The 228,229-nt window shown below is 69.8% G+C and carries 227 protein-coding genes, 1 tRNA gene, 4 pseudogenes and 1 riboswitch (2 of these 233 cut by a window edge); of the genes and pseudogenes, 142 read left to right on the forward strand and 90 right to left on the reverse strand.

What is annotated here, in order from left to right; genetic code table 11:
- The 10 genes from FCL41_RS07710 to FCL41_RS07755 all read left to right on the forward strand — a co-directional run.
- Positions 1-193, forward strand: the 3' portion of a protein-coding gene (locus tag FCL41_RS07710; RefSeq protein ID WP_137065496.1) for a hypothetical protein. The gene continues 1,070 nt to the left of window position 1, outside the view; only the last 193 of its 1,263 coding nucleotides appear in the window; the start codon falls outside the window, past its left edge; its stop codon occupies positions 191-193.
- A gap of 183 nt (positions 194-376) precedes the next feature.
- A complete protein-coding gene (gene thrS, locus FCL41_RS07715; protein WP_137065497.1) occupies positions 377-2,365 on the forward strand; it encodes a threonine--tRNA ligase in 1,989 nt (662 codons plus the stop codon).
- Between the two features lie 3 nt (positions 2,366-2,368).
- Complete coding sequence (locus FCL41_RS07720) at positions 2,369-2,893, forward strand: HIT family protein (protein WP_137065498.1); 525 nt, start codon at positions 2,369-2,371, stop codon at positions 2,891-2,893.
- Positions 2,890-3,687 (forward strand): inositol monophosphatase family protein, encoded by a 798-nt coding sequence (locus tag FCL41_RS07725; protein ID WP_212723098.1) that lies wholly within the window; start codon positions 2,890-2,892, stop codon positions 3,685-3,687. The genes FCL41_RS07720 and FCL41_RS07725 overlap by 4 nt, the downstream gene beginning before the upstream one ends.
- Before the next feature lie 12 nt (positions 3,688-3,699).
- Positions 3,700-4,323 (forward strand): phosphatidylinositol phosphate synthase, encoded by a 624-nt coding sequence (gene pgsA, locus FCL41_RS07730; protein WP_137065499.1) that lies wholly within the window; start codon positions 3,700-3,702, stop codon positions 4,321-4,323.
- A gap of 4 nt (positions 4,324-4,327) precedes the next feature.
- Entirely contained in the window at positions 4,328-5,131 is an 804-nt protein-coding gene (locus tag FCL41_RS07735) for a spermidine synthase (RefSeq protein WP_137065500.1), read from the forward strand.
- Between the two features lie 76 nt (positions 5,132-5,207).
- The gene (pdxS, locus tag FCL41_RS07740; RefSeq protein WP_137065501.1) at positions 5,208-6,131 is read left to right on the forward strand and encodes a pyridoxal 5'-phosphate synthase lyase subunit PdxS; all 924 of its coding nucleotides are present in this window, start codon (positions 5,208-5,210) and stop codon (positions 6,129-6,131) included.
- A gap of 57 nt (positions 6,132-6,188) precedes the next feature.
- Positions 6,189-6,755, forward strand: a complete 567-nt coding sequence (locus tag FCL41_RS07745; RefSeq protein ID WP_137065502.1) for a DUF6891 domain-containing protein — start codon at positions 6,189-6,191, stop codon at positions 6,753-6,755.
- A 9-nt stretch (positions 6,756-6,764) separates the two neighbouring features.
- Entirely contained in the window at positions 6,765-7,364 is a 600-nt protein-coding gene (gene pdxT / locus FCL41_RS07750; protein WP_137065503.1) for a pyridoxal 5'-phosphate synthase glutaminase subunit PdxT, read from the forward strand.
- Between the two features lie 38 nt (positions 7,365-7,402).
- Positions 7,403-8,167, forward strand: a complete 765-nt coding sequence (locus FCL41_RS07755) for a YebC/PmpR family DNA-binding transcriptional regulator (RefSeq protein WP_137065504.1) — start codon at positions 7,403-7,405, stop codon at positions 8,165-8,167.
- A 34-nt stretch (positions 8,168-8,201) separates the two neighbouring features.
- Here FCL41_RS07755 and FCL41_RS07760 read toward each other — a convergent pair whose 3' ends face one another.
- The gene (locus tag FCL41_RS07760; protein ID WP_137065505.1) at positions 8,202-10,319 is read right to left on the reverse strand and encodes a PhoX family protein; all 2,118 of its coding nucleotides are present in this window, start codon (positions 10,317-10,319) and stop codon (positions 8,202-8,204) included.
- Between the two features lie 217 nt (positions 10,320-10,536).
- On the opposite strand from FCL41_RS07760, the gene ruvC reads away from it, so the two are divergent.
- The 6 genes from ruvC (at position 10,537) to FCL41_RS07790 (ending at position 16,002) form a co-directional block, all read left to right on the forward strand.
- Entirely contained in the window at positions 10,537-11,109 is a 573-nt protein-coding gene (gene ruvC / locus FCL41_RS07765; RefSeq protein WP_212723138.1) for a crossover junction endodeoxyribonuclease RuvC, read from the forward strand.
- Positions 11,106-11,702, forward strand: a complete 597-nt coding sequence (ruvA, locus tag FCL41_RS07770) for a Holliday junction branch migration protein RuvA (protein ID WP_137065507.1) — start codon at positions 11,106-11,108, stop codon at positions 11,700-11,702. The genes ruvC and ruvA overlap by 4 nt, the downstream gene beginning before the upstream one ends.
- A 1-nt stretch (position 11,703) precedes the next feature.
- The gene (ruvB, locus tag FCL41_RS07775) at positions 11,704-12,795 is read left to right on the forward strand and encodes a Holliday junction branch migration DNA helicase RuvB (protein WP_137065508.1); all 1,092 of its coding nucleotides are present in this window, start codon (positions 11,704-11,706) and stop codon (positions 12,793-12,795) included.
- Between the two features lie 52 nt (positions 12,796-12,847).
- Positions 12,848-13,126 carry a preprotein translocase subunit YajC gene (gene yajC / locus FCL41_RS07780; protein ID WP_137065509.1) on the forward strand — a complete coding sequence of 93 codons (279 nt, stop codon included), beginning with the start codon at positions 12,848-12,850 and terminating at the stop codon, positions 13,124-13,126.
- 38 nt (positions 13,127-13,164) lie between these two features.
- Positions 13,165-13,683, forward strand: a complete 519-nt coding sequence (locus tag FCL41_RS07785; protein ID WP_137066030.1) for an adenine phosphoribosyltransferase — start codon at positions 13,165-13,167, stop codon at positions 13,681-13,683.
- 87 nt (positions 13,684-13,770) lie between these two features.
- Complete coding sequence (locus tag FCL41_RS07790; protein WP_137066031.1) at positions 13,771-16,002, forward strand: RelA/SpoT family protein; 2,232 nt, start codon at positions 13,771-13,773, stop codon at positions 16,000-16,002.
- 114 nt (positions 16,003-16,116) lie between these two features.
- Here FCL41_RS07790 and FCL41_RS07795 read toward each other — a convergent pair whose 3' ends face one another.
- Positions 16,117-17,355 (reverse strand): DUF349 domain-containing protein, encoded by a 1,239-nt coding sequence (locus FCL41_RS07795; RefSeq protein WP_137065510.1) that lies wholly within the window; start codon positions 17,353-17,355, stop codon positions 16,117-16,119.
- Positions 17,356-17,463: 108 nt separating this feature from the next.
- Here FCL41_RS07795 and FCL41_RS07800 point away from each other — a divergent pair, with 108 nt between their 5' ends.
- From FCL41_RS07800 to nusB, 23 genes and pseudogenes are all read left to right on the forward strand, one after another.
- Positions 17,464-18,186 carry an MBL fold metallo-hydrolase gene (locus FCL41_RS07800; protein ID WP_137065511.1) on the forward strand — a complete coding sequence of 241 codons (723 nt, stop codon included), beginning with the start codon at positions 17,464-17,466 and terminating at the stop codon, positions 18,184-18,186.
- On the forward strand, positions 18,186-19,541 hold the full coding sequence (gene hisS / locus FCL41_RS07805) for a histidine--tRNA ligase (RefSeq protein WP_137065512.1): 1,356 nt from the start codon (positions 18,186-18,188) through the stop codon (positions 19,539-19,541). The genes FCL41_RS07800 and hisS overlap by 1 nt, the downstream gene beginning before the upstream one ends.
- Positions 19,538-21,328, forward strand: a complete 1,791-nt coding sequence (aspS, locus tag FCL41_RS07810) for an aspartate--tRNA ligase (protein WP_137065513.1) — start codon at positions 19,538-19,540, stop codon at positions 21,326-21,328. The genes hisS and aspS overlap by 4 nt, the downstream gene beginning before the upstream one ends.
- Positions 21,329-21,560: 232 nt before the next feature.
- Positions 21,561-22,490 carry an ABC transporter permease gene (locus tag FCL41_RS07815; protein WP_239021836.1) on the forward strand — a complete coding sequence of 310 codons (930 nt, stop codon included), beginning with the start codon at positions 21,561-21,563 and terminating at the stop codon, positions 22,488-22,490.
- 77 nt (positions 22,491-22,567) lie between these two features.
- Positions 22,568-24,289: an ABC transporter substrate-binding protein gene (locus FCL41_RS07820; RefSeq protein WP_137065515.1), complete on the forward strand. Its 1,722-nt coding sequence runs from the start codon at positions 22,568-22,570 to the stop codon at positions 24,287-24,289.
- Between the two features lie 143 nt (positions 24,290-24,432).
- A complete protein-coding gene (locus tag FCL41_RS07825; RefSeq protein WP_137065516.1) occupies positions 24,433-25,449 on the forward strand; it encodes an ABC transporter permease in 1,017 nt (338 codons plus the stop codon).
- Between the two features lie 11 nt (positions 25,450-25,460).
- Complete coding sequence (locus FCL41_RS07830) at positions 25,461-26,507, forward strand: ABC transporter ATP-binding protein (RefSeq protein ID WP_137065517.1); 1,047 nt, start codon at positions 25,461-25,463, stop codon at positions 26,505-26,507.
- Between the two features lie 2 nt (positions 26,508-26,509).
- Positions 26,510-27,739, forward strand: a complete 1,230-nt coding sequence (locus FCL41_RS07835; protein ID WP_137065518.1) for an ABC transporter ATP-binding protein — start codon at positions 26,510-26,512, stop codon at positions 27,737-27,739.
- Positions 27,740-27,751: 12 nt separating this feature from the next.
- On the forward strand, positions 27,752-29,131 hold the full coding sequence (locus FCL41_RS07840; protein ID WP_239021838.1) for a replication-associated recombination protein A: 1,380 nt from the start codon (positions 27,752-27,754) through the stop codon (positions 29,129-29,131).
- A gap of 11 nt (positions 29,132-29,142) precedes the next feature.
- Entirely contained in the window at positions 29,143-29,634 is a 492-nt protein-coding gene (locus tag FCL41_RS07845; protein ID WP_137065519.1) for a hypothetical protein, read from the forward strand.
- On the forward strand, positions 29,631-29,945 hold the full coding sequence (locus FCL41_RS07850) for a DUF6167 family protein (RefSeq protein ID WP_137065520.1): 315 nt from the start codon (positions 29,631-29,633) through the stop codon (positions 29,943-29,945). Before FCL41_RS07845 ends, FCL41_RS07850 begins: the two co-directional genes overlap by 4 nt.
- The gene (alaS, locus tag FCL41_RS07855; RefSeq protein WP_137065521.1) at positions 29,945-32,659 is read left to right on the forward strand and encodes an alanine--tRNA ligase; all 2,715 of its coding nucleotides are present in this window, start codon (positions 29,945-29,947) and stop codon (positions 32,657-32,659) included. The genes FCL41_RS07850 and alaS overlap by 1 nt, the downstream gene beginning before the upstream one ends.
- A gap of 1 nt (position 32,660) precedes the next feature.
- A complete protein-coding gene (ruvX, locus tag FCL41_RS07860) occupies positions 32,661-33,122 on the forward strand; it encodes a Holliday junction resolvase RuvX (RefSeq protein ID WP_137065522.1) in 462 nt (153 codons plus the stop codon).
- Positions 33,115-34,269, forward strand: a complete 1,155-nt coding sequence (gene mltG, locus FCL41_RS07865; RefSeq protein ID WP_137065523.1) for an endolytic transglycosylase MltG — start codon at positions 33,115-33,117, stop codon at positions 34,267-34,269. The genes ruvX and mltG overlap by 8 nt, the downstream gene beginning before the upstream one ends.
- A gap of 3 nt (positions 34,270-34,272) precedes the next feature.
- A pseudogene (locus FCL41_RS17415) lies at positions 34,273-34,479 on the forward strand (shikimate dehydrogenase); the annotation flags it as partial.
- Positions 34,480-34,604: 125 nt separating this feature from the next.
- Positions 34,605-35,117, forward strand: coding sequence for a hypothetical protein (locus FCL41_RS17420; RefSeq protein ID WP_239021839.1), 513 nt, complete (start codon positions 34,605-34,607; stop codon positions 35,115-35,117).
- Complete coding sequence (locus FCL41_RS07875) at positions 35,114-35,965, forward strand: prepilin peptidase (RefSeq protein ID WP_137065525.1); 852 nt, start codon at positions 35,114-35,116, stop codon at positions 35,963-35,965. Before FCL41_RS17420 ends, FCL41_RS07875 begins: the two co-directional genes overlap by 4 nt.
- Before the next feature lie 47 nt (positions 35,966-36,012).
- Complete coding sequence (gene aroC / locus FCL41_RS07880) at positions 36,013-37,191, forward strand: chorismate synthase (RefSeq protein WP_137065526.1); 1,179 nt, start codon at positions 36,013-36,015, stop codon at positions 37,189-37,191.
- Complete coding sequence (locus FCL41_RS07885; RefSeq protein WP_137065527.1) at positions 37,188-37,691, forward strand: shikimate kinase; 504 nt, start codon at positions 37,188-37,190, stop codon at positions 37,689-37,691. Before aroC ends, FCL41_RS07885 begins: the two co-directional genes overlap by 4 nt.
- Positions 37,688-38,803, forward strand: a complete 1,116-nt coding sequence (aroB, locus tag FCL41_RS07890) for a 3-dehydroquinate synthase (protein ID WP_137065528.1) — start codon at positions 37,688-37,690, stop codon at positions 38,801-38,803. The genes FCL41_RS07885 and aroB overlap by 4 nt, the downstream gene beginning before the upstream one ends.
- Positions 38,800-39,237, forward strand: coding sequence for a type II 3-dehydroquinate dehydratase (locus tag FCL41_RS07895; protein ID WP_137065529.1), 438 nt, complete (start codon positions 38,800-38,802; stop codon positions 39,235-39,237). The genes aroB and FCL41_RS07895 overlap by 4 nt, the downstream gene beginning before the upstream one ends.
- A 100-nt stretch (positions 39,238-39,337) precedes the next feature.
- On the forward strand, positions 39,338-39,901 hold the full coding sequence (efp, locus tag FCL41_RS07900; protein WP_137065530.1) for an elongation factor P: 564 nt from the start codon (positions 39,338-39,340) through the stop codon (positions 39,899-39,901).
- Positions 39,902-39,924: 23 nt separating this feature from the next.
- Entirely contained in the window at positions 39,925-40,332 is a 408-nt protein-coding gene (gene nusB, locus FCL41_RS07905) for a transcription antitermination factor NusB (RefSeq protein ID WP_137065531.1), read from the forward strand.
- A gap of 88 nt (positions 40,333-40,420) precedes the next feature.
- On the opposite strand, the gene FCL41_RS07910 is transcribed toward nusB, so the two are convergent.
- On the reverse strand, positions 40,421-41,125 hold the full coding sequence (locus FCL41_RS07910) for a TetR/AcrR family transcriptional regulator (protein WP_137065532.1): 705 nt from the start codon (positions 41,123-41,125) through the stop codon (positions 40,421-40,423).
- Between the two features lie 128 nt (positions 41,126-41,253).
- Here FCL41_RS07910 and FCL41_RS07915 point away from each other — a divergent pair, with 128 nt between their 5' ends.
- Positions 41,254-42,180: a DNA-3-methyladenine glycosylase family protein gene (locus FCL41_RS07915; RefSeq protein WP_239021840.1), complete on the forward strand. Its 927-nt coding sequence runs from the start codon at positions 41,254-41,256 to the stop codon at positions 42,178-42,180.
- 73 nt (positions 42,181-42,253) lie between these two features.
- On the opposite strand, the gene FCL41_RS07920 is transcribed toward FCL41_RS07915, so the two are convergent.
- From FCL41_RS07920 to FCL41_RS07945, 6 genes are all read right to left on the reverse strand, one after another.
- Positions 42,254-43,507, reverse strand: a complete 1,254-nt coding sequence (locus tag FCL41_RS07920) for a phospholipase D-like domain-containing protein (protein ID WP_212723099.1) — start codon at positions 43,505-43,507, stop codon at positions 42,254-42,256.
- 88 nt (positions 43,508-43,595) lie between these two features.
- Positions 43,596-43,973, reverse strand: a complete 378-nt coding sequence (locus tag FCL41_RS07925) for a DUF742 domain-containing protein (RefSeq protein ID WP_137065533.1) — start codon at positions 43,971-43,973, stop codon at positions 43,596-43,598.
- Positions 43,974-44,169: 196 nt separating this feature from the next.
- Entirely contained in the window at positions 44,170-44,757 is a 588-nt protein-coding gene (locus tag FCL41_RS07930; protein WP_137065534.1) for a GTP-binding protein, read from the reverse strand.
- Positions 44,738-45,106, reverse strand: coding sequence for a DUF742 domain-containing protein (locus FCL41_RS07935; protein ID WP_137065535.1), 369 nt, complete (start codon positions 45,104-45,106; stop codon positions 44,738-44,740). Before FCL41_RS07935 ends, FCL41_RS07930 begins: the two co-directional genes overlap by 20 nt.
- A gap of 12 nt (positions 45,107-45,118) precedes the next feature.
- A complete protein-coding gene (locus FCL41_RS07940) occupies positions 45,119-45,538 on the reverse strand; it encodes a roadblock/LC7 domain-containing protein (protein ID WP_137065536.1) in 420 nt (139 codons plus the stop codon).
- A complete protein-coding gene (locus FCL41_RS07945; protein WP_170970221.1) occupies positions 45,535-48,696 on the reverse strand; it encodes an ATP-binding protein in 3,162 nt (1,053 codons plus the stop codon). Before FCL41_RS07945 ends, FCL41_RS07940 begins: the two co-directional genes overlap by 4 nt.
- 261 nt (positions 48,697-48,957) lie before the next feature.
- Here FCL41_RS07945 and uvrB point away from each other — a divergent pair, with 261 nt between their 5' ends.
- From uvrB to FCL41_RS07975, 6 genes are all read left to right on the forward strand, one after another.
- Positions 48,958-51,087: an excinuclease ABC subunit UvrB gene (gene uvrB, locus FCL41_RS07950; RefSeq protein WP_137065538.1), complete on the forward strand. Its 2,130-nt coding sequence runs from the start codon at positions 48,958-48,960 to the stop codon at positions 51,085-51,087.
- On the forward strand, positions 51,084-51,533 hold the full coding sequence (locus tag FCL41_RS07955) for a VOC family protein (protein WP_137065539.1): 450 nt from the start codon (positions 51,084-51,086) through the stop codon (positions 51,531-51,533). The genes uvrB and FCL41_RS07955 overlap by 4 nt, the downstream gene beginning before the upstream one ends.
- An 89-nt stretch (positions 51,534-51,622) precedes the next feature.
- Entirely contained in the window at positions 51,623-52,594 is a 972-nt protein-coding gene (locus tag FCL41_RS07960; RefSeq protein WP_137065540.1) for an NAD(P)/FAD-dependent oxidoreductase, read from the forward strand.
- Between the two features lie 170 nt (positions 52,595-52,764).
- A complete protein-coding gene (locus tag FCL41_RS07965) occupies positions 52,765-54,015 on the forward strand; it encodes a glycosyltransferase family 4 protein (RefSeq protein ID WP_137065541.1) in 1,251 nt (416 codons plus the stop codon).
- 1 nt (position 54,016) lies between these two features.
- Positions 54,017-54,736, forward strand: a complete 720-nt coding sequence (locus FCL41_RS07970; protein WP_137065542.1) for a class I SAM-dependent methyltransferase — start codon at positions 54,017-54,019, stop codon at positions 54,734-54,736.
- Positions 54,736-55,839, forward strand: coding sequence for a prenyltransferase/squalene oxidase repeat-containing protein (locus FCL41_RS07975; RefSeq protein WP_212723100.1), 1,104 nt, complete (start codon positions 54,736-54,738; stop codon positions 55,837-55,839). Before FCL41_RS07970 ends, FCL41_RS07975 begins: the two co-directional genes overlap by 1 nt.
- Here the strand turns inward: FCL41_RS07975 and FCL41_RS07980 are convergent.
- The 4 genes and pseudogenes from FCL41_RS07980 to trxA all read right to left on the reverse strand — a co-directional run.
- A complete protein-coding gene (locus tag FCL41_RS07980) occupies positions 55,804-56,469 on the reverse strand; it encodes a class I SAM-dependent methyltransferase (RefSeq protein WP_239021841.1) in 666 nt (221 codons plus the stop codon). The genes FCL41_RS07975 and FCL41_RS07980 overlap by 36 nt on opposite strands.
- Positions 56,466-57,716 carry an alpha/beta hydrolase gene (locus tag FCL41_RS07985; protein ID WP_137065543.1) on the reverse strand — a complete coding sequence of 417 codons (1,251 nt, stop codon included), beginning with the start codon at positions 57,714-57,716 and terminating at the stop codon, positions 56,466-56,468. The genes FCL41_RS07980 and FCL41_RS07985 overlap by 4 nt, the downstream gene beginning before the upstream one ends.
- A 33-nt stretch (positions 57,717-57,749) precedes the next feature.
- On the reverse strand, positions 57,750-58,007 hold the full coding sequence (locus tag FCL41_RS17425; RefSeq protein ID WP_239021864.1) for a rhodanese-like domain-containing protein: 258 nt from the start codon (positions 58,005-58,007) through the stop codon (positions 57,750-57,752).
- 39 nt (positions 58,008-58,046) lie between these two features.
- Positions 58,047-58,406: pseudogene (trxA, locus tag FCL41_RS17430) on the reverse strand (thioredoxin); the annotation flags it as partial.
- Between the two features lie 429 nt (positions 58,407-58,835).
- Between trxA and FCL41_RS07995 the strand changes: the two are divergent.
- Positions 58,836-59,567 (forward strand): hypothetical protein, encoded by a 732-nt coding sequence (locus FCL41_RS07995; RefSeq protein WP_137065545.1) that lies wholly within the window; start codon positions 58,836-58,838, stop codon positions 59,565-59,567.
- A gap of 38 nt (positions 59,568-59,605) precedes the next feature.
- On the opposite strand, the gene FCL41_RS08000 is transcribed toward FCL41_RS07995, so the two are convergent.
- A complete protein-coding gene (locus tag FCL41_RS08000) occupies positions 59,606-60,280 on the reverse strand; it encodes an MBL fold metallo-hydrolase (protein WP_212723101.1) in 675 nt (224 codons plus the stop codon).
- A gap of 148 nt (positions 60,281-60,428) precedes the next feature.
- Between FCL41_RS08000 and uvrA the strand changes: the two genes are divergently transcribed.
- The 12 genes from uvrA to FCL41_RS08060 all read left to right on the forward strand — a co-directional run bounded on the left by uvrA (position 60,429) and on the right by FCL41_RS08060 (position 73,049).
- On the forward strand, positions 60,429-63,329 hold the full coding sequence (gene uvrA, locus FCL41_RS08005) for an excinuclease ABC subunit UvrA (protein WP_137065547.1): 2,901 nt from the start codon (positions 60,429-60,431) through the stop codon (positions 63,327-63,329).
- A 51-nt stretch (positions 63,330-63,380) separates the two neighbouring features.
- Positions 63,381-63,812, forward strand: coding sequence for a Rieske (2Fe-2S) protein (locus FCL41_RS08010; RefSeq protein WP_137065548.1), 432 nt, complete (start codon positions 63,381-63,383; stop codon positions 63,810-63,812).
- Positions 63,813-63,884: 72 nt separating this feature from the next.
- Positions 63,885-64,301 carry a QcrA and Rieske domain-containing protein gene (locus FCL41_RS08015; RefSeq protein WP_137065549.1) on the forward strand — a complete coding sequence of 139 codons (417 nt, stop codon included), beginning with the start codon at positions 63,885-63,887 and terminating at the stop codon, positions 64,299-64,301.
- Positions 64,302-64,396: 95 nt separating this feature from the next.
- Positions 64,397-66,364 (forward strand): excinuclease ABC subunit UvrC, encoded by a 1,968-nt coding sequence (gene uvrC, locus FCL41_RS08020; protein ID WP_137065550.1) that lies wholly within the window; start codon positions 64,397-64,399, stop codon positions 66,362-66,364.
- Position 66,365: 1 nt separating this feature from the next.
- Positions 66,366-67,232: an RNase adapter RapZ gene (gene rapZ, locus FCL41_RS08025; protein WP_137065551.1), complete on the forward strand. Its 867-nt coding sequence runs from the start codon at positions 66,366-66,368 to the stop codon at positions 67,230-67,232.
- A 1-nt stretch (position 67,233) separates the two neighbouring features.
- The gene (locus tag FCL41_RS08030) at positions 67,234-68,190 is read left to right on the forward strand and encodes a gluconeogenesis factor YvcK family protein (RefSeq protein WP_137065552.1); all 957 of its coding nucleotides are present in this window, start codon (positions 67,234-67,236) and stop codon (positions 68,188-68,190) included.
- Positions 68,191-68,250: 60 nt separating this feature from the next.
- Complete coding sequence (whiA, locus tag FCL41_RS08035) at positions 68,251-69,237, forward strand: DNA-binding protein WhiA (protein ID WP_137065553.1); 987 nt, start codon at positions 68,251-68,253, stop codon at positions 69,235-69,237.
- A 97-nt stretch (positions 69,238-69,334) separates the two neighbouring features.
- On the forward strand, positions 69,335-70,330 hold the full coding sequence (gap, locus tag FCL41_RS08040; protein WP_137065554.1) for a type I glyceraldehyde-3-phosphate dehydrogenase: 996 nt from the start codon (positions 69,335-69,337) through the stop codon (positions 70,328-70,330).
- Between the two features lie 28 nt (positions 70,331-70,358).
- The gene (locus tag FCL41_RS08045; RefSeq protein ID WP_137065555.1) at positions 70,359-71,558 is read left to right on the forward strand and encodes a phosphoglycerate kinase; all 1,200 of its coding nucleotides are present in this window, start codon (positions 70,359-70,361) and stop codon (positions 71,556-71,558) included.
- A 39-nt stretch (positions 71,559-71,597) separates the two neighbouring features.
- Positions 71,598-72,389, forward strand: coding sequence for a triose-phosphate isomerase (gene tpiA / locus FCL41_RS08050; protein WP_137065556.1), 792 nt, complete (start codon positions 71,598-71,600; stop codon positions 72,387-72,389).
- 47 nt (positions 72,390-72,436) lie between these two features.
- The gene (gene secG, locus FCL41_RS08055) at positions 72,437-72,652 is read left to right on the forward strand and encodes a preprotein translocase subunit SecG (protein ID WP_420846570.1); all 216 of its coding nucleotides are present in this window, start codon (positions 72,437-72,439) and stop codon (positions 72,650-72,652) included.
- Between the two features lie 37 nt (positions 72,653-72,689).
- Positions 72,690-73,049 carry an RNA polymerase-binding protein RbpA gene (locus tag FCL41_RS08060; protein WP_137065558.1) on the forward strand — a complete coding sequence of 120 codons (360 nt, stop codon included), beginning with the start codon at positions 72,690-72,692 and terminating at the stop codon, positions 73,047-73,049.
- Between the two features lie 104 nt (positions 73,050-73,153).
- Here FCL41_RS08060 and pgl read toward each other — a convergent pair whose 3' ends face one another.
- From pgl to tkt, 6 genes are read right to left on the reverse strand one after another with little or no spacing between them, the layout of a single operon-like run.
- Positions 73,154-73,873, reverse strand: a complete 720-nt coding sequence (gene pgl, locus FCL41_RS08065; RefSeq protein ID WP_137065559.1) for a 6-phosphogluconolactonase — start codon at positions 73,871-73,873, stop codon at positions 73,154-73,156.
- Positions 73,870-74,781: a glucose-6-phosphate dehydrogenase assembly protein OpcA gene (locus FCL41_RS08070; protein WP_212723102.1), complete on the reverse strand. Its 912-nt coding sequence runs from the start codon at positions 74,779-74,781 to the stop codon at positions 73,870-73,872. Before FCL41_RS08070 ends, pgl begins: the two co-directional genes overlap by 4 nt.
- Positions 74,778-76,316 carry a glucose-6-phosphate dehydrogenase gene (gene zwf / locus FCL41_RS08075; RefSeq protein WP_137065560.1) on the reverse strand — a complete coding sequence of 513 codons (1,539 nt, stop codon included), beginning with the start codon at positions 76,314-76,316 and terminating at the stop codon, positions 74,778-74,780. Before zwf ends, FCL41_RS08070 begins: the two co-directional genes overlap by 4 nt.
- The gene (locus tag FCL41_RS08080) at positions 76,313-77,926 is read right to left on the reverse strand and encodes a glucose-6-phosphate isomerase (protein WP_137065561.1); all 1,614 of its coding nucleotides are present in this window, start codon (positions 77,924-77,926) and stop codon (positions 76,313-76,315) included. Before FCL41_RS08080 ends, zwf begins: the two co-directional genes overlap by 4 nt.
- The gene (tal, locus tag FCL41_RS08085) at positions 77,923-79,044 is read right to left on the reverse strand and encodes a transaldolase (RefSeq protein ID WP_137065562.1); all 1,122 of its coding nucleotides are present in this window, start codon (positions 79,042-79,044) and stop codon (positions 77,923-77,925) included. Before tal ends, FCL41_RS08080 begins: the two co-directional genes overlap by 4 nt.
- A 55-nt stretch (positions 79,045-79,099) precedes the next feature.
- Positions 79,100-81,220, reverse strand: coding sequence for a transketolase (tkt, locus tag FCL41_RS08090; protein WP_170970222.1), 2,121 nt, complete (start codon positions 81,218-81,220; stop codon positions 79,100-79,102).
- Positions 81,221-81,329: 109 nt separating this feature from the next.
- Here tkt and FCL41_RS08095 point away from each other — a divergent pair, with 109 nt between their 5' ends.
- Entirely contained in the window at positions 81,330-82,292 is a 963-nt protein-coding gene (locus FCL41_RS08095) for a heme o synthase (RefSeq protein ID WP_137065564.1), read from the forward strand.
- Between the two features lie 20 nt (positions 82,293-82,312).
- Here the strand turns inward: FCL41_RS08095 and FCL41_RS08100 are convergent, their stop codons facing one another.
- From FCL41_RS08100 to FCL41_RS08115, 4 genes and pseudogenes are all read right to left on the reverse strand, one after another.
- Positions 82,313-83,542 carry a L,D-transpeptidase family protein gene (locus FCL41_RS08100; RefSeq protein ID WP_137065565.1) on the reverse strand — a complete coding sequence of 410 codons (1,230 nt, stop codon included), beginning with the start codon at positions 83,540-83,542 and terminating at the stop codon, positions 82,313-82,315.
- A 77-nt stretch (positions 83,543-83,619) separates the two neighbouring features.
- A complete protein-coding gene (locus FCL41_RS08105; protein ID WP_137065566.1) occupies positions 83,620-84,543 on the reverse strand; it encodes a COX15/CtaA family protein in 924 nt (307 codons plus the stop codon).
- A gap of 3 nt (positions 84,544-84,546) precedes the next feature.
- Entirely contained in the window at positions 84,547-85,311 is a 765-nt protein-coding gene (locus tag FCL41_RS08110; RefSeq protein WP_137065567.1) for an ABC transporter permease, read from the reverse strand.
- Between the two features lie 191 nt (positions 85,312-85,502).
- Positions 85,503-86,198: pseudogene (locus FCL41_RS08115) on the reverse strand (ABC transporter ATP-binding protein); the annotation flags it as partial.
- A gap of 329 nt (positions 86,199-86,527) precedes the next feature.
- Between FCL41_RS08115 and FCL41_RS08120 the strand changes: the two are divergent.
- The 11 genes and pseudogenes from FCL41_RS08120 (at position 86,528) to FCL41_RS08175 (ending at position 95,360) form a co-directional block, all read left to right on the forward strand.
- Entirely contained in the window at positions 86,528-87,148 is a 621-nt protein-coding gene (locus tag FCL41_RS08120) for a helix-turn-helix transcriptional regulator (protein ID WP_239021843.1), read from the forward strand.
- Between the two features lie 3 nt (positions 87,149-87,151).
- Positions 87,152-88,570: a Fe-S cluster assembly protein SufB gene (gene sufB, locus FCL41_RS08125; protein ID WP_137065569.1), complete on the forward strand. Its 1,419-nt coding sequence runs from the start codon at positions 87,152-87,154 to the stop codon at positions 88,568-88,570.
- 64 nt (positions 88,571-88,634) lie between these two features.
- Positions 88,635-89,828 (forward strand): Fe-S cluster assembly protein SufD, encoded by a 1,194-nt coding sequence (sufD, locus tag FCL41_RS08130; RefSeq protein WP_137065570.1) that lies wholly within the window; start codon positions 88,635-88,637, stop codon positions 89,826-89,828.
- Positions 89,828-90,163 carry a non-heme iron oxygenase ferredoxin subunit gene (locus FCL41_RS08135; protein WP_137065571.1) on the forward strand — a complete coding sequence of 112 codons (336 nt, stop codon included), beginning with the start codon at positions 89,828-89,830 and terminating at the stop codon, positions 90,161-90,163. Before sufD ends, FCL41_RS08135 begins: the two co-directional genes overlap by 1 nt.
- 32 nt (positions 90,164-90,195) lie before the next feature.
- On the forward strand, positions 90,196-90,954 hold the full coding sequence (gene sufC, locus FCL41_RS08140; protein ID WP_137065572.1) for a Fe-S cluster assembly ATPase SufC: 759 nt from the start codon (positions 90,196-90,198) through the stop codon (positions 90,952-90,954).
- A gap of 2 nt (positions 90,955-90,956) precedes the next feature.
- A complete protein-coding gene (locus tag FCL41_RS08145) occupies positions 90,957-92,216 on the forward strand; it encodes an aminotransferase class V-fold PLP-dependent enzyme (protein ID WP_137065573.1) in 1,260 nt (419 codons plus the stop codon).
- A 3-nt stretch (positions 92,217-92,219) separates the two neighbouring features.
- Positions 92,220-92,684 (forward strand): Fe-S cluster assembly sulfur transfer protein SufU, encoded by a 465-nt coding sequence (gene sufU, locus FCL41_RS08150; RefSeq protein WP_137065574.1) that lies wholly within the window; start codon positions 92,220-92,222, stop codon positions 92,682-92,684.
- A 179-nt stretch (positions 92,685-92,863) separates the two neighbouring features.
- Positions 92,864-93,163, forward strand: a pseudogene (locus FCL41_RS17435) (metal-sulfur cluster assembly factor); the annotation flags it as partial.
- Between the two features lie 23 nt (positions 93,164-93,186).
- Complete coding sequence (locus FCL41_RS08160) at positions 93,187-93,747, forward strand: NYN domain-containing protein (RefSeq protein WP_137065576.1); 561 nt, start codon at positions 93,187-93,189, stop codon at positions 93,745-93,747.
- Positions 93,744-94,358, forward strand: coding sequence for an acVLRF1 family peptidyl-tRNA hydrolase (locus FCL41_RS17640; RefSeq protein WP_170970261.1), 615 nt, complete (start codon positions 93,744-93,746; stop codon positions 94,356-94,358). The genes FCL41_RS08160 and FCL41_RS17640 overlap by 4 nt, the downstream gene beginning before the upstream one ends.
- Before the next feature lie 99 nt (positions 94,359-94,457).
- Positions 94,458-95,360 carry a phosphotransferase family protein gene (locus FCL41_RS08175; RefSeq protein ID WP_137065578.1) on the forward strand — a complete coding sequence of 301 codons (903 nt, stop codon included), beginning with the start codon at positions 94,458-94,460 and terminating at the stop codon, positions 95,358-95,360.
- Between the two features lie 11 nt (positions 95,361-95,371).
- On the opposite strand, the gene ypfJ is transcribed toward FCL41_RS08175, so the two are convergent.
- On the reverse strand, positions 95,372-96,313 hold the full coding sequence (gene ypfJ / locus FCL41_RS08180; protein WP_137065579.1) for a KPN_02809 family neutral zinc metallopeptidase: 942 nt from the start codon (positions 96,311-96,313) through the stop codon (positions 95,372-95,374).
- Between the two features lie 66 nt (positions 96,314-96,379).
- Between ypfJ and FCL41_RS08185 the strand changes: the two genes are divergently transcribed.
- From FCL41_RS08185 to FCL41_RS08200, 4 genes are all read left to right on the forward strand, one after another.
- Positions 96,380-97,978, forward strand: coding sequence for an ABC-F family ATP-binding cassette domain-containing protein (locus FCL41_RS08185; protein ID WP_137065580.1), 1,599 nt, complete (start codon positions 96,380-96,382; stop codon positions 97,976-97,978).
- A gap of 50 nt (positions 97,979-98,028) precedes the next feature.
- Positions 98,029-98,820, forward strand: coding sequence for an enoyl-CoA hydratase/isomerase family protein (locus FCL41_RS08190; protein WP_137065581.1), 792 nt, complete (start codon positions 98,029-98,031; stop codon positions 98,818-98,820).
- A gap of 17 nt (positions 98,821-98,837) precedes the next feature.
- Positions 98,838-100,736, forward strand: coding sequence for an ABC transporter ATP-binding protein (locus FCL41_RS08195; protein ID WP_137066039.1), 1,899 nt, complete (start codon positions 98,838-98,840; stop codon positions 100,734-100,736).
- 71 nt (positions 100,737-100,807) lie between these two features.
- Positions 100,808-101,566: an SDR family oxidoreductase gene (locus tag FCL41_RS08200; RefSeq protein WP_137065582.1), complete on the forward strand. Its 759-nt coding sequence runs from the start codon at positions 100,808-100,810 to the stop codon at positions 101,564-101,566.
- Here FCL41_RS08200 and FCL41_RS08205 read toward each other — a convergent pair.
- Positions 101,510-102,298 carry an SURF1 family cytochrome oxidase biogenesis protein gene (locus FCL41_RS08205; protein WP_137065583.1) on the reverse strand — a complete coding sequence of 263 codons (789 nt, stop codon included), beginning with the start codon at positions 102,296-102,298 and terminating at the stop codon, positions 101,510-101,512. The genes FCL41_RS08200 and FCL41_RS08205 overlap by 57 nt on opposite strands.
- Positions 102,299-102,353: 55 nt before the next feature.
- Between FCL41_RS08205 and moaA the strand changes: the two genes are divergently transcribed.
- Positions 102,354-103,343 (forward strand): GTP 3',8-cyclase MoaA, encoded by a 990-nt coding sequence (gene moaA, locus FCL41_RS08210; RefSeq protein ID WP_137065584.1) that lies wholly within the window; start codon positions 102,354-102,356, stop codon positions 103,341-103,343.
- A gap of 24 nt (positions 103,344-103,367) precedes the next feature.
- Here moaA and FCL41_RS08215 read toward each other — a convergent pair whose 3' ends face one another.
- Both FCL41_RS08215 and FCL41_RS08220 read right to left on the reverse strand, forming a co-directional pair.
- Entirely contained in the window at positions 103,368-103,604 is a 237-nt protein-coding gene (locus FCL41_RS08215; protein ID WP_170970224.1) for an acetone carboxylase, read from the reverse strand.
- Positions 103,601-103,948: a DUF3099 domain-containing protein gene (locus FCL41_RS08220; protein ID WP_137065585.1), complete on the reverse strand. Its 348-nt coding sequence runs from the start codon at positions 103,946-103,948 to the stop codon at positions 103,601-103,603. The genes FCL41_RS08215 and FCL41_RS08220 overlap by 4 nt, the downstream gene beginning before the upstream one ends.
- A 73-nt stretch (positions 103,949-104,021) precedes the next feature.
- Here FCL41_RS08220 and fabG point away from each other — a divergent pair, with 73 nt between their 5' ends.
- From fabG to FCL41_RS08235, 3 genes are read left to right on the forward strand one after another with little or no spacing between them, the layout of a single operon-like run.
- Positions 104,022-104,750 (forward strand): 3-oxoacyl-ACP reductase FabG, encoded by a 729-nt coding sequence (gene fabG / locus FCL41_RS08225; RefSeq protein ID WP_170970225.1) that lies wholly within the window; start codon positions 104,022-104,024, stop codon positions 104,748-104,750.
- Between the two features lie 17 nt (positions 104,751-104,767).
- Positions 104,768-105,538, forward strand: coding sequence for an enoyl-ACP reductase FabI (fabI, locus tag FCL41_RS08230; RefSeq protein ID WP_137065586.1), 771 nt, complete (start codon positions 104,768-104,770; stop codon positions 105,536-105,538).
- 53 nt (positions 105,539-105,591) lie between these two features.
- Positions 105,592-106,107 (forward strand): SixA phosphatase family protein, encoded by a 516-nt coding sequence (locus FCL41_RS08235; RefSeq protein WP_137065587.1) that lies wholly within the window; start codon positions 105,592-105,594, stop codon positions 106,105-106,107.
- A 48-nt stretch (positions 106,108-106,155) separates the two neighbouring features.
- Here FCL41_RS08235 and serB read toward each other — a convergent pair whose 3' ends face one another.
- A complete protein-coding gene (serB, locus tag FCL41_RS08240; protein ID WP_137065588.1) occupies positions 106,156-107,370 on the reverse strand; it encodes a phosphoserine phosphatase SerB in 1,215 nt (404 codons plus the stop codon).
- 46 nt (positions 107,371-107,416) lie between these two features.
- Positions 107,417-108,172, reverse strand: coding sequence for a hypothetical protein (locus tag FCL41_RS08245; protein WP_137065589.1), 756 nt, complete (start codon positions 108,170-108,172; stop codon positions 107,417-107,419).
- A 52-nt stretch (positions 108,173-108,224) separates the two neighbouring features.
- On the opposite strand from FCL41_RS08245, the gene FCL41_RS08250 reads away from it, so the two are divergent.
- The 4 genes from FCL41_RS08250 to FCL41_RS08265 all read left to right on the forward strand — a co-directional run bounded on the left by FCL41_RS08250 (position 108,225) and on the right by FCL41_RS08265 (position 111,449).
- Positions 108,225-109,028, forward strand: a complete 804-nt coding sequence (locus tag FCL41_RS08250; protein WP_137065590.1) for an ABC transporter ATP-binding protein — start codon at positions 108,225-108,227, stop codon at positions 109,026-109,028.
- A gap of 65 nt (positions 109,029-109,093) precedes the next feature.
- Entirely contained in the window at positions 109,094-109,555 is a 462-nt protein-coding gene (locus FCL41_RS08255) for an NfeD family protein (RefSeq protein ID WP_137065591.1), read from the forward strand.
- Between the two features lie 83 nt (positions 109,556-109,638).
- Positions 109,639-110,685 (forward strand): SPFH domain-containing protein, encoded by a 1,047-nt coding sequence (locus FCL41_RS08260; RefSeq protein WP_137066042.1) that lies wholly within the window; start codon positions 109,639-109,641, stop codon positions 110,683-110,685.
- The gene (locus FCL41_RS08265; RefSeq protein ID WP_275403777.1) at positions 110,682-111,449 is read left to right on the forward strand and encodes a sulfite exporter TauE/SafE family protein; all 768 of its coding nucleotides are present in this window, start codon (positions 110,682-110,684) and stop codon (positions 111,447-111,449) included. The genes FCL41_RS08260 and FCL41_RS08265 overlap by 4 nt, the downstream gene beginning before the upstream one ends.
- An 18-nt stretch (positions 111,450-111,467) precedes the next feature.
- Here the strand turns inward: FCL41_RS08265 and FCL41_RS08270 are convergent, their stop codons facing one another.
- On the reverse strand, positions 111,468-112,520 hold the full coding sequence (locus tag FCL41_RS08270) for an alpha/beta hydrolase (protein WP_137065592.1): 1,053 nt from the start codon (positions 112,518-112,520) through the stop codon (positions 111,468-111,470).
- 160 nt (positions 112,521-112,680) lie between these two features.
- Between FCL41_RS08270 and FCL41_RS08275 the strand changes: the two genes are divergently transcribed.
- Together FCL41_RS08275 and FCL41_RS08280 are read left to right on the forward strand one after the other, a co-directional pair.
- Positions 112,681-113,850: an LLM class flavin-dependent oxidoreductase gene (locus FCL41_RS08275; RefSeq protein ID WP_137065593.1), complete on the forward strand. Its 1,170-nt coding sequence runs from the start codon at positions 112,681-112,683 to the stop codon at positions 113,848-113,850.
- Positions 113,847-114,464, forward strand: a complete 618-nt coding sequence (locus tag FCL41_RS08280) for an FMN reductase (RefSeq protein WP_137065594.1) — start codon at positions 113,847-113,849, stop codon at positions 114,462-114,464. The genes FCL41_RS08275 and FCL41_RS08280 overlap by 4 nt, the downstream gene beginning before the upstream one ends.
- 51 nt (positions 114,465-114,515) lie before the next feature.
- Here the strand turns inward: FCL41_RS08280 and FCL41_RS08285 are convergent, their stop codons facing one another.
- Positions 114,516-115,037: a YbhB/YbcL family Raf kinase inhibitor-like protein gene (locus FCL41_RS08285; protein ID WP_137065595.1), complete on the reverse strand. Its 522-nt coding sequence runs from the start codon at positions 115,035-115,037 to the stop codon at positions 114,516-114,518.
- 61 nt (positions 115,038-115,098) lie between these two features.
- On the opposite strand from FCL41_RS08285, the gene cobA reads away from it, so the two are divergent.
- Together cobA and FCL41_RS08295 are read left to right on the forward strand one after the other, a co-directional pair.
- Positions 115,099-116,331, forward strand: coding sequence for a uroporphyrinogen-III C-methyltransferase (gene cobA / locus FCL41_RS08290; protein WP_212723103.1), 1,233 nt, complete (start codon positions 115,099-115,101; stop codon positions 116,329-116,331).
- Between the two features lie 7 nt (positions 116,332-116,338).
- Positions 116,339-117,142 (forward strand): TrmH family RNA methyltransferase, encoded by an 804-nt coding sequence (locus FCL41_RS08295; RefSeq protein ID WP_137065597.1) that lies wholly within the window; start codon positions 116,339-116,341, stop codon positions 117,140-117,142.
- A 23-nt stretch (positions 117,143-117,165) separates the two neighbouring features.
- Here FCL41_RS08295 and def read toward each other — a convergent pair whose 3' ends face one another.
- Complete coding sequence (gene def / locus FCL41_RS08300; RefSeq protein WP_137065598.1) at positions 117,166-117,750, reverse strand: peptide deformylase; 585 nt, start codon at positions 117,748-117,750, stop codon at positions 117,166-117,168.
- Between the two features lie 88 nt (positions 117,751-117,838).
- Between def and FCL41_RS08305 the strand changes: the two genes are divergently transcribed.
- Positions 117,839-119,191 carry an acyl-CoA dehydrogenase family protein gene (locus FCL41_RS08305; protein ID WP_137065599.1) on the forward strand — a complete coding sequence of 451 codons (1,353 nt, stop codon included), beginning with the start codon at positions 117,839-117,841 and terminating at the stop codon, positions 119,189-119,191.
- A gap of 13 nt (positions 119,192-119,204) precedes the next feature.
- Positions 119,205-120,431 carry an acyl-CoA dehydrogenase family protein gene (locus FCL41_RS08310; RefSeq protein WP_137065600.1) on the forward strand — a complete coding sequence of 409 codons (1,227 nt, stop codon included), beginning with the start codon at positions 119,205-119,207 and terminating at the stop codon, positions 120,429-120,431.
- Between the two features lie 21 nt (positions 120,432-120,452).
- On the opposite strand, the gene FCL41_RS08315 is transcribed toward FCL41_RS08310, so the two are convergent.
- Entirely contained in the window at positions 120,453-121,574 is a 1,122-nt protein-coding gene (locus FCL41_RS08315) for a galactokinase (protein WP_137065601.1), read from the reverse strand.
- A 50-nt stretch (positions 121,575-121,624) separates the two neighbouring features.
- Here FCL41_RS08315 and FCL41_RS08320 point away from each other — a divergent pair, with 50 nt between their 5' ends.
- Positions 121,625-122,188, forward strand: coding sequence for a nucleosidase (locus FCL41_RS08320; protein WP_137065602.1), 564 nt, complete (start codon positions 121,625-121,627; stop codon positions 122,186-122,188).
- 4 nt (positions 122,189-122,192) lie between these two features.
- On the opposite strand, the gene FCL41_RS08325 is transcribed toward FCL41_RS08320, so the two are convergent.
- Positions 122,193-122,768, reverse strand: coding sequence for a LysR family transcriptional regulator substrate-binding protein (locus FCL41_RS08325; RefSeq protein WP_137065603.1), 576 nt, complete (start codon positions 122,766-122,768; stop codon positions 122,193-122,195).
- Positions 122,769-122,860: 92 nt separating this feature from the next.
- Between FCL41_RS08325 and FCL41_RS08330 the strand changes: the two genes are divergently transcribed.
- Both FCL41_RS08330 and FCL41_RS08335 read left to right on the forward strand, forming a co-directional pair.
- Positions 122,861-124,519, forward strand: coding sequence for a GMC oxidoreductase (locus tag FCL41_RS08330; protein ID WP_137065604.1), 1,659 nt, complete (start codon positions 122,861-122,863; stop codon positions 124,517-124,519).
- Positions 124,516-124,971 carry a hypothetical protein gene (locus tag FCL41_RS08335; RefSeq protein ID WP_137065605.1) on the forward strand — a complete coding sequence of 152 codons (456 nt, stop codon included), beginning with the start codon at positions 124,516-124,518 and terminating at the stop codon, positions 124,969-124,971. Before FCL41_RS08330 ends, FCL41_RS08335 begins: the two co-directional genes overlap by 4 nt.
- Here FCL41_RS08335 and FCL41_RS08340 read toward each other — a convergent pair.
- From FCL41_RS08340 to FCL41_RS08350, 3 genes are all read right to left on the reverse strand, one after another.
- A complete protein-coding gene (locus FCL41_RS08340; protein ID WP_137065606.1) occupies positions 124,968-125,189 on the reverse strand; it encodes a PLD nuclease N-terminal domain-containing protein in 222 nt (73 codons plus the stop codon). The two genes, FCL41_RS08335 and FCL41_RS08340, sit on opposite strands and share 4 nt — an antisense overlap.
- Before the next feature lie 85 nt (positions 125,190-125,274).
- Positions 125,275-126,051, reverse strand: coding sequence for a type I methionyl aminopeptidase (gene map, locus FCL41_RS08345; protein ID WP_137065607.1), 777 nt, complete (start codon positions 126,049-126,051; stop codon positions 125,275-125,277).
- A gap of 136 nt (positions 126,052-126,187) precedes the next feature.
- A tRNA-Leu gene (locus FCL41_RS08350) sits at positions 126,188-126,273 on the reverse strand.
- Positions 126,274-126,369: 96 nt separating this feature from the next.
- Here FCL41_RS08350 and FCL41_RS08355 point away from each other — a divergent pair.
- A complete protein-coding gene (locus tag FCL41_RS08355) occupies positions 126,370-127,686 on the forward strand; it encodes a M20/M25/M40 family metallo-hydrolase (protein WP_137065608.1) in 1,317 nt (438 codons plus the stop codon).
- 30 nt (positions 127,687-127,716) lie between these two features.
- On the opposite strand, the gene FCL41_RS08360 is transcribed toward FCL41_RS08355, so the two are convergent.
- Positions 127,717-127,941 carry a DUF5703 family protein gene (locus FCL41_RS08360; protein ID WP_239021581.1) on the reverse strand — a complete coding sequence of 75 codons (225 nt, stop codon included), beginning with the start codon at positions 127,939-127,941 and terminating at the stop codon, positions 127,717-127,719.
- Between the two features lie 2 nt (positions 127,942-127,943).
- Entirely contained in the window at positions 127,944-128,891 is a 948-nt protein-coding gene (locus tag FCL41_RS08365) for an aldo/keto reductase (protein WP_137065609.1), read from the reverse strand.
- A gap of 96 nt (positions 128,892-128,987) precedes the next feature.
- Between FCL41_RS08365 and FCL41_RS08370 the strand changes: the two genes are divergently transcribed.
- Positions 128,988-129,821: an undecaprenyl-diphosphate phosphatase gene (locus FCL41_RS08370; RefSeq protein WP_137065610.1), complete on the forward strand. Its 834-nt coding sequence runs from the start codon at positions 128,988-128,990 to the stop codon at positions 129,819-129,821.
- Positions 129,822-129,854: 33 nt separating this feature from the next.
- On the opposite strand, the gene FCL41_RS08375 is transcribed toward FCL41_RS08370, so the two are convergent.
- A complete protein-coding gene (locus FCL41_RS08375) occupies positions 129,855-130,784 on the reverse strand; it encodes a CorA family divalent cation transporter (protein WP_137065611.1) in 930 nt (309 codons plus the stop codon).
- Between the two features lie 32 nt (positions 130,785-130,816).
- On the opposite strand from FCL41_RS08375, the gene FCL41_RS08380 reads away from it, so the two are divergent.
- Genes FCL41_RS08380 through mshC form a run of 4 tightly spaced genes read left to right on the forward strand, consistent with a single transcriptional unit; the run spans position 130,817 to position 134,130 of the window.
- Positions 130,817-131,530, forward strand: coding sequence for a histidine phosphatase family protein (locus FCL41_RS08380; RefSeq protein WP_137065612.1), 714 nt, complete (start codon positions 130,817-130,819; stop codon positions 131,528-131,530).
- Between the two features lie 10 nt (positions 131,531-131,540).
- Positions 131,541-132,107 (forward strand): DUF3090 domain-containing protein, encoded by a 567-nt coding sequence (locus tag FCL41_RS08385; RefSeq protein ID WP_137065613.1) that lies wholly within the window; start codon positions 131,541-131,543, stop codon positions 132,105-132,107.
- Complete coding sequence (locus tag FCL41_RS08390; RefSeq protein ID WP_137065614.1) at positions 132,107-132,880, forward strand: SCO1664 family protein; 774 nt, start codon at positions 132,107-132,109, stop codon at positions 132,878-132,880. The genes FCL41_RS08385 and FCL41_RS08390 overlap by 1 nt, the downstream gene beginning before the upstream one ends.
- Before the next feature lie 14 nt (positions 132,881-132,894).
- Positions 132,895-134,130: a cysteine--1-D-myo-inosityl 2-amino-2-deoxy-alpha-D-glucopyranoside ligase gene (gene mshC, locus FCL41_RS08395; protein ID WP_137065615.1), complete on the forward strand. Its 1,236-nt coding sequence runs from the start codon at positions 132,895-132,897 to the stop codon at positions 134,128-134,130.
- Between the two features lie 86 nt (positions 134,131-134,216).
- On the opposite strand, the gene FCL41_RS08400 is transcribed toward mshC, so the two are convergent.
- Positions 134,217-135,062 (reverse strand): PAC2 family protein, encoded by an 846-nt coding sequence (locus FCL41_RS08400; RefSeq protein WP_137065616.1) that lies wholly within the window; start codon positions 135,060-135,062, stop codon positions 134,217-134,219.
- Positions 135,063-135,274: 212 nt separating this feature from the next.
- On the opposite strand from FCL41_RS08400, the gene metH reads away from it, so the two are divergent.
- The 23 genes from metH (at position 135,275) to FCL41_RS08515 (ending at position 160,044) form a co-directional block, all read left to right on the forward strand.
- Positions 135,275-138,943: a methionine synthase gene (metH, locus tag FCL41_RS08405; RefSeq protein WP_239021867.1), complete on the forward strand. Its 3,669-nt coding sequence runs from the start codon at positions 135,275-135,277 to the stop codon at positions 138,941-138,943.
- Positions 138,944-139,047: 104 nt separating this feature from the next.
- Positions 139,048-139,602: a hypothetical protein gene (locus FCL41_RS08410; RefSeq protein WP_137065618.1), complete on the forward strand. Its 555-nt coding sequence runs from the start codon at positions 139,048-139,050 to the stop codon at positions 139,600-139,602.
- A complete protein-coding gene (locus FCL41_RS08415) occupies positions 139,602-140,048 on the forward strand; it encodes a DUF421 domain-containing protein (protein ID WP_138868057.1) in 447 nt (148 codons plus the stop codon). The genes FCL41_RS08410 and FCL41_RS08415 overlap by 1 nt, the downstream gene beginning before the upstream one ends.
- Positions 140,049-140,286: 238 nt before the next feature.
- Positions 140,287-140,928: an HAD family hydrolase gene (locus FCL41_RS08420; protein ID WP_275403728.1), complete on the forward strand. Its 642-nt coding sequence runs from the start codon at positions 140,287-140,289 to the stop codon at positions 140,926-140,928.
- Positions 140,929-140,981: 53 nt separating this feature from the next.
- The gene (locus tag FCL41_RS08425; RefSeq protein WP_137065621.1) at positions 140,982-142,142 is read left to right on the forward strand and encodes a site-2 protease family protein; all 1,161 of its coding nucleotides are present in this window, start codon (positions 140,982-140,984) and stop codon (positions 142,140-142,142) included.
- 10 nt (positions 142,143-142,152) lie between these two features.
- A complete protein-coding gene (locus FCL41_RS08430) occupies positions 142,153-143,115 on the forward strand; it encodes a tRNA (adenine-N1)-methyltransferase (RefSeq protein WP_137065622.1) in 963 nt (320 codons plus the stop codon).
- A gap of 129 nt (positions 143,116-143,244) precedes the next feature.
- Positions 143,245-144,993, forward strand: coding sequence for a proteasome ATPase (gene arc, locus FCL41_RS08435; RefSeq protein WP_170970226.1), 1,749 nt, complete (start codon positions 143,245-143,247; stop codon positions 144,991-144,993).
- Positions 144,990-145,370, forward strand: coding sequence for a hypothetical protein (locus FCL41_RS08440; RefSeq protein ID WP_212723104.1), 381 nt, complete (start codon positions 144,990-144,992; stop codon positions 145,368-145,370). The genes arc and FCL41_RS08440 overlap by 4 nt, the downstream gene beginning before the upstream one ends.
- Positions 145,371-145,422: 52 nt before the next feature.
- Positions 145,423-146,928, forward strand: a complete 1,506-nt coding sequence (dop, locus tag FCL41_RS08445; RefSeq protein ID WP_137065624.1) for a depupylase/deamidase Dop — start codon at positions 145,423-145,425, stop codon at positions 146,926-146,928.
- Positions 146,929-146,948: 20 nt separating this feature from the next.
- Positions 146,949-147,146 (forward strand): ubiquitin-like protein Pup, encoded by a 198-nt coding sequence (locus tag FCL41_RS08450; RefSeq protein ID WP_137065625.1) that lies wholly within the window; start codon positions 146,949-146,951, stop codon positions 147,144-147,146.
- Between the two features lie 42 nt (positions 147,147-147,188).
- The gene (prcB, locus tag FCL41_RS08455) at positions 147,189-147,989 is read left to right on the forward strand and encodes a proteasome subunit beta (protein ID WP_137066046.1); all 801 of its coding nucleotides are present in this window, start codon (positions 147,189-147,191) and stop codon (positions 147,987-147,989) included.
- 31 nt (positions 147,990-148,020) lie between these two features.
- The gene (gene prcA, locus FCL41_RS08460) at positions 148,021-148,755 is read left to right on the forward strand and encodes a proteasome subunit alpha (RefSeq protein ID WP_137065626.1); all 735 of its coding nucleotides are present in this window, start codon (positions 148,021-148,023) and stop codon (positions 148,753-148,755) included.
- 87 nt (positions 148,756-148,842) lie between these two features.
- Positions 148,843-150,204: a Pup--protein ligase gene (gene pafA, locus FCL41_RS08465; protein WP_137065627.1), complete on the forward strand. Its 1,362-nt coding sequence runs from the start codon at positions 148,843-148,845 to the stop codon at positions 150,202-150,204.
- A 126-nt stretch (positions 150,205-150,330) separates the two neighbouring features.
- The gene (locus FCL41_RS08470) at positions 150,331-151,365 is read left to right on the forward strand and encodes an FKBP-type peptidyl-prolyl cis-trans isomerase (RefSeq protein WP_137065628.1); all 1,035 of its coding nucleotides are present in this window, start codon (positions 150,331-150,333) and stop codon (positions 151,363-151,365) included.
- A 21-nt stretch (positions 151,366-151,386) separates the two neighbouring features.
- The gene (locus FCL41_RS08475) at positions 151,387-152,391 is read left to right on the forward strand and encodes a helix-turn-helix transcriptional regulator (protein ID WP_137065629.1); all 1,005 of its coding nucleotides are present in this window, start codon (positions 151,387-151,389) and stop codon (positions 152,389-152,391) included.
- Entirely contained in the window at positions 152,388-153,365 is a 978-nt protein-coding gene (locus tag FCL41_RS08480; protein WP_137065630.1) for a helix-turn-helix transcriptional regulator, read from the forward strand. The genes FCL41_RS08475 and FCL41_RS08480 overlap by 4 nt, the downstream gene beginning before the upstream one ends.
- Before the next feature lie 48 nt (positions 153,366-153,413).
- A complete protein-coding gene (locus tag FCL41_RS08485; protein WP_239021582.1) occupies positions 153,414-153,662 on the forward strand; it encodes a Sec-independent protein translocase subunit TatA in 249 nt (82 codons plus the stop codon).
- A 7-nt stretch (positions 153,663-153,669) separates the two neighbouring features.
- Positions 153,670-154,506 carry a twin-arginine translocase subunit TatC gene (gene tatC, locus FCL41_RS08490; protein ID WP_239021583.1) on the forward strand — a complete coding sequence of 279 codons (837 nt, stop codon included), beginning with the start codon at positions 153,670-153,672 and terminating at the stop codon, positions 154,504-154,506.
- Positions 154,503-154,943, forward strand: a complete 441-nt coding sequence (locus FCL41_RS08495) for a hypothetical protein (RefSeq protein WP_137065631.1) — start codon at positions 154,503-154,505, stop codon at positions 154,941-154,943. The genes tatC and FCL41_RS08495 overlap by 4 nt, the downstream gene beginning before the upstream one ends.
- 10 nt (positions 154,944-154,953) lie before the next feature.
- Positions 154,954-155,835, forward strand: a complete 882-nt coding sequence (locus FCL41_RS08500; protein ID WP_137065632.1) for a diacylglycerol kinase — start codon at positions 154,954-154,956, stop codon at positions 155,833-155,835.
- Entirely contained in the window at positions 155,832-158,606 is a 2,775-nt protein-coding gene (locus FCL41_RS08505) for a DEAD/DEAH box helicase (RefSeq protein WP_137065633.1), read from the forward strand. The genes FCL41_RS08500 and FCL41_RS08505 overlap by 4 nt, the downstream gene beginning before the upstream one ends.
- 43 nt (positions 158,607-158,649) lie before the next feature.
- Entirely contained in the window at positions 158,650-159,573 is a 924-nt protein-coding gene (locus tag FCL41_RS08510; protein ID WP_137065634.1) for a 5'-3' exonuclease, read from the forward strand.
- Between the two features lie 18 nt (positions 159,574-159,591).
- Positions 159,592-160,044, forward strand: a complete 453-nt coding sequence (locus FCL41_RS08515; protein WP_275403730.1) for an Lrp/AsnC family transcriptional regulator — start codon at positions 159,592-159,594, stop codon at positions 160,042-160,044.
- A 47-nt stretch (positions 160,045-160,091) separates the two neighbouring features.
- On the opposite strand, the gene FCL41_RS08520 is transcribed toward FCL41_RS08515, so the two are convergent.
- Positions 160,092-161,471, reverse strand: coding sequence for a KamA family radical SAM protein (locus tag FCL41_RS08520; RefSeq protein WP_137065635.1), 1,380 nt, complete (start codon positions 161,469-161,471; stop codon positions 160,092-160,094).
- Positions 161,472-161,611: 140 nt separating this feature from the next.
- On the opposite strand from FCL41_RS08520, the gene kdd reads away from it, so the two are divergent.
- The 7 genes from kdd to FCL41_RS08555 are packed head-to-tail and all read left to right on the forward strand — an operon-like array spanning position 161,612 to position 168,248.
- On the forward strand, positions 161,612-162,661 hold the full coding sequence (gene kdd, locus FCL41_RS08525) for an L-erythro-3,5-diaminohexanoate dehydrogenase (protein WP_170970227.1): 1,050 nt from the start codon (positions 161,612-161,614) through the stop codon (positions 162,659-162,661).
- Entirely contained in the window at positions 162,658-164,283 is a 1,626-nt protein-coding gene (kamD, locus tag FCL41_RS08530; protein WP_137065636.1) for a lysine 5,6-aminomutase subunit alpha, read from the forward strand. Before kdd ends, kamD begins: the two co-directional genes overlap by 4 nt.
- Entirely contained in the window at positions 164,280-165,017 is a 738-nt protein-coding gene (gene kamE, locus FCL41_RS08535; protein ID WP_137065637.1) for a lysine 5,6-aminomutase subunit beta, read from the forward strand. Before kamD ends, kamE begins: the two co-directional genes overlap by 4 nt.
- Positions 165,014-165,403, forward strand: coding sequence for a 3-aminobutyryl-CoA ammonia lyase (kal, locus tag FCL41_RS08540; RefSeq protein ID WP_137065638.1), 390 nt, complete (start codon positions 165,014-165,016; stop codon positions 165,401-165,403). The genes kamE and kal overlap by 4 nt, the downstream gene beginning before the upstream one ends.
- Before the next feature lie 43 nt (positions 165,404-165,446).
- Positions 165,447-166,973: an apolipoprotein N-acyltransferase gene (gene lnt, locus FCL41_RS08545; protein WP_137065639.1), complete on the forward strand. Its 1,527-nt coding sequence runs from the start codon at positions 165,447-165,449 to the stop codon at positions 166,971-166,973.
- Positions 166,970-167,731, forward strand: a complete 762-nt coding sequence (locus tag FCL41_RS08550; protein WP_239021584.1) for a polyprenol monophosphomannose synthase — start codon at positions 166,970-166,972, stop codon at positions 167,729-167,731. Before lnt ends, FCL41_RS08550 begins: the two co-directional genes overlap by 4 nt.
- Positions 167,732-167,738: 7 nt before the next feature.
- Positions 167,739-168,248, forward strand: a complete 510-nt coding sequence (locus FCL41_RS08555) for an FxsA family protein (protein ID WP_137065640.1) — start codon at positions 167,739-167,741, stop codon at positions 168,246-168,248.
- A gap of 15 nt (positions 168,249-168,263) precedes the next feature.
- On the opposite strand, the gene FCL41_RS08560 is transcribed toward FCL41_RS08555, so the two are convergent.
- The 4 genes from FCL41_RS08560 to FCL41_RS08575 form a co-directional block, all read right to left on the reverse strand.
- Positions 168,264-168,653, reverse strand: a complete 390-nt coding sequence (locus tag FCL41_RS08560) for an RNA polymerase-binding protein RbpA (RefSeq protein ID WP_137065641.1) — start codon at positions 168,651-168,653, stop codon at positions 168,264-168,266.
- Positions 168,654-168,842: 189 nt separating this feature from the next.
- On the reverse strand, positions 168,843-170,189 hold the full coding sequence (locus FCL41_RS08565) for an MFS transporter (RefSeq protein ID WP_137065642.1): 1,347 nt from the start codon (positions 170,187-170,189) through the stop codon (positions 168,843-168,845).
- The gene (locus FCL41_RS08570) at positions 170,186-170,986 is read right to left on the reverse strand and encodes a glycerophosphodiester phosphodiesterase family protein (RefSeq protein WP_137065643.1); all 801 of its coding nucleotides are present in this window, start codon (positions 170,984-170,986) and stop codon (positions 170,186-170,188) included. Before FCL41_RS08570 ends, FCL41_RS08565 begins: the two co-directional genes overlap by 4 nt.
- 147 nt (positions 170,987-171,133) lie before the next feature.
- Entirely contained in the window at positions 171,134-172,660 is a 1,527-nt protein-coding gene (locus FCL41_RS08575; RefSeq protein ID WP_137065644.1) for a helix-turn-helix domain-containing protein, read from the reverse strand.
- A gap of 89 nt (positions 172,661-172,749) precedes the next feature.
- Here FCL41_RS08575 and FCL41_RS08580 point away from each other — a divergent pair, with 89 nt between their 5' ends.
- Complete coding sequence (locus FCL41_RS08580; protein ID WP_137065645.1) at positions 172,750-173,766, forward strand: zinc-dependent alcohol dehydrogenase family protein; 1,017 nt, start codon at positions 172,750-172,752, stop codon at positions 173,764-173,766.
- A gap of 86 nt (positions 173,767-173,852) precedes the next feature.
- Positions 173,853-176,210: an ATP-binding cassette domain-containing protein gene (locus FCL41_RS08585; RefSeq protein ID WP_137065646.1), complete on the forward strand. Its 2,358-nt coding sequence runs from the start codon at positions 173,853-173,855 to the stop codon at positions 176,208-176,210.
- 59 nt (positions 176,211-176,269) lie between these two features.
- Here the strand turns inward: FCL41_RS08585 and FCL41_RS08590 are convergent, their stop codons facing one another.
- Positions 176,270-176,887, reverse strand: a complete 618-nt coding sequence (locus FCL41_RS08590) for an NAD(P)-dependent oxidoreductase (protein ID WP_137065647.1) — start codon at positions 176,885-176,887, stop codon at positions 176,270-176,272.
- Complete coding sequence (locus FCL41_RS08595) at positions 176,884-177,813, reverse strand: aldo/keto reductase (protein ID WP_137065648.1); 930 nt, start codon at positions 177,811-177,813, stop codon at positions 176,884-176,886. Before FCL41_RS08595 ends, FCL41_RS08590 begins: the two co-directional genes overlap by 4 nt.
- A 191-nt stretch (positions 177,814-178,004) precedes the next feature.
- Between FCL41_RS08595 and FCL41_RS08600 the strand changes: the two genes are divergently transcribed.
- Positions 178,005-179,597: a M28 family peptidase gene (locus tag FCL41_RS08600; protein WP_212723105.1), complete on the forward strand. Its 1,593-nt coding sequence runs from the start codon at positions 178,005-178,007 to the stop codon at positions 179,595-179,597.
- A 119-nt stretch (positions 179,598-179,716) separates the two neighbouring features.
- Positions 179,717-179,959 (forward strand): hypothetical protein, encoded by a 243-nt coding sequence (locus FCL41_RS08605; RefSeq protein ID WP_137065650.1) that lies wholly within the window; start codon positions 179,717-179,719, stop codon positions 179,957-179,959.
- Positions 179,960-179,981: 22 nt separating this feature from the next.
- On the opposite strand, the gene FCL41_RS08610 is transcribed toward FCL41_RS08605, so the two are convergent.
- The 3 genes from FCL41_RS08610 to FCL41_RS08620 all read right to left on the reverse strand — a co-directional run bounded on the left by FCL41_RS08610 (position 179,982) and on the right by FCL41_RS08620 (position 182,096).
- Positions 179,982-180,737 (reverse strand): hypothetical protein, encoded by a 756-nt coding sequence (locus FCL41_RS08610; protein WP_137065651.1) that lies wholly within the window; start codon positions 180,735-180,737, stop codon positions 179,982-179,984.
- A gap of 305 nt (positions 180,738-181,042) precedes the next feature.
- Positions 181,043-181,525, reverse strand: coding sequence for a hypothetical protein (locus FCL41_RS08615; RefSeq protein WP_137065652.1), 483 nt, complete (start codon positions 181,523-181,525; stop codon positions 181,043-181,045).
- 25 nt (positions 181,526-181,550) lie between these two features.
- A complete protein-coding gene (locus tag FCL41_RS08620; RefSeq protein ID WP_137065653.1) occupies positions 181,551-182,096 on the reverse strand; it encodes a GrpB family protein in 546 nt (181 codons plus the stop codon).
- Positions 182,097-182,198: 102 nt separating this feature from the next.
- Here FCL41_RS08620 and FCL41_RS08625 point away from each other — a divergent pair, with 102 nt between their 5' ends.
- Positions 182,199-182,717 (forward strand): GNAT family N-acetyltransferase, encoded by a 519-nt coding sequence (locus FCL41_RS08625; RefSeq protein ID WP_212723106.1) that lies wholly within the window; start codon positions 182,199-182,201, stop codon positions 182,715-182,717.
- 23 nt (positions 182,718-182,740) lie between these two features.
- On the opposite strand, the gene FCL41_RS08630 is transcribed toward FCL41_RS08625, so the two are convergent.
- On the reverse strand, positions 182,741-183,358 hold the full coding sequence (locus tag FCL41_RS08630) for a hypothetical protein (RefSeq protein WP_137065655.1): 618 nt from the start codon (positions 183,356-183,358) through the stop codon (positions 182,741-182,743).
- Positions 183,359-183,362: 4 nt separating this feature from the next.
- The gene (locus tag FCL41_RS08635) at positions 183,363-183,941 is read right to left on the reverse strand and encodes a hypothetical protein (RefSeq protein ID WP_137065656.1); all 579 of its coding nucleotides are present in this window, start codon (positions 183,939-183,941) and stop codon (positions 183,363-183,365) included.
- A gap of 174 nt (positions 183,942-184,115) precedes the next feature.
- Between FCL41_RS08635 and FCL41_RS08640 the strand changes: the two genes are divergently transcribed.
- Complete coding sequence (locus FCL41_RS08640; RefSeq protein ID WP_137065657.1) at positions 184,116-185,006, forward strand: phenylalanine 4-monooxygenase; 891 nt, start codon at positions 184,116-184,118, stop codon at positions 185,004-185,006.
- 10 nt (positions 185,007-185,016) lie between these two features.
- On the opposite strand, the gene leuE is transcribed toward FCL41_RS08640, so the two are convergent.
- The gene (gene leuE / locus FCL41_RS08645) at positions 185,017-185,694 is read right to left on the reverse strand and encodes a leucine efflux protein LeuE (protein WP_137065658.1); all 678 of its coding nucleotides are present in this window, start codon (positions 185,692-185,694) and stop codon (positions 185,017-185,019) included.
- Between the two features lie 38 nt (positions 185,695-185,732).
- Between leuE and FCL41_RS08650 the strand changes: the two genes are divergently transcribed.
- The gene (locus FCL41_RS08650) at positions 185,733-186,392 is read left to right on the forward strand and encodes a peptidylprolyl isomerase (protein WP_137065659.1); all 660 of its coding nucleotides are present in this window, start codon (positions 185,733-185,735) and stop codon (positions 186,390-186,392) included.
- A gap of 61 nt (positions 186,393-186,453) precedes the next feature.
- On the opposite strand, the gene FCL41_RS08655 is transcribed toward FCL41_RS08650, so the two are convergent.
- Genes FCL41_RS08655 through FCL41_RS08665 form a run of 3 tightly spaced genes read right to left on the reverse strand, consistent with a single transcriptional unit; the run spans position 186,454 to position 190,412 of the window.
- Positions 186,454-186,918 carry an OsmC family protein gene (locus FCL41_RS08655; RefSeq protein WP_137065660.1) on the reverse strand — a complete coding sequence of 155 codons (465 nt, stop codon included), beginning with the start codon at positions 186,916-186,918 and terminating at the stop codon, positions 186,454-186,456.
- A 43-nt stretch (positions 186,919-186,961) separates the two neighbouring features.
- A complete protein-coding gene (locus tag FCL41_RS08660) occupies positions 186,962-188,695 on the reverse strand; it encodes an aminotransferase class V-fold PLP-dependent enzyme (protein WP_137065661.1) in 1,734 nt (577 codons plus the stop codon).
- Positions 188,696-188,705: 10 nt separating this feature from the next.
- On the reverse strand, positions 188,706-190,412 hold the full coding sequence (locus tag FCL41_RS08665) for a hypothetical protein (protein ID WP_137065662.1): 1,707 nt from the start codon (positions 190,410-190,412) through the stop codon (positions 188,706-188,708).
- 125 nt (positions 190,413-190,537) lie between these two features.
- Between FCL41_RS08665 and pepN the strand changes: the two genes are divergently transcribed.
- Positions 190,538-192,994, forward strand: a complete 2,457-nt coding sequence (pepN, locus tag FCL41_RS08670; protein WP_137065663.1) for an aminopeptidase N — start codon at positions 190,538-190,540, stop codon at positions 192,992-192,994.
- Positions 192,991-193,827 (forward strand): formate dehydrogenase accessory sulfurtransferase FdhD, encoded by an 837-nt coding sequence (locus tag FCL41_RS08675; protein WP_212723107.1) that lies wholly within the window; start codon positions 192,991-192,993, stop codon positions 193,825-193,827. The genes pepN and FCL41_RS08675 overlap by 4 nt, the downstream gene beginning before the upstream one ends.
- Positions 193,828-193,880: 53 nt before the next feature.
- Here the strand turns inward: FCL41_RS08675 and gcvP are convergent, their stop codons facing one another.
- The 14 genes from gcvP to FCL41_RS08745 form a co-directional block, all read right to left on the reverse strand.
- Positions 193,881-196,802 (reverse strand): aminomethyl-transferring glycine dehydrogenase, encoded by a 2,922-nt coding sequence (gene gcvP, locus FCL41_RS08680; protein WP_137065664.1) that lies wholly within the window; start codon positions 196,800-196,802, stop codon positions 193,881-193,883.
- A gap of 77 nt (positions 196,803-196,879) precedes the next feature.
- Positions 196,880-196,975: riboswitch (glycine riboswitch) on the reverse strand.
- Between the two features lie 64 nt (positions 196,976-197,039).
- Complete coding sequence (locus FCL41_RS08685) at positions 197,040-197,639, reverse strand: MerR family transcriptional regulator (RefSeq protein ID WP_137065665.1); 600 nt, start codon at positions 197,637-197,639, stop codon at positions 197,040-197,042.
- A gap of 174 nt (positions 197,640-197,813) precedes the next feature.
- Positions 197,814-198,299: a bifunctional nuclease family protein gene (locus FCL41_RS08690; protein ID WP_137065666.1), complete on the reverse strand. Its 486-nt coding sequence runs from the start codon at positions 198,297-198,299 to the stop codon at positions 197,814-197,816.
- Positions 198,300-198,346: 47 nt separating this feature from the next.
- Complete coding sequence (gene ftsR, locus FCL41_RS08695; protein ID WP_239021585.1) at positions 198,347-199,093, reverse strand: transcriptional regulator FtsR; 747 nt, start codon at positions 199,091-199,093, stop codon at positions 198,347-198,349.
- A gap of 6 nt (positions 199,094-199,099) precedes the next feature.
- Positions 199,100-199,612, reverse strand: coding sequence for an FHA domain-containing protein (locus FCL41_RS08700; protein WP_137065667.1), 513 nt, complete (start codon positions 199,610-199,612; stop codon positions 199,100-199,102).
- A 111-nt stretch (positions 199,613-199,723) separates the two neighbouring features.
- A complete protein-coding gene (gene gcvH, locus FCL41_RS08705) occupies positions 199,724-200,107 on the reverse strand; it encodes a glycine cleavage system protein GcvH (protein ID WP_137065668.1) in 384 nt (127 codons plus the stop codon).
- A gap of 43 nt (positions 200,108-200,150) precedes the next feature.
- Positions 200,151-201,191 (reverse strand): DUF881 domain-containing protein, encoded by a 1,041-nt coding sequence (locus FCL41_RS08710; RefSeq protein ID WP_239021586.1) that lies wholly within the window; start codon positions 201,189-201,191, stop codon positions 200,151-200,153.
- Positions 201,175-201,507 carry a small basic family protein gene (locus FCL41_RS08715; RefSeq protein WP_137065669.1) on the reverse strand — a complete coding sequence of 111 codons (333 nt, stop codon included), beginning with the start codon at positions 201,505-201,507 and terminating at the stop codon, positions 201,175-201,177. Before FCL41_RS08715 ends, FCL41_RS08710 begins: the two co-directional genes overlap by 17 nt.
- The gene (locus FCL41_RS08720; RefSeq protein WP_137065670.1) at positions 201,504-202,472 is read right to left on the reverse strand and encodes a DUF881 domain-containing protein; all 969 of its coding nucleotides are present in this window, start codon (positions 202,470-202,472) and stop codon (positions 201,504-201,506) included. The genes FCL41_RS08715 and FCL41_RS08720 overlap by 4 nt, the downstream gene beginning before the upstream one ends.
- Positions 202,465-203,082, reverse strand: a complete 618-nt coding sequence (gene clsA / locus FCL41_RS08725; RefSeq protein WP_137065671.1) for a cardiolipin synthase ClsA — start codon at positions 203,080-203,082, stop codon at positions 202,465-202,467. The genes FCL41_RS08720 and clsA overlap by 8 nt, the downstream gene beginning before the upstream one ends.
- A gap of 75 nt (positions 203,083-203,157) precedes the next feature.
- Entirely contained in the window at positions 203,158-204,213 is a 1,056-nt protein-coding gene (locus tag FCL41_RS08730; protein WP_137065672.1) for a hemolysin family protein, read from the reverse strand.
- Positions 204,206-205,576: a hemolysin family protein gene (locus FCL41_RS08735; RefSeq protein WP_137065673.1), complete on the reverse strand. Its 1,371-nt coding sequence runs from the start codon at positions 205,574-205,576 to the stop codon at positions 204,206-204,208. The genes FCL41_RS08730 and FCL41_RS08735 overlap by 8 nt, the downstream gene beginning before the upstream one ends.
- Positions 205,577-205,745: 169 nt before the next feature.
- On the reverse strand, positions 205,746-206,483 hold the full coding sequence (locus FCL41_RS08740; RefSeq protein WP_275403731.1) for an acyltransferase: 738 nt from the start codon (positions 206,481-206,483) through the stop codon (positions 205,746-205,748).
- Positions 206,484-206,532: 49 nt separating this feature from the next.
- Positions 206,533-207,408, reverse strand: coding sequence for an oxygenase MpaB family protein (locus FCL41_RS08745; RefSeq protein WP_212723108.1), 876 nt, complete (start codon positions 207,406-207,408; stop codon positions 206,533-206,535).
- 169 nt (positions 207,409-207,577) lie between these two features.
- Here FCL41_RS08745 and FCL41_RS08750 point away from each other — a divergent pair, with 169 nt between their 5' ends.
- Positions 207,578-208,369, forward strand: coding sequence for an SDR family oxidoreductase (locus FCL41_RS08750; RefSeq protein ID WP_137065674.1), 792 nt, complete (start codon positions 207,578-207,580; stop codon positions 208,367-208,369).
- A 31-nt stretch (positions 208,370-208,400) separates the two neighbouring features.
- Here the strand turns inward: FCL41_RS08750 and FCL41_RS08755 are convergent, their stop codons facing one another.
- The 5 genes from FCL41_RS08755 to FCL41_RS08775 form a co-directional block, all read right to left on the reverse strand.
- Entirely contained in the window at positions 208,401-209,147 is a 747-nt protein-coding gene (locus FCL41_RS08755; protein WP_137065675.1) for a VOC family protein, read from the reverse strand.
- Positions 209,144-209,383, reverse strand: coding sequence for a hypothetical protein (locus FCL41_RS08760; protein ID WP_137065676.1), 240 nt, complete (start codon positions 209,381-209,383; stop codon positions 209,144-209,146). The genes FCL41_RS08755 and FCL41_RS08760 overlap by 4 nt, the downstream gene beginning before the upstream one ends.
- 33 nt (positions 209,384-209,416) lie before the next feature.
- Entirely contained in the window at positions 209,417-210,151 is a 735-nt protein-coding gene (locus FCL41_RS08765; RefSeq protein ID WP_137065677.1) for a FadR/GntR family transcriptional regulator, read from the reverse strand.
- Positions 210,152-210,214: 63 nt separating this feature from the next.
- Positions 210,215-210,904 carry an alpha/beta fold hydrolase gene (locus FCL41_RS08770; protein WP_137065678.1) on the reverse strand — a complete coding sequence of 230 codons (690 nt, stop codon included), beginning with the start codon at positions 210,902-210,904 and terminating at the stop codon, positions 210,215-210,217.
- A complete protein-coding gene (locus tag FCL41_RS08775) occupies positions 210,901-211,221 on the reverse strand; it encodes an antibiotic biosynthesis monooxygenase family protein (RefSeq protein WP_137065679.1) in 321 nt (106 codons plus the stop codon). Before FCL41_RS08775 ends, FCL41_RS08770 begins: the two co-directional genes overlap by 4 nt.
- 45 nt (positions 211,222-211,266) lie before the next feature.
- Between FCL41_RS08775 and FCL41_RS08780 the strand changes: the two genes are divergently transcribed.
- Complete coding sequence (locus FCL41_RS08780; RefSeq protein WP_170970229.1) at positions 211,267-212,085, forward strand: hypothetical protein; 819 nt, start codon at positions 211,267-211,269, stop codon at positions 212,083-212,085.
- A complete protein-coding gene (locus FCL41_RS08785) occupies positions 212,082-212,945 on the forward strand; it encodes an NAD-dependent epimerase/dehydratase family protein (protein WP_137065681.1) in 864 nt (287 codons plus the stop codon). Before FCL41_RS08780 ends, FCL41_RS08785 begins: the two co-directional genes overlap by 4 nt.
- A gap of 85 nt (positions 212,946-213,030) precedes the next feature.
- Here FCL41_RS08785 and FCL41_RS08790 read toward each other — a convergent pair whose 3' ends face one another.
- The 7 genes from FCL41_RS08790 to FCL41_RS08825 all read right to left on the reverse strand — a co-directional run bounded on the left by FCL41_RS08790 (position 213,031) and on the right by FCL41_RS08825 (position 223,005).
- Positions 213,031-213,735 (reverse strand): hypothetical protein, encoded by a 705-nt coding sequence (locus FCL41_RS08790; RefSeq protein WP_137065682.1) that lies wholly within the window; start codon positions 213,733-213,735, stop codon positions 213,031-213,033.
- A gap of 160 nt (positions 213,736-213,895) precedes the next feature.
- Positions 213,896-215,161: a hypothetical protein gene (locus tag FCL41_RS17025; protein ID WP_170970230.1), complete on the reverse strand. Its 1,266-nt coding sequence runs from the start codon at positions 215,159-215,161 to the stop codon at positions 213,896-213,898.
- A complete protein-coding gene (locus tag FCL41_RS08805; RefSeq protein ID WP_170970231.1) occupies positions 215,161-215,772 on the reverse strand; it encodes a neocarzinostatin apoprotein domain-containing protein in 612 nt (203 codons plus the stop codon). Before FCL41_RS08805 ends, FCL41_RS17025 begins: the two co-directional genes overlap by 1 nt.
- Before the next feature lie 118 nt (positions 215,773-215,890).
- The gene (locus tag FCL41_RS08810) at positions 215,891-218,779 is read right to left on the reverse strand and encodes a branched-chain amino acid ABC transporter permease/ATP-binding protein (protein WP_137065685.1); all 2,889 of its coding nucleotides are present in this window, start codon (positions 218,777-218,779) and stop codon (positions 215,891-215,893) included.
- Positions 218,776-219,510, reverse strand: a complete 735-nt coding sequence (locus FCL41_RS08815) for an ABC transporter ATP-binding protein (RefSeq protein ID WP_137065686.1) — start codon at positions 219,508-219,510, stop codon at positions 218,776-218,778. Before FCL41_RS08815 ends, FCL41_RS08810 begins: the two co-directional genes overlap by 4 nt.
- Positions 219,503-220,870 (reverse strand): type 1 periplasmic-binding domain-containing protein, encoded by a 1,368-nt coding sequence (locus FCL41_RS08820; RefSeq protein WP_137065687.1) that lies wholly within the window; start codon positions 220,868-220,870, stop codon positions 219,503-219,505. The genes FCL41_RS08815 and FCL41_RS08820 overlap by 8 nt, the downstream gene beginning before the upstream one ends.
- 71 nt (positions 220,871-220,941) lie before the next feature.
- Positions 220,942-223,005 (reverse strand): hypothetical protein, encoded by a 2,064-nt coding sequence (locus tag FCL41_RS08825; RefSeq protein ID WP_137065688.1) that lies wholly within the window; start codon positions 223,003-223,005, stop codon positions 220,942-220,944.
- Between the two features lie 94 nt (positions 223,006-223,099).
- On the opposite strand from FCL41_RS08825, the gene FCL41_RS08830 reads away from it, so the two are divergent.
- Both FCL41_RS08830 and FCL41_RS17030 read left to right on the forward strand, forming a co-directional pair.
- Positions 223,100-223,738: a class E sortase gene (locus tag FCL41_RS08830; RefSeq protein WP_275403732.1), complete on the forward strand. Its 639-nt coding sequence runs from the start codon at positions 223,100-223,102 to the stop codon at positions 223,736-223,738.
- A 58-nt stretch (positions 223,739-223,796) separates the two neighbouring features.
- Positions 223,797-223,958 (forward strand): hypothetical protein, encoded by a 162-nt coding sequence (locus tag FCL41_RS17030; protein WP_170970233.1) that lies wholly within the window; start codon positions 223,797-223,799, stop codon positions 223,956-223,958.
- Between the two features lie 121 nt (positions 223,959-224,079).
- Here the strand turns inward: FCL41_RS17030 and FCL41_RS08835 are convergent, their stop codons facing one another.
- The 6 genes from FCL41_RS08835 to FCL41_RS08860 all read right to left on the reverse strand — a co-directional run.
- Positions 224,080-224,832 carry a maleate cis-trans isomerase family protein gene (locus FCL41_RS08835; protein ID WP_137065690.1) on the reverse strand — a complete coding sequence of 251 codons (753 nt, stop codon included), beginning with the start codon at positions 224,830-224,832 and terminating at the stop codon, positions 224,080-224,082.
- Complete coding sequence (locus FCL41_RS08840) at positions 224,829-225,527, reverse strand: hypothetical protein (protein WP_137065691.1); 699 nt, start codon at positions 225,525-225,527, stop codon at positions 224,829-224,831. Before FCL41_RS08840 ends, FCL41_RS08835 begins: the two co-directional genes overlap by 4 nt.
- Entirely contained in the window at positions 225,527-226,327 is an 801-nt protein-coding gene (locus FCL41_RS08845) for an SDR family oxidoreductase (RefSeq protein ID WP_137065692.1), read from the reverse strand. The genes FCL41_RS08840 and FCL41_RS08845 overlap by 1 nt, the downstream gene beginning before the upstream one ends.
- Positions 226,324-227,310, reverse strand: coding sequence for a hypothetical protein (locus FCL41_RS08850; protein WP_137065693.1), 987 nt, complete (start codon positions 227,308-227,310; stop codon positions 226,324-226,326). Before FCL41_RS08850 ends, FCL41_RS08845 begins: the two co-directional genes overlap by 4 nt.
- Positions 227,307-228,047: a hypothetical protein gene (locus FCL41_RS08855; protein WP_137065694.1), complete on the reverse strand. Its 741-nt coding sequence runs from the start codon at positions 228,045-228,047 to the stop codon at positions 227,307-227,309. Before FCL41_RS08855 ends, FCL41_RS08850 begins: the two co-directional genes overlap by 4 nt.
- Before the next feature lie 157 nt (positions 228,048-228,204).
- Positions 228,205-228,229 carry the 3' portion of an aromatic ring-hydroxylating dioxygenase subunit alpha gene (locus FCL41_RS08860; RefSeq protein ID WP_137065695.1) on the reverse strand. The gene runs 1,187 nt beyond the window's last position, so 25 of the gene's 1,212 nt are visible here — the last part of the coding sequence; its start codon lies beyond the right edge, outside the window; it ends in the stop codon at positions 228,205-228,207.

Consider the following 228,229-nt stretch of genomic DNA (forward strand, 5'->3'; position numbering starts at 1 on the left):
GACGATCGTCGTCAAGAAGGGCAAGAAGGTCGTCGCCAAGAAGACCATCACCCTGAAGAAGGGCCAGGCGACCCTGGTCCTGAAGAAGGGCAAGCTCAAGAAGAAGGGCGTCTACACCGTGAAGGCCAACTTTGTGGGCAACAAGTCCTTCAAGAAGTCGGGCGCCAAGAAGGTCACCTTCCGCGTCAAGTGACCAACGTTCAACACCATCGACGCCCCATCGCGAGAGCGATGAGCTGATGGCACGGCGGGTCCCCGGAGCACTGCTCCGGGGGCCCGTTGCGTGCGTGGGCAGAGTTGCCCGGTGTCGAGGCGCGACCGGGCGGGCGCGACCGATAGCATTCACGAGAAGTCGTCCCTCTTCCAAGGAGTCCCCGTGTCCGACATCAAGGTCGTCCGAGTCCACGCCGATGAGCGCGAGGAACGGACCACCGCCACGGGCACCAAGGCCTGGGAGCTGTTCACCGACGCCGGTGACGTCATCGCCGCCCGCGTCAACGGTGAGCTCAAGGACCTCTCGTACGTCCTCGTCGACGGCGACGTCGTGGAGGCCGTCGAGATGGCCTCCGCCGACGGGCGTGACATCCTGCGCCACTCCACCGCCCACGTGCTCGCCCAGGCCGTGCAGCAGCTGTGGCCCGAGGCCAAGCTCGGGATCGGTCCGCCGATCAAGGACGGCTTCTACTACGACTTCGACGTCGAGACCCCCTTCGTCCCCGAGGACCTGGTCAAGCTCGAGTCCGCGATGCGCAAGATCATCAAGGAGAACCAGCGCTTCGAACGCCGCGTCACCACCGACGCCGACGCGTTGGCCGAGCTGGCCGACGAGCCCTACAAGGTCGAGCTGATCGGCCTCAAGGGAGCGGGCGCCGAGGCTGCGTCGATGGGCGAGGGCGCCTCCGCCGAGGTCGGTGCCGGCGAGCTCACCATCTACGACAACGTCAACCGCAAGGGTGAGGTGGCCTGGTCCGACCTCTGCCGCGGGCCCCACCTGCCGACCACGAAGCGCATCCCCGCCTTCAAGCTGATGCGCACGGCATCGGCCTACTGGCGCGGCGACGAGAAGAACAAGCAGCTCCAGCGCATCTACGGCACCGCCTGGGAGTCCAAGGAGGCCTTGGAGGACCACCTGCACCGCCTCGAGGAGGCCGAGCGCCGCGACCACCGCAAGCTGGGCCGTGAGCTGGACCTCTTCTCCTTCCCCGACGAGCTGGGCTCCGGCCTGCCGGTCTTCCACCCCAAGGGCGGCGTCCTGAAGCGGGTGATGGAGGACTACGTCCGCCAGCGCCACATCGAGGAGGGCTTCGACTACGTCGGCACCCCGCACATCTCGAAGGACGGGCTCTTCCACACCTCCGGCCACCTGCCGCACTACGCCGAGACGATGTTCCCGCCCATGGAGTTCGAGGGATCGAACTACCAGCTCAAGGCGATGAACTGCCCCATGCACAACCTGATCTACCGCAGCCGCGGGCGTTCGTACCGCGAGCTTCCGCTGCGACTCTTCGAGTTCGGCTCGGTCTACCGCTACGAGAAGTCGGGCGTGATCCACGGTCTGACCCGCGTACGCGGCTTCGCCCAGGACGACTCGCACTCGTACTGCACCCCGGAGCAGGCTCCGGAGGAGGTCAAGCACCTGCTCGACTTCATGCTCAGCGTGCTGCGCGACTTCGGCCTCGACGACTTCTACCTCGAGCTCTCCACCCGCGACCCCGAGAGCGACAAGTTCATCGGCTCCGAGGAGCAGTGGGCGATCGCCACCCAGGTCCTCGAGGACGTGGCGAAGGAGTCCGGCCTCGACCTCGTGCCCGACCCGGGCGGTGCCGCGTTCTACGGTCCGAAGATCTCCGTCCAGGCCAAGGACGCCATCGGGCGTACGTGGCAGATGGGCACCGTGCAGTACGACTTCAACCAGCCCGCGCGCTTCGAGCTCGCCTACCAGGCCGCTGACGGGAGCCGTCAGGAGCCGGTGATGATCCACTCGGCCAAGTTCGGCTCGATCGAGCGGTTCATCGGCGTGCTCGTCGAGCACTACGCCGGCGTCTTCCCGCCGTGGCTCGCGCCCGTCCAGGTCGTCGGCATCCCGATCGCCGAGCGCCACGACGACTACCTCAAGGGGATCGTGGCCCAGCTCAAGGCTGCTGGGCTGCGCGCCGAGGTGGACCTCTCCGACGACCGGATGCAGAAGAAGATCCGCAACGCCCAGCTGCAGAAGGTGCCCTTCATGGTCATCGCCGGAGACGCCGACGTGGAGGCGGGCGCGGTCTCCTTCCGCTACCGCGACGGTCGTCAGGACAACGGCGTGCCGGTGGCCGAGGCCATCGAACGCATCAAGGCGGCGGTCGACAGCCGGGAGCAGGTCTGAGCCATGGAGCAGCAGGGGATCGGTGAGGCCGACGGCCTCCAGCGGTTGTGGACGCCCTACCGCATGGCCTACATCCGCAAGGAGGCGGCCGCGAAGGCCGAGGGCACCCAGGAGTGTCCCTTCTGCACGATCCCTGACGGGGATGACCGCGAGGGGTTGATCATCGCCCGGGGGGAGCACTGCTACGCCGTGCTCAACCTGCACCCCTACAACCCCGGCCACCTCATGGTCATCCCGTTCCGCCACGTGGCGGAGCTGGAGGACCTGACGCCCCAGGAGTCGGCCGAGCTGATGAGCATGACCCAGTCGGCGGTGCGTGCGGTCAAGACCGTGAGCCAGCCGCGCGGTCTCAACATCGGGCTCAACCTCGGCTCTGCGGCGGGTGGCTCCCTGGCCTCGCACCTGCACCAGCACGTCGTCCCGCGGTGGGTGGGCGACGCCAACTTCATCACCGTCACCGGCAACACGAAGGTGATCCCCGCACTCCTCGCCGACACCCGCGACATGTTGGCCGAGGCCTGGCAGTGAGTCCCGGCCAGGATCCCGACGCTGCACTGGCGCGGGAACTGGTCGAGGGAGCGGCGCGACTGGCCGGGTCGTACTTCCGCCAGGGGGTCTCCGCCCGCGCCAAGTCCAACCCCACCGACCTGGTGACGGTCGCGGACGCGGAGGCGGAGGCGTACGTCGTCTCGCAGCTCGCTGCGCACCGTCCGCTCGACGGGGTGCTGGGGGAGGAGGGCGCGGCCCGCGCGGGGACCTCGGGCCGCAGCTGGGTCATCGATCCTGTCGACGGGACCTACAACTTCGTCCGCGGTGCCGAGTGGTGGTGCTCGGCACTCGCCCTGGTCCACGGCGACGACCTGCTCCTGGGCGCGGTGCACGACCCCGCGCACGGCCAGACCTTGGTGGGCGGCCCCGGGAGGGGTGTGCGTGTCACCTCCAGCGTGGGTGAAGAGGGCGCGGGCGCCGCACGCCTGGAGCCCCTGGGCGACCGGTCCCTGTCCCAGGCGTGCGCCGCGACCTACCTGCACCCGCCGTTCTTCGGCACCGAGGTCGGGGACGCGTGGCAACGGGTCGTGCAGCGCGTGGGCACCTACCGGCTCCACGGATCCGGCTCGCTCGATCTGGCGGCGATCGCGCAGGGACGTCTTGACCTCTTCCTGCACCACAGTGTCCCCGCATGGGACCGGCTGCCTGGCCAGGCGCTCGTCGAGGCGCTCGGGGGCACGACGCGTACGGTCGAGGCCGCCGGGGTGGAGTGGTTCGTCGCCGGGGTGCCGACTGCCGTGGCCGAGGCTTGCGAGCGGTTGGCGGACCGCTAGTCTGGCGACCCCATGTTGGAACACCTCCGCGGCCTCATGACGAAGGTCCTCATCGCGCCCATCGCCCGCCTGCTGCTGCGCCTCGGGCTCGGTCCCGACGCCATCACCGTGATCGGGACGGTGCTCACCTGCGCCTCCGCCCTCTGGTTGGTCCCGCAGGGTCACCTGATGATCGCCCTGGTGCTGGTCACGGTCTTCGCCCTCTTCGACCTGCTCGACGGCACGATGGCCCGGCTCAGCGGCCGCACCAGCGCGTTCGGTGCCTTCCTGGACTCGACCCTCGACCGGGTGGCTGACGCCGTCGTGTTCGGCTCGGTGATGCTCTACTTCGCTGGGCCGGGCGACTCGCTCTTCGGTCAGGCGATGGCCCTGTGGTGCCTGGTCACCGGTGTCTCGACCTCGTACGCCCGAGCCCGGGCCGAGTCCGTCGGGTTCACCGCACGGGTCGGGATCATGGAGCGGGCCGACAGGCTGGTCCTGCTGGGTCTCGCCGCGATCGCGGCCGAGGTCGCCGGAGACCCGCTGGTCTTCGCGTGGGGCCTGGCCCTGCTGGGCGCGCTGAGCACCGTGACGGTGCTGCAGCGGATCCTGAGCGTGCGCCGCCAGGCGCTCGACGTGTCCAGCGCTCCGGGCTGAACCCGTGGGCGACCCGCTCGGCGGCGCCGAGATCGTCCCCACCGAGCGGCACTCGGCGCTCGTGCTGCGCCTCGACGGCCAGGCACAGTCCTACGTCGACCTGGACGACCCGACGTTCCTCGCCTTCGACTACGTACGCCGACTCGGCGACGTGCTGGACGGGTTCGCCCAGCCCGGGCACACGGTGCGGATCGTCCACGTCGGTGGGGCAGGGCTGACGCTCCCGCGCTACGTGGCCGCCACCCGGCCGCGCTCCGCGCAGGTCGTCCTGGAGCCCGACGTGGCGCTGACCGAGATGGTCCGCGCCGAGCTCCCGCTGCCCCCGCGCAGCGGGATCAAGGTGCGGCCGCAGGACGGGCGTACCGGCGTGGCCGGACTGCGGAGCGACAGCGTCGACCTGGTCCTGGTCGACGCCTTCGCTGGCGGCAGGGTGCCCGGCGACCTGGCCACCGCGGAGTTCTTCGCCGACGCCGGTCGGGTCCTGGCGCCGGGTGGGTTGCTGCTGCTCAACCTGGCCGACCGGGCCCCCTTCACCTGGACCCGTCGGGTGCTGGCCGGGGTCCTCACCACCTTCGTCACCGCCTCGGTCCACCTGGAGGCGGCGACGAGGCGGGGGCGCCGGGCGGGGAACGTCCTGGTGGTCGCGGGGGAGGACGCAGCCACGGTGGACCGGGTGACGGCACACCTCCGGACGAGGCCCAGCGACTTCGAGGTGGTGGCAGGGGCGCAGGTGGGCGCCACCTTCGGCGGGGGCCGGGCCTTCACCGACGCCGACACCGAGCCCTCACCGCGGCCCGGCGAGGCGTGAGCCTCGGGCGCGACGGCCGAGTCCACGCCGGCAGCTCTGGCCGCAGCGTGCCCTTCGGCGAGCCTAGGATCGCCGCATGACCGAGAACGCCACTGAGACCACCGTGGGCATCGCTGCGAGCACCACCGGCACCATGCGCGTGAAGCGCGGCATGGCCGAGATGCTCAAGGGCGGGGTGATCATGGACGTGGTCACGCCCGAGCAGGCGAAGATCGCCGAGGACGCCGGCGCCGTGGCGGTGATGGCGCTCGAGCGCGTGCCCGCCGACATCCGTGCCCAGGGCGGCGTCTCCCGGATGAGCGACCCGGACATGATCGACGGCATCATCGACGCCGTCTCGATCCCGGTGATGGCGAAGGCCCGCATCGGCCACTTCGTCGAGGCGCAGGTGCTGCAGAGCCTCGGCGTCGACTACGTCGACGAGTCCGAGGTGCTGACCCCGGCCGACTACTCCCACCACATCGACAAGTGGGAGTTCGCCGTGCCCTTCGTCTGTGGGGCGACCAACCTCGGTGAAGCGCTGCGACGCATCACCGAAGGGGCGGCGATGATCCGGTCCAAGGGTGAGGCGGGCACCGGTGACGTCTCCAACGCCGTCACCCACATGCGCACCATCCGGGGCGAGATCCGTCGCCTCGCCGGCCGCTCGAAGGACGAGCTCTACGTGGCCGCGAAGGAGCTCCAGGCGCCCTACGACCTGGTGGCCGAGGTGGCCGAGCGTGGCCAGCTCCCGGTCGTCCTCTTCTCGGCGGGTGGCATCGCCACGCCCGCCGACGCCGCGATGATGATGCAGCTGGGCGCCGACGGTGTCTTCGTCGGCTCCGGCATCTTCAAGTCGGGCAATCCGGCCGAGCGCGCCGCTGCCATCGTGAAGGCCACCGCCTTCCACGACGACCCCGACGTGCTGGCGAAGATCTCCCGCGGGCTCGGTGAGGCGATGGTGGGCATCAACGTCGACGACCTGCCGGTTGGACACCGGCTGGCCGAGCGCGGCTGGTGACTGCGTCCGTCCTAGGATCGTGCCGCCGACATCGAGGCGATCCAGGACGGAGCAGGCGTGGCCGACGAACGGGACGAACGGGAGCTGCGCGACACCGCGCGACTCCTGGTGCGGTCAGGGCTCGACAGCGCCGAGGCGCTGGAGGAGACCTTCACCGAGATGGTCAGGCTCCAGATGCCGCACACTGATCCGGCGATCATGGCGCGGGCATGGTTGCTCGCTGCCCACCGCGAGTGGGTCCGTGACGCAGGGACCTGGGGCGTCCCGACCGACCACGACCGACTGACGGCCGCTTTCGACGAGTGCCGCTCCCACTCAGTGACGGTGCTCGAGGGCGTCGGTGACCTCGCCGAGGTGCGCCGGGTGGTCGAGGCCAGCACCCCACCCCTGCGGGGAGTTCTCTGGTTCGGGCGTGAGGCGGTCTTCGACGCCCTCGGCACCGGAGTGCTGCTCGTGGGTCTCCGGCACGGCAACGGTGCCCCCGTCGAGGTCGAGGGTGACCCGCTGGGGGCCGCGGTGGCCGGCTGCCTCGAGCGGCACGGGATTGCGTCACGACCGGTGGTGGGCGGCCTGGAGGTCGCCACCTGGTGGCAGCGTCGCCCTGCGCAGGTGACGGCCGCCTAGGCTGCGCCCATGTCCAGGCCCCGGATCGGAGTCCTCGCTCTCCAGGGCGACGTCCGCGAGCACTGCGCGACGCTCACTCGCTGCGGCGCCGACGTGGTGGGCGTACGCCGCGAGCACGAGCTCGTCGCGCTCGACGGCCTCGTGCTACCGGGCGGCGAGTCGACTGCGATCGTCAACCTGGCACGCATCTTCGGGCTGCTCGAGCCGCTGCGTACGGCGGTGGTGTCAGGACTGCCCGTGCTCGGCACCTGCGCGGGGATGGTGCTGCTGGCCGACCGGCTGGTCGACGCCATGGAGGGCCAGCAGACCGTCGGCGGGCTCGACGTGACCGTGCGTCGCAACGGGTTCGGGCGTCAGGTCGACTCCTTCGAGCAGGACCTCGAGATGGCTGGCGTCGAGGGCCCTGTGCACGCCGTCTTCATCCGCGCGCCCTGGGTCGAGGAGGCGGGCGCGGACGTCGAGGTGCTGGCGCGAGTACCTGACGGCGCGGCCAGCGGTAGGATCGTCGCCGTTCGCCAAGGCGCCCTGATGGCCACCTCGTTCCACCCGGAGGTGGGCGGGGACCCACGGGTCCACCGGTCGTTCCTCGACCTGGTGCACGGGACCTGAGCGCGGCGCGGAGACCAACGGAGACGGAAGAGGGACTCATGTCAGGCCACTCCAAGTGGGCGACCACGAAGCACAAGAAGGCCGCGATCGATGCCAAGCGCGGCAAGCTGTTCGCCAAGCTGATCAAGAACATCGAGATCGCCGCCAAGATGGGCGGCCCTGACCCGGCCGGCAACCCCACGCTCTTCGACGCCATCCAGAAGGCCAAGAAGCAGTCGGTGCCCAACAAGAACATCGACTCGGCCGTCAAGCGTGGCGGCGGCCTCGACGGTGGCGGCGTCAACTACGAGACGATCATGTACGAGGTCTACGGCGCCGGCGGCGTCGGCATCCTCGTCGAGTGCCTCACGGACAACAAGAACCGTGCCGCCATGGAGGTCCGCACCGCGGTGAGCCGCAACGGCGGCACGATGGCGGACCCCGGGTCGGTCTCGCGACTCTTCGGCCGCAAGGGCGTCGTCGTGCTCCCCAAGAGCCAGGACGGCAAGGAGATCGTCGAGGACGACGTGCTCGAGGCGACGCTCGACGCCGGCGCCGAGGACGTCAACGACCACGGTGACTCCTTCCAGGTGGTCTCGGACCCCTCTGACGTGGTCGCGGTCCGCGTGGCCGTCCAGGAGGCGGGGATCGACTACGACTCCGCCGACGTGGAGTTCGTGGCCAGCATGGACATCCCCGTCGACGCCGAGGCGGCCGCCAAGGTCTTCAAGCTGATCGACGCCATCGAGGACCTCGACGACGTGCAGAACGTCTTCTCCAACGTCGACGTCTCCGACGAGGTCATGGCCGAGCTCGAGGACTGACGGGTCGCCGGCCTCCCCTGACCGCCTCGGAGTCCTAGGCGCGACGCACCACGACGACGCCCGGACGGGGGAAGGTGTGGGTGTGGGGCCACGTGCTGGCCGGACTCTCGAAGGTGGCGCCGTCGACCTCTCCCGGGTGCTGGACAGCGACGAGCACCGACTGCTGGTCCGGGGCGATGAAGGGGCCGCAGGTCTCGGCGCCGAGGGGCACCGTGAGGAACTGCTCCACGAGGCCGCGGCGCGAGCCGTCGACCGGCACCCGGAAGAGCCCGTCGTTGGACCCCAACGCGTTGCCGTCGGTGGAGATCCACAGGTTGCCCACGGCGTCGAAGGCCACGTTGTCGGGGCAGCTGATAGGGCTGACGAGCTGCTTGGGGAAACCGGCGAACCACGTCTCGGGCGCCTGTGGGTCCCCGCAGACCAGCATCAGGTTCCAGGCGAACGTGGTGCCGGTGTGCCCGCCGCGTCCCGGCTCGAGCTCCAGCACGTAGCCGTTGCGGTTGCCGGAGGCGCGAGTGAGCGGCGCACCGAGGGCGGCGCGGACGTACGAGGACGAGACGGGGTTCGCCTCGTCGGGCGGGTTCCTGGTACCGCGGTTGGAGTTGTTGGTCAGCGCGGCGTAGACCCGTCCGTTCACCGGGTTGACCTCCACGTCCTCGGGGCGGTCCATGCGGGTGGGGGAGACCTGGTCGGCGGCGAGCCGGGTGTCGATGAGCACCTCCGCCACCGACATCCCCGGCACGTAGGAACGTCGGTCGTCGGCCAACCTGATCCACTCGCCGGTGCCGTCGTGCACCCCGTCGTCGGGGCCGTCTCCGTCCAGGCGGGCCACCCAGAGCGTGCCCTCGGTGAGGAGCGTCAGGTTGTGGCGACGCGCCCGTGCCGAGGGGCGGGGGTCGTAGGTCGACCGGGAGGTGAAGCGGTAGAGGTAGTCCCCACGCTCGTCGTCGCCCATGTAGGCGACGACGTGACCGCTGTCGGCAATCGTCACGTTGGCTCCCTCGTGCTTGAAGCGCCCGAGCATCGTGTGCTTGCGAGGACGCGACGTGGGGTCGGTGGGGTCCACCTCGACGACCCACCCGAAGCGGTAGGGCTCGTGAGGCTCGACCGAGAGGTCGAAGCGTCGGTCGACGGCGCTCCAGCCGCGGCCGGCGCCGGTGATGCCGTAGCGCGCGTAGGAGGCGGCGTGGCGTGGGTCCAGCTCGCCGCTGGCGTCGAAGTACTGGTTGAAGTTCTCCTCGCCGCTGAGCACCGTGCCCCAGGGCGTGGTCCCGCCGGCGCAGTTGTTGAAGGTGCCCAGGACTCGGCGACCGCTGGGGTCGCCCGACGTGCGCAGGCGTGCGTCGCCCGCCGCCGGACCTGTCATCTCGAAGACCGTTCGGTCGTGCAGACGGCGGTTGTGGCGCGCTGACCGGGGGCGTACGACGCTCCACTGGCCCGGGAGACGCCCGCGCTGCACCTCGACGACGGACATGCCGTGGCTGGCGATCGCGACCTCCAGGACCTGCTGGGGGGTGTGGGTGCCTGAGGGGAACATCAGGGGTTCGTCGGTGTACTCGTGGTTGACCACCAGCAGCGCCCGGTCCTTGCGCCGGGGGTGCGGCACGAGCCCGACGTAGTCGTTGTTGTAGCCGAACTGCGTGCGCGCCGCCGCGGCGCTCTGACGCCGGACGTCGAAGCGCGCGGCGTCGCGGGTGACAGGGTCGCCCCAGGCGATGAGCAGGTCGGTGGTGAACCCGTCGGGCACGGAGACCTCGTCGGCGCGGTTCGGAGGCACCGGGGTGAAGGACCACGTGCCGGCACCGGCGCGTGCGACCGGACCCGGACGGGGACGGGGGTGGCGCGGACCCGCCGCAGCGGGTGCGGCGGAGGAGAACGCCAGGACGCCCACGGCGGCAGCGGCCACGCCGCCGCGCAGGACCTGACGCCGCGCCATCGCCCGCTCGGCGACGGTGTGGAACTCCTCGTTGCCTGACACGTTGGGGATCGGCTGGTCACAGGCGTTGCCACACCGGAAGGCGCAGGTCATCGCACTGCGGGAGCCGTGCGGCCCGCGGCTCGGCAGCCCCAGCAGGGCAGTCGGCGACGCGGGGGAGGGAGCGGGACGGGCCGTGGGCCCGGTCGAGCAGGACAAGGGGTGTGGGCTGGTCATGAGTCCTCCGTGGGGCTGGGTGAGGGGGCGCCGAGATGCGCCGGCGGTAGACCCGAGACTCAGGTGGCGAGCCGAAGACAGGGTGCGACCGGGGTGAACGGGGGGCGAACAGTGCGAGGCGCGTGTCGTGCCCCGCCCGGACCGGCCGACGGGATAGCGTGCTCATGCGAACAGGTGTTCGGACCGACGTAGGACGAGGAGGCAGGCCATGCGGGTGCTGGGAATTGACCCGGGACTGACCCGCTGTGGTGTCGGCGTCGTCGACGGTGAGATCGGGCGGCCCCTGACCATGGTCGACGTCGGCGTCATCCGGACGAGCGCGCACCTGCACGTCGCTGAACGACTCGTCACCGTGGAGAAGGGCATCGACGCCTGGATCGACGAGTACCGTCCCGACGCGGTCGCCGTGGAGCGGATCTTCGCCCGCTCGGACTCCAGCACGATCATGGGCACCGCCCAGGCCAGCGGCATCGCGCTGGTCGCCGCGGCCCGACGTGGCCTGCCGGTCGCGCTCCACACCCCGAGCGAGGTCAAGGCCGCGGTCTCGGGGAGTGGCCGGGCGGACAAGGCACAGGTGACGGCGATGGTCATGCGGATCCTGCGCCTGGAGAGCCCGCCCAAGCCTGCGGACGCGGCCGACGCGCTGGCCCTGGCGATCACGCACATCTGGCGCGGCGGGGCCGCGGACCGGTTGCAGGCGGCTGCTGAGGCGCAGCGCCCGAGCGCCTCCCCGACGACCCGCGCCACCCACCTCGTCACGACCAGCCGCATCCCGAGGAGTCGCCCGTGATCTCGTACGTCCGTGGCACCGTCACCGGTGTCAACCTCACCTCTGCTGTGGTCGAGGTCGGGGGGATCGGTCTGCAGGTGCTCTGCTCGCCGGGCACGCTCGCCTCGTTGCGCCACGGCCAGGAGGCCCAGCTCGCGACGAGCTTCGTGGTCCGTGAGGACTCGATGACGCTCTTCGGGTTCCTGGACGAGGACGAGCGGGCCTGCTTCGAGATGGTCCAGACCGCGTCGGGCGTGGGACCGAAGCTGGCGCAGGCGGTGATGGCGGTGATGACGCCCGACGGGCTCCGTCGGGCGATCGCTGACGACGACGTGAAGGCACTGACCCGGGTGCCGGGCATCGGCCAGAAGGGCGCCCAGCGGATCATCCTCGAGCTGCGCGACCGGATCGGGGCACCCGTGGGCGCTTCCGGGTCGCCTGCTCCGTCCGCCACGGACGCGGGCCGTGAGCAGGTGCTCCAGGGCCTGGTCGGGCTCGGATGGTCGGTCAAGGAGGCCGACAAGGCGGTCGACGCGGTGCTGGCCGACGGCAACGACCCGACCGACGTCGGTGGTCTGCTCCGCGCTGCCCTGCAGAAGCTGGGCAAGGCCTGACATGGCCTTCTCCGACGAGTGGTCGGGCGCCGACCCGCACGAGGCCGCCGAGCAGGAGTACCTGCGTACGCTCGTGCAGGCCGAGGCGGACGGCGACGACCGCGCCGTGGAGGCGGCGCTGCGGCCCCGGACGCTCGACGAGGTGGTCGGTCAGGTGCGGGTGCGCGACCAGCTCGGCCTCGTGCTGGAGGCGGCCCGCCAGCGGGGACGTGCCCCCGACCACGTGCTCCTCTCCGGCCCGCCCGGCCTGGGCAAGACCACGCTGGCGATGATCGTGGCTGCCGAGATGCAGACCCCGTTGCGCCTCACCAGCGGTCCCGCGATCACCCACGCCGGCGACCTGGCGGCCATCCTCAGCGGTGTCAACGAGGGCGACGTGCTCTTCGTCGACGAGATCCACCGGATGTCGCGACCCGCCGAGGAGATGCTCTACATGGCGATGGAGGACTTCCGGGTCGACGTCGTCATCGGCAAGGGCCCGGGCGCCACGGCCATTCCGCTCGACATCCCGCCCTTCACGCTGGTCGGAGCCACGACGCGGGCAGGCCTCCTGCCCGGGCCGCTGCGCGACCGCTTCGGCTTCACGGCCCACCTCGAGTACTACGAGCCCGGTGAGCTCGACCTGATCGTGCGCCGGTCGGCAGGCCTGCTCGGGGTGGAGCTCACCTCCGAGGGCGCCGCCGAGATCGCGTCACGCTCGCGCGGCACGCCACGGATCGCCAACCGGCTCCTGCGCCGCGTACGCGACTACGCGCAGGTGCGCGCCGACGGCGTCCTCGACCGCAAGGTGGCCCGTGCGGCGCTCGAGCTGTACGAGGTCGACGAGCTCGGCCTCGACCGTCTCGACCTCGCCGTGCTGGACGTCCTCTGCCGTCGCTTCGGCGGGGGACCGGTCGGGGTGTCGACCCTGGCCGTGGCCGTGGGGGAGGAGCGCGAGACCGTGGAGGAGGTCGCCGAGCCCTTCCTGGTGCGCAACGGGATGCTCGCTCGTACCCCGCGCGGCCGCGTCGCGATGCCCGCTGCCTGGCAGCACCTCGGGCTCACCCCACCGGTGGAGTCGTTCGGGGCACAGCAGGCTCTCTTCGATGAATGACTGCCCCGGTAGACTCACGGAGTTGTCGTCGTCGCCGTTCTGAGGATTCTTCGTGGAGTACCTGCCCCTTGTTGCCATCGCCCTGGTGTTCTGGCTGCTGATCGTCCGTCCTGCCTCGAAGCGCCAGAAGCAGGTGCAGCGGCTCCAGGCCGGCCTGAAGGTGGGCGACAAGGTCGTGCTGACCTCGGGCATCTTCGCCGAGATCACCGAGCTGGCTGACGACCGTGCCCGCGTCCGGGTCGCCGACGGCGTCGAGATCGAGGTGGCCCGTGGCGCCATCGCCGCCGTCGAGGCCCCGGAGCCGGCGCCCGAGACCCACGAGGAGCTGTGACTGCCGTGGAGGACAACCTCACGGTGGCCCGCGAGGCGATGCACCGCCTGGTGAAGGACGTCCACGACTATCCCGAGCCCGGTGTCGTCTTCAAGGACATCACCCCCTTGCTGGCGGACCACGACGGGTTCCACGCCTCGATCCTCGCCCTCGCCGACGCCGGCCGTGACGCCTCCGGCGAGGTCGTCGTGGACAAGGTCCTGGGCATGGAGGCACGCGGCTTCATCCTGGGAGCCCCCGTTGCGCTCAACCTCGAGACGGGGTTCGTGCCGGTGCGCAAGGCCGGAAAGCTGCCGCGCGCCCTCCTGGCCCAGGCGTACTCGCTGGAGTACGGCGAGGCCACGCTGGAGATGCACGCCGATGCCGTGTCACCGGGCGACCGGGTCCTGCTGGTCGACGACGTGCTCGCCACCGGCGGGACCATGGCCGCGACGTGCCGCCTGGTCGAGGCGGCCGGTGGAGTCGTCGTGGGGGCTGCCGTGCTGATGGAGCTGGGCTCCCTGTCGGGGCGTGACTCCCTCGGTGACGTGCCCTGTACCTCACTCGCCGTGATCTGACCCGACTAGACTGTCGCAATGGTCGAGGACAACCGCGCAGCAGTGGAACGGGCCCGCCCTGCCGACACCGGGACGACTGCTCGTTCGATGCGCACGCGGTTGGCCCGCATCGGCAACCGGAGCCAGTCGGGCAACCCGGTGCTGGAGCCGCTGTTCCGCGCCGTGCGGACCAACCACCCGAAGGCCGACCTCGCACTCCTGGAGCGGGCGTACCGCACCGCTGAGCGCCTGCACGCTCCGCAGAAGCGCAAGAGCGGCGACCCCTACATCACCCACCCCCTGGCCGTCACCACGATCCTCGCCGAGATCGGGATGACCGAGCCGGTGCTCGTCGCGGCACTGCTCCACGACACGGTCGAGGACACGCCCTACACGCTCGAGGAGCTCACCGCCGAGTTCGGTGCGGAGGTCGCGGCGCTCGTCGACGGCGTGACCAAGCTCGACAAGGTGCAGTACGGCGCCGCCGCGCAGTCCGAGACGATCCGCAAGATGATCGTGGCGATGTCCAAGGACATCCGCGTCCTGGTCATCAAGCTCGCCGACCGGCTCCACAACATGCGCACGCTGCGCTACGTGCCCCAGGCGAGCCAGGAGCGTACGGCGCGCGAGACGCTCGACATCTACGCGCCGCTCGCCCACCGCCTGGGCATGAACACGCTCAAGTGGGAGCTGGAGGACCTCGCCTTTGCGACCCTGCACCCCAAGATCTACGACGAGATCGTGCGGCTCGTCGCGGAGCGCGCTCCCCAGCGCGACCAGTTCCTGGCCCAGGTCATCGCGCAGGTCGAGCAGGACCTGCGTGACGCGAAGATCAAGGCGAAGGTCACGGGCCGACCGAAGCACTACTACTCGATCTACCAGAAGATGATCGTCGGAGGTCGCGACTTCTCCGAGATCTACGACCTGGTCGGGATCCGAGTCCTGGTCGAGGACGACCGCGACTGCTACGCCGTGATGGGCGTCCTGCACGCGCGCTGGAACCCGGTCCTGGGGCGCTTCAAGGACTACGTCGCGATGCCCAAGTTCAACATGTACCAGTCGCTGCACACGACGGTGATCGGTCCGACCGGCAAGCCGGTGGAGATCCAGATCCGCACCTTCGCGATGCACCGTCGCGCCGAGTACGGCGTGGCAGCGCACTGGAAGTACAAGGAGGACTCGCGCAGCGGCGTCGACACCGACCGCCAGGCCGACAAGGACGACATGGCCTGGCTGCGCCAGCTCATGGACTGGCAGAGCGACGTCGAGGACCCGGGGGAGTTCCTCGACTCCCTGCGCTTCGAGATCAACCGCGCCGAGGTCTACGTCTTCACCCCACGCGGTGACGTGATCGCCCTACCGACGGGGGCCACCCCGATCGACTTCGCGTACGCGGTGCACACCGACGTCGGGCACCACACCATCGGTGCCCGGGTGAACGGGCGCCTGGTGCCGTTGGAGTCCACCCTGGACAACGGTGACGTGGTGGAGGTCTTCACCTCCAAGGCCGCCACGGCCGGGCCCTCGCGCGACTGGCTCAACTTCGTGAAGTCCCAGCGTGCCCGCTCCAAGATCCGCCAGTGGTTCACCAAGGAGCGGCGCGAGGAGGCGATCGAGCGCGGCAAGGACGAGATTGCCAAGATGATGCGCAAGGAGGGCCTGCCGCTCAAGCGCCTGCTCTCGCACGACGCGCTCACCCAGGTGGCCGAGCACTTCAAGCTGGCCGACGTGACGGCGCTGTACGCAGCAGTGGGAGAGCACAACCTCTCCGCCCAGGCCGTCGTGCAGCGAGTCCTGCAGCTCCACGGTGGCACCGAGGGCGTGGCGGAGGACGTGGCCGAGGCCGTCACCATCACGGGTCGCCGCAACCGTCCCAAGCAGCCGGCGCCCAGCGACAGCGGGGTCGTGGTCCAGGGGAGCAGCGACGTCTGGGTGAAGCTGGCGAAGTGCTGCACCCCGGTCCCGCCCGACGACATCATCGGCTTCGTCACCAAGGGCGGTGGCGTCTCGGTGCACCGCAAGGACTGCACCAACGCCGCAGGGCTGGAGGCCCAGGCCGAGCGCCTGATCGCCGTCGAGTGGGAGCCCAACTCGCAGAGCACCTTCCTGGTCAACATCCAGGTGGAGGCGCTCGACCGGGCGCGCCTGCTCTCGGACATCACCATGGCGCTGGCCGACACCCACGTCAACATCCTCAGCGCCACGCTCCAGACGACCCGCGACCGGGTGGCGAAGAGCCGATTCACCTTCGAGATGGCCGACGCCACGCACCTCGACAACGTCCTGCGCTCCGTCCGCGGCGTGCCGGGAGTCTTCGACGCCTACCGCGTCACCCAGTAGCACGCGCCGGGCGTCCCGACCTGGCGTCCTTCGCCGGGTGGGTCTCGGCTCCGACGCGACGAAGCCGCCGCTCCCACGGGGAGCGGCGGCTTCGTGGCGTCGGGCGCCCGGGCGTCAGCCCGAGAACTCCTCGGCGGCCTTGCGGGCCATGTCCAGGAAGGCCTGGCGCGAGGCCAGGTTCTCCTCGAGCTCCTTGACCTTGCGCTCGTCGCCGGAGGCCTTGGCCTTGTTGAGCTTGGCCTGGAGGTCGTCGATGGCGGTCTGGAGCTTGCCGATCATGTCGTCGGCGCGCGCGGACTTCTCGGGGTCGGTACGACGCCACTGCTCGTCCTCGATGCCACGGATGGCCTGCTCGACCTTGCGCAGGCGGCCCTCGAGCTCCTTGATCCGGTCACGGGGCACCTTGCCGGCCTCGTCCCACCGCTCAGCGATGTCGCGGAAGGCCACCTTGGCCGCCTCGACGTCGGTGACGGGCAGGAGTGCCTCGGCCTCCACCAGCAGGGCCTCCTTCGCGACCGCGTTGTCGGCGAACTCGGCGTCGAGCGCCGCGTTGGCCGCGTCACGGTTGCCGAAGAAGGTGTCCTGGGCGCCGCGGAAACGCTTCCAGAGCTTCTCCTCATGGTCACGCGGGGCGGGGCCAGCGGCCTTCCAGTCGCGCATCAGGTCGCGGAAACGACCCGAGGTCGGACCCCAGTCGGTGCTGTCGGCGAGCGCCTCGGCCTCCTGGGCGAGGCGCTCCTTCACGGCACGCGCGGCATCGCGCTTCTCGTGCTGCTCGGCGAAGTGGGCCTTGCGGTGGCGGGTGTACGTCGTCCGCGCGGTGGAGAAACGCCGCCAGAGCTGGTCGTCCGCGCCCTTGTCGAGGCGGGGGAGTGCCTTCCACTCCTCGAGGAGGTCGCGGAGGCGGTTGGCGCCGTCACGCCAGTTGGAGCTCTCGGCCAGGGCCTCGGCCTCGGCGACGATCCGCTCCTTGGCGGTCTTCGACTCGGCGGTGCGGGCGGCACGCTCGGCGCGACGGGCCTCGCGCTGGGTCGCGATGACGGGCCCGAGCGCGTCGAGCTTGGCCACCAGCCCGTCGAGGTCGCCGACCGCGTTGGCGTCGCTCACCTGCTCGCGCACGGTCTTCACCGCCGCCTGGGCCTCCTCGGGCGACAGCTTCGCGGCCGCGACACGCTGGACCAGCAGCTGGACCTCGAACTCGAGGCTCGCGAACCGTTCCGCGAAGAACGCCAACGCCTCCTCGTGGGATTTGTCGGGGTAGGAGCCAACGGCCCGTTCCCCCGTGCTGGTCTTCACGAAAACGGTGCCGTCCTCGGCCACGCGGCCCCACTCGGACTGCTTCTCAGCGCTCATGGTCGCCCATGCTAGTCACTACGGGTGTGCTCCTCGGTAGGCTGACTGCCTGCCAGTCCCGTTCACGGGGCTCCACACGCCCGATTCGCCGAACTGAAGGTCCTCCACGTGTTCATCGCCGGCTTCCCCGCAGGTCCTTGGGGAACCAACTGCTACGTCATTTCCACCGGGCCCGGCAACGAGTGCGTGGTGGTCGATCCGGGCAAGGACGCGGCCGCGGGCGTCGCCGACGTCGTACGGGAGCACCGGCTGAAGCCGGTCTCGGTGCTGGTCACCCATGGCCACGTCGACCACATGTGGTGCGTCGCGCCCGTCGCCGGCACCTACGACGCCACGGCGTGGATCCACCCCAGCGACCGCCACCTGCTGACCGACCCGATGGCAGGCATGTCCCGCGAGACCACCCAGATGCTGCTGGGTGGTGGCTACGAGTGGGCCGAGCCGGACGACGTGCGCGAGCTCGCCGACGCGCAGACGTTGGAGCTGGCCGGCCTCCAGTTCGTGGTCGACCACACACCCGGGCACACGCAGGGTTCGGTCACGTTCCGCACCCCCTACGGCGCCGCGGCCGGCAACGCCGACATCTCCGAGGTGATGTTCTCCGGCGACCTGCTCTTCGCCGGGTCCATCGGTCGTACCGACCTGCCGGGCGGGGACCACCCGACGATCCTGCGCAGCCTGCGCGACAAGGTGCTCACCCTGGACGACGACGTGGTGGTGCTCCCGGGCCATGGTGAGCAGACCTCCATCGGCCGTGAGCGTGCCACCAACCCGTACCTGCTGGACCTGATGGACTCCGGCTCCACCGACCGAGTCACCCGAGGACTGTGATGAGCAAGCCCCGCCCGTTGAGCGGCTTCCCCGAGTTCCTGCCCGCGCAGCGCAGCGTCGAGGTGGAGGTCCTGCAGACCCTGTCGCGCACCTTCGAGCTGCACGGCTTCGCCGGCATCGAGACCCGGGCCGTCGAGCCGATGGACCAGCTGCTGCGCAAGGGCGACACCTCGAAGGAGGTGTACGTGCTGCGCCGCCTCCAGGACGTCGACGGCTCGAGTGACGCCGGCATGGGTCTGCACTTCGACCTCACGGTCCCGTTCGCGCGCTACGTCCTGGAGAACGCGGGCAAGCTCGAGTTCCCCTTCCGGCGCTACCAGATCCAGAAGGTCTGGCGCGGTGAGCGCCCCCAGGAGGGACGCTTCCGCGAGTTCACCCAGGCCGACATCGACATCGTCGGACAGGGCGAGCTGCCGTTCCACCACGACGTCGAGGTGACCCGGGTGATGTTGGAGGCGCTCTCGAAGCTGACCTTCCTGCCCGGCTTCCGCCTCCAGATCAACAACCGCAAGCTGCTCGCCGGGTTCTACGCCGGCCTGGGCCTGGCCGACACCGACGAGGCCATGCGCCTGGTCGACAAGCTCGACAAGCTGCCGGAGGAGAAGGTCCGCGAGATGCTCGTGGGCGAGGCCGGACTCACCGAGGAGCAGGCGGACAAGGTCCTGGGCCTGGCCCGGATCTGCACCCCCGACGACTCCTTCGTCGAGCAGGTGCGCGCCCTCGGCGTCGAGCACGAGCTCCTCACCGAAGGGCTGGAGGAGCTCGCCGAGCTGGTGCGGGCCTGCCAGGACCTCGTCACCGAGACCGTACGCATCGAGGCGGACCTCAAGATTGCCCGCGGCCTGGACTACTACACCGGCACCGTCTTCGAGACCCGTCTCGACGGCTTCGAGTCGCTGGGGTCCATCTGCTCCGGGGGGCGCTACGACGCCCTGGCCAGCGACGGCAAGAACACCTACCCCGGCGTCGGCATCTCGCTCGGCGTGAGCCGGGTGCTGGTGCCCCTGCTCACCAAGGGCCACCTCGTCGCTGACCGCCAGGTGCCCAGCGCAGTCCTGGTGGCGCTCACGGACGAGGAGTCGCGCCCCGCGTCGATCGCCGTCGCGACCGCCCTGCGTGCCAGCGGGGTGCCCTGCGAGGTCGCTCCGTCGGCGAGCAAGTTCGGCAAGCAGATCCGGCTCGCCGAGCGCCGCGGGATCCCGTACGTCTGGTTCACCCAGGCCGACGGGACGCACCAGGTGAAGGACATCCGTTCGGGCGACCAGGTCGCCGCCGATCCGGCGACGTGGACCCCGCCCACCGAGGACCTGCGCCCGCAGGTCGTCACGCACATCCCCCAGAAGGAGATCCAGTGATCCGCACCCATGACGCCGGCGCCCTGCGCGTCGAGCACGTCGGCCAGACCGTCACCCTCGCCGGGTGGGTGGCCCGTCGTCGCGATCACGGAGGCGTCGCCTTCCTGGATCTGCGTGAGGCCAGTGGCGTGGTCCAGGTCGTCGTCCGTGACGAGGCCGTGGCGCACAGCCTGCGCAACGAGTTCTGCCTGGCCGTCACCGGCGAGGTCGTCGCTCGTACCCCGGAGAACGTGAACCCCAACCTCGCCACCGGTGAGGTCGAGGTCGTGGCCACCGGCATCGAGGTCCTCAACACCTCGGCCCCGCTGCCCTTCCCGATCGACGACGCCGCGGCGTCCAAGGGTGGCGAGGTGGGCGAGGAGACCCGCCTCAAGTACCGCTACCTCGACCTGCGTCGCTCCGAGCCCCAGCGCCTGCTCCGTCTGCGCAGCAAGGTCAACAAGGCGATGCGCGACGTGCTGGACCGCCACGACTTCGTCGAGGTCGAGACCCCGACGCTGACCCGCTCCACGCCCGAGGGCGCCCGTGACTTCCTCGTGCCCGCGCGCCTCCACCCGGGCAGCTGGTACGCCCTGCCGCAGAGCCCGCAGCTCTTCAAGCAGCTGCTGATGGTCGGTGGGCTCGAGCGCTACTACCAGATCGCGCGCTGCTACCGCGACGAGGACTTCCGGGCCGACCGCCAGCCGGAGTTCACCCAGCTCGACATCGAGATGTCCTTCGTCGACCAGGACGACGTGATCGCCCTCATGGAGGAGATCATCGTCGAGGTGTGGGCCCAGGCCGGCCACCACGTGCAGACCCCCATCCCGCGGCTCACCTACGCCGACGCCATGGCGCGCTTCGGCTCCGACAAGCCCGACCTGCGGATGGGCCAGGAGCTCGTCGACTGCACCGCGTACTTCGCCGACACGAGCTTCCGCGTCTTCCAGGCGCCCTACGTCGGGGCCGTGGTCATGCCCGGCGGCGCCGACCAGCCGCGTCGCCAGTTCGATGCCTGGCAGGAGTGGGCCAAGCAGCGCGGTGCCAAGGGTCTCGCCTACGTGACCATCTCGCCCGAGGGCGAGCTCGGTGGCCCGGTCGCCAAGAACCTCTCCGACACGGAGAAGGCGGGTCTGGCTGCACACACGGGCGCGCAGCCGGGCGACTGCATCTTCTTCGCTGCTGGTCCGGCCAAGTCGAGCCGTGCCCTGCTCGGTGCCGCCCGTCTCGAGATCGGCCGTCGCTGCGGTCTCATCGACGAGTCCGCCTTCGCGTTCACCTGGGTCGTCGACGCTCCGCTCTTCGAGCCGGCCGACGACGCCGTCGCCTCGGGTGACGTCGCCGTGGGCGCCGGTGCGTGGACGGCCGTGCACCACGCGTTCACCAGCCCGCAGCCGCAGTTCCTCGACACCCTGGAGGAGAACCCGGGGGAGGCGCTGGCCTACGCCTACGACATCGTCTGCAACGGTTCCGAGCTCGGTGGCGGGTCGATCCGTATCCACCGCGAGGACGTGCAGAAGCGGGTGTTCGACATCATGGGCATCAGCAGCGAGGAGGCCGACGAGAAGTTCGGCTTCCTGCTCGAGGCGTTCAAGTTCGGCGCCCCGCCCCACGGCGGCATCGCCCTGGGTCTCGACCGGGTCGTGGCGATCCTCGGCGGCGCCGACTCCATCCGCGACGTGATCGCGTTCCCGAAGTCCGGAGGTGGGTTCGACCCGCTCACGGCAGCGCCCGCGCCGATCACCGACGAGCAGCGTGCCGAAGCCGGTGTGGACGCCACTCCGGACGAGATCGTGCCCGAAGTGTGACCTTTTCGGGACCTTTGGGCCCGTTCGTGCTAGGCCGAGACCGGATCGTTATTCGCCGCTGGTGCTCAACGCTGTCATTCCCACCTAGAGTTTTTTCTTGTGACTCGGGCTGTTCGCCCCAGTCGTTGTGTGTCACAAACAAGGCTCAGAGGTGGGAATGACAGCGCCAAGCAGTGAACTCGAGAGCCACCTCCCTCACGCAGCTGAGGGAGCCCTTCTCGAGGTGCAGTCGGTGGAGAGCAAGTCGCCGATGCAGTTGGCCAAGGCTCGGCTCCTGAAGGACAAGCTCTCGATGGCAGCCCTCGCGGTGGTCATCTTCTTCGTGCTGGCTGCCATCGCCGCGCCGATCCTCGTCTGGGTCGGCTGGTTGGACCCCGACAGTTCGCACCAGGAGCTGCTCGACGAGTACGGCCTGGCGAAGGGCGCCTGGGGCGGCATCAGCTGGGACCACTGGCTGGGCGTGGAGCCCGGCCTGGGCCGCGACTCGCTGGCCCGCATGTGGTACGGCGTCACCTTCTCCCTCGGCATCGCCCTGTCGGCGACCGTCATCGCCGTACTCCTCGGCGTCGTGGTCGGCATCGTCTCCGGCGTTGCTGGTGGATGGGTCGACGCCATCCTCGGTCGCATCATCGACCTGACGCTCGCCTTCCCGCAGACCCTGATGCTGCTGGCGCTCAACGTGGTCGCCATCGCCTTCATCGTGGAGGTCGTGGGGGTGCCGCAGGGCGACGCCGCGCAGTCCGTCTACGTCATCACCGTCCTGGGCCTCTTCGGCTGGACAGGCGTCGCCCGCATCGTGCGCGGCCAGGTGCTCTCGTTGCGTGAGCGCGAGTTCGTCCACGCCGCCACCCTCCTGGGCGCGTCGCGCGGACGCATCTACTTCCGTGAGATCCTGCCCAACCTGTGGGCTCCGATCCTGGTGCAGTTCACGCTCATCATGCCGGCGTTCGTCTCGGCCGAGGCTGCACTGAGCTACCTGCAGGTCAGCATCAAGCCGCCGACGCCGACGTTGGGCAACGTGCTCTCCGACGCGCTCCGCAACGCGGAGACGGCGCCCGTCTACTTCTTCGCTCCCGCCATCGCCATCGCGGCCCTGGTCGTCTCGTTCAACCTGCTGGGGGACGGTCTGCGCGACGCCCTCGACCCGAAGTCGGACCGCTGACGGTCCGGCCCACATGCCTCGCCGGTACCCACCGGTGACTGTGGCGCAGACCCTGCGCCGCCCCCAAGGAGGAATCAATGGTTAGCAAGTTCAGGAGAGCACTCTCCGTCGGCGCGGCCGGCGTGCTCGGTCTGACCCTGGCCGCATGTGGCGGCGGAGGGGACAGCTCCGACGACGACGCGTCGACGTTGACGGTGCTCCACCACACCCCGTACGAGAGCGCTGACCCGCAGCGCATCTACTACGGCGTGCAGCTGGCGCACTACCGTCGCCTGGTCTACCGCGGCCTGCTGGCGTTCCCGATGTCGGAGGACGAGCAGGAGGGCACCACCCCGGTTCCCGACCTCGCGACCGACACCGGCACGTCGAGCCAGGGCGGCAAGGTCTGGAAGTTCACGCTGAAGGAGGGCGTGAAGTGGGAGGACGGGTCGGACATCACCTGCGAGGACGTCAAGTACGGCACTTCGCGCGTCTTCGCCAACGACGTCATCACCGGTGGCCCCAACTACACGCTGAGCTACCTCGACATCCCGACCGACAAGGACGGGGCCCCCGTCTACAAGGGCCCCTACTCGGGCAAGGGCCAGGAGTTCTTCGACAAGGCCGTCACCTGTGACGACCGCACCGTCACCTTCCGGTTCAACAAGCCGTGGGCGGACTTCCCCCTGGCAATCGCCGGCATGATGATGGCGGACCCGTACAAGAAGGAGTTCGACGAGGGCGCCAAGTCCCAGTGGAAGATCCTCTCCAACGGCCCCTACAAGGTCGAGGGCGGCACCTGGTCGAAGAACAAGGGCGCGACCCTGGTCCGCAACGAGGAGTACGACCCCTCGACCGACGAGCCGGACCTGCTCCGCAAGGCGCTCCCGGACCGCATCGAGATGGTCGTCGACCCGTCCGACACCGCGGGTGAGCTCTTCAACGACCGCCTGATCAAGAACTCGCCGAAGGACCAGCGCGCGATCACCATCGCTCGCGTGGCCCCGAACCAGTTCCCGAAGATCAAGGGTGACGTGGCCGAGCGCTACGTCAACACGCTCTCGCCCTACACCAGCTACCTCTCGCCGAACTTCAAGCGCCTCACGGACGTCAACGTCCGTCGTGCGCTGGCTGTTGCCCTCGACTCCGAGGGTTACGTGACCGCCCTGGGTGGTGAGCGCGCCGCCGAGACCTCGGAGAACATCATCAACCCGACCGTTCCCGGCTGGAGCGAGCTCGACGCCTTCAAGGGTGACAACGCCGGGGACCCGGCTGCGGCCAAGAAGCTGCTGCAGGAGGCCGGCGTGAAGACGCCGTTCTCGATCACCCTCGGCTACATGGCCAGCCCGACCAACGACAAGGCCATGGCCGTCGTCAAGGAGAGCTGGGACGCTGCTGGCTTCAAGACCAGGCTGGAGCCCCTGGGCGACACGTACTACGACGTCATCTCCAAGCCGGACGACGAGTACGACATCACCTGGGCCGGCTGGGGCGCTGACTGGCCGTCGGCCATGACCGTCCTCCCGGCGCTCTTCGACAGCCGCCCGAACTTCTCGCCCACCACGTGTGGCCAGGACTACGGCTGCTACCAGAGCAAGGAGTTCGAGACCCTGGTCGACAAGGCTGCCAACGCGGCTGACCTCGACTCGCAGGTTGCCGCCCTCCAGGAGTCCAACGAGCTGCTGGCGCGCGACGTGGCCTACATCCCGCTGGACGTCACCAAGTTCAACTGGCTCTACGGATCCAAGGTGACCGGTTTCACCACCACGCCGGCTTCGAGCTCGTACCCCGAGATCGGCCTGATCGGCGTCGAGGACTGAGCCTTCGGCTCATGAACTAGTTCTCACCCTGGGTGCCGGACGACCACGTGGTCGTCCGGCACCCGCACCGGGTCCGGACCACCGGACCACACGGCAGTCCATCGACTGGCCGCCCAGTTCCCCCCAGGAGGTGAGCCCATTCCATGTGGGCCTACATAGTCCGACGCGTGGCGATCGGCCTCGCGCTGCTCATGGCGCTGACGCTCGTGACGTTCGCACTCTTCTTCGCCTCGCCGGTCGACCCCGCACGCTTCGCGTGCGGCAAGAACTGCAACGAGGCCCAGCGAGACGTGGCGCGCAAGGCACTCGGCTACGACCTGCCGGTGCACGAGCAGTGGACCCAGTTCATGAAGGGCGTCGTCGCCGGCCGTGAGTACCCGGCCGACCCTGAGCTGCGTGCCGCGAACCCCGCCATCGTCACCCACTGCGAAGCTCCCTGCCTGGGTTACTCCCACCTCAACGCACGCACGGTGAACGACCTCATCGCCGAGGCGGCTCCGGTCACCATCTCCCTGGCGCTCGTCGCGCTGGTGATGTGGCTGGTGGGCGGGATTCTCTTCGGCATCCTCGCCGCCGTCTTCAAGGGCTCGATCATCGACCGTGGCATCGTCGGACTGACGTTGGTCGCGTACGCGTTCCCCACGTTCTTCATCGGCGTGTTCCTGCTGAAGTTCGTCGTGATCAAGTGGGAGTTCCTTCCCTATCCCGAGTACTACTCCATCGCGGACGGGGGAGTCGGACGCTGGCTCGCCGGCCTCATCCTTCCCGCCGCGACGCTGGCGCTCGTCTTCACTGCCGGCTACGTGCGCATGACGCGTGCCTTCGTGATCGAGTCCATGAGCGAGGACTACATCCGTACGGCCCGGGCCAAGGGCCTCACCGCACGGGCTGTCCTGTTCAAGCACGGCATCCGTGCCGCGCTCACGCCGCTCGTCACCATGGCCGGCCTCGACTTCGCCACGCTTCTCGGCGGAGCGATCATCACCGAGTCCGTATTCTCGTACGAGGGCCTGGGGCTGCTCACGCTCCAGGCGAGTGAGGCCTACGACCTCCCGACGATCATCGGTGTCGTCGTGCTGGCCGGAACCTTCGTGATCGTCGCGAACATCATCGTCGACATCCTGTACGCCGTCATCGACCCCCGCGTCCGGTTGGGCTGAGAGAGACAGAGATGAACCAGTTCCTCGTCGTGGACGACCTCAAGGTCCACTTCCCGACCCCCGACGGCGTGGTCAAGGCCACCGACGGACTCTCCTTCACCCTCGAGCGAGGCAAGACACTCGGCATCGTGGGGGAGTCGGGCTCCGGCAAGTCGGTCTCCAGCTCCGCCATCCTCGGCCTCCACCGCGGCACGCCAGCTCGCGTCTCCGGCTCGATCCAGCTCGACGGCGTCGACCTGTTGACGCTCTCCGACGAGGAGATGCGTCGCAAGCGGGGACGGGAGGTGGCGATGATCTTCCAGGACCCGCTGTCCGCGATGCATCCCTACTTCACCGTGGGCCGGCAGCTCTCCGAGGCCTACCGCGTGCACCACAAGGTCTCGCGCAAGAAGGCGAAGGTGCGCGTCATGGAGATGCTCGACCGTGTCGGCATTCCCAGCCCTGACCGGCGCTACCACGACTACCCGCACCAGTTCTCGGGCGGAATGCGTCAGCGCGCCATGATCGCGATGGCCCTGATCAACGACCCGACGCTGGTGATCGCCGACGAGCCCACCACCGCGCTCGACGTCACCGTCCAGGCCCAGATCCTGGACCTGCTGCGTGACCTCCAGCGCGAGTTCGACACCGCGATCATCATGATCACCCACGACCTCGGTGTCGTGGCGGAGATGGTTGACGACGTGCTGGTGATGTACGGCGGCAAGGCCGTCGAGTACGGCCCCGTCAAGGACGTGATGACGCATCCGGAGATGCCCTACACCTGGGGGCTTCTTTCCAGCGTCCCCGACATCACCTCCGACCCCAACGCGCGGATGGTGCCGATCCCCGGCAACCCGCCGAGCCTGCTCTCGCCCCCGTCGGGGTGCGCCTTCCACCCGCGCTGCGCGTTCCGCCAGTACGTCGAGGGAGACCGCTGCCGTACCGAGGTGCCCGAGCTGGTCCCCGGCGCCCAGGGGCTCAACCACCTGAAGCGCTGCCACCTCCCCGACCCCGACATGATCTACGAGCGCCAGGTGCTGCCCGAGATCGCTCCCGACCGTGCAGAGGAACTCTGACCATGGCTGAGCAGACCGAGGTCCCCACCCCCGGGACCGTGACCACGTTCGACGAGCTGGGTCACCAGGCCACCCCCCTCGACCCTGACGCTCCGCCCATCCTGACGGTGCGTCATCTCAAGCAGTACTTCCCGGTCAGGTCGTCGGGCCTGATCCGTCGCAAGATCGGTGACGTCCAGGCCGTCGACGACATCTCCTTTCAGGTGCCCCAGGGCGGTTCGCTGGGGCTGGTGGGCGAGTCCGGGTGCGGCAAGTCGACCACTGGTCGCGCCATCACCCGCCTCTACACGCCGACCGCCGGTGCCGTGGAGTTCAACGGGCACGACATCGCCCACTACTCGGCGCGCCAGCTCAAGCCCCTGCGCAGCGAGATCCAGATGATCTTCCAGGATCCCTACAGCTCGCTGAACCCGCGGCACACGGTGGGTTCGATCATCTCGGCCCCCCTGCGCATCCACGACATGGTGCCGAAGGACCAGACGCTCAAGCGGGTGCAGGAGCTGCTGGAGATCGTCGGCCTCAACCCGGAGCACTACAACCGCTACCCGAACGAGTTCTCCGGTGGTCAGCGTCAGCGCATCGGCATCGCCCGCGCGCTGGCCCTGAAGCCCAAGCTGATCGTGGCCGACGAGCCGGTCTCGGCGCTGGACGTCTCCATCCAGGCGCAGGTCGTCAACCTGCTCCAGGACATCCAGCGCGAGTTCGGTGTCGCGTTCCTCTTCATCGCCCACGACTTGGCCGTGGTCCGTCACTTCTGCCCCGAGGTTGCGGTGATGTACCTCGGCAAGATCGTCGAGATCGGCGACCGCGAGAGCATCTACAACAACGCTCACCACCCCTACACCCAGGCGCTGCTCTCCGCCGTGCCCGAGGTGAAGTCGGCGGTCACCGGGGAGTCCAGCAAGGACCGCATCCGGCTCGAGGGTGACGTGCCCAGCCCGATCGACCCGCCGTCGGGGTGCCGATTCCGCACGCGTTGCCCAATCGCGCAGGAGATCTGTGCGACCCAGGAGCCTCCGCTCCTCCAGATCGGTCAGCGACACAAGGTGGCGTGCCACTTCCCGGGGCGCCGCGGCGACGTGCCGACCCGGCCGGTGACCACCAGGATGCTCGGCGTCGACGACACCGGGGCCCCTGACCCCGGCATGAGCGGCGCGGAGAAGATCATCGACGAGCCGGGCTACGCCGACACCTGGCTCGACCTGGACCGCAACACCGTGGGTCGTGCCTGACACACTGCTGACGTGGCGGAATCCGAAGGTCTGTTCGACGTACCGGGGCGCACCGGTGGAGGGTCGCTGAGCGACCAGAGCCACCGGGGCGCCCCGTTGGCGGTACGCATGCGCCCGCGCGACCTCGACGACCTGGTCGGGCAGTCCCACCTGCGGGCCGACGGGTCGCCCCTGCGTCGTTTGGTGGAAGGCGACCACTCGATGTCGCTGGTCCTGTGGGGCCCACCGGGCACCGGCAAGACCACCATCGCGGGGATCGTCAGCCGACAGACCGAACGCCGTTTCGTCGAGGTCTCGGCCGTCTCCGCCGGGGTCAAGGAGGTCCGCGCCGCCATCGACGCGGCGCGGGCACAGCTGGCGGCTGGCGGCGCGGAGACGGTGCTCTTCGTCGACGAGGTACACCGCTTCACCAAGGCCCAGCAGGACGCGCTCCTGCCCGGGGTCGAGAACCGGTGGGTGACCCTCGTGGCGGCCACGACCGAGAACCCGTTCTTCTCCGTGATCTCACCCCTGCTCTCGCGCAGCCTGCTGCTGAAGCTGGAGTCGCTCACCGACGCCGACATCGACGGGGTCGTGACCCGGGCGCTCGAGGACGAGCGGGGCCTGGCGGGGGCGGTCGACCTCGACCAGGTGGCCCGCGAGCACCTGGTCCGCCTGGCCGGGGGTGACGCGCGTCGGGCACTCACCTACCTCGAGGCGTCTGCCGCGGCGGCCGAGGCGGTGCGTACGTCCACCGACGACCGGCCCCGGATCACGCTCGAGGTCGCGGAGACGGCGGTCGACCAGGCCGCGGTCCGCTACGACCGCCAGGGCGACCAGCACTACGACGTGACCAGCGCCTTCATCAAGTCGATCCGGGGCTCCGACGTGGACGCCTCGCTGCACTGGCTGGCCCGGATGGTGGAGGCGGGCGAGGATCCCCGCTTCATCGCCCGACGACTGGTGATCCTCGCCAGCGAGGACATCGGCATGGCCGATCCCACCGCGCTCCCCACGGCCGTGGCCGCGGCCCAGGCCGTCCAGCTGATCGGGATGCCGGAGGCGCGCCTCAACCTGGCACAGGCCGTGGTCGCGCTGGCTTCGGCGCCCAAGTCCAACGCGGTCTACATGGCGTTCGAGGCTGCCGCGGCCGACGTCCGCGCCGGCAAGGTGGGTTCGGTCCCCGCGCACCTGCGGGACGCCCACTACGGCGGGGCCAAGAAGCTGGGCCACGGCGAGACGTACGTCTATCCCCACGACGTGAAGCACGGTGTGGCGCAGCAGCAGTACCTGCCCGAGCCCGTACGCGACGCGGCGTACTACCGACCCACCTCCCACGGAGCCGAGGCAGGAGTGAAGGACCGCTGGGAGCGGATCCGGAGCATCGTGCGCGGTGTCCGCAACGGCAGGTAGGGTTCAGTCCTGTGAACGAGTGGAGTGCGACGGCCGTGGTGGGCGTGTCTGCCGTCGTCGTCGCGGTCCTCCTCGTCGTCGTGGTGGCTCTGGCCCGTACCCAGCGTCGTACCCGCGCCGAGCTCGAGCAGACCCGCACGCTCCAGAGCGAGCTGCTGGCTCGTCTTGACGCCTTCGACCGTCCGAGCGCTGGCGCCCACCCTGACGTGAGCGTCTCCGAGTTCGTGATCACCGACGTGGGCAGGACGGAGCAGCCTGACGACGCCGAGTCGGCGCCGGGCCGCCTCGACGGTCGGCTCTTCGTCGACATCGTGGCCCGCGAGACGCTGGTGAAGGCCGCGTCGTGGACCTACGGCGTACGCCGCGCGCTCTCCCCCGAGAACCGCAATCGCGTGCGGTTCGAGGTGCATCGCGAGACGAAGCGGGCCACTCGTCAGCGCAAGGCTGACGTCAAGGAGGCCCTGCGCCAGTACTACGCCAAGGAGCGGGGTGACGTCGCATGAGTCGTGGACTGTGGTTCGTGGCCGGTGCGAGTGCCGGGGTCTACGTGGTGACCAGGGCCCGCAGGCTCGCCGACTCGGTCACGGCGGAGGGCTTCCGCGCCCGCTGGCAGGGCATCACCCACGGTGCGAGACTGTTGTCGGAGGACGTGCGCACCGCCCAGGCCCAGCGTGAGGTGGAGCTCCGCGAAACCCTTGGCCTCCCCGCCACTCCGCTCGCCGGCCGTGAGCTCACCGGCCCGTCGGCTCCGGGCGATCACACTCCCGTAGCCTCCTTGGTTCCCCCGCTCGAAGACAGGAAGAACGACCACTGATGGACACCTCCGAGATCCGCCGCCGGTTCCTCGCGCACTTCGAGGCTGGTGGCGCATGGGGCGCCCACACGCCGGTCCCTTCGGCCTCGCTGCTGCTGGACGACCCCAACCTCCTGTTCGTCAACGCGGGCATGGTGCCGTTCAAACCGTTCTTCCTCGGTCAGGAGACACCCCCCTACGCGCGGGCGACGAGCGTCCAGAAGTGCGTGCGTACGCCCGACATCGAGGACGTCGGCAAGACCACCCGCCACGGCACGTTCTTCGAGATGTGCGGCAACTTCTCGTTCGGCGACTACTTCAAGCAGGGCGCCATCGAGCTCGCCTGGGACCTGCTCACCAAGTCGGTGGCAGACGGCGGGTTCGGCCTGGACGAGAGCCGTCTCTACCCGTCGGTGCTCGCGGGTGACGAGGAGGCCGTGGAGCTGTGGATGAAGGCCACCGGCCTCCCGCGCCGCCGCATCGTCGGCCTCGGTCGCAAGGAGAACTACTGGTCGATGGGCATCCCCGGCCCCGGTGGCCCGTGCTCGGAGATCCTGTACGACCGTGGCCCCGAGTTCGGTCCGGACTTCGACCCCGAGACGCTGGGTCCGGACATGCCGGTGGCGCTGGAGGACCGTCTCCTCGAGATCTGGAACCTCGTCTTCATGCAGGACGAGCTCAGCGCCGTGCGGTCGAAGGAGGACTTCGACGTCGCCGGGTCGCTGCCCAGGAAGAACATCGACACCGGCATGGGCCTCGAGCGGGTGGCTTTCCTCCTGCAGGGCAAGAAAAACATGTACGAGATCGACGTCATGTATCCCGTGATCGCCCGCGCCGAGGAGCTGACCGGGCGCCGTTACGGCGCCAACCGGGACGACGACGTCCGGCTGCGCGTGGTGGCCGACCACATTCGTTCATCGATGATGCTCATCGGTGACGGCGTCACGCCCGGCAACGACGGCCGCGGCTACGTGCTCCGTCGTCTGCTGCGCCGTGCGGTCCGCTCCATGCGCCTGCTCGGCTACGAGGACCGGGCGCTGCCCGAGCTGATGCCGGTCAGCCGCGACAAGATGGGGGAGACCTACACCGACCTCGTCACCGACTGGGACCGCATCGCGCGCGTTGCCTTCGCGGAGGAGGACGCCTTCCGCAAGACCCTGCAGGCGGGCACCCAGATCTTCGACCTGGCGGCCTCCGAGGTGAAGGCGAGCGGTGCAGGCGTGCTCACCGGCGACAAGGCCTTCGCGCTGCACGACACCTACGGCTTCCCCATCGACCTCACCCTCGAGATGGCGTCCGAGGCGGGCCTCAGCGTCGACGAGGCGGGCTTCCGCCACCTGATGGCCGAGCAGCGGCAGCGTGCCAAGGCCGACGCCCGGGCCAAGAAGGGGCAGCACGCCGACACCTCCGTCTACCGCGGCATCCTCGACGCCAACGGCCCGACGGAGTGGCTCGCGTACGAGACCCTCACCACCGAGTCGAAGCCGCTCGCGCTGCTGCGCGAGGGCGCTCCCGTCGCGGCCCTGGGCGGCGGCGAGGTCGGTGAGCTGGTGCTCGACCGCACCCCGTTCTACGCCGAGTCGGGTGGCCAGGCGGCTGACGCCGGTCGCATCGAGTTCGACGGTGGCGTCCTCGAGGTCCTCGACGTCCAGCGTCCCGTCCGCGGCCTGGTGGTCCACCAGGTACGCGTGCTGGAGGGTGAGCTCCCGGCGGACGTGGCCCAGCTGCACGCCCAGGTCGACCCGGACTGGCGCCTCGGTGCCCGTCAGGCGCACTCCGGCACCCACGTGGTGCACGCGGCCCTGCGTCAGGTGCTCGGCCCCACGGCACTGCAGTCCGGCTCCTACAACCGACCCGGCTACCTCCGCCTCGACTTCGGGTGGACCTCCTCGCTCACCCCGGACCAGGTGCGCGACATCGAGACGGTCTCCAACGAGGCGCTGCGGGCCGACCTGCCGGTGGACTGGCAGTACATGACGCTGGCCGAGGCCAAGGAGTGGGGCGCCATCGCGCTGTTCGGTGAGACCTACGACAACTCGCAGGTGCGCGTGGTCGAGATCGGCGGTCCTTGGTCGCGCGAGCTCTGCGGTGGCACGCACGTCGACCACTCGTCGCAGATCGGCACGCTGGTCGTCACCGGTGAGTCGTCGGTGGGATCGGGCAACCGGCGCATCGAGGCGTTCACCGGCGTCGAAGGGTTCAAGTACCTCGCCAAGGAACGCGACATCGTCTCCCGGCTGACCGGGATGTTGAAGGCCCAGCCCGACGACCTCGTCGGTCGGGTCACGCAGATGGTCGACCAGCTCAAGTCCACCGAGAAGGAGCTGGAGAAGGTGCGCCTGGCCCAGCTCCTCGCGGCGGGCGGTCAGCTGGCTGCCGACGCACGTGAGGTCGCCGGAGTGGCCGTGGTCGTCGAGCGCCTCGACGGCGCGGGCGGCGGCGACGTGCGTACGCTCGCCACCGACGTCCGGGCTCGCCTCGACGCCGGTCGTCCCGGCGTGGTGGTCCTGCTGGGCGTCAACGACGGCAAGGTGTCCGTCGTGGCCGCGGTCAACGGGGCTGCCCGTGACGCCGGCCTCTCCGCCAACGACCTCGTGCGCGCCACGGCGCCGCACATCGACGGCAAGGGTGGCGGCAAGCCCGACATGGCGCAGGGTGGCGGCACCAACCCTGCCGGTGTCGACGCCGCCATCGAGGCCGTCGTCGTCGACGTCGCGCGGGTCCGAGGCGCCTGAGGTGCGCCACGGGGTGCGGGTGGGCGTCGACCCGGGAGACGCCCGCATCGGTGTCGCGCGCAGCGACCCGACCGGCTTCCTGGCCACCCCCGTGGAGACGGTCCCGCGCGGCAGGGGGGACGTACGCCGCATCGCCCGCATCGTCCGCGACGAGGAGGCCGTCGAGGTCGTCGTCGGCCTGCCCCGATCTCTCAAGGGGACCGAGGGTCCGGCGGCCGCCAAGGTGCGCGAATTCGCGGCCACCCTGGCGGCGAGGGTGGCACCTGTTCCCGTGCGTCTGTGCGACGAGCGCTTGACCACGGTGACGGCGGAGGCCATGCTTCGCGACCAGGGGCGTAAAGGCAGCAAGAGGCGAGCGGTGGTCGACCAGGCCGCGGCCGTCGTCATCCTCCAACACGCGTTGGACACGGAGCGGAACAGTGGTTTCGCCCCGGGAGAGATCATTGGGGTCGACCATGCTTGACGACGAAGGCACCACGCAGACTTCCGAGCGCAGCTACGCCCCCGAGGGCGGCGCCCGCAAGGCGAAGAAGCGCCGCAACCCCCTGGGGATCGTGGCCGTGGTCGTCGTGGTCGCGCTGGTGTGCGTCGGTCTCTACGTGGGCGTCAGCAAGGGCGTCAACTGGGTCCAGGACCAGTTCGGCTCCGCGGAGGACTTCTCGGGTCCGGGCACCGGCGAGGTGATCTTCGAGGTCCGCGAGGGCGACACCTCGGCCGCCATCGGCCGCGGGCTCAAGGAAGCCGGCGTCATCGCCTCGGTCGAGGCCTTCATCTCCGCGGCCACCGCCGACACCCGTTCCTCCAAGATCCAGGTGGGCTACTACCCGCTCCGCAAGGAGATGAGCGCCGTCGACGCGCTCGAGGTGCTGGTCGACCCCGCCAACCAGGTGAAGAACACCGTCACCGTGCCCGAGGGCCTGCGGGTCGTCGACATCGTCGACATCCTCGCGGAGAAGACCGAGTTCAGCCGTGCCCAGTACGAGGCTGCGCTCAAGGACACCGCAGCCCTGGGCCTGCCGGACTTCGCGGAGGGCAACCCCGAGGGCTACCTCTTCCCGGCCACGTACGACATCGGTCCGAAGGACAAGCCGAAGGACATCCTCGCCAAGATGGTCGCCCGCTGGCGCCAGGCGGCCGACGACGTCCAGCTCGAGAGCCGGGCCGCCGCGCTGGGGTACACCCCGGCAGAGCTGATGACCGTGGCCTCCCTGGTCGAGGCAGAGGGCCGCGGTGACGACATGGCCAAGATCGCCACCGTCATCTACAACCGCGTCGAGAACCCCGGTGCCGGCACCGGCGGCAAGCTGCAGATCGACGCCACGGTCAACTACGCGCTGGGCCGCACTGGCACGATCGCGGTCACGACCGACGAGACCTTGACCGACCACCCGTACAACACGTACGTGGTCCAGGGACTGCCGCCCGGCCCCATCGAGGCGCCCGGCGAGGAGGCCATGGCTGCCGCCGGCAACCCAGCCGAAGGGCCGTGGATCTACTACGTGACGGTCGACCTCAAGACCGGCGAGACCAAGTTCACCGACAGCTACGACGAGTTCCTGACCTTCAAGGCGGAGTACAAGTCCTACTGCACGACGTCGGACGCCTGCTGAGCGATGACGCGCACCGTCTGCGGGGTGTTGGGGGATCCCATCGCCCACTCGCTCTCACCCGTGCTGCACCGGGCTGGCTATGCCGCGCTCGGCCTTCCGTGGACCTATGACGCCCATCGCGTCGTCTCCGGGGGACTGCCGGAGTTCCTTGCCGGACTGGGGGAGTCCTGGCGCGGACTGTCCCTGACCATGCCCCTGAAGCGTGAGGCAGTGGTGCTCGTCCCGCACCTGAGCGAGCGGGCGCGACGTTCGGGAGCCGTCAACACGATCGTGCTCTCGGGGGAGGCGCAGGCGCCACACCTGTGGGGCGACAACACCGACATCCCCGGCGCGCTGTGGCGGCGATCCGCGAGCGGACCGCACTGGAACCGCACACCGCGACCATCCTCGGTGGCGGCGCTACCGCTACGTCGGTCGGTCTCGCCCTCCTCGAGCTGGGGGTCCAGCAGATCACCCTGGTCGTGCGTAGCCCTGAACGGGCGCAGGAGACCGTGGCGGTCCTGACGGCGGGAGACGGGGCGCCGCACGTCGAGGTACGTCTGCTCACCGATCCGCCGGGCGACCCCGGCGGCATCGTGGTCTCCACCGTCCCGGCGACGGCCCAGGACGCGGGCCTGGTCGAGGCCATGGCCGCCGCCCCGGTCCTCTTCGACGTGCTCTACGACCCGTGGCCCACGCCGTTGGCCGCCGCCGCGCAGGGAGTGGTGGTCTCCGGGCTCGACCTGCTGGTGCACCAGGCGGCGGTGCAGTTCACCCACTTCACCGGGCACGAGGCCCCCCTCGCAGCGATGCGTACCGCGGGGGAGCAGGCACTCGCGGCCCGGACCGAACGATCGGCGACATCATGAGTTCCTTGGCCGTAGGACTGGTCTGCGCCGTGCTGGGCCTGCTGGTGCCCTTGATGGTGCGCCGCATCCCGGAGCCGGTCGAGTCCACTGACCCGGTCGAGACCGCAGATGCGGCGGAGAAGTCGCTCCCCGAGCCGGTCGAGGCGTCCGTGGCGCACGACGAGGCCGCCGCCGACGTCGTCGCAACGACCGAGGCCATCGCGGCCTCCGGCCCCACGTCACCGCCGTCCACGGAGGCCGACGACAGCGTGATCGCGACCGCGCCGGAGAAGGAGCTCTACACGGCCATCGCCGACCACCGCGGAGTTGCCGTGGCATCGGTGCTGGCGAGTGGACTCGCTGGCGCCGTCCTGGGGTGGGCGCTCGGCTGGGCCTGGTCCCTGCTCTTCCTCGTGCCTCTGGTGCCGGTGCTCGTGGGGCTGGCCATCATCGACTGGCGGACCAAGCTCCTCCCGACCTGGGTCATCGCCCGCACCTACGCCGCGCTGGTGCCCCTGGTGCTGGTCGTCGGCGCCGTGACGGGGGAGTGGGACGACGTGCTCAGGGCCTTCTGGGGCTGGTTGATCACCGGCGGCCTCTACTTCGTCCTGTGGTTCATCAACTCGGCCGGACTCGGTTACGGCGACGTGCGGCTCTCCGGAATCATCGGCATCGTCCTGGGGCAGCTCGGCTGGGGCACGCTCTTCGCCGGTGTCTACTCGGCCTTCATCCTGGGCGGTGTCATCGGGGGTGTGCTGGCCCTGGCGAAGCTGGTCGACCGCCGCGGCGTGCCCTTCGGTCCGTTCATGGTCGCGGGTGCGCTGATGGGGGTCGTGCTCGGTCCCTGGACCGCCGCGAATCTCGGTTGAGGCAGACGCTGCTCGGCGCGTGAACCGGGCATGGAAGAATGCGCGGCATGCTGCGTTGGCTCACCGCTGGTGAATCCCATGGCCCCTCCCTCGTCGCAATTCTCGAAGGACTTCCGGCCCACGTCCTCGTCACCACAGACGACATCAATGACTCGCTCGCCCGGCGTCGTCTCGGCTACGGCCGAGGTGCACGGATGAAGTTCGAGCAGGACGTCGTCCGCTTCATCGGGGGCGTGCGCCACGGTGAGTCCCAGGGTGGCCCCGTGGCCATCGAGGTGGGCAACAGCGAGTGGCCGAAGTGGGAGAAGGTCATGTCGGCCGACCCCGTGGACGCCGACGAGCTCGCCAGCTCGGCGCGCAACGCCCCGCTGACCCGCCCCCGTCCCGGTCACGCCGACCTGGTGGGGATGCAGAAGTACGACTTCGACGAGGCCCGCCCGATCCTCGAGCGCGCTTCGGCCCGCGAGACCGCGGCGCGGGTGGCGCTCGGTCGCGTGGCGTCCAACTTCCTCGAGCAGGCCGTCGGTGCCCGCATCGTCTCCCACGTCGTCGAGCTCGGTGGTGTGCCCGCTCCGGCCGGCTCGGTGCCGGCCCCCGGCGACGTCGCCCGTCTCGACGAGGATCCCGTGCGCTGCCTCGACCCCGAGGCCTCCCGAGCGATGGTCGAGCGCATCGACCAGGCGCACAAGGACGGCGACACCCTCGGCGGCGTCGTCGAGGTCGTCGTGCACGACCTGCCGCCGGGCCTGGGCTCCCACGTCCACTGGGACCGCCGTCTCGACGCCCGCCTGGCCGGTGCGCTGATGGGCATCCAGGCCATCAAGGGCGTGGAGGTCGGCGACGGCTTCGAGCTCGCGGCGACCCCGGGCTCGCTGGCCCATGACGAGATCGTCTCCACCGAGGACGGCCTGCGCCGCACCTCCGGTCGCTCCGGCGGCACCGAGGGTGGCATGTCGACCGGCGAGGTGCTCCGCGTCCGTGCGGCCATGAAGCCGATCGCCACGGTGCCGAGGGCACTGCGTACGGTCGACGTGTCCACCGGCGAGGCCGCCGTGGCGCACCACCAGCGCTCCGACGTCTGTGCGGTCCCGGCCGCCGGAATCGTGGCGGAGGCCATGGTGGCGCTCGTCCTGGCCGACGCCGTCATCGAGAAGTTCGGCGGTGACTCGGTGGCCGAGACGCGGCGCAACTTCGAGTCGTACGTCGAGCACCTGAAGTTCCGGTGACCGGCCCGCGCGTCGTGCTCGTCGGCCCCATGGGCGCCGGCAAGACGACGGTCGCCCACGTGCTCGGTGACGCCTGGGGCGTCACCGTGCGCGACACCGACGCAGACATCGTGGCCCGCGAAGGTCGGTCGGTCCAGGACATCTTCGTCGACGACGGCGAGAGCCACTTCCGTGACCTCGAGGTCGAGGCCGTGGCCGCCGCGCTCGCTGAGCACGACGGCGTCCTCGCCCTCGGCGGTGGAGCCGTGCTGGACGCCCGCACCCGTGAGCGGCTGTCCGGGCACCGCGTCGTCTTCCTCGACGTCGGCCTGTCCGAGGCGGTGAAGCGGGTGGGGCTCGGCGCCGGACGTCCGCTCCTGCTGGGCAACGTCCGCGCCCGCGTCAAGGCGCTCCTCGACGAGCGCACCCCCGTCTACGAGTCCGTCGCGACCCTCCGGGTCGAGACCGACGGACGCACCCCGCAGGAGATCGCTGCGGAGATCATGGAGGCCCTGTCATGACCCTCGGCGCACCCCGCGACGTCTCGACGCTGCACGTGGGGGGAGCGAGCCCGTACGAGGTCGTCGTGGGTCGCGACCTCGCCTCGCTCGTGCCGGAGATCCTCGGCGACTCCGTGCAGCGGGTCGCCCTGCTGTACGCCGGTGAGCTCGGCGCCCTCGCCCAGCCCGTCGCGGACGCCCTCGCGCCGCACTACGACGTCCTGGCGCTTGGCCTGCCCGACGGTGAGCAGGCCAAGACCGCAGCCGTCGCCAACGACTGCTGGGAGGCCCTCGGGGCAGCTGGGTTCACCCGCTCCGACGCGGTCGTCACCCTCGGCGGGGGAGCGACCACTGACCTGGGCGGGTTCGTCGCGGCCTCGTGGCTGCGCGGGGTCCGTGTGGTCCACGTGCCCACCACGGTCCTGGCCATGGTCGACGCGGCGGTGGGCGGCAAGACCGGGATCAACACGGCCGCAGGCAAGAACCTGGTCGGCGCCTTCCACGAGCCGGCCGGGGTCCTCTGCGACCTGGCGCTGCTCGAGACCCTGCCGCGCGACGAGCTGGTCGCCGGCCTGGGGGAGGTCGTCAAGTGTGGCTTCATCGCCGACCCCGAGATCCTGACGATCGTCGAGGGCAGCGACCCCGCCGCCCTGACGCCTCGCTCCGCCGAGCTCCGTGAGCTGGTCGAGCGGGCGATCCGCGTGAAGATCGACGTCGTGGTCGACGACCTCAAGGAGGCCGGTGGCCGCGACGGCCACCCCGGCCGTGAGGTCCTCAACTACGGACACACCATGGCTCACGCCATCGAACGCGCCACGGACTACAAGGTCCGGCACGGGGAGGCTGTGGCCATCGGCTCGGTCTTCGTCGCCGAGCTCGCCCGCCTGGCAGGGGTCCTGGATCCCGCCCTCGTGGACCGGCACGTGAGCGCATTCAGCCGCGTCGGACTCCCGGTGGGCTTCGCGGACGCCGACTTCGACGAGCTGCGCTCCGCGATGGCGGTGGACAAGAAGGCCCGGGGTTCGCAGCTGCGCTTCGTGGTGCTGGAGGATCTCGCGACCCCGCGGATCCTGGCGGGCCCGTCCGAGGAGCACCTCAGGGCGGCGTACGACGCCATGGTGGCGCGGGCATGAGCGCTCCACGGGTGCTGGTGCTGAACGGCCCCAACCTCGGCCGGCTGGGGCGTCGGCAGCCCGAGATCTACGGCACGACCACCCACGCCGAGCTCGCGGTGCTGTGCCTCACGTGGGGCCACGAGCTGGGACTGGCGGTGGAGGTGCGTCAGACCAACCACGAGGGAGACCTCCTCGACTGGCTCAACGCCGCGGCCGACGAGCAGGTGGCGGTGGTGCTCAACGCGGGTGCGTGGACCCACTACTCGCTGGCGCTCCACGATGCCTGCGCCCAGCTGGAGGCGCCGCTGGTCGAGGTGCACCTCTCCGACCCGAAGGCGCGCCCCGAGGTCTTCCGGCACACCTCGTACGTCGAGCCCTTCGCCGCAGCGACCTTCGCGGGGCACGGCGTGGAGGGCTATCGGATGGCCCTGGAGTTCGTCGCCTCCCGCTAGCCCGGAGGCGCGGTGGGACACCGGTTTCCCGGTGTGGCGTGCGCGCCACTAGAATCGCCAGTCGGCCCTGCAACCCCGAGACGAAGGCGGCACCCCGCTCATGGCAAGCACCAACGACCTCAAGAACGGCATGGTTCTCAACCTGGAGGGCCAGCTCTGGTCCGTGGTCGAGTTCCAGCACGTGAAGCCGGGCAAGGGCCCCGCGTTCGTCCGCACCAAGCTGAAGAACGTCGAGTCGGGCAAGACCGTCGACAAGACCTTCAACGCCGGCACGAAGGTCGAGACCGCCAACGTCGACAAGCGGACGATGCAGTACCTCTACAACGACGGCAACTCCTACGTCTTCATGGACGTGCAGACCTACGACCAGATCGAGGTCTCGCCCGAGTCGGTCGGCGACGCCAAGAACTTCCTCCTGGAGAACCAGGAAGCGATCATCGCCACCAACGAGGGTCGGGTGCTCTACGTCGAGCTGCCCGCGTCGGTGGAGCTCCTCATCGCCGAGACCGAGCCCGGCCTCCAGGGCGACCGCTCCACGGGCGGCACCAAGCCGGCCACGCTGGAGACCGGTCACGTCATCCAGGTCCCGCTCTTCATGACCAGCGGCGAGAAGGTCAAGGTCGACACCCGCGACTCGTCCTACCTCGGCCGCGTCAAGGCCTGACGGACCGGCTGGTCTCGACACCCATGGCTGCCCGCAGCAAGGCCCGCAAGCGCGCCCTTGACATCCTCTTTGCCTCCGAGCTGCGCTCGGAGGACCCGGTGGACGCCCTCGACAAGGCCGTCGCCGACGGCGAGGGCCCCACCAACGCCTACACCGGTGAGCTGGTGCGAGGCGTCCAGGCGCACCGCGCCAGGATCGACGAGGTGCTCAGGCAGTACGCCCAGGGCTGGTCGCTCGAGCGCATGCCGGCGGTGGACCGCAACGTCCTGCGCCTCGGCGTCTACGAGCTGCTCTTCTCCGACGACGTCCCCGAGGCGGTGGCCGTGAGTGAGGCCCTGGCCCTGGTCCGGGACCTGTCGACCGACGAGTCGCCCACCTACGTCAACGGTGTCCTCGGCGCCGTGATGCGCGACAAGTCCGACCTGGTCTGACCTCAGGACCATCCACGTACGCGAGCCCCGACGACCTGGTCGTCGGGGCTCGCGTGGTCTCCAGGCGGTGGGGACCAGACCGTGGCCTCTAGGCGGTGACCGGTGCGGTGGCCAGTGCCACCGCCGAGCGGACCAGGTAGTCCTTCGCAGTGGCCCCGGCGATCGTGCGGATCTGGGGCGCGCCGGAGGCGTCCTCCTCGACCAGGAGGCCGACACGGGCCAGCTGGAGGGTCCCCAGGCCGGTGGCGTAGAGCAGGTTCGCCAGGGCCGGGGGGTTGGTCACGTGGAAGTCCCCCGAGGCGCCACCCGCGACCAGCACCTTGGTCAGGATGCCGAGGCAGGAGGCCATCGCGCGGCCCAGCCGCAGCGCGGCCTCCTCGCTCACCTCGTCGAGCAGCTCTGGGCCCGTGCGGCGCATGAGCGTCTGCGCGCAGTCCACGAAGGCCGGATGGGCGAGTCCGTAGTCGGCAAAGGCTTCCACGAGGCGCTGGAGACGCACGGCAGGGACGGCCGAGGCGTCGTCGGCGAGGGAGAGGGCTGTGCGCAGCTCGTCGAGGTAGCCGACGAGCGTGAGCGCGAAGAGCTCCTCCTTGCCGCTGAAGTGGCGGTAGACGATCGCGCGATTGATGCCCACGGAGCGCGCGATGTCCTCGATCTGGGCGTCACCGAGGCCACGCTCGTCGAAGAGCGCCCGGGTGGCCGCGAGGATCTCCTGGGTGCGCTGGCGGCGGCGCGACGCCGCTGGGGTCCTCCCGCTGCGCTGCGCTGCGGGAGGAGTGGTGCTCTGCTCCATGGGGGGAGTGTAAGTCTTCGTGCAACCGCGTGTGACACCTGAGTGGCACGGGGTGGCGCCTGGCTGGCATGACCCGGCACCGGCGTCGAGTCGGGGTCGTGTCGGGGGCCGGGCGTACCGTGTCACCTGTGGTGGACGAGGGCTCGGAGCGGATCTGGCGGCCCGCCTGGGCCTGCCCGGTCGGGACGCTCCTGCGCCAGCACCGACGAGGGGCGGGGGACCCGACCCAGCGCGTCGACGGCGCCACGACCTGGCGGGCCGCACGTACGCCCCTGGGCCCTGTCACGCTCCGGGTGGAGCCCCTCAGTGCCGAGGGTGTGGTGCGGGCCCACGCGTGGGGCCCGGGGGCGGAGTGGGCCCTCGACCAGCTGCCTGCCCTGCTCGGTGCCGAGGACGACGTCACGCGCTTCGACCCGCGTACGCCGCTGGTCGCGGAGGCGTGGCGGCGGTCCGCGCACTGGCGTCTGGGGCGGACCGGCCTCCTCCATGAGTCCCTGCTGCCGTCGATCCTCGAGCAGAAGGTGACGGGCCAGGAGGCCTTCGCCTCCTTCCGACGCCTCGTACGGCGCCACGGTGATCCGGCGCCCGGTCCCGGCGCCGCCCTGGGGCTGCACGTGCAACCGTGCGCCGAGGTGGTGGCCCAGCTCCCCTCGTGGGAGTGGATCCAGCTCGGTGTCGACCACGCCCGGTCGAGCACCGCCGTCCGGGGTGCGCGTCTGGCGGGGTCGCTCCAGCGGATCGTGGAGCGTGAACCGTCCAGGATCGACGCCGCCCTGCGTTCGATCCCGGGGATCGGGGTGTGGACCAGCGCCGAGGTCCGCATGCGGGCCCTGGGGGACGCCGACGCCGTCTCCTACGGCGACTACCACCTCGCCACGCAGGTGGGGTGGGCGCTCGGGCACACCGTCTTCACCGACCGCGACCTGGCCGACTACCTCGCCCCGTGGGCGCCGCACCGCGGGCGCGTGGCACACCTGCTGCGGGGCATCGGGATGTCGAGACCCCGACGTGGGCCGAAGCTCGCACCGCGTACACACCTGCCGGTGAGGCGCTGAGACGCCCGCTGAGCCACCGATGGACCGGCCGGCCCATCCGGGCCGCGCACTGAGCAGTCAGAGAAGCAGGCCGTCAGAGAAGCGGGCGGAGCGGACCCAGCAGGAACTCGGTGATCTTGCGGTGCCACTCGCGCCCGTCCCACTCCTCGCGGGTGAGCTCGACGGCGTTGGTGAGGTCGACGCGGTAGATCTCCTCCATCGCGGCAGCCATGTTCTCGTCGATGATCTCGATGTTGATCTCGTAGTTGCCCGTGAGGCTGAGGCGATCGATGTTGGCGGTGCCCACCGTGGTCCACCGGCCGTCGATGGTGGCGGTCTTGGCGTGCACCATCGCACCCTGGTAGCGGAAGATGCGGATCCCCGCCTCCAGGAACTGGGCGTAGAGCCCACGCGAGATCCAGTCAGCCACGATGTGGTTGGAACGGTGGGGGATGAGGATGCGTACGTCGACGCCGCGGGCCACCGCGGCAGCCAGGGACTCGGTGAAGTCCTGGTCGGGGATGAAGTAGGCGTGTGTCATCCAGATGTGGTCGCCGGCGCGGTCGATCGCGTCGAGGTACATGGCGCGGATCGGGAACATCATCAGCCGCGGGGTGTTGCGGGAGAGCCGGATGTGGGCCTCCCACGTCGTCGGGGCCCCCAGCAGCAACGGCTGTTCGCTCGGCCTCAACCGGTGCCGGCGGTGGAGGTTCCAGAAGTCCGCGAACGCGCGCTTCAGGTCCCAGACCGCAGGGCCGGTGATGGCGATGTGGGTGTCGCGCCACTCCGTGGCGTACGGCGCCCCGATGTTGTAGCCGCCCACGAAGGCGACGGTGTCGTCGACGACCAGCACCTTGCGGTGGTCGCGGCCGTAGTGGCGGAAGTCCCAGAACCGGAAGCCCGCGTTGTAGATCGGGAAGCGCAGGACCGACATGTTGGAGGGGAAGCGCTTGAACCGTGGCGGGACGACGAGGTTCGCGAAGGCGTCGTAGATGCAGTAGACCTGCACGCCCCGGTCCGCGGCAGCCGAGAGTGCGCGCTTGAACGCCTCGCCGATCTCGTCCGACTTCCAGATGTAGGTCTCGAAGAAGATCTGGTGCTGGGCGCCGTCGATCGCGGCCAGCATCGCGTCGTACAGGTCCTGGCCGTAGGTGTAGACGGTGACCGACCCGTCCTCCACCTCGACGTTCGCGGGTGCGCTGCGCGGGAAGGGCTTCGAACGGTTGCCGCGGCGGCGGTACTTGTCGACCACCGTGAGGCCGATGGCCAGGGCGAAGGGGGTGACGAAGAGCGCCACCAGGACGCCGCGGACCACTCGGACCACACGGGCGGACAGGGGACGACTCACGCGGCCACCCTAACGTCGACGGCACCGGACGGGTGTCCCTCCCGCGGGGTGTCGACCTCCACGCGTGGGAGCGAGCTCGGCAAGGAGGTCAGCTCACCTTGAGGCCGGCGAGGGTGCGCTGCAGGAGCTCGAGGCGGTCGTCGTGGCTGGAGCGAGCGGTGAGGGTGCGACGCACCGAGACGTGGCCGTCGGCCACGAGGTCGCCGACGAGCACGCGGACGACTCCGATGGGGAGCTCCAACGCGGCTGCGACCTCGGCCACGGAGCGTCCGTCACAGAGCTCGAGCGCTCGGGCGTGCTGGCCGAAGACCTGGGCCTGTGAATCAGGGGTGGTCACCAGCGTGGCCTCGAAGGGGAGGTCGACGCGGGGCACCGTACGGCCACGGGTGAGGGTGAAGGGGCGGACGAACGCCGGAGGAGCCGGCTCACCGGCATGCTTGCCGCGCGGAGCGTCGTAACTGGCCATGAACACATGATCGCTCACCGACGTGGGTGGAAACCAATCCTCTGGCCACGATGTGGGCCACTCCACACCCCCAGGGCCCAAGAAGGTTCTCGACGGTGCCCGTCGACGCGCAGCCGGGTGATCTTCCCGGAGGCTGCGGTGGCGACGGCCGGCCTCCGGAGAGGCCGGCCGACGTCGACAGGGGTGGAGCGTCAGGTCAGCCGACGGGGAGCTGGCTGGCCATCCGCTCGAGGGCGTACTCGGTGACGCGGATCAGGGCGCCCTTGGCGGACTCCCGGTCGCGGGCGTCGATGCGGATCATCGGCACGTGCGCGGGGAGTGCCAGGGCCTCGCGCACGGCCTCGAGCTCGAACTGCGGGCCCTGGTCGAACTGGTTCAGCGCGACGATGAAGGGCAGACCCTTCTCCTCGAAGTAGTCGAGCGGCGAGAACGCCTCGTCCAGACGGTTGGTGTCGACCAGCACGATGGCGCCGATCGCGCCCAGGCACAGGTCGTCCCACATGAACCAGAAGCGCTTCTGGCCGGGCGTGCCGAACAGGTAGAGGATGAGGTCCTCGCCCAGGGTGATGCGTCCGAAGTCCATGGCCACGGTCGTGGTGTGCTTGGACGGCACCTGCGAGATGTCGTCGATGCCCACGGACTCGTCGGTGACGAGCGCCTCGGTGCGCAGGGGGTCGATCTCGGAGACGGATCCGACCAGGGTCGTCTTGCCGACGCCGAAGCCGCCCGCAATCACGATCTTGGTGGATGCGGCGCCACGGGAGTTAGAAGGCTCGAAGTCCACGGAGGGTCCTTTCGATCAGGTCGCGACGCTGGTCACTGGAGGAGTTGGAGGAGATGGTTGCCTGCACGGCCACGTGACCGGCTTCGATGAGGTCCGCGAGCAGCACGCGGACCACGCCGATCGGCATGGAGACGAGCGCCGAGACCTCGGCAACCGAACGAAGGTGGCACACGTCCACGACGTGGGCGATCGAGGCGTTGGGCCACGACCGACCGTGGGCGTGCTCCTGCAGGCGCAGGGTCGCCTCGACGGGGAGGTCCACCTTGGGCTTGGTGCGCCCTGCGGTGATCGTGAAGGGACGGACGATCCGCGGTGCGGGGGCGTCGTCCCAGTCGTCGTCAGTAGCCATGTGGGTTCACCCTCACGCGGTCGGCTGGGGCACTCGCGCCGTCGCCTGGACCATGCGGCCCACACGCTCGACGAGAAGGGCCATCTCGTAGCCGACCTGGCCGATGTCGGCGGAGTCCTGGGTCAGGACGGCGAGGTTGGACCCGTCCCCGACGGCCATGAGGAGCAGGTAGCCCAGCTCCATCTCGATGACCGTCTGGAGGACCGGGCCACCCTCGAAGAGGCGGGAGGCGCCGACGGCCAACGAGGCGAGACCCGACGAGACCGCCGCGACCTGCTCGGCACGGTCGGCGGGGAGGCGGTCGCTGGCGGCCATGAGCAGGCCGTCCGCGGACACCAGCACGGCGTGGGCGGTGCCGGGAACCTCCTGGATGAACTTGGTGACGATCCAGTTCAGTCCGGTGTCCTGGGCGTGTGCGCTTTCGTTGGTCATGCCGGACCTTCCTTCTGGGTGTTGGTGGTGGTGACGGATGCGGTGCGGCCGCGGGAGACCCCGGCTGCGTGGGCTGCCAGGCGCTTACGGATGGCTTCCGGGTCGCGCGTCGGGGCGGTACGCGTCGGGGCGACGCTGCCCGGGACCAGGCGTCGGCCCGGCTGACGCTGGGGGAGGCCGGAGGTGGCCGTCGGGACGACCTCCGACTCGGTGGCCCGGTGGGCGGCGTGCCAGCCCGCGTCGGCGGTGGTGCCGAACGAGGCCTGGGTGCCTCCGAGCCAGCCCGTGGAGGGAGCCTCCGTCGGCGGCGGGGTGATGCTGTGGGAGCCGGGCGAACGCGTGGGGAGCGAGCCGTTGCTCAGGCCGTTGCTCAGGCCGTTGTGCGAGCCCTCGTGGGCCACCGGCGCCACGACGGCAGGTGCCTCGACGGGCGTGGGGTCCGTGACCTCGACCTGCGTCGCGCTGGCCTCGTCGACCACGAGCTCGGCAGACTCCATCGTGGACGCCTCGTCCACCTGGCGGTCCGTCTTCCTGGGAGTGTCCAGGCCGAGCGGGTCCTCGGCGGAGATCTGCGGAGAGGGCTCGGTGGCCGGAGCCGACTTCGCTGCGGAAGACCCCTGCGCTGCAGCGCGTGCTGCACGCACCTCTCGCAGCGACACCATGCCCAGGGCGCCACTCTCGGCCTTCCCGTTGGAGGAGCCGTCCTCGCCGGTGGCACGCGCGAACAAGCTCACGTTCTCGTCGGGCTCGGGTGCGGCGACCGGCTCGGGCGCGGCGACCAGGGCCACGGGCTCCGGGACTGCGACGGGCTCGGCGACCGGCTCGGGCGCGGCGACGGCGGGCGGAGCCTGCGCGGTGTCAGCGAAGAGGCTGCCGCCGGCGGGGGCGACCGCTGCCTGCCGACCGGGCACGGTGGCACCGGGCCGACGCTTGGGCAGACCGGTCACGGCACTGATGGCCGCGTTGATCTGCTCGACCTGACGGTCCTCCTGAGGCGCCGGGGCGACCTCGGGTGCCTTGGCGACGGGTGCGGGTGCGGGTTCGGGAGCATTCGTCCAGCCGTTGCTGCGCTGCGGCAGGGGGTCCGTCAACGGATCACCCAGCGGCGTCGGCAGCGGGTCGTTCAGGGGGTCGGGGCGAGCAGCGGGAGCTGTCGGAGCGACGGGCTCCTGGATGACCGGCTCGGCGACGACGGGAGGAGCCATGGTCGGGGCAGGTGCCTGCTTGGGCACCTCCGGGGCGGCCTGCACGCTGTGAGCGGTGGGCACGTCGATGGGCGGCGGCACGGTGACGACCGTCTCCGGCTTCGAGCCACCGACCAGCAGGGAGTCGGGGATGCCCACGGTGGCGGTGACGCCACCGCGACCGTTCTTCGTCAGCCTGACGTCGAGCGAGTGGCGCTGGGCCAGACGGCTCACCACGAAGAGGCCCATGCGTCGGGCGGCGTCGGGGGTGATGCCGACGTCGGAGCGCAGCATGGCGTTGAGCTGGTCGAGGACGTCGTCCGGCAAGCCGAGGCCACCGTCGGAGATGGAGATGACGGTCTGACCCACGGCGCTCGTGGTGCTCACGTTGACCGGCTCGGTCGGCGGCGAGAACGAGAGCGCGTTGTCGATGAGCTCGGTCAGCAGGTGGACGATGTCGTTGGCGGCCGCACCGACGAGCTGCTCGGAGGAGCCGCCGCGCATCTCGACGCGCTGGTACTCCTGCACACCGGCCGTGGCGGCCTGGAGCGCGTCGTTGACCAGCAGGCTCTGACCGTCGCGCTGGCGGACCGGTGCGTCGGAGAGGATGACGAGGCTCTCGGCGGTACGACGCTGGCGGGCAGCCAGGTGGTCCAGCCGGAAGAGGCTCTCGAGGCGACGGGGGTCCTGCTCGTCGCGCTCAAGCTCCTCGATCAGGCCGAGCTGCTGGTTGATCAGGGAGGTGTTGCGACGCGAGAGGGTCACGAACATCTCACCGACCTGCGTACGGAGCTGCGCCTCACCCTTGGCGAGGTCGACGGCGGTCTGGTGGAGCTCGTCGACAGCTCGGGCCAGCTGGCCCATCTCCTCGTTGGTGTGCACAGGGATCCGGTCGATCGTGCCCGGGTCTCCGCCGGAGCGGATCGTGGCGACCGCCTGCGGCAGCTTCGTGCTGGCCACCTCACGGGCGCTGTCGCGCACGGTGAGCACCGGGCGGGTCATCACGCGGACGATCAGCCAGGCCAGGACCATCGTGGTGAGGAGGGAGGCCGCGAGGATGATGATGTTGAGGATGGCCTTCGAGCGCGCCTCGGCAGCGCTGGCGTCCAGCGCTTCCTCGGACTCGGTCAGGACCTGGGACTGAAGGCTGTCGTAGACCTTGAGGGCGTCCTCGTAGACGAGCTCGCCGGTGCCCTTCTCGACGGTGTCGAAGCGCGAGGCGTTGAGCGAGCGCAGGTCGAGGACGTCCGGGGCCTGCTCCCTGGCGCGGGCCAGCTGCGCGACGGCAGCTTCCTCGACGCCCAGGGCCGACAGGACGTCGGAGGAGTTGGTGATGCGGTTGCCCTGGTAGGCGACCTGGAGCTGCTGCATCGTGAACGCGAGCCGGCCGTCCATCACGTAGCCGATCTGCTGGAGCACGGGCTCCGGGGCGTTCTGGCCGTTGATGATCGACTGGTAGAAGTCGCTCACGCCGTTGTGCAGCTGGCGCACCTGCGAGAGCGACTGGAGCAGCGTCACGTAGGCGCGGCCGTCGCGGAGCTGGTCACTCAGCGCCACGAGCCCTTCGAGCTGGGCCTTCTGGTTGTCGGTGAGGGCCTCGTCGTCGATCTGGGCCTCGAGCCGCTCGGCTGCCTTGCGGACCTTCTCGACTGCTTCCTTGCGCGCGGGAGAGTTGGACGCCGACTCGGAGCGCGCGACGACGGTCGCGGACTCGGCGGCGTACAGGTAGTCGATGGTGGGGCCGAGTACGCCGATCTGTCCGGCCGTGGCGTGGTACTGATCGGCGACGAGCCAGGCCTCGACCGACTTGTCGACCGCGAACCACGAGGCGGCGACCATCGGGAAGGCGAGGGCGAGGGCGATCTTGTTGCGCAGCTTCCAGCCGGAGACGCGCCACCCGGCGCGGGACCTCACGCGCTCGACGTCGGAGGTGTCCGACGAGGACGACGACACGCCGTTCTTCTTCGTTGCCATGAGCTCTCCGGTGGGTCTCTCTGGTGGATCGTCCGTAAAACGGCTGGACCGCGGATCGGGCCCGGACGACAACATAAGGACCAAGACCGTCCTGTGTTCGCGGAATGGCAGGACTGGTGTGACGAAAGTTGCCCACGGGGGCTCGTGCTGCTACCAGTCGAAGGCGCTTGCCTCGGCACGCCGCCCAGAGGGCCGAGCACCGTCGAGCGAGGCGGGGGCGCGTGGGTGCGCCTTGTCGGCCGGGCCGCGTACGCTCGAAGCATGCGGCCAGTGAGCGACCTGGAGCGCCGGGTGGCGCCCTTCACCGTCAAGTCCGACTACCAGCCCTCGGGTGACCAGCCGACGGCGATCAAGGAGATCTCCGAACGCATCCGGGCGGGCGAGAAGGACGTGGTGCTGCTCGGTGCCACGGGCACGGGCAAGACGGCGACCGTGGCGTGGGTGACCGAGGAGCTCCAACGCCCCGTGCTGGTGCTCCAGCCCAACAAGACGCTCGCCGCGCAGTTCGCCAACGAGCTGCGTCAGCTCTTCCCCGACAACGCCGTCGAGTACTTCGTCTCGTACTACGACTACTACCAGCCCGAGGCCTACGTCCCGCAGACGGACACCTACATCGAGAAGGACTCCTCGATCAACGAGGAGGTCGAGCGCCTGCGGCACTCCGCCACCAACTCGTTGCTCACGCGCCGCGACGTCATCGTGGTCTCGACGGTCTCGTGCATCTACGGCCTGGGCACGCCGCAGGAGTACGTCGACCGCATGGTGCGACTCCGTCGGGGCCAGGAACAGGACCGCGACAAGCTGCTCCGCCAGCTCGTCGACAACCAGTACACCCGCAACGACCTGAGCTTCACCCGAGGCACGTTCCGGGTCCGCGGCGACACCGTGGAGGTGTTCCCGGTCTACGAGGAGATGGCGATCCGCATCGAGTTCTTCGGTGACGAGGTCGAGCGGCTGATGACCCTGCACCCGGTGACGGGCGAGGTCCTGACCGAGGACGACGAGATCCATGTCTTCCCCGCCACGCACTACGTCGCCGGACCTGAACGCATGGAGCGGGCGATCAAGGGCATCGAGGCCGAGCTCGTCGAGCAGCTGGCGACCTTCGAACGGCAGGGCAAGCTCCTGGAGGCCCAGCGGCTGCGGATGCGCACCACGTACGACATCGAGATGATGCGGCAGGTCGGCTCCTGCTCCGGGATCGAGAACTACTCGATGCACATGGACGGTCGCAACCGAGGGAGTGCGCCCAACACGCTCCTGGACTACTTCCCCGAGGACTTCCTGCTGGTCATCGATGAGTCCCACGTCGCCGTGCCGCAGATCGGCGGCATGTACGAGGGCGACATGTCGCGCAAGCGCAACCTCGTCGAGCACGGCTTCCGTCTCCCGTCCGCGATGGACAACCGTCCGCTGCGGTGGGAGGAGTTCCTCGACCGCATCGGGCAGACGATCTACCTCTCCGCGACCCCGGGCGACTACGAGCTCGACCGGGTGGGCGGCGCGCAGAACGCGGTGCAGCAGATCATCCGCCCGACCGGACTGATCGACCCCGAGGTCATCGTGAAGCCCACGAAGGGCCAGATCGACGACCTGATCCACGAGATCCGCGAACGGGTCGAACGCAACGAGCGCGTCCTGGTGACCACCCTGACGAAGAAGATGTCCGAGGACCTCACCGACTACCTGCTCGAGGCCGGCATCCGCACCCGCTACCTCCACTCCGAGGTCGACACCCTGAAGCGCATCGAGCTCCTGCGTGACCTGCGGCTGGGGGAGTACGACGTCCTCGTCGGCATCAACCTGCTCCGTGAGGGCCTCGACCTGCCCGAAGTCTCCCTGGTGGCGATCCTGGACGCCGACAAGGAGGGCTTCCTCCGCTCGGACAAGTCGCTGATCCAGACGATCGGTCGCGCGGCGCGCAACGTCTCGGGACAGGTGCACATGTACGCCGACCGGATCACCCGGTCGATGGAGTCCGCGATCGACGAGACCAACCGACGCCGTGCCATCCAGGTCGCCTACAACACCGAGCACGGCATCGACCCGACGCCGCTGCGCAAGAAGATCGCCGACATCACCGAGATGCTCGCCCGCGAGGACGAGACGACCCAGGAGCTTCTCCAGACCTGGGCCGACGTCGGCCAGAAGGGCCGTGCGGGCGGGGTCAAGCCCAAGGGCTCGCCGACTCCGATGCTCTCCAAGCTCCACCACGACCTGCCTGACACGGCAGGGGTCCCGAGCTCCGACCTCGCCGAGCTGATCCAGCAGCTGACCGACCAGATGAAGACGGCGGCGGCCGAGCTCCAGTTCGAGGTGGCCGCGAGGCTCCGCGACGAGATCAGTGAGCTCAAGAAGGAGCTGAGGCAGATGATGGAGGCGACGAAGTGAGTGCGGTCCGCGAGGTCCAGATCACGTTCGACGCCCACGACCCCGACCGGCTCGCGAGGTTCTGGGCGGAGGCGCTCGGTTATCGGCTCCAACCTCCGCCGCCGCCCTTCGCCAGCTGGGACCAGGCGCTCGAGGCGTGGGGTGTGCCGCCCGAGGCGCGCAACTCCAAGTCGGCGATCGTCCCACCAGAGGGAAGTTCCGGTCCCCGGGTCTTCTTCCAGCAGGTCCCGGAGAGCAAGAGCGCGAAGAACCGGGTCCACCTGGACGTGCGTGCCGCCCAAGGAATCGAGGGCGGTGCCGCCCTGGAGGCCCTGGAGGCCGAGTGCGCTCGACTCGTGGAGCTCGGGGCCGCGCGGGTGCGGCGTCACGAGCCAGGTGAAGAGCTCGGAAGCGACGGCTACATCGTCATGACCGACCCCGAGGGCAACGAGTTCTGTCTCGACTGAGTCTGGATGTCGTGGCGGTCGACAGGAGTGGGCGTCGCCCACCCCGTGCTCTAGGGTGACGTGCATCACACTCGGGCTGAGGGGGGCGCATGAGTGTCCTGGAGACGGACCTGCTGGTCATCGGCGCCGGGCCCACAGGGCTCTTCGCCACCTACTACGCGGGCTTTCGGGGGCTTCGCGTCGCCCTGGTCGACTCGCTGCCCGAGCTGGGCGGTCAGGTCACCGCCATGTATCCGGAGAAGCTCATCGCCGACGTGGCCGGCTTCCCGGCGGTCAAGGGGCGTGACCTCGTCGCAGCGCTGGTCGCCCAGGCGAGTGCCACCGATGCCACCCACCTGCTCGGGCGAAGTGCCCTCACGCTGCGCCACGACGGGGAGACCGTGACCGTGGGCCTCGACGACGGGACGCAGGTCCGGGCCGCTGCGGTCCTGGTGACGGCCGGGATCGGCACCTTCAGCCCGAGGCCCCTGCCGGTCGGACCGGAGTGGGTGGGACGCGGCGTGGAGTACTTCGTCCCCGACTTCGAGCCCTACCGGAGCCACGACGTGGTGGTCGTCGGCGGCGGGGACAGCGCTTTCGACTGGGCCCAGCACCTTGAACCGGTGGCCGCATCGGTGACCCTCGTCCACCGTCGTGCAGCGTTCCGGGCCCACGCTCGTACCGTCGACGCCGTGCGCGAGTCGTCGGTACGCCTCCTCACCTGCGCCCAGGTCGTCGACATCCGTGGCAACGAGACCGTGGAGGCCGTGGTCGTCAGGACCGACGACGGACACGAGGAGGTGCTGCCGTGCCGGGCGGTCGTCGCTGCCCTCGGTTTCGTGGCCGACCTCGGTCCACTCCAGAGCTGGGGGCTGGAGACGTCCAAGCGCCACGTCGTGGTCGACAGCGCCATGCGTACGTCCCTCGATCGGGTCTTCGCAGCAGGCGACGTGACCGACTACCCGGGCAAGGTCCGGCTGATCGCCGTCGGCTTCGGTGAAGCGGCGACGGCGGTGAACAACGCCGCCGCCGTGATCGACCCGTCGGCCCACGTCTTCCCGGGGCACTCCAGCGACGCCTGAGTCCGCCGCGGTGCGTGGCTCGGGGTCGTCCGATCGGCGCCACCCTGCACGACCTCCCACCCGGCGGCCGTGGAACAGTACGTGGGTCAGGTTCGTTCACTGGCAGCAGAGACGTTACCGAGGCGACGCGTGGTAAAAACGCGGGTCACCAGTTCAGGAAGGCCGAGACGTTGCGCGTTGCACTGCTCTCCTACCGCAGCAAGCCCCATGTCGGCGGTCAGGGGATCTACCTCCGGCACCTCAGCCGCGAGCTGGTCGCGCTGGGCCACGAGGTCGAGGTCTTCTCCGGCCAGCCCTACCCGATCCTCGACGAGGGCGTGAAGCTCACGAAGGTGCCCTCGCTCGACCTGTACCGCGAGCCGGACCCCTTCCGGGTGCCCAAGCTCCGGGAGTTCCGCGACCGCATCGACGTCGAGGAGTTCCTCACCATGTGCACGGCCGGCTTCCCGGAGCCGAGGACCTTCAGCAAGCGCGTCGCGCGCCTGCTCAAGGACCGCGTGGACGACTTCGACGTCGTGCACGACAACCAGGTGCTGGGTGACGGCATGCTGGCGATCGAGAAGATGGGCCTGCCCCTCGTCACGACGCTGCACCACCCGATCACCTTCGACCGCCGCGTGGAGCTGGCCGCGGCGCCGACCCTGCGCAAGAAGCTATCGCTGCGCCGCTGGTACGGCTTCCTGCGCATGCAGGGCCGCGTCGCGCGCCGTGCCCGCAAGATCCTCACCCCCTCGGAGTCGTCGAAGCGCGACATCGCCACCGACTTCGGCGTCGACCCGGCGCGGATGCAGGTGATCCTGCTCGGCGTCGAGGACTCGTTCGTCCCGCCGACCACCCCGCGGGTGCCCGGCCGCATCCTGGCGATGGCCAGTGCCGACGCCCCCATGAAGGGCATCTCGACGCTTCTCGAGGCGTTCGCCAAGCTGCGTACCGAACGCGACCTCTCGCTCGTCCTGGTCACGAAGCCGGCCCAGGGCGGCCGCACCGAGCAGCTCATCGAGAAGCTCGGCATCGGCGAGCACGTCAGCTTCGTCTCCGGCGTCTCCGACGCCGAGCTCGTCGAGCTGATGGGCTCTGCCGAGCTGGCCTGCGTCCCGTCGTTGTACGAAGGGTTCTCGCTGCCCACGGCCGAGCTGATGGCCTGCGCCACCCCGCTGGTCGTCTCACGGGCCGGTGCGATCCCGGAGGTCGTCGGCGCTGACGGAGAGTGCGCCGACCTCGTGACGCCCGGCGACGTGGGCGAGCTGACGCACGCCATCGCAGCGCTCCTCGACGATCCTGAGCGCCGGGAGCGGATGGGCGCGGCTGGTCGCCAGCGCGTCCTCGACATGTTCAGCTGGCGGGCGGTCGCCCAGAAGACCGCCGCCGCCTACCAAGAAGTGATCGACGACTACCGGGCCGAGAAGGCCCAGGGGGAATGACGTGCTGACCGTTGACTTCGACCGACTCGGCCTCCAGGCCGGGGACCGCGTGCTGGACATGGGCTGCGGCGCCGGGCGCCACGCCTTCGAGATGTACCGCCGCGGCGCGGACGTCATTGCCTTCGACATGGACGTCGAGGAGCTGGAGAACGTCCGCAACCTCTTCGTCGCGATGAAGGAGGCCGGCGAGGTCCCCGAGGGCGCGGAGGCCGACGTGAAGGAGGGTGACGCGCTCTCCCTGCCCTTCGCCGACGGCGAGTTCGACCGGGTCGTGGCTGCGGAGGTGCTCGAGCACATCCCCGCCGACATCCAGGCCATCCAGGAGCTCGTCCGCGTCCTCCGCCCCGGCGGCACCTTGGCGGTCTCGGTGCCCCGCTGGCTGCCCGAGGTCATCAACTGGAAGCTCTCCGACGACTACCACAACGTCGAGGGCGGACACATCCGGATCTACACGGACAAGGAGCTCACCGACAAGATCTCCAAGGCCGGGCTCACCTTCACGGGCAAGGACTACGCCCACGGCCTGCACTCCCCCTACTGGTGGATCAAGTGCGCGGTGGGCGTCAACAACGACGACCACCCGCTCGCCAAGGCGTACCACAAGCTCCTGGTGTGGGAGATCATGAAGCAGCCCAAGGTCCTCCAGCTCGCCGGCAAGGTCCTGGACCCGATGATCGGCAAGAGCATGGTCCTCTACTTCACGAAGCCTCTCAGCGCCTGATGGCCCACCCCATCCCTGAGGTCGACGGCATCCTGACCGCGGAGCAGGTCGCGCAGACCGCCGCCTCGATCGCGGCCATGCAGGAGCCGTCCGGTGCCGTCCCGTGGACCCCCGGGGACAAGGTCGACGTGTGGAACCACGTCGAGGCCGCCATGGCGATGCTGGTCGGTGGAGAGGTCGAGGCCGCCGAGCGCGCGTACGAGTGGGTGCTCCAGACCCAGCGCCCGGACGGCTCGTGGCCCATGAAGATCGTCGAGGGCACCGTCGAGGACGCCAGCGGTGAGACCAACATGTCGGCCTACCTCGCCGTCGGCGTGTGGCACCACTGGCTCGTACGCCGTGACCGCGCCTTCGTCGACCGGTACTGGCCGTGCGTGCGTGCCGGGCTGGACTGGGTCGTCTCGCTGCAGCTTCCCTCCGGTGGCATCGCCTGGTCGCAGGAATGGGTCGACGGTCGGCCCGGACGGATCAACACCGACGCCCTGGTCGCCGGCTCGTCGTCGATCCACCATGCGCTGGCCGCGGGGTGCGCGCTGGCTGAGCTCGTCGGTGACCCCCAGCCCGAGTGGGAGTTCGCCGGGGCGAGACTGGCGCACGCCCTGCGGGAGCACCGTGACCTCTTCCTCGACAAGTCCGAGTTCTCGATGGACTGGTACTACCCGGTCCTCGGCGGCGCCGTCCGCGGTGCGGCCGCGGACGCTCTCTTCGAGGAGAAGTGGGACGTCTTTGTCGAGGACGGGCTCGGCATCCGGTGCGTCCGGGAGAACCCGTGGGTGACGGGCGCCGAGACGTGCGAGCTCGTGATGTCGCTGGAGGCGAACGGTGACCGTGAACGCGCCCTTCGCCTCTTCGCCGACATGCAGCACCTGCGGCACGAGAACGGCAGCTACTGGACCGGCTGGGTCTTCCCCGACCAGGTGAACTGGCCGGGGGAGCAGACCACCTACACCGCGGCCGCGGTGATCCTGGCGGCTGACCAGCTCTCGCGGGCGACGCCGGGTTCCGACATCATGCGCGGCGAGACGCTGGTGACGTTCGGCGACCTGGGCGCGCGGTGCGGCTGCGGCTCAGCCGACTCCCGTTTCGTCGCCGGCATCTCCTGACGTCCGACGCAGCACTCGCATCGATCCCAGCCGCTCGTCCTCGGTGAAGCAGCCGCTCTGCAGCGCCCGCAGGAACACGTGGTACGGCGGCTGTCCGCCCTCAGCCGGGTCGGCGAAGACGTCGTGGATGACCAGGAGCCCATCCGCCATCACCCAGTTGGCCCACCCGGTGTAGTCGTTCTGGGCGTGCTCCTCGGAGTGGCCGCCGTCGATGAAGAGCAGGGAGAGCGGCGTACGCCAGTGCCGGGCGACGGTGAGGGACTGGCCCACGACGGCGACGACGTGGTCCTCCAGCCCTGCGTCCTCGATGGTGCGCCGGAAGAACGGCAGCGTGTCCATGCGCCCGGTACGGGGATCAACCACCTCGGCGTCGTGGTGCTCCCAGCCGGCCTGGTTCTCCTCGCTGCCGTGGTGGTGGTCCACGGTGAAGACCGTGCCGTCGACCTGCGCCGCCGCAGCGCCGAGGTAGACGGCGGACTTGCCGCAGTAGGTGCCCACCTCGAGGGCAGGTCCGTGGGGAAGTCGCTCCACAGCCCGACGGTGCAGCAGCAGCCCTTCGTCCTCGGGCATGAACCCCTTGGCCGCCAGTGCGTGGTCGAGCAGGGCGGGCGGCATCGTCGAGGTGGTCACTCCGCCATTGTTCCCAACGGCTCGTCGGGCACCGCCGCGGGTCCCGACACGTGTCGCCGGCGGTGCCAGGTGAGGTAGTTGGCCAGGGCCCGGACCATGTGGGAGGTGCGGGTGGTGTTGAAGAGGTCGAAGGCGTGCTGGGCCCCCGGGAGCTCGGCATAGACGACGTGGGCCCGCGACTCGCGCCGCAGCGCCTCGACGAAGAGCCGCGCCTGCTGGACGTCCACCAGGGAGTCGGTGGCCCCGTGCACCACGAAGAAGTCGGGTGCATCCTCGGTGATGCGCAGGATCGGTGAAGCGGCCTCGAAGGGCTCGGGGTCGGTGGCGTAGGAACGCATGAGCACTCGCGGTCCCAGGAACCGGTCGCGCATGGTTATCGCGCTGCGCAGGCCGGTGGCACCGGCGAAGTCGAAGACGCCGTAGATCGGAGCCGCGGCCTGCACGCTGGTGTCGGCCTCCTCGAAGCCCGGCTGGTACTCCGGCGCACCGGGCGTGAGGGCCGCGAGGGCCGCGAGATGTCCGCCTGCAGAACCACCGGTGACCACGACGTAGTCGGGGTCACCGCCGTGCTCGGCCACGTGCTCCTTGATCCAGGCGATGGCCTTCTTCACGTCGATGATCTGTGCCGGGAAGGGGTCTCGCGGGGCGAGCCGGTAGTTGATGGCCACGCAGATCCATCCCAGCGATGCCATGTGCTGCATGAGCGGCACCCCTTGGTGCTCCTTGGTGCCGATCGTCCACCCGCCGCCGTGGATCTGCAGGAGGACCGGCGCGGGGGTGCTGGGAGTCTCCGCCGGTAGGTAGAGGTCCAGCAGTCCGCGGCGACCAGCGGGGGAGTACCGCACGTCCCGCACGATCCGGACTCCAGGGTCCGGGCGCGGCAACGGGTTGACGCGGCGGCCGAGCGTACGCGTGGTGTCGCGCGCCGTGATCGGCTCCAGGCCGTCGAGCGGGCCGAGGGCGCTGAGGGCGTCGTTGAAGCCCTGGGGGCTCCTGTTGCTCTGCACCACTTCGCGTGCCAGGCCCACCGTGCTGAAGGCTGCGAGGGCGAGTCCCGGCCACGAACGTCGTCCGCGCAGGAGGTGGACGGCCGTGTCCATTGAGTTCACCGCGAGGATCTGCGGCGCGAGCTCGGTGGTCAGGAACCCTGCCAGGAACGACAACGCCCCACCACGGTACGACCGGGAGGGGCGAAGGGAGTTGGCGGTCAGCGCGGCGACGATGGCCTGGCGTACGAGGTAACCCACGGCGCCGATGCTAGCCGCCCACCCGAAGCGGTGTCAGGACTCCAGCGGCCAGCCGCGGTCGGCCCAACCCATCGTGCCGTCGGAGACGTTGATCGCCTGTCGCCCCTGCGAGCGCAGGAACTCGCACACCTGGCGGCTGCGGTTGCCACTGCGACAGATCACGAGCAGGGGGCCGTCAGGGAGCTCGTCGATCCGCTCACCCACCTGACCCATCGGGATGTGCACGGCGCCGGGAACGTGGCCCGCGGCGTACTCGTCGTCCTCACGCACGTCGAGCACGAACGCACCCATGGCGTGCTCGGCGGCGAAGGAGTCGAGGTCGATCTCGCCCGACTCGGCGGCGGCGATCTGACGACGCGCCTCGTCCATGTCGATGGCGCGCACCCCGGAGATCAGCTCCTCCAGCGCGGTGGCGGGGAGGGCGCCGGGCTGGGAGAAGACCAGGATGCCGTCGCGGAAGGCCATGATCGTGGGGATCGACGAGATCTGGGCCATCGCAGCCAGCTCGCGCTCCGCCTCGGTGTCGACCTTGCCGAAGACGATGTCGGGGTGCTTCTCCGACGCTGCCTCGAAGACCGGTGCGAACTGCTTGCACGGGCCACACCAGTCGGCCCAGAAGTCGACGAGCACGATGCCCTCGCCGGTCACGATGGATTCGAAGCTGGAAGCGGTGAGCGCCTGCGTGGTCATGCACCGCACGTTACAAGGTGCACACGAGAAGGTGCACACGCCTGGCGTCCACGGGGAGCGACGAGCGAGCGGGGGAGTGACCCGTCGAAAGAGGCCAGTCGCTGAAATCACATGGTCTACCAATGGTCCACCTCCGCCCCTCCTCCTTTTTGGGGATGAGGCGCCATTCGGTGACGCGCCGGAGCGGCGTTGCCCTTGGATCGGTGTAGCGACCACCGTCGCTCGCCTGCGGCTTCAGCACCCGAAGGCAGTCTTCTTTCACACCCGTGGGGTCCGGCGCGCTGCCGTCGTGCGCCCACGTGGGGGTCCCGCATGTCCATCTCCACCACTCGTCGCGGTCTTCTGGCTGCCTCGGCCTGGGCAGTTCCGACCGTCGTGGTCGCGGCTGCCAGTCCCGTTCACGCGACTTCTCTGTCCCAGTGCCGTGACGTGAACTACACCCTGAACTGGGCTGGCGCCGGCTACTCGTTCAGGCCCAACGCGACCGGCGCCCCCACCGGCGCCGGCCTCGGCACTGCTCCGGCCACGCTCACGACGCAGGGCTTGACGGCTTCCCAGATCGCCGCAGCCAAGCCCTTGGTGGTGACGGCGACCAACGCCTTCACCGGCGCTCGGATGCGGGGGGCCACCAGCGGCAGCTACCAGAACATGCGCGTGTCCCCGGGCAACATCGGTGGCCTGCGCTCGCGTGGCCTCACGTTGCTCCAGGACCTGGGAACGAGCAGCTCGTCCCACGGCGCGACCTCCCTGGTGCGCCAGGGTCACAGCCAGGTGCTCACGCTCGGCTTCAACCGACCCGTGAAGAATCTGCAGTTCACCGTCACGGACATCGACAGCGCGAACGGGCAGTACCAGGACCGACTCATCGTGAGTGGTACCCGGACGTTCACCTTCGCCAGCGCCCTCACCGGCAACGGCACGCCCGCCACCACTCAGGCCGCCACCGCCTCGACGTGGCCCTTCCGCAACACCGGGACCAACAGCTCCTACGACCCCGCAACCTCGGGAGCGGGCAACGTGACGGTCAACTACGGTCCCACGACGGGAGTGAGCACCGTCCAGGTGACCTTCTGGAACGACCAGGCGGGCAACAACCTGGACAACAACGGGCTCCAGGGCATCTTCATCTCGGACCTGACGTTCACCGCCATGACCTGCTGAGGCTCACCGCCATGACCTGCTGAGGCTCGGTGGCAGGCTCACCACTTCCGGGCCCGCCACTCGGGCAGGTGCTCGCGCTCCTGCCCGAGGAGGCCGTCCTTGCCGTGCCCCGGGTAGAAGTGGGTCTCGTCAGGCAGGAGGCCGAAGATCCGCTCCTCGACCTGGTCGATGAGGAGCTCGAACGCGTCGGCGTCGCCGAAGGTGGAGCCCACGCCGCCCGGGAAGAGTGAGTCTCCGGTGAAGAGGTGCGGGACGCCGTCACTGTCCCGGTGCAGGAGGCAGACCGACCCGGGGGTGTGACCGGCGATGGCGATCACGTCGAGGTCGACCCGGCCCACCCGCACGATGTCACCGTGCTCGAGGCGGCGAGCGGCCTCGACGCCTGTCTGCTCCTCGATCGCGTCGGCGTCAGGCGCCCCCGCGAAGTGCTCGGCTCCGGTCGCCTCGACCACCGCGGCCAGGGCCCGGTGGTGGTCCCAGTGCTGGTGCGTGGTGACGACCGTCGCCAGACCCCCTCCCTTGAGCAGGGGCAGCAGGACGTCGGGGGAGTCGGCCGCGTCGACCAGCAGCTGCTCACCGGACTCGGTGCACCGCAGGAGGTAGCAGTTGTTCGACATCTTGTCGTCGACGGCGACCTTGGTGATGGCGAGCGTGGACAACGTGCGGGTCTGGGGGTCTCCGCCGGGGGAGACGTCTCCCGTGTAGGACGTCATGGCCACCATCCTGCCCGACCCCGGCGGGGCGGCGCGTTCCAAGGGCTGTGGAAGAGTGGGAGTGTCACTCCGCCGACGTTGACCCAGCCATCTAGGATGGCGAACATGCGTTCGAACGAACGTCGCGACCCACACTCCAAGGACGCTCGTGACTGACCAACTCATCATTCGTGGTGCCCGGGAGCACAACCTCAAGGACGTGTCGCTCGACCTTCCGCGCGACTCCCTGATCGTCTTCACCGGCATGTCCGGCTCGGGGAAGTCCTCGCTCGCGTTCGACACGATCTTCGCGGAGGGCCAGCGTCGCTACGTCGAGTCGCTCTCGGCATACGCACGGCAGTTCCTCGGACAGATGGACAAGCCCGACGTCGACTTCATCGAGGGCCTCTCGCCGGCGGTGTCGATCGACCAGAAGTCCACCTCGAAGAACCCGCGCTCCACCGTGGGCACGATCACCGAGGTCTACGACTACCTGCGACTGCTGTACGCCCGTGCGGGCCGTCCGCACTGCCCCACGTGCGGCGCGCCCATCGAGCGCCAGACCCCGCAGCAGATCGTCGACCGCATCCTCTCCCTGGAGGAGGGCCGCCGATTCCAGGTGCTGGCTCCGGTCATCCGCGGACGCAAGGGTGAGTACGTCGAGCTCTTCTCCTCGCTCCAGACCCAGGGCTTCAGCCGGGCGCGCGTCGACGGCGAGACCTACAGCCTCGACGCACCACCGACGCTCAACAAGCAGAAGAAGCACACCATCGAGGTGGTCGTCGACCGTCTCGCCGTCAAGCCCGCGTCCAAGCAGCGACTGACCGACTCGGTGGAGACCGCACTGGGCCTGGCCGACGGACTGGTCGTCTTCGACTTCGTCGACGACGAGCCGGGTGCGCCGGGGCGCGAGCTCACGTTCTCCGAGCGGATGGCCTGCCCCAACGAGCACCCGATCGAGTCCGACGACCTGCAGCCCCGTTCGTTCTCCTTCAACTCGCCCTTCGGGGCCTGCACCACCTGCCACGGCATCGGCACGCGGATGGAGATGGACCCCGAGCTGGTCGTGCCGAACCCCGAGGCGACGCTGGGTGAGGGCGCGATCCAGCCCTGGAGCGGGGCCCACGTGGCCGACTACTTCCTGCGTCTGATGGGCGCCCTGGGTGAGGAGCTCGGCTTCGACCTGAACACGCCCTGGGAGAAGCTGCCCAGCACTGCGCGCAAGGCGATCCTCGAGGGCCATCCCACCAAGGTCCACGTCGTGACCCGCAACCGCTACGGACGCCAGCGCTCCTACTACGCCGAGTTCGAGGGTGTCAGCCAGTACATCGAGCGTCGCCACGGTGACGCCGAGTCCGACACGACCCGCGAGCGCTTCGAGGGCTTCATGCGCGAGGTGCCGTGTCCCGCGTGCAAGGGCAGCCGCCTGAAGCCGATCTCCATGTCGGTGACCCTCGGCGGGATCTCGATCGCGGAGCTGTGCGCCAAGCCGCTCAACGAGACGGCGGAGTTCCTCGCGCAGCTGGAGCTGTCGAACCGCGAGAAGCAGATCGCGGAGCGCGTCCTCAAGGAGATCCAGGAGCGGTTGCGCTTCCTCCTCGACGTGGGGCTGGACTACCTGTCCCTGGACCGTCCCAGCGGGTCGCTCTCGGGTGGTGAGGCCCAGCGGATCCGTCTCGCGACGCAGATCGGCGCAGGGCTCGTCGGAGTCCTCTACGTGCTGGACGAACCGTCGATCGGGCTGCACCAGCGCGACAACGCCCGACTCATCGAGACACTCCTGCGCCTGCGGGCCCTGGGCAACACGCTGATCGTCGTCGAGCACGACGAGGACACGATCCGCACCGCCGACTGGGTCGTCGACATCGGCCCGGCTGCTGGCGAGCACGGCGGTCAGGTGGTGCACTCCGGGACCGTGGAGGACCTGCTCACCCACCCTGACTCGATGACCGGGCAGTACCTCTCGGGCCGGCGCGAGATCCCGGTGCCGGAGCTCCGACGCCCCCGGACCCCGGGTCGCGAGCTGGTGGTCAAGGGCGCCAAGGAGAACAACCTCCGCAACGTCGACGTGACCTTCCCGCTGGGCATGTTCGTTGCCGTCACCGGCGTCTCCGGCTCCGGGAAGTCCACGCTGGTCAACGACATCCTCTACACGTCGCTGGCCAAGCAGCTCTACAACGCACGCACGGTGCCCGGTCGCCACCGCACCATCACCGGCGTGGAGGAGGTCGACAAGGTCATCCACGTCGACCAGTCGCCCATCGGTCGTACGCCGCGAAGCAACCCCGCGACCTACACGGGCGTCTTCGACCACGTACGCAAGCTCTTCGCGCAGACGCCGGAGGCCAAGGTCCGCGGCTACATGCCGGGGCGCTTCTCGTTCAACGTCAAGGGCGGTCGCTGCGAGGCGTGCCACGGCGACGGCACGATCAAGATCGAGATGAACTTCCTGCCGGACGTCTACGTCCCCTGCGAGGTCTGTCACGGTGCTCGCTACAACCGCGAGACGCTCGAGGTGCACTACAAGGGCAAGACCATCGCCGAGGTGCTGGACATGCCGATCGAGGAGGCAGCGGAGTTCTTCTCCGCCGTTCCCGCGATCAGCCGGCACATGAAGACCTTGACCGAGGTCGGCCTGGGCTACGTCCGTCTCGGCCAGCCCGCGACCACGCTGTCAGGCGGTGAGGCGCAGCGCGTCAAGCTGGCGAGCGAGCTCCAGAAGCGGTCGACGGGTCGCACGCTGTACGTCCTCGACGAGCCCACCACGGGCCTTCACTTCGAGGACATCCGCAAGCTGCTCGGCGTGCTCGGTCGATTGGTCGACCAGGGCAACACGGTGCTGGTCATCGAGCACAACCTCGACGTCATCAAGACGGCCGACTGGCTGGTCGACATGGGCCCGGAGGGCGGATCTCGCGGCGGCATGGTGGTCGCCGAGGGCACGCCCGAGGAGGTGGCCAAGAACGAGGCCAGCCACACCGGTCGCTTCCTGGCGCCGCTGCTGGAGGGGCGCGCAGCCGTGGTCGCCGCCAAGCCCAAGAAGAAGGCCGCAGCCCGTACCAAGAAGTGACGGGCGCGCCACGAACTGACGTAGCACCAGAAGAGCAGAGCCGGAGGAAGCATGAGCGAGCGCAGTCCGCTGTCGCACCCCCTCACCCGTCGTCGTGTCCTCGCCACCGGGAGCGCGGCCGTGGCCGCGCCGCTGGTGGCCGCCTGCGGGGAGGACGAACCGACGCCGCAGGTCGAACCGCCCGCGTCGGGCACGGAGCTCCTGAAGGTCGAGGACGTGCCCGTCGGTGGGTGCGCCGTGACCGGCGACCAGGCGGTGGTGGTCACCCAGCCGACCGAGGGCGAGTTCAAGGCCTTCAGTGCGCTGTGCACCCACAAGGCGTGCCCGGTGTCGCCGTCGCGCGACGGCGACATCCCGTGCAACTGCCACGGCAGTCGCTTCTCCCTCACCGACGGATCCGTCATCAAGGGCCCGGCCCAGGAGCCGCTGGCGGAGGTGGCCGTCGAGGTGAGGGACGGTGTCGTCGTCGCCACAGAAGGCTGAGCGGGCGGGCGCCGTGGTGAGGGTCCCTGACCACGCGCTGCCTATGCTGGCCGTTGTTCGTCAGGAGGATGCGTGACCCAACCCCCCACACGTCGTCGTGTGCTCGCCGCAGGTGCCGGCGTCGCGATGGCCCCCGTTGTTGCTTCGTGTGCCGATCCGTCGGCCGACCCCCACTTCAACCAGGTGGACCCCCCGGGCCCCGGTCGTCAGGTCGGCATGGCGGCCGACGTCCCGGTCGGCGGCTGCCAGGTCTTCGCCCGCTACGGCACGGTCGTCTCCCAGCCCGAGGAGGGCGAGTTCCGGGCCTTCAACGCGGAGTGCTCCCACAAGGGCTGCTTCGTGGGCTCCTCCGACCAAGGGCACATCCCGTGCCGCTGCCACGGCAGCATGTTCGACCTCGCCACCGGTGAACGCCTGGCGGGACCTGCCAAGGAGCCCCTCGCGCCCGTCGAGATCGTCGTCGAGGACGGACGCATCATCACCGCCTGAGCCCGACGCTTCCGGGCCCGCCCGGGCACGGCCCGGCTCGTGGTCCGTGAGTGTCCGTCCCGGTCGGTGGCGGCGCACTCCGTAGGCTTGGGGACGTGCCCAGCCCCGCGTCGTACCGCCCCGCTCCCGGGTCGATTCCTACCCAGCCCGGGGTCTACCGATTCAGGGACACCCACGGGCGAGTCATCTACGTCGGCAAGGCGAAGAACCTCCGGTCGCGTCTGTCGTCGTACTTCCAGGACATCTCGGGCCTGCACCCTCGCACCGCGACGATGGTCACCACGGGCGCGAGTGTCGAGTGGACGGTGGTCCGCACCGAGGTCGAGGCACTCCAGCTCGAGTACTCGTGGATCAAGGAGTTCGACCCGCGGTTCAACGTCAAGTACCGCGACGACAAGTCCTACCCCTGGCTGGCGGTCACCGTGGGGGAGGAGTTCCCCCGGGTCATGGTCGGACGCGGCGCCAAGAAGAAGGGCACCCGCTACTTCGGGCCCTACGGCCACGCCTGGGCGATCCGCGAGACGGTGGACCAGCTGCTGCGCGTCTTCCCGATGCGTTCGTGCACCAAGGGCGTCTTCAACCGGTCCGCGCAGATCGGCCGCCCGTGCCTGCTCGGCTACATCGACAAGTGCTCCGCGCCGTGCGTGGGTCGGGTGACCGCGGAGGAGCACCGCAAGATCGTCGACGACCTCTGCGACTTCATGGCCGGCAACACCGACGCCTTCGTCAAGCGCGTCGAGAACGAGATGTACGCCGCCTCCGAGGCGCTCGACTTCGAGAAGGCTGCCCGACTGCGTGATGACCTCGGAGCCCTCCGGCGGGCCCTGGAGAAGCAGGTCGTCGTGCTCGCCGACGGCACCGACGCCGACGTGGTCGCCCTCGCCGAGGACCCGCTCGAGGTGGCAGTGCAGGTCTTCCACGTGCGTGGGGGTCGCATCCGTGGCCAGCGTGGCTGGGTGGCCGACCGTACCGACGAGGGCGGCACCCCCGAGCTCGTGGAGGAGTTCCTGCTCCAGCTCTACGCCGGTGATCCCGACGCCATCCCGCGCGAGGTGCTGGTCCCGCAGCTGCCGCCGGACGTCGCGACGCTGGAGGACCTCCTGAGTTCCCTGCGCGGCTCGAAGGTGCGGATCCGTGTGCCGCAGCGTGGCGACAAGAAGACGCTCCAGGAGACCGTGGCCCGCAACGCCGTCCAGGGGCTCGCCCTGCACAAGACTCGTCGGGCCAGCGACCTGACCACCCGCAACCGGGCGTTGGAGGAGATCCAGGAGGCGCTCGACCTCGCCGAGGTGCCGCTGCGCATCGAGTGCTTCGACGTCTCCAACCTGCAGGGCACCGAGGTGGTGGCCTCGATGGTGGTCTTCGAGGACGGCCTGGCACGCAAGAGCGAGTACCGCCGCTTCGTCGTGAAGGACGTCGAGGGCCAGAACGACGTCGCCTCCATGCACGAGGTGATCACCCGTCGGTTCCGCCGGCTGCTGGAGGAACGGTCGAAGGCCGCCGAGGTCTCCACCGAGTCAGGCCCCATGCTCGTCGACCCCGACACGGGTCGCCCGCGCAAGTTCGCGTACGTCCCGGCTCTCGTCGTCGTGGACGGTGGTCCGCCGCAGGTGGCCGCGGCCGCTGACGCGCTCGAGCAGCTGGGGTTGGGCGACATCCCCGTCTGCGGCCTCGCCAAGCGCCTCGAGGAGGTCTGGCTGCCGGGCGAGGAGGACCCCGTCATCCTGCCCCGCACCAGCGAGGGTCTCTACCTCCTGCAGCGCATCCGCGACGAGGCTCACCGCTTCGCCATCGCCCACCACCGTGGGCGTCGTTCCCGGACCATGGTGGAGAGCCTCCTGGACGACGTCCCGGGCCTGGGCGAGATCCGACGCAAGGCGCTCCTGCGCCACTTCGGTTCCCTCAAGAAGCTGCGGCTGGCCTCGGTCGAGGAGATCGCCATGGTGCCCGGCATCGGTCCGCAGACCGCCGCCGCCATCAAGGAAGCCCTCACGCAGCAGGACAGCACCCGTCAGACTGGGCCGCGCATCAACACGGCCACCGGAGAGATCGAGGAGCACTGACATGACCAGCCAACGCGGTGAGCTCGTCATCATCACGGGCATGACCGGAGCCGGACGCAGCACGGCGGCCAAGGAGCTGGAGGACCTCGGCTACTTCGTGGTCGACAACTTGCCGCCCACGCTCGTCCCCGACGTCGTGGGGATGGTCGACGCCGAGCACGGCACCTCGCAACCCGTCGCGATCGTGGTCGACGTGCGTTCGGGCGCCTTCTTCGACACCCTCGCCAGCCAGCGCTACGAGCACAGCACCGGTCGTCCGACCACGTTGCTCTACCTCGACGCCTCCGACGACGCCCTCGTACGCCGTCAGGAGGCCGCCCGGCGGCCCCACCCGCTGCAGGGGGACGGGCGCCTGCTCGACGGCCTCGAGCGTGAGCGCGAGGTGCTCACCAAGATCCGGGGGCGTGCAGACCTGCTGATCGACACCACCGGCCTCAACGTCCACCAGCTGACCGCGCGGATCGCCACCCACTTCGGCTCCCTGCAGTCACTCCAGCTCAAGGTGACGGTGATCAGCTTCGGCTTCAAGTACGGCATCCCCGGCGACGCCGACTTCGTGGCGGACATGCGCTTCCTGCCGAACCCCCACTGGGTGCCCGAGCTGCGCGCGCACACCGGCAAGGACCTCGACGTCGCCGAGTACGTGAAGAAGCAGCCCGACGCGATGCCCTTCCTCGACAGCTACACCCCGGTCCTGGAGCTCGTCGCGAGGGGATACCTCGAGGAGGGCAAACGCTTCATGACGGTGGCCCTGGGCTGCACCGGCGGCAAGCACCGCAGCGTCGCCATGTCGGAGGCGATCTCCCAGCGGCTGGCCGAGGGCGGTCTCGACGTCCGCTGCATCCACCGCGACCTCGGACGGGAGTGACGTGGCCACCCAGTCACAGGCGGTCGTCGCCCTCGGCGGAGGGCACGGTCTGCACGCCTCGTTGAGCGCGCTGCGGATGCTCCACGACTCGCTCGACGTCGACACCATCACCGCCGTGGTCACGGTGGCCGACAACGGTGGTTCCTCGGGCCGTCTGCGTCAGGAGTTCGGCGTGCTCCCGCCGGGGGACCTGCGCATGGCCCTCGCCGCGCTGTGCGGCGAGGACGAGTGGGGGCGTACGTGGGCGGAGCTCTTCCAGCACCGCTTCGGCGGCCACGGCGAGATGGAGGGGCACGCCATCGGCAACCTCGTGCTCGTCGGCCTGTGGGAGCTGATGGGGGACCACGTGCGGGCGCTCGACTGGGCCGGGACGTTGCTCGGGGCCCGCGGTCGGGTCCTCCCGATGGCCACGACCCCGATGGACATCACCGCGACCGTGCGCCCTCCCGGCGCGGCCGAGGGCGTGACGGAGGTCGTCCGCGGGCAGAAGGCCGTCGCCACGACCCCCGGAGAGATCCTCTCGGTGGCCCTGTCGCCCGAGGAACCCGCGGCGTGCGTCGAGGCAGTCCAGGCGATCATGGAGGCGGAGTGGGTCTTCCTGGGGCCGGGCTCGTGGTTCACCTCGGTGATCCCTCACCTGATGGTCCCCGGACTGCACCAGGCGCTCACGCGTACGCCCGCCAACGTGGTGCTCCTGCTCAACCTCACCGCCCAGGAGGGCGAGACCAGCGGCTACGGGCCGGTCGATCACCTGGCGGCACTGATGCAGCACGCACCCGACCTCGACATCCACACCGTGGTGGCTGACCGGGGGAGCGTCCAGGACGACGTGGCCCTGGCGGCAGCCGTCCGTGACGTGGGAGCAGAGCTGCTGCTCGCCGACGTGGCCATCGCAGGTGAGCCCCACCACGATCCCGCCAAGCTGGCCGAGACACTGCGCTCGTTGCTGTCCAGCTGAGCGAACCCTTCCTCTCCACGGACTCCACACCCCCGGGGGATGCGTGGCAGGATGCCGCCCATGGCAATGACGGCACAGGTCAAGGCGGAGCTCGCTAACACCCAGATCACCAAGACCTGTTGCCGCAAGGCCGAAGTGGCCTCCCTGCTCCGCTTCGCGGGTGGACTCCACATCGTCTCCGGACGGATCGTCGTCGAGGCCGAGGTCGACACCGGGGCTGCTGCGCGGCGCCTGCGCAAGGACATCGCCGAGATCTACGGACACCAGTCCGAGGTGGCGATGGTCCAGGGCAACGGCATCCGCAAGGGCACGCGCTACCTGGTCCGGGTCGTACGCGACGGTGAGGCGCTCGCCCGGCAGACCGGCCTCCTCGACGGGCGCGGGCGTCCGGTCCGTGGCCTGCCGCCCGCAGTCGTCTCCGGCGGCGGGTGCGACGCCGTGGCGGCGTGGCGTGGCGCCTTCCTCGCCCACGGCTCCTTGACCGAGCCGGGCCGTTCGTCGGCGCTCGAGGTCACCTGCCCGGGGCCCGAGGCGGCACTCGCGCTGGTGGGCGTGGCTCGTCGGCTGGGCATCCAGGCGAAGGCCCGTGAGGTGCGCGGGGTGGACCGGGTCGTCATCCGCGACGGGGACGCCATCGGCGCCCTGCTCACGCGGCTCGGCGCCCAGGAGACCCTGCTGGCCTGGGAGGAGCGCCGCATGCGACGCGAGGTCCGTGCGACCGCCAACCGGCTGGCCAACTTCGACGACGCCAACCTCCGTCGCTCGGCACGCGCTGCGGTCGCGGCCGGTGCGCGGGTGGAACGTGCGCTGGAGATCCTCGCCGAGGACGTCCCCGACCACCTGAAGCTCGCCGGCGCCCTGCGCCTGGAGCACAAGCAGGCGTCGTTGGAGGAGCTCGGCCAGCTGCACGACCCGGTGCTCACCAAGGACGCGATCGCCGGACGCATTCGCAGGCTCCTCGCGATGGCCGACAAGCGTGCCGAGGAGCTGGGCATCCCTGACACCGAGTCGTCGCTCACACCCGACATGCTGGCTGAGGACGCCTGAGTCGCTGGCAGCCAACCTGACGGCCGGCTGACCCTTCTTGATAGAAGCGCGCTAAAGTCAGAGGTGCTGTTCGACCCATCGCTATCCAGGAGTGACTGTGACTGTCCGTGTTGGAATCAACGGCTTCGGCCGCATTGGCCGCAACTTCTTCCGTGCCGTACGGGCATCGGGAGCCGACATCGAGATCGTCGGTGTCAACGACCTGACTGACAACCAAGCCCTCGCGCACCTGCTCAAGTACGACTCCATCCTGGGCCGACTCGACGCGGACGTGTCGGCGACCGACACGCACATCATCGTCGGTGAGCAGAAGATCGCCGCGTTCGCCGAGCGCAACCCCGCCGACCTCAAGTGGGGCGAGCTGGGCGTCGACGTCGTCGTCGAGTCCACCGGCTTCTTCACCGACGCCACGAAGGCGAAGGCGCACATCGACGCCGGCGCCAAGAAGGTCATCATCTCCGCCCCCGCCTCCAACGAGGACATCACCATCGTGATGGGCGTGAACCACGAGCTGTACGAGGCCGACAAGCACCACATCATCTCCAACGCCTCCTGCACCACCAACTGCCTCGGCCCGATGGCGAAGGCGCTCAACGACGCCCTCGGCATCGAGAAGGGCCTGATGACGACGGTGCACGCCTACACCGCCGACCAGAACCTGCAGGACAACATCCACAAGGACCCGCGCCGCGCCCGCGCCGCCGCCCTCAACATCGTCCCGACCTCGACGGGTGCCGCCAAGGCCATCGGCCTGGTCCTCCCCGAGCTCAAGGGCAAGCTCGACGGCTACGCGCTCCGCGTCCCGACCCCGACCGGCTCGCTCACCGACCTCTCCTTCGAGGCCTCGCGCGAGACCACCGTCGAGGAGGTCAACGAGATCATCAAGAACGCCGCCGACGGCAAGATCCTGAAGTACTCGACGGACCCGATCGTGTCCACCGACATCACCACCGACCCGGCGTCCTGCATCTTCGACGCTCCGCTGACCAAGGTCATCGGCAACCAGGTCAAGGTGGCCGGCTGGTACGACAACGAGTGGGGCTACTCGAACCGCCTCGTCGACCTGATCGACTACGTCGGCACCTCGCTCTGACGATTCCACCCCACGGAGACACTGACTGATGAGCAGCATCGAGTCGCTCGGCGACCTGCGAGGCAAGCGCGTCCTGGTCCGTTCGGACCTGAACGTTCCTCTGGACGGCACCACCATCACGGACGACGGTCGCATCCGTGCGAGCGTCCCCACCATCAAGGCGCTGGCCGAGGCGGGTGCACGAGTCGTCGTGACCGCCCACCTCGGACGGCCCAAGGGCGCGCCGGACCCGAAGTACAGCCTCGCTCCCGTCGCCGAGCGGCTCGGTGAGCTCCTCGGTCAGCCCGTCGCCTTCGCCACCGACACGGTGGGGGAGTCGGCCGAGCAGGTCGTCCGCGGCCTCGGCGACGGCGACGTCGCCCTGCTCGAGAACGTCCGCTTCAACGAAGGGGAGACGAGCAAGGACGACGCCGTGCGCGCCGCCTTCGCCGACCGCCTCGCGAGCTTCGCCGACGCCTTCGTCTCCGACGGCTTCGGCGTGGTCCACCGCAAGCAGGCCAGCGTCTACGACGTCGCTCTGCGGCTGCCCAGCGCCATGGGTGGTCTCGTGAAGGCCGAGATCGACGTCCTGCGTCGTCTCACCGTCGACCCCGAGCGGCCGTACGTGGTCGTGCTCGGCGGCTCGAAGGTCTCGGACAAGCTCGCCGTGATCGACAACCTCCTCGGCAAGGCCGACAAGTTGTTGATCGGTGGCGGGATGGTCTTCACCTTCCTCGCTGCCCAGGGCCACGAGGTCGGCAAGAGCCTGTTGGAGACCGACCAGCTCGAGACGTGCCGCACCTACCTGCGCGAGGCCGCGGAGAAGGGCGTGGAGATCGTCCTGCCCACCGACATCGTGGTGGACACCCAGTTCCCCTCCGGCGACACCGTCCCGTCGCCGCGCGTGGTCCCGGCCTCGGCCATCCCCGCCGACGCCCTCGGTCTCGACATCGGCCCTGACTCCGCCGCTGCCTTCGCCGCGGCCCTCGCCGACGCCCGTACGGTCTTCTGGAACGGCCCCATGGGGGTCTTCGAGGTGCCGGAGTTCGCTGAGGGCACCCGTGCCGTGGCGGACGCCCTGACCAAGGTCCAGGGCCTCTCGGTGGTCGGCGGCGGTGACTCCGCGGCAGCGGTGCGCGCGCTCGGCTTCGACGAGTCGGCCTTCGGCCACATCTCGACCGGCGGCGGCGCAAGCCTCGAGTACCTCGAGGGCAAGGAACTGCCCGGCATCGCCGTCCTCGAGCGCTGAGACGCTCCCATCCCACCACTTCGCAGAGGTAGACACCCCATGGCTTCGCGCACGCCCCTGATGGCCGGCAACTGGAAGATGAACCTGAACCACCAGGAAGCGGTGGTCCTGGTCCAGAAGCTCGCCTGGACGCTCGACGACAAGAAGCACGACTACACCAAGGCCGAGGTCGTGGTGGTTCCGCCCTTCACCGACCTCCGCTCGGTGCAGACGCTCGTCGACGGCGACCGCCTCAAGATCACCTACGGCGCGCAGGACGTCTCCGTCCACGACGCCGGCGCCTACACCGGCGAGGTCTCCGCGCCGATGCTGGCCAAGCTCGGCTGCTCCTACGTCGTGGTGGGCCACTCCGAGCGCCGCGAGTACCACGCAGAGACCGACGCCGTGGTCAACGCCAAGGCGCACAAGGCTGTCGAGCACGGCATGGTCCCCATCGTCTGCGTGGGTGAGGGCCTCGAGGTCCGCAAGTCCGGCGAGCAGGTCCCTTACACGCTGGCCCAGGTGGAAGGATCGATCGCCGGCTTCACTGCCGAGCAGGTGGCCGACCTCGTCGTGGCCTATGAGCCGGTGTGGGCCATCGGCACCGGCGAGGTGGCCACCCCCGAGGACGCCCAGGAGGTGTGTGGCGCGATCCGCGCCCGCATCCGCGAGCTCCACGGCGACGCGGCCGCCGACGGTGTCCGGGTCCTCTACGGCGGGTCCGTCAAGGCCTCCAACGTCGCTGGCATCATGGAGAAGCCCGACGTGGACGGCGCCCTGGTCGGTGGAGCGAGCCTCCATGCCGACGAATTTGGGGGAATCTGTCGCTTCTACGACCTGCCGGTGCTTTGATCTCCCCTCTTTGACGTAAGGTTCCTGCCGTGGAAATAGTTCTTCAAGTGCTGCTCGTTCTCACGAGCCTGATCCTGATCATGCTGGTGCTGCTCCACAAGGGACGCGGCGGCGGTCTGTCGGACATGTTCGGTGGCGGTGTGTCGAGCTCCCTCGGGGGATCGTCCGTCGCCGAGAAGAACCTGGACCGGTTCACGGTCGCCATGGGCGTGCTCTGGTTCGCCACCGTCATCGGTCTGGGGCTGCTGACGGCGTACAGCTGAGTTTCACAGTCGCATTTCACTCTGGGGAGGGTCTGAAGTGGCAGGTGCAGGAAACGCGATTCGCGGTAGCAGGGTGGGGGCCGGACCGATCGGTGAGGCCGAGCGCGGGGAGGCCGCGCCGCGCAAGCAGGTGACCTTCCACTGCTCTCAGCACCACCAGTCCGTGCTGGCCTTCGCGCGGGAGGCGGTGGTCCCTGAGTGCTGGGACTGCCCCAAGTGCGGACTTCCCGCCAGTGTGGACGAGCTCAACCCGCCGCCGGCACCGCGCAACGAGCCGTACAAGACCCACCTCGCCTACGTGAAGGAGCGTCGCTCCGACACCGAGGCCGAGGACATCCTGCAGGAGGCCATCCAGCTCCTGCGTTCGCGCCGGAAGTCCGGCGAGATCATCTTCTGAGTCCTGCTGACTGACAGCGAGGCGCTGGCGAAGTTCTCCTTCGCCAGCGCCTCGCTGCTTCCACGTCGTCCTCGTGCCTCCTGCGGCCCGTCAGGTCCGAGCGGTCAGGTGAGCCCACTCGCAGCGGCCGCGTCCAGGAACCAGACGGTCTCGTCCCGCCCTCGTACGCCCCGAGCCGGGCACTCCTCCCAGGATCCCTCGCCGTGCGCCGCGGCGACTGCGTCGGCCTTGCCGTCACCGGCCGCCAGGAAGGCCACGGCCCTGCTGGACGCCAGGGCTTCGTAGGTCAGGCTCACGCGCTGGGGCGGCGGCTTGGGGGAGTCGTGCACGGGGACCGTCAGCGCATGACGGATCGCGGCGGCCGGGTGGTGGGGGAAGAGTGACGCGACGTGGCCGTCCGGGCCGATCCCGAAGAGAGCCACCTCGAACTCGGGGACGCCGGAGGCACGGATCTGGTCGGCGTAGCGCTGCGCCGCCTCCTCCACGGTGGCCACGGCGTCACTCGCCGCCGCCACGTGGATGCGCTCGGCCGGCACCCCGAGGGGGTGCAGGAGGTCCTCCAACCCGGATCGGCAGTTGCGCTCGTCGGAGTCCGCGGGGACGAAGCGTTCGTCTCCCCACCACCAGTCCACCCGGGACATGTCGACCCCACTGGTGGAAGCGGTGCGCGCCACCTCGCGGTGGAACGGTGCGGCGATGCTGCCACCCGTCAGCACCACGTGGGGGACGCGCCCCTCCGCCTGCGCCGTGGCGAGCCGAGCCAGGAACCAGGCGGCGGCGTCCTCGACCAAGGCGGTGACGTCGTCGTGCACGCGATCAGTCACGGGCTCTGCTCCAGCTCCAGGACCTTGCGGATCGTGAGCTCGTAGATCTCGTCGGCGTCGAGGTGCCGGAGCTCCTCCGAGATCAGCTCGTGGATCTCGCGGATACGGAGCGAGACGGGTCGCTCGGGCCGGTTCGGGGTCGAGAGCGTGGCGTCCTTCCCGTCGGGACGCGAGATCCTGATCGGTCCCTGCGCCGTCTCGAGGACGACCTCCGTGACCGCAGGGCCGTCGGTGGGCAGCAGCTCGACGTCCAGGTGCAGGCAGTGACTCAGCCAGGCACGCAGGAGGCCGGCGCTGGGGTGTCCACGCTCGGCGCTGACCCGGACCGCGGTGACTCGTGCGGAGTGCTGGTCCAGGACGGCAGCGAGCGTGGCCCGCCACAGCGTCAGTCGGGTCCAGGCGAGGTCCGTGTCCCCGGGGGTGTAGTGCGCGAAGCGCCGCAGACCAGCCTTGGAACGCGGACTGGCGTGCGTGCCCAGGTCGGTGATGCGGCGGGTGGCCAGTCGGCCCAGTGGGTCCGACGCCGGGTCGTCAGGGCCCTGGTCCGCCCACCAGACCGCGACCGGCGAGTCGGGCAGCAGCAGCGGCAGCACGACCGACTCCGCGTGCTTCACCACGGCTCCACGCAGGCGTATCAACGCCGTCTCGCCCGGGTGCCCGGCTCCGGTGCCGACCTCGGCGTCCACGTGGGCATGTCCCCGTCCGTCGCCGAGGACGACCCCCAGGATCCGGGCGGGGTGGTCGCGCGCCGCGGCGCGGGCCACGTCCATCGCAGCCTCTGCCTCTTCGTCGGAGGCCACCACGACCAGCGTCAGGACCATGCCCATGGCCGGGCTGCCGGCGGCGCGGCGGGCCCGGAGGAACTCGGCGGCGATCTCGGAGGCGTTGGTCTCCTCGAGCTTCTTCACGGGCGCCTCCAGGTGTGACCGTTACGGGCCAGGATCTCGTCCGCGGACGCCGGGCCCCACGTGCCTGCCTCGTAGTCGTCGGGCTCTCCACTTGCCTCCCAGTGCTCCAGCACGGGGTCGAGGATCTGCCAGGAGCGCTCGACCTCCTCGTGCCGCGGGAAGAGCGGGGGGTCACCCAGCAGGACGTCGAGGATGAGGCGTTCGTACGCCTCGGGGGAGGACTCGGTGAACGAGCCGCCGTAGGCGAAGTCCATCGACACGTCTCGGATCTCCATCGCCGTGCCGGGGACCTTCGAGCCGAAGCGCAGCGTCATGCCCTCGTCGGGCTGGACCCGGATGACCAGGGCGTTCTGGGTGAAGTCCTCGGTCGCCTGCTCGCTGAAGGGCAGGTGGGCGCCGCGCTTGAAGACGACGGCCACCTCGCTGACCCGTCTGCCGAGCCTCTTGCCGGTGCGGAGGTAGAAGGGGACGCCTGCCCACCTTCGGTTGGCCACCGACAGCGTGATGGCGGCGTAGGTCTCCGTCCGCGAGTGCTCGCCGATGCCGTCCTCCTCGAGGAAGCCCTTCACCTCCTCGCCGCCGGCCCACCCTCGCACGTACTGACCGCGCGCGGTCGTGCGGGACAACGGCGTGGCCAACGTGGCCGACGCGAGCACCTTGAGCTTCTCCTGGTGCAGAGCCTCGGCCTCGAAGGTGGTCGGCTCCTCCATGGCGACGAGAGCCATCAGCTGGAGCAGGTGGTTCTGGGTGACGTCACGCGCGGCGCCGATGCCGTCGTAGTAGCCGGCTCGGCCACCGATGCCGATGTCCTCGGCCATGGTGATCTGCACGTGGTCGACGTAGAGCGAGTTCCACAGCGGCTCGAAGAGGGAGTTGGCGAACCGCAGCGCCATGATGTTCTGGACCGTCTCCTTGCCCAGGTAGTGGTCGATGCGGAAGACCGAGCCGGCCGGGAAGACGTCGTCCAGCACCCGGTTCAGCGCCCTGGCCGACTCCAGGTCGTGACCGAACGGCTTCTCGACCACCACGCGACGCCAGGCGTCACCACCGTGGACGAGGCCGTGCTCCTTGAGCTTGCCGACGACGTCGCCGAAGAGCCCAGGTGGGATCGCCAGGTAGAAGGCGTGGTTGCCACCGGTGCCGCGCTCGTCGTCGAGGTCGGAGAGCGTGGTGCGGAGCAGGTCGAACGCCTCGTCGTCGTCGAAGTCGCCCGAGACGAACCGGAAGCCGGTGCTGATCTGGTCCCAGACCTCGTCGTGGAAGTCGGTGCGCGAGAACTGCTTCACGGCGTCGCGCACGATGGCGGCGAAGTCCTGGTCCTCCCAGTCACGCCGCGCGAACCCGACGAGGCTGAATCCCGGCGGCAGGAGACCTCGGTTCGCGAGGTCGTAGATGGCTGGCATGACCTTCTTGCGGGACAGGTCGCCGGTGACACCGAAGATGACCATGCTGCACGGTCCCGCGATCCGGGGCAGTCGACGGTCGCGCAGATCTCGCAGCGGGTTCGTGTGCGTTCGACTGCCCTGGGTGGTCATCCCACGTCCTCCCGCAGCGTCGCCAGCCCTTCTGGCTTTCCGACGTGCAGCCGGAGCACGGGACGCCCTCGCGACCCCAGGACGTGGGCATCGCCCGCCGCCTGGGCCCCGATGAACTCGCCGAACGTGAACGGCCGGTCGGGCACGGCCAGGTCCTGCGTCTGGGCGCCGGTCACCTGGAGGTAGACCCCTTGGGCCGGCCCGCCCTTGTGGTACTGCCCGGTCGAGTGCAGGAAGCGCGGAGCCCATCCGAAGCTCACGGGCCGGGAGGTACGCCTGGCCAGGGCGTCGCGCAGGTCGGTCACGACCGCGTCCCGGTCGCGGTCCAGGTAGGCCTGCACCGCGAGGTAGCCGTGCTCGTCGTCGAGGCGCCCGAGCAGCGCACGGACCGCCTCCGCCACGGTGGACGTGCCGTCGGGCAACCAGTCGCCAGCGGTGAAGACCTGCACGTCACCGTCGACGAAGTCGGGAGTCCAGGTCTCGGTGTCGCCGTCGAGCATCGCTCGCGCGGCGTCCTTGGCGCTCTCCACGTCGGGTTGGTCGAACGGGTTGATGCCGAGCAGCCGACCGGCCACGGCCGTCGCGACCTCCCACACGAGCATCTGGGCACCCATGGGTGCGTCCACGTGCGCGGACCACCCGGACGAGGCGTCCGGGGCGCCCTCGGCCGGACCGCAGCTGACCAGCATCGAGTCGTTGGTGGCGTCGACGAAGTTGGGGGCGGACGTGGAACCCACGTCGATCGGCAGGATGCCGGTGCCGTCCTTGCCGGTGGACTCAGCCACCAGCTGCTCGACCCAGGCGGCAAACCCGACGGAGGGGGTCCTGGTGTCGCCCAGCACCATCTTGTCGACGCCCTCGCGGGCGGCGACCGCCATCAGGGCGCCCAGCTGCAGGCCGGGGTTGGAGGGCACGTCGTCCTGGAGCACGGGCACCAGGGCTGCGGCGTCGTCGAGGAGCACCTCCAGGTCGACTCCGGCCAGCCCCGAGGGAACGAGGCCGAAGGCCGACAGGGCCGAGTAGCGTCCCCCCACCTCGGGGTCCGCCCGGAAGACCGTCCAGCCGCGCTCGGTCGCGAACTCGTCGAGCGGCGATCCGGGGTCGGTGACCACGATCATCCGGGTGGCCGGGTCGATGTCGGCATCGATGAACGCCTGCTCGTAGGCGCGACGCTGGCTGTCGGTCTCCACGGTGCCGCCGGACTTGGAGGCGATGACCACCGCGGTACGCGCGAGGTCGGTGTCGATGACGTCGCGCACGGCGTCCGGGTGTGAGGAGTCGAGGACCACCAGGTCGACCCCGGCGTCGGCGCAGATCACCTCGGGAGCCAGCGAGGAGCCGCCCATGCCGCACAGGACGATGCGGTCGATCCCGTCGGCCTGCAGAGCCTGACGGCGGGCCGCGATGGGCTCAACGATGGCGCGCGACGTGCGCGCAAGGTCCACCCACGCGAGTCGCTTGGACGCTTCCGACTCGGCTGCCGGACCCCACAGGGTGTGGTCGCGGGCGAAGAGTCGCCCGGCGACCCGGTCCTGCACGAGGTCGTGCATGGCGGCGTCGAAGGCCGGGCGGTCTCCGGGGATGACCTGTACCGGAGCCTCCGTCCTCATGCGTCCGCGGCCTTCGCCGAGCTGGCCTTGGCGAGCTGGTCGCCAACGGTCGCGAGCAGCTCGTCCCACGAGGCCACGAACTTCTCCACGCCCTCACGCTCGAGCATCTCGATGACGTCGTCGACGTCCACGCCGGCGGCGCGCACGTCGCTCATCACGACGGCTGCGTCGTCGTAGTGCGGGGTGACCTGGTCTCCCAGCACCTCACCGTGGTCGGCGAAGGCCTCCATCGTCGCCTCGGGCATCGTGTTGACCGTGCCGGGGACGACGAGGTCGGTCACGTACATCGTGTCGCGGTAGTCCGGGTTCTTGACCCCGGTGGAGGCCCAGAGCGGACGCTGACGGTGAGCGCCGAGGGCCGCCAGGCGCTCCCATCGCCCACCCGTGAAGAAGCGTTCGAACTCGTGGTACGCCAGACGCGCGTTGGCGACGCCGGCGCGTCCCTTCAACGTGGCGTCGACCCCCAGCTGGTCGAGGCGCTTGTCGATCTCGGTGTCCACGCGCGAGACGAAGAACGAAGCCACGGAGTGGATCGTGGAGAGGTCGTGGCCGTTCTCCTTCGCCAGCTCGAGGCCGGCGACGTACGCCTCCATGACGTCGCGGTAGCGGGGGATGCCGAAGATCAGGGTCACGTTGACGCTGATCCCCGCCCCGATGGTCTGGGTGATCGCGGCGAGCCCCGCCTGCGTTCCGGGGATCTTCACGAGCAGGTTGGGGCGGTCGACCGACCTCCACAGCTCCTGGGCCTCGGCGACGGTGCCGTCGGTGTCGTGGGCGATGCCGGGGGAGACCTCGATGGAGACCCGTCCGTCAACCCCGTCGGTTGCGCGGAACGTCTCCAGGAACACGTCGCAGGCGTCCCGGACGTCCGTGGTCGTCAGGGCGTGGACGGCTTCCTCGACGTCGGCACCGCGTGCTGCCAGCTCGGCGACCTGGTCGTCGTAGCCGTGACCCTTGGCCAGCGCGGTCGCGAAGATCGACGGGTTGGTGGTCACGCCGACGACCGAATTCTGCGAGACCAGGCCAGCGAGCGTGCCGCTGGTCAGGCGTTCCCGGGACAGGTCATCGAGCCAGATGGACACTCCGGCCTCGGCCAGCGACTTCAAACGTTCGGACATGGTGTTCCTCCCATGAGTGGTGGTGGCCGGGGCCGGAGTGCCGTGCGGTCTGGGGTCAGGCCCCCGCAGCGGCGATGCTGTCGAGGGCGGCCGACACGACCGCTTCCGTGGTCATCCCGTACTCCTTGAAGATGCGGTTGTAGTCGGCACTGGCACCGTACTGCTCGATCGAGACGATGCGACCTGCGTCACCGACGACCTCGCGCCAGCCCTGGGCGATGCCGGCCTCGACGGAGACGCGCGCCTTGACGTACGGCGGGATGACCTCGTCCCGGTAGGCCTGCGGCTGCTCGTCGAACCACTCGCGGCAGGGGAGCGAGACCACGCGGGCCTGGATCCCCTGCTCAGCCAGCTTGGTACGGGCCTCCACAGCCATCTGGACCTCGGAACCCGTCGCGATCAGCACGACGTCGGGCTCGCCGCCCTCGGCCTCGAGCAGGACGTAGCCCCCCTTGGCCGCACCCTCGGCGGAGGCGAAGCCCTCCTCGCCGCGCGGGAAGGTCGGGAGGTTCTGACGCGACAGGCAGAGGCCGGTCGGGCGCTGGTGACGCACCATGAGCGAGCGCCAGACCTCGGCGGTCTCGTTGGCGTCCGCAGGACGGACCACGTCGAGGCCGGGGATGGCGCGCAGAGCGGCGAGGTGCTCGATCGGCTGGTGCGTGGGGCCATCCTCACCCAGACCGATGGAGTCGTGGGTCCACACGTAGGTCACCGGGATCTCCATCAGCGCTGCGAGGCGGACCGACGGGCGCATGTAGTCGGCGAACTGGAGGAAGGTGCCGCCGAAGATGCGGGAGTTCCCGTACAGCGCGATGCCGTTCATGATCGCGCCCATGGCGTGCTCACGGATGCCGAAGTGCAGGACGCGTCCGTAGGGCGAGCCCTTCCAGTGGGCGGTCGAGTGCTCGGCCGGGATGAACGAGTCCGCGCCCTTGATGGTGGTGTTGTTGGACTCCGCCAGGTCGGCAGAGCCGCCCCAGAGCTCGGGCAGCGTCGCGGCCAGCGCGTTGATGACCTCGCCCGAGGCCTTGCGGGTGGCGATGCCCTTGGCGTCGGCGGGGTAGACCGGGAGGTCGGCGTCCCAGCCGTCGGGGAGGGCGCCGGCACGGAGCCGGTGGAGCAGGGCGGCTCGGTCGGGGTGGGCGGCCGCCCACTTCTCGTACGCCGCGTCCCAGGCCGCGCCGGCTTCCTTGCCACGCACCAGGGCCTTGCGGGTGTGCGCCAGCACGTCGTCGGGGACCTCGAAGGTGCGCTCGGGGTCGAAGCCGAGCAGCTCCTTCGTGGCACGGACCTCGTCGACGCCGAGGGCGGCGCCGTGGGCGGCACCGGTGCCCTGCGCGTTGGGCGTCGGCCACGCGATGATCGTCTTCAGCACGATGATCGTGGGCTTGTCGGTGACGGCCTTGCCGGCCTGGATGGCGGCGTACAGCTCGTCGACGTCCTCGACGTAGGCGTCTCCACCCTTGCGGTCACCCGCCCAGTCGACGATGCGTACGTCCCAGCCGTAGGCCTCGTAGCGCTTGGCCACGTCCTCGGTGAAGGCGACGTCGGTGTTCTCCTCGATGGAGATCTTGTTGTCGTCGTAGATCAGGGTCAGGTTGCCCAGCTGCTGGTGGCCGGCGATGGAGGAGGCCTCGGCGGAGACCCCTTCCTGCAGGTCGCCGTCGGAGGCGATGCAGTAGACGTGGTGGTCGAAGAGCGACTCGCCCACGGGCGCGTCGGGGTCGAGCAGCCCGCGCTGGAAGCGGGAGGCCATCGCCATGCCGACAGCGTTGGCCACTCCCTGGCCCAGCGGGCCGGTGGTGGTCTCGACGCCGGTGGTGTGGCGGAACTCGGGGTGGCCGGGGGTCTTGGAGCCCCAGGTGCGCAACGCCTTGATGTCGTTGAGCTCGAGGCCGAACCCGGCCAGGAAGAGCTGCGAGTACAAGGTCATGCTGGTGTGTCCGCACGAGAGGACGAAGCGGTCACGGGCGATCCAGTGGGGGTCGGCCGGGTCGTGCTTCATGACCTTCTGGAACAGCAGGTAGGCGACCGGGGCAAGGCTGGAGGCGGTGCCGGGGTGTCCGTTGCCCACCTTCTGCACGGCGTCCAGGGCCAGTAGCCGAGTGGTGTCGACCGCTCGACGATCAAGGTCCGTCCACTCGAGAACGGTGGATGACTTGCTGGGAGTGGTCACGTGCTTCCTCTCGGAGGGGTGGGGGGCGCAGAACAGGCGTGTCCGAGCCTATCGGGATGAGCGGCTAGACTCGACCCCGCACCACTTCCCAAGCTCTGAGGTTCCGCCCGTGACGTACGTCGGCCACTCGGCATCCGCTGCCGAGCCGTCCACCACCTCTGACGAAGGGGGCGAGACCGACAAGGCGACCTTCAAGGACGTGGTTGCTGCCTACGTCGGCCTGACCAAGCCCCGCGTCATCGAGCTGCTGCTGCTGACGACGGTCCCGGTGATGTTCTTCGCCGCCCGGGGGATCCCCGAGCTCAGCCTGGTGCTCTGGACCGTGCTGGGCGGGGCGCTCAGCGCTGGTTCTGCGTCGGCCTACAACTGCGTCTACGACCGCGACATCGACGAGCAGATGCGCCGCACGAAGCGCCGCGCGCTGCCCCGCCACGTCGTCACGCCGGTCTCGGCCCTGGTCTTCGCGACGGTGCTGGCGGTGCTGTCCACCGTGGTGCTGTGGACGCAGGTCAACGAGCTCTCCGCGTTGCTCTCCCTGGGGGCCAACGCCTTCTACGTCTTCGTCTACACGATGCTGCTCAAGCGTCGGACCACGCAGAACATCGTGTGGGGCGGCATCGCCGGGTGCTTCCCCACCCTGATCGGCTGGACCGCGGTGACCGGCCAGCTGGCCTGGGAACCGGTCGTGCTCTTCATGGTCGTCTTCTTCTGGACCCCGCCGCACACGTGGGCGCTGGCGCTGCGCTACCGCGAGGACTACGCGAACGTCGACGTCCCGATGCTGCCGGTCGTGGCCCCGGCCGCGGTGGTCGGTCGCCAGATCGTCATCTACAGCTGGGTCATGGTCGCGACCTCGCTGCTCCTGTGGCCCGTTGCCGACACCGGTTGGTTCTACCCTGTCGTGGCCACGATCCTCGGCGCCGTGTTCCTTGTCGAGGCCCACCGGATGTGGGGGCGGACGAAGCGTTCGAACGACCTCACCGACATCGCGCCGATGCGTCTCTTCCACAACTCGAACCTGTACCTGTCGCTTCTCTTCGTCGCGGTCGCCATCGACCCGCTCCTGCGCTGAGACCTTCGCGCCGGGAGCCCTCAGGAGCGGTGGACCACGGCCTTGGTCCCGATCGTGACCTGGTCGAAGAGCCGTGCGATCGCCTTGCGGTTGCGGATGTTGACGCAGCCGTGCGAGTGGCCGTCGTACCCGTTGCGGGCGAAGTCGGGGGAGTAGTGCACGGCCTGCCCGCCGGAGAAGAACATCGCGAAGGGCATGGGCGTGTGGTAGATGCTCGACACGTGGTCGCGTGACTTCTTGAAGATCGTGAAGCTGCCCTCGCGGGTGGGGTAGTACGGGTCGCCGAAGCGAGCGTCCAGCCGCACCTTCACGTCGCCGTCGACGACCCACTTGAGCGCGCGGGTGGTCTTGTCGATGCAGAGCACCCGGCCCTTGAGGCAACGGCGGTCGAGGTCGAAGCCCCAGTTGCGCAGCTCCGAGCGCGTGGGCCGTCGCGTCACCGCGCGCAGCCGCTGGAGCGTACGGACGTCGACCTTGCCGGTCACCGGAATCCGCGCCGCCTTCTGGAAGGCCCGCACCGCTCGTACGGTCTTGCGGTCATAGGTCGCACCGACGCGGCCACGGAAGTGCTTGCGCTGCGCCAGACGTGCCTCCAGGTTGCGCACCTTCGGCGACTTCGAGCCCTTCTTGAGAAGCGCCGGGCCCGGCTTGTAGACGTTGTTGAGCTCGTTCTGCGTGGGCTCACGCGTCAAGGCGACCAGAGTGGTCCACGTGACCTCGTTGACGACGCCACGGTGCCCGGGGAGGTCGTGCTTCCTCTTGAACGCGACCACCGCCCGACGGGTCACCTCGTCGAAGTCCGAGCTGATGACCTCCGAGTGCAGCTTGACCTGGTGGAGCCGACTCTCCAGGACGCGCACGCGCTGGGAGTGCTCACCCATCTTGATCGGGACGAAGGGCTCGGCCGTCGGGGTCGCGGTGGGCGACGGAGTGGGCGTCGGGGTGGGCTCAGCCTTCGGCGTCGCCGGCGCGGCGCCCTGGGGCGCCGTGGGGGTGGCCGGGGAGCTGGCCGCGTCCGGGGCGGGCGTCCCTGAGGCAGGCGTGGGAGGCGTGGGAGGCGCGGACTCCTCGGGCGTGGGAGGGCCGCTCGGGCTTGGCGCGGGGGCGGTCGACGACGCAGGACTCGGCGTCGGGTCTGCCTCCACAGCGCCGGATGGGGCGCTGGCCAGGGTGGCCAGGAGAGTCGTCGTCAGCACGCCCACCGCCACGGAGGCGAGTGCACGGCGCGGACGGATGGATGGATGCGACATGGAGGCCCCCGTACGTGTGCCCAGCCGGGTGACGTCTCCCGGCCGTGCGCTGATCGTACGCAGTCAGGCGGCCTCCGTCAGCGAGGCGCGTCGCCGCTGGCCCAGGCCAGCAGCCGACCGGTGTGCTGGTCGCCGGCCTCGTGGGCGCGGGTCGCCAGCCAGACGCGGGAGAAGCCCGCGGCCAGGAGTCCGGCCCCGAGCATGTGCAGGGCGACGAGGAGCTCGTTGAGGTCGAGGACGTACTGGGACCACCCGATCAGGCCCTGCAGCAGCTCCAGTCCGAGCAGGGCGCTGGTGACCACGACCAGCCACCGGTCGCCTGCCCGAACGGCCAGGACGAGCAGCGCGACGGTGATCGCCACCAGCACGTAGACCGCCACCGCGTGGACCTGCGACACGACGGCCGGGTCCAGCCCGTTGCGAGGCGCCTCGGCGTCGCCCGCGTGCGGTCCTGCACCGGTCACCACGGTGCCGAGGTAGAGCACCACCCAGCCGACCACGAGGACGCCCCAGGCCAAGGCGCGCTGAGGTGCCGGCGCGGCGGTGCGTTGGGGGCTGCGGAGGTGGTCGAGGAGGGCGAGGCAGACCATCACCATCAGCATCGAGGCGAGGAAGTGGAGGGAGACCACCCAGGGGTTCAGGTCGGTCAGCACGGTGAAGCCGCCGATGACCGCCTGCAGCGGCACCCCGAGCGCCACGATGAGGGAGTGGCGCACGGCGACGCGGTCACGCGAGCCGAGGGCGGCCAGGAAGCAGGAGATCGCGATCACGACCAGCACGAAGGTGAGCATGCGGTTGCCGAACTCGATGGCACCGTGCATGCCCATGCTCGGGTGCGTGACGTAGGACTCCTCGGTGCATCGGGGCCACGTGGGGCAGCCCAGTCCGGAGCCGGTGAGGCGTACGGCGGCGCCGGTGACCACGATGCCGATGTTGGCCAGGAGGTTGGCCACGGCCAGGGGCCACAGCCATGTCGAGAGACGCTCGAGGAATTGGACCATGGGTCACTCCCAACGGAAGGTGCGTGCGGTCAGGAAGGAAGCGACGGCTGCCCACACCATGAGGACGCCGAGGGCAGCCCAGTCGGTGTGGCCGTCGAGCAACGAGGCTCGGAACGACTCACCCAGCGCGCCGCTGGGGAGCAGCTTCACGAACTCGCTCGCCGGGCCGTACTGCGACGCCGGGATCACGACACCGCCGCCGGCCATCAGCAAGAGGTAGACGAGGTTGGCCAGCGCCAGGGTGGCCTCGGCGCGCATCACCCCGGCGATGAGCAGGCCGAGCGCACCGAACGCCATCGTGCCGAGCACGGCCGAGAGGAGGACCCCCACCACGGCGACGTCCGGGCGCCACCCGAGCGCGAGTGCTGCGCCGCCGATCACGACCACCTGCACGGCCTCGACGACGAGGAGGGCGCCGACCTTGCCGAGCAGCAGGCCGTGACGAGGCAGGGGGGAGGCGCCCAGGCGCTTGATGACGCCGTACCGACGTTCGAAGCCGGTGGCGATGGCGACGGCGGTGAAGGCCGTGCTCATGACTGCGAGGGCGAGGACGCCGGGCGCCAGCAGGTCGATGGGGTCGGAGCTGATGCCGAGGTCGACACGGTCGGCGGCGTAGAGGCCTCCGACGAGCACGACGAGGGGGATCACGATGGCCAGCAGCAGCTGCTCGCCGTTGCGCATCATGAGACGCGCCTCCATGCCGGCCTGGGCCCTGACCTGCTGGCTCAGCGGGGCAGAACCGGGGGCCGGGGTGAACGTGCCGCTCATGGCGTGATCTCCCGTCCGGTCAGCTCGAGGAAGACGTCCTCGAGGGTGCGCTGGCCGAGCGTCAGCGAGACGGGGAGCACCTCGTGGTGCTCGTACCAGCGCGCGACCGCCGCGAGGGTGGCACCGTCGGCGGGGCTGGAGACGTGGACGGCGTCGTCGAGCAGCGTGACCTCCAGCTGGTCGCCCAGGATCCCTGACAGCTCGTCGTGGGCGTGGGCGCTCAGCACGGGCAGCACCATGCGCAACGTCGCCTCTTTGCGCGAGCTGGTCAGCTCGCGCGGCGTCCCGGAGGCGATGACACGACCGTGGTCGATGATGTGCACCAGGTCGCTGAGCCGCTCGGCCTCGTCCATGTGGTGGGTGGTGAGCACGACGGTCACGCCGTCGGCGCGGAGCTCCTCGAGCAGCTCCCAGGTCGTACGCCGCGCCATCGGGTCCATGCCGGCGGTCGGTTCGTCGACGAAGACGAGCTCCGGACGACCCACCAGCGCCATCGCGAGCCCGAGGCGTTGCTGCTGGCCCCCGGAGAGACGGCGGTAGGGGGTGCTTCCGCAGTCACCCAGACCCAGGCGCTCGTAGAGCATCCCGGTGTCGAGCGGGTGGGAGTGCAGACGCGCCACGTGGTCGAGCATCTCCTTGGCGCGGACTCCGCTCCAGGCGCCTCCGGACTGCAGCATCACACCGATGCGGGGGAGGAGCGCCCGCCTGTCGCGCTGGGGGTCGAGGCCGAGCACGCGCACCGACCCGCCCTGCGGCTTGCGGTAGCCCTCGCAGGTCTCCAGCGTCGTGGTCTTCCCCGCGCCGTTGGGGCCGAGCACCGCGGTGATGGTGCCCCGGGCGACCTCGAACGACAGGCGGTCGACGGCAACCTTGTCGCCGTACCTCATGACGAGCTCGTCGACGACGACGGCGGGTTCTGCTGGGGGCACCGCATCAGTCTAGGGAGCCGACCCACCCCGGACCCCGCGGGGGCGTGGCCCTGGCGTCACGGCAGGGAGGAAGGACGGGAGCAACCCAGAGGTACCCCCGGGGGAGCTGCCGCTGGGTCGCACGGGCGTCGAGACTCCGCTCACACCCCACGCCGTGCGGGCCGCCACCGCCCGCCGAACTAAGGATCGCCTTACTTGAAGCACCCCGGCAATAAGATCACAATTGCGTTGTGGAATTCGATCGGACGTCCGTTGCGCCTGCTGGCGACGCGTCCACCCGTGGGCGCGTGGCCCGCTCCATCCTGGAGAACGGCCCCTCCACCGCCGCTGAGCTGGCCGAGCGGCTCCAGCTCACGCCCGCCGCCGTACGCCGCCATCTCGACCTGCTCCTGGGCGAGGGGGTCGTGGAGGGTCGCGAGCAGAAGGTCTACGGGCACCGCGGCCGCGGTCGTCCCGCCAAGGTCTTCGCGCTCACCGACACCGGCCGTGACAAGTTCGACCAGGGCTACGACGACCTCGCCGCCCAGGCGCTCCGTTTCCTCAAGGAGACGGCAGGTGACGACGCGGTGATGGAATTCGCGAGGCAGCGCGCAGCGTTCATCGAACGTGACTTCGCCACGTTCATCGAGCAGGAGCCCGACCTGAGCCCTGCCGAGGTCCTCGCCAAGGTCTTCACGGCCGAGGGCTACGCCGCCAGTGTCCGGGCCCTGCCCGGTGCCGGAGTGGTGGACCAGCTCTGCCAGCAGCACTGCCCGGTGTCCCACGTGGCGAACGAGTTCCCGCAGCTGTGCGAGGCCGAGACCGAGGCGATCAGCCGGGTCGTCGGCACACACGTCCAGAGGTTGGCCACCATCGCCCACGGCGACGGCGTCTGCACCACTTGCATCCCGAAGAACAAGGAAGGCTGAACCATGACCTCCATCGAGGAGCTGAACCCCGAGCTGAAGGGCATCGGCCGCTACGACTTCGGCTGGGCCGACGCGAACGACGCCGGTGCGACCGCGAAGCGTGGTCTCAACGAGGACGTCGTCCGCGACATCTCGGGCAAGAAGTCCGAGCCCCAGTGGATGCTCGACATGCGCCTGAAGGGCCTGAAGCTCTTCCACCGCAAGCCCATGCCGACCTGGGGTTCCGACCTCGGCGGCATCGACTTCGACAACATCAAGTACTTCGTGCGGTCGTCGGAGAAGCAGGCCCAGTCGTGGGAGGACCTCCCCGAGGACATCAAGAACACCTACGACAAGCTCGGCATCCCTGAGGCGGAGAAGCAGCGCCTGGTCGCCGGCGTCGCGGCGCAGTACGAGTCCGAGGTCGTCTACCACTCGATCCGTGAGGACCTCGAGGAGAAGGGCGTCATCTTCGTCGACACCGACACTGCGCTGAGGGAGCACGAGGAGCTCTTCCGCGAGTACTTCGGCACCGTCATCCCGACCGGCGACAACAAGTTCTCTGCCCTCAACACCTCGGTGTGGTCCGGCGGCTCGTTCATCTACGTGCCCAAGGGCGTCCACGTGGACATCCCGCTCCAGGCCTACTTCCGCATCAACACCGAGAACATGGGCCAGTTCGAGCGCACGCTGATCATCGTCGACGAGGACGCCTACGTGCACTACGTCGAGGGCTGCACCGCGCCGATCTACTCGTCGGACTCGCTGCACTCCGCGGTCGTCGAGATCATCGTCAAGAAGGGTGGGCGCTGCCGCTACACGACCATCCAGAACTGGTCCAACAACGTCTACAACCTCGTCACCAAGCGCGCGGTCTGCGAGGCCGGCGCGACGATGGAATGGGTCGACGGCAACATCGGCTCCAAGGTCACCATGAAGTACCCGGCCGTCTACCTGATGGGGGAGCACGCCAAGGGCGAGACGCTCTCGATCGCCTTCGCGGGCGAGGGCCAGCACCAGGACGCCGGCGCCAAGATGGTGCACGCCGCCCCCCACACCTCGTCCTCGATCCTGTCGAAGTCGGTGGCCCGCGGCGGTGGTCGTACGTCCTACCGCGGCCTCATCCAGGTCAACGAGGGTGCCTACGGCTCCAAGTCCAACGTGCTGTGCGACGCGCTGCTCGTCGACCAGATCAGCCGCTCGGACACCTACCCCTACGTCGACATCCGCGAGGACGACGTCTCCATGGGTCACGAGGCCAGCGTCTCGAAGGTCAGCGACGACCAGCTCTTCTACCTCATGTCGCGCGGCATGGAGCAGGACGAAGCGATGGCCATGATCGTGCGTGGCTTCGTCGAGCCGATCGCCAAGGAGCTCCCGATGGAGTACGCCCTCGAGCTCAACCGTCTGATCGAGCTCCAGATGGAGGGCGCGGTCGGCTGACGCCGCCGCCTCCAGCACCACGGGGCACGCGCCCTGCACCACTTCGAAACGGAAAGAACCTGACGTGACTGTTACTGACACTGCCCGCGACTCGGTCGCCGCGGCGCTCGAGCAGGGCAAGGTGGAGTCGCACCTCCACCCCACCGGCTCGTACGACGTGGCCGACCACGCCGCTCCCACGGGCCGTGAGGAGATCTGGCGCTTCACCCCCCTCAAGCGCCTCAAGGGTCTGGCGTCCGACGCCGTCTTCAACGCCCCCACCACCGAGGTCACCCACGTCGCGCCCGAGGGCGTACGTGTGGAGACGGTGACCGGGGACGAGGCCCAGGCGCTGCGTGGTGTCTCCGGCTACAAGCCCGCCACGCTGTTCGGTGCCCGGGTGCTCTCGGAAGTTCCCGACACCCTGCTCGTCGACGTGCCGGCCGAGACCGAGGTCGTCGAGCCGATCATCGTCAACCTCACCGGAACCGACGCGGAGAACACCGAGGCGGGCCACGTGGTCCTGCGCTTCGGCAACTTCTCGAAGGCCGTGGTCGTGCTGCGGCACACCGGTTCCGCGGCGCTGGCCCAGGTCGTCGAGATCCGGGTGGGCGACTCCGCCCAGGTCTCCGTCGTCTCGCTCCAGGACTGGGCCGACGACGCCACGCACCTGACCCACACCGAGGCGCTCGTGGGACGGGACGCGGCGTACAAGCACACCGCGATCTCCTTCGGCGGCGACCTGGTCCGCATGGACGCGAACGTGCGCTACTCGGCTCCCGGCGGTTCGGCCGAGATGCTCGGTCTCTACTTCGCCGACGAGGGGCAGCACCTCGAGCACCGCCTCTTCGCCGACCACAACCAGCCGCGCACCTCGTCCAACGTCATGTACAAGGGCGCGCTGCAGGGCGAGGGGGCCCACACCGTGTGGATCGGCAACGTCCTGATCCGCAAGGAGGCCGAGGGCATCGAGACCTACGAGGAGAACCGCAACCTCATCCTCACCGACGGCACGCTCTGCGACTCGGTCCCCAACCTCGAGATCGAGACCGGCGAGATCGCCGGAGCAGGTCACGCCTCGGCGACGGCCCGCTTCGACGACGAGCAGCTCTTCTACCTGCGCTCGCGCGGCATCGACGAGAAGGAGGCGCAGCGCCTGGTCGTCCACGGCTTCTTCAACGACCTGATCCGCAAGATCGGCGTGCCCGCGATCGAGGAGCAGCTCGTCACCACGGTGGAGACCGAGCTCGCCAAGAACCTGACCGGAAAGCTGCTCTGATGGCCTTCCAGCGCGCTTGCGCACTGGGGGAGTTCCGTGAGGGCGAGGCCGTTGCGGTGAGCCTGGACGGGATCGACGTCGCGGTGGCCCAGGCGGGTGGCGAGTACTTCGCCATCCAGGACCTGTGCTCCCACGGGCACGTCGCGCTCTCCGAGGGCGAGGTGGAGGACTGCGCCATCGAGTGCTGGATGCACGGGTCGGCCTTCGACCTCCGCACCGGCAAGCCCCAGACGCTCCCCGCCACCGAGCCCGTGGCCACCTTCCCGGTCGAGCTCCGCGGCGACGAGATCCACGTCGACGTGAGCACGACCCTCAACGGCGTCACGCCGTCCTGAACGACAAAGACTTAGAGAAGAGAGAAACACTGATGAGCACTCTGGAGATCAAGGACCTGCACGTCACGGTCGAGACCGAGGACTCCACCAAGGAGATCCTCAAGGGCGTCACGCTGACCATCAAGGACGGCGAGACCCACGCGATCATGGGCCCGAACGGCTCCGGTAAGTCGACGCTGGCCTACACGATCGCCGGTCACCCCAAGTACACCGTCACCCAGGGCACGATCCTGCTCGACGGCGAGGACGTCCTCGAGATGTCGGTCGACGAGCGCGCCCGCGCCGGCCTCTTCCTGGCCATGCAGTACCCGGTCGAGATCCCCGGTGTGTCGGTGAGCAACTTCCTGCGCACCGCCAAGACCGCCATCGACGGCGAGGCGCCGAAGCTGCGTACGTGGGTCAAGGACGTCAACGCGGCGCTCGCGGCGAACAACCTCGACGCCTCCTTCGCCCAGCGCTCGGTCAACGAGGGCTTCTCCGGTGGCGAGAAGAAGCGCCACGAGATCGCCCAGCTCGAGCTCCTCGCGCCGAAGGTCGCCGTGCTCGACGAGACCGACTCCGGCCTGGACATCGACGCCCTCAAGGTCGTGTCCGACGGCGTCAACCGCTTCGCGGCCAACGGCGACAAGGGTGTCCTGCTGATCACGCACTACACCCGCATCCTGCGCTACATCAAGCCCGACTTCGTGCACGTCTTCGTCAACGGTCGGATTGCCGAGCAGGGCGGTCCTGAGCTGGCCGACGAGCTCGAGGCCACCGGGTACGACAAGTACGTCAAGGCCGCGGTCTGAGCATGACTCTCGAAGGACTGCTCCCGGAGCTGGAAGTCATCCGCAAGGACTTCCCGATCCTCGAGCGCACCGTCTCCGGCGGCCAGCCGCTGGTCTACCTCGACAGCGCCAACACGTCGCAGAAGCCCCAGGTCGTCATCGACACGATGGTCGACCATCTGGAGCGTCACAACGCCAACATCGCGCGAGCGATGCACGCGCTCGGCGCGGAGTCGACGGAAGCGTTCGAGAACGGTCGCGACCGGGTGGCGGCCTTCCTGAACGCGCCCTCACGTGACGAGGTCATCTTCACCAAGAACGCCTCCGAGGCGCTCAACCTGGTGGCCAACACGCTCGCGCTGCGGGGTCCGCTCCAGATCGGCGAGGGCGACGAGATCGTCATCACCGAGATGGAGCACCACTCCAACATCGTGCCGTGGCAGATGCTGGCCGAGCGCACGGGAGCGACGCTGCGCTGGTTCGGGATCACCGACGACGGTCGCCTCGACCTGTCCGACGTGGACGAGCTGATCAACGAGCGCACGAAGGTCGTCTCCTTCACCTGGGTGTCGAACATGCTCGGCACCATCAACCCGGTCGCGGAGCTCGCCGCCAAGGCGAAGGCCGTGGGTGCCCTGGTCGTCGTGGACGCCTCGCAGGCCGCGCCCCAGCTGGCCGTCGACGTGCAGGCCAGCGGGGCCGACCTGGTTGCCTTCACCGGCCACAAGGTGGTCGGTCCGACCGGCATCGGCGTCCTGTGGGGCCGCCGCGAGGTGCTCGACGCGCTGCCGCCCTTCCTCGGCGGTGGCGAGATGATCGCCACGGTCTCCATGGCGAAGTCGACCTACGCCCCGCTGCCGCACAAGTTCGAGGCGGGCACGCCCCCGATCGTCGAGGCCGTCGGCCTCGGCGCCGCGGTGGACTACCTGTCGGCCGTGGGCATGGAGGCGATCCACCGCCACGAGCAGGCCATCACCCGCTACGCGCTGGAGGGCCTCGCCACCGTGCCCGGCCTGAGTGTGCTGGGGCCGCTCGACGCGGAGTCCCGAGGGGGCGCGATCTCGTTCGAGATCGACGGCGTGCATCCCCACGACGTGGCCCAGGTGCTCGACACCCGCGGCATCGCGGTGCGCGCCGGTCACCACTGCGCGAAGCCTGCGCACGCACGCTTCGGTGTGCAGAGCTCGACCCGGATGTCGTCGTACCTCTACACGACCCCGGCCGAGATCGACGCGCTGGTCGATGGGCTGAACTACACCCGTTCCTACTTCAAGGTGGGCTGAGCGATGTCTGCAGAGCTCGACTCCCTGTACCAGGACATCATCCTGGACCACTACAAGAACCCGCTGAACTCAGGGCTCCGTGAGCCCTTCGGCAGCGAGGTCCACCACGTCAATCCCACGTGCGGCGACGAGATCACGCTGCGCGTGCAGCTGGAGGGCGACCGGATCGTCGACGTCTCGTACCACGCCGAGGGGTGCTCGATCTCGCAGGCGTCGACCTCCGTCATGACCGACCTCGTCATCGGCAAGACGGTGTCGGAGGCGATGGCGCTGCACACCGAGTTCCTGACCCTGATGCAGGGCAAGGGGCAGGTCGAGCCGGACGAGGAGGTGCTGGAGGACGGCATCGCCTTCGCCGGCGTCGCCAAGTTCCCCGCGCGCGTCAAGTGCGCCCTGCTGTCGTGGATGGCCATGAAGGACGCCACCGCCCAGGTGCTCGGCACCAACTTCACCGAGGAGAACCAATGAGCGAGCACACCCACGCGCCCACCGACGACCACGCCGGGCACGACCACGCCGGGCACGACCACGCCGGGCACGACCACGCCGGGCACGACCACGCCGGGCATGGTCACGGCCACGGTCGGCACGACGACCTCCCCGTCGTCGACCTCGCCGCCGCCTCTTCCAGTGCCTCGTCGGTCGCGGTCGAGGACGTCACCGAGGCGATGAAGGACGTCGTCGACCCCGAGCTCGGGATCAACGTCGTCGACCTCGGCCTGGTCTACGGAATCCACATCGACGAGGGTTCCAACGCTGTCATCGACATGACCCTCACCTCGGCGGCCTGCCCGTTGACCGACGTCATCCAGGACCAGACCGAGATGGCGCTCGAGGGCCTCGTCAACGACGTGGCCATCAACTGGGTCTGGATGCCGCCGTGGGGTCCGGACAAGATCACCGACGACGGTCGCGAGCAGCTGCGCGCCCTCGGCTTCAACGTCTGACCGCCAGAGTCTGAGGAGTGCACGTGGCCGATGTGAACGCCGACGAGCGAGTCACCTACGTCCTGGTCGACGGCGAGAACATCGACGCCACGCTCGGCAACTCGATCCTCGGACGCCGTCCGCGCCCTGACGAGCGCCCCCGGTGGGACCGGCTCCTGGAATGGGCCGAGGACGCCTTCGACCAGCCGGCGCGAGGACTCTTCTTCCTGGCGGTCAACGACGAGTTGCCGATGCCCTTCATCCAGGCGCTGACGGCGATCGGGTTCCGTCCCGTCCCGCTGCGCGGCGAGGGCAAGGTCGTCGACATCGCCATCCAGCGGATGGCCGAGGCCATCGCGGAGCGCGAGGCCGACGTCGCCCTGGTGAGTCACGACGGTGACTTCCTCCCGCAGGTCCGGCGTCTCTGCGACGGCACGCGCGCCGTCGCCCTCGTCGGCTTCTCCGAGTTCATGAACGCGGCCTTCCGCGGCCTTCCGGGACTACGTCTTGTCGACATGGAGCACGACGTGCGTGCCTTCAACTCGCGCCTGCCCCGGATCAGGGTCATCGCGATCGACGAGTTCGACCCGATGGAGTTCCTCTGACCGCGACGGTCCTCGTCCCTGCCGGGCGTTTCGCCCGGTGGGTCGAGAACTTCGGTTCGCGGCACGGTGCGACGGCCCTGACCACCGTCGACGGAGGTCTTCAGGGCACCGCGGAGGACTCGTCGCACTTCCTCGCGCTGCTGCCCTTCGGCGTCGACCACTCAGGCGCACCAGATCCCCAGGCCTTCGTCGCCGCGCTCGTCGTCCCGGACGACTGGGGCATCGTGATCGCCCGCCGCGGTGGCTTCGCCGTGGCGCGGATGGCGGGGGAGCGCATGGTGTCCTCCAAGGTCGGGCAACGTCACGTCCAGGGGCGCACGAAGGCGGGCGGCCAGAGCCAGCAGCGCTTCGCCCGTCGACGGGACAACCAGGCGCGGGAAGCCTGGACTGCCGCAGCGGGCCACGCCGCGAGCCACCTCGCGGGACTGCAGGGTCCTGTGGTGGTCGCCGGTGATCCGGCCGGGGTGGAGACGGTGCTGGCGGACGCCCGGCTCACCCACCTGGTCAGGCACCAGCTGCCGGACACCGTCGGCGAGCCTCGCCGTGAGGCGTTGCTCAAGGCGGTCACCGACGCACTGAGTGTGCGGGTGTCGGTGCACAACGCGAGCTGAGACTCGAACGAGACTTCCAACGGTCGACGTACGCAATGCCCGACTTCGGCGGTGACCTCTGTCACGATGGGGCCACCGACGCCGACAGGAGGGCCGGACATGTGGCAGCCGGAGCCGGGGTGGCAGCGTCTCCCCGGCGGACCGTCCTCCGTCGGACTGTGGCTCGCCCGGGAGGGGGAGCGGCTCACGGTGGTCAAGCGGCTCGCCGCCCCCCACGCCCACGACCCGGACGAGACCCGGCAGCCGGACCATCCGGCGTACTGGCGCCGGGCCGCTGACGTCGCCCTCTCCGGCATCGTCGACTCGACGCCCGGCCTTCGTTCGGTCACGGCGCTGCGCATCGAGGAGGACGAGGAAGGCGTCACCCTGGTCCATCCGTGGGTGGAGAAGGTGGAGCTGAACGGCCTCTTCCTGGCTCGTTCGTTGGGGCGGTTCGCCGACGCCACCGTCGACGACGTCCCATGGCTGGCGAGGAACCAGCTCGGCACACGCCTGGGACTCGTGGCACGCCGAGGTGGCTGGACGACGCTCGCACGTACGCCGGTGGCCGACGTGGCCGACCTCCTGTGGCGCCACCGCACCCGCCACCTCGAACGCCTCGCCTCCCACCGGCAGGTGGTCCAGCACGGAGACCCGGTGCCGGCCAACCTGCTGGGGCGCGAGGGGGACGACGTCGTGGCGATCGACTGGTCGAGCCTGGGCATCGCGCCTGCCGGCGCCGACCTGGGCTACCTCGCGCTCAGCGTGGGGGAGGAGTTCGACCCCCTCCTCGACGCGTACGTCGGTGGCCTGGGCCCTGGTCACGACGCGGAGGAGGTGCGGCTCGCCGCGCAGGTAACGGCGGTCTACACCGTCCTCACCCGGGTGGACTGGGCGCTCGCCCGCGTCGCCTCGGGGGAGGGAGCCCTGGCCGCCAAGTTCCGGCACCCGAGCATCGCGCCCTACATCCGGGCGATGCAACGGCAGTTCCCCCAGATCGAGGCGCTGACCCAGCAGACCTGACCGCCGGTGGGTCAGAGCCTGTCTGCGCCGAACGTGTCGCAGGCCTGGAGGTCGCCCGACTCGTAGCCGCGGGTGAACCACTGCATCCGCTGCTCCGACGACCCGTGGGTCCAACCCTCGGGCTCGACCCTGCCGCCCGACCGCTTCTGGATGCGGTCGTCACCGACTGCCTTGGCCGAGTCGAGTGCCTCGGCGATGTCGCCCTCGTCGAGGTCGGCGATGATGGCGACACCGCTGACGTCGCTCGTGCCCTCGGCGGCACGGGTCCACAGCCCGGCGTAGCAGTCGGCCTGCAGCTCCAGGCGTACGGCGTCGCTCGAGGCGCCCCGCTGCGTGCGGACCCGGCCCATCGTTCCCAGCAGGTTCTGGATGTGGTGTCCGTACTCGTGGGCCAGGACGTAGGGCTCCACGAAGTCGCCACCCCGGCCGCCCAGCTGGCCCTCGAGGACGTCGGCGAAGAAGGTGGTGTCCAGGTAGATGCCCTGGTCGGCGGGACAGTAGAAGGGACCGACCTGGTGCGACGCCTGTCCGCAGCCGGTCGTGGTCGCGCCGGAGAAGGTGGACATCGTGGCGGGACGGAACGTCTCGCCACTGCGCGCGAACAGGTCGCTCCAGTAGGCGTACAAGGAGTTCTCGACCGCCACCCGGGCGCAGTCGACGTCGTCGTTGGCGTCGGCGCCCGTACGGCAGGACGCGTAGCGATCGCTGTCAGCCATGCGCGAGCTGTCGGTGCCGGCCCCGTGGTCGAGCATCCCGCCCGGGATCCCGGAGCCGCCGTTGCCGCCGAAGAAGTTCACGGCCAGCACGAGGAGGATCACGATCACCATGCCCGCGCCTCCCCCGGCCTTGATCCCTCCGGGGATGGGGAGGCCGTTGCGCCCGCCACCCAGGCCCTGGCCACCGCGGTCCGAGAGACGGCCGGTGTCGAGGCTTGCCCTGGGGTTGAAGCGCATGGGTCAGTCCTTCGAGGTCGGCGCCAACGGGCTTCTGGAGCCCAACCTCCGTAGAGTAGAGGGGAGATGATCACAGTCCAACAGCTTGAGGTGCGCGCTGGTGCGCGACTCCTCATGGAAAACGTCAGCTTCCGTGTCGCAGCCGGGGACAAGGTCGGTCTCGTGGGCCGCAACGGTGCGGGCAAGACCACGATGACCAAGATCCTGGCCGGTGAGGCACTGCCGGCCGCGGGGGAGGTGCACCGGAGCGGCGAGATCGGCTACCTCCCGCAGGACCCGGCCATCGGTGACCCCGAGGTGCTCGCCCGCAACCGCATCCTCTCCGCGCGGGGTCTGGACGAGGTCTTCACGGCCATGCGCCAGGCCGAGGTCGACATGGCCAGCGACGACCCCAAGGTCCGCGACCGGGCGATGCGTCGTTACACCCGCGCCGACGCCGAGCTGCACGCCGGGGGTGGCTACGCCGCCGAGTCCGAGGCGGCCACCATCGCCGCCAGCCTGGGCATCGAGGAGCGCATCCTCGCCCAGCCGCTCAAGACCCTCAGCGGTGGCCAGCGCCGCCGCGTCGAGCTCGCGCGCATCCTCTTCTCCGGGGCCGAGACGCTCCTCCTCGACGAGCCGACCAACCACCTCGACGCCGACTCGATCGTCTGGTTGCGAGGCTTCCTCCAGCAGCACCGCGGCGGGCTGATCGTGATCAGCCACGACAATGACCTCCTCGAGGCCACCATCAACAAGGTGCTCCACCTCGACGCCAACCGGGCCACGATCGACGTCTACAACATGGGCTGGAAGGCCTACCTCACGCAGCGCGAGACCGACGAGCGACGCCGCAAGCGCGAGCGCGCCAACGCCGAGTCGAAGGCCAAGATGCTCACCGACCAGGCGAACCGGATGCGCGCCAAGGCGAGCAAGGCCACCGCTGCGCAGTCGATGCTCAAGCGCGCCGAGAAGATGGTCTCGGGGCTGGACGCCGAGCGCGCCCAGGACAAGGTCGCCCGGATCAAGTTCCCCGCGCCTGCCCCGTGCGGCAAGACGCCCCTCATGGCCGAGGGCCTGTCGAAGTCGTACGGCTCGCTCGAGGTCTTCACCGACGTCGACCTCGCGATCGACAAGGGTTCGCGCGTCGTCATCCTGGGCCTCAACGGCGCCGGCAAGACCACCATGATGCGCATCCTGGCGGGCGTCGACAAGGCCGACACGGGCACGATCATCCCCGGTCACGGCCTGAAGATCGGCTACTACGCCCAGGAGCACGAGACCCTCGACGGATCACGCACCGTGCTGCAGAACATGCAGTCGGCGGCGCCCCAGCTCACCGACACCGACGCGCGTTCGGTGCTGGGCTCGTTCCTCTTCTCCGGCGACGACGCCCACAAGCCCGCCTCCGTGCTGTCGGGCGGCGAGAAGACCCGTCTGGCTCTCGCCAGCCTGGTCGTCTCCAGCGCCAACGTGCTCCTGCTGGACGAGCCGACCAACAACCTCGACCCGGCCTCCCGCGAAGAGGTCCTGGCGGCCATCCGGACGTACGAGGGCGCCATCATCCTCATCACCCACGACGAGGGGGCGGTGCGGGCCCTGGAGCCTGACCGCGTCCTGCTGCTGCCCGACGGCGACGAGGACCTGTGGAACGACGAGTATGCCGACCTGGTCTCCCTGGCCTGATCCCAGACGCATGGCTACTTGTGAGTAGCCATGCGTTCTAGGATGCCCGCATGACTCCTGAGGAACTTGCTGCCGTCGGACTGCGCCTCGACGTGGACGGCGCCGTCGCGACCATCACCCTGGACCGTCCCGACGTGCGCAACGCGCAGACGCCCGGAATGTGGCGGGCCCTGGCCCGCGTCGGTCAGAGCCTGCCCGCCGACGTGCGCGTGGTCGTGGTCGAGGGCGAGGGGGAGCACTTCTCCAGCGGCCTCGACCGCAGCGTCCTGGACCCCCGCGGCGCTGCGGCCGGTGGGGAGTCGGTGCTCGCCCTCCTCGCGGGCAGCGACGAGACCATGGCCGACACGATCGGGGAGTACCAGGAGGGCTTCACGTTCCTGCGTGACCCGCGCTTCGTCAGCATCGCCAAGGTGCGTGGTTACGCCGTGGGCGCCGGCTTCCAGCTCGCCCTCTCCTGTGACTTCCGCCTGGTCGCGGACGACGCCAAGTTCTCGATGAAGGAGTCGGCCCTCGGCCTGGTGCCCGACCTCACGGGAACAAAGCCGCTGGTGGAAGCGGTTGGCTACAGCAGGGCCTTGGAGATCTGCGCGACCGCACGTGTGGTGGCCGCCGACGAGGCCGTGAGGATCGGGTTGGCGCTCTCCGCGCACCCGGCGGACGAGCTGGACGGGGCGGTGGAGACCTTGGCGACGACGCTGGTGGGAACGATGCCCGACGTCGTCGCCGAGACCAAGGCCCTCCTCCAGGGCGCGGAGCACCGGACCCTGGACGAACAACGTCAGTTGGAGCGGACGTCGCAGACGCGACGCTTCCGCGCCGTGGCAGCCGCGATGGGCGGCTGAGAGGAAGTGCCATGTCGATGATGGGTCCCGGCGGGGGATGGCCCGCGATGCGTCACATGAGGGCCGACCGGTCCGTCGTCGACACACACCTCGAGCGTCACACCCTGCGACGGGTGCTCAGCTTCGCCCGTCCGCACCGACGCCTCATCGCCTGGTTCCTGGGCCTCACCGTCGTCGACGCCGCCCTGGTCGTCGTGCCGCCGTTGCTGCTGCAGCGCATCATCGACGACGGCGTGGCCACCGGCGACACCTCGCTCGTGGCGTGGCTGGCGGGCGGAGTGGCAGCGGTGGCGCTCCTGGGCGCGTTCTTCACCGTGGTCAACGGGTGGTTCTCCAGCCGGATCGGTGAGGGCCTCATCTTCGACCTGCGTACCCAGGTCTTCGCCCACGTGCAGCGCCAGTCGCTCGCCTTCTTCACCCGTACCCAGACCGGCGCGCTCGTCAGCCGGCTCAACAACGACGTGATCGGCGCCCAGCGTGCCTTCACCTCGACGCTCCAAGGCACCGTCTCCAACGTCATCTCTGCCTTGGTCGTCGGCGTCACCATGCTCTTCCTGAGCTGGCAGGTCACCCTCCTGTGCCTCCTGCTCTTCCCCCTCCTGCTGGTGGCCTCGCGTCTGGTGGGCACCCGGCTCGCCGGGCTCGCGCGCACGCAGATGGACGGCAACGCCGACCTCGGCAACGCCATGACCGAGCGGTTCCAGGTGGGCGGAGCCATGCTGCTGAAGCTCTTCGGACGACGCGCGGAGGAGGACGCTCTCTACGCCTCCAAGGCGGCGGTGGTCCGGGACCTCGGCATCCAGATCTCCCTGCTGACCCGCTTCTTCATGGCGGCCATGAGCCTGGTCCCGGCGTTGGCGACCGCCCTGGTCTACGGCCTGGGTGGCGTGATGGCCATCCGGGGCGACCTCTCGGTCGGCACGGTGGTGGCCCTCGGCGTCCTCCTCACGCGCTTGCTCGGGCCGCTCCAGGCCCTCTCCAACGTGCGCATCGACGTGATGACCGCGCTGGTCTCCTTCGACCGAGTCTTCGAGATCCTCGACCTCCCCTCGCTGATCCAGGAGCGGCCGGACGCCGTCAAGCTGGCGCCCGGTCCTACGTCGTTGGAGTTCCGCGACGTCCACTTCGGCTACCCGCGCGCCGACGAGGTCTCCCTGGCCTCCTTGGAGGGGGTCGCGCGCAAGGAGAGCCGCGACTCCGGCGAGGTGCTCCACGGAGTCTCCTTCACGGCGGAGCCGGGGCAGATGATCGCGCTGGTCGGTCCGTCCGGCGCCGGCAAGTCGACGATGACGCACCTCGTGGCCCGGCTGTACGACGTCACCAGCGGCAGCGTGCTCGTCGGAGGGCACGACGTACGCGACGTCGACCTGGAGTCGCTCGAGTCGGTCGTGGGATACGTGACCCAGGACGCGCACATGTTCCACGACACCATCCGCGCCAACCTCCTCTACGCCCGCCCCGGCGCCTCCGAGGCCGACATCTGGGCTGCGCTGGAGGCGGGACACGTGGCGGGACTCGTACGCTCGCTCCCCGACGGCCTCGACACCGTCGTGGGTGACCGTGGCTACCGGCTCTCGGGAGGAGAGCGTCAACGCCTGGCGATTGCCCGGCTGCTGCTGAAGGCGCCCGCCGTGGTCGTCCTCGACGAGGCCACCGCCCACCTCGACAGCGAGTCCGAGCTGGCAGTGCAGCGGGCCCTGGACAGCGCCCTCGCCGGGCGTACGTCGCTGGTGATCGCCCACCGCCTGTCCACCGTGCGCGGCGCTGACCAGATCCTGGTCCTGGACCAGGGTCGGGTGGTCGAGCGCGGCACCCACGCCGAGCTGCTGGCGCGCGGTGGCCTGTACGCAGACCTCCACCGCACCCAGTTCTCGGACGGCGACGCGCGAGCGGAGTCGGTCACCACCCTGGGCTGAGCGGCCGGCAGCTGGGTTGAGCGCGTCGGCACCTCGAGCTGAGCGGACGTCCCCTGGGATAGGTTCGGCCCATGGACCTGCACGTCGCTGACCGTGTCTACCTGCTCACCGGCGCCAGCAAGGGGCTCGGGCGGGCGACCGCCGAGGCGCTCCTGGCCGACGGCGCCCGCGTCGTCGTCTCCGGCCGCGACGCCGAGGCCCTGTCCGCCTTCGCCTCGGCACACCCCGCGTCGCACGTGGAGACCATGGTGGCCGACAACGGTGACCCGGCGACGCCCCAGCTGCTCGTCGATCGTGCGCTCGAGCGGTGGGGACGCCTCGACGGGCTGCTGATCAGCGTCGGTGGGCCTCCGGCCGGCCGCGCCCACGAGATGAGCGACGACGCGTGGCGGGGGGCTTTCGAGTCCGTGTTCCTGGGCGCCGTACGCCTGGCCCGCACGGCCGCGGCCCAGCTCGGCGAGGGCGGCTCCATTGCTTTCGTGCTGTCGACGAGCGTGAAGGCGCCAGTGTCAGGACTCGGTATCTCCAACGGGTTGCGGCCCGGCCTGGCGGCGGTGGCCAAGGAGATGGCCGACGAGTTCGGCCCGCGGGGCATCCGGGTCAACACCCTGCTGCCGGGACGCATCGACACCGACCGGGTGCGCGAGCTCGACGCCGGTTCCGGCGACCCCGAGGCGACCAGGGCGGCGTGGGCGGAGCGGATCCCGCTGGGGCGCTACGGACGACCTGAGGAGTTCGGCGCGGTGGCTGCCTTCCTCCTCTCGCCCCGGGCGTCATTCCTGACCGGGATCGCCGTGCCCGTCGACGGCGGGCTGCTGCGCAGCATCTGACGCCTTGCGGCGGTCGCGCCACTCGTCGTACAGCAGGTAGAAGAAGCCGAAGATGGCCAGGCCACCGAAGAACCACCACTGGAGCCCGTAGAAGAAGTGCGGGCCTTCGTCCAGCTCCGGCTCGGCCGGGAGGGTGAGCGGTTCCTCCGCCTCGGGCGTCTCCTCCACGAGCTCGACGAAGCCGCCCAGGGTCTCGTGGTCGATGGCGTCGCCGATCTCCACGCTCGAGATGGCCCGCGTGCTCTGGTCCGTCACCTTCGTGGCGTCGCCGGTCGCATCGGCGCGCACCCGCCCGACGACCTCGACGGTGCCGCTCGGGGGCGCGGGGACGTCGGTCGGCACCTCGCCCCGGTTCTGCGTGGGCCACCAGCCACGGTCCACCAGGACGGTGGTGCCGTTCGCCAGCTCCAGGGGCACCACCACCTGGACGCCCGAACGCTGCTTGTTGGTCCGGTAGCGCACGTAGACGGTGTCCTCGACGTCGTACTGCCCGGTGGCCCTCACCGTGGTCCACTCGTCCTCGCTCGTCACCTGGCGTCCAGGAGCCAGGAGCTCCTCCACGGGGACCGGGTCCTTGGCCTCGTTGCGCTCGATGATCGCGTTGCGCTCCTTGCGGTCATCGAGACGACTGAACTGCCACTGCCCCAACTCCCACGCGAGCCAGGAGAGCAGGGCCACGACCACGAGGAAAAGTCCCCATCGTCGGCTGACGAGAAAGCCAAGACGGTGCACGTCACGAGGTTATCCGGCAGGGCCAACGCGCCCGTGGCGGGCCTATGCTGGATCCATGGGTGAACTGCGGGACCGGCACGGGCGCATCGCCACGGACCTGCGCGTCTCCCTGACCGATCGGTGCAACCTGCGGTGCACCTACTGCATGCCGGCGGAGGGCTTGGACTGGCTCCCCGCCGAGGAGCAGCTCACCGACGACGAGGTCGTGCGTCTGGTACGTCTGGGGGTGGAGCGTCTCGGCATCCGCGAGGTCCGATTCACCGGCGGCGAGCCGTTGTTGCGCCGTGGGCTCGTCGACATCGTGCGCCGGTGCGCAGAAGAGGTCGACGCCGAGTTCTCCCTGACCACCAACGGGCTGGGCCTGAAGCGTTCCGCGTCCGCCCTGGCGGCGGCCGGTCTGGGCCGCGTCAACGTCAGCCTCGACACCGTGCGTCCGGAGACCTTCACCCGACTGACCCTGCGCCACCGCCTCGATGACGTCGTGGCCGGTCTGGCGGCTGCCCACGAGGCGGGCATGCGCCCCGTCAAGGTCAACGCCGTGCTCCTGCGTGGCGTCAACGACCGGGAGGCGCCCGAGCTGCTCGCCTGGTGCCTGGAGCGCGGCTACGAGCTCCGCTTCATCGAGCAGATGCCGCTCGATGCCCAGCACGGCTGGCGGCGCAGTGAGATGGTCACGGCCGAGGAGATCCGCACCCTGCTGGCCGAGCACCACACCCTCACTCCGGTGGCCGAGCCGCGCGGCAGCGCCCCCGCCCAGCTCTACGACGTCGACGGGGGACCGGGGACGGTGGGCGTCATCGCGTCGGTGACGGAGTCCTTCTGCGGCGACTGCGACCGCGTACGCCTCACCGCCGACGGCCAGGTGCGCAACTGTCTCTTCAGCACCGACGAGTCGGACCTCCGCTCGGCGATGCGCGCAGGCGTCGGTGACGACGACCTGGTGGAGCGGTGGAAGGCGGCCGTGGCGGTGAAGCTGCCGGGCCACGGGATCGACGACCCCACCTTCCTCCAACCCCCGCGGCCCATGTCGGCCATCGGCGGTTGAGACACACCCCGGCTGGTCCTCACGTCACGGATGCGGCGTGACGTCCTTGAGGAAGTTGCGCGCGCGCAGGAAGTCACCCAGCGACTCCCGGTGATCGTCGCAGGCCAGCCACACCTTGCGCCGCTCCGGCGTGTGCACCTTCGGGTTGTTCCACGCGAGGGCGTGCGCCGCCGTCGCCGAGCAGCCCTTCGCGGAGCAGATGTCGTCCGTGGCACTCGGCCGGGGGACGGTGCCCTCGGGGGCGCTGTCGTCGGTGCTCACTCGAGGTCCTCGTGTCGTTCGGCAGGTTTCTCGCCCAGGCCGGGCGCCGTGGAAGGACCCTCCAGCTGGGGGTCCGTGATCAGGGGCCGCATCTCGTGCGCATCGTTGCGGAAGTCCGTGGCGTTGGCCATCACCACTGCGACGTAGGGCAGCAGCACGGCGCCGGCGATGAGCACCCAGCGCAGGATCCCCGGGCCCACGAGCACCGCGGCCGCGAAGCAGGCGACGCGGATCGACATGGAGATCAGGTAGCCGCGGACGCGGCCATCGATCTCTTCACTACGGTTCGCCCCGGCGGAGGTGATGCGGATCGCTTCACCGTCCCGGGCCCTGCGACGCGGCATGTGTCCAGCATACGTGGGGCTCGTCACGAGGCCTTTTTCGTGTACTGCGCGGTAATCATTACGGTCAGGACGCGTGACGTCACCCACCCCCACCCCGACCCCTCGATCCGTGCTCGTGACCGGCGGAAACCGCGGCATCGGCCGCGCCATCGCCGAGGCATTCCTGGCCCAGGGAGACCTGGTGGCCGTGACCAGCCGCAGCGGCGGCGGCCCCCAGGGTGCGCTGGACCTGAAGTGCGACGTCACCGACGCCGCCGCCGTCGACGCCGCCTTCACCGTCATCGAGGAGACCCACGGCCCCGTCGAGGTGCTGGTCGCCAACGCCGGCATCACCGCCGACACCCTGGTGCTGCGGATGAGCGAGGACGACTGGCACTCCGTCATCGACACCAACCTCACCGGCACCTTCCACCTGACCAAGCGGGCGGCCAAGGGCATGCTGCGCCTGCGTCGCGGCCGGATCGTGCTGATCTCCTCCGTGGTGGGCCTCCTCGGCTCGGCAGGACAGGTCAACTACGCCGCCTCCAAGGCCGGACTGGTCGGCATGGCCCGCTCCTTGGCTCGCGAGCTGGGCAGCCGCAGCATCACCACCAACGTGGTGGCCCCCGGATTCATCGACACCGACATGACGGCCGTGCTCACCGACGAGCAGAAGGCCACCATCAAGACCCAGGTGCCCCTGGGCCGCTACGGCGACGTCACCGAGGTCGCCAACGCCGTCACGTGGCTGGCGTCTCCGGGTGCCGCGTACGTCACCGGGGCCGTGATCCCGGTCGACGGCGGCCTGGGCATGGGTCACTGAGGCTGAGAGGCAGAACAATGGGAATTCTCGACGGCAAGACCATCCTGGTGGCCGGAGTCACCATGGACAGCTCCATCGGCTTCGCGACCGCCAAGGTGGCGCAGGAGCAGGGCGCGACGGTGCTCATCTCCAACTTCGGGAGGGCTCTCGGCATCACTCGACGCATCGCCAAGAGGCTTCCGAGCGAACCTCCGGTGCTCGAGCTCGACGTCACCGACGCCGACCACCTGGCCGGGCTCGCCGACCAGGTGCGCGAGCACGCCGACCACCTCGACGGCGTGGTGCACTCGATTGCCTACGGCAACCCCGCGACCCTGCTCGGAGGCAAGTTCCTCACCGGCCCGTGGGACGACGTCGCCCAGGCCGTCCAGGTGTCGGCCTACTCGCTCAAGTCGCTGGCGGTGGCCTGCCGTCCGCTGATGGGCGCCGGTGGCTCGATCGTCGGTCTCACGTTCGACGCCACGAGCGCCTGGCCCGCGTACGACTGGATGGGCGTGGCCAAGGCCGGTCTGGAGTCCACCTCGCGCTACCTCGCCCGCGACCTCGGCCCCGAGGGCATTCGATGCAACCTCGTCTCCGCGGGCCCCCTGAAGACTCTGGCCGCCAAGGCGATCCCGGGCTTCGAGGACATGGAGTCCACCTGGAAGGACCGTGCCCCGCTGGGGTGGGACGAGTCCGACCAGGAGCCCACCGCACGCGCCGTCGTGGCCCTGCTGTCGGACTTCTTCCCCGCCACCACCGGCGAGATCGTCCACGTCGACGGCGGCTACCACGCGATGGGCATGTGAGGCAGCCGCTGCCCGGCTCACCAGCCACTTGACCTCAGTGCGACAGTGATCTTGTGACCACTGCCCCTCGCCGCCTCGTCGTCATGCGCCACGCCAAGGCCGCAGCCGTGGCTGCCTCCGACCTCGAGCGTGGGCTGACCGAGCGGGGGCGAGCCGACGCCGCCGAGGCGGGCAGGTGGCTCCGCGAGCTGGGCGTCGTGCCGGACCACGCGCTGGTCTCCTCGGCCGTACGCACCCGCGAGACGTGGGAGGCGATGTCCACCGCCGCAGGGTGGGACGTCGCCCCCGACATCGACACCGGTCTCTACTCAGCCGGGCCCGAAGTCACCCTCGACCTCCTGCACGAGCTTCCGACGGACGCACGCCAGGTCATCGTGGTCGGGCACAACCCCACCGTCAGCCACGTCGCCCAGCTGCTGTCCGACGGCCTCGGGGACGACGCGGCGGCACGCGCCATGGCCCAGGGTCACCCGACGGGTGCGTGCGCCGTCTTCGACGTCACCGAGCCGTGGTCACGCCTGACGTTCGGCGACGGACGCCTCGTGGCCTTCCACGCCGGCAGCGACTGAGCGTCCCGGCACCGTCAGCGCGGCGGCCAGGTCAGCGCGGTGGCACCGTCAGGGCAGCGGGGGAGCGGGCGTGGTGAACCCCGCGTCCGCGTCGGCCTGCTCGATCTCCTCGCGGGTGATGCCCAGCAGGTAGATGATCGTGTCCAGGTAGGGCACGTTGACGGCCGTGTCCGCGGCGTCGCGCACCACCGGCTTGGCGTTGTAGGCAACCCCCAACCCCGCGGCGGCGAGCATGTCGAGGTCGTTGGCACCGTCACCGATCGCGATGACGGACTCCTGCGGCACGCCGAGCTCGCCTGCGAACTCGCGCAGCGCGGCGGCCTTGCCGGCGCGGTCCACGACGGCACCGACGATCCGGCCGGTCAGGACGCCGTCGACGACCTCCAGCTCGTTGGCCCGTGCGTAGTCGATGTCGAGGTCGGCGGCCAGTCGGTCGGTGATCTGGCTGAAGCCACCTGAGACGAGGGCGAAGCGGTAGCCGAGGCGGCGCAGGGTGCGGACGAGCGTACGGGCGCCGGGGTTGAGCTGGAGGTTCGCGTAGACGGCGTCGAGCGCGTCGGCCGAGAGCCCCTCCAGCAGGGAGACACGGTGGCGCAGGGACTGCTCGAAGTCGATCTCACCACGCATGGCCGCCTCGGTGACCCGCGCGACCTCGTCCTCGACACCGGCGTGGGCCGCCAGCATCTCGATGACCTCACCCTGGATGAGCGTGGAGTCGACGTCCATGACGATCAGACGCATGCCGTGGCGCATCAACCCAGCGGGCTGGACGGCGATGTCGACGCCCTGCGACGACGCCTCGGCCGCGAGGACCTGGCGCAGGACGTCGGGGGAGGCGCCCGAGACGTGCAGGTCGAGGGCGGTGACCGGATAGCGGGCCATCCGGACGATACGGTCGATGTTGGCGCCGGAGTCAGCGATCCGACCGGTGACGGCGGCCAGGGCAGACGCCTTGAGCGGAGCCCCGATCACGGTCACGTGGCTGCGCCCGGTGGCGCGGCCCTTGTTGTCGCCCTCGCCGCGGGAGACCTCCACCTGCATGTCGATGCTCGCGCCCAGCTCCTCGAGGTCGGCGCGGAGCTTCTTCCAGTCCCGGGGGCCGGTGACCAGGAGGCCCAGGACCAGCTGGCCGCGGAGCACGATCTGCTCCACGTCGAGCACCTGGACGCCGCAGAGGGCTAGGCGACGCAGGACGCTCGCAGTGACGCCCGGGCGGTCCTTGCCGGTGAGGGTGATCAGCAGCGTCTTGTCGTCATCTTCCATCGCAGTGCAGAGGGTACCCGCGCCATGCGGTCCGGGCGCGCACGGTTCATCGATCGGTCCCTTCCGGGGGCCAGGTCTCGGGGGAGCAGGCCGCCACCAACGCCGTACGCGCTGCCCGACCGAGGTCCTTGAGGGCCTCGGCGCGGCGTGCCACCTCGACCGCCGAGACCGCGCCCCCGTGGTCGGCGAGCGCCGCGTCGACGATCCACCACGCCTGGATGCCCCGCGCGGCCAGCGCTCGCATCGACTCCGGAACACCGGGGACCGCCTCGACGTCGGGGAGGTGGCGCAGGTTCATCGCGCGGTCGGCGGCGTCCGGGCTCCACGAGGCGACGTCGAGGTGCTCCAACGCGTCGAGGGTGGCCAACAGGGACGCACGCAGCCCGCGGTCCGCCTCGCCGACGTCCGGGACCTGCCGCCGGCGGGCCTCGTGGAGCGTCCAGGTGACGCCTGCGCCCACCTCGTCGGGCACGACCGCCAGCCCGACTTCCGTGACGATGACGGCCTCGCCGACGTCGGTGGCCGCCACGGTGAGATCCCGCGGACCGCCGATACCGAGGGGGTGTCCCTCCACGGGCAGGGCCAGGGACGCCGACGTCGCCCCACGGGACCGCCACAGGGCCAACAGGGGGACGAGGGAGGCGGCATCGAGCTCTGGGACCTCGGGCCCGTGGCTACGCACGGAATGGACGGGAACGCGCCGGGACAGGGCGTCCAGCACCTCGTCGGTGCTCGCCAGCCCGCGCAGCCAGGAGGTGCCCCACCAGGCGAGGACTGCGGAGACGGGCAGGTGTGCGCTCACTCATGGGAGCGTATCTCCGCCGGGTGCACCGGGGCTCGATAAGGTACCGGCCATGACGACAGTCCTGGAGTTTGCCGGAGTGACCGTCCGCCGCGGGGGCACCACCCTGCTCGACGACGTCACCTGGACCGTCGAGGAGGACGAGCGCTGGGTCGTCCTCGGGCCCAACGGAGCCGGCAAGACCACGCTCCTCCAGGTCGCGGCCGCTCAGATGCATCCCACCGAGGGCGTGGCCGGGATCCTCGACGAGGTGCTGGGCGCCGTCGACGTCTTCGAGCTGCGCACCCGGATCGGGCTCACGAGTGCGGCGCTGGCCGACCGCATCCCGCGTGACGAGCTCGTCGAGAACGTCGTCGTGTCGGCGTCGTACGGCGTGGTGGGGCGCTGGCGTGAGGCCTACGAGTCGCTCGACCACGACCGTGCCTCCGGGCTGCTGCACGAGGTGGGGGCCGCCCACCTCGCCGGTCGGACCTTCGGCACCCTCAGCGAGGGTGAGCGCAAGCGCGTCCAGATCGCCCGTGCGCTCATGGCCGACCCCGAGCTGCTGCTGCTCGACGAGCCCGCCGCCGGCCTCGACCTGGGAGGCCGCGAGGACCTCGTCTCGACTCTCTCCTCGATCGCCCTCGACGCCGACTCGCCCGCGACCGTGCTCGTCTCGCACCACGTGGAGGAGATCCCGCCCGGCTTCACCCACGCCCTCATGCTGCGCCAGGGCAAGGTCGTGGCCCAGGGGCCCCTGCACCGGGTGGTGACCCAGGAGGCGCTCTCGGAGACCTTCGGCATGCCGCTGGTGCTGACCGAGCAGGACGGGCGGTACGCCGCGCGTCGTCGCGCTCCCATGCGCGCCGCGCACTGAGGGTCGCGCACCGAGAGTGCGGACAAGGACGCCCGGGGTGAACCGGGCCCGGATAGGGTTCGACCATGGACTGGTTTCGAGATCACCTCTGGGAGACGTGGCTGGGTGTGGCGGTCGTCCTCGGCGTCCTCGAGATGTTCAGCCTTGACCTGATCCTGATCATGCTCGCCCTGGGTGCGCTCGTGGGGATGACCGCTGCCCTGCTCGGCGTGCCCGTCATCCTCCAGGTGCTCCTGGCCGCTGCGGCCGCCCTGGCCGCGCTGACCCTCGCTCGCCCCTCGATCGCCCGCCGTATGCACGGCGGCCCTGAGTTGTCGCTGGGCCACGGCAAGCTCGTGGGCCAGCGAGGCGTCGTCACCGAGGTGATCACCGCCGACAGCGCGGGACGCATCAAGCTCGCCGGTGAGATCTGGTCAGCCGTCCCGTTGGACGAGACCGTGACCATCGAGCCCGGTGAGCCCGTAGAAGTGATCGAGATCCGGGGCGCCACCGCGGTGGTCTACCCGATCGCCACCCCCGGATTCTGACCCACACCCACCAGAGACAGGAGAGGCCATTGCTGCCCTTCGTACTGCTCGGGCTGGTGCTCGTGTTCGTGATCGTCGTCCTGATGAAGACGGTCCGGATCGTGCCCCAGGCCCGCGCGGGGATCGTCGAGAGGTTCGGCAAGTACAAGCAGACGCTGCCGGCCGGCCTGAACATCGTCGTCCCGTTCATCGACCGCGTCCGCTACCAGATCGACCTGCGTGAGCAGGTCGTCAGCTTCCCTCCGCAGCCCGTGATCACCGAGGACAACCTCGTGGTCTCCATCGACACCGTCATCTACTTCCAGGTGACCGACCCGGTGGCGGCGACCTACGAGATCGCCAACTACATCCAGGCCGTGGAGCAGCTCACGATGACCACGCTGCGCAACATCGTCGGCGGCATGGACCTCGAGGGCACCCTGACGAGCCGCGAGGAGATCAATGGCGGTCTTCGCGGCGTACTCGACGAAGCGACCGGCAAGTGGGGCATCCGTGTCAACCGCGTCGAGATCAAGGGCATCGACCCGCCGCCGTCCATCAAGGACGCGATGGAGAAGCAGATGCGTGCCGACCGCGACAAGCGAGCCGTCGTGCTCGTGGCAGAGGGTCAGCGCCAGTCCGCCATCCTCACCGCGGAGGGCAACAAGCAGTCAGCCATCCTCAACGCCGAAGGTGAGCGCGAGGCGCAGATCCTTCGCGCCCAGGCCGAGCGTGAGTCCGCGATCCTGCGCGCCCAAGGTGAGGGCCAGGCCATCCAGACGGTGTTCCAGGCGATCCACGACGGTCGCCCGGACCAGTCGCTGCTGGCTTACCAGTACCTCCAGATGATGCCCAAGATCGCAGAGGGCGACGCCAACAAGCTGTGGATCGTGCCGTCCGAGATCGGCCGCGCCCTCGAGGGCCTCGGGTCGACGATGAGCGAGATGGCGGGGATCCCCAAGGACGCCACGCCGGTCAAGCGCATCGACATGGGGGAGACCGAGCCGGAGCTGCCGATCACCAGCGCCCAGGCGGCCAAGTCGGCCCATGAGGCCGCAGCCGCGGCGATCGCCGAGGCCGAGGGGCTCGCCCAGACCCCGCCGCTGCCGTCGGACCCGACGTCGGGTGACGGGGGTCCTGCACCTCTGTGACTGTGCTCGAAGGCACCGTCATCCTGCTCGCAGGCATGGCGGCTGGCACCATCAACACCATCGTGGGGTCGGGAACGCTCATCACGTTCCCGACCCTGCTGGCGTTCGGCATCCCTGCGGTGACGGCCAACGCGTCCAACACCATCGGCCTCGTGCCGGGATCGATCTCCGGCGCCATCGGCTACCGCCGCGAGCTGGTCGGACAGCGCAGCCGCGTACTGCGACTGCTGAGCGCCTCGGTCGTCGGCGGGATCGTGGGCGCCGTGCTCGTTCTGGCCCTGCCGGAGGAGGCGTTCGAGGCAGTGGTGCCGGCGCTGATCCTTCTCGGCATCGTCCTGGTCCTGACGGGTCCGAAGATCTCCCGCTGGGTCGCCCGCCGCCACGAGACCACCGGTGGGCTGCCGCACCACGGCGCCTGGTGGGTGTGGCACGCGATCCTGCTCGCGGGGGTCTACGGGGGCTACTTCGGGGCTGCCCAAGGGGTGCTGCTCATCGCCATCCTCGGCATCGGTGTCTCCGAGTCGCTGCAGCGGCTCAACGGAGTCAAGAACATCCTCGGTGCTGTCGTCAACGGGGTGTCCGGCATCGTCTTCGCCTTCGTCGCCGAGGTCGACTGGCTCGTGGTGCTCCTGATCGCCCTGGGCTCGGTGGTCGGAGGTCAGATCGGGGCTGGCGTCGGCCGACGGCTGCCGGACCTCTGGCTGCGCGCCATGATCGTCGTCGTGGGCGTGACCGCCCTGGTCTACTTCTTCGTCAGAGGCTGAGCTGCGATCACGCTCGGCTCAGGCGGGCAACTGCGCCGTCACCGGGTGCGTCTCGACCTCGTCGGCGGAGCCGTCCTCGACGTACGCCCTCAGCCAGCGCCCCATCTCGTCGTAGGCGACGCCTCGCGCTTCCGGACGTGAGAGGACGACGTCGTGGATCGCCCCTTCCACGACCACGCTGGTGACGTGTCGGGCGACCGAGGGCGCCCATCGCCGGATCTGCTCCACGTCGAGCACGACGTCGCTCGTGAACAGGTCCTCGTTCATCTCCATCGGAAGAGTGGTGCGGTCCGACGCGAGCACGAGCGTCGGCATCCGCAACCCCAGCCCGCTGTGCAGGCGGGCGTGGCCGCGGCGCACGGCGCTCAGCCACCCGGCGTACACCGGCCACGAGCGCAGCGGCTTCCAGTCGAGGTTGAAGTCCCACTCACCGTCGTAGTCCCGGTGCAACGAGCGCACGTAGAACCCGTTGACCGAGCGGGGGATCATCCGTCGGGGGCGACGCTCCGCGACCCGGTTGATCACCCTGGTGCCGAGGGAGCGGAACATCCACGGTCCGCGCAGGTCGAACCACGGCGAGTTGAGCACGAGGCCTGCGAGGTCGGCGCCCTGGTCCTTGGCCCACAGGGGCAGGATCAGACCTCCGGTCGAGTGCGCGCTGCCCACGACGACCTCGTGGCCGTCCCGCTCGGTGATCAGGCGGAGGGCGGTGTCGAGCTCGGGGTAGTAGTCCGTGAGGTCGTCGATGTAGCTCGGCGTCTGGTGCGGCCGGATCGAGCGCCCGTACTTGCGCAGGTCGAGCGCGTAGAAGGTGTAGCCCCGGTCGGTCCACCACTCGGCCAGCTCGGTGTGGAAGAAGTAGTCGGCGAAGCCGTGCACGTGCAGGACCGCGCAGTTGGTCTCGCCGTGGGTCGGGCGCTTCACCAGCGTCGCAACGACCTCGCCCTCGTCGTCAGAGCCGAGCTCGATGGTCTCGGAGGTGTAGGGGGCGCCGAGGACGTCCTCGACGGCGGGGCCCACGACGGGAGACGCTCCGTCGCGCGCGGCTTCGGTGTCAGCTCGATGAGGCATGCTTTCATCCTGCCACCCGGTGGACTGCTCGACATCCAGCCGGGCCCCCTGCCTCACCGGCCAGCCGCGGTGTCGGCCCTTCCTGCTCCCACGCGGAGGGAATATCGCGAGGGGCAGCGAGGTTCGGCCTGTAGTTCACCGTTCAATTAGGAGCCAGGTCATGCAGTTCGGAATCTTCACCGTCGGGGACGTGACCACCGACCCGACCACCGGTCACACGCCGAGCGAGCACGAACGCATCAAGGCCACGGTCGCCATCGCCCGCAAGGCCGAAGAGGTCGGCCTGGACGTGATGGCCTTCGGCCAGCACCACAACCCGCCGTTCGCCGCGAGCTCACCCACCACCACGATGGCCTACGTCGCCGCCCAGACCGAGCGCCTGCTGCTGTCGACCTCGACGACCCTCATCACCACCACCGACCCGGTCCGGATCGCGGAGGACTACGCCCAGCTCCAGCACCTCGCCGACGGTCGCGTCGACCTGATGCTCGGCCGCGGCAACACCGGTCCCGTCTACCCGTGGTTCGGCAAGGACATCCGCGAGGGCATCGAGCTGGCCGTCGAGAACTACGCCCTCCTGCACCGACTCTGGCGCGAGGACGTCGTCAACTGGCAGGGCAAGCACCGCACCCCGTTGCAGGGGTTCACGGCGACCCCGCGCCCGCTCGACGGTGTCGCGCCCTTCGTGTGGCACGGATCGATCCGCAGTCCCGAGATCGCCGAGCAGGCCGCCTACTACGGCGACGGGTTCTTCTCCAACCACATCTTCTGGCCGCCCACCCACACCGCGCAGATGGTGCAGCTCTACCGCCGCCGCTTCGAGCACTACGGCCACGGCAAGGCCCACCAGGCGTTCGTCGGCCTGGGTGGCCAGGCCTTCATCGCGCGCAACAGCCAGGACGCCGTGCGCCAGTTCCGGCCCTACTTCGACAACGCGCCGGTCTACGGCCACGGGCCGTCGCTCGAGGAGTTCACGGCGGGCACGCCGCTCTCGGTCGGGTCGCCGCAGCAGATCATCGAGAAGACGTTGGGATTCCGCGAGTACGCGGGCGACTACCAGCGCCAGCTGTGGCTGATGGACCACGCAGGACTGCCGCTCAAGACCGTCCTGGAGCAGCTCGACCTCCTCGGCGAGGAGGTCGTCCCGGTGCTGCGCAAGGAGTTCGCGGCGCTGCGCCCTGCCGACGTCCCGGAGGCCCCGACCCACGCCTCGCTGGTCGCGGCCGGGAAGGACGGAGCCGCTCACAGCGTTGCACCCACGTCACCGCACACGTCCGTGGCCGACACCGTGACGGGTCGGTCGCCCCTGGTGGAGGAGAACCACGCATGAGCACCCGACTGGTCGTCGTCAGCGCCGGCCTGAGCAACCCGTCGTCCACCCGCGTCCTGGCGGACCTGCTGACGCGACAGGCGGTGGAGGCACTCGCGGCGCACGACGAGGTCGACGTCGAGGTGATCGAGCTGCGTCCGCTGGCCCGCGCCCTGGCCGACCGCCTGGTGACCGGGTTCCCCGCCGACGAGCTGGCCCGCGCGCTGGACACCGTGCGCTCCGCCGATGCCCTCGTGGCCGTGACCCCGGTGTTCTCGGCGTCCTACTCGGGACTCTTCAAGATGTTCTTCGACGTGATGGAGCCAGGCCTGCTCGAGGGCAAGCCCGTGCTCATGGGCGCCACGGCCGGCACGGCTCGCCACTCACTGGTGCTCGAGCACGCGATGCGCCCGCTCTTCTCCTACCTGCGGGCGGTCCCCGTGCCGACCGCGGTCTTCGCGGCCACCGAGGACTTCGGCTCTGACGCTGCGGGGTCCCTCGACGCCCGCGCGGAGCGGGCGTCCAGGGAACTGGCCTCGATGCTCGGGGCGACGAGTCGGCTCGCCGCCGAGGAGACCCCCAGGGACACGTTCACCGATCCCGTCCCCTTCGAGGAGATGCTCGGCCGACTCTGACGCAACCGCGCTGACACGACGGAGGCCGCCCCACCGGGCGGCCCCGTCGGCTCAGCGCTGGTAGGTGCCGTGGATCACGGCGCGCCCCAGGGTCTTGAAGACGAGGTTGAAGCTCATGACGGCGTTCGAGGCGTCACCGTCGATGCCCAACGTCTCCTCCGCCACGGCGTGCACCACGAAGTAGTAGCGGTGCGGGTGGTCGCCGGGCGGGGGAGCGGCGCCCATGAAGCCCGTGGCGCCGCCGTCGTTGCGCAGGTGGAACGCACCGGCCGGAAGGGTGTCGTCGGTGATGCCCGCCGGCAACGAGGTGACGTCTGCGGGGATGTCGACCAGCGCCCAGTGCCAGAAGCCGGAGGGTGTCGGCGCGTCGGGGTCGAAGCACGTGACGACGTACGAATTGGTGCCCTCCGGTGCGCCCGACCACGTCAGCTGGGGCGAGGTGTTGCCGCGGTCGGCGACCTGGGCGTCGGCGAGCGGCTGGCCGTCGACGACGTCGTCGGAGGTGACGTCGAACCGGGGGACGGCCGGGAGCAGGGCGTAGGGGTCCGGGGCCACGGGGCGTTCGAGGTTCATGCCCGATGACTCTAGCGAGACCCGTGCAGGACGACAGTCCGCAGCAGGGAGAATGTGGGGCATGAACGCCCCCGCTCCCTATCCCACCGGTCTGCGCCTGAACGGGCGCCGCGTCGTCGTCGTCGGTGGTGGCCACGTCGCCCAGCGCCGCATCCCGGCGCTCATCGACGCCGGCGCCGACGTCCTGGTGGTTGCTCCGGAGGTCACTCCCGCCATCGAGGGCATGGAGCAGGAGATCACCCTCGCGCTGCGGCCCTTCGTCGAGTCCGACCTCACCGACGCGTGGTACTGCATCGCCGCCACCGACGTCCCGGAGGTGAACGCCGAGGTGGCGGCCGCCTGCGAGACCCGCCGGATCTTCTGCGTGCGCAGCGACGACGCCACCGGCGGCAGCGCGTGGACACCCGCCGTCGGACGCCACGGCTCCGTCACCGTGGCCGTGCTGGGCAACCGCGAGCCGCGCCAGTCCGCCGCCCTGCGCGACGACATCCTCACCGCCCTGCGCGACGGGCAGCTCAACGCCACGGGCGCACTCGACCGCACGCCGGGCGTCGTCATCGTCGGCGGTGGCCCCGGCGATCCCGAGCTCGTCACGGTGGCCGCCCGTCACGCCCTGGCCTCCGCCGACGTGGTCGTCGCCGACCGCCTCGCACCGCGCGCCCTGCTGGACGAGCTCGGACCGCACGTGGAGCTCCTCGACGTCACCAAGCTCCCCCGCGGACGCAGCGCACGCCAGGAGTACATCAACGACGTGATCGTCGAGAAGGCGCGTGAGGGCAAGCGGGTCATCCGGTTCAAGGGCGGGGACAACTTCGTCTTCGGTCGCGGCTTCGAGGAGGTCCAGGCCTGCCGTGCGGCGGGCGTGCCGGTGACGGTGATCCCGGGACTCAGCTCGTCGGTGGCCGTGCCGGGCCTCGCGCAGATCCCGGTGACCCACCGTGGCGTGGCCCACGAGTTCACCGTCGTCTCGGGGCACCTCCCACCGGGACACGACGAGTCGCTGGTCGAGTGGCCGGCTCTGGCTCGGCTGCGTGGCACCCTGGTGCTCCTGATGGCCGTGGAGAACGCTCCCGCCATCGCCGCCACCCTGGTGGAGCACGGTCGTGACCCGCACACCCCCGTCGCGGTGATCTGCGACGGCACGATGCCGACGGAACGCACGGTGCTGTCGACCCTCGCGACGCTCTCCGACGACCTCGCGGCCCAGGGCGTACGCCCGCCCGCGATCATCGTGGTCGGCGACGTGGTCGCGGTCGCCCACCCCGAGCGCTACGCCACCGTCGGGCAGGGGTGAGGCGCCGATGGCCACGTACGTCGAGATCGAGTCGCCCGACGACCCGCGGCTCAACGACTACCGCAACCTGCGCGACGTCCAGCTGAGGCAGAGCCTGGAGGCCGAGCACGGCCTCTTCCTCGCCGAGGGCGAGAAGGTCGTGCGCCGTGCGGTCGAGGGCGGCTTCGCCCCACGCTCGTTCCTGATGGCACCGCGCTGGCTCGACGGCCTGCGTGACGTGCTGGACCGCAGCGACGCGCCCTGCTACGTCCTCTCCGAGGACCTGGCCGAGGAGGTGACCGGGTTCCACGTGCACCGCGGAGCACTCGCCTCCCTGCACCGCCGCGAGCTGCCGAGCGTCGAGGAGGTGCTCGACGGCGCCCGGTCGGTGCTCGTGCTCGAGGACGTCGTCGACCACACCAACGTGGGCGCCATCTTCCGGTCCGGCGCAGCCCTGGGCTTCGACGCCGTCCTCCTCTCGCCGCGCTGTGCCGACCCGCTCTACCGGCGCGCGGTCAAGGTGGCCATGGGCAGCGTGTTCTCGGTGCCGTGGACCCGTCTGCCCGAGTGGTACGACGCCCTGCCGCGGCTCTCCGACGCCGGGTTCACCACCATCGCCCTCACCCTGGCGCCGGACGCCGTGCCGGTGGAGGAGGCCGTACGCGGCGTCGACCGCCTCGCGCTCGTCCTGGGGTCAGAGGGACCTGGCATCTCGGAGCGGTGGCAGCGCGTCGCCGACAAGCGGGCCATCATCCCGATGGCGGCCGGGATCGACAGCCTCAACGTGGCGGCTGCCTCGGCCGTGGCCTGCTACGTGGCTGCACGCCGCTGAGGGTCGACGCCGAGGCCCAGCGTTCAGGAGGCCGGCCACTCCGGCGGGTACTTCGAGGCGACCTTCTCGTGCGCCTTGGTGAGCTTCTTGCGCAGCTTCGTGGGCAGCCGGTCACCGAAGACCGTGCCGGCGGTGTGGTCGGTCTCGTGCTGGAGGCACCGAGCCAGCAGCCCGTCGCCCTCGAAGTGCACGGGCTCGCCGTCCAGGCCGACGCCGTCCACCGCTGCCCAGTCGGGCCGAGCGCACTCGGCGAAGGCGCCGGGGAAGGACAGGCAGCCCTCGTCGTCGACGTCGAGGTGACGCTGACCGGCGTCGGGGAGCGTCAGGCGCGGGTTGCACACCACCCCGACCGTGTGGCGTCCAGAGGCGTCGGGACAGTCGAAGACGAAGAGCGAGACGTCCTCGCCGATCTGACACGCGGCGAGCCCTACGCCCTCCGCGGCATACATCGTGGCCACCATGTCGGCCGCGAGCTGTCTGAGGGCGTCGTCGAAGACGGTGACCTGCTGCTGGGGCCGGTGCATCACGTCGGTGCCCCAGCGCGTCATGGGGCGCACCACGCCTCCGTCGGGAAGAGGACCGTGGGGGGAGAGGGGAGGCTCGGACATGCCCACGATCCTAGTCGCGACCCCGAAGTGATCTGGCTCACACATGTCGCTGTGGCAGCGGGTGTAACTCCGAGTTACATTTGTCGGCATGTTGTTCTCATCACAGCGCGGACCCGGCGGCGCCCACGGCCTCGCGTCCAGCGAGACCAGGGCTCCGCTCGGTTACGCCGTCGCGGCGCTGAGCAAGCTGGCCCAGAGCGACCTCCTCGACCGGACCGGACTGCGCAAGCAGACCGAGCAGCTCGTCTTCACCGCCACCCGCGGAGGATTCAGGACGGCGGCCGCGGCCGGACGTGCGTTCGCCCGGCGGGGCTCCAAGGGACCGGGCGTACGCCCCACGACTCCCTCGGCGGGCGGCGTCTTCGACCTCACACCGACCGAGGACGAGCAGATGCTCGTCGACGTGGTCTCGGAGTTCGCGCAGGAGGTGCTGCGTCCGGCAGCGGCAGCAGCTGACGACGCGTGCGCCGCTCCCGAAGGCGCGCTCAGGTCGAGCGTGGAGATCGGACTGCCCATCCTCGGTGTGCCCGAGAGCCTGGGTGGCCTGGGCGACGAGCGGTCGGCAGTGGCGGGCACGCTCGTGACCGAGGCGCTCGCGCGAGGTGACATGGGACTCGCCGTCGCGACCCTGGCCCCAGGGGCCGTCGCCACGGCTCTCTCGCTGTGGGGCACGGACGAGCAGCAGCAGACCTACCTGCCCGCCTTCACGGGCGACGACGTCGCCACGGCGGCCTTGGCACTCGCGGAGCCCACCGTGCTCTTCGACGCCATGTCACCAGCGACCACGGCCGTACGCTCCGGCGACGGCTACCGGCTCACGGGCGTGAAGTCCGCGGTCGTGCGCGGCGCCGAGGCCGAGCTCTTCGTGGTGGGCGCCCAGCTGGAGGGCAAGCCGGCGCTCTTCGTGGTGCCGTCCTCGGCGGCGGGCATCGAGATCGAGGCCGACCCCTCGATGGGCGTGCGAGCAGCCGGGCTGACCCGACTCAGCCTCACCGACACCCCGGCCGAGCTGCTCGGCGACACCGACGGCACCGCGTACGCGGACTGCGTCCGGCTCTCCCGCCTGGCCTGGTGCGCCCTCGCGGTCGGCACCGGCCAGGCCGTGCTCGACTACGTGAGCGACTACGTGAAGACCCGTGAGGCCTTCGGCGAGCCGGTGGCGCACCGCCAGTCGGTCGCCTTCATGGTGGCCGACATCGCCATCGAGCTGCAGGCCATGCGGCTGGTCACCTGGAAGGCCGCGTCACGCGCCGCGCAGGGGAAGGAGTTCGCCCGCGAGGTCGCCCTGGCGCGCAAGCTCTGCGCCGACAAGGGCATGAAGATCGGCCTCGACGGCGTCCAGCTGCTCGGGGGTCACGGCTTCGTCAAGGAGCACCCGGTGGAGCGGTGGTACCGCGACCTGCGGGCCGTCGGCCTGATGGAAGGAGCAGTCCTCGTCTGAGGGCGGTAGACACATGATCAATCTCGAGACTCCGCGCAAGCACCGCATGGTGATCGACCAGGCCCACCAGGTCGCGATGAACATGCTCCGCCCCATCTCCCGCAAGTACGACCGTGCTGAGCACGCGTACCCCAAGGAGCTGGACATGCTGGCCGCCATGATCGACGGCCTCTCCGAGTCCGGCACCGCCGAGGGGGCCGGAGCCGCAGGGGCCAGCCAACCGACTCCTGCCGCCAAGGAGCCGCACGACCCGACGAAGGTGCGCAACGGCGCCAACCTCGCCTCCATCATGTCGGTGGCCGAGATGTGCTGGGGCGACACCGGACTGCTGCTGTCGATGCCCCGTCAGGGGCTGGGCAACGCGGCCATCGCCGCGGTGGCCAACGACGACCAGAAGGCGCGCTTCAAGAACGTCTGGGCCTCGATGGCGATCACCGAGCCCTCGATGGGCTCCGACTCCGCCGCCCTGACCACCACGGCGGTCAAGGACGGCGACCACTACGTCATCAACGGCGAGAAGATCTTCGTGACGTCGGGCGAGCGCTCCGACGCCGTCGTCGTGTGGGCCTCGCTCGACCGCTCGCTGGGACGCGCTGCGATCAAGTCCTTCGTCGTCGAGAAGGGCACCCCCGGCATGAAGGTCGAGCGCCTCGAGCACAAGCTCGGCATCCGTGCCTCCGACACCGCGGTGATCACCTTCACGGACTGTCGCGTTCCTGCCGAGAACCTCCTCGGCAGCCCGGAGATCGACGTCAAGGCCGGCTTCGGCGGCGCCATGGCGACCTTCGACAACACCCGGCCCCTGGTGGCGGCGATGGCCATCGGCTGCGCCCGCGCCTCCCTCGACCTCACGCGCGACCTCCTCGAGCAGGCCGGCGTCGTGATCGACTACGACCGTCCCGCCATCCTGCAGAGCGCGGCTGCGGCGACCTTCCTGGCCCTGGAGGCGGACTGGGAGGGAGCCAAGCTGCTGACGATGCAGGCAGCGTGGATGGCGGACAACAGGAAGCCCAACTCGCTCGAGGCGTCGATGGCGAAGGCCAAGGCGGGTCGCGTCGGCTCGGCCGTCACGCTGGGGTGCGTGGAGCTCGCCGGCACCCTCGGCTACAGCGAGTCCGAGCTGCTGGAGAAGTGGTCGCGCGACTCCAAGATCCTCGACATCTTCGAGGGCACCCAGCAGATCCAGCAGCTGATCGTGGCCCGTCGTGTGCTCGGGCTGTCGAGCGCCGAGCTCAAGTGAGGCGTTGAGACCCCACCTCTGCTACGGCCCTGCCACCCGGTGACGGGAGGCGGGGCCGCTGGCATGCCCCGGGAGGAAGACGGGGGGCGGGTGCCCCGCGGCGAACGCGGCCCGCGTGACAGCCGCGACCACCTCGTCCCGTTGCTCCAACGGCACCAGCACGACGGCGCACCCGCCGAAACCGCCACCGGTCATCCGTGCGCCGAGTGCACCGGCGTCCACGGCGCTGGCCACGACGGTGTCGAGCTCGTCGCAACTGACCTCGTGGTCGTCGCGCAGGCTCGCGTGGGAGGCGCTGAACAACGCCCCGACCTCGACCCAGTCGCGCTGGCACACGGCGGCGACCACACGGCGTACGCGGTAGTTCTCGCTCTCCACGTGGCGCCGCCGGCGTGGCAGCGGGTCGTCGGCCCCCGCCACCTCCTCGGCGGGCAACGCCATGGCGGCCTCTGCCTCGGCCCGGCGAGCGGCGAACGCGCCGTCATCGTTGGCGTGGCTCACCCCGGTGTCGACGACCAGGAGCTCGACCCCGTCCGTCTCCGGGTCCCACGCCACCTGCGTGAGTGACGGCAGGGAGCCTCCGGCAAAGTCGAGCAGCGATGCGTGGCCCGGGCGGGCCAACAGCGAGATCGTCTGGTCCATCCCACCGCTGGGGACGCCCACGTAGTCCTGCTCGGCGCGTACGCACGGCCCGAGGAGGTCGTGCGGCGACGCCGCCGTGAGCGCGGTGGCGACCGCGCAGATCAGGGCTGCCGAGCTCGACAGCCCCGACCCGAGCGGCACCGAGGACTCGACGTGGAGGTCGAGGCCCCCCTGCCACCCGACAGCCCGGAGCGCGCCAACCACGTACGCCGCCCAGCCCTGCACCCGCTCGCTCTCCGGTGCCAGGACGGAGACGTTGCCTGCCCACACGAGATCCGCACCGCTCGACAGCGCGATCGACGTGTCGTCGCGCGGTGCCGCCGCGACCCAGGTGGCGAGGGGCAGCGCGATCGGGAGGCACAGTCCGCCGAGGTAGTCGGTGTGCTCACCGACGAGGTTGACCCGACCGGGCGCGCTGGCGGCCCACGTGGGAGGCCGGCCGTGGCGTCGTGAGAACTCCTGCACGGTCCGGGGGAGCAGATCGGGGGCCTGGGTCAGCACGCCGTGAGCCTAGGCTGTCCCGGTCACCCCCAACCAGCCACGGAGATTCCATGCCCTCCTCCCCACCCCGCGTCCTGGTCGTCTCCGCGACCGAGGCCGAGGCCCGGTACGTCCCCGACGGTGTGCCGGTGGTGATCACCGGGATCGGCAAGACAGCCGCTGCGGCACGCACCGCCCGGGCGCTGGCCGCCTTCGAGGACGTCGAGGAGCTCGTCGTCGTCAACATCGGCACGGCGGGCGCTCTGCGCGACGACGTCGCGGGCCTCCACGTGGTGGGGGAGGTCCTCAACCACGAGATCAGCGCGGCGGCCCTGGTCACGCTGGGCTACGACCCCGAGCACCGCCTTCTCCTGGGCGAGGACGAGGCGGTCCTCGCGAGCGGGGACGTCTTCGTGGCGGACGCAACCATGCGCTCCCGCCTGGCCGAGACGGCACACCTGGTCGACATGGAGGGCTACGCGGTCGCGTGGACGGCCCGCGAGTTCGGGCGCGAGGCCATCCTCGTGAAGCACGTCTCCGACGCCGCTGACGACTCGGCGTGGGACTGGCCCACCGTCGTGGACCGCAGTGCCCGGGTCCTGGGGGAGTGGCTCGAGGAGTACCTCGGGCGCTGAACGCTCAGCCGCGCGAACTGCGCGACGTACGCCCTCGAACGATGCCCACGAAGGCCTGGGTGCGGTCGTCGTCGGCATCCTTGCGCCACGCCAGCGCCATGCGCGTGGTGGGCAGGTCGGTGACGACCACGCTGGCGACGTCCTTGCGGTGGTACAGGCGGGCCACCGACATGGGCAGGACCACGACGGCCGTGCCCGACGCCGCGACCTCGACGGCGTCCTTCACGGACATCTCCGGGAACGGAAGCTGCTCGACCGCGCTGCTCACTCCCTCGGGGACCCCCAGGGCGAACTGCTCGTCGACGAGGTCCGCAGTGGTGAGCTCGTCGTACGCCGCTCCCGCATGCTCCTTCGACAGCACGACGACCGGCAGCTCCTCGTAGAGCGGGATGCAGTAGAGGTCCTCGGTGTCCATCGGCAGACGCGCCAGCACCATGTCGGCCCGGCCGTCGAGAAGTACCTCGCGCTGCTCGTCCTGCTCGATGGGCACCAGCTCGAGGGGCTCACGTGAGCGGTCCCGCCACGCCCTCGCCCACTTGTCGGGGGTGGCGCCGGGCACGAACGCGAGTCGCAGGGTCATGCGGTGAGGCTACCGAGCGCAGCGGCACGCTCCGCCGACGCGTCCTCGACAAAGCCGGCGCAGCGCCGGGTGGTCTCACCTACGCTGCCACGGTGACAGGTGAGGCGCAGGACACGTTCCAGGCCGACGTGGTCGTCATCGGCAGCGGATTCGGGGGAGCGGTCGCGGCACTTCGCCTGACGGAGGCTGGTCACCGGGTGGTCGTGCTGGAGCAGGGCCGTCACCTCACCGACGACGACCTGCACCGCGCCAGGACCGATCCGCGGGCCTACCTCTGGCAGCCCGGTGTCGGCCTACGCGGCTTCTTCTGGCAGCGGGTCTTCCGGCACATGGCGGTGATCGGTGCGGCCGGCGTCGGCGGCGGCTCCATCGTCTGGGCCGGCGTGCTCCTCGAGCCGGGGCGTGACTTCCTGCGCAGCCCGGCCATGGCCAGCCTCGGCGTCGACTGGGAGACGGAGCTGCCAGGGCACCTCGACACTGCTGCACGGATGCTCGGGCGCGCCACGTGCCCGCACCGCGGCAGCATGGACGACCACCTGTGCCAGGCGGCCCAGGCGCTCGGCGCCGAGGCCACCTTCGGGCCCGTCCCCGTCGCGATCCACTTCGGGCGGCCCGGTGAGACCGTTCCTGACCCCTTCTTCGACGGCGAAGGCCCCGAACGCACTGGATGTCGACTGTGCGGGGAGTGCCTGCTCGGCTGCCCCTACGGCGCCAAGAACCAGCTGACCCGCAACTACCTCCACCTCGCGCAGCGCTACGGCGCCGAGATCCGCGCCGAGCACCAGGTCGACGCCATCGCGCCGTTGCCCCACGGGGGCTACGTGGTCCGCAGCCGTCATCCGTGGCGGCGCGAGGTGCGGCCCCGCACGATCACGGCGCGACGTGTGGTGCTGGCCGGAGGCGTCCTGGGAACGCTCGACCTCCTCCAGCGCTGTCGCGACGTCTCGGGCACGCTGCCGCACGTGTCGTCGCGACTCGGGGAAGGTGTGCGGACGAACTCGGAGGCCATCACAGCCGTGCTCCAGCCGCCCGGCGACGACTTCTCCGAGGGGCCGACGATCTCCAGTGACTTCCACCCGGACGCGAGGACCCACACCACGCTCAACCGCTACATGGGCGGGTGGCACATGCGCGCCCAGGTCGGCCCCTTGGTCGACGACGACCTACCCGCGCGACGCGCGCGACGCGTCCTGGCGACGCTCGCGCGCCACCCCGGTGACCAGCTGGCGCTCCTGACCTCGCGCCACTTCCTGCGGCGGCTGACCGTGCTGACCACCATGCAGCAGCACGACAGCGAGCTCGCGCTGCGCCTGCGGCGCTCGCCCTGGCTCCCGTGGCGCAAGGGTCTGCGCTCGGCTGTGGTCGACGGCGTACGGCCACCCAGCAACCTCCCGGTGGCCAACGCCGTCACGCAGGCGTTCGCCGACTCATCAGGCGGCCGCCCCCTCAACCTGCTCGGCGAGTCGGTCGGGGGTCTCTCCGTCACTGCGCACATCCTCGGAGGAGCGGCGATGGGCCGCGACGCCACCCAGGGCGTGATCGACTCCCGTCACGAAGTGTTCGGACACCCCGGGCTCTACGTCGCCGACGCGAGCGCCATCCCCGGCAACCTCGGCGTCAACCCCTCGCTCACGGTCACCGCGTTGGCCGAGCGCTTCTGCACCCTCTTCCCACCCGCGCCGGGCAACCGCCCCGTGCGCCGTCCCGTCCAGGCGCGCGCGGTCGCGCCTGCCGTCCAGGAGAACTCGTGACCCACACCCTGCTCAGCCTCCGCCGGAGCTGGTCGTCCCTGTCCCTTCCCGAGCGCGAGGACCTCAGGGGCGACTGGGAGGCCGAGTTCGTGGCACCGCTACGACGGGTCGCACCCGCGGGCCTGGGACTGATCGGTCTCCCGCAGTGGTACGGCAAGCGGTTCGCCGACGACGGTGCCGGATGGCGAGGCGTCAACCTGCTCCGCGCCGATGACGGCCTGACGGAGACGATGCCGATGACGGTGGAGGTCGGGCTGTCCCACGCCGATGACCATCCTTGCGTCGCCATCACCTACCCGGCGGGCACCCGCAAGCCGTGGCCCTGGGTGCGTGACGAGGCCCGGCGTCTCGACGACGACACCCTGCTCGGGATGACGTACGTCGACGTCCCGGGTCTGCGGGCAGCCGGCGGCACGCCCTTCCTGCTCACCAGGGCAGGCGCCGCTCGCTAGCGCTTCTTGCCGAAGAGGAGGAACGCCGGCGGGCCGAAGGGCTGGACGAGGCACGCCAAGGCCCACCACAGCTTGCGTCCCCTGACCTCGTCACGCGGCCGCTTCGCCAGCTCGACGAGGGCGGTGGCAGTGAGGGCGAGCTCCACGCTCCCGACGACCAGGACGGCGGTCTGCTGCCCGGACGAGAGGTCGTTCCACGTCTTCTTGTTGCGCGCCATCAGCCCGCTCCTCCTCGTACGACGATGTTGCTCGCAGGCTAGTACGACGTCGCGCCGCGCGGATGCTCGCGGGGCGTCCGGGCAGTCAGCCGTTGCTGGGCAACGTCATGATCTCTGCGCCGTCCTCGGTGATGAGCACGGTGTGCTCGGCGTGCGCGGTGAGGCAGCCGGTCGCGCTCCGCAGGGTCCACCCGTCGTCGTCGGTGACGAGCTCGTCGGTGTCGGTCATGACCCACGGCTCAAGGGCGAGCAGGAGGCCGGGGCGCAGCTTGTAGCCACGTCCGGGGCGGCCGATGTTGGGCACGTGCGGGTCCTGGTGCATCGTCGTGCCGACGCCGTGACCACCGAAGTCGGTGTTCACGCGGTAGCCGTCGGCGGTGAGCACCGCACCGATGGCGTGGGCCAGGTCACCGATGCGCGCCGAGGGACCGGCCACCTCGATGGCTGCCGCCAACGCCCGCTGGGTGACGTCGATGAGCTTCTCCTTCTCAGGAGTGGTCCCCGTCCCGACGACGAGGCTGATGGCCGAGTCGGCGACGACGCCGTCGAGCTGGACGGCCAGGTCGAGGGAGAGCAGGTCACCGTCGCGCAGGGCGTAGTCGTGGGGGAGGCCGTGGAGGACCGCGTCGTTGACGGAGGTGCAGACGTAGTGCCCGAAGGGCCCGCGGCCGAACGACGGCTCGTAGTCGACGTAGCAGGAGACCCCGCCCGCGTTGCGGATCATCGACTCGGCCACCGCGTCGAGCTCGAGCAGGTTGGTGCCCACCACAGCACGACGGCGCAGCTCCTGGAGGATGTCGGCCACCAGCGCGCCGGCGGCGCGGGCACGGGGGAACCGCGGGCTGTTCAGGATCTCGATCATCGTCGCTCCACTCGTCACGGCGACGTCTCGTCGCCACCTGTCCCCGTCATCATCCCCGAAGGGGTCGCCGCGCGTCGTGACGCGAAGGGCCCTGCAACGAGAAACGGCCCCGGCATCAGCCAGGGCCGTTCTTCTGTGTCCGAGGGGGGACTTGAACCCCCACGCCCGATAAAGGGCACTAGCACCTCAAGCTAGCGCGTCTGCCTATTCCGCCACCCGGACGAGCAACGAGAGGAACATTAGCAACACCCCTCCGCAATACGAAAACGGGGGGTGGCGAGGCTTTCGTCGCGGGGTCCGAGCAGGGAGGATGTGCGCATGTCCGCCTCACCCAGCAGTGTCCAGCACGACCCCGCCGATGAGGTCGTGGACCTGTGCCGCGACCTGATCCGCATCGACACGTCCAACTACGGGGACGACTCCGGACCCGGCGAGCGGATGGCCGCCGAGCACGTCGCTGCCCTGCTCGACGAGGTCGGGATCGAGAGCCAGATGATCGAGGACACGGCCGGGCGCACCTCGTTGGTCGCGCGCTGGGGAGGCTCGGAGGGTGACGGACTCCTGCTGCACGGCCACCTCGACGTGGTGCCCGCGCAGAAGGAGGACTGGACCCACGATCCCTTCGCCGGTGAGATCGCCGACGGCTACCTCTGGGGCCGGGGCGCGGTGGACATGAAGGACTTCGACGCCATCCTGCTCTCCGTGGTCCGTGCACGCGCCCGGGCGGGCCGGGTGCCGTCGCGGCCGATCGCGCTCTGCTTCACCGCCGACGAGGAGGCCGGTGGCCACAAGGGCGCCGAGGTGGTCATCCGCGACCACGCCGCCCTCGTCGACGACTGCACGGAGGCCGTGGGGGAGGTCGGGGGCTTCACCACGACCGTCCGCGGTCAGCGGATCTACCTCGTCGAGGCCGCCGAGCGCGGTATGGCGTGGATGCGCCTGAAGGCTCGCGGCACCGCCGGCCACGGCTCGATGATCAACCACGACAACGCCGTGACCACCCTGGCTGCTGCCGTGGCCCGGGTGGGTGCCCACGAGTGGCCGGTGCGGCTGACCCCCGCGATGGAGGTGCTCCTGGCAGCCGTGGGGCAGATCGCCGGCGTGGCGGCCACCCCCGACAACGCCCAGGAGCTGGTCGACGAGTTCGAGTCATCGGCCCTCATGCTCGGCGCGGTCCTGCGCAACACCGCCAACCCGACCATGCTCGACGCCGGCTACAAGGTGAACGTCATCCCGTCGGAGGCCACCGCGCACCTGGACGGCAGGTTCCTGCCCGGCTACGAGGACGAGTTCTTCGCGACCCTCGACGACCTCCTCGGTCCCGACGTGCAGCGCGAGTTCGTCAGCCACCAGAAGCCGTGGGAGTCGCCCGTGGACGGCGACCTGATGCGGGCGATGACCCGCTCGATCCTGGCCGAGGACCCGGACGGGATCGTCGCCCCCTACCTGATGAGCGCGGGCACGGACGCCAAGCACTTCACCAAGCTGGGGATGACCACGTACGGCTTCGCCCCGCTGCGCCTACCAGCCGACCTCGACTTCGGCTCCCTCTTCCACGGCGTCGACGAACGCGTGCCGGTGGACGCGCTCGAGTTCGGCGCCCGCGTGTTCGACCGCTTCCTCGATGAGGCGTGAGCTGACGCAGGTCAGTGCAGCCCGAGGAGGTCAGAGCAGGAAGAACGTGGAACGCTGCCGGATGATCTTGCGCTTGAGCACGACGGCGCGGCTGCCGTCGGGCCTGATCCTCAACCGGGACAGCTCCCAGCCACCCGTCTCGGCCCGTTCCACGAGCAGGCGCCGGACCGCGTTGCGGCTGAAGTCACTCGGGTAGACGACCGTGTCGAACTCCCACTCCACCCCACGACCCAGGGTGCGTTGCGCGGGAGCCATCGTCATTCCGCCGAGACGTCGTCCAGTGCCGCGATGATCTCGGGCGGCAGCGCCAGGTCCTCGACGGAGAGCGCGGCGCTGAGCTGCGCCGCGGTCCGTGCGCCGACGATCGGAGCGGTCACTCCGACCCGGTCACGCACCCAGACCAGGGCCACCTGCAGTGGCGTCCAGCCGAGCCCTTCGGCGGCCCGGCACACGGCCTCGGTGATCCCACGACCGCGGTCGTCGAGGTAAGGGTTGACGAAGCCGGAGAAGTGGTTCGAGGCCCCCCGGGAGTCCTGGGGCGTCCCCGAGCGGTACTTGCCCGTCAGGACGCCTCGACCCAGGGGTGACCAGGGCAGGATCCCCATCCCCATCGCCTTCGCGGCCGGGAGCACCTCGGCCTCGATGCTGCGCTTCAGCAGCGAGTACTCGACCTGCGTGCTGGCCAGCGGCGTACGCCCCGGGACGGCTCGCTGCCAGGTCGCGGCCTGGGCGGTCTGCCAGCCGGTGTAGTTGGAGACGCCCACGTAGGAGGCTCGACCGGAGCTCACGGCGTGGTCCATGGCGGCCAGGGTCTCCTCGAGCGGAGCCTCGTCCGTCCACACGTGCACCTGCCACAGGTCGACGTGGTCGACCCGGAGGCGGCGCAGCGACTCGTCGAGGTTGGCGAGCAGCGTGCCCCGCGACGTGTCGGCCACCCGCTCGGCGCCACGACGACCCACGCCTGCCTTGGTGCCGATAACGATCTCGTCGCGACGCAGCACGTCACCGATCAGGGAACCGATCAGCGCCTCCGACGCCCCGTCGCCATAGCTGGCAGCAGTGTCGACGAACGTCCCACCGGCCTCGTGGAAGGCGACCATCTGGTCACGGGCCTCGTGCTCGTCGGTGTCCCGACCCCAGGTCATGGTGCCGAGGCCGAGGCGGGAGACACGGAGTCCAGTACGTCCGACGGCGCGTTGCTGCATGAGGGACACGTTAGCCAGAGGCTCCCACGCCTTGGCGTACGGCTCGCCGGGAACGGCCTCCGCGCCCGGCCCAGGGTGGCCCTAGGCTGTGGCCCCATGTGGGATCTGCTGAAGGCCGTCGTCCTCGGAACACTGCAAGGACTCACCGAGTTCCTCCCGATCTCGAGCAGTGCGCACCTGCGGATCTTCCCCGAGTGGTTCGGCTGGGGCGACCCGGGCGCCGCCTTCACCGCCGTCATCCAGATCGGCACCGAGCTCGCCGTGCTCATCTACTTCCGCAAGGACATCTGGAGCATCGGGTCGACGTGGGTGAAGGCGCTCGTCAAGCCGGAGCTGCGCGGCACCCACGAGGCGCGGATGGGCTGGTTCATCATCGTCGGCTCGCTGCCCATCGTGCTGCTCGGCATCACCCTCAAGGACGTGATCGAGCGGGACTTCCGCAACCTGTGGATCGTGGCCACCATGCTCGTGGTGATGGGCGTGGTGCTCGGCATCGCCGACCGGGTCGGGCGCAACGAGCGGCGTACCGAGTCGATCGGCATGAAGGACGCCGTCCTCATGGGCCTGGCGCAGGCGATGGCCCTGGTGCCCGGCGTCTCGCGCTCGGGGGCCACGATCTCGATGGGTCGCTTCCTCGGCCTCGAACGGGAGGCGGCCACCCGCTTCGCCTTCCTGCTCGCGATCCCCGCCGTGGTGGGCGCGGGTCTCTTCACCCTCCCCGACATCCCGAACGGCGACAACGCCTACGGCTGGGGCCCCACGCTGGTGGCCACCGTGGTCTCCTTCGTCGTCGGCTACGCCGCCATCGCCTGGCTGCTGCGCTACGTCTCGACGAAGTCCTACACGCCGTTCGTCATCTACCGGATCGCCCTGGGCCTGACGACCATGGGCCTCCTGTACGCCGGGGTCCTCGTGGCCTCCGGGAGCTGACCCGGGCAACCGGCTCAACGAGCTGGCGCCGGGTCAGAGCCAGCCGGAGCGCTTGAACGAGACGAACAGGAACGCGACCACGCCGATCATGAGGGTCAGGACCATCGGATATCCGTAGTGCCATGACAGCTCGGGCATGAACTTGAAGTTCATTCCGTAGATCCCGGCGATCAACGAGGGCACCACCACGAGTGCTGCTGCCGCGGAGATCTTGCGCATGTCCTCGTTCTGCTGCAGCGAGATGCGTGCCACGTGGGCGTCGAAGACGCTCGACAACATGGAGTCGAGCTGCTCGATGGCCTCCACCAGCCGGTGGAGACGGTCACCGAGCACCTTGAACTCAGCGCTCTGGCGGGGGCTCGACTGCGCGAACTGCTCCAACGGGGCCGCGAGCGGCGTCACGGCACGACGCGCCTCCGCGAGCTCGCGCTTGAGGAGGTAGATCCGCTCGGTGTCCGCGGGGGTGTCGGTCGAGAAGACGGACGTCTCGACCTCGCCCACGTCGACGAAGAGCTCGGCGACCACCTCGTCGTAGCCGTCGATGGCCCACCGGCACAGGGTGACCACCACGCGTTCGTGGTCCTCGCCCACGTCGACCGACGGAGGCGTGGCCGGCTGCTCGACGTGGCTCGGCGGTCGGTGGACCGACACGACGAGGGTTCCACGGATGAACAGGTCCAGCTGGCCGGTCTCGACCGAGTCGGTGGGGTCGACGTACTGCAGCGTCCGCATCGTCAGGCGTTGGACCTCCCCATCGACCGACAGGGCGGGGCGACGGGCGTTGCTGTGCTCGAAGATGTGCTCGACCGTGGTGCCCAGCACTGAGGCAGCTCTCTCCACGTCGGCTCCGTTTGGTGACTCGATGGCCATCCAGCGCGGTGCCAGCGCTGCCGCCGACGACGCTTCGGCGTCCCCCACGGGAGGCGCCTCGTCCGCGTCGTCGAAGGAGTCGTGTCGGATCACACGACGACCGTAACCCAATTAGAGTCCCCCGCATGGCCACTGTGATCCTCGTACGGCACGGCCGTTCGACCGCCAACTCCACGGGTGTGCTGGCCGGGCGGCTCCCGGGTGTGCTGCTCGACGACACGGGGGAGGAGCAGGTGCGCCGTGTCGGCGAGCGCCTTGCCCAGGTCCCGCTCGTCCACGCGGTGAGCAGCCCGCTCGAACGCTGCGAGCAGACGGCCCGGGCCATCCTGGCGGCACAGCCCGGCGAGGTCGTCCTGGCTCACGACGAGCGCCTCACCGAGTGTGGCTACGGCGCGTGGCAGGGGCGCGCGCTCAAGGACCTGGCGGGCGAGGACCTCTGGCGCACCGTCCAGCGCCATCCCTCGCACGCGGTCTTCCCCGAGGGCGAGTCGATTCGCGACATGGCCGCCCGCGCGGTCGAGGCGGTGCGCCAGGTCGACGCACAGGTGGAGTCCGAGCACGGACCTGGCGCGGTGTGGCTCGCCGTGAGCCACGGTGACGTCATCAAGTCGATCCTCGCCGATGCCTACGGCACCCACCTCGACCACTTCCAGCGCATCGTGGTCGACCCCGCGTCGGTGAGCATCGTCCGGTTCACCGAGGACCGTCCGTACGTGGTCGCGACCAACACGCACGCCGGCGACCTCTCCTGGCTCACCTCCCGTGAGAGTGTCGAACGCACCGCCGAGGCCGTCCCCGGCGGTGGCGCCGGCCCCGTCGGCCCCACCCACCCCGCCTAGGCTGGTTGTCATGCCCCTCGTCCACGCCTTCGATCCCCCTGAGCGCTTCGTCACCGGCACCGTCGGCGAGCCCGGGCACCGTACGTTCTTCCTCCAGGCCCGCTCGGCGGACCAGGTCGTCTCCGTCTCCCTCGAGAAGCAGCAGGTCGTCGTCCTCGTGGAGCGGCTCGACGAGCTGCTCGACGAACTGATGCGAGTGCCGGGCAACGAGACGGTCATCCCGGCCATCACCCCCTTCGACCTCCACGACACCGCCCCCCTCGAGCAGCCGATCGTCGAGGAGTTCCGGGTCGGCACGATGGCGCTCTCCTGGGACCCGGTGGACCAGCGCGTCGTGCTGGAAGCCTTCCCGGTCGAGATCGTCGACCCCGCCGAGGAGCAGGCGGACGACGACGAGGAACGCGAACCGGAGGAGCTGCTCCTGGTGCGCATGACCGGAGCTGCTGCCCGTGCCTTCTGCTCCCGCGCCCAGCAGGTCGTCGAGGCCGGTCGACCCGACTGCCCGTTCTGCGGCCAGCCGATGGACCCCGACGGCCACCTGTGCGTGCGAGCCAACGGCTTCAAGCGACGGCTCTAGTGGACCGGGCAGACGTCCGCGGAGTCCCGCAGGGCACGCTCACCCTGCGCGGGCGCGTGTTGGCGGCCTCCAACGCGACCTTCGTGGGAGAGATCGACCACGTCCGCGTGGTCTACAAGCCGATCAGCGGCGAACGCCCGCTGTGGGACTTCCCCGACGGCTCGCTGGCGGGACGGGAGGTGGCCAGCGCCAAGGTTTCTGACGCCCTCGGCTGGCGCGTCGTGCCGCCCACGGTGATGGGCGACGGACCCCACGGCCCCGGCATGGTGCAGCTGTGGTGCGAGCCGGACCCCGAGCAGGACCCGGTCGACCTGGTGGCGGCCGATGCCGTGCCGCCGGACGTCTGCCACGTCCTGGACGGCCTTGACGGTCTCGACCAGCCCGTCGCGCTGGTCCACGAACGCTCCGACGCGCTGCGCCGGATGGCGATCTTCGACGTCATCACCAACAACTCCGACCGCAAGGGCGGCCACGTGCTGGCCATGACCGACGGTCACCGCTTCGGCGTCGACCACGGCCTCACCTTCCACACCGACCCCAAGCTGCGCACCGTGCTGTGGGGCTGGGCGGGTGAGCGCGTGCCGGACGACGACCTCGTCTCGGTGGCCCGGCTCGTCGAGGCCCTCGAGGGGGCCCTGGGGGACGAGCTGAGCCACCTCGTCACCTCGGACGAGGTGGCCGCCACCGTCAACCGCTGCCGCCTCCTGATGGAGCGTGGAGTCATGCCCGTGCCGGACGGACGGTGGCCCGCCATTCCCTGGCCACCCTTCTAGGTAGGCTTCGGGCCATGCGTGCATGGTCTGCCCCGGATGTCCCCGTCCTGCCGGTCCGTGGTCCCGAGGTGAGGATCCACGACACCGCGACCGGGCGACTCGTCCCCAGTGAGCCCACCGAAGGTCCCGCACGCCTCTACGTCTGCGGCATCACGCCCTACGACGCCACCCACATGGGCCACGCGGCCACCTACGTCGCGTTCGACCTGCTCAACCGAGCCTGGCGCAACGCCGGCCACGACGTCACGTACGTCCAGAACGTCACCGACGTCGACGACCCACTGCTCGAGCGTGCCGAGAAGGTGAAGATCGACTGGGTGGAGCTCGCGGAGCGCGAGACGGAGCTCTTCCGTCAGGACATGCGCGCCCTGCGCGTGCTGCCTCCGGCGCACTACGTCGGTGCCGTCGAGTCGATCCCGCTCGTCATCTCCTACATCGAGCGCCTGCAGGAGACCGGTGCGGTCTACGAGGTGGAGGGCGACCTCTACTTCTCCGTCGCCGCCGATGCGTCGTTCGGAGCGGTCTCGGGCTACGACCGCCAGACCATGGCCACGGTCTTCGGCGAGCGCGGTGGCGACCCCGAGCGTCCTGGCAAGCGTGACCCCCTCGACTGCGTCCTGTGGTTGACCGCCCGCGAGGGTGAGCCCTCCTGGGAGAGCCCGTGGGGCCCCGGGCGCCCCGGTTGGCACATCGAGTGCACCGCCATCGCCCATGAGCACCTCGGGGACGGCTTCGACGTCCAGGGCGGCGGCTCGGACCTCGTCTTCCCGCACCACGAGATGTGCGCCTCCCAGGCCCACGTCGCCCACGGCGAGTTCGCCCGCGCCTACGCCCACGTCGGCATGGTCGCCTACGACGGGGAGAAGATGTCGAAGTCGAGGGGCAACCTCGTCTTCGTCTCCCACCTGCGCAACAGCGACGTCGACCCGATGGCGATCAGACTGGCCCTCCTGCGCCACCACTACCGCTCCGACTGGGAGTGGCAGGACAGTGAGCTGTGGGACGCCGTCGACACGCTCGACCGCTGGCGCAAGGCGCTGTCGCTGGGCGCCGGTGCCGCCGCGACCCCCGTGGTCGAGACGGTCCTCGCGGCCCTGGCCGACGACCTGGACGCTCCGCGTGCGGTCGCGGCCATCGAGGAGTGGGTCGATGCGACGCTCGGCACCGCCGGGCTCGCCGACACGAGCGACGCCGATGCCTCAGGGATCGTGCACCAGGTGCTCGACGCGGCACTCGGCCTGTCGCTCTGAGGCTGCCCCGGTCGAAGCACCCTCACTGACAACCGGAGGTCGGCCGGTTTCGGCCTCCAGTCAAGACGTGGGGGAGAGGGCGCGACTCACTGCTCGCCGCGCCGCTTGAGGTAGCGCTCGAACTCCGCGGCGATCGCGTCGCCCGACGCCTCCGGCAGGTCGGCGGCGTCGCGGGCCTCCTCGAGCTGGCGTACGTAGTCGGCGACGTCGTCGTCCTCCTCGGCGAGCTGCTCGACGCCGCGCTCCCAGGCCTTGGCCTCCTCCGGCAGGTCCCCCAGGGGGAGGGGCGAGCCCAGGAGGTCCTCGAGGCGGCTCAGCAGGGCCAGGCTGGCCTTGGGGCAGGGCGGCTGGGCAACGTAGTGGGGGACGGCCGCCCACAACGACACCGCCGGGATGTCGAGACGGGCACAGGCGTCCTGGATGACGCCGACGATGCCGGTGGGCCCCTCGTACGTCGAGACCTCGAGACCGGCGTGATCACCCGAGATGTCGGCGGACGACGTGCCCGAGACCGGCACGGGGCGCGTGTGAGGGGTGTCGGCCAGCAGCGCACCGAGCGTGATCACCAGCTGGGCGCCCAGGTCGTCGCACGCTGCCAGGAGGTCGGCGGTGAACTGGCGCCAGCGCATGCTGGGCTCGATGCCGCGGACGAGGATGACGTCACGCACCATGTCGGGGGGAGAGGCGACCGCGATCTCGGTCCCGGGCCAGCTCAGGGTGCGACGACCACTGGCGTCGGTACCGACCAACGGCCGGTTCACCTGGAAGTCGTAGTAGTCCTCAGGGTCGACCCGTCCGACGACGGTCGCGTCCCACTCGTGGATGAGGTGCTGCACCACGGAGGTGGCCGCGTCGGCCGCGTCGTTCCAGCCCTCGAAGGCAGCGATCACGACGGGGTCCACGAGGTCCGTCAAGGCATCGATCTCGATCACCTCCCCAGCCTAGGTGGTCCCGTGGATTTCCTCCGCCCCTAGCCGCGGTGTCACGATTCGGGATGGTTGTCCATGTTCCGGACACGGGTCTACCGTGGTTGGGACGGACGAGCATCCACGACCCCCGAAGGAACCACGTGTCCGCTGACATCGCGTCCCAGCACCGACCGGACTGCACCGACGAGCTGACCGCGCTCCTGCGTGAGCGCATCATGGTCATCGACGGGGCCATGGGGACGGCGATCCAACGAGACCGACCCGACGAGGCTGGCTATCGCGGCGAGCGGTTCGCCGACTGGCACCTGGACGTCCAGGGCAACAACGACCTGCTCACCCTGACACAGCCGGACATCATCGCCGGGATCCACCGCGAGTACCTGGCGGCGGGCGCGGACCTCATCGAGACCAACACGTTCAACGCGAACGCGGTGTCGCTGGGTGACTACGACATGGCGGAGCTGTCCTACGAGCTCAACTGGGCCGCCGCACGCCTCGCGCGCCAGGAGTGCGACGCCGCCGAGGCGGCCGACCCCAGCCGCCGTCGCTACGTCGGCGGCGCCTTGGGGCCGACCACGCGCACCGCCTCGATCTCCCCGGACGTCAACGACCCGGGCGCCCGCAACGTCTCCTTCGACGAGCTCGTCGCCGCGTACGGCACCGCGGCGCGCGGCCTGCTCGACGGTGGCGCCGACGTGCTCGTCATCGAGACGATCTTCGACACCCTCAACGCCAAGGCCGCCATCTTCGCGGTCGAGTCGCTCTTCGAGGACCTGGGACGCCGCTGGCCGGTCATCATCTCCGGCACGATCACCGACGCCTCCGGTCGTACGCTCTCGGGTCAGACCACCGAAGCCTTCTGGAACTCGGTCCGTCACGCCCGGCCGCTGCTGATCGGCCTCAACTGCGCCCTGGGCGCTGCCGAGATGCGCCCGTACGTGGCCGAGCTGAGCCGCCTCGCCGACACCTTCGTGTCGGTCTACCCCAACGCCGGCCTGCCCAACGCCTTCGGTGAGTACGACGAGGCAGCCCACCAGACCGCCGCGGTGATCGAGGAGTTCGCCCGGTCCGGCCTGGTCAACGTGGTCGGCGGATGCTGCGGCACCACCCCGGACCACATCGCCGCCATCGCCCAGGCCGTCGAGGGCGTCCCTCCGCGCGTCGTGCCCGAGGTCGAGCCCGCCATGCGTCTCTCGGGCCTCGAGCCCTTCAACATCACCGCCGACAGCCTCTTCGTCAACGTCGGCGAGCGCACCAACATCACCGGCTCCGCCCGCTTCCGCACGCTCATCAAGGACGGCGACTACGACACCGCCCTCTCGGTGGCCCTGCAGCAGGTCGAGAACGGCGCGCAGATCATCGACGTCAACATGGACGAGGGCATGATCGACGGCGTCGCCGCGATGGACCGCTTCATGAAGCTGATCGCCTCCGAGCCCGACATCAGCAAGGTCCCCGTGATGGTGGACTCCTCGAAGTTCGAGGTCATCGAGGCCGGCCTGAAGTGCGTGCAGGGCAAGGCCGTCGTCAACTCGATCTCCATGAAGGAGGGCGAGGAGGCGTTCCGCGCCCACGCCCGGCTCTGCCGCAAGTACGGCGCAGCCGTCGTGGTCATGGCCTTCGACGAGGACGGTCAGGCCGACAACCTCGAGCGCCGCAAGGCCATCTGCGAGCGCGCCTACCGGATCCTGGTCGACGAGGTCGGCTTCCCGGCCGAGGACATCATCTTCGACCCCAACGTCTTCGCGGTCGCCACGGGCATCGAGGAGCACGCGACCTACGGCATCGACTTCATCGAAGCCTGTCGCTGGATCACGGCCAACCTCCCGCACGCCCTCATCTCGGGCGGCATCTCCAACGTGTCGTTCTCCTTCCGGGGCAACAACCCGGTGCGTGAGGCCATCCACGCGGTCTTCCTGTTCCACGCCATCAAGGCGGGGCTGCGGATGGGCATCGTCAACGCGGGTGCCCTGGTCGTCTACGACCAGGTGGACGCCGACCTGCGCGAGCGCATCGAGGACGTCGTGCTCAACCGTCGCCCCGACGCGGCCGAGCGGCTGCTCGAGATCGCGGACGCCCACAACCGCAAGGGCGAGGCCGCCGAGGCCACCGTCGACGAGTGGCGCGGGCTCCCGGTGGGGGAGCGCATCACCCACGCCCTGGTGAAGGGCATCGACGCCCACGTCGAGGCCGACACCGAGGAGCTGCGGGCGCTGATCGCCGAGCGCGGCGGACGCCCCATCGAGGTGATCGAGGGCCCGCTCATGGACGGCATGAACGTCGTGGGCGACCTGTTCGGCGCCGGCAAGATGTTCCTGCCGCAGGTGGTGAAGTCGGCGCGCGTCATGAAGAAGGCCGTCGCCTACCTGATCCCGTTCATCGAGGCGGAGAAGGCGGCCGACCCCTCGCTCGCGCAGGGCAAGGACACCAACGGCACGATCGTCATGGCGACCGTGAAGGGCGACGTGCACGACATCGGCAAGAACATCGTCGGTGTCGTGCTCCAGTGCAACAACTACGAGGTCATCGACCTCGGCGTGATGGTGCCCGCCCAGAAGATCCTCGACACGGCCAAGGAGGTCGGCGCGGACATCATCGGGCTCTCCGGCCTCATCACGCCGTCGCTGGACGAAATGGTCAACGTCGCTGCGGAGATGCAGCGCCAAGGCCTGCACATCCCGCTGCTGGTGGGGGGCGCCACGACCTCGCGGGCGCACACCGCCGTCAAGATCGACCAGCGCTACGACGGTGACGTCGTCTGGGTCAAGGACGCCTCGCGCTCCGTCCCGACCGCCGCCGCTCTGCTGAGCGACGCCCAGCGCCCTGCCCTCATGGCCGGCGTCCAGGCAGACTTCGACGCCCTGCGGGCGCGCCACGCGGCGAAGCACGACCGCCCGATGATCGACCTCGCGGCTGCGCGCGCCAACCGCTCGCCGATCGACTGGACGTCGTACGAGGCCCCGGCCCCCGCGCATCCCGGCGTCCAGCGGCTCATCGACTACGACATCGCCGAGCTGCGCGACTACATCGACTGGCAGCCGTTCTTCAACGCCTGGGAGATGAAGGGCAAGTTCCCCGACATCCTCAACAACCCCACGACGGGCGAGACGGCGCGCAAGCTCTACGACGACGCCCAGGCGATGCTCGACCGCATCATCGAGGAGAAGTGGCTCACCGCCAACGCGGTCTTCGGCCTCTTCCCGGCCAACGCGGTCGGCGACGACGTGGAGGTCTACACCGACGAGTCGCGTACGACGGTCCGTGCGACCCTGCACCACCTGCGTCAGCAGGGACAGCACCGCGACGGCGTGCCCAACCGTTCCCTCGCCGACTACGTCGCGCCGCGCGAGACCGGGATCGCCGACCACGTCGGCGCCTTCGCCGTCACGGCCGGCATCGGTGCGGCCGAGCGGGTGGCAGCCTTCCGCGAGGAGCTCGACGACTACTCGGCGATCCTGCTCGAGTCCTTGGCGGACCGCCTCGCGGAGGCGTTCGCGGAGCGTCTCCACGCGCTGGTGCGCACGGAGCACTGGGGCCACGCCGCCGAGGAGCAGCTCACCAACGACGACCTCATCGCGGAGCGCTACACGGGGATCCGTCCGGCACCGGGCTACCCCGCCTGCCCCGACCACACCGAGAAGGCCCTGCTGTGGGACCTCCTCGACGTGGAGGAGGCCGCTGGCATCTCGCTCACCGAGTCGATGGCCATGTGGCCCGGCGCTGCCGTGTCGGGGTGGTACTTCTCGCACCCCCAGTCGCAGTACTTCGTGGTGGGGCGCCTCGGCCGCGACCAGGTCGCCGAGTACGCCGAGCGCAAGGGCTGGACGCTCGCCGAGGCAGAGCGCTGGCTCTCACCCAACCTCGGCTACGACCCGGAGGACTAGCGAGCAGGCGGCCTGAGCGGCCGCAGGCAGGGGCGTGCGGCGCGCCGGCGTGATCGCGGCGGCGGGCGGGCATGATTGCCGCTCGCCACGGGTAGGTGGCCGCCATGTCTGCACGCACGGACCACGAGGCGATCATCCGCCGGTTCCCCACGGTCGAGAGTGTCTCGCGTCGCCCCGGACCCGGTCGGGTCGACCACGTGAGCCGCAGGATCGGCCTCCTGCTGCTGGTCCTCGTGGTCGTCGGTGGTTCCCTCGGCTACGCGGGGCCCCGTTCCACCACGGCCTCGGAGAGCGGGCCGGGCGGCAGCCTCGAGGTGGAGTACCCCTCCCTCACCCGTCCCGGCCTCGACACCGAGGTGTCGATCTCCGTCGTTCCGGACCGGAGCACCGAGACCCTCCGGCTGTCGGTGAGCCAGGCCACCCTGGCCCGACTGGGGGTCGAGCGATTCTCACCGGAGCCGCAGGTGCAGCGTACGGAGGCTGACCGAGTGGTCCTCGAGTTCGCCACGGAGCCCGGCCCGAGCCGGGAGTTCACCGTGCGGATGTCTGGCAGGACGCCCACCACGCAGATGCCGGGCCGACACCGGTGGGAGCTCGACTGGCTGCCTTGGGACGGCGCGGGCATCCGGGTGGCCGCCACGACGTGGACGGTGCCGTGATGGTGACCGCCTTCTACTCCGTGCTCGTCTTCTTCCTCCTCATGGCCGTCCTCCGGATCATGGGCAAGCGGGAGCTGTCGCAGCTGTCCGCCTTCGACCTCGTGGTCCTGTTCGTCATCGGTGACCTCGTCGCCGAGGCAGTGATCTCGGAGGACACGTCGTTCTTCGGCGCCGTGATCGCCATCTCGACCTTCACGCTCCTCACGGTGCTGGTCTCCTGGGTGGCCTTCCGGTTCCCGCGACTGCAACCCGCACTCGACGGGACCCCGACGGTGATCGTGCGCGACGGATCACCCGACGACGGGGCCATGAAGCGCGAGAGGATCACCCTCTTCGACCTGCGCGAGGCGGCCAGGAACGAGGGCATCCGCGACATCGCTGACATCGAGCTCGCGCTGCTCGAACCGGATGGCTCCTTCTCGTTCTTCACCCGTCAGGACAGGTGACGCAGCGTCACCACGGCAGGTCACCACGGCAGGTCACCACGGCAGGTCACCACGGCAGGTCACCACGGCAGCGTCACCCCGCACGGTCCGACGATGCCGTGCCGTTCCCGGCCCCGACCTAGAATGAAGGGCGTACGGCATTCACCACGAGCGCCCCCGGAGGGTCGTCCTGAGCACCACACAGTCCAGCGTTCCCGCAGGTCAGCTCCCCTACGAGGGTCACGCGCAACCCCGAGCAGTGCTCTGGGACATGGACGGCACCTTGGTCGACACCGAGCCGTACTGGATCGCCAGCGAGTATGCGCTGGCCGAGAAGTACGGCAGCACCTGGAACGACGAGCACGCCCTCAACCTCGTCGGCAACGACCTGTTGGTCTCCGCCCGCTACATCCGCGAGCACATGGGTCTCGACCTCGCTCCCGAGGAGATCGTCGAGGAGCTGCTCGTGCTCATGGAGGCGGCCGTCCGGGCCGAGGTGCCCTGGCGTCCTGGGGCTCGCGAGCTGCTCGCCGAGCTCGCCGAGGCGGGAGTGCCGTGCGCCCTGGTCACGATGTCCTACCGCCGCATGGTCGACCCCGTGCTCGAGGCGCTGGGGGAGCAGGGGTTCGACGCCGTCGTGACCGGTGACGCCGTGAGTCACGGCAAGCCGCACCCGGAGCCCTACCTGAAGGCCGCGGCGGAGCTCGGTGTGTCGCCCGAGGACTGCGTGGCCATCGAGGACTCCGACACCGGCGCGCGTTCAGCAGCCGCGGCGGGATGCACCGTCCTGTGCGTGCCCAACCACGTCCCGATCCCGCCCGCACCGGGGAGGGTCTTCGCCGCGTCGTTGGCCGACGTCGACCTGGGCCGGCTTGCCGCCATGCACGCAGGGTGCGCCTGAGCATCGCCGTCTCACGCACCCGCCCGCCGGGGTTGCTCGGGTAGGGTCTGTGCGTGTCTGAACGTGCGCCGTCCTCCCCGCAGCCGAGCGGTCCAGCACCGCGCCCTCCGGGCACGATCCGACTCGGCCAGATCGCCGGAGCCGACGTCCTCGTCAATGCTTCCTGGTTCCTCATCGCGGCACTGATCTCCGTGCTGGTGGCGCCGCGCGTCGAGCAGGTGGAGCCGGGACTCGGCGTCTGGAAGTACGGCGCGGGATTCGCCTTCGCCGTCATCCTGTACGCCTCGGTGCTGCTCCACGAGGCCTCCCACGCCTACGTGGCCCGCCGCTTCGGCCACCGCGTCTCCTCCATCACGCTCCACTTCCTCGGAGGCATGACCGCCATCGACGGGGAGGCGCGTACGGCCAAGCAGGAGTTCTGGATCGCCGTCGTCGGGCCCCTCACCTCACTCGCCGTGGGTGGCGCGGCGGTCGCGGCCTGGTTCGTCACGCCTGAGGGGCTCCTCCAGGTCGGTGTCGAAGGGCTGGCTGGCGCCAACCTCCTCATCGGGGTGCTCAACCTGGTCCCCGCCCTGCCCCTGGACGGCGGACGGGTGCTCAAGGCGTCGGTGTGGCAGCTGACCGGCAACATGCACCGAGGCACCTCGATCGCCGGCTGGTCGGGACGCCTGCTGGCCGTGGTGGTCCTCGGCTGGCCCTTCTACCAGCAGGCCCTCCTCGGTACCCCGCCACTCGTCGTCGACTACGTCCTCGCAGCGGTCCTTGCCGCCTTCCTCTGGACGGGCGCCACCGCGGCGATCCTCAACGCCCGGATCCGGTCCAGGCTGCCCAGCCTGGTCGCACGTCGGCTTGCCCGCCGCACCGTCACCGTGCCCGAGGACACCCCTCTGGGGCAGGCGGTCGCCACCGCCCAGAGCCACCGCGCCGGCAGCATCGTCACCGTCGACGCGGGTGGGCATCCGGTGGGCATCGTCAGCGAACGAGCACTGCTGGCAGTGCCGGCCGACCGGAGGCCCTGGATGCCGACCTCCAGCGTCGCGCGCACCCTCGGACCCGGCATGACGCTGCCCGTCGACCTCGCCGGCGAGGAGCTCGTCGCCGCGATCGCACGGCGCCCTGCGGAGGAGTACCTCCTCGTCGCTCCCGACGGCACCCTCCACGGCGTTCTCTCCACGGTCGACGTCGATCGCGCCTTCAACGACCGGGGCAACTAGGCTCCAGCGCATGCCTGACGAGTCTCCCGCCCCCCACGACGTCCCCTCCGAAGCCTGGGCCGGTGTGCACCGGGGCCCGCTGCGCGAAGGGGAGTGGGTCCGTCTCACCGACCAGAAGGGCCGGCGCCACAACTTCGAGCTGGTGGCGGGCAAGCGCTTCTTCTCCAACAAGGGCCACCTCGACCACGACGAGCTGATCGGGCGCGAGGAGGGCTTCACCGTCACCTCGTCGGCCGGTGGCGAGTACCTCGTCTTCCGCCCGCTCCTCTCTGAGTTCGTGGTCTCCATGCCGCGTGGCGCGGCGGTGATCTACCCCAAGGACGCCGCCCAGATCGTCGCGATGGCCGACATCTTCCCGGGTGCCCGCGTGGTCGAGGCCGGCGCCGGGTCCGGAGCCCTGACCTGTTCACTCCTCCGGGCCGTCGGCCCGCACGGCAGTGTCATCAGCTACGAGCGCCGCCCTGAGTTCGCCGAGGTCGCCGAGCGCAACGTCACCCAGTTCTTCGGGGGCAACCACCCTGCATGGGACCTGCGCCCGGGCGACCTGACCGAGGAGCTCCCTTCGCTCGAGGAGGGCGTCGACCGCGTCATCCTGGACATGCTCGCCCCCTGGGAGTGCATCGACGTCGTCGCAGACGCGCTCCTCCCCGGCGGCATCGTGTGCGTCTACGTCGCCACCACCACCCAGCTCTCCCGCGTCGTGGAGACCCTGCGAGCGCACGGGGGCTTCACCGAGCCGCAGCCGTGGGAGTCGCTCGTGCGTGACTGGCACGTCGAGGGGCTCGCGGTCCGTCCCGGTCACAAGATGATCGGCCACACGGCCTTCCTGGTGACCGCACGCCGCATGGCGCCCGGCGAGCGCCCGCCGATGAAGAAGCGTCGGCCCGCCCCGGGTGCCTACGGACCGGACTACTCCGGCCCGCGCCCTGACGACCTTCCCCCGCAGATGCTGGAGGAGCCCTTCAACGGGTGAGCGCCGGCTCGGGAGCCTCCGCCGGGCTCCCGAGTCCAAATCGTGACCCCTGGCGGCCCACTGGTGGGGCTGTACGTCTTCCCTTCGCGCCACACATCGGTAAGGTCGCCAGCATTGGAGGTGATCACGGTGACCTACGACGACAGAGACGCCAGGGGGCGCAGCCCCGAAGAGCTCGTGGGACAGGTGCGCGACCTGGAGGCGGAGGTCACTGCGCTCCGCCGCAAGCTCGCCACCGTCCCGGACCGCAGTCGCGGACTGGAAGAACGGCTGCAGGAGACGCAGCGCTCGCTCGCCTCCACCACCGGCCAGAACGAACGGCTCGCCTCGACCCTGCGCGAGGCGCGCGACCAGATCATGCGCCTGCGTGAGGAGGTCGACCGCCTGGCGCAGCCCCCCACCGGTTTCGGTGTCTTCCTCGCCCACAACAGCGACGACACCGTCGACGTGTTCACCTCCGGGCGCAAGCTGCGCGTGACCGTCTCGCCCTCGGTCGAGGCGGACCAGCTCGCCAAGGGCCAGGAGGTCATGCTCAACGAGGCCATGAACGTTGTTGCGGCCTGCGGCTTCGAGAGCGTCGGTGACGTGGTCATGGTCAAGGAGGTGCTTGCCGACGGTGAGCGTGCCCTGGTCATCGGCAACGCCGACGAGGAGCGCGTCGTACGCCTCGCGGCACCGCTCCTGGAGCAGCCGCTGCGCGCCGGCGACTCCTTGCTCACCGACGGGCGCTCTGGCTACGCCTACGAGCGCGTGCCGAAGGCGGAGGTCGAGGAGCTGGTGCTGGAGGAGGTGCCCGACATCGACTACGAGTCGATCGGTGGCCTGGCGGCCCAGATCGACGCCATCCGCGACGCCGTCGAGCTGCCCTACCTGCACCCGGACCTCTTCCGCGACCACAAGCTCAAGCCGCCGAAGGGGGTCCTGCTCTACGGGCCGCCCGGGTGCGGCAAGACCCTCATCGCCAAGGCGGTGGCCAACTCGTTGGCCAAGAAGGTCGCCGCCAGGACGGGCGCAGAGGGCAAGTCCTACTTCCTGAACATCAAGGGCCCCGAGCTGCTCAACAAGTACGTGGGGGAGACCGAGCGCCACATCCGTCTGGTCTTCCAGCGGGCGCGGGAGAAGGCGAGCCACGGCACTCCCGTGATCGTCTTCTTCGACGAGATGGACTCGCTCTTCCGCACCCGCGGATCGGGGGTCTCCTCCGACGTCGAGAACACGATCGTCCCGCAGCTCCTCAGCGAGATCGACGGCGTCGAGACTCTTGAGAACGTCCTCGTCATCGGCGCCTCCAACCGCGAGGACATGATCGACCCGGCCATCCTGCGCCCGGGCCGGCTCGACGTGAAGATCAAGATCGAGCGTCCGGACGCCGAGTCGGCCCGCGACATCTTCACCAAGTACCTCACCGCGGACCTGCCGCTGCACGAGCACGACCTCGGCGAGTTCGGGGGCGACCGGGACGCCTGCGTGGCGGCGATGATCCGAGCCACCGTGGAGCGCATGTACACGGAGACCGAGGAGAACCGCTTCCTCGAGGTGACCTACGCCGACGGTGACAAGGAGGTCCTGTACTTCAAGGACTTCAACTCGGGCGCGATGATCCAGAACATCGTCGACCGCGCCAAGAAGATGGCGATCAAGGACCTCCTCGACCACCAGCAACGCGGCATCCGCGTCCAGCACCTGCTGCAGGCCTGCGTCGACGAGTTCAAGGAGAACGAGGACCTTCCCAACACGACCAACCCGGACGACTGGGCCAGGATCTCGGGCAAGAAGGGTGAGCGCATCGTGTTCATCCGCACCCTGATCACGGGCAAGCAGGGCACCGAGCCGGGGCGTTCGATCGACACGGTCTCCAGCACGGGCCAGTACCTGTGAGTGGTGCGGAGGAGAGCATCGCGCGCCAGGACGTCGAGTCACTGCTCGCGGCCCGAGGCGAGCTGGGGGTGGAGTACGAGAGCGCCCTCGTCGAGTCGTTCACCGAGCGCGTCGAACGGGCGGTGGCCGAGCGCAGCGAACAGGCGGCCCGGGAGATCAACCGCCGTCGCCGCGCTGACGACTCCGCCCGGATCCGGCAGTTCGCGCTGGGCGTCGTCTCCCTCGTGGTGGGTGTCCCGATCACGATCGTTCCGATCGTCGCCCCCGACGACCCCAGTCTGGCGGGCGTCGTGGTCGCCTGGCTGGGCATCGTGGGCGTCAACGTGGCGCACGCGCGCTCGATTCGCCCACGAAGCAGCGGCCCCGCGGTGAGGTGAGCGCGCCGCACGTCAGCCCTGCGCCCGACCAGCGCACGTTAGGGTCGAGGACATGAGCGTCGTGAGGGTGATGGGGACCGAGGTCGAGTACGGCATCTCCGTGCAGGGCCGCCCCGACGCGAACCCGATGCAGGCGTCCTCGCAGATCGTCAACGCGTACGCCGCCGCCCAGGCCTCGGCGCGTCGCGCCCGATGGGACTTCGAGGAGGAGTTTCCCCTGCGCGACGCTCGCGGCTTCGACCTGTCGCGCAGTGAGGCGGACGCCAGCCAGCTCACCGACGAGGAGGCGGGGCTCGCCAACGTCATCCTCACCAACGGTGCCCGGCTCTACGTCGACCACGCGCACCCGGAGTACTCCTCACCCGAGGTGACCACGCCCTTGGACGTGGTGCGGTGGGAACGCGCTGGCGAGCTCGTCATGCTCCGCGCCATGCGCTACGCCGCCCAGACCCGCAACGGGCCGCCGATCCTGCTGTACAAGAACAACACCGACAACAAGGGTGCTTCGTACGGCGCCCACGAGAACTACCTCGTGCGCCGCGCCACGCCCTTCGCCTCGATCGTGCGCCACCTGACGCCGTTCTTCGTCAGCCGTCCCGTGGTCTGCGGGGCGGGGCGCGTCGGCGTGGGGCAGAACGGCCGCGTGAACGCGTTCCAGATCAGTCAGCGCGCCGACTTCTTCGAGGTCGAGGTCGGCCTCGAGACCACGCTCAAGCGACCCATCATCAACACCCGGGACGAGCCGCACGCCGACCCGGAGCTCTGGCGACGACTCCACGTGATCGTGGGTGACGCGACGATGTCCGACGTCTCCACCTACCTCAAGGCCGGCACCACCTCGCTGGTCCTGGCCATGATCGAGGACGGGTTCATCACCGACGACCTCTCGGTCCACCACCCGGTGGACGCGCTGCACCAGGTCTCCCACGACCCCTCCCTCTCGCACCTGCTCGAGCTCTCCGACGGACGTCGGATGACGGCGGTGCAGCTGCAACGGACCTACCTCGACCTGGCGCGCGCCTTCGTCGCGCGCGACGCCGACGAGGCGCACCCCCAGACCCTCGACGTGCTGGAGCGGTGGGGGAGCGTGCTGGACCGGCTCGAGCGCGATCCCTTCGAGTGTGCCGGCGAGCTGGACTGGGTGGCCAAGCTCCAGCTCCTCGAGCAGTACCGCGAGCGCGACTGTCTCGACTGGTCCGACGCCAAGCTCCACCTCGTCGACCTCCAGTACCACGACATCCGTCCCGAGAAGGGGCTCCACCACCGGCTCGTCAGCGCAGGCAGGATGCAACGACTCGTCGAGGAGTCCGCGGTCGAGGCGGCCGTCCACTCACCGCCCACCGACACCCGGGCATACTTCCGCGGCCGCTGCCTGAACCAGTACGCCGACGACATCGCCGCGGCCTCCTGGGACTCGGTCATCTTCGACCTCCCCGGTCACGACTCGCTGCAACGCATCCCGACGCTCGACCCGCTACGGGGAACGCGCCGCCACGTGGGCGACCTGCTCGACGCGTGCGGCACTGCCACGGAGCTGTTCGACGCGCTCACTCGGTAGTTCTGGATAGGGTGGTGCACATGGCCCAGGAGCAGAAGCACTCGCGCAAGTCCTCCCAGGACGAGGAGGCCGTCACTGAGGCGGCCGAGACCGATGTCGCTGAGCGCCGTGAGGCGCTGGACGACGACGTCGACGCCATCCTCGACGAGATCGACGAGGTCCTCGAGAACAATGCCGAGGAGTTCGTGAAGTCGTTCATCCAGAAGGGCGGGGAGTGAGTGGGCAACGGTTCTGACTCGCCGCGACTGTCGCCGGCGTTCATGCAACCCGGCGTCGTCTCGTTCGCGGACTTCCTGGGCGCCCAGGCACCCGACCTGCTCCCCGGACGGCGCAGCCTGCCGCCCGGCGACCTGGCGGCCCTCGCCCCCCACGCCACGACCATCGTCGCGGCCACGTTCGACGGCGGCGTCATCATGGCTGGTGACCGACGCGCCACGATGGGCAACATCATCGCGCAGCGCGACATCGAGAAGGTCTTCCCCGCCGACGAGTACTCGGTGGTCGGCATCGCCGGCACGGCCGGACTGGCCGTGGAGATGGTGCGCCTCTTCCAGACCGAGCTCGAGCACTACGAGAAGATCGAGGGCACCACGCTCTCGATGGACGGCAAGTCCAACCGCCTGGCGACCCTGATCCGTTCCAACCTCGGCCTGGCCATGCAGGGCCTGGCCGTGGTGCCGCTCTTCGCAGGCTTCGACCTCGACGGCCACCTGGGGCGCATCTTCTCCTACGACGTGACCGGCGGACGCTACGAAGAGACTGCCTTCCACGCGGTCGGCTCCGGCGCCCTCTTCGCGCGCGGCTCGCTCAAGAAGCTCTACCGCGAGGACCTGAATGAGGCCGACTGCGTCGGCGCGGTGATCCAGGCCCTGTACGACGCCGCCGACGACGACTCCGCCACCGGCGGCCCCGACCTGACGCGCCGGATCTTCCCGGTCGTCCACGTGGTGACAGCCGACGGCGGTCGCCGCCTGCGCGACTCCGAGGTGGCGGAGGTCGCGGACCGCGTCGTCGCCGCCCGCATGCAGCGACCCGACGGACCCGCGGCAGGCCTCCTGTGACCGCGCACGACCTGGGGGAGGAAGCCCGCCGATGAGCACCCCGTTCTACGTCTCACCCGAGCAGATGATGAAGGACCGGGCCGACTTCGCCCGCAAGGGCATCGCCCGTGGTCGCTCCGTCATCGTCGTCCAGTACGCCGACGGCGTGCTGTTCGCCTCCGAGAACCCCTCGAAGGCGCTGCACAAGGTCTCCGAGATCTACGACCGCATCGCCTTCGCTGCGGTCGGGCGCTACAACGAGTTCGAGAACCTCCGCATCGCCGGCGTCCGCCTGGCTGACATGCGCGGCTACTCCTACGACCGGCGGGACGTGACCGGCCGCGGGCTCGCCAACGCGTACGCCCAGACCCTGGGCGCGATCTTCAGCGCGTCGGGGGAGAAGCCGTACGAGGTCGAGCTCTTCGTCGCGGAGATCGGCGACGAGGCCTCGCAGGACCAGGTCTACCGCCTGACCTACGACGGCCAGGTGGCCGACGAGCACGGCTACGCCGTCATGGGTGGCGCGGCCGACGTGGTCGCTGCACACCTGAAGGACCACTACCGTCCGGACGCCTCCCTGGAGGAGACCGTCCGTCTGGCGGTGGCGGCGCTGGGACACTCCGAGTCGGACGACCGCGTCATCGGGGTGGACGACCTCGAGGTCGCCGTCCTCGACCGGACCCGCGTCCAGGTGCGCAAGTTCCACCGCGTGCGCCCCGAGCGGCTCGCCCAGATGTTGGGGACGACCAGTCCCGACGACGTCTCCGACGCGGTTCCGCTGGACTGAGGCCACTCTCGACCCTCCCGCGGCCGGGGAAAGCGAGGGGTCTCGCGGTCCTGCCCAACGTGTGGTGCCTGCCCCTAGGGTGGACCCATGGACCGCAGGATCATGGGCATCGAGAACGAGTACGGAGTCACGTGCACGTTCGAGGGCCAGCGCCGTCTGAGTCCTGACGAGGTGGCTCGCTACCTCTTCCGCAAGGTCGTGGCCTGGGGACGCAGCAGCAACGTCTTCCTCGCCAACGGTGCCCGCCTCTACCTCGACGTCGGGAGCCACCCGGAGTACGCCACACCCGAGTGCGACTCCGTGGAGGACCTCGTCGCCCACGACAAGGCGGGGGAGCGGATCCTCGAGGAGCTGATGCTCGACGCCCAGGCCCGCCTGGAGGACGAGGGCATCAAGGGCGACATCTACCTGTTCAAGAACAACACCGACTCGGGCGGAAACTCCTACGGCTGCCACGAGAACTACCTCATCGGCCGCCAGGGGGAGTTCTCGGCCGTGGCCGACGTGCTGATCCCCTTCCTGGTCTCTCGCCAGATCATCGTCGGTGCCGGCAAGGTCGTGCAGACGCCGCGTGGCGCCACGTACGCGGTCTCCCAGCGTGCCGAGCACATCTGGGAGGGCGTGTCGAGCGCGACGACCCGCAGTCGTCCGATCATCAACACCCGCGACGAGCCGCACGCGGACGCCGAGCGCTACCGGCGCCTGCACGTCATCGTCGGCGACTCCAACATGAGCGAGACCACCACGATGCTCAAGGTCGCGAGCTGCGAGCTGGTGCTGCGGATGATCGAGGACGGGGTGGTCATGCGCGACCTCACCCTCGAGAACCCCATCCGGGCGATCCGCGAGATGTCGTACGACATGACCGGGCGCCGCACCGTGCGGCTGGCCAACGGACGCGAGGCGAGCGCCGTCGACATCCAGGCCGAGTACCTCGGCCGGGCGCTGGACTACGTGGACCGCCGTGGGGTGCGGACGCCGACGATCGACCGCGTGCTGGACCTGTGGGAGCGCGCCCTCAAGGCCATCGACTCCGACGACCTCAGCATGGTGGAGCGCGAGATCGACTGGGTGATCAAGTACCGCCTGATCGAGCGCTACCGCGCCGCTCACGACCTCCCGCTGGGCCACCCCCGCATCGCCCAGCTCGACCTGGCCTACCACGACATCCGTCGTGACCGAGGGCTCTTCCACCTGCTCCAGCAGCGCGGGGCCGTCGCCCGCGTCACCGACGACGCGACCGTCGAGGCCGCCATGAACGTCCCGCCCCAGACGACACGCGCGAAGCTGCGCGGCGACTTCATCCGACGGGCCCAGGAGCAGCACCGCGACTTCACCGTCGACTGGGTCCACCTCAAGCTCAACGACCAGGCGCAGCGAACCGTCCTGTGCAAGGACCCCTTCCGCGCGGAGGACGAGCGCGTCGAGCGTCTCATCGCCGGTATGTGAACTTCCTTGCCGGTATCTGAAGCGCGTTCACAATCAACTCTCAGGTCGGCGGGCTAGTGTGTCCACGGTTTGTGAACCCATCGAAAGGCAACACCTGTGTCTCCTCGCCGTACCCTGACCGCTGCTGTGCTGAGTCTCAGCCTCCTCACCTTCGCTGCCTGTGGTGACGACGAGGCCGCTTCGGGCCAGGGCCTTGATGCCGTCGCCATCGAGGCGGAGCCCGGCAAGGCGCCCGAGGTCGACTTCGAGAAGAAGCTCGACCCCGACAAGATCGAGACCAAGGTCCTCGTCGAAGGTGACGGCGAGGAGACCAAGATCGGCGACATGGTCACCGCCTACATCTGGATCGGCAACGGCTTCGACAAGAAGGAAGTCCTCAACACCTACGAGGCGGGCGAGCCCGAGCAGCTCGAGCTCGTCGAGGAGCTCCTCCCGGGCCTGCAGAAGGGTCTGGTCGGCCAGAAGGTCGGCTCCGTCGTGGCCGTCGCAGCCCCGGCCAAGGACGCCTTCGGCGAAGGCGGTCGCCCCGACATGGGCATCGGAGACGGCGACAGCGTCCTCTTCGTGACCGAGATCGTCTCCAAGCTCTCCGAGAAGGAGGCCGAGAAGGCGAAGGCGGAGCAGGAGAAGGCCGCCAAGGAGGCCGAGAAGGCTCAGAAGCAGGCCGAGAAGAAGGCTGCCGCCACCCAGAAGAAGGTCGATGCCGCCAAGAAGAAGGCCCCCAAGGAGGCGACCGGCAAGAAGGTCAAGCCCGCCGCGTGGGCCCCGAAGGTGACCTACAAGAAGGGCCAGGTCCCGGTCTTCGACTTCTCCGGCACCCCGAAGCCGACCGGCAAGCTCCAGGTCACGCAGCTCATCAAGGGCAACGGCCCCAAGGTGAAGGCCGGCCAGACGCTCATCGTCCACTACGTGGGCCAGGTGTACGGCGCCAAGGAGCCCTTCGACTCCTCCTACAGCCGCAACGACGTCGCCACGTTCCCGATCGGCGTCGGCCAGGTCGTCCAGGGCTGGGACCAGTCCCTGGTGGGCCAGAAGGTCGGCAGCCGCGTCATCGTCCAGATCCCGCCGGAGCTGGGCTACGGCGAGCAGGGCAACGCCGATGCCGGCATCAAGGGCGACGACACCATCGTCTTCGCCGTCGACATCCTCGGCGCCGTCTGAGTCAGCTGACGAGCCAGAGCCGTGTCCGCCCGACGTAGTGAGCGTCTGCTCAACCTGCTGATCATGCTGCTGGTGCAGCGTCGCTACGTGCCCAAGGAGCGCATCCGCGAGCTCCTCTATCCGGACCAGTCGGTCGACGCCTTCGACCGGATGTTCGACCGGGACAAGGAGGAGCTGCGGGCGCTGGGCGTGCCGATCGAGGTCGGGTCCCTGTCGGCCTTCCACGAGGACGAGCTGGGCTACCGGATCCGTCCCGACGACCTGGCCCTGCCGGAGATCAGCCTGACGGCCGAGGAGGCCTCGGTGCTGACTCTGGCGGGCAAGGTGTGGCACCACGCCAACCTGGCGGACACGACCGCGGCAGCCCTGCGCAAGCTCATGCCGGCGCTGCCGTCGGAGGAGGCGGAGCCGCCGCCTCTGGCGCGCCCGGTGATCGAGGCGGAGGAGCCGAGCTTCGACGACTTCTGGGACGCCATCCAGGACCGTCGTACGGTCTCGTTCGACTACCGCAAGACTGGCGTCGCCGAGGCGTCCCCGCGCCGCGTGGAGCCGTGGGGGCTCTTCCGCCAGTCCGGACGGTGGTACGTGGTGGGGCGCGACACCGAGGTCGACGAGGAGCGGGTCTTCCGCCTCTCTCGCGTGGTGGGCCGCTGCCGGGTCGGCAAGACCGTCGACGCCTACCGCGTCCCGGCCGACCTCGACCTGCGCGAGGTGGCCGACCGCTTCCGACCCCATGACGAGGCCACCGAGGCACGCGTGCTGCTACGCCCCGGCAGCGGCCACGGACTGCGCCGCCAGGGGAAGGTCGTCGCCGCGGGCGTGATCGGCCCCGACGGAAGCGACGCCTGGGAGCGGCTGCTGGTGCGAGGCAGCGTACGAGCGCTCGCCGACGAGGTGCTGATGGTCGGGCCACGCGCCTACGTCGAGTCGCCGGAGGCGCTGCGCGACGACGTACGAGGCCGCCTCGCCGCGCTGGTGAACGATGTCGCGAACGACGGTGTCACGAACGACGGGGGAAAGCGTTGAGCAGGGCGGGCACGGGGGCACGGGACCAGGTCGCACGTCTGCTGACGCTCGTCCCTCTGCTGCACAGCCGTAACGGGCTCAACCTCGGCGAGGCCGCCCACCTGCTCGGCACCACCCCCGAGCAGGTGCGCAAGGACCTCAAGGTGCTGTGGATGTGCGGTCTCCCCGGTGGTCTGACCGACGACCTCATCGACGTCGACATGGAGGCGTTCGAGGAGGAAGGTCTCCAGGGCGTCATCCACGTCTCCAACGCCGACTACCTCTCCCGACCCGTCCGGCTCTCCGCCACCGAGGCGACCGCGCTGGTGGTGGCCCTGCGGGCGGTGCGCGACTCCTCGCCCGAGGAGACGCGAGCCATCGTCGACACCCTGATCGCCAAGCTGGAGGTGGCAGCTTCCTCCGAACGGTCCCAGGTCGCGGTGGCCCCCACGGAGTCGGAGGCGTCACCGATCCGCGCCACCCTCGAGCATGCCCTCGAGGTCGGCTCGCAAGTCCGCCTAACCTACTGGGTGCCCTCGCGTGACGAGGTGGGGGAGCGGGTCGTCGACCCCCTGCGCCTGGCAGCGGTGAACGGGGTCGACTACCTCGAGGCGTGGTGCCACCGCGCCGAGGACACCCGGGTCTTCCGGATCGACCGCATGGAGGAGGTCGAGCTCCTCCATGCTCCTGCGGGCGCCCACCCGAACGCCTCGAGCGAACCCCTCTCGGTCGCCCTCTTCACCTCGGCGCCAGAGGCGACCACCGTCACCCTGCGTCTCGCGCACGAGGCGCGGTGGGTCCCGGAGTACTACCCTGTGGAGGACGTTCGCCACCTGGGCGACGGCGTCCTGGACGTCGACCTCAAGGTGGTCGACGTAGGGTGGTTGCAACAGCTGGTCCTGCGCCTCGCGCCTCACGCGCGGGTGGTGGGTCCGGCAGACGTGGCAGCGACCGTCCACCGTACGGCAGTGGACACCTTGACCCTCTACACCTGACCCGGAGCGTACGATCAGCGACGACGTTCCCCAGACCCAAGGACTGACATGAGCCTCCACCTGGTTCCCGCCGTGATGGGCCTCGGCCCCACTGAGCTGATCATCATCGCCCTGGTGATCGTGCTGCTCTTCGGCGCGTCCAAGCTGCCCGAGCTCGCTCGTGGCAGCGGTCGTGCGCTGCGCATCTTCAAGGCCGAGACCAAGGGACTGAAGGACAGCGACGAGAAGATCTCGGCCGAGCAGGTCGACGACGACGTCATCGACGTGGACTCCCCGCGCCGCGACGACAACGCCTGACGCGGCGGTGCTGCGAGGATTTCTGGGCCTGCTGAGCAGCAAGCCCCAGCAGCCCGTCGGTCCTGACGGGCGGATGCCGCTCGGCGACCACCTGCGCGAGCTGCGGGCACGCCTCCTGAGGGCCGTGCTGGTCTTCATCGCGGTCTTCATCGGGTCGTTGTTCTTCTACGAAGAGCTGCTCGCCCTGGTGATGAGGCCCTACAACGATGCCCGCGAGGTGCTCGGGCAGTCCGTGGAGACGAAGGCCTACGTGAAGGGCGCCACCGGCCCGCTGCTGCTCCAGCTCAAGCTCTGCGCCGTCGCGGCCATCGTGCTGACCAGTCCCTACTGGCTCTACCAGATCTGGGCGTTCGTCGTTCCCGGCCTCCACCGCCACGAGAAGAAGTGGTCGCGCATCTTCGCCGCCGTGGCCGGCCCCCTCTTCCTGGCCGGCGTGGCGATGGGCTACTACGTGCTTCCCAAGGGCCTCGAGGTCCTGATCGGGTTCACGCCCGCCGCCATGGAGAACCTCGTCGAGTTCGGCGAGTACTTCTCCTTCTTCACCCGCATGCTGCTCGTCTTCGGCGTCGCCTTCGAGATCCCGCTCTTCGTGGTCATGCTGAGCCTGGCCGGGGTCGTCAGCGGCAAGACCCTCGGCAAGTACCGCCCGTGGATCATCGTCGGCACCTTCATCTTCGCCGCGGTCGCGACGCCGTCGACGGACCCGTTCTCGATGCTGATGCTCGCCCTGCCGATGCTCGTGCTCTTCCTCGCGGCCGAGATCCTCGCCCGCCTCATCGACCGGTTCCGTGGCCGCAAGAGGGCCGCCACCGAGTGGGCCGACGACGAGCTCTCGCCGCTGTGACCTCAGCCCTCCTCCACCTCGTCGAGTCGGACCCCTTCGACCTGCCCGAGTGGCTGGGGGAGAGCGAGGTCGTCTGGCGTCCGGACCGCGGGCTGCGTACGGGACACCTCGTCCCCGGCCACCTCTCCTCCACCGGCACCCACGCGGACGCCGCTCTCCCGTGCGACCTGCTGGCCGTCGACGAGGCCTACCCGGTGCCCGTCACCACCCCGGACCTCCGGGTGCGGGCGCACCAGGTGTGGAAGTACGGACAGGTCCTGCTGACCACGCACGACGACAGGCTCACGCTGGCGGTCCCGGGCACCGAGTTCAGCGCCGACCTCGCACTGGAGTGCCTGGACCGGTTCGCCCTCGCGGTCGGCGCATCGCCGGAGCGCTACTCAGCGCTGCTGCGGATCGGGCAGCGTCCACGGCGGAGCGGCCGCGTCTCGGGCTAGTCTCCGTCGCGTGAGAGTCCCCACCCGCGAGGTTGCGCTGATCGCGAACCCGTCATCCGGCCGCGGACGCGGCAGCCGCGTACGGGCTCGGGTCTCGGCGCGACTCACCGCTGGTGGCCTCCGGGTGCGCGACCTCTGGCCCCGCGACTCCGAGCACTTCGTCGACCTCTGCCGGGGAGCGGTGCGCGACGGCGTCGACGGGTTGGTGGTCTGCGGCGGTGACGGTGCCTTCCACCTGGCCCTCCAGGCAGTCGCCGGCACCGCGACGCCGATCGGCCTGGTGCCGGCCGGGACGGGCAACGACGTCGCGCGTTACTTCGGCGTGCCGCGCCACGATCCGGAAGCCGCCGCCGACCTCGTCGTCGCCGGTCGCACGCAGCAGGTCGACGCGGCGCGCTCCGGGGACCGCTGGTTCATGACGGTCCTGGCCGCCGGGTTCGACGCCGTGGTCAACGAGCGCGCCAACCGGATGACCTTCCCCCGGGGCCAGATGCGTTACAACATCGCCACCGTGGCGGAGCTGCGGACGTTCCAGCCCCTGGCCTACACCTTGGACCTGGACGGCCGCTCGCTCGAGCTGGACGCCATGCTCGTCGCCGTCGGCAACGGGCCGTCCTTCGGGGGCGGCCTGCGCATCTGTGAGGGCGCCGACCTCCACGACGGCCTCCTCGACGTCGTCATCATCCGCCCCGTCTCCCGGCGCGAGCTCGTGCGGACCTACCCGAAGCTGCTCACGGGCACCCACGTCACCCACCCGCAGTACGAGCACCACCGCGTACGCCGGGTGACGGTCGCCGCCCCCGGAGTGGTGGGTTATGCCGACGGGGAGAGACTGGGTCCACTGCCGTTGACCGTCGAGAGCGTCCCCGACGCTGTGAAGGTGTTCTCATGACCTCTCCCTCCGAGGCGTACTCCAAGTTCCGAGCCGGGCGCACCCACCCGGCCGTGGCGGAGTTCGTCGACCTCTACCCCTTCGGCCTGGACGAGTTCCAGGTCAACGCCTGCCGCGAGATCGAGGACGGCAACGGGGTGCTGGTCGCTGCGCCGACCGGGTCCGGCAAGACCGTGGTGGGGGAGTTCGCCGTGCACCTGGCGCTCCGCGAGGGACGCAAGTGCTTCTACACGACGCCCATCAAGGCGCTGTCGAACCAGAAGTACCACGACCTCGTCGCCCGCTACGGCCACGACAACGTCGGCCTGCTCACCGGTGACAACACCGTCAACGGTGAGGCACCCATCGTCGTGATGACCACCGAGGTGCTGCGCAACATGCTGTACGCCAGCTCGCGGACGCTCCTGCAGCTCGGCTACGTGGTCATGGACGAGGTGCACTACCTCGCTGACCGCTCGCGCGGAGCGGTGTGGGAGGAAGTCATCATCCACCTCCCGGAGTCGGTCCAGGTCGTCTCGCTGTCGGCCACCGTCTCCAACGCCGAGGAGTTCGGCGAGTGGCTGCAGACGGTGCGGGGAGCGACGACCACGATCGTCGAGGAGAAGCGCCCGGTCCCGCTCTTCCAGCACGTGATGCTCGGGCGCCGGATCCTCGACCTCTTCGCGAGCTCCGACGTCGACGCCAGCGCCGGCTTCGTCAAGGAGGGAGCCCCGGTCAACGGCGAGCTCCTGCGGGTGGCGCGCGACGATTTCGCGAGCTCTCGCCTGATGCGCGACCGTCGCGCCCCCAAGGGCAAGGGACGCCAGTCGGGCGGACGACAGGTCGGCAACGGTCGACGGGTCTGGATCCCCAGCCGCGTCGACGTCGTCGACCGACTGGAGCGGGAGAACCTGCTCCCCGCCATCGTCTTCATCTTCAGCCGGGTCGGCTGCGACGCGGCGGTGTCGCAGCTGCTCCAGGCCAACGTACGACTGACGACGGCCGAGGAGCGCGACGAGATCTACGAGATCGCCCAGGCGACCGCACGGTCGCTGCCGGCAGAGGACCTCTCGGTGCTCGGCTACCACGAGTTCCTCGAAGGCCTGACCCGCGGCGTCGCCTCGCACCACGCCGGCATGCTCCCGGCCTTCAAGCACCTCGTGGAGGACCTCTTCGTGCGCGGCCTCGTCAAGGTGGTCTTCGCGACCGAGACGTTGGCCCTCGGCATCAACATGCCTGCACGCACCGTGGTCATCGAGAAGCTGTCGAAGTGGAACGGCGAGACGCACGCCGACCTCTCGCCGGGCGAGTACACCCAGCTCACCGGTCGTGCCGGGCGTCGCGGACTGGACGTCGAGGGGCACGCGGTCGTGCTGTGGCAGCCCGGGATGAACCCGGCGGAGCTGGCAGGCCTCGCCTCCACCCGCACCTACCCCTTGCGCTCGTCCTTCAGGCCCTCGTACAACATGGCCGTCAACCTGGTCCACCAGTTCGGCCGCGGGCGGGCACGCGAGCTCCTGGAGCTCTCGTTCGCCCAGTTCCAGGCCGACCGGGCGGTCGTCGGGCTCGCGCGCCAGCTGCGCAAGGCGGAGGAGGCCCTCGACGGATACCGCGAGGCAGCCACGTGCCACGTCGGCGACTTCATGGAGTACGCGGCCTTGCGCCGGGAGATCTCCGACGTGGAGAAGGCGGCCTCGCGCACGCGGCGTGCCGACCGGCGCGCCGAGGCGCTCGCGTCCTTGGCGACGCTGCGCGCCGGTGACGTGATCGAGGTGCCCGCCGGAAAGTTCTCCGGGTGGGCGGTCGTCGTCGACCCCGGCCTGGGCAACCCCGACGAACCGCGCCCCTACGTGGTCACCCTGGACCGCCACGCCCGCCGCCTGGCCCCGATGGACTTCCCGGTCCCCGTCGAGGCGCGCACCAGGCTCAAGGTGCCGAAGGCGTTCAACGGTCGCAATCCGGCGATGCGTCGTGACCTCGCCCTGGCTCTTCAGGGCCGGGTCAAGGGACTCGACCGGGCCCGCCCGCGGAAGGGCGCCGGCGGGGGAGACCCGGCGGTGGACGCCCAGCTCGACGAGCTGCGTCGTCAGTTGAAGTCCCACCCGTGCCACCAGTGCCCCGAACGGGAGGACCACAGTCGCTGGGCCGAGCGCTGGTTCAAGCTCTCCCGTGACAGCGACACGTTGCGCCGCCGCGTGGAGAACCGGACCAACACCGTGGCGCGCACCTTCGACCGCGTCTGCACCGTGCTCACCGCTCTGGAGTACCTGGACGGTGACACGGTCACCGACCGCGGTCGCCACCTCATGCGCATCCACTCCGAGCTCGACCTGGTGGCCGCGGAGGCCCTGCGCGAGGGCACGTGGGACCACCTGACGCCGGCCGAGCTGGCTGGCGCGCTCTCCGCCCTGGTCTTCGAGGCGAGACGAGCCGACGAGGGCTCTGCGCCCCGCGAGGCCAACGCGGCCGTCCAGCAGGCCCTGCGTGACACGGTGCGGCTGTGGCGTGAGCTCGACCTGCTCGAGAAGGACCACCACCTCGACTTCCTGCGCCAGCCCGACGCCGGGTTCGCCTGGGCCGCGTGGCGTTGGGCCGAGGGCGACGACCTCGACGACATCCTCTCGGAGACCGGTCTGTCGGCTGGCGACTTCGTGCGGCTGGTCAAGCAGCTCCTCGACCTCACCGGCCAGATCGCCGACGCAGCCGCCGGTACGCCCCTGCGCAGGACCGCGCGCGAGACCACGCAGCTCCTGCGTCGGGGAGTCGTCGCGCTGTCGATGGCAGGGGAGTGAGGGAGGCCCCCGAGCGCCCGTGGCGTGTGGCAGGCTGACCGCCATGAGCGACCAGCGCCTCCTCCTGCTCGACACCGCATCGCTGTACTTCCGGGCCTACTTCGGCGTCCCGGACAGCATGAAGGCGCCGGACGGCACACCAGTCAACGCCGTGCGCGGGCTGATGGACTTCATCGCTCGTCTCGTCGACGAGTACCAGCCCTCGCACCTGGTCTGCTGCTGGGACGACGACTGGCGTCCACAGTGGCGCGTCGACCTCGTGCCGACGTACAAGACCCATCGCGTGGTCGACGAGAACCCCGGCTCCACGCCGGACGTCGAGGAGGTGCCGGACCCGCTCCAGGTGCAGGTGCCGATCATCCGCGACGTGCTGGCCGCCTACGGCATCGCCGTGCGCGGCGTGGCGGAGATGGAGGCGGACGACGTGATCGGGACTCTAGCGACGGGGGCCGGCATGCCGGTCGACATCGTGACCGGCGACCGGGACCTCTTCCAGCTCGTCGACGACGCGGCCGAGGTGCGCGTGCTCTACACCGCACGTGGGGTGGGGCGCCACGAGCGGGTCGACGAGGAGTGGGTGCGCACCAAGTACGGCGTCGAGGCCCGTCAGTACGCCGCCTTCGCGACGATGCGTGGCGACGCCTCCGACGGCCTCCCGGGCGTGGCCGGCGTGGGGGACAAGACCGCTGCGGCCCTGCTCGCCCAGTTCGGCTCGTTGGACGCGATCGTCGCGGCGGCCCAGGACGACTCCTCGGCGATGGCGCCCGGTCCCCGTCGCAAGGTGCTGACAGCCCTCGACTACCTGGCCGTGGCGCCGACCGTCGTCGCGGTCCGCCGTGACCTCGACATCGACCGATCCGGCCTCGAGCGGCCCCGGGTCGCCGCCTCCCCGGAGACCGTGGCGGCGCTCGCCGAGGCGTGGGGCCTCGGTTCATCCGTCGAGCGCCTGGACGCTGCCCTGTCCTGAGGCGATTAGCCTGTGTCGGTGAACTCTCCGCAGATCGAAGCCACCGACCGCCAGATCCTCTCGTTGCTGGCCGCCGACGGCAGGATGTCTTTCACTGCGCTCGGCAAGGCCACCGGCCTCTCGACCTCGGCGGTCCACCAGCGTGTGAAGCGCCTCGAGCAGCGGGGTCTCATCAAGGGTTACGGCGCCACGGTCGACCACGAGCAGCTCGGTCGCTCACTCACTGCCTTCGTCTCGATCTCCCCGTTCGATCCCGCCCAGCCCGACGACACCCCCGAACGCCTGCGCCCGATCGCCGAGATCGAGTCCTGCTGGTCGGTCGCTGGCGCCGAGTCCTACATCCTCAAGATCCGCGTGGAGAGTCCCACCGCACTGGAGGACCTGCTGGCTCGCATCCGGTCGGCAGCCAACGTCGCCACCCGCACGACCGTGGTGCTCTCGACGGCCTTCGAGAACCGCCCTGCCGAGTGATCTTGCCACCGAGTGCCGAGTGGGGCGCTCACCCACCTCGCTGAAGCTCAGGAACGGTTGGCCGACCACCACCGCTGCCCCTCCTGGGGCAACGTGTGGATCGGGTCGTAGTAGGGATAGGGACGGTCCAGGCCACCCACCGCCTCGTCGAGCGCGGTCAGGTAGTTCTTCGTCCAGTAGGAGACACCACGCTCGGTGTCGTAGGAGTGCACCTGGTGCACCCACCGCTTCCCGACGTAGGGCACGTCGCAGACGATGCGCGGCGTGGCGAAGCCGGGCAGGTATCCCATGATCTCGTGCTGGAGCGCTTGGGCGTGGGCCACGGAGATCCGCCAGTGCTCGGCGTTGGGGATCATGTCGCACATGTAGAAGTAGTAGGGCGTGACGCCGGCCTCGTCGAGCAGCGCGAAGCTGAGGTCCAGCAGGTCGTGGGCCGTCGTGTTCACCCCGTCGAGCAGCACGCCCTGGTTGCGTACGTCGCGCAGGCCCGCGTCGAGCACCGCGCGTGACGCTCGCGCCACCGAGGGAGTGACCTGCTGGGCGTGGTTGGTGTGCGTGTGCAGGGCCAGCTGCACCCCGCGCGACCTGGCGACCTCACAGACCCGAGCGAGGCCCTCGAGCAGACGGGGCTCCAGCCAGTGCTGCGGCAGCCCGATGAGCGCCTTGGTGGCCAGTCGTACGTCGCGGATCGAGTCGATCGTGAGCAGCTCCATCAGGAAGGACTCCAGACGCGGCCACGGCATGTTGGCGACGTCGCCCCCTGAGACCACCACGTCGCGCACGCCGGGCGTGGCCCGGAGGTGGTCGAGCATCGCAGCGAGGCGGTCGACCGGCTTCGAGGTGAACTTGAGCTTCTCCACCGTCGGGGTGGAGGTGCCCACCAGGTCCATCCGGGTGCAGTGGCCGCAGTACTGCGGGCAGGTCGGCAACAGCTCGGCCAGGACCTTGGTCGGGTAGCGGTGGGTCAGGCCCTCGACGGCCCACATGTCGTGCTCGTGGAGCGAGTCCCGGCTGGCGAGCGGGTGCGACGCCCAGTCCGTGCGGCGGTCGGAGTGCACCGGGATCATGTAGCGACGCACCGGGTCGTCGAGAAATGCCTCGGTCCACGAACCCGGAGCGCTGGTCTCGACGGTCGGCACCATCGTGTTGACCATGTGGGGCGGCACCAGCATCGACATGGTGGCGAACTCGCGACGGTCACGGTCCAGGTCGTCGTAGAAGCACTCCGCGACGCGGTCGCCCAGGACCGCGCGCAGCTGGGCGGGGTCCTTCACGCAGTGCGCCCGCTGCCACTGGACGTCGCTCCACTCGTCCTCGGTCACCGTGCTCCATCCCGGGAAGCGACGCCAGTCGGGCTCGACGAGCGGGCGTCGGACGTACGAGTAGGGCTGCGGCAGGCGGTGGGCAATGGGCGCAGTGGTCGTCATGCAGAGCCTCCCCGACACGCACGAGCGTGTCCGACGTGATTGTGATCCATGTCTCGTTCTGCCAGAGTAGACGTAGATCATGCGGCAAATGCAAGCCAACGCCGCAATTCTTTCGGCAGCAAGGCAGATCAGGAGAATCAATGCCTCTGAACCTCGCGAGTGACCCCTTGGGCCTGCACCGGGTGCTCGGTGACACCCGGCTGCCGCAGGCGGCGGAGCGCCTCGATCCCACACGTGACCTGTGGCCCGACGAGGTCCGCGTGCGGGTCGAGCGCCTCAACCTGGACGCGGCCTCCCTGCGCCAGCTGCGCACGGCCCATCCGGACCCCGACGCGACGCGTGCCGCCGTCGTCGAGATCATCGCGAGGCGGGGCAAGATGCAGAATCCCGTGACGGGGTCCGGCGGAATGCTGCTCGGCACCGTCGAGGAGGTCGGTCCCGAGTCCCCCTTGGGGCTGTTGGCGGGGGAGCGGGTGGCGTCGCTGGTCTCGCTCACCCTCACCCCCCTCGTGATCGACGACGACCTGGCCCGTTGGGACGGGACGGACGAGCAGGTTCCCTGCTCGGGGCACGCCATCCTCTTCGGGCGCTCGGTGGCAGCCGTGCTGCCACCTGACCTGCCCGAGCCGCTCAGCCTCGCGGTGCTGGACGTCTGCGGCTCCCCCGCCCTCGTACACCGCGTGGTCACCCGCCACGCCGTCGAGCACGGGCAGGCACCGGTGGTCCTCGTCCTCGGGGCAGCCGGCAAGTCGGGGTCGCTGTCCGCGGCCGCCGCCCGTGACGCCGGCGCCGCTCGTGTGGTCGGGCTGGTGCCGACCGAGCAGGAGGCCGGACTGCTGGAGGACGCCGCCCTGTGTGACGACGTCGTCATCGCCGACGCCACCCGGCCACTCGCGGTACGCGACGCCGTTCGTGACGCCACAGGCGGCCAGGTCGACGTCACGGTCGTCTGCGTGGACGTCCCCGACTGCGAGGGAGGTGCCATCCTCGCCACCGCCGACGGCGGCACGATCGTCTTCTTCTCGATGGCCACCTCGTTCTCGGCCGCCGCGCTCGGCGCCGAGGGGATGGCGGCCGACGTCACCATGCTGATCGGCAACGGCTTCGTCCCCGGCCACAGCGACTACGCGCTCGACCTCGTCCGTTCCGTCCCGGGAGTCCGCTCCCTCATCGAGAGGAGGCACCGGTGACCCGGATCGCCCTCGACGCCACCTCCGTGGCGACCGCCCGAGACCTGGCAGGGGCCGTGGGCCGCCCTGTCGTCGACCTCGCACGACGCCACACCACCGTCTCGGTGGAGCGGGCGACACTCCGGCTCGCCGGTGCGACCGGAGCCGACCCCGACGGCGTGCCGTGGGTCAACCACCTGGTCGACGCGGTGCGCGACGGCCTCTTGCCCGACGGGGGCATCGCCCACGGGGTCAGCCTGCCGCTCTTCGACGCCCTCGCGCGGGGTGAGGCGGCCGACCTGGTGGACCTTGCCCAGCGCCTCCGCCGTGGCCAGGTGACACTGCGCCTGCCGCACGGCCCCGACCGCACCCGGGCCGCTGCGGCCGCGCACTCAGCCGTGACCCGCGGGATGGACCAGGTCGACGCACAGCGCCGTCGGCGCGAGCAGATGATCGACACCGTCGGCGACGCCCCACGCCGCCCCTGGATCTACCTGATCGTCGCCACCGGAGACATCCGCGAGGACGTACGTCAGGCCCAGGCCGCCGCACGGGCCGGGGCCGACGTCGTCGCCGTGATCCGCAGCACCGGCCAGTCCCTGCTCGACTACGTGCCCGAGGGAGCGACGTACGAGGGGTTCGCGGGCACCTACGCGACCCAGGAGAACTTCCGGATCATGCGTGGCGCGCTCGACGAGACCAGCCACGAGCTCGGTCGCTACGTGCGCCTGACCAACTACGCCTCAGGACTCTGCATGCCGGAGATCGCCGTCCTGGCAGGGCTCGAACGCCTCGACATGATGCTCAACGACTCGATGTACGGGATCCTCTTCCGCGACATCAACCCGGTCCGCACCTTCGTCGACCAGCGCTTCAGCCGCCAGGTGCACGCCCGTGCCGGCATCATCATCAACACCGGCGAGGACAACTACCTCACCACGGCCGACGCGGTCGAGGCAGCCCACACGGTCACCACGAGCCAGCTCCTCAACGAGTACTTCGCCAAGGAGGCCGGGCTCGAGGACTGGCAGCTCGGCCTGGGCCACGCCTTCGAGATCGACCCCGAGGTGCCGGAGAGCTTCCGCCTGGAGCTCGCCCACGCCCTGCTGGCCCGCTCGCTCTTCCCTGACGCACCGCTGAAGTGGATGCCGCCCACCCGCCACATGACGGGGGACGTGTTCCGGGGCCACCTCCTCGACGGCTTCTTCAACCTCGCGGGGCTGCTCACCGGTCAGGGGATCCTGCTCGTCGGGATGATGACGGAGGCCGTGGTCACCCCGTGGCTGTCCGACCGCGACCTCGCCCTGCAGAACGTGCGCTACGTCATGGAGGCGGCGGGTGGTCTGCAGGAGGACTTCCGTCCGCCCCCGGACGGCTTCATCGCGCGCCGTGCGGGAGTCGTGCTCGACGAGGCGGTGGCCCTGCTCGAGCGGATCAACGGTCACGACGACGGCCTCCTGGACGCGATCGCCGACGGCACCTTCGGACTGATGCGCCGGCCAGCCGACCGCGGACGCGGGCTGGAGGGGGTCGCGGCGAAGTCCGAGGACTACCTCAACCCGGCGCAGAACCTGCTCGATGCCGGCGCCGGTCCTGGTGCGACGGTCTCCGACGAGACTCGCGAGAAGGAGGCGGTCCGATGATCGTGCGTCCCTACGGCGACAGCACGGGTGACGGGATGGTGCAGGTGTCGTTCACGCTCCCGCTGCCCGCCGACAAGCGTGGCGAGGGCGCGGCCGCCCAGCTCGCCCAGAAGATGGGCATCCACCCGGCGATGGTGGTCCACGCGCGCCCGATCGGCCCCGACTTCACCTTCTTCGTGGTCTACGGGCCGGTCCAGCACCTCGTCGACACCTCGGCCGTGCAGGTGGTCGAGCGCGACCATCCCCTCCTGACGCCGGCCGAGGTCAACCAGGCCGTACGCCGCGGCCTGCGCCGCCGCCTGGTCGTGGTCGGTGCGTGCATCGGCACCGACGCCCACACCGTCGGCATCGACGCGATCCTCAACATCAAGGGCCTGGCGGGGGAGAAGGGGCTGGAGTACTACCGCGAGCTCAAGGTGGTGAACCTCGGCGCGCAGGTGCCTGTCGACGAGCTCGTCACCGCTGCCGTACGAGAAGGCGCCGACGCGGTGCTGGTCTCCCAGGTCGTCACCCAGCGTGACGCCCACCTCCACAACACCGCAGCCCTGGTGGACGCCTTCGACGCCCGGCTCGGCCGGGACCATCGCCCGCTCCTGGTCGTCGGCGGACCACGCTTCGACGAGTCTGCTGCCGCCGAGCTCGGCGTCGACCGCGTCTTCGGCCGCGGGACCACGCCGCGCGAGGTCGCCTCCTTCCTCGTCCACCGGCTGGTGCCCCAGGAGGTGCCCGCGTGAGCGCGCCGCAGCCAGGCCTCGAGGTCGTGCACCGGCGCTACGTCCCGTACGCCCACGCGCACTACGCCGGTCACCTGGTCGACGGCGCCTACTCCCTGGGGCTCTTCGGCGACGTCGCCACCGAGATGTGCATCCGGACGGACGGTGACGAGGGACTCTTCGCCTCGTACGAGGACGTCCAGTTCCTCGCGCCGGTGCTGGCCGGTGACGTGGTCGAGGTGCGGTGCGTCCTGGAGTCGTCCGGGCGCAGGTCGCGCCGCCTCTCCTTCACCGTCCACGTGGTGGCTCGCGGCGCAGGTACGCCACAGCGTCCGGGGGCGGCCGAGCTCCTCGACGACCCCATCGTCGCGACCACCGCGATCGGCACGGTGGTGGTCCCCGGCTGAGCCGCCGCGGCTGGCGTGACACCCCTGGCGGTACGTTGGGTGCGTGCTGCTGCGAGTCCTGGTCGCCCTCGGGGCGGGTGCCGCGTTGGCGGCGGCTTCGGAGCCGATCGGCTGGTCGTGGCTCACCCCGCTGTGCGTGGCCATCCTCATGGGCACGGTCTGGCGCGTCGCCCCGCGGCGAGCCTGGCTGCCCGGGCTGGCCTTCGGCATCGGCTTCTTCTTCACGCTCCAGTGGTGGATGCGGGCCGTGGGCCCCGATGCCTGGCTCGGCCTCTCCGCCCTCGAGGCGGCGTTCTTCGCGCCGCTGGGAGCCGCGCTGGCGCTGGTGCAGAACCGGACCCGGTGGTGGCCGCTGTGGGCGGCGGTGCTCTGGGTCGGGGTCGAGACCCTGCGCAGTGGGTGGCCCTTCTCGGGGATGCCCTGGGGGCGACTCTCCTATGCCGTCGCCGACACGTGGTGGGCCGACGCGCTCCCGTGGATCGGCTTCACCGGCGTGAGCCTGCTCCTGTCACTCACCGGGACGACCCTGGCCTGGGTGGTGCTGGAGCGTCCGCGTTTGGCCCGCGTCGTCCCCGTCGCCCTCGGACTGCTCGTGGCAACCGTCGCTCCGGCCCTGGCCCCCTGGAGCGGGGAGCAGAGCGGAACGGCGACCGTCGCCGTGGTGCAGGGCGACGTCCCGGGAAGCGGGGACGACCTCGTCGGGGTGCACCGCGAGGTCACCGCCAACCACGTCAACGCGACCGAGCTCCTCGCCGTCGACGTACGGACGGGCCGCGAACCCGAGCCCGACTTCGTCCTGTGGCCGGAGAACTCGACCGCGGTGGACCCGTTCCGCGACCCGTCGACCCTTGACGGGATCACCCGGGCCGCCGACGCGATCGGGGCTCCGATCCTGGTCGGCGCGATGGTCGACGCACCTGAGGACCACCAGGTGCTCAACCAGGGCATCGTGTGGTCGCCGGAGGTCGGCGCCGGCGATCGCTACACCAAGCAGAACCCGGTGCCGTTCGGCGAGTACATCCCGTGGCGCGACGTCGTCTTCCGCGACAACCTCGGCAAGCTGCGCCAGATCGGACGCGACATGCTCAGCGGGACGCGTACGACGCCGTTGCAGGTGGGAGGCATCAAGGTCGCCGACGCCATCTGCTTCGACGTCGCTTACGACAGCGGCATCCACGACCAGGTGCGCGAGGGCGGCGAGATGGTGACCGTCCAGACGAGCAACGCGATGTTCATCCACACCCACCAGATCGCCCAGCAGTACGAGATCACCCGGCTGCGGGCGCTGGAGACCGGGCGCTACGTGGCCGTGGCGGCCACCAACGGCCTCTCGGGCGTGATCGACCCCCGGGGTCGTCCGCTCGCCGAGGCCGAGCCGCGCACGACCTCCGTCCTGGTCCAGGAGGTGGGCCTGTCGACCTCCGTCACCCCGGCAGTGTGGATGGGGCAGTGGCCCGGGCGGTTGGCACTGGTGGGAAGTCTCGTCGTTCTCCTTGCCAGCACGAGACGTCCGTCACGCATGGCCTATATTCACGAGAGCCAGCGTCCCAGCCCCAGGAGTGCAGAGTGAACCAGCCACAGCTGGGTCGAGTCATCATGGTGATCCCCACCTACAACGAGTCGGCCAACGTCGAATGGATCATCGGTCGGCTGCGCGCCGCCCAGCCCCACGTCGACGTGCTGGTGATGGACGACAACTCTCCCGACGGCACCGGCAAGATCGTGGACGCCATCGCGGAGCGCGATCCGCAGGTGCAGGTGGTCCACCGCACCGAGAAGGCGGGGCTCGGCGCCGCCTACCGCCACGGCTTCCGCGTCGCGCTCGACCAGGGCTACGACGTGATCGGGGAGATGGACGCCGACGGCTCCCACCAGCCGGAGCAGCTCCAGCGCCTGCTGGACGCGATCGCCGAGGGCGCCGACCTGGTGATCGGGTCGCGCTGGATCCCCGGCGGCTCCATCGTCAACTGGCCCAAGTCGCGGGAGATGCTCTCACGCGGGGGCAACATCTACGTGCGCCTGCTGCTCGGCATGCCGGTCAAGGACGCCACGGCAGGGTTCAGGCTCTTTCGCCGCGCCACGCTGGAGGCGATCGACATCGACACCGTGACCTCCACCGGCTACGTGTTCCAGACTGACATGGCCTACCGCACGCTCCAGCAGGGTCTGACCGTGCGCGAGGTGCCGATCGAGTTCATCGAGCGCGAGCGCGGTGACTCCAAGATGAGCAAGGACGTGGCCACCGAGTCCCTGAAGCTCATCACCAAGTGGGGCATCTCGGAGCGTGCCGCCCAGCTCCGACGTGTCGTTGGGGCTCGTGACGCATGATGGAGGCATGACTTCGGCGCGTCGTCTCCTGCCTCGCTGGCTCCTCGTCCTCCTCCTGGTCGGGATGCCACTGCTGGAGCTCTTCGTCCTGATCCGAGTGGGTCAGGTCATCGGAGCGGCGTGGACGATCGTGCTGCTGATCGTGGCCAGCTTCGTCGGGGGCTGGCTGATCCGCAACGAAGGCGCCAAGGTCTGGCGTTCGCTGGCGGAGTCCCTGCGCGAGGGGCGCATGCCGACGCGCGAGCTGGCCGACGGCGCACTCGTCGTCCTCGCCGGTGCGCTGATGCTCAGCCCGGGATTCGTGACCGACGTCTTTGCCCTGCTGCTGATCCTCCCCGGCACGCGACAGCTGGCACGCCGGGCCCTCACCGCGTACGTCGCCAGCCGCGTCGTGGTCACGTCCGGGGGAGTGGGGTTCGGGTTTGCCGGAACGCCCACGTCGACGCCCGGAGACGCACGACGCCCCGGACCTCCGACCGGTGGTCAGGTGATCCGGGGCGAAGTCGTGGACCCGTAGGTCAGACCCGTTGGGTCAGGCGCCGGCCTTCACGCGCTTCTTGGCGTTGGCCCGGTGCAGGTGGGCCGGACCGATCTCGCCGCCACGCAGCAGCTCGAGGCGCTCCTTGAGGATCTCCTCGAGCTCCTTCTCCGAGCGACGCTCCAGCAGCATGTCCCAGTGCGTACGCGCAGGCTTCTCGTTCTTCTCCTCGGGCAGGACGCCCTGGGTGCTGAGTGCCTCGCTGCCACACTTCGGGCACTCCCACAGGGCCGGGATGTCGGCCTCGTCGGACATGGTCACCTCGAACACGTGACCGCTCTTGCACTTGTAGCCGACCTGCTGACGAGCGGCAAACTCAATGCCGCGCTCGTCCTCGAAGCTCTGACCACCGAGTCGTGCACCACGCAACGTGCGCTCCGCCATTGAGCCACCTCCAGAAATCCGGTTTCGCCCCGTGTCTACGCATGTGAGACGACCTCAAGGGGGGTTCAATGACGCCAAGGACCCTCATGGGAACCGGCGTCAACGGTCGTCCACTGTCCAACGCTATCGGTAGGCGCAACATTCCGTGCAATCGCAACCACAGCGGCAGCACCTGCGCATCCCCAGAATTCAGGAACCTAAGGCCGATCGCGGGTTCTCGCCGCTGCGCACCAAGGTGAGGAGCGCCAGGCCGAGCCCGAGCACCAGCATGATCCCGAGAATGCCCCAGTGCTCTGCGGAGTCCTTGTCCGCCACGCCCGTGACGGCCGCACCCAGCACGATGAAGCCCGACCACGCGGCAGGAGCCATGAAGCTCACGGCACGGCCCGTCGTGGCGTAGAGACCGAAGATCTCGCCCTCCTTGCCCTCGGGGATCAGCCTGGCGAGGAAGGTCCGCGACGCCGACTGTGCCGGCCCGACGAAGACGCAGAGCAGGAGGCCGAAGGTCCAGAAGATGGTGGCGCCGCGATCGTGCAGGAAGAAGATCGTGGACCCGGCGACGAGCATGCAGGTCAGCGACCCGACGATGACGGGCTTGGGACCCAGCCAGTCGTCGAACGTCCCCGAAGCGATGGTGGCGATGCCGGCAACCACGTTGGCGGCGACGGCGAAGATGATCACCTCGCTGGGTGTGAAGCCGAACGTGCCGGCCGCCAGCACGCCGCCGAAGGTGAAGACGCCTGCGAGGCCGTCGCGGAAGACGGCGGAGGCCATGAGGAAGTACGCGGTGTTGCGGTCGGTGTTCCACAGGTCACGGATCGTGCCGAAGAGCTGGCGGTAGGACTCGATGACGCTGACACTCTGGCCTCTCGGCTGGCGGGCGGCCTTGTCGTCGCGCATCGTGAGGATCACCGGCAGGCTGAAGACCAGGGTCCACAGCGCGCACAGCAGCATGGTCACGCGGACGTCGAGGCCGTTCTTGTCCGTGACCCCGAAGAGACCCACCTCGGGGTCGATGAAGCCGTAGAACACGATGAGCAGCAGCACGATGCCGCCCAGGTAACCCAGCCCCCAGCCGAATCCGGAGATCCGGCCGACGTTGTCGGGCGTGGAGATGTCGTTGAGCATCGCGTTGTACTGCACCGAGGCGAACTCGAAGAAGATGTTGCCCGCCGCGAGCAGGACCAGGCCCAGCCACAGGTAGTCGGGGGAGGGCTTGACGAAGAAGAGGCCCACGGAAGCGACGATCACCAGGGCCGTGTTGACCGTCAGCCAGAAGGTGCGTCGCCCCGAGCTGTCCGCACGCCGACCCGTGATGGGCGCGAAGAGCGCGATCAGCACGCCCGCGGTGGCCAGGGCCCAGCCGAGCTTCGCGCTGGCACCGGACCCGAACGAGTCGGAGGTGATGTAGACGCTGAAGACGAAGGTGGTGATCACCGCGTTGAAGGCGGCCGAGCCCCAGTCCCACAACCCCCAGGCAATCACCGGCCAGCGACCGGTCACTGCTGTCGGAGCCTCGGTCTTCGTGTCGCTCATGCGTGCTCCCTCCAGAGCCCTCGGCGGAGCAGAACTTCCTTGAGTATGTCGGTGCGGTCGGTCACCAGGCCGTCGACCCCACGGTCGAGGAGTTCTTCCATCTCCTCGGGGTCGTCGATGGTCCAGACGTGGACGTGCGCGCCCGCGGCGTGCGCGCGGCGTACGAAGCCTGGCGTCACCACCCGGATCCACCCCCGGTGGTGGGGCACCTGGAGCGCGGCCACCTGACCGCGGGTCACCCACCGTGCGAGGCGTCCGCTGGGCAGCAACCGGAAGGCGGCGACCTCCAGAGGGTGCGCGGAGGTGGCGACCCGGCCACGGGCCAGAGCGCGGAAGGCGTTGAGTCGTCGCCCGGAGAAGGAGCCGACCAGGACCCGGTCCCAGGCGTCACACTCGTCGATCAGCGCCATCAGCGGCTCGACCGCGTCACGGGCCTTGATGTCGATGTTGAAGCGGGCACCGGGGAAGGCGTCCAACAGCTCCCTGAGCGTCGGGATGCGCCCGTGGGCGCCGATCCGGGCCTCGCTCACCTCGGCATGGGTGTGCGCGTTGACGGGCCCCACACGGTCGGTGACCCGGTCCAGGACGTCGTCGTGGAACGCCAGCACGACACCGTCGCTCGTGACGTGGACGTCCGTCTCGAGGTAGGTGTACCCCAGCGCGACGGCATGGGCGAACGCCACCGCGGTGTTCTCCAGGCCGGGGATGTCCGGATGGAGCGCACCGCCTCGGTGGGCGAACGCCAGGACCGGCCGTCCGTCGTCCAGGTAGGCGTAGCCCGTGTCTCGACCGATCACGCGGGTGAGTATGCCTCATCACGAGGCTCACGGCGTGCGCCACGAGGTGCCGCGCTTCTCAGATGTCGCGGTACCTACTGACCGACATCCTGCGGGGCTCGCCTACACCACACCTCGCTGGCGCTCGGCGTGCCTCCGGCTCACTCCTCAGATGTCGCGGAAGGTCTCGATGTTGGCGCCGAGGGTGTTGAGCCGGTTCGCGAGGTCCTCGTAGCCACGGTGGATGACGTAGGTCGTACGCAGCACCGAGGTGCCCTTGGAGGCGAGCATCGCCAGCAGGATCACCACGGCCGGGCGCAGGGCCGGCGGGCAGACGATCTCGGCGCCGCTGAATCGGGTCGGGCCCTGGACCATCACGCGGTGCGGGTCGAGGAGCTTGACGTCGGCACCGAGCTTGTTGAGCTCGAGCAGGTAGATCGCCCGGTTCTCGTAGACCCAGTCGTGGAGCAGGGTCTGGCCCTCGGCGACAGCACCGATGACGGCGAAGAAGGGCAGGTTGTCGATGTTGAGGCCGGGGAACGGCATCGGGTGCACCTTGTCGAGCGGCGCTCGCAGGTCGGAGCGCTGGGTCGTGAGGTCCACCAGACGCGTACGCCCGTTGTCGGCGAGGTACTCCTCGGAACGGGTGTACTGCAGACCCATCTCCTCGAGGAGCGCGAGCTCGATCTCGAGGAACTCGATCGGCACCCGCTTGATGGTGATCTCCGACTTGGTCACGATGGCCGCCGCGAGGAGCGACATGGCCTCGATCGGGTCCTCGCTGGGGGAGTAGTCGACGTCGACGTCGATGCGCTCCCGCCCGGTGACCTTCAGCGTCGTGGTGCCGATGCCCTCGATCGCGACCCCGAGCTTCTCGAGGTAGAAGCACAGGTCCTGGACCATGTAGTTGGACGAGGCGTTGCGGATCACCGTGGTGCCCGGGTGCAGGGCTGCAGCCATCAGGGCGTTCTCGGTGACGGTGTCACCACGCTCGGTGAGGACGATCGGGCGAACGGGCTCGACGGCCCGGTTGACCAGCGCGTGGTAGGCACCCTCGTTGGCCTTGACCTCCAGGCCGAACGGGCGCAGGGCCGCCATGTGGGGTTCGACCGTGCGCGTACCGAGCTGGCAGCCACCTGCGTACGGGAGGTGGAAGTCCTCCATCCGGTGGAGCAGCGGGCCGAGGAACATGATCACCGAACGGGTGCGGCGAGCCGCCTCCTCGTCGATGGCGGAGAGATCGAGCTGCGCGGGCGGGACGATCTCGAGGTCGTTGTCGTCGTTGAGCCAGCGGGTCTGCACGCCCAGCGACTCCAGGACCTCGAGCAGGCGGTTGACCTCCTCGATCCGGGCGACCTTGCGCAACGTCGTACGACCCCGGTTGAGCAGCGAGGCGCAGAGCAGCGCGACGCCGGCGTTCTTGGACGTCTTGACGTCGATGGATCCCGACAGCGTCGTGGGCCCGGTGACCCGCAGGTGCGTCGGGCCGGCGCCGACCGAGACGATCTCCGAGTCGAGGGCAGCGCCGAAGCGGGCGAGCATCTCGAGGGAGAGGTTCTGGTGACCCTTCTCGATGCGATTGATGGCGCTCTGGCTGGTGCCGAGCGCCTCAGCCAGCTGCTGCTGGGTCATTCCGCGGTGCTTGCGTGCGTCGCGGATCAAGTTGCCGATCCGGCCGAGATAGTCCTGCGTCATGCGTTCCAAGGTATCTCAGATATGAGATAAACCAACTCCGCGACACCTCCCCGGTGTAGTGGCCGGGGGAGTGGGGCACGATCGGGGCCATGCGCGCCACGACGATCCATGCTGCCCGAGACATCCGCTTCACCGAGGTTCCCGACCCGAGCATCACCGAGCCTACCGACGCCGTGGTCAGGGTGTTGGCCGGCTGCGTCTGTGGCAGCGACCTGTGGAACTACCGCGGCGAGAACGAGATCACTCCGGGGGCGACGATCGGCCACGAGTGCATCGGCGAGGTCGTCGAGATCGGAGCCGACGTACGGGACTTCAAGGTCGGCGACCACGTGGTCGTGCCGTTCTGCCACAGCGACAACACCTGCCCGCACTGCCGTGCCGGATTCCAGTCCGCCTGCGTGCACGGAGGCTTCACGGTCAGCGGGCAGGGGGAGCTCGCCCGGGTCACCCAGGCCGACGGGAGCCTGGTCCGCGTCGAAGGGGGCATCAACGCGTCGAACCGGGCGGCGCTGCTGACCCTGTCCGACGTGATGCCGACCGGGTGGCACGCCGCGGTCTCGGCCGGCGTACGTCCGGGCGCCACCGTCGTCGTGGTGGGTGACGGCGCCGTGGGCCTGTGCGGCGTGCTCGCCGCGAGCACGATGGGCGCCGAGAAGATCATCGCCCTGTCTCGTCACGAGTCGCGCCAGAAGATCGCCCGGGTCTTCGGCGCCACCCACGTCGTCGCGGAGCGCGGCAAGGAGGCCAACGAGATCGTCAAGGAGATCACCTCCGGCGTCGGGGCAGACGCCGTCCTTGAGTGCGTCGGCACCGACGCCGCGATCCAGACCGCCTTCGCCGTCGCACGCCCGGGCTCGACGGTCGGCTTCGTGGGCGTACCGCACGGGGTTGAGCTGCCGGTGCGACGCATGTTCCAGAAGAACGTCGGGCTGCGCGGCGGCATGGCCCCGGTGCGGGCCTACCTGCCCGACCTGCTGCGCCGTGTCGAGGCTGGCGAGCTCGATCCCAGCCCGGTCTTCGACATGATCCTGCCGATGGACCAGGTGGCCGAGGGATATGCGGCGATGGACGAACGACGGGCTGTCAAGGTGCTGTTGGAGCCGTGAGTCCCACGTCGGCGATGTCACCACGAGGTGTCGCCGCTCGTCACTAGGGTGTAGCCAGTCCGGCCCCGGAGACCCCAGGAGACGCAGTGACCGCGCACCCCGCCGACTCCCACGACCTGATCCGCGTGCACGGCGCCCGGGAGAACAACCTCCGGGACATCTCGCTCGACCTGCCCAAGCGACGGCTCACGGTCTTCACCGGCGTGTCGGGCTCGGGGAAGAGCTCCCTGGTCTTCAGCACGATCGCCGCGGAGTCGCAGCGGATGATCAACGAGACCTACTCCACGTTCGTCCAGGGCTTCATGCCCACGCTCAACCGCCCTGACGTCGACGTGCTGGAAGGGCTGACGAGCGCGATCGTCGTCGACCAGGAGCGCATCGGCGGCGACCCGCGCTCGACCGTGGGTACGGCGACGGACGCCAACGCCCTGTTGCGGATCCTCTTCAGCCGCCTGGGAGACCCCGCGATCGGATCACCCCAGGCCTACTCCTTCAACATCGCCTCGGCGTCCGGAGGAGGGTCGATGACGACCGAGAAGGGCGGCAGGAGCGTCACCGAGCGGCGCTCCTTCTCGATCACCGGCGGCATGTGCCCCACCTGCGAGGGTCGAGGCACGGTCTCCGACTTCGACCTCACGGCGTTGTACGACGACACGCTGTCGCTCTCCCAAGGTGCCCTGACGATCCCGGGCTACACGATGGACGGCTGGTACGGACGCATCTTCACCGGTAGTGGCTTCTTCGACCCTGACAAGCCGATCCGGGACTACAGCGACACCGAGCTCGACGCGCTGCTCCACAAGGAGCCCACCAAGATCAAGGTCGACGGCATCAACGTCACCTACGAAGGGCTCGTCCCGCGGATCCAGAAGTCGATGCTGTCGAAGGACCGCGAGTCGATGCAGCCGCACGTGCGGGCGTTCGTCGACCGCGCCATCGTCTTCACGACCTGCCCGGACTGCGACGGCATGCGGCTCAACGAGGCCGCGCGGTCGTCGAAGGTTGCGGGCATCAGCATCGGCGACGCCTGCCGGATGCAGATCAGCGACCTGGCGACGTGGGTGCGCGGGCTCGACGAGCCGTCGGTGGCGCCTCTGCTGAAGACCTTGGGCGAGACGCTCGACTCCTTCGTCTCGATCGGGCTGGGCTACCTCAGCCTCGAACGCCCCTCAGGCACCCTGTCGGGTGGCGAGGCCCAACGGGTGAAGATGATCCGCCACCTCGGCTCGGCCCTCACCGACATCACCTACGTCTTCGACGAGCCCAGCATCGGACTGCACCCCCACGACATCGCGCGGATGAACGAGCTGCTGCTCCAGCTGCGCGACAAGGGCAACACCGTCCTCGTGGTGGAGCACAAGCCCGAGATGATCGCCATCGCCGACCACGTCGTCGACCTCGGCCCCGGCGCCGGTACGTCCGGCGGCACGATCTGCTTCGAAGGCACCGTCGAGGGCCTGAGGAGGAGCGGCACCCTCACCGGCGGCCATCTGGACGACCGGGCCCGGCTCAAGGAGTCCGTGCGCGAACGCCGGGGCGTCCTGGAGGTCCGCGGCGCCAACGGCCACAACCTCGTCGACGTCGACGTCGACGTGCCGCTGGGCGTCCTGTGCGTGGTGACGGGCGTCGCGGGCTCGGGCAAGAGCAGCCTGATCCACGGATCTGTCTCGCCCAGGGACGGTGTCGTGACCATTGACCAGACGCCCATCAAGGGCTCACGCCGCAGCAACCCCGCGACGTACACGGGCCTGCTGGAGCCGATCCGCAAGGCCTTCGCCAAGGCCAACGGCGTGAAGCCAGCGCTCTTCAGCGCCAACTCCCAGGGCGCGTGCCCCCACTGCAAGGGCGCCGGCGTGACCTACACCGACCTGGCCATCATGCAGACCGTGGCCTCACCGTGCGAGGTGTGCGAGGGACGGCGCTTCGACACCGAGGTGCTGCAGTACACGTTGGGCGGCAAGAACATCGCCGACGTCTTCGACATGCCGGTCACCGAGGCCGAGGCCTTCTTCGGGTCGGGGGAGGGCAAGGTCGCCGCCGCCCACAAGGTCCTCGTCCGGATGGTCGACGTCGGCCTGGGCTACGTACGCCTGGGGCAGCCCCTCACCACGCTCTCGGGAGGCGAGCGTCAGCGACTCAAGCTGGCGGCGCAGATGGGGGAGAAGGGCGACGTCTACGTGCTCGACGAGCCCACCACCGGGCTGCACCTGGCCGACGTCGACAACCTCCTGGGCATGCTCGACCGCCTCGTCGACGGCGGCAGGTCGGTCATCGTCATCGAGCACCACCAGGCCGTGATGGCGCACGGAGACTGGATCATCGACCTCGGGCCCGGTGCTGGTCACGACGGCGGACGCGTCGTCTTCGAGGGCACGCCTGCCGATCTGGTGGCTGACCGCTCCACCCTGACCGGTCAACACCTGGCCGAGTACGTCGGCGCCTGACAGCACCGTCCGTAGCGCCCCTCGGGGCGATGCGTCAGCCGACTACTTGCGCCGGCCGTTCACTTGCGCTGGCCGATGGCGACCGACGTGTTCTCGTACGACGGGTCCTCCACCGCCTTGAGCATGAAGTGGGCGACCGAGGCGCGAGGGATGGAGTATCCGCCGGTGGAGGGGCCGTCGAAGTCCTCGACGTAGTCGGTGGTGAGCGGCTTGTCGTTCAGCGCCCTCGGACGTACGACCGTGACGACCAGTCCCGCGGCCCGCAGGCTCTCGATCGCGGCGCGGTGGTCGGCGAGGGGCTTGGCCAGCAGCTTCATCACGAACTTCCCGAAGAGGCCGGGGATCTCTCCGTCGACGCCCTCCGAGGCGCACCACACGATCCGACGTACGCCGGTGGCGTCCATGGCCGCAGCGATGTTGCCCGCCATGCGGCGCAGCGACGTGTCCTTGTCCGGCCCGGAGGTCGATCCGAGGCAGGAGACGACCACGTCGTGACCCGCCACGGCGGCCCTGACGGCCTGGGCGTCGAAGGCGTCACCCTGGACCACGGTGACACCGCCCTGGGTGACCTTGGCAGGGGTGCGGGCGAAGACCGTCACCTCGTGTCCTGCCGCGACCGCGTCCTCCACGAAGAGCCGTCCGACACCACCGGTGCCGCCGAAAACGATGAGCTTCACGAGATCACCTCCGAGGCGAGACGAAGGGCATCGAGCTCGACGGCGTCGAGCTCGAGCCCCGCTGATGCGAGAAGGTCCGGGACCTGGGCGACCGAGCTGGCCGAGGCGACCGGCGCTGCGACCGTCTCCTGCTGGCGCAGCCAGGCGAGGGCGACGCTGGCCACCGACGTCCCGTGCGTCCGGGCGACCTCGTCCAGCGTCGTCAGGACGCGGTCTCCACGTGCGTCGGCGTAGCGGGCCGCCCCGCCGGCGCGTGGGCTGTCGACGTCGGCGCCGCCCCGGTACTTCCCGGTCAGGAACCCACTGGCGAGGGCGTAGTAGGGGAGCACGGCGAGAGCGTGACGCTGTGCCGCGGCCCGCAGGCCGTTGGTCTCGAAGTCGCGCTCCACGAGGCTGTAGTGCGGCTGCAGAGCGACGGCGCGGTGCAGGCCGTCGGCCTCGGTCACCGCGAACCACTCGTCGATGCGCTCGGGGGAGAAGTTGGAGATCCCGATGTGGCGGATCTTGCCCGCGTCGACGAGCGTCGAGAAGGCGCCCACGATCTCGGCCATGGGGGTCTCGTCGTCGAAGTGCGCGTAGTAGAGGTCGATGTGGTCGGTGCCCAGGCGTTCCAGCGAGGCGTCGACGGCCTTGGCGACGTTGGGCGCGGACAACCCCTTGTACTCAGGGTGCTGGGAGACCTTGGTGGCGATGACCACGTCGTCACGACGACGACCCTTCAACCACGAGCCGATCAGGCGTTCACTCTCGCCGCCGGTGTGCCCGGGCACCCACGCGGAGTAGGAGTCCGCGGTGTCGATGAAGTTGCCGCCGCCGGCGACGAAGGCGTCGAGCACTGCGTACGTGGTCGGGGCGTCCGCCGTCCACCCGAAGACGTTGCCGCCGAGGTTGAGGGGGAACACGTCGAGCTGACCGATGCGTGTCATGACAACAGGCTCTCACTCCCCACAAGACAGCGCGCCAGTGGCCTCCGGAGGCAACTGCACCCACCTCGATTCACCCGTAGGGCTGGACAAGGATGTGCTCCACACCACAAGGTGTTGCTCATTCACCTCGCCGATCCGCTCGGGTCGGTGCATCGGACGAGAGCGCTCGGGGCGCTCGATCGGAGGCAGTAGTGAAGCGAAGAGTCCTTCAAGCAGTGGTCGGGGGAGCGGTGAGCGCCCTGGTGGTCAGCACGGCACCGGTCGCACCAGTCAGCGCCCACGGGTCGGGCCACGGCGGCAACCCCGGGAAGACCCAGGTCACCGGCAAGGCGGTCTACCGACACCTCGAGGCCTTCCAGCGCATCGCGGACGCCAACGGCGGCAACCGCGCCATGGGCACCCCGGGCTACGAAGCCTCGGCCCGCTACATCGAGAAGAACCTGCGCCAGGCGGGTTACACGCCGCAGCGGCAGTACTTCGACGTCGAGGCGTACACGGTCGACACCCTCGAGGTCACCGTCCCCGGCGTCGAGCTGGCGCCCGTGGCGATGGAGTACTCCTCCAGCACCCCCGGTGCAGTGACGCAGGAGCTCGTCACGCCGACCGACGCCCTCGGCTGTGACGCCGCTGCGTGGGACGGCGTGGACGTCGCCGGCAAGATTGCCGTGGTGAGCAGGGGCTCCTGCCCCTTCACCCAGAAGGCGGTCACCGCAGGCGAGGTCGACGCGGCAGCCATCATCATCTACAACAACACCATGGGCGTGCTGTCCGGCACCTTGGGTGAGATCACCCCTGGGTCCGCACCGGCCGTCGGTGTGACCCAGGCCGAAGGAGAGGCGCTGGTCGCGGCCATCGGGGCCGGAACGGTGACCGGCACCTTCAACCTCCAGGGCTCGGTCCAGACCCAGGAGACCTTCAACGTCATCGCCGAGACGCGCGGGGGAGACCCCGACAACGTGGTGATGGTCGGTGGCCACCTCGACGGCGTGGAGGACGGCGCCGGCATCAACGACAACGGCTCGGGGTCGGCCGCCATCCTGGAGACCGCGCTGCAGCTGGCCAAGTCGAGCAAGGGCGCGAAGAAGGGGCACCCCAACCCGGGCAAGCTCAACAACAAGGTGCGCTTCGCGTGGTGGGGTGCTGAGGAGCTCGGTCTCCACGGCTCCAACCACTACGTGGCCGACCTCCAGGCCAACGACCCCGACGAGCTGGAGAACCTCGCCGTCTACCTGAACTTCGACATGGTCGCCTCGCCGAACTTCATCATCGGGGTCTACGACGCCGATGAGTCGACGTACGAGGCTCCGGTCGTCGTGCCGCCGGGCTCCGCCGCCGCCGAGAAGGCCTTCACCGACTACTTCGACAGCATCGGTCAGCCGTGGGTGGACACCGAGTTCTCCGGACGCAGTGACTACTCGGCCTTCATCGACGCGGGCGTGCCGTCGACCGGCCTCTTCACCGGTGCCGACGACGTCAAGACGCCGGAGCAGGTCGCTCTGTTCGGGGGGACCGCCGGCATCCTGCTCGACCCGAACTACCACTCGGCGCTCGATGACATCAACAACGTGAGCAAGGAGGCGCTCGACATCAACTCCCGCGCCATCGGCTCCGTCGTCGCCTCGCTGGCCTACAGCACCGAGGCCATCAATGGGGTCAAGCCCCCGACGAAGCACAAGCACGACAAGAAGAAGCACCCCAAGAAGGACAAGCACAAGAAGAAGGGACCGAAGGACAAGGGCAAGGACAAGGGCAAGAAGGGCCCCAAGAACAAGTCCAAGCGCTGACGCCTGACAGCACACAAGCACGGCGCCTCGTCCTCCGGGACGAGGCGCCGTGTTGTCGTGCCGGACAGTCCCAGCGCTCAGGGGCATGCGTCGCAGGGGGAGTGGGTACGTCACCTGCCATGACCGAGATGAACCAGGACAGTGCCCGCACCGAAGCCCTGCAGCGCGTCATCGAACGCGTCACCTCGTGGCAGGAGACGGCCACCGACGGAACCATCCACGACGAGCTCGACAAGGGTCTGCGTGAAGCTGGCGTGACGCTCACCGAGGCCCAGCGCGACCAGCTCGTCCACGACATCTCCGAGGGCCGCGAGATCGACGTCGCGGCACTCGCCACCACCGACGAGGGCGGACCGGCCTGACTTCGGTCCGAGCACGCTGACGTCAGTCGAGGCCACACGACGTCCGTGCGAACGCCAGCGCAGCTCGACGTCCTGCCTCACCCATCCTCAGGACCAGTTCGCCGGGCTCACCGTCGAGGCGGAACCGCACGCGGAACGCAGTGGCACCACCCCCTTCGGCGAACGCGTGGCCATCGCAGCGAGCAGGCCGGAGGGGGAGCCTGACCCTGGCTGGCGGGCCGTCGGAGCGGACCATGAGGCCGGGTTTCCACACGGGCTCCTCGTCAGCCGAGCCGAGCAGGTGCGAGCCAGCGACCGTGTCGATGCGCAGGGTGTGGCCGGGCGTTCCGGTAGGCCTCACCAGCAGGGACAGGACCCCTGGCGAACCTGGTCCGGGCCGGTCGGCCGGCACGGCGTCCGACCACCGGAGCACCGCCACCTCGGCGAGGCGTTGCTCGGCGCACCTCAGGTTGACGAAGCGGCCCACCACGTCGGTCTCGTCGCTGACGCGCAGCCGTCGCGTGAACCGTGGCGTACGCACCTCCACACGGCCGCTGCCCTCAGCACGGTCGTCACTCACACTCGGAGCGTCGCAGTCGACCCGTCGGGGGAGCACCAGCGGGAAGCCGCGCTCGGATCCGGCGGGGATGGGACGCAGACGCGCAGGGTCGGCCTGCAGCGGAGCCCGAAGGCGGACGTCGTCATAGGCGAGGGACTGCGGTCGCGCGTCATGCCGCGTGTCGTTGCTGATCCACACCTGCATGCGCCCCAAGGACACGTCGAGGGACGATTGGCGCATCTCCGCCACGAGACGACCGCTCGGAGGTGGTTCGGCCGGCGCTGGCAGAGCGCTCAAGATGCGCGCCGGAGGCGAAGGATCGTCGGAGTTTCCTTCGGTGTCGTTGCTGCGGCCACTGCAGGCCGCGCTGACAGCCAGGCAGAGCGACACCGCGGCGACCGAGAGGCCGGGCGCGTGCCGACGTGCGACCACTCGAGCCATGGCATCCTCACAGCGACGTCGTTGTGGTCAACGTACGCCGAGCGTCCGGCACCGGGCCACCCTGTACTGAGTGTTGTTCCAGACCCCCGATAACGCACATTATGTCAAGATGCGTCGATGGAGTGGGCCAGACCCACCCCCGTCCACCTCTCATCGTCCGTCACCTCACGGATGACGTCGAGCCATGCGGGCACCGACACGGGAACGACGTCACCGCCGTCGATCTCCGCCACCATGGAACCGTCCGTGTGGACGTCGACCACCACGACGTCGCCGTCGCGCGTCACCTTGTGTCGCGTCTTGACGAGCAACTTGCCGGGAAGGCTCTGCGTCAGGAGACGCCACTCAGCGTCGTCCAGGTAGAAGTTGGTGCAGGCGACCTGGGAGGCGTCCTCCGCCAGCCGCACCTTCTGTGTCAGCTTGTGCACGACAGACCCGTCCGCAGCTCGCACTCGGCGCAGTCGCAGGCGAGTCCCGTCGACATAGCGATCGACGATCTCGAACGTCTCCGTGATGCCCGTGGGCAGCGACCGGAGCAGGAATCGGCGCTCGCGTTCCACCACTGCATACTTCAAGGAGGTCGCCATCAATCGATCGTAGGCGGAGACGGCCCTACGCAGACGGATCGTTGAGTCGCAGGATCTCCCGGAGCTCGGCCTCTGTCAGGTCCGACTCCCCCAGCACCTTCTGCAGCACCGCCGACTTGCCCGCGATGTAGGTGTCGATGTCCATGTCGGGCTCGGCCGCCAACGCCAGTTTCACCGCGGCGTACTCGTCACGCAGGTCGTCCCTCGCTCGCAGCACGTCCCTCACCGCGAGGTGGTTGCGCACGTTCAGGGTGCCCGCGCGACAAACGTACACATGGCGAGGCGGATCGTCGTCGGGTGCCTGGAACGCCTCTCGGTCCGCCACGCCCAGGTCGCCTCGGTGGACGTAGCCGGCGCGCACCAGTGCGGCCACCGCAGCGACGACGTCACCGTCGTCGACGATGACGTCGATGTCGAGGATGGGCTTCGCAGCGAGACCGGGCACCGAGGTCGATCCCACGTGTTCGATCCGCGCAGACGACAGTCCGACGAGTTCATCACGCAGGTCACCGGCGACTCGCTCGAAGTGCGAGGGCCACGACGCCGAGTACGGGACCACCTGCACCACCACGCAATGATGCTAGCCGCTGGGATGAGACGCTGGAGGTGTGCCGGAGAACAGGATCCCACTGACGCCGATCTCCCCCGGTCTTCACGCAGGACGCGGGAAGCGATGACCCACGAGACGAGCAGCAGCGTCGGAGCGTTCTCGATCCGGCCGCTCCAGCCGCGTGACTGGGAACGCGTTCGAGGGATCTACGCCGCCGGGATGGCCACCGGCATCGCCACCTTCGAAACCGTGGTGCCCTCGGCCGAGGAGTTGGACCAGAAGTGGATCCCCGAGCAGCGATGGGTCGCCACGAGCCCGAGCGGGCTGGTCCTCGGATGGGCGGCCCTCTCCCCCACATCTTCACGCAGCTGCTACCGGGGTGTCGTCGAGACGTCGGTCTACGTCGCTCCCGAGTCGACCGGCAGAGGTGTCGGGCGGGCGCTGGTGGACCACCAGGTGCGAGCAGCGGTGGACGCCGGGTTCTGGACGCTGCAGTCCTCGATCTTCGCCGAGAACCACGCGAGCCTGGCCCTGCACCGCTCGGCTGGCTTTCGTGAGGTCGGCATTCGCGAGCGCATCGCGCAACGCGACGGCGTCTGGCACGACACCGTGCTCATCGAGTTCAGGGCCAACACCCCTTAGCGCGCGCGTGTCCTCGCAGGCCATCAACCGCCGTCGGTGGGCAGGATGACCGTGGTGACAAGCTCCGTCACCGCAGGGGTGCGCGGCGCGGAGCTGAAGCCGAACCGGCACGGAGGATCCAGCGGCGCCAAGGTGCCGACATCCACGCCGTCGAACCGGCCAGCGAGTGACGCCACCCGCCTGGTGTCGGTGGCCCCGTAGACCTCGAGTCGCCCTCCCCCGGCGCTGCCGCGCGTACGCACGCCACGCACCGCGTGCCTGGAGACCGGGTCGGTCACGCGGGACCACGCCGGCGCCGTGGCGATCGTTCTGGGCACCACCCTCAGCAACGCCCCGAGCAGGGTCCGACGCCCGATGCCGATGGCCAGGTCCAAGGAGGGCGCCGTGACCGACCACGACCCATCCTCGATGTCCACCACCGTGACTGGCTCGATCCTCACCTCGTCGAACGCATAGGTGCTCGCCACGAAGTCCGCGACGTCGGCCCGGGGCGCGAGCAGGACGCGATGACCGGGTGCGGTCTCGACCATGACGTCGGAGAAGGCGCCGAACGGCGACGAGTCCCAGCGGCCGACGACGGCCCGCAGTCCACTGGAGCTGCCGACGCCGGCAATGTGTCCGGTGAACCGCAGACGACGCATGTCGTCAGTGCCCAGCGAGGTCCGGCCCGCTGGCCACCGCCCACTCCACCGCACTGGCCGGGGTGCTGATCACGGGCACGGACACGTCGTCCAGCAGGGCCACGGCTCCTGCCATGCTCGCCTGGGCCAGCAGCACCACGTCGCTGCGGTCAGCGAGCAGGCGCGCGCTCCGCGCCACCCGCTCGAGGTATCCGGCGAGGTCCCCCGCCTCCCACGCAGCCCACGCGCCCTCGGCCAAGAGCACCTCGACCGTCGGACGTACGCCCGCGCGCGCGGCCTCCTCCTCCAGCAACGCACACGTCGGCTCCACGGTCGACTCGAGGGCGACCACCACGCCGACCCGGCGTCCGCTGGCCACGGCCCGACCGGCGGCCGGTCGGTCGACCCGCCACGCTCCGGCGCCGCCCACCGACTCCGCGAGGCCCCCGATCGTCGAGCAGGTGCAGACGACCACGTCCGCTCCCCCGGCTCGCAGCTCCGCCAGGCGCCCAGCGACCCGGTCGGCCAGCTCCTGCCCCCCCGACCCCGTCGCGTCGTGCGTCGCCGAGCAGGGACTCGTCCACCACGTGCACCGCAACGGCATCGCCCCTGGCCGCCACGAGGGCGTCGAAGGTCGCCACGTGGACGGCGGACGTGTGCAGGAACCCGATCGTCGGCATGGCGCAACTCTGACACAGCGCCACGGACGCGGGATTTCCTTGGAAGTCAAGGTAGCTAGACGCTAGAACTTCCGGCCATCTTCCTTCACGATGAGTAAATGTTCGAAGAAGGTCAGTACTTCGCGCCGGTCCACGAGAAGGACGACGGCACGGTCGCCGTGCAGCTGGGCGCCAACCACCCGGGCCTCAACGACCCGGAGTACCGCGCCCGCCGTGACCACCTGGCCACCCTCGCCTCCCGATGGCGCCCCGGTGAACCCTGCCCCACCGCCGACTACACCGACGAGGAGCACGACGTCTGGCGCACGGTCAGTGACGTGCTCATGGAGAGCCACCGGACCTACGCCTGCTCCGAGTACCTGGAGGGCAAGGAGATCCTGGGACTGCCCACCGACCACATCCCCCAGCTCAACGAGGTCAGCCAGACCCTCGCGCCCCTGACGGGGTTCGGTTACCAACCCGCGGCCGGACTGGTGCCGCTGCGCGCCTTCTACGGGGCCCTGGCCGACCGCCACTTCTGGTCGACGCAGTACGTCCGCCACCACTCCGTGCCCCTCTACACCCCCGAGCCGGACGTGATCCACGAGGTGATCGGCCACGGCAACACGCTGGCCCACCCGCGTTTCACGACGCTGTACGAGCTCGCCGGGGCGGCGGCCCGACGTGTCGAGACCGACGACGCCCTCCAGTTCGTGAGCCGCGTATTCTGGTTCACCCTGGAGTTCGGCGTGGTCTGGCAGCGGGGCGACCTCCGGGCCTACGGCGCCGGGATCCTCTCCTCGCCCGGAGAGATCCAGGAGTTCCGGGACGTGACGATCCGTCCGCTCGACCTGGTCTCCATGGGCACGGCCAACTACGACATCACCGCCTACCAGGACGTGCTCTACGCAGCCGAGTCGTTCACCCACGTCGAAGACGTGGTGGGCCACTTCTGGGCGACCTGCACGGACGAGTCCATCGCCCGCATGTCCCGGACCCCCGTACGGTGACGGGCTGCGGTCAGCCGGCCGTGGCCAGTGACAGCTTCACGGCGAAGCCGAGGAAGACCATCCCCGCAGCCGAGGTGACACCGGCCGTGATCGCCTGACGGCGGCGGAAGACCTCGGCCAGCCGGACGCCGCCGAAGATCAGCGCGCTCAGGTAGAGCACGCTGGTGAGGGTCGCGAAAGAGCCCAGGAAGAGGAACGAGACCCAGGGGCGCGGGTACGTCGGGTCGACGAACTGCACGAAGAACGAGACGAAGAAGAGGATGGCCTTCGGGTTCAGCAGGCTGATGACCAGCGCCCGCCGGTAGGCAGTGGCACTGCGCAACGCCACTCCCCCGGAGGCCTGCTCCACCTCCTCCACCAGCGCGTCGGCGGATCGGCCACGGTGGCCCCGCCAGGCCAGGATCCCGCCACGGACGAGCCCGATGCCCATCCAGCTGAGGTAGCCGGCCCCGGCGTACTTCACGATCGAGAAGACCAGGTCGTTGCTCTGCAGGAGCGAGGCGACGCCGGCAGCCGCGCAGGTCATCAGCAGCGCGTCGCCGGTCCACACGGCAGCAGCAGCGGCGTACGCCGGCCGGACGCCCGAGCGGGCGGCCACCGAGAGGACGTACAACGAGTTCGGGCCCGGCAGCAGGATGATGACGACGAGTCCCACGAGGTAGGTGGGAAGATCGATGACACCGAGCACGCTCCAGATCCTCCCACGCACTCCCCTACGATCGCCCCATGAATCCCCTGCACCGAGCGGCGCGCGTGGCCGTTCTCACGTTCTTGGCCGGTTCGGTCCTCGTCGGCTGTGGTGCTGACAACGAGAAGGCCACGGCCATCGGGAGCAAGAACTGCGACTACCCCTCCGCCAGCCAGTCGCCCGCCGTCGAGGTCGAGGTTCCCCCGGCGACTCCCGACCTGCCCGACACGTTGACCGCGACGCTGGTGCTGGGCCAAGGACCGGTCACCATCGAGCTGACGCCCGAGCGGACGCCCTGCACGGTCAACAACTTCGTCACTCTCGCCGAGCAGGGGTACTTCGACGGCACCGAGTGCCATCGCCTCACGACTGCCGGCATCTACGTCCTCCAGTGCGGCGACCCCACCGCGTCGGGCACCGGCGGCCCGGGATGGACCATCCCCGACGAGGTCGACGGGTCGGAAAGTTACCCGGCAGGTACCGTCGCCATGGCCAAGACGCAGGCACCCGACAGTGGCGGCTCGCAGTTCTTCCTCGTGTACGACGAGACCCCCCTGCCCCCTGAGTACACGGTCTTCGGGGAGATGGACAAGGACAGCATCGCCACCGTCGCCGCCATCGCTGCCAAGGGCTCCGAACCCGCCGATGACGGCGCTCCCAGGCAGAGGACCGTCATCACCTCGGTCGAGGTCGAGTGAGCTGACACGCACGAAGGTCCGCCCCCGGCTCGGGAGCGGACCTTCGTCGTACGTGGGTTCCTCAGGCCTGGCGGAACTCCACCGGCTCACCGATCTGCACCGTGCGGCTGACCGAGCAGAGGCGGTCGCGGCTCTGCTCCATCGAGCGCTGCACGACCGAACGGGCAGCGTCGCCGGCCTCGCCCTCGGGGAACTCGAGGTCGAACGTGAGCCGCAGGTTGGTCATGTGGTTCCCGCGCTCGTCACGCACCTTGTCGCCCTCGCTCAGGACCTCGAACTTGACCGCGGGGGCGCGCTTCGAGGTGATCAGGTCGACGTCGATGGCGCTGCACCCCGCGATGGCCGCCAGGAGCAGCTCGACCGGCGAGAAGTCCGGGTCGTCCCCACCGGTGCCGAAGTAGGTCTCTCCCCCACGTCCGTTGGTCGCCTTGAACCGGTTCTGCCCGATCTTGCTCACCTGGACCGCACGGTGGTTCTCCGCGGGGACAACGGGGGCAGGGACGTCAGAGTGGGGAGCGTCAGTCATGCGCCGATCATAGTGACCGCCCGCCGGGACCCACCCGCGGCGTTCAGGCCGGGCGTACGCCGTCAGCTGGCAGGTCGAACCACCGCAGGTGCTCGAAGTCGGCCGAGACGTCGGCGGGATGGGCATCGAGGTCCGGGCCCGGAGTCGCGGCGAAGATCGCCGCCGCGTCGACGAGGTGCTGACGCAGCAGCTCCACCCCTCCCCTGGCGGTGGTCGCGGGAAAGCTCGGGCGACCTCCCTCGTACGACACCGCGTGCAGGCTGAGCGGCGGCTCGACGACTCCGCGCCGGTGCTGCCACAGCCCGGTCGAGGGGTCGAAGACGTAGTCGCCGAGCAGCCTCCACCCGTCACGGGCGACCATCCGGACCGCTTCGACGAGGTAGTCGGCCACCTCGTCGGAGAGGAAGTAGTTGAGGTTGATCCGCACCCACCCCGGCTTGATGCCCTCGCACCCGCCGCTGATCTCGCGCTCGAACTCCATCGACCGCTCGATGTCGATGCCCAGGAGCCGGTGTCCGTAGGGTCCGGCGCACGAGCACCCGCCGCGCGCCTGGATGCCGAACAGGTCGTTGAGCAGCGAGACCACGAAGTTGTGGTGGAGGTAGCGGCCCGACGGCGTGCGCACGACGAACGACACGATCGAGAGCCGTTCAGCCTCGAGGTTGCCCAGGATCTCGATGGCAGGCTCGGAGCGCCACTCCCCCACGGCACGGGCCAGCAGACGCTCCTCCGCGGCACGGATGACCGGCACCCCCACAGCGTCCTTGAGCTGGAAGACCAATCCCGCGCGGATGGCCTCGATGATGGCGGGCGTCCCGCCCTCCTCACGGTGCTCGGGGTCGGCGAGGTAGCGGTGGTCGTCCGAGTTCACGTACGACACCGTCCCGCCGCCCGGCACGTCGGGCACCCGGTTGCCGAAGAGCTCGCGGCGGGCGACCAGCACGCCCGGCGTGGAGGGCCCGCCGATGAACTTGTGCGGGCTCAGGAAGACAGCGTCCTTGTGGGAGCCGGGCCGAGCAGGGTCGCCGTTCATCTCGATGTCGACATAGGGACCGGCCGCGGCGAAGTCCCAGAAGCTCAGGGCCCCGTGCTCGTGCAGCAGCTCAGCGATCCCGTAGGTGTCCGACACGATGCCGGTCACGTTCGAGGCAGCGGAGAAGGAGCCGATCTTGAGCGGGCGCCCGGCGTGCAGGGTGAGCTGCTCACGCAGCACCGCCAGGTCGATGCGACCGTCGGGGTCCTCCGGGATCGTCACGACGTCGGCCAAGCACTCGCGCCAGGGAAGCTCGTTGGAGTGGTGCTCGTAGGGCCCGATGAAGACGACCGGTCGCTCGTCGATCGGCACGTGGGCCGAGAGGTGGTAGCGGTCCTCGAGGACGGAGGGAAGCCTGAGCCCCAGGACTCCGATCAGCTTCGCGATCGCGGCCGTGCTGCCGGAGCCGGTGAAGATCACGGCCGACTCGTCGTCCGCACCCACGCTCGCGTGGATGATCGACCTGGCCTCCTCCCGCAGGCGCGTCGTCTGCAGCCCTGTGCCGGAGGACTCCGTGTGCGTGTTGGCGTAGGACGCGAGCACCTCGTCGCGGATGAAGTCCTCGATGAAGCCCAGCGCCCGCCCGGAAGCGGTGTAGTCGGCGTAGGTGACCCGGCGCTGCCCGTAGGGCGTCGACATCACGTGGTCCTCACCGATGACCGCGTCGCGCACGGCGCGGAGGAGCGCATCGGCCCCGGACTCCGTGGGGAGTCCGGGGCCGGTGGCGGAGTGCTGGGGCGTCATGCCCCCATCATCACTTGACGATCACGCGGAGGCGCTTCTGCCCCACCACGACGTTGTTGGTCGGGCTCGAGACGCCCTGCTTCGGCGCAGCCTTGCCCTGGTTGCGGAGGATGGCGACGACCGCGTCGTTGCGCACCTTCTTCGCGACGTAGGTCTTCATGCCCGCCAGCGACCCCCAGCTGCCCTCGCCGTAGTGGTCGTTGCCACCGCGCACCCACAACGGCGCCTTCTTGCCCTTGAGCTGCTTCGGGACCGTGACGGTCACGGTCCGGTACACGGGGGCTCCCGTGCCGGTGAGGACCGCACGCAGGGTGAGCTTGCTGCCCGCCTTCACGGTCAGGTTGCCGGTGACGTCGCGCCACGTGCCCTTGACCTTGCGCTGCACGGCGCTGACCCGCAGGCGCCGGGCGTCGGTGACGATCCTGGAGTCCGCGGTGATCGAGTCGACCTTGACGCCATTCATCTCACTGAGGATCCACGCGAGGTCGGGCAGCTCGCCGACGCCCTCGCTGGCGATGTCGTACGAGCCGAGGTAGCGGTCGGTGCGCTTCAGGTCGAACGCCTTGCCCGCCCCGTCCTTGCCCTTGACCGACCAGGTGACCAGGGCGCTGCCCTTGGTCATCCCGTCCACGGCACGGTCGTTGACGGTGGCCAGGTGGTACCAGGCGACCTCGCCGACGTACGCCGGGACGGTGACCGTGGTCCGGCCGTCGAAGGAGCGTGAGCCGAAGGCCGTCCGGGAGGAGAGCACCGTGCCGCCCGGCGCCGCTCCGAAGCGGCCGGAGATGCCGGTGTAGCGGTCGTTGTCGATCGAACCGACGGGCGCCCCCAGGTTGGCGACCTTGAAGGCCGAACCGGCCGGGTCGGCCTGGACGTACACGGCCGAGGCGGGGTGCAAGGTCTCGGTGGTGGCACCGAGGTAGGCGAGCGGGTGACCGAATCCGACGACCTTGCCGCCGCAGACCGAGGTGGCCGTGCCGACGCCGGCGTAGGCGACGGTGCCGTAGGCGACCGAGGCCGCGAGGTTGCCACCCGCGACGATGGTCTCGGCCCCGATGGAGGCGCCGGCACTCGAGCCGGCGAGGGGGGACCGCAGGTAGTCACGCTTCGCGACCTTGCCGATCCGCGACGGGTCGATCCCGCTGACGGCCATCGGCACCGAGAGCTGCTTGAACCCACGTGCGGCCTGCGCCCGGGTGACGCCGGCCGCCTCGGCCACCGCCGTGGCGTCGGCCCGGTCGAGCGTGACCTTCTTGCGCGGGCTGGCGGCAGCCAGGTACTCGTCCATGTCCTCGAACGGGGTGACACCGGCGATCTGGCTGGGGCCCCAGGACAGGCCGTACGACACGGCACCGATCAGGCGGCCGTCGGCGGCGTACACCGGCGAGCCGGACATGCCCTGCCAGATCGAGCCCACGCGGTCGATGTCGGCGGAGGTCAGGTCGACCATGACCATGTCGAGGCCGGCAGTGATGCCGTCCTCCACGACGCCCAGCACCTCGCCGGTGAAGCCGTCCGGGGTGGTGCCACGCGCCACGGTGAGGCCCGTGACGGCGTCACCCGGAGCGAGGTCGGCGACGGGGTAGGGCTTGGCGCAGTCCTCGGCGGGCGGCGCGGAGGTGGCCGTGTGGCTGCTCGCCAGCACCACGGCGGCAGAGCTCAGCAGCAGGCCAGCGCCTGCAGCGACTGACGTGAGGGAACGTACCGGTCGTTTCACGTGGTTCTCTTCTCTTCGCGAAGTCTGCGCGCCAGTCGCGCGTCCTCAACCTAGGACGTCCGGGACCCCCGTGGCGGTTGCCACCACACCTGACTTGTCCATTTGAGTACGAATACTCTGAATGGGTGAGCACCCCCCACCAGAGTCTTCAGCGCACCGAGGCGACCGCCCGCCGTGATCTTCTGGAGGTCGAGCACTACGACGTCGCGCTCGACCTCACCGGCGAGGACACGTTCGCGTCCACGACCACCATCGACCTCTCCAGCCGAGGGGGATCCACCTTCCTCGACCTGAAGCCCACCGCGGTCGCGTCGGTGCGCCTCGACGGACGTGAGCTCGACGTCGACCTGCTGGAGCGCGGACGCTTCCCGCTCGACCTTTCCGAGGGACGCCACCGCCTCGAGGTGGTCGCCACCATGCCTTTCCGCAACGACGGCGAAGGCCTCCACCTGCACGTCGACCCGGCCGACGGGCGGCGCTACGTCTACGGGATGTCCTTCATGGACGCAGCCCCGACGATCTTCGCCTGCTTCGACCAGCCGGACCTGAAGGCGCCCTACACCTTCCACGTGCGCGCACCGCACGAGTGGACCGTCGTGGGCAATGCTCCGGGCGAGCAGGTGGAGCCAGGCGTCTGGGAGTTCGCCACGACTCCCCCGCTCTCCACCTACTTCGTCACCCTGGTCGCCGGGCCCTACCACCTCATCCACGACGAGCACGACGGGATCCCGCTCGGCCTCAGCGCGCGGCAGTCGCTCGCCGGGGCGCTCGAGGCGGATGCCGAGGAGCTGCTCACGGTCACCAAGGCGTGCTTCGACGAGTTCCACCGGCTCTTCGGCATCCGCTACCCGTTCGGCAACTACCACCAGGCCTTCGTCCCGGAGTTCAACGCCGGCGCCATGGAGAACCCCGGCTGCGTCACGTTCCGGGACCCGCTGGTCTTCTCCAGCCGCGTCACCCGGGGCGTACGCATCCAGCGGGCCACCACGGTCGCCCACGAGATGGCCCACCAGTGGTTCGGCAACATCGTCACGCCCCAGTGGTGGGACGACCTGTGGCTCAACGAGTCGTTCGCCGAGTACATGGGCAACCGCGTGACCGCCGACGTCACGGAGTTCTCCGACGCGTGGACCCACAACGCCTACCGGCGTCGGCAGTGGGGCCTCAACGCCGACCAGCGTCCCAGCACCCACCCGGTCGCCGGCAACGGCGCGGTCGACGCCACCGCCGCCCTCCAGGACTTCGACGGGATCTCCTACGCCAAGGGGTCCAGCATCCTCAAGCAGCTCAACGCGCGGATGGGCGACGACGTCTTCTTCGCCGGCACGATCGACCACTTCGACCGCCACCGCTTCGGCAACGCCACCATGCACGACCTCTTCGACTCGTGGACCCGCGCCGGAGCGCAGGGCCTCGACGACTTCACCAGCGCCTGGCTGCGAACCGCCGGGCCCGACGTCCTCGCCTGGGACCGGGCGTCCGGAACCGTGCTGCGTACGCCGCCCGCCGAGCACCCGGCGGAGCGCACCCACGCCTTCCGGGCGGCCGTCGCTCGCCATGACGCCTGGGAGCTGACACCGGTGACGGTCTCCGCACCCGCGACCCCCTTCGTTCCCGAGGCCGACGCCGTCGTGCTCGATCCCTACGAGGAGACGTGGGCCGCGACGACCATCGACGACGCCTCTCTCCGGGCACTCACGACGCTGCTGCCGACCACCGAGGACGCAGCGTTGCGGGCCGGGGCGTGGAACAGCGTGCGCACGGGCTTCGCCCTCGGCCAGGTGCACCCCGACCGGGTCGTCGCCCTGGCCTCGGCCACGGTCCCGACCGAGACGAACGACGACGCGCTCGCCACTGTCGTGCCGTGGATCCTCCGCACCGTGGTGGGCCTCTCCCCCCGCCCGCACGAGGTGCTGCAGTCGCTCCACCTGGCCACGGTCGAGCGCGTCGAGACGGCTCCCGCAGGGTCCACCCTCCAGCTGGCCGCCTTCCAGTCGGCCATCGCGTCGAGCGCCGACCCCGAGCACGTACGCGCGTGGCTCGCTGGCCAGGTCCCCACCGGGATCGAGCTCGACGTCGACCTGCGGTGGGCGCTGCACGTACGCCTCGCCGCACTCGGCTCCACCACCAAGGAAGAGCTCGACGCAGCGCTGGCCGACGAGCCCACGGCTCGCTCGCGCGTCGAGCACGCCCGCGCAGTGGCCTCCCTCCCCCACGCCTGGGCCAAGCAGTGGGCATGGGAACGCTTCACGGGGGCGGCCGACGTGCCCAACTACGAGCTGGAGGCAGCGGGGCTGGGCATGTGGCGCGCCGGCCAGGAGGAGCTCACCGAGCCCTACGTCGCGCAGTTCTTCGACGCCCTCCCCACGTTGCCCCAGGTCCACTCGGGGTGGGTGCTCGGCACCGCGATCCGCTCCTTCTTCCCGTTCACCTCGTGCACCCAGGAGACGGTCGACCGGGCGCACGCCCTCGCCTCACAGGACCTCGACCCCACGGTGCGACGCAACCTCGTCGACCACACGTACGACCTGGAGTGCCGCCTCGCGACCCGCCGCCTGGTGGAAGGTGGGAGCTCGGCGTGAACGAGCTGCCCCGGCGCCCCGGTCCGACGACCAGGCTGTCGGTGACCGAGCACTCCACCCGCCGGGATGCTCCGCGCAGCCGCGAGGACCGGATCATCACCGAGGAGCCGCTGGAGATCCGGCTGCGGTGGCCGGGTGAGGACGCCACCCGCGTGTGGACGACCATGCGGACTCCCGGCCACGACTTCGAGCTGGCCGCGGGCTGGGCGCTGCACGAAGGATGGCTGCCGCGCGAAGGACTCGACACGGTGGCCTACTGCACCGACGCCGCGCTCCCGCGTGAGCAGGAGTTCAACGTCGTCACCGTGTCCCTGGCGGCAGCACCTCCCCGGCTCCCCTCGCCGCTCCCCCACCACCACTCCTCCGGGTCCTCGGCCTGCGGCGTGTGTGGGCAGTCGAAGATCGAGCAGGTGCTGGAGGTCCCGCGCGGGCCGCGGTGGGCCGGCCCGCAGCCCACCGAGGACGTCGTACGCTCCCTGCCCGGTCGTCTGCGCACCCGCCAGCGCCTCTTCGACCGCACCGGCGGGGTGCACGCAGCAGGGCTCTTCACCGCTGACGGCACCGCCGTCGTCGTCCGGGAGGACGTCGGGCGTCACAACGCCGTCGACAAGGTCGCCGGCGCCCGCCTGCTGGCCGCGGACCCCGTCGGACAGGCAGTGCTCGTGGTCAGCGGGCGTGCGGGATTCGAGCTGGTGCAGAAGGCCGTCGCCCAGGGCACCGGTGCCCTGGTGGCGGTGGGTGCCCCCACCAGCCTCGCCGTCGACCTCGCGCGGCGCAGCGGCCTGACGCTCTACGGCTTCACCGGGGACGACCGCACGGTCCGGTACGCCTGAGGCCCGGCGCCCCGAACGGGCACCGGGCCTCAGCAGGACCAATGGTCAGCGTCTCACTCGGCGAAGGCCTCCGGCGACGGGCACGAGCAGACCAGGTTGCGGTCGCCGTAGGCCTGGTCGATGCGGCCGACGGGCGGCCAGTACTTGTCCGGGTCGATGCCGGTGGGGAAGACCCCCTCCTCGCGCGAGTACGGGCGGTCCCACTCGCCGACCAGGACCCGCGAGGTGTGCGGCGCGCGACGCAGCGGCGACTCCTCGGGCGTCCACTCCCCTGCCACGACGCGGTCGATCTCGCCCTTCACGGCGATCATCGCCGCGATGAACCGCTCGATCTCGCCCAGGTCCTCCGACTCGGTGGGCTCGACCATCAGCGTGCCTGCCACCGGGAACGACATCGTGGGCGCGTGGAACCCGTAGTCGACCAGCCGCTTGGCGACGTCGTCGACACTGACGCCCGAGGTCTTGGTGATCTCCCGCAGGTCGAGGATGCACTCGTGCGCCACCAGCCCCGAGTGGCCGCGGTAGAGCACCGGGAAGTGCTCGTCCAGGCGCGAGGCGATGTAGTTGGCCGAGAGGACGGCGTGCGACGTCGCGGTCGTGAGGCCCTCGGCCCCCATCATGCGGACGTAGGCCCACGAGATCGGCAGGATGCCGGCCGAGCCGTAGGGTGCCGCGCTGATCGGGCCGACACCCGCACGCTTCTCGACCTCCGGGTGAGCGGCGTGCGAGGGCAGGAAGGGGGCAAGGTGCTCGCGCACCGCCACCGGGCCCACACCGGGGCCACCGCCGCCGTGGGGGATGCAGAAGGTCTTGTGCAGGTTGAGGTGGGAGACGTCACCCCCGAACTCACCGGGCTTGGCGTAGCCGAGCAAGGCGTTGAGGTTGGCGCCGTCGACGTAGACCTGGCCCCCGTGGGAGTGCACCACCTCGCAGAGCTCGGTGATCCCGTCCTCGAACGCCCCGTGGGTCGACGGGTAGGTGACCATGATGGCCGCCAGGTCCTCCGAGTGTGCCTCACACTGGGCACGGAGGTCGTCCAGGTCGACGGAGCCGTCCTCGGAGGCCTTCACGACCACCACCCGCATGCCAGCCATCACGGCGGAGGCGGCGTTGGTGCCGTGCGCCGACGACGGGATGAGGCACACGTCGCGCACCGGGTCGCCCTCCGCGCGGCGTGAGGCGTGGTAGCCGCGGATCGCCAGCAGACCGGCGAGCTCGCCCTGGGAACCGGCGTTGGGCTGGATCGACACCCGGTCGTAGCCGGTCACCGCAGCGAGCCAGCCCTCGAGGTCATTGACCAGACGGCGGTAGCCCAGTGCGTCCTCGGCGGGCGCGAACGGGTGCAGGTCGGCAAACCCGGGGAGGCTGATGGGCTCCATCTCGCTCGTCGCGTTGAGCTTCATCGTGCAGGAGCCGAGCGGGATCATGCCGCGGTCGAGGGCGTAGTCACGAGCCGAGAGCCGACGCAGGTAACGCAGCATCTGGGTCTCGCTGTGGTGGCTGGAGAAGACCTCGTGCGTGAGGAACGGCGTCGTACGACGCAGCGCCTCGGGGAGGGCGGCGCCGGTCGCGGCGTCCACCCGCCCGAGGTCGGCCTCGAGCCCGAAGGCGCGCATCACGCTGTGCACCGTGGAGCCCGTGGTGGTCTCCGACGTGGAGAGCCCCACGCGGTCCTCGTCGACCAGGCGCAGGTGGAGACCGAGCGAGCGGGCCTGGGCCACGATGTCGCCCGCCTTGCCCGGCACGCGCACCGACAGGGTGTCGAAGAACTCGGCGTGCTCGACCTCCAGTCCCCCGGCTCGCAGCGCGGTGGCGATGGCTGCGGCGTAGCGGTGCGTGCGCTGCGCGATCGCCCGCAGCCCTTCGGGGCCGTGGTAGACGGCGTACATCGAGGCGACGACGGCCAGCAGCACCTGTGCGGTGCAGATGTTGGACGTGGCCTTGTCACGGCGGATGTGCTGCTCGCGGGTCTGCAGTGTGAGTCGGTAGGCGGGACGGCCCTCCGAGTCGACGGAGACGCCGACGAGGCGCCCCGGGAGATGGCGCTCGAGGCCCTTGGCCACGGACATGAAGCCGGCGTGCGGGCCACCGTAGAAGAGCGGCACGCCGAAGCGCTGTGACGAACCGACGACAACGTCCGCACCGAGCTCGCCGGGCGCCTCCAGCAGGGTCAGCGCGAGCAGGTCCGCAGCGACCACACCGAGCGCGTTGCGCTCGTGGGCCGCGGCCATCAGCGGAGCCGGGTCGAGGATGCGTCCAGAAGCACCCGGGTACTGGACGAGGACCCCGCACAGCTCGCCGTCTGGCAGGCCCGTGGTCAGGTCCGCCACGACGACCTCGATGCCCATCGCCTCGGCCCGGGTGCGGACCACGTCGATCGTCTGGGGCAGCGCGTCGGCGTCGACCACGAACGGGCCCGAGGCCTTCCGGTTGGCCCGACGTACGAGCGTCATGGCCTCGGCCGCGGCCGTGCCCTCGTCGAGCAGGGAGGCGTTGGCGGTCGGCAGGCCGGTGAGGTCACCGATCATGGTCTGGAAGTTGAGCAGTGCTTCGAGGCGGCCCTGGGAGATCTCCGGCTGGTAGGGCGTGTACGCGGTGTACCAGGCCGGGTCCTCCAGCACGTTGCGACGGATCACCGGCGGTGTCACCGTCCCGTGGTAGCCGAGGCCGATGAGCGACTCCGCCGGGCGGTTGCTCGCGGCCAGAGCGCGCAGCTCGGCGCTGGCCGCAGCCTCGCTCAGCGGCGAGGGGAGGTCCAGCGAGTCGGCCGTGCGGATGCCTCCGGGCACGGCAGCGTCCATGAGTGCGTCGATCGACTCGTACCCGAGGTGCGACAGCATGTGGGTGACGTCGTCGGGTCGCAGGCCGAGGTGGCGCTCGGAGAACGGGAGCACCCCGTCGAGGGCCACGAGGCTCAACGCGTCAGCGGGCTGGTCGCCAGGAGCAGCCGGAGCGGTGGAGGGGTGGTCGGACATGGCCGGATCCTTCGGGGTCGGACGAACGAGGTCGCCTCCCCCTCTGTCACGTCGCACCACGACGCTTCCAGAGTTGCCTGCTCCACGCGGTCCTGGGTGCCTGAGAGGTTCCGGGGAGGAATTGCCCCTTCGGCGCTGACGACGGATTCGCCAGGCTCTCCCGCATGGGATGTGACAGCGCCCCCGAATCTAGCATTCGGGGGCGCAGGCACAGCGTGGGCGTCAGACGGGTGGCGGTCAGCCGATCTTGCGGGAAGCGCGGCGGGCAGCGAGCTCGTCGCCAGCCACCGGACCGTCGGACTCAGCGGCCGTACGCTCGCTCGGGAGCTCGGCGAGCGTGCCCTCGATCTCGCGCCACACGCCGCCGATGGCGATGCCGAAGACACCCTGACCGCCCTGGAGCAGGTCGATGACTTCGTCGTTGCTGGTGCACTCGTAGACCGACGCACCGTCACTCATCAGGGTGACGCGCGTGATGTCCTCGGTGCCCCGCTCGCGCAGGTGCTGCACGGCGGTACGGATCTGCTGCAGCGAGATGCCTGCATCCAGGAGCCGCTTCACAACCTTCAGGAGAAGGATGTCGCGGAAGGAGTACAGGCGCTGCGAACCGGATCCGGTGGCACCGCGGACGGTGGGTTCCACCAGTCCGGTCCGGGCCCAGTAGTCAAGTTGCCGGTACGTGATACCGGCGGCGTTGCAGGCCGTTGGCCCGCGATAGCCGGTGTCACTGGGCAACGGGGACACGTCGTCGGAGAAGAGCAAGCCTTGCTCCTCCGCGACCTCGGTGGCATGCGCAGCCGAAGCTGCCGCCACCTTGTCCTTCTCGTTCTCGTTCACGCCCACAGGGGACCCTCCGTCGTCTACTCCGTTGAGCGTAACCCGTTCGGGGAAGGAAGAAGGATCAGTCGGGAGACAGATCACATCTGGAGAGTTACAACGGAGACACTTCAAGGTAAGGCGCCGATCGAGGGTGGTCAACGCACCGACGCGGCGTGTCGCAAACCCTCATGCTCAAGTGGAGGGTGAGCCCCCGGGCTCCTCGAAGTCCTCGGGCGTGACCTGGTCCAGGAACTCGCGGAACTTCTCCACTTCGTCGTCCTGCTCGTCCGGCGCAGTGATGCCGGCCTCCTCCAGCACTTCGGGTGAGGCGACGATCCGCGTACCCGTGCGCAGGGCGAGGGCGATGGAGTCGGAGGGACGAGCGCTGACCTCGACGCCGGAGGCGAAGACCAGCGTCGCGAAGAAGACGCCTTCCTTCACGTCCACGATCCGCACCTCATCCAGCTCCTGGCCGGTGGCGATCAGCACGTCCTTCAGGAGGTCGTGGGTCAGGGGCCGCGGCGGAACCACACCCTGCTGGGCGAAGGCGATGGCCGTGGCCTCGCCGGCACCGATCCAGATCGGGAGGTAACGATCACCCGCGGTCTCGCGGAGCAGCACGACGGGCTGGTTGGAGGGAGCCTCCACCCGCACACCGATCACGTCCAACTCATGCACACCGAAACCCTACTCCTCCGGCAGCACGGGCGGGACCTCCGCGGGGGTCAGGGCTGCTGGAGACGGGTCTTCACCAAGGTCGCGTGCAGGCGCACCGAGAGCGCGGCGATCTGGTGCGTCGCGTCGTCGGCCCGCGCACTGGCGGCGGCGTCGCGGCCGCGACGCAGTGGCCCGACGACCATCTCCACCAACCCAGCCTCACGGTCGGCGGCGCTCTTGTAGGCGCGCAGGTGGCGAGGCTCCAGGCCGAAGTCGGCCAGCTCCTTGGCGGTCTGGACCACCACCAGGGCGTCGCTGTCGTAGTGCCCGGTGCCGGCGCGGGGCTGCACCAGGCCGAACTGCTCCAGCTGGGTCAGCAGCTCGTCGCTGACCTCGGCGATCTTCATCAGCTCGCGACGCGAGAGGCGTACGTCCGAGCGGCGGCCGAAGGACTCGGGCGACGGAAGGCCGTCACTGCTGAGCGCGACCTTCGGTACGGTCGGCACCACGGACTCGATCGGCGGCGGCTCCAGACCCCGGTCGATGGCGTCGAGGTGCTCGCCGATCACCTTGAGCGGCAGGTAGTGGTCGCGCTGCATGCGCAGGACGTAGCGCAGACGGTCGACGTCGGCCGACGAGAACTTGCGGTAGCCCGCCGGGGTGCGGTCAGGGGCGATGAGCCCCTTCTCCTCCAGGAACCGGATCTTGGGGATGGTCACGTCCGGGAAGTCCGGACGCAGCACGTCGAGCACCTGCCCGATGTTCATCCGCCCCTGGGGAGCGGGACCCGACTGGGCCGAGGAGACGGTCGCCACGACGGCTCAGTCCGCGTGGCCGGAGAAGAACACGAGCCGGTACTTGCCGATCTGGACCTCGTCACCGTCGCTCAGCGCCACCGCGTCGATGCGGTCACGGTTGACGTACGTCCCGTTGAGGCTCCCCACGTCGCTGACCTCGAAGTGGGTACCACTGCGACGGAACTCGGCGTGCCGGCGCGAGACCGTCACGTCGTCGAGGAAGATCGAGGAGTCCGGGTGGCGACCGACGGTCACCAGGTCAGTGTCGAGCAGGAAACGCGAGCCCGCACCCGGGCCACGCTGCACCACGAGGAGCGCGGAACCCACCGGGAGGCCGTCCACGGCCGCCGCGTCCACGGGACTGAGGTCCCGGTCGGAGGTCTCGACCTTCTCCACGACCGGGCTGATCGTCGTGGTGGTCTCGGCACCCGACTCACCCGAGGGCGCGTCGGCCGTTCCGACGAGACGCGTGCCGCACTGGGCACAGAACCGGGCGTCGTCCGGGTTGTTCTTCCCGCAGGCCGTGCAGAACGGCATGTGTCCTCCGCTTCGACGATGTCAGCGTCCGATTCGAGAAACCCTCAAGGTCGGACTGAGGCTCAAGGTTGCTATGAAAGTACCAGTCAGGGCAACCGCGCCGAGGCACGATCAGGAAAGACCGGCCTGGTAGGCGTCGGCGTCCAGCAGCGAGTCGACGGCGCCGGGCTCGGCCGGTACCACCTCGAAGAGCCAGCCGCCCGCGTACGGGTCGTTGTTGACCAGCTCGGGCGTCGCGTCGAGAGCCTCGTTGACGGCGACCACCTCTCCCGTCACCGGGGCGTAGATGTCGCTGACCGACTTCGTCGACTCGAGCTCACCGCACGACTGGTCAGCGGTGATCGCCTGGCCCACGTCGGGGAGCTGCACGTAGACGATGTCGCCCAGCGCGTCCTGCGCGAAGTCGGTGATGCCGACGCGCACCGCGCCCTCGATCTCGCCCGGGCTGCGCACCCACTCGTGCTCGGCGGTGTACTTCAGGTCCTCCGGGAACATCGGGGGGCTCCTTCGTGAGTGGGTGGGATCGCTGGCGACGAGGTTACTGCCCCTCCGCGGGGCTCGCGAACTCCGCCCGGGGCAAGGATCGCACGCTCTCGATGTCGACCGAGTCGAGCTCCTCGATGGCGACGTCGGCATTCTGGTCGCCGCGGAGGGTGGCGACGGGGCCGCTGGGGAAGGTCAGACCCGTGTGGAGGGTGTGCGGCTCGCCGATCACCTCGATGACGTAGGGCGAGCGCAGCGGCTCCCCGTCGAGATGGATCACGCCGTCGACCTCGGAGAACGAGCTGGACGCCACGAGGCGTACCCGTCCGTCGAACTCGATGGCCTCGGCACCTGCCGTGCGCAGCTCCTGGATCGTGTCGAGCAGCGAGTCGATGGTGATCCGGCCCGCTTCCTCGGTGATGGTCACGCGCAGTCCCGGTCCGGTCACGGGCACGAGGCCTGCCAGCATGTTGAGCGTACGCAGCCGCGTCTCGGCCTGCTCGACAGCAGCCTCCCGGGCGCTGGTGTCGACCAGGAGCTCCCGGCGGTCCTGCTCGAGGCGTGCGATCTCTCGGCGGGTGCGGTCGGAGGTGCCGGCCACGCCGTTGAAGATCTCGATCAGCTCTTCCTCTCGACGGCCCTCGTAGGTGTCGTCGAGCTGGGTGTTGCGCACCTGGGCCACCGCGGCGAAGCCGAGCAGTGCCAGGAGGACTCCCACGACCGCCTGCGAGCGCCCGGGCTTGACGAACATCTGGCGCAGTCGCGCCCTCACCACCGTTCGGTCCGCAGGGGCCGCCTCGGAGGCGGAGGCGTCCAGCTCGGACGAGGGCTGCTCGACGAGGTCCGTCTGGGACGACTCGGCCTCGGACGGGGCCTGGTCGGCCGAGTCCGAGGCAGGAGTCTCGTCCTGCGTGCCCTCGTCGGGGGTCGGCTCGTCCTGCGCGATCTCGTCCAGGGTGGCGTCGTCAGCGGCGACGTCGTCCGGGGCAGCCGAGGGGGCCTCGGCGTCGGCCGGGCTCTCGTCCACTGCCCGCTCAGGTTCGACCTGGTCGGGCTGCTTCTCGTCGGGAGCGGTGGGGTCAGGCGTGGAAGACATGGCGTCGAATCGCTGCGGCGTTGGAGAAGATACGGATCCCGAGCACGACGGTGACGCCGGTCGAGAGCTGGCTGCCGACGCCCAGCTGGTCTCCCAGGAAGACGATCAGGGCTGCCAGGACGACGTTGCTCGTGAAGGAGACGACGAACACCTTGTCGTCGAAGATGCCGTCCAGGTGGGCACGGAAGGCTCCCAGGACCGCGTCGAGCGCGGCCACGACAGCAATCGGGAGGTAGGCCTCGAGCCCGGTGGGGATGTCAGGCTGCAACAGCAGCCCAGCCAGCACCCCGAGCAGCAGGCCGATCGCGGCGATCACTGCCTGTCCTCCTTCTTGCCGGCTTGGTTCTTGGTCTTCTTCGAGCCAGCCGGCAGGGCCGACCGCATGGGTCGGACCCGAGCAGCGGGCAGCTCGAGGTTGTCATCATTCTTCACTTCGAGCACAAATCCCAATGAACGCGCCACGGAGTAGAACAGTGATCCGTTGGAGCTGGCGAGCAGCTCCCCCTGCAGACGGGCGGGATCGCCGATCGCCTCGACGACGTACGGCGGGCTCAGCGGCCGGACGTTGACGTGGATGGCGCTCCCGGAGTTCTGGATGGACGACAGCGCCGTCAGTCGCTGGCCGTTGATGGCGATGGCCTCGGCGCCGGCGGCCCAGAGACCGTCGACGAGGACGAGCAGGTCGTCGTCACGCACGATCTGCTGCGGTGTGGCGTCCGGGGCGTCGTCCACCGTGACCCTCAGGCCCGGCCCACGGACCGCGAGGTAGCCCGTACGCACCCCCAGACGGCTCACCTGGCTGGTCAGCTGCCCCTCCCGTTCCCGCAGTCCGCGCAGCTCGGCGTCCAGCTCGGCGTTGGTCTCCATGAGCTCGCCGGCCCGGTCCTTGAGGGTCCGCACCGATTCCTGCTCCTGCTTGATCCGTCCGGCGAGGCTCGCCTTGCCCAGGGCCTCGACGTCGGCGTTGCGAGACGTCTGCATCGCCGCGACCGCGACGAGGACACCGAAGACGGCGACCGCGAGGGCGGTCACGACCTTGGACTGTCGTGACGGCGGCGCCACCTTCCCGCTGCCGGCCAGGGCGCGCTTGCGCTGGGCGACGGCCTGGTAGCCCTCGTCCATCGACTCACGCGTCAGCAGGGACAGCAGCGGCATCGTCACGTGCTGCGGCAGGTCGTTCGGCGCCCCAGACTTCGGGACGGCAGACTTCGGGGCGGCAGACGTCGGGCCGGCAGGCGTCGGGTCAGCAGACGTCGGGTCCGCGGGCTTCTGGTCAGCCACGAACACCCCCCTCCCTCGTCCGCGGCAGGGGCGGCGTCTGCTGGAGCAACGTACGGACCTGCCACGCGTAGAGCACGCCGGCCCACCAGTACAGGCCGATGCCCCAGCAGGCGAACGCCCAGCCGAAGATGTTCGCGAACGTCGAGAAGACGCTGTCCCCACCACCGAGCAGGAGCAGCGGGAAGGCGTACAGCAGGTTGAAGGTCGCGGCCTTGCCGAGGAAGTGGACCGGCAACGACGTGTATCCCCGGGTACGCAGCAGCGGCACCAGGCCCCAGAGCAGCACGTCACGCAACGGCAGCAGGACGGCGACCCACCAGGGAATGAAGTCGCGCCAGGCCAGGCCGATCACGACGGCGAGGATGTAGAGGCGGTCCGCGATCGGGTCGAGCAACGCACCGACGCGCGAGCGCTGGTCGAGCACCCTGGCCAGGTAGCCGTCGAGCCAGTCGGTCAGGCCGGAGACCATGAGCAGTGCGAAGGCCCAGCCGTCCTGGCGCGCGACGACGACCAACCACAGGAAGAGCGGGACGCCCAGCAGCCGTAGGCCGCTCAGGAGGTTGGGGAGGGTGAGCAGACGCGACTCCCCGGCGCGGGCATCAGCAGCCACGGTCGTCCCTGCTCCCTCCCGGCACGCTCCGCGGCCCTGTCGATGTGGACGACGGCCAGCGTACCCAGCGTGCGGTCATGACGACGGCGAGTCCTCCTGGTGCGCAGCGTCGCGGATCTCTCCCACCAGCTCCTCGAGCAGGTCCTCGAGGGTCACGAGGCCGAGCGTCGCGCCGTCCTCCCCCACCACACGGCCCATGTGGGCCCCCCGGCCCTGCAGGGCCTCAAGGGCGGAGTGCAGGGGGTCGTCGCGCCGTACGCTCGCGAAGGGTCGGATCCACTTGTCGTCGACGGGCCGCAGCCTGCGCCGCTCGTCGACCTCCAGCACGTCCTTGACGTGGAGGTAGCCGATGAGGTCGCCAGACTCCGAGCGGACCGGGAAGCGGGAGTAGCCCGTGGCAGCGCAGACCGCCTCCACCTCGGCTCCCGAGGCACCCCGCGGCACCGTCGTCAGCGTCTCCGTCGGCATCACCACCGACGCCACGGTCTTCTCGGTGAAGCCCAGGGCGCCGGAGAGTCGGTCGTACTCCCCCGCCTCGAGCATCCCCTGGCCACGGGACTCCTCGACGAGGGCTGCGACCTCCTCACGGGTGAAGGTCGAGTTGACCTCGTCCTTCGGCTCGATGCCCAGCGCCCGGATGATCACGTTGGCACACGCGTTGATGAAGAGGATGATCGGCTTGAGCACGGTCACCACGACCATCATGGGGGGCCCCAGCAGCAGGGCGGCGCGCTCCGGCCCGGCGATCGCGATGTTCTTCGGCACCATCTCCCCGAGCACCACGTGCAGGTAGACCACCAGCATCAGCGCCACCACGAACGAGATCGGGTGCACCGCCTGGTGCGGCACGCCCACCAGCTCGAAGACCGGCTCGAGCAGGTGGGCGACGGCTGGCTCGCCCACGGCGCCGAGGCCCAGCGAGCAGACCGTGATGCCGAACTGCGCCCCGGCCATCACCACCGAGACCCGTTCCATGGCCGCGAGCGTCGAGCGCGCCATCTTTGAGCCGGACGCGGCCAGTGGTTCGATCTGGGAGCGCCGGGCCGAGATCAGCGCGAACTCGGCTCCCACGAAGAACGCGTTCAGCGCCAGGAGGACGAGGGCCAGCACCACAGCGGTGAGGTCACCCATGGCGGCCACCCCCTTCCTCCGGCGCAGGGTCCGTCGCCACTGCCTCCAGGCGCAGGCGGTCGATGCGGCGACCGTCCAGGCGCTCGACGGTCACGGCGACCGTGTCGTACGACGTCTCCCCTGACCCGTCGGAGCGCGGAAGGCTGAGGGTGATCCGGTCGCCCACGACCGCCAGGCGTCCCAGCGTCTGCACGACGAGTCCAGCCACCGTGTCGTAGTTGTCGTCCTCCGGGAACCTCCACCCGGTGACGTCCTCCACCTCGTCGGGGCGCAGGAGACCGGAGACCGACCACGACCCGTCCCGGCGCCGGCGGGTGCGGTCGCCCAACCGGTCGTGCTCGTCGGCGATGTCGCCGACGATCTCCTCGACGACGTCCTCCAGGGTCACGATGCCCGCCTGGCCGCCGTACTCGTCGAGCACGACGGCGAGCTGGAAGCCGTCCTGGCGCAGGAGCGCCAGCAGCGGGTCGAGCCGCAACGAGTCGGGCACCAGGGTGGGCCGGACCATGATGTGCCGGATCCGTGCCGTCGCCCGTTCGTGCACGGGCAGGGCCACGGCGTGCTTGACCAGCACGGTGCCGACGACGACTCCGGCTTGGTCCAGGACCGGAAATCGGGAGTGACCGGTCTGGCGGGCCAGGTCGATCACGGCCGCTGCGCGGTCGGTGTCGGTGAGGCTGTGCGTCCGGACGCGGGGCGTCATGATCTCGCCCGCCGTGCGGGTCCCGAACTCCACCGAGCGTTCCATCAGCTCGGCGGTCTCGGCGTCCAAGGTGCCCTCGACGGCCGATCGCTGGACGAGTGAGGCGAGCTCGCCGCTGCTGCGGGCGGAGCGCAGCTCCTCCTGGGGCTCGATGCCGAGGCGTCGGACGATGGCGTTGGCCGAGTTGTTGAGGCCCCTGATCGGCAGGGCCATCGCTCGGGTGAAGCCTCGCTGGAAGCCCTGGGTGGCGCGGGCCGTGCCCAGCGGCACCGACAGGGCCACGTTCTTGGGCACCAGCTCACCGATCAGCATCGTCCCGAGCGTGGACAGCGCCAGCCCGATCCCCACGGCCGTGGGGCCGACGGCCGAGTCAGGCACCCCCAGCCGCTCCAACGGCGTGTCCACGAGGGAGGCGATGGCGGGCTCGGCGAGGAAGCCGATCGCGAGGTTGGTGATCGTGATGCCCACCTGGGCTCCGGAGAGCTGGGTGGAGAGGCTGTGCAGCGCCTGCTGGACGCCGAGAGCACCCGGGTCGCCCTCGGCGGCGGCCCGGTCGACGGCACTGCGGTCGACGGTGACGAACGAGAACTCCGCCGCCACGAAGAGGCCGCAGATGAGCATCAGCAGCAGGGAGAGACCGAGCAGGAGCCACTCAGTCATGGGCGGCGCCACCCGGCGTCAGGTGTGCAGGGCACTCCGGCGAAGCACTGGCGACCGAGCACTGGGGCGAACGACGCACTGGGCGACCGACGCAGCGAGCTGGGTTGGTGTCCGTCCATGCGGGATGTGGCTCCTCGAGGTCCGGGACGCGGTCAGCCGATCCTACGCCTCACGAAGCCGCAGGCTCCGGCTCGCCCAGACGGGGTTGGTCCCCGCTCACGAAGAGGCCGAGGGCGCGGGCGACCTCGGCCGTCGAGACGGCCGGCATCACGTCGGTCGGGCGGGCTGACGACACCCACCCGATGCCGGGCTCGAGGCGACGGACCACTCGAGCGGGGACACCCACGACGACCGTGTGGTCCGGCACCACTCCCCGGACGACGGAGCCCGCCCCCACCACCACGTTGCGTCCGATCCGGGTGCCGGGAAGGATCACGGCGCCGCGGCCGATCCACGAACCGGAGCCGATCTCCACCGGGTCGTGCTGGCCGAACTGGAGGCCGATGGGGGTCTCGGGGTCCTGGTAGCCGTGGTTGGCGTCGGAGATGTAGACGTCCTGCCCGAACCACACGTCGTCGCCGATCACGACGGACTCGTGGGCGGTGATCGTGGCGCGGGCTCCGATGACGCACCGCTCACCGATCACCAGGCCCCGGGCCGGCGCGCCGGGGTCGTCGGGGCCGTAGCCGACGGCCAACGAGCACTGCCGTCCGATCATCGTGCCGGAGCCGATGTGCATGGAGCGCGTCCCGAAGAGGGACATCGGAGGAAAGGCGATGCAGCTTCCCGGCGCCAGGGTGCCGAACTCCTCGCCCAGGGCGGTGCCGGGCGCGATGGCTCCCGCGCGCTCGACCCAGCGGTGCGCCCTGTGCAGGGCGTCGGCGATCAGGCGGTGGCGTCGTTTCACGAGGCGTGACCCTACCTGTGGGTGGCCGGCTGGGGGCCGATCCGGTGGGTCAGGTCCCGGGCAGGTCGATCGTCGTGCCTCCCGCAGCGATGACCTTGTGCTCGGTCGCGGTCACGATGCGGAAGAGCCGGGTGTTGCGTCCCAGCCGCACCCGGTCGGGCGCCACCCGCTGGCTGGCTCGCACCGCCGCCGTCAGGGCGCGGTGACCCGCCGCGTGCGCGGCGCTCCACGGCAGGCCGAAAGCCTCGCGTACGCGCGCCGGGAGCAACCCGACCACCACGAGGTTGGTGCCGCGCGAGCCGATGCGCAGGCGCCCGGGGACGGGCATGTCGAGGGCGATGGCCCGTCCCACCGCCCGCGCCTCCTCGGTCACGTGGAAGTCGGGGCCGTCGAGGTGGGCAGCCATCCAGGCGTCGAACTCGTCAGCCGTCGCAGGGGCCACTGCAGGCGGCATGCCGAAGAGCTCGCCGAAGCGCACCCAGTCCTGCCACAGGTCCTCACGCTCGGCGCTCGTGAGTGGCCGGACCAAGGCTTCGAAGCAGGCGCGCGAGGAGTCGGCGAGCACGGCCATGGTCCACAGCATCAGGTGGGGATCGAAGGCGTCGTACGGAGTGCCCGCAGGGAAGCGTCCCTCATCCTGCGGCAGGACTCCCTTGACCCGGCTGTGCATGCGGCGGACGCCCGTCAGCACCCGGTCGGCCTCGTCCCGGTCTCCGAAGAAGATCGCCTCGAAGGCCTCGGCGGTGGCGGAGAGGCGGGCGAAGGGACGCTCCTTGGCCTTCGTCGAGGAGCTGGTGCCCACGTAAGGCACCGGCGAGGTCGCACCGACGATCAGGGCGCGTTGCCCGTACGTCTGCCCCACGGCCCGGTGGGCCTGCACCCGATGGAGCATCGACTCCGGTGGGAAGTACCCCGTCCCGCCCACGCGCCCTCCTCAGGTCCGACTGGCCACACCCTAGCCAGATTCCACCACCTTCGCCGAGGAGCTCGGGTCCCGGGAAGGCCGCTGCGACGGACGGATCGACTCCGCCAATCGGTGGCACGACAAGGACGTATCACCATATATTCGCTATTCCGACGTAGGAGGGCACGACATGAAGAGCGCCGTCATCACCGGCAGCACCAAGGGAATCGGGCTCGCGATGGCTCGCGAGTTCCGCCGTCAGGGCTACGGGGTGGTGGTCTGCGGCCGCACCGAGGAGGCGGTCGCCGGCGCGATCACCGCACTCGGCTCCACCCACGTGGTCGGTCGGGCCACGGACGTCACGGACCTGACGCAGCTGCAGGCTCTGTGGGACCTCGCCGTCAGCGAGTTCGGCCAGGTCGACATCTGGGTCAACAACGCGGGTGTCGCGCACACCACCAAGCCGATCGTCGAGACCCGGGAGCAGGACGTGCGCTCGATGGTCTCGACCAACATGCTCGGCACCATCTTCGGGTCGCAGGTGGCCACCCGGGGCTTCCTGACCCAGGGCAACGGGCGGCTGTTCAACGTCCTCGGCGGCGGCAGCGACGGCCGGATCCGCCCCGGCATGGGGGTCTACTCCACGACCAAGCGCGGTCTCGACATGTTCACCCGGGCCCTCACCAAGGAGACGAAGGAGTCGGGCATCGTCGTCGGGCAGATCCGACCCGGCATCCTGATCAGCGACGGCTGGCTCCGCGAGGCCGCCCGTGCTCCGGAGCAGGTCTCCTCCCAGCGCCGGATGCTCAACATCCTCGCCGACCACGTCGACGACGTGGCCCCCTACCTGGTCTCGGAGATGCTGGCCGCGGACAAGACCGGCGTCGAGATCTCGTGGCTGACCAACGGGCGTCTGATGAAGCGCTTCATGACGCCGGGCTACGCCCGCAAGAACGACGTGATGGCCCGCTACGGGCTCTGACCGTCAGGGGGCACGCGCGGCTGGGAACGCCTCAGCCGCGCGTGAGCCGGCACCGAGCCAGGAACGCCTGGTCGGTACGACTCTCGAGGAGCTCCACGAGCACACCGTCGTCGGTGGTGCCGTAGCACACCGCCGCCGCTCCCCCACTCGACTCGGTGACCGGGTGGTGCCAGGCCACGTCCGCCGCACCTGCCCTGACCTCGTCGATGCCGTCCACGTCGAGGCAGACGTGGTTGACACCCAGGTCCACGGGAACTGGCGTCGGCCCGAGGGCCCCCGGTCGCAGCGCGACCGCGACGGGCCCGGGGACGCCGGCGAGCAGGTGTCCCGACGCGTCACCGACGCGGACCTCCACGCCGACCAGGCCGGTGCCCTGCGACCCATCGACGAGCCGCAGGCGTACGCCCTCGGGGCTGGCGACGAGGTCGGGCTCCAGCACCGAACCGCCCCACGCGGGCACACGCTCCATGGTCGATGCGGGGTCGTCGACGGCCCAGACGAGTGACGTCACGCCCGGCGCGTCGGCTGCGCGCTCGCCGGGCACCGGTGAGGCGAAGGCGAAGAGCTCCAGGAACGAGGTCTCGGTACGCAGCAGCGCCACCTCGGCCGCGGTCCCGGTCAACGCCAGGGACTCATCAGCCGGCACCGTGCCCACGGGCCAGCTGAAGCCACCGTGGTCGCTCGCGCCGAGCGCATGGATCCAGAAGTCGCGAGCGACCCCGAGCTCAGCCACGCTCACGCCGACGTGGTTGACGGCGACCACGCGGCCCCGGCTCACGGCATCGGCAGGTCGATGGTCTGGCACTTCTGGCAGGTCTTGCGGGTGGGGGTCTGGGTGTTGTTGGCCGGGGTGCGCCACGTGTGCCCCTTCAGGCGGCACGACAGCGGCAACCCGACGACCACTCCGGACTTCGGGCCCGTCGGACCGCCCAGGACGCCAGCGCGCTTGGCGACGGCCGCCGCGACTCCGGCGGCTCCCAGGACGGTCAGGGCGATGCGGAGGGTCTTGCTCATCGATGTCTCCTCAGAGGTGGGGAAGGGAAGGGATCACGCGCCGCGCTCGCGGCGCTCCCGGTCAATCTGCTCGTACGTCGGGCGGATGTCGCCCAGGTGGGCACGCTGCGCCTCCTCGGCCCCAGCGACGTCGCCGGCTCGGACCCGGTCGAGGATGTCACGGTGGTCGTGGTCGACCTGGGTCCAGAAGGACTCCGGGGCGTTGCGGCGCACGAACCTCTCGTAGACCACGCCGAAGATCGGAGCGGCCACGGCCTCCAGCACCGGGTTGGCTGTGGCACGCAGGAGGCTGAGGTGGAAGTCGCGGTTGGCGGCGAACATCGCGTCGAGATCGGTGACGTCCGGGTCGAAGATCGAGTTCTGCAGCGCTTCGAGGTCCCCCTCGGCGTGCCGGGCCGCGGCCAGTCCCGCGGCCGGGACCTCGAGCATGAACCGCACCTCGATCAACGACTCCACCGACAGCGAGTCGGCCGAGGTGAGGAGCGCCAGGCTGGACTGGACGAGTCCGGCGATGTCACCGGGCTGGGGTGCCGCCACGAAGGAGCCGCCGGCCACCCCGCGGCGCGTGACGAGCAACCGCTCGGTCGCCAGGGCGCGCAACGCCTCGCGCACGGTGCTGCGGGAGACGCCGTAGAGCTCGCACAGCTCGGCCTCTGCCGGCAGCCGGTCACCCGACCGCAGCTCGCCCGAGAGGATCTGGTGGCGCAGCGCGTCGGCCAGCACCTGGTAGGCAGGCCCCTTCTCCGCGTCCCCGCCTTCACGTCGCATAGGGGGCACCTTAGCCTCCCCTGCGCGCCGTGACCGGAGACCACGACAAGGCGTACGACGAGCTCACCGTGCGTCACCTGCGACGCGGAGCAGCTCAGCCACCACGAGCTCGGGCGCGAGAAGCGGGGCATCGTGGCCGGTGGGCAGCACGCGGTAGGGGATGCCCCGGGCATCGCAACGCTCACGGGTGACGGTCGAGGGGTAGCCCGCCGGCGTGCCGACGCAGAAGTAGTAGTGCTCGTCGAGCCCGTCGGGGACGCCGGGCAAGGGATCCAGGGAGGGACCGACAGGGGTGGCCGTCAGCTGCGGGGCCATCCAGGCCGCGAGCTCCTCCGACAACCACTCGTCGGCGACGGGCGGACGAGGAGGCACCGTGGCGTCACGTGGCGGCAGCTGCGGCAGGCCTGGCCCCAGGTCGACGGCTCGCTCCCCCGCGTCCGGCACCGCGGCATCGAGGTGGACGAGGCAGCGAATCCGCTCGGGCAGTCGAGCTGCCAGCGTGGTGGTGACGATCCCGCCCTGGCTGTGGCCGACCAGGACGAGGTCGGTGAGGTCGTGGGCCAGCACGTAGGACGCCAGGTCGTCGACCCAGACGGCCAGCGACGTCACTCGTGCCAGCTCGTCCACCCGCTCCCCCGCGCCGACGAGCGACGGGGCGTGGGCGTCGTGACCGGCCGCCTCCAGGTACTGAGCCACCTCGCCCCACGCCCACCCGCCCCGGAACGCGCCGTGGACGAGGAGGAACGTGGTCACGAGCGTCCCACGCCCTCGTCGAGCACGACCTCGACGAACTCACGCGGGTAGGAGTCGTAGGGGCGAAGGTGCTCGTACATCACGACGGTGTGCTCGACGTAACCGTCGGCGCGCGTGCACTCCTCGTAGCTCTCGACGCTGTCGAACCAGCGGAGGTGGGTGAAGTGGGTCGGGTCCTCGACGCCCCGGAGCAGCTGCCGCCCGCGGAAACCCGGGTGGTCCCGGAAGAATCGGCCGAACTCCTCGTTGAGGGCGATGTACGCCCGGGCGTGCTCCTCGCCGGGCTTGGTCCACGCCTGAGAGATGACGGTGATCACATGTTCTCCCTTCCGCGTAGATCATATATCGCTACACTTTGTACCGTGAGCACCTCGAGCAGCCAGACCAAGACCATTCATGAGTACTTGGCGGAGAATCCGGACGTCGACAACAGCGAGCTGTGGGCGCAGTTCTGGGAGATCCTGAGCGACGCCAAGGAGCGGATCATCCGCGAGCTCCCCGTGCAGCCCCACCCCTCGTCCGAGGGCCTCGAGTACTGGGCGACGGAGGACAAGTCGTACGAAGGGTCCATGTCGACCTTCGTCGGCGACCCCGACAACGGCGCCGAGTGGCTCGTCCACTCGTGGATCGGCAACCGCACCAACTCCATCCTGGACATGAACCTCCAGGTCTGGCTCGGTCCTCACATCGACGTGCCGCACCTCATCCTGGTCTTCGGCACCATCCCCCAGATCTTCTTCTACTCCGAGCTGGTCCCCCGTCGTGACCTCATGACCGAGGTGGACTACCTGGAGAAGTACTACGAGCCGCTCAACGAGGACTTCCTCGAGTTGCGCGGTGACGACCGGTTCACCTGGTCGGTCTCGCACGGTTCCTACATGCGGGCCTTCCTCTCCCCCGTGGCCCACTCCTACACCGCCGATCGGTCGGAGGACGTCGTCAACACCCTGCGCGAGGTGGTCAACGCGCGTGTCGACAAGTGGCTGGAGGCCGTGCGCAACGCACAGCCCACGCCCGTCGAGGAGCGTGCTGCCCTGCGCGAGCGTGACCACAAGGTCCGCACCTACGGTTACACCCTCGACCCGATGAACGAGCTCTCGAAGAAGTTCCTCGGTGCCGAGAGGGTCGAAGAGCTGGTCGCAGTCCGCGCCGGCTTCAAGCAGATGGAGGAACTTGGATGAAGGTCCTGGTCATTGGAGCCGGTTTTGTCGGCTCTGCCGCGGCCGAGCGACTGATCGGTCTCGGTCACGAGGTCACGGTCACCACCACCACCGAGGCGAAGGTCGGCCCGTTGGCCGAGCGCTTCGGCAACGCAATCGTGCTGAAGGGCTCGGACCGTGACGGCGTGCACGCCGCCGTCGGCGCCGCCGACGCCGTCATCGTCACCGCCGGGCCGTCGGCCCAGGGGTCGATGACGCCCGAGGGCCGTGCCCAGACCTACCGCGAGATCTTGGTCGGCACCGCGGAGAACGTGGTCTCGGCCCCCGGCGACGCCCACATCGTGTGCCTGTCGTCGCTCTCGGTCTACGGCAATGCCGCGAACCACCTCGACGTCGTCACCGAGGACGCCCCCACCACGGACTCCGAGGACCCGAGCCCGGCCAACTTCATCCTCATGGAGAAGACCTACCTCAGCGCCGGTGACCGTGTCGCGGTGCTGCGCTGTGGCGACATCTTCGGCGAGGGTGACCCGCCGATCGAGGACAAGGTCAAGATGGCGCACCAGTACCTCGCCGGCTCCGTGCCGTTCGCTGGTGACGCCCTCCTCTACCGCCTCCAGGTCGAGGACGCAGCCGACGCCGCGGTGCACGCGATCGAGAAGAAGCTGACCGGGGTCTTCAACCTGACCCACGACGAGGTGCCGCCGACGAACTCCAAGCTCTTCGACACCATCTCGGAGCGCAACGACCTTCCGCCGCTGGAGTACCGCGGTGAGATCGCGGGTCCGACGAAGCCGATCTCCGTCCAGCGCCTGATCGACTCGGGCTTCACCCCGAGCCGCTCGTTCGACCCCGCCCTGGCGGAGCTGCGCGACAGCTGACGCACCCAGCACGCGAAGAAGGTCCCCACCCGTCGGGTGGGGACCTTCTCTGCTTGCTCGGTGCTTGCTGGGTGCGAGTGACCGATCAGGCGCGACGGGCGCGACGCGAGAACCAGAACAGCAGCCCGGCTGCGACGACTGCCAGGGCCCCTCCGCCGAGCACGACCGCAGGCATGCCCTCGTCATCGGCAGCCGCAGCCTTGGTCTCGCTGTCCCCGCCGTCAGCGGAGGCGCCGGAGGCACTCGCCATCGAGCCGATGACACCGCCCTTGGTGGCCTCGCAGTCAGCGGTGATGTTGATGTTCATCATCTCGTCGAAGGCGAAGTTGAAGCCGGTCACCTCGATCTGGGCATCAGCATCGTCCAACTGGACCTGCCCCGTCAGACGCGGCATCACCACCTCGGCGTTGGCCTCCGAGTTGACCGTGTGCGTGGCGCGCAGCTCCATCTCCTGACCTCCCACAGTCCCGATGGCGCGCACACGCATCGTGCCGTTCTCGATGGGCACCGGCGCGATGCCGGGAAGCTTCGGGAACTTGCCGACGAGCTCGACCGTGGTGCCGGGCTCGAAGTCACGAGGCCCAGCCACCGAGACCTTGCCCTCGTAACGGAACGCGCTCTGGAAGGGAAGCAGCAGGCAGTCGAACGTCACCTTCCCCTGGGCCACCGGGGCCACGTCGGAGCCCTTGACCGGCGCGTACGCCGATGCGCCCGACGCGGTGAAGCTCGACAGAAGGAAAGCGGCAGCGGCGCCAACCGCCAGCGTGTGTCGCCTTGAACTCGTGCTCATGGTTCTCCTCGTACGGACCTGTGCCCGCCTGTGCGATGTGGATGACATGTCGTCGTGAGACGACGAAAGAGGGCCTCGAACCATGCGGGCGAGGCCCTCTTCGTCGCGTACGACTGGGCTCCCCGCCCCGGCCACAGGGGCCGGGGCTGGGGGTCGTACGTCAGATCGTGCTGCGGCGCTGCCTCGGCATCCAGACCAGCAGGCCTGCGCCGATGACACCCAGGGCGAGCGCCCAGAGGCCGATCACCGGCATGGCGTCGCCGCCGCCGGTCTGCGGCAGGGTGGTGGTACCGCCGCCGGTGCCGCCATTGCCACCGCGGCTGGGCGGCTCCAGGTCGTCGATGTCGCCGACGCCCATGGTCATGGTCCCCACGGTGCCGTTGTCCGACGTGCAGTCGGCCGCGACATCGGCGCCGGAGATCTTGTCGAACTCGAAGTTGAAGGTCTTGACCTCGACCTTCGCGGAGTCACCCTCCACCGTGCCGGTCCCGGTCAAGCGTGGCACCGGGACGGGCTGGTTGGCAGCCGCGTTGACGCTGGAGGAACCCTTGACCTCGACCTCAGTGCCGTCGAGGCTCAGCTTCGAGGTCACGCGCATGTTGCCGTTGCTGATCGGCACAGGCGCCAGGCCGGGGATGTCACCGAAGTCGGCCGCGATGGTGACCTTGGAGGAACCCTCCTCCGCGCGAGCACCAGCAACAGTCACCTTGACCTTGTAGTCGTAGGCCTTGGTGAACGTGCCCTTCATCTGGCACTTGAGGGCGATGGTGCCCGAGGCAGCCTTGCCCTTGGAGTCGGTCTTGGGCGGCTTCGGCGCCTTCGTGGGCGTCGGGGTCGGTGTCGGCGTCGGCGTCGGCGTCGGCGCCGGCGTCGGGGCGACGCCCAGCTCCGGCGTCAGCGTGCCGAGGGAGCCGCCCGTCGCGGCCGTGCACTTGCCCTCGACGTCCGCGACGTTGAAGTCAAAGCTCTTGACCGTCACGGAGACGTCGGCGTCCGTCGTGGCCACGGTGCCCTGGATGCCCTTCGGCAGGACCACGGGCTCCTTCGTGCCGTTGTTGCTCGGGTTGACGTCCGTCTTGCCGGTGACCGTCAGCGCTGCGGGCTTCCCGCCTGCGTCCACGTTCAGGCTGAGGATGACCTTCTGGTCCTTCAAGGAGAGGAAGGCCGGAACAACGCCCGGCAGGGCGGACATCTCGGCCACCAGCGTGACCGGCGAGGAACCCTCGGCCTCACGGATGCCCTTGATGCTCAGGTCCGAGTCGTACACGAAGTCGGCGCTGCTTCCGAAGGCCGGCATCGTGCAGTTGAACTTGACGGTGCCACTGAGCTCCGCAGGAGCGGCCACGGCGGCCGGAGCCATCGACAGCGACGCACCCGCGACCAGGGCGCCGGCAGCGAGGCTGCGCAGCATCGTGACGGGGGTCATCAGGCGATCCCCCGACCGCGACGCGGGGTGAACCACAACGTGGCGCCACCGAGCAGGAAGAGCAGCACGCCGAAGAAGACGATCGTCGCCAGCTCGTCGCCGGGTCCCGTCTTCGGCAGGTTCTCGCCGCCAGCGGTGGGCGCGGGGGCAGCGGAGGGGGCGGGAGCCGCCGCCACCTCACCGAACGTGATGTCGCTGTAGAACGTGTTGGCAGCCACCGTCGCCGCGTCCACAGCGTTCGGCAGGGGCTGAGCCCCGATGACGCACTTCTGCTTGGTGCAGTCGAAGCTGCCGAACTTCTCCTTGACCACGATCTGCGTGGTGGGGATCTTGCCCGAGGCGTCGGCGTCCACGAAGGTCGCGCCGCCCGCGGTGTTGCAGTCAGAGGGGCCCTTCATTCCATCGATGCACTGACCGATGGCGATGGACTTCAGTCCGGGCTTGAAGCCGCTGCCCGAGATGGTCACCTGCTGACCGTCCTTGAGCCCCTGGGTGGCGCTGATGTCGAGCGTTGCGCTCGCGAACGCCGGGGGGGCGGCGACGAACGTCACGAAGAACAGTGCCACAGCACTGATCAGCGCTTTGCTGAGCTTCTTCGGTGTCTTTCTCACAGATTCTCCTCGGGGTGTCCGACGACGGCGGCCCGTCGGCGGTGACATTTCGTGCGGTGGATCTTGGCTTTGTGCATGGAACTCACGGTGGTTGCCGTGTCAGTCTCGGCTACTTGGTTCATCTTGGAGTGGAAACGGGGAAGTTACCAGTGGGTTGGTCCGACTGATCTGGAACTGGCGCCAGGTGCAGACCGGACCGGTGGATGGCCGCGGACTCCGCGCCGAGGTAGGAACGCACCACCGCGGGGTCGTTTCGGACCTCGTCGGGCGTGCCGGAGGCGATGACCCGACCGAGGTTCATCGCGATCATCCGGTCGCAGATGCTCGAGAGCAGCGGAAGGTCGTGCTCGATGACCACCATGGTGGTGCCGAGCTCGCGCCTAATCCCGAGGAGCAGCTCCCCCAGGGCGTCGCTCTCGGACTGGGCGATGCCGGCGGACGGCTCGTCCAGCAGCAGGACCCGCGGGTTGAGCGTCAGCAGGCTGGCGATCTCCACCACCCGGCGGGTGCCTGTCGAGAGCTCCTCGATCGTGCGGTTGGCGTAAGGGCTCAGGCCCATGCGCTCCATGAGGAGATCCGCAGCCTCGCCCTTCGTGACCTCTGCCGACTTGACGCCGAGCAGCGACCACCACAGGCGGGTCGGCGCAACGCGCTCCTGGGCGATCATCAGCGTCTCGCGCACGGTCATGGTCGGGAAGAGACCCGCGTCCTGGAAGGAGCGCACCAGACCGGCGACCGCCCGCTGCTCGGGGGTTGCCTTCGTGACGTCGAGTCCGTCGAAGACCACGTGGCCGGAGTCCGGCGTGGTGAAGCCGGCGACCATCTCGAAGAGCGTCGTCTTGCCGGCGCCGTTCGGGCCGATGATGCCGACGATCTCGCCCTGGGCGACGGTGAAGTCGACCCCGTCGGCCGCGACCACGCCACCGAAACGCTTGGTGATCTGCTGGATGCTGAGGATCGGCGTCCCACTGCTGGGGTCGATGTGGTCGGCGCGCAGGTCCGCGATGCCGTCCATGGCTCCCTCGAGGTTCAGAGCCCGCTGGAGCGGCGACTGGGACGGAGCGGCGGGTCCGAGTCGTACGTGGACGGGATCAATCCCCCGGCGACGCGCCAACATGTCGTAGAAGGCGTTGCGGGCACGGAGCACCACGCCACCGAGACCGTCGGGCAGCATGACGACGATCGCCAACCAGGCCACCGCCAGCACGGCCTCACCGACGAAGCCGAGTCCGAACAGGGCGGGGATGCCGATGATCACGAAGGCGCCGATGATCGGGCCACTGGTGACGGTGAGACCGCCGATCACGGCAATGGCCACCACGTCGATGCTGGCACTGCTCGGGAAGGAGTTGACGGTCAGCTGCGACTGGCTGTGGCCCACGACGACACCACCGAGTCCGGCGATGGCCCCGGCGACGGCGTACAGCTGGAACTTGCGCAGCCTGGCCGGGATGGTGAGTGCCCGACCCGCGTCCTCGTTGTCACGCAGGGCCTGCAGGGAGCGGCCGAAGCCGGACTCACGGATGTTCTTCGACACGATGAAGGCCAGGGCCAGCATCGCCAGCGCGAAGAGGTAGTAGTCCACCGCGTACTCGACGGGGTAGCCGAACCAGACTGGCTTGGCGGGTGAGATGCCCGACCCCAGGAAGATGTCGAGACGGAGCAGCCACGACACCGAGGCGAGCGCGAAGGCCAACGTGGCCAATGCGAGTGCCAGGCCCTTGAGGCGCATCGCCGGGATGGCGATCAGGACCGAAGCGATGGCTGCGGAGACCACGCCGCTGGCGACGCCGAACACGAAGCTGCCGGTGGCGTTCACGACATGGACAGAAGCAGCGGCAGCGATGCCGGCGAAGGCGAACTGACCGAGCGAGAGCTGGCCCGAGACACCGGTGAGCATCGAGACGCTGAGGCCGACGATGGCGAAGCCGGCGATGCTGGTGAGCGCCGCCGCCGTGTCATTGGTGATGACGTAGGCAACACCGATCGAGGTGAAGACGACGACCAGCAGGGTGATGCGTGGCGCCCAGCGGACGAAGGCCATCTCACGGTAGGCCGCGGGGACCGGCTCTGCGATCACCCGACGCCAGGAGACGCGCTCCTTGCCGGCGCGGCCGAGGATCGGCTGGCGCAGCAGGGCGATGATGATCACGAGACCGATCACTACGTTGACCAGGCCGGTCGTGTCGGGGTTGGAGAGCAGGATCTGCTCGATGAGGCCCACGCCCAACGACGCCGCGACGGCGATCGGGATCGAGGCCATCCGGGCGATCACGGCTCCGGCCAGACCCTTGAGCAGCAGCTCCGGACCCATGCCCTCGATCGAGACGCCCGAGGCGGTCGGGGTCACGAGGATGGCGGAGAAGGCGGCGATCGCGCCAGCGACTGCCCAGGCCAACGACGCCATGCGCTTGGCCGGGATGCCCTCGAGCTGGGCGGCGTCGGGGTCGTCTGCCGCGGCGCGGATGCCCATGCCGACCTTGTTGCGGTAGAGGAAGTACCACAGACCGATGAAGAGAGCCGTGCCCATGATCAACATGGCGATGTGCGGCGGTCCGACCGTCAGCGTCCCGAGCTTGAAGCTCGGCAGGTAGGGCGGGACCGGGTAGGCCAGGCCCGTCGAGCTGTTGAGCACGAGCGCGAAGACCGAGATCAGCTGGGAGATGCCCAGTGTCGCGATCATGCCGATCAGGCTCGGTCGTCCGCTGAGGCGGCGTACGACGACGATCTCGAGGAGCGCCGCGACACCTCCAGCGACCAGGATCGCGATGACGAAGGCAAGCCAGTAGGGCAGCCCTCGGTCGAGCACCAGGGCGGCGAGGACTGCTGCGCCGAAGGTTCCGATGGACCCGTGGGCGAAGTTCACGAAACGGCTGGACTTGTAGACCATGACCAGACCGACGGCCAGGAGGCCGTAGGTCATGCCGTTGAAGAGACCGAGCACCAGGCGCTCGATGCCGAAGTCGTAGTTGCCCAGGAAAAGTGGGGCAACACCTGCGAGGGTCATCCTGCGTCCTCCATGTGGCCACCGAGCATCAGCGCCTGGACCCGAGCGGGGTCGGCAGCGAGCACAGCGGCATCTTCCTCGGCGATGATCTCGCCCTTCTCCATGACGTACGCGCGGTGCACGAGCGAGAGCGCCACGTTGACCGACTGCTCCACCAGGAGGATGGAGGAACCACGTTCGTTGAGGCGACGGACGAGATCCATGAGGCCACCCACGACGACGGGGGCGAGACCGAGCGAGAACTCGTCGACGACCAGGACCTTGGGGTCACCCACGATCGTCTTGGCGAGAGCCAACATCTGCCGCTCGCCGCCCGACAGGGTGGAGGCGAGCTGGTTGCGGCGCGCGTGGAGCCGCGGAAAGACGGCGAGGGCGGCCTCGGTGGCCTCCTTCGTCCACTTGCGGCTCGAGTTCGCGAAGCCGTGCATCAGGAGGTTCTCGGTCACCGTCAGCGACGAGAAGGACGACTGTCCGACCACCTGGCAGAGACCGGCCTCCACCCGCTTGCGGCTGGGGGCCGAGGTCACGTCCTGGCCGAAGATGGAGACCGTGCCCGCATCGGGGGTCAGGAGACCACCGATCACCTTGAGCAAGGTGCTCTTGCCGACGCCGTTCGGACCGAGCAGGGCGACCATCTCGCCCTGCTCGACACGCACGCTGGTGTCGAAGAGCACCTGGAGGGGGCCGTACGAGGCACGGATGCCGTCGGCCACCAGGGCGGGACTACTCATTGAAGGACCGCTCCTCGCCCTCGTAGACGAAGCACTTGCACTCCTCGTCGAACCGCATGACCCGGTAGCCTCCGGCCGCGGCGTTGGACGTCTTCAGACCCTGACCGAAGCCGGAGGAAGGAGTGAAGTCGCCGCCCACGGTCTTGACGGCCTTGGCCCAGTTCCAGGCGTTGAAGTCGCCGGAGAGCTCGTCGGCACCCGCCTTGAGCAGTCGCACGGCGTCGCAGAAGGGCAGGCCCACCCGGGCACCCTCACGGTTCTCCCAGGTGATGTCCGACTCCGCGAAGATGTCGATGCAGACCTTCTCGTTCTCGTTGGGGAACGACATGGAGTCACCGACCTCCTGCGGCGGGTGGAAGCCCACACCGACCATGCCCTCGGTCACGCCCTCGCTGATCTGGCCTGTGTTGTTCACGAAGTACGTGGGGTTGTCGAAGCTCGACATCGCGTAGCGCGCCTTGTACTGCACGGTGGCGGAGGCGGAGTCGAACATCGACGACATCCGGGAGCCGCCCAGGAACATCACGTTCTCGTACCTCTTGTTGCGGAACGTGGTGGCAGCCTGGGTCAGCGTCTGGAAGAGGCTCGTCATGTCGGTGGTGTCGATCCACGACACCTCCGAGGAGACGCCCTCCTCCTTCAGGCGAGGTTCGACGATCTTCTCGAAGACACGCTTGTTGATCGCGCTGTCAGCCGCGATGACCCCGAGACCGTTGGCCGCGTCGAAGAATCCCTCCTCCTTCATCACGTCGAGCTGGGCCTCGGTGAAGGCTCCGTACTCGGGGAAGGAGGCCGTCCACAGGAACGGCGCCATCTCGTCGTAGAACTCCTGGTCGCTCGCCATGAGGGCGGCGTCGAACATCAGGGTCTGGGCCCGCTGGTAGCAGGGACGAGCGTTGGGCTGGTACTGACCGGTCAGGACGACCGCGAAGGCCTCGTCGTCCTGGGTGATCTGCTTGCACAGCTGCTCCTCCGCGGCGACGGAGTCGTTCACGGCGTCGTAGAGGCGGTAGACGGCTTCCATCTTCTTGCCCCCGAGGCCACCGTTCTCGTTCACCCACGTCTCGAGTGCCTTGACCTGGGCCTTGAGGTCACCCACCGGCTCGGTCTTGAAACCGGTGATCTCCTGCACCGCCTCGAGGTCGGTACCGATGAAGACGACCTTGACGGAGTCCTCGGTGACACCCGGACCGTCGCCGGCCTGGGGACTCAGGCCGAGGTTGCCACCAGGCATCAGCGCGCTGCAGCCGACGAGGGAGACCACGAGGCCGACGGAGACCAGTCCGGAGCGCAGAAGAGCCGACTTGTCCCTCCACATGCTCGGGTGCGGTGACCGGTTCTTCCTGCTGCCAAGTGCCACGGAGCTGCTCCTCATCGCTGGGGGTCGAGATGGCGATAGAATATACGATCTACGCCGTTTCGTGAATCACATCACGAAACTTTGGAATCGCGTTTCGCCCACCACTTGTCGGCGGCCTCCATGTCGACCACGGAGTCGTTGTCGTCGACCGGACGTCCGATCTTGCCGTTGCCCCACCAGTTGTCGAGCGCGGTGAGGTCGATGACAGAGGCTCCTGCCTCGTCGTCCTCGGCACCCGCGACCAGCGGCGCAGGGTTCATCCGGCGCTGCTGACGGCGCCACAGGCCCCAGGCCAGCAGTGCCACGCCCATGAGGTTCAGGGCGATGAGTCCCCAGGGGTAGGTCTGCCACTCGAGACCGAAGCGGCTCTCCTCCGAGTCGCCGACCTGGCCGACGACCTGGTAGACGCCGAACGAAGCCATGGGCAGCGCCACGTCGACGGCAACAGCCACGCGGGCACCGGGCTGGAGGTCGCCGACCTCGGCGGCCACGATCACCGGCTCCACGCCTGCTTCACGGCCCACACCCAGGCGCACCAAGGGGTTGGTGACCACGGACGAGCTGACGTTCTCGGCCAGGAACCGCACCTCACGGCGCGAGGAACCGCCGAACATCTCCCCCACGCTCGCCTCGCCGGCGAGGTTGGCCTCGGAGATCTTCAGGGGAGTCTCGGCCGAGGGAGCAACGCCGCCAGCCGGGCCGTTGACCTCGTCCACGGGACGGTCGCCGGGCAGCGGGATCTCGACCGGCGGGGCGACGGCAGTGCCGCTCACGGGGGGCACGGTGGTGGAAGTCCCACCCGGGTTGCTCGGTTCTCCCGGGTTGCCGGGGGGATTCTCGCCGGGCTCCTTCTCGGGCGGCACGATCGGAACGAGGTACTCCAGGGTGTGGGTCTGGCCCAGCGCTGCGAGGCCACCCTCGCGCTCCTGGGAAAGTCGCAGCTCGGTGGTGTCGACGTCGGTCGCGACGAAGCGCGTCTTGAACGTGCCGTCGGCACCAACGGTGACCTCGACCTGCGCGTCCGAGGACGCAGCGTCGGGCGTACGTCCCTCGACGACCACGGTGGCAGCCGGGTCCCAGCCGACGCCGGAGAGCGCGACGCGCAGACGCCCCTTGCCCTCCTTCTCGACCGCGGCGACGCTCGGGGCGCCGAGGACCACGGCGCTCGGACGGGGCAGGGTCACGGAGTCGCTCTTGACGGTGATCAGGGCCTCGCCGGCAGCCAGGTCGTCACCGATGGTGATCGTGGCTGCGGCATTGCCCTGCGAGTCAGCGACCAGGGCACCGGGAGTGGACGCGCACGTCTTGTTCACGTCGCAGATCTCTGCGGTGAACGCGTCACCGGCGTCGATGCCCGAGCCACGCAGCTCGACCGTGTCGCCAGCACGGAACGCGGAGGTCACGGCCTGGCCCTTGACGTCCTGGATGGCGAGCGTCCGCACGTCGTGCCCGATGAAGGTGTCCTTCAGGCCGATCGACACGGGCGTGGTGGCGGGGTTGACACCCGGCGTCAGGTCCGGCAACGGGCCCACCGTCGGCTCGCCCAGCTCCTGACCGTTGCACACGAGCACCGAACCGTCAGGGTCGGGAGCGCCGGGAGTGCCGGGCGCGTCGAAGAAGATGGACTGGAGCTCGATGACATGGGTGTCACCGAAGTCGCCAGCAAAGTCGCCAGTGAGGACCAGGTCGGTCACGGGCATGCCCGCCTGCGCGTCGAACTTCGCCTCCAGGCGCTCGATCGACGGCTCCACGCCGGCGGGCAGTCCTGCCGCCGGCTGCACGGTCACGGTGGCCGTGGCGGTCCCGACGGTGTCCAGCGCCGGGTCGATGACCGGGCCGTTCTCCACCGTGAGCCTCGCGCCCGCCGTCCGGTCGGTCGTGCCGTCCCTCGCCTCCAGGGTGAGGGTCGTCGGCGCGACGCCGCTCCCCCACGCCTCCAAGGCGGTGGAACGGTCGCTCACGACCGGGGACACCAGGACGTCGTCGACGCTCCGGTCCGGGACGTAGGACCAACATCCGCCGGCGGGGTTGACGAGCTCGACGGCAGCAGCGTGCGCTGGCGTCGTGCCTACTCCCACCGAGACGGGAAGGACCAACAGCAGTGCTGCGGTGAATGTCCTAGCCCTACCAGCCACGTGACTACCTCCATGATTCGTGTGCGACCCAAGTCACTCTACGCGATGATATATTCTCTGTGTGACCAGGACGTTTCGTAATCTCATCACGAGTGTGATCCGGTTGACAGCCGAATTGGCTCTCACAGCCGGGTTTGTCCTCCTTCTCTTCGCCTTCTACCTGCTGGTCTGGTCCAACCACCGGACAGAGGCCGCCCAGGACAATCTGCTGGCGCAGTTCCGCACGGAGGCAGGCAAGGACGGCCCCGCTGCTTCCAAGAAGCGCCTGGACCCGGGTGACGGGGTGGCAGTGCTCCACATCCCCAAGTTCGGCAAGGACTGGGCCTTCGTCGTGGTGGAGGGCACCGACACCGACGACCTGCGCAACGGCCCCGGCCGCTTCAGCGACTCGGCCATGCCGGGCGAGGTGGGCAACTTCGCCATCGCCGGGCACCGAGCCACCCACGGGGAGCCCTTCGCCAACCTCGACAGCGTGGATGAGGGTGACCAGATCGTGGTGGAGACCGGCAAGGAGTGGCTCGTCTACGAGATCACCTGGTCGCGCATCGTGGCCCCCTCCGCCCTCGAGGTCATCGCCCCGGTCGCCGGGCATCCGGGTCGGAAGCCGACCCAGAGCACCATGACCCTGGTGACCTGTCACCCACGCTGGGGCTCGACCGAGCGTCTCGTCGTGGGTAGCCAGCTCGTGGAGCGTCGCAAGGCGGCCGCCGGTCCGCCCAAGGGCGTCGCGTGAGCGTTCCACCCCGTTCCCCGGCGCCGACCCGCGCCCTCCTCTCCCCCGAAGGACTCTGATGTACGCAGCCCTGTGGCGCCTCCTCCCCGGCCCGAGGTGGCTCAAGGCCCTCGAGGCGTTGGTCCTGGTGGGCCTCGTCGTGAGCGCACTCCTGATGTGGGTCTTCCCCGCTGTGGAGCCCCACCTGCCCTTCGACCGCATCGTCATCGGCGAGGCCTGATCCTGAGGTCGTGAGTCGTGCGCACGCACGTCTGCCGCTGGCCCCGCGTACGCAGAGCAGGCCGGCGCACGCAGAAGAGCCCCGGACACCGTCAGGTGTCCGGGGCTCTCGCGCTGGTGGCTCAGTGGTCGCGCAGGAGCGAGCCGTAGCCGTGCAGCTTGTCGTCGATGCCGTTGTCGCGCAGCGCCATCCACCAGGTGGCGGCGTTGATGGCGATCACCGGCTTGCCGAGCCAGCGCTCGGCCTCGTCGGCCAGCTCGGTCATGCACAGGTTCGTGCCGCACTGGACGATGGCGTCCACGTCGTCGTCGTTGACCTCGATGATCGCCTCGCGCAGCGTCTGCTCGCTGACCTGGGCGATCTCGACGGCACTGTTGACGCACAGGCCCTTGATCTTGCCGACCTCGAACCCGAGCTCGGTGAAGAACTTGCGCACGTTGGCGTCGCCGATGGGCGTGTAGGGCGTGATCACGCCGATCTTCTTCGCACCGTAGAGCTTGAGAGCGCGCTCGCAGGCCTCAGCCCCCGTCGCGACACCCAGGCCACCGGTGAGGTCCTGGATCTGCTTGACGAACTGGCGGTTGCCCTCGACGCCGTCCCAGAAGGTCTCGGCGCTCATGCCCATCACCATGTAGTCGGGCTGCATGGTCATCAGGCTCTCCACGCAGGCATCCATGTTGGCGCGGATCTGGACGAGGAGGTTCTCCATGCCCTCGTCGGTCGCGATGCGGCCGTCGGGGATGAAGATGCGGCCGTAGTGGGACGTGACGCCGGGCACGCGCATCATGTCGAACTCGGGCTGGACGATCGTGTTGGTGCTGGGGGCGATGACGCCGAACTTGCGGCGCCATCCCAGACGGTCGACTCCGCTCACGCGGGTGCTCCTGTCTTCTCTTCGTCCGCCACGACGGCGGACGCGGGGGTGGGGTAGTTCTCCTTCAGCCAGATGCATCCCAGGAGGAAGCAGAGCTGGATGATCGAGTTGGTGATCTGCGCGCTCCACTGCAGCGCCGCGATCTGCTTCTCCTGTGCGGCGATGGCGGGCAGGACGTTGGTACCGACCACGTAGACCACGAACAGCCAGCCCACGGACTTCTTGCCGGTCCGGAAAGCGGCCACGGCAGCGGTGACGCCGAAGAACGTGGCTCCCACCGCGGCGGCGATGATCATCGGGAAGACCTCTCCCATCCACATCGCGCCGATGGCCGCGGCCACGGGGAATACGGCGAACGGCCAGGCCATGACGAGACGGCCCCGCAGGACGCTCAGCATCACCCACGCCATGGCGGCGAAGCCGAAGGAGATGAACGGGAAGAGCAGGTTCTCCAACCACGGGTAGTCCCAGCAGCCAGTGGCCACGAGCAGCTTCCACGTGGCCTTCAGGAACCCACCCAGGCTGATCAGCGACGCGCCCAGGACCGCGACCCAGAAGGCCTGCGGAACCTGGCGCCGGACCATGCGGACCAGGAAGACGAACGCTGCGGCGACGAGGACGCAGGGGACGAAGTCCTCCAGGGCCAGGGCCACGCCGTACTCGGCGCAGACGTCGACGTTTCGCGCGGCCATCATCAGGCGTCCTGGAAGAGGTCGCGCTTGGTGAACCCAGCGGTCATGAACCGCTTGGCAGCCTTCGCGTTCGTGAGCCACTCCACGCGCGCACCGTTCTTCTGCGCGGCCAGGACCTTCTCGGCCAGTACGGGCGTCACCGTCTCCACCTTGTCCCCCAGGATGTTGAAGATCTTCTTGGCCTTGTCGAAGCCCTCCGGGTCGTCGGCGTAGTCGCCGACCAGCAGGTCGGTGACCACGATGCCCGGGGAGAGGAAGCCGAACTTGACGCTGCTCTCCTTGTGCTCCTTGACCAGTGCCTCGGTGAGGTAGCGCAGGGCCCGCTTGGAGGACCCGTAGATCCCGATGCCGGCCTGGACGCGACCGTCGGAGCCGAAGCCCTCCATGTTCCAGACGAACCCGCCGCCCTGGGCCTCCATGCCCTTCGCCGCCACCGCGCACCCGTTGTGGGTGCCCACGACGTTGACCTTGAAGACGTCCTCGACGACTTCCTGGGCCATGTCGACGATGTCGCGCTTGGGGGCAGAGATCCCGGCGTTGTTGACCCACACGTCGACGCGACCGAAGGTCGCCACGGCGTGGTCCCAGAGCGCCTGGACCGATGCCCGGTCGGTGACGTCGGTGGCCAGGCCCGTGGCCCGGTCGCCGGCGGACAGGGCAGCCAGGCCCTGGTCGACGCTCGACTGCGTGCGACCGCAGACGACGACGCGACAGCCGCGGGCCAGGAACTCGCGCGCCAGCCCGAGGCCGATGCCCCGGGTGCCGCCCGTGACCACGACGACGCGGCCGCTGGCCGTGCTCATCGCGCTTCCCACTGCAGCGAGCCGTGCACCCAGTGGGTGGTGGTCTCGCCGTGCATGAGCTGCCACACGATCGCGAGCTCACGCGTGGTCGGGTCGATCAGGAACTCACGGCCGCGGATCTTCTCCACGCCCTGCCCGTCGGCCCCCATGAGGTGCTGGGTGGTGAAGAGCGCACGCCCGTAGGAGGTGGCGTTGCCGAAGACCTCGGGGCCCTCGTACATGGTGCGGGCACCGTCGCGGTAGCGGTCGAAGGTGTACGAGCGCTCCAGGTCGCCGGTCCACGTGACGGTGTGACGCGCGGAGCGCAGCGACGTGGGCTCGTGCTCGATGGTCACCTGCACGGACCCCGTGGGCGACTTCTGGTCGGCGGAGTCGAGGAAGAGGGTGCCGGTCCAGGCGCCCTTCTCCTTGGTCGGCAGGACCTGGGGGCGTGATCCACGCTCCTGCTCCAGCGCACGCCACTCGTCCACGAGGGCCTGGGTCGCCGGGTTGGTCTCGCGGTCGGTGGTGCGCTTGTAGACGCCGTTGAAGACGGCACAGACGGCCCAGCCGTCGTGGAGCACCGAGGAGTAGACCTGGGTCTCGCCGTCGGCGAGCACCTGGTTCCACGTCCGCAGGTCGGCCTGCCAGCCGGGCGAGTAGTAGTTGGCCTCGACGAAGAAGCCGTACGGCTGCCCGGTGCCGTAGAAGTCAGGACCGGTGTAGACCCTGTTCTCATCGGAGTCGACGACCCCGAAGTCGAACTGGGCGCCGAGCTCGAAGCGGTTGCGCAGTGGACCCGCGCCCGAGAGCTTGGAGTCCATCCAGTAGCGGGCGCCCTCGGCCGTGACCTCGCTGGCACGAGCGATGAACTCGAACCCGACGTGGTTGCCCTGGGCGTCGAAGAGGGCCGGGATCCCGTGCCACTCCCCCTCGATGCGCTTCTGCCACTCCGAGGTCTCGACCTCGGAGGCAGCGGCGCCGTCGCTCACCGCCTGGCTCATGCCGGCAACTCGTTGCTGACCAGGTGGTTGCGCAGGCGCTCGGAGGTCTCCTCGCCGAGGAGGCGCGTCATCTGGGCCCAGACCTTGTCGACCTCGGGCGAGAAGAGCAGGGCGCGGTTCTTCGCGTCACGCGCGACCAGGTCGGTGTCGGCGAGGTCAGCGACGACCTCGGCCGGCACCTCGCTGTTGACCAGGCTCAGCCAGTGGTCCAGGTAGGCGTTGACGGGGCCGTCGAGCTGGGCGAAGGCCTCCTCGGTGGCGCGGTTGGCGACCATCCACGAGGACATGACCGTGAGCTGACGGGGCTCGAGGACTGCCTTGGAGAGGCCCTCGAGGGTCGAGAGCTGCTCGAACGCCTCGGTGATCGGGGTGTGGCTCCAGTCGTTGGTCACCATGTGGGTGCCCGCGTCGTGGCGCTGGATCAGGTCGAGGTGGAAGGCCATGTGTCCACCGGCAGCGACGGAGTCGAGGGTGTAGTGCGGCACCGGCGAGTCCTCCGGCATGAAGGCGAAGACCATGTGGGAGTCGAGGCCGATCTGGGGCACGGCGACGCCGACGTAGACGATCTTGGCGACCTTGTCACCGGTGAAGATGCGCACCGAGCCGACCGGGTCGGGGCCCATGACGGAGGTGAGGGTCTCGAACGGGCCGCCGTCGGCCCCCGTGATCTCGGTCGACCCGGTCTTGGCGACGATCTTGTCGAGGGTGGAGATGCAGAGGTTCTCGGGCAGGCTCACGAACGTTCCTTCGGTGTGTGGTGATGGGGTGAAGCAGGCCGGACACCCGGTGTCCGGCCTGGCGGAGCTCAGGGAGCAGAGGTCGCGGAGCGCGTGGCTCACGCGGGTGGTGCACCACGTGCCGCGGACGAAGACGTCCGCGGCACGTGGGGGTGGATCACTTGCTTGCTGCGGCAGCCTCG

Source organism: Nocardioides jishulii, assembly GCF_006007965.1.
In the GTDB taxonomy this organism is placed as follows: domain Bacteria; phylum Actinomycetota; class Actinomycetes; order Propionibacteriales; family Nocardioidaceae; genus Nocardioides; species Nocardioides jishulii.

Bases quoted from the DNA above. Each gene is read 5' to 3' on its own strand.
- FCL41_RS08840 (WP_137065691.1), bottom strand. From the start codon at position 225,527: ATGATGGCCGCGCGAAACGTCGACGTCTGCGCCGAGTACGGCGTGGCC.
- FCL41_RS08730 (WP_137065672.1), bottom strand. From the start codon at position 204,213: ATGGGTGACCTCACCGCTGTGGTGCTGGCCCTCGTCCTCCTGGCGCTG.
- FCL41_RS08355 (WP_137065608.1), top strand. From the start codon at position 126,370: ATGTCCGCCTCACCCAGCAGTGTCCAGCACGACCCCGCCGATGAGGTC.
- FCL41_RS17025 (WP_170970230.1), bottom strand. From the start codon at position 215,161: ATGACCCCCGTCACGATGCTGCGCAGCCTCGCTGCCGGCGCCCTGGTC.
- FCL41_RS07790 (WP_137066031.1), top strand. From the start codon at position 13,771: ATGCGCACGCGGTTGGCCCGCATCGGCAACCGGAGCCAGTCGGGCAAC.
- map (WP_137065607.1), bottom strand. From the start codon at position 126,051: ATGATCGAGATCCTGAACAGCCCGCGGTTCCCCCGTGCCCGCGCCGCC.
- gcvP (WP_137065664.1), bottom strand. From the start codon at position 196,802: ATGTCCGACCACCCCTCCACCGCTCCGGCTGCTCCTGGCGACCAGCCC.
- FCL41_RS08580 (WP_137065645.1), top strand. From the start codon at position 172,750: ATGCGCGCCACGACGATCCATGCTGCCCGAGACATCCGCTTCACCGAG.
- FCL41_RS08185 (WP_137065580.1), top strand. From the start codon at position 96,380: ATGATCACAGTCCAACAGCTTGAGGTGCGCGCTGGTGCGCGACTCCTC.
- FCL41_RS08410 (WP_137065618.1), top strand. From the start codon at position 139,048: ATGTCTGCACGCACGGACCACGAGGCGATCATCCGCCGGTTCCCCACG.
- aroB (WP_137065528.1), top strand. From the start codon at position 37,688: ATGACCCTCGGCGCACCCCGCGACGTCTCGACGCTGCACGTGGGGGGA.
- pgsA (WP_137065499.1), top strand. From the start codon at position 3,700: ATGTTGGAACACCTCCGCGGCCTCATGACGAAGGTCCTCATCGCGCCC.
- FCL41_RS08325 (WP_137065603.1), bottom strand. From the start codon at position 122,768: ATGACCCTGCGACTCGCGTTCGTGCCCGGCGCCACCCCCGACAAGTGG.
- FCL41_RS07960 (WP_137065540.1), top strand. From the start codon at position 51,623: ATGAGTGTCCTGGAGACGGACCTGCTGGTCATCGGCGCCGGGCCCACA.
- FCL41_RS07940 (WP_137065536.1), bottom strand. From the start codon at position 45,538: ATGACCAACGAAAGCGCACACGCCCAGGACACCGGACTGAACTGGATC.
- FCL41_RS07850 (WP_137065520.1), top strand. From the start codon at position 29,631: ATGAGTCGTGGACTGTGGTTCGTGGCCGGTGCGAGTGCCGGGGTCTAC.
- FCL41_RS08710 (WP_239021586.1), bottom strand. From the start codon at position 201,191: ATGTCTTCCACGCCTGACCCCACCGCTCCCGACGAGAAGCAGCCCGAC.
- whiA (WP_137065553.1), top strand. From the start codon at position 68,251: ATGGCAATGACGGCACAGGTCAAGGCGGAGCTCGCTAACACCCAGATC.
- FCL41_RS08850 (WP_137065693.1), bottom strand. From the start codon at position 227,310: ATGAGCCAGGCGGTGAGCGACGGCGCCGCTGCCTCCGAGGTCGAGACC.
- mshC (WP_137065615.1), top strand. From the start codon at position 132,895: ATGCGTGCATGGTCTGCCCCGGATGTCCCCGTCCTGCCGGTCCGTGGT.
- dop (WP_137065624.1), top strand. From the start codon at position 145,423: ATGAGCGTCGTGAGGGTGATGGGGACCGAGGTCGAGTACGGCATCTCC.
- FCL41_RS08610 (WP_137065651.1), bottom strand. From the start codon at position 180,737: ATGCGCCAATCGTCCCTCGACGTGTCCTTGGGGCGCATGCAGGTGTGG.
- FCL41_RS07935 (WP_137065535.1), bottom strand. From the start codon at position 45,106: ATGGCTACTGACGACGACTGGGACGACGCCCCCGCACCGCGGATCGTC.
- FCL41_RS08110 (WP_137065567.1), bottom strand. From the start codon at position 85,311: ATGAGCGGCACGTTCACCCCGGCCCCCGGTTCTGCCCCGCTGAGCCAG.
- FCL41_RS08280 (WP_137065594.1), top strand. From the start codon at position 113,847: ATGAGCACCCGACTGGTCGTCGTCAGCGCCGGCCTGAGCAACCCGTCG.
- FCL41_RS08450 (WP_137065625.1), top strand. From the start codon at position 146,949: ATGGCCCAGGAGCAGAAGCACTCGCGCAAGTCCTCCCAGGACGAGGAG.
- FCL41_RS08640 (WP_137065657.1), top strand. From the start codon at position 184,116: ATGTTCGAAGAAGGTCAGTACTTCGCGCCGGTCCACGAGAAGGACGAC.
- FCL41_RS08045 (WP_137065555.1), top strand. From the start codon at position 70,359: ATGAGCAGCATCGAGTCGCTCGGCGACCTGCGAGGCAAGCGCGTCCTG.
- FCL41_RS08625 (WP_212723106.1), top strand. From the start codon at position 182,199: ATGACCCACGAGACGAGCAGCAGCGTCGGAGCGTTCTCGATCCGGCCG.
- pafA (WP_137065627.1), top strand. From the start codon at position 148,843: ATGGACCGCAGGATCATGGGCATCGAGAACGAGTACGGAGTCACGTGC.
- FCL41_RS07975 (WP_212723100.1), top strand. From the start codon at position 54,736: ATGGCCCACCCCATCCCTGAGGTCGACGGCATCCTGACCGCGGAGCAG.
- FCL41_RS08370 (WP_137065610.1), top strand. From the start codon at position 128,988: ATGTGGGATCTGCTGAAGGCCGTCGTCCTCGGAACACTGCAAGGACTC.
- FCL41_RS08655 (WP_137065660.1), bottom strand. From the start codon at position 186,918: ATGACTGACGCTCCCCACTCTGACGTCCCTGCCCCCGTTGTCCCCGCG.
- FCL41_RS08365 (WP_137065609.1), bottom strand. From the start codon at position 128,891: ATGCAGCAACGCGCCGTCGGACGTACTGGACTCCGTGTCTCCCGCCTC.
- ruvB (WP_137065508.1), top strand. From the start codon at position 11,704: ATGGCCTTCTCCGACGAGTGGTCGGGCGCCGACCCGCACGAGGCCGCC.
- FCL41_RS08255 (WP_137065591.1), top strand. From the start codon at position 109,094: ATGGACTGGTTTCGAGATCACCTCTGGGAGACGTGGCTGGGTGTGGCG.
- FCL41_RS08765 (WP_137065677.1), bottom strand. From the start codon at position 210,151: ATGCGACGTGAAGGCGGGGACGCGGAGAAGGGGCCTGCCTACCAGGTG.
- FCL41_RS08790 (WP_137065682.1), bottom strand. From the start codon at position 213,735: ATGAGCACGAGTTCAAGGCGACACACGCTGGCGGTTGGCGCCGCTGCC.
- kamE (WP_137065637.1), top strand. From the start codon at position 164,280: ATGATCGTGCGTCCCTACGGCGACAGCACGGGTGACGGGATGGTGCAG.
- FCL41_RS08520 (WP_137065635.1), bottom strand. From the start codon at position 161,471: ATGACGACCACTGCGCCCATTGCCCACCGCCTGCCGCAGCCCTACTCG.
- mltG (WP_137065523.1), top strand. From the start codon at position 33,115: ATGCTTGACGACGAAGGCACCACGCAGACTTCCGAGCGCAGCTACGCC.
- FCL41_RS08145 (WP_137065573.1), top strand. From the start codon at position 90,957: ATGACTCTCGAAGGACTGCTCCCGGAGCTGGAAGTCATCCGCAAGGAC.
- FCL41_RS08250 (WP_137065590.1), top strand. From the start codon at position 108,225: ATGACGACAGTCCTGGAGTTTGCCGGAGTGACCGTCCGCCGCGGGGGC.
- FCL41_RS08760 (WP_137065676.1), bottom strand. From the start codon at position 209,383: ATGAGCAAGACCCTCCGCATCGCCCTGACCGTCCTGGGAGCCGCCGGA.
- aroC (WP_137065526.1), top strand. From the start codon at position 36,013: ATGCTGCGTTGGCTCACCGCTGGTGAATCCCATGGCCCCTCCCTCGTC.
- FCL41_RS08635 (WP_137065656.1), bottom strand. From the start codon at position 183,941: ATGCCGTTGCGGTGCACGTGGTGGACGAGTCCCTGCTCGGCGACGCAC.
- FCL41_RS08845 (WP_137065692.1), bottom strand. From the start codon at position 226,327: ATGAGCACGGCCAGCGGCCGCGTCGTCGTGGTCACGGGCGGCACCCGG.
- fabI (WP_137065586.1), top strand. From the start codon at position 104,768: ATGGGAATTCTCGACGGCAAGACCATCCTGGTGGCCGGAGTCACCATG.
- hisS (WP_137065512.1), top strand. From the start codon at position 18,186: ATGAGCAAGCCCCGCCCGTTGAGCGGCTTCCCCGAGTTCCTGCCCGCG.
- FCL41_RS08595 (WP_137065648.1), bottom strand. From the start codon at position 177,813: ATGACACGCATCGGTCAGCTCGACGTGTTCCCCCTCAACCTCGGCGGC.
- FCL41_RS08605 (WP_137065650.1), top strand. From the start codon at position 179,717: ATGACCGAGATGAACCAGGACAGTGCCCGCACCGAAGCCCTGCAGCGC.
- FCL41_RS08135 (WP_137065571.1), top strand. From the start codon at position 89,828: ATGGCCTTCCAGCGCGCTTGCGCACTGGGGGAGTTCCGTGAGGGCGAG.
- FCL41_RS08415 (WP_138868057.1), top strand. From the start codon at position 139,602: ATGGTGACCGCCTTCTACTCCGTGCTCGTCTTCTTCCTCCTCATGGCC.
- FCL41_RS07910 (WP_137065532.1), bottom strand. From the start codon at position 41,125: ATGGAGCAGAGCACCACTCCTCCCGCAGCGCAGCGCAGCGGGAGGACC.
- FCL41_RS08575 (WP_137065644.1), bottom strand. From the start codon at position 172,660: ATGACGCAGGACTATCTCGGCCGGATCGGCAACTTGATCCGCGACGCA.
- FCL41_RS08700 (WP_137065667.1), bottom strand. From the start codon at position 199,612: ATGCCGTTCTGCACGGCCTGCGGGAAGAACAACCCGGACGACGCCCGG.
- FCL41_RS08565 (WP_137065642.1), bottom strand. From the start codon at position 170,189: ATGAGCGACACGAAGACCGAGGCTCCGACAGCAGTGACCGGTCGCTGG.
- uvrB (WP_137065538.1), top strand. From the start codon at position 48,958: ATGCGGCCAGTGAGCGACCTGGAGCGCCGGGTGGCGCCCTTCACCGTC.
- tpiA (WP_137065556.1), top strand. From the start codon at position 71,598: ATGGCTTCGCGCACGCCCCTGATGGCCGGCAACTGGAAGATGAACCTG.
- FCL41_RS07895 (WP_137065529.1), top strand. From the start codon at position 38,800: ATGAGCGCTCCACGGGTGCTGGTGCTGAACGGCCCCAACCTCGGCCGG.
- pdxS (WP_137065501.1), top strand. From the start codon at position 5,208: ATGACCGAGAACGCCACTGAGACCACCGTGGGCATCGCTGCGAGCACC.
- FCL41_RS08200 (WP_137065582.1), top strand. From the start codon at position 100,808: ATGGACCTGCACGTCGCTGACCGTGTCTACCTGCTCACCGGCGCCAGC.
- FCL41_RS08105 (WP_137065566.1), bottom strand. From the start codon at position 84,543: ATGGTCCAATTCCTCGAGCGTCTCTCGACATGGCTGTGGCCCCTGGCC.
- FCL41_RS08080 (WP_137065561.1), bottom strand. From the start codon at position 77,926: ATGAGGACGGAGGCTCCGGTACAGGTCATCCCCGGAGACCGCCCGGCC.
- FCL41_RS08295 (WP_137065597.1), top strand. From the start codon at position 116,339: ATGGCCACGTACGTCGAGATCGAGTCGCCCGACGACCCGCGGCTCAAC.
- FCL41_RS08630 (WP_137065655.1), bottom strand. From the start codon at position 183,358: ATGCGTCGTCTGCGGTTCACCGGACACATTGCCGGCGTCGGCAGCTCC.
- cobA (WP_212723103.1), top strand. From the start codon at position 115,099: ATGAACGCCCCCGCTCCCTATCCCACCGGTCTGCGCCTGAACGGGCGC.
- FCL41_RS08010 (WP_137065548.1), top strand. From the start codon at position 63,381: ATGAGCGAGCGCAGTCCGCTGTCGCACCCCCTCACCCGTCGTCGTGTC.
- sufC (WP_137065572.1), top strand. From the start codon at position 90,196: ATGAGCACTCTGGAGATCAAGGACCTGCACGTCACGGTCGAGACCGAG.
- FCL41_RS07835 (WP_137065518.1), top strand. From the start codon at position 26,510: ATGGCTGAGCAGACCGAGGTCCCCACCCCCGGGACCGTGACCACGTTC.
- kdd (WP_170970227.1), top strand. From the start codon at position 161,612: ATGCCTCTGAACCTCGCGAGTGACCCCTTGGGCCTGCACCGGGTGCTC.
- prcA (WP_137065626.1), top strand. From the start codon at position 148,021: ATGAGCACCCCGTTCTACGTCTCACCCGAGCAGATGATGAAGGACCGG.
- tal (WP_137065562.1), bottom strand. From the start codon at position 79,044: ATGTCCGAACGTTTGAAGTCGCTGGCCGAGGCCGGAGTGTCCATCTGG.
- FCL41_RS17030 (WP_170970233.1), top strand. From the start codon at position 223,797: ATGTACGCAGCCCTGTGGCGCCTCCTCCCCGGCCCGAGGTGGCTCAAG.
- pdxT (WP_137065503.1), top strand. From the start codon at position 6,765: ATGTCCAGGCCCCGGATCGGAGTCCTCGCTCTCCAGGGCGACGTCCGC.
- FCL41_RS08270 (WP_137065592.1), bottom strand. From the start codon at position 112,520: ATGCCTCATCGAGCTGACACCGAAGCCGCGCGCGACGGAGCGTCTCCC.
- gcvH (WP_137065668.1), bottom strand. From the start codon at position 200,107: ATGTTCCCGGAGGACCTGAAGTACACCGCCGAGCACGAGTGGGTGCGC.
- FCL41_RS07875 (WP_137065525.1), top strand. From the start codon at position 35,114: ATGAGTTCCTTGGCCGTAGGACTGGTCTGCGCCGTGCTGGGCCTGCTG.
- FCL41_RS17425 (WP_239021864.1), bottom strand. From the start codon at position 58,007: ATGGGTGCGTTCGTGCTCGACGTGCGTGAGGACGACGAGTACGCCGCG.
- FCL41_RS08510 (WP_137065634.1), top strand. From the start codon at position 158,650: ATGAGCGACCAGCGCCTCCTCCTGCTCGACACCGCATCGCTGTACTTC.
- prcB (WP_137066046.1), top strand. From the start codon at position 147,189: ATGCAACCCGGCGTCGTCTCGTTCGCGGACTTCCTGGGCGCCCAGGCA.
- FCL41_RS07795 (WP_137065510.1), bottom strand. From the start codon at position 17,355: ATGAGCGCTGAGAAGCAGTCCGAGTGGGGCCGCGTGGCCGAGGACGGC.
- moaA (WP_137065584.1), top strand. From the start codon at position 102,354: ATGGGTGAACTGCGGGACCGGCACGGGCGCATCGCCACGGACCTGCGC.
- FCL41_RS08360 (WP_239021581.1), bottom strand. From the start codon at position 127,941: ATGGCTCCCGCGCAACGCACCCTGGGTCGTGGGGTGGAGTGGGAGTTC.
- FCL41_RS08275 (WP_137065593.1), top strand. From the start codon at position 112,681: ATGCAGTTCGGAATCTTCACCGTCGGGGACGTGACCACCGACCCGACC.
- FCL41_RS08380 (WP_137065612.1), top strand. From the start codon at position 130,817: ATGGCCACTGTGATCCTCGTACGGCACGGCCGTTCGACCGCCAACTCC.
- FCL41_RS07820 (WP_137065515.1), top strand. From the start codon at position 22,568: ATGGTTAGCAAGTTCAGGAGAGCACTCTCCGTCGGCGCGGCCGGCGTG.
- FCL41_RS07830 (WP_137065517.1), top strand. From the start codon at position 25,461: ATGAACCAGTTCCTCGTCGTGGACGACCTCAAGGTCCACTTCCCGACC.
- FCL41_RS08320 (WP_137065602.1), top strand. From the start codon at position 121,625: ATGCCCTCCTCCCCACCCCGCGTCCTGGTCGTCTCCGCGACCGAGGCC.
- FCL41_RS08560 (WP_137065641.1), bottom strand. From the start codon at position 168,653: ATGGCGGAGCGCACGTTGCGTGGTGCACGACTCGGTGGTCAGAGCTTC.
- FCL41_RS08310 (WP_137065600.1), top strand. From the start codon at position 119,205: ATGATCAATCTCGAGACTCCGCGCAAGCACCGCATGGTGATCGACCAG.
- alaS (WP_137065521.1), top strand. From the start codon at position 29,945: ATGGACACCTCCGAGATCCGCCGCCGGTTCCTCGCGCACTTCGAGGCT.
- FCL41_RS08430 (WP_137065622.1), top strand. From the start codon at position 142,153: ATGCCTGACGAGTCTCCCGCCCCCCACGACGTCCCCTCCGAAGCCTGG.
- FCL41_RS08285 (WP_137065595.1), bottom strand. From the start codon at position 115,037: ATGAACCTCGAACGCCCCGTGGCCCCGGACCCCTACGCCCTGCTCCCG.
- ypfJ (WP_137065579.1), bottom strand. From the start codon at position 96,313: ATGCGCTTCAACCCCAGGGCAAGCCTCGACACCGGCCGTCTCTCGGAC.
- FCL41_RS08555 (WP_137065640.1), top strand. From the start codon at position 167,739: ATGACTTCGGCGCGTCGTCTCCTGCCTCGCTGGCTCCTCGTCCTCCTC.
- FCL41_RS08340 (WP_137065606.1), bottom strand. From the start codon at position 125,189: ATGGCGCGCAACAAGAAGACGTGGAACGACCTCTCGTCCGGGCAGCAG.
- FCL41_RS08190 (WP_137065581.1), top strand. From the start codon at position 98,029: ATGACTCCTGAGGAACTTGCTGCCGTCGGACTGCGCCTCGACGTGGAC.
- FCL41_RS08305 (WP_137065599.1), top strand. From the start codon at position 117,839: ATGTTGTTCTCATCACAGCGCGGACCCGGCGGCGCCCACGGCCTCGCG.
- sufU (WP_137065574.1), top strand. From the start codon at position 92,220: ATGTCTGCAGAGCTCGACTCCCTGTACCAGGACATCATCCTGGACCAC.
- FCL41_RS08650 (WP_137065659.1), top strand. From the start codon at position 185,733: ATGAATCCCCTGCACCGAGCGGCGCGCGTGGCCGTTCTCACGTTCTTG.
- FCL41_RS07760 (WP_137065505.1), bottom strand. From the start codon at position 10,319: ATGACCAGCCCACACCCCTTGTCCTGCTCGACCGGGCCCACGGCCCGT.
- efp (WP_137065530.1), top strand. From the start codon at position 39,338: ATGGCAAGCACCAACGACCTCAAGAACGGCATGGTTCTCAACCTGGAG.
- metH (WP_239021867.1), top strand. From the start codon at position 135,275: ATGGTCATCGACGGGGCCATGGGGACGGCGATCCAACGAGACCGACCC.
- FCL41_RS08660 (WP_137065661.1), bottom strand. From the start codon at position 188,695: ATGACGCCCCAGCACTCCGCCACCGGCCCCGGACTCCCCACGGAGTCC.
- serB (WP_137065588.1), bottom strand. From the start codon at position 107,370: ATGGAAGATGACGACAAGACGCTGCTGATCACCCTCACCGGCAAGGAC.
- FCL41_RS07925 (WP_137065533.1), bottom strand. From the start codon at position 43,973: ATGGCCAGTTACGACGCTCCGCGCGGCAAGCATGCCGGTGAGCCGGCT.
- FCL41_RS08195 (WP_137066039.1), top strand. From the start codon at position 98,838: ATGATGGGTCCCGGCGGGGGATGGCCCGCGATGCGTCACATGAGGGCC.
- FCL41_RS08485 (WP_239021582.1), top strand. From the start codon at position 153,414: ATGAGCCTCCACCTGGTTCCCGCCGTGATGGGCCTCGGCCCCACTGAG.
- FCL41_RS08615 (WP_137065652.1), bottom strand. From the start codon at position 181,525: ATGGCGACCTCCTTGAAGTATGCAGTGGTGGAACGCGAGCGCCGATTC.
- FCL41_RS07720 (WP_137065498.1), top strand. From the start codon at position 2,369: ATGGAGCAGCAGGGGATCGGTGAGGCCGACGGCCTCCAGCGGTTGTGG.
- nusB (WP_137065531.1), top strand. From the start codon at position 39,925: ATGGCTGCCCGCAGCAAGGCCCGCAAGCGCGCCCTTGACATCCTCTTT.
- FCL41_RS07755 (WP_137065504.1), top strand. From the start codon at position 7,403: ATGTCAGGCCACTCCAAGTGGGCGACCACGAAGCACAAGAAGGCCGCG.
- zwf (WP_137065560.1), bottom strand. From the start codon at position 76,316: ATGACCACCCAGGGCAGTCGAACGCACACGAACCCGCTGCGAGATCTG.
- FCL41_RS08815 (WP_137065686.1), bottom strand. From the start codon at position 219,510: ATGAGTAGTCCCGCCCTGGTGGCCGACGGCATCCGTGCCTCGTACGGC.
- FCL41_RS08260 (WP_137066042.1), top strand. From the start codon at position 109,639: ATGAAGACGGTCCGGATCGTGCCCCAGGCCCGCGCGGGGATCGTCGAG.
- FCL41_RS08735 (WP_137065673.1), bottom strand. From the start codon at position 205,576: ATGACTGAGTGGCTCCTGCTCGGTCTCTCCCTGCTGCTGATGCTCATC.
- FCL41_RS08100 (WP_137065565.1), bottom strand. From the start codon at position 83,542: ATGTCGCATCCATCCATCCGTCCGCGCCGTGCACTCGCCTCCGTGGCG.
- FCL41_RS07945 (WP_170970221.1), bottom strand. From the start codon at position 48,696: ATGGCAACGAAGAAGAACGGCGTGTCGTCGTCCTCGTCGGACACCTCC.
- FCL41_RS07825 (WP_137065516.1), top strand. From the start codon at position 24,433: ATGTGGGCCTACATAGTCCGACGCGTGGCGATCGGCCTCGCGCTGCTC.
- FCL41_RS08785 (WP_137065681.1), top strand. From the start codon at position 212,082: ATGAAGGTCCTGGTCATTGGAGCCGGTTTTGTCGGCTCTGCCGCGGCC.
- FCL41_RS08175 (WP_137065578.1), top strand. From the start codon at position 94,458: ATGTGGCAGCCGGAGCCGGGGTGGCAGCGTCTCCCCGGCGGACCGTCC.
- FCL41_RS07785 (WP_137066030.1), top strand. From the start codon at position 13,165: ATGCACCGCCTGGTGAAGGACGTCCACGACTATCCCGAGCCCGGTGTC.
- FCL41_RS08000 (WP_212723101.1), bottom strand. From the start codon at position 60,280: ATGACGTCCTACACGGGAGACGTCTCCCCCGGCGGAGACCCCCAGACC.
- FCL41_RS08220 (WP_137065585.1), bottom strand. From the start codon at position 103,948: ATGCCGCGTCGCAGGGCCCGGGACGGTGAAGCGATCCGCATCACCTCC.
- FCL41_RS08505 (WP_137065633.1), top strand. From the start codon at position 155,832: ATGACCTCTCCCTCCGAGGCGTACTCCAAGTTCCGAGCCGGGCGCACC.
- FCL41_RS08810 (WP_137065685.1), bottom strand. From the start codon at position 218,779: ATGACCCTCGCAGGTGTTGCCCCACTTTTCCTGGGCAACTACGACTTC.
- rapZ (WP_137065551.1), top strand. From the start codon at position 66,366: ATGACCAGCCAACGCGGTGAGCTCGTCATCATCACGGGCATGACCGGA.
- FCL41_RS08385 (WP_137065613.1), top strand. From the start codon at position 131,541: ATGCCCCTCGTCCACGCCTTCGATCCCCCTGAGCGCTTCGTCACCGGC.
- def (WP_137065598.1), bottom strand. From the start codon at position 117,750: ATGTCCGAGCCTCCCCTCTCCCCCCACGGTCCTCTTCCCGACGGAGGC.
- sufB (WP_137065569.1), top strand. From the start codon at position 87,152: ATGACCTCCATCGAGGAGCTGAACCCCGAGCTGAAGGGCATCGGCCGC.
- FCL41_RS08750 (WP_137065674.1), top strand. From the start codon at position 207,578: ATGAAGAGCGCCGTCATCACCGGCAGCACCAAGGGAATCGGGCTCGCG.